The sequence below is a fragment of the Desulfuromonas carbonis genome, assembly GCF_054658035.1.
Genome location: NZ_BAAHXR010000003.1, coordinates 1350300 through 1580985, shown reverse-complemented (window position 1 = coordinate 1580985; position 230686 = coordinate 1350300). Strand labels below are relative to the sequence as shown.

At 62.6% G+C, this 230686-nt stretch carries 194 protein-coding genes, 6 tRNA genes, 1 other RNA gene and 5 pseudogenes (2 of these 206 only partly in view); 51 read left to right on the top strand and 155 right to left on the bottom strand.

What is annotated here, in order from left to right:
• The 3 genes from pstS to ACYQ8E_RS14205 all read right to left on the bottom strand — a co-directional run.
• A protein-coding gene (gene pstS, locus ACYQ8E_RS14215) for a phosphate ABC transporter substrate-binding protein PstS (protein ID WP_066723968.1) crosses the window boundary here: on the bottom strand, positions 1-10 show its 5' portion. The gene continues 1055 nt to the left of window position 1, outside the view; the window shows 10 of its 1065 coding nt (coding positions 1-10); its start codon is at positions 8-10; its stop codon lies beyond the left edge, outside the window.
• A 161-nt stretch (positions 11-171) separates the two neighbouring features.
• Positions 172-1977: a sensor histidine kinase gene (locus ACYQ8E_RS14210; protein WP_066723965.1), complete on the bottom strand. Its 1806-nt coding sequence runs from the start codon at positions 1975-1977 to the stop codon at positions 172-174.
• Between the two features lies 1 nt (position 1978).
• Complete coding sequence (locus ACYQ8E_RS14205) at positions 1979-2674, bottom strand: response regulator (protein WP_066723962.1); 696 nt, start codon at positions 2672-2674, stop codon at positions 1979-1981.
• A 336-nt stretch (positions 2675-3010) separates the two neighbouring features.
• Here ACYQ8E_RS14205 and ACYQ8E_RS14200 point away from each other — a divergent pair, with 336 nt between their 5' ends.
• From ACYQ8E_RS14200 to ACYQ8E_RS14145, 12 genes are all read left to right on the top strand, one after another.
• A complete protein-coding gene (locus ACYQ8E_RS14200; RefSeq protein WP_066723959.1) occupies positions 3011-3439 on the top strand; it encodes a DUF3617 domain-containing protein in 429 nt (142 codons plus the stop codon).
• Between the two features lie 49 nt (positions 3440-3488).
• Positions 3489-3659, top strand: coding sequence for a hypothetical protein (locus ACYQ8E_RS14195; protein WP_459861135.1), 171 nt, complete (start codon positions 3489-3491; stop codon positions 3657-3659).
• Between the two features lie 6 nt (positions 3660-3665).
• Positions 3666-6257 carry a phosphoenolpyruvate carboxylase gene (locus tag ACYQ8E_RS14190; RefSeq protein WP_459861133.1) on the top strand — a complete coding sequence of 864 codons (2592 nt, stop codon included), beginning with the start codon at positions 3666-3668 and terminating at the stop codon, positions 6255-6257.
• Positions 6258-6315: 58 nt separating this feature from the next.
• Positions 6316-8526, top strand: a complete 2211-nt coding sequence (locus tag ACYQ8E_RS14185) for a PAS domain S-box protein (RefSeq protein ID WP_066723952.1) — start codon at positions 6316-6318, stop codon at positions 8524-8526.
• Between the two features lie 597 nt (positions 8527-9123).
• Positions 9124-9618 (top strand): SixA phosphatase family protein, encoded by a 495-nt coding sequence (locus ACYQ8E_RS14180; RefSeq protein WP_459861130.1) that lies wholly within the window; start codon positions 9124-9126, stop codon positions 9616-9618.
• Between the two features lie 125 nt (positions 9619-9743).
• Positions 9744-10181: a Fur family transcriptional regulator gene (locus ACYQ8E_RS14175; RefSeq protein ID WP_066723946.1), complete on the top strand. Its 438-nt coding sequence runs from the start codon at positions 9744-9746 to the stop codon at positions 10179-10181.
• A 98-nt stretch (positions 10182-10279) separates the two neighbouring features.
• The gene (locus ACYQ8E_RS14170; protein ID WP_066723323.1) at positions 10280-11236 is read left to right on the top strand and encodes an IS1595 family transposase; all 957 of its coding nucleotides are present in this window, start codon (positions 10280-10282) and stop codon (positions 11234-11236) included.
• A gap of 151 nt (positions 11237-11387) precedes the next feature.
• Positions 11388-13598: a catalase/peroxidase HPI gene (gene katG / locus ACYQ8E_RS14165; protein WP_066723943.1), complete on the top strand. Its 2211-nt coding sequence runs from the start codon at positions 11388-11390 to the stop codon at positions 13596-13598.
• Between the two features lie 216 nt (positions 13599-13814).
• A complete protein-coding gene (gene trhA, locus ACYQ8E_RS14160) occupies positions 13815-14480 on the top strand; it encodes a PAQR family membrane homeostasis protein TrhA (protein WP_066723940.1) in 666 nt (221 codons plus the stop codon).
• A gap of 539 nt (positions 14481-15019) precedes the next feature.
• Positions 15020-17716: a DEAD/DEAH box helicase gene (locus tag ACYQ8E_RS14155; RefSeq protein ID WP_066723938.1), complete on the top strand. Its 2697-nt coding sequence runs from the start codon at positions 15020-15022 to the stop codon at positions 17714-17716.
• 56 nt (positions 17717-17772) lie between these two features.
• The gene (locus ACYQ8E_RS14150) at positions 17773-18831 is read left to right on the top strand and encodes an SWIM zinc finger family protein (RefSeq protein ID WP_066723936.1); all 1059 of its coding nucleotides are present in this window, start codon (positions 17773-17775) and stop codon (positions 18829-18831) included.
• Positions 18832-19064: 233 nt separating this feature from the next.
• A complete protein-coding gene (locus tag ACYQ8E_RS14145; protein WP_197463718.1) occupies positions 19065-20087 on the top strand; it encodes a M28 family peptidase in 1023 nt (340 codons plus the stop codon).
• Positions 20088-20339: 252 nt separating this feature from the next.
• Here ACYQ8E_RS14145 and ACYQ8E_RS14140 read toward each other — a convergent pair whose 3' ends face one another.
• The 3 genes from ACYQ8E_RS14140 to lepB form a co-directional block, all read right to left on the bottom strand.
• Positions 20340-21554, bottom strand: coding sequence for an IS256 family transposase (locus ACYQ8E_RS14140; protein ID WP_066722594.1), 1215 nt, complete (start codon positions 21552-21554; stop codon positions 20340-20342).
• Between the two features lie 137 nt (positions 21555-21691).
• Positions 21692-22483 (bottom strand): HTH domain-containing protein, encoded by a 792-nt coding sequence (locus tag ACYQ8E_RS14135; protein ID WP_066723933.1) that lies wholly within the window; start codon positions 22481-22483, stop codon positions 21692-21694.
• Between the two features lie 303 nt (positions 22484-22786).
• Positions 22787-23710, bottom strand: coding sequence for a signal peptidase I (gene lepB / locus ACYQ8E_RS14130; protein WP_231875382.1), 924 nt, complete (start codon positions 23708-23710; stop codon positions 22787-22789).
• 357 nt (positions 23711-24067) lie between these two features.
• On the opposite strand from lepB, the gene ACYQ8E_RS14125 reads away from it, so the two are divergent.
• The gene (locus ACYQ8E_RS14125) at positions 24068-24859 is read left to right on the top strand and encodes an SDR family NAD(P)-dependent oxidoreductase (RefSeq protein WP_066723930.1); all 792 of its coding nucleotides are present in this window, start codon (positions 24068-24070) and stop codon (positions 24857-24859) included.
• Between the two features lie 22 nt (positions 24860-24881).
• On the top strand, positions 24882-25502 hold the full coding sequence (pdxH, locus tag ACYQ8E_RS14120; protein WP_459861124.1) for a pyridoxamine 5'-phosphate oxidase: 621 nt from the start codon (positions 24882-24884) through the stop codon (positions 25500-25502).
• Between the two features lie 2 nt (positions 25503-25504).
• Here pdxH and ACYQ8E_RS14115 read toward each other — a convergent pair whose 3' ends face one another.
• The 6 genes from ACYQ8E_RS14115 to ACYQ8E_RS14090 form a co-directional block, all read right to left on the bottom strand.
• Positions 25505-26269: a TIGR01458 family HAD-type hydrolase gene (locus ACYQ8E_RS14115; RefSeq protein ID WP_066723927.1), complete on the bottom strand. Its 765-nt coding sequence runs from the start codon at positions 26267-26269 to the stop codon at positions 25505-25507.
• A gap of 96 nt (positions 26270-26365) precedes the next feature.
• Positions 26366-27469 carry an ABC transporter permease gene (locus tag ACYQ8E_RS14110; RefSeq protein WP_066723924.1) on the bottom strand — a complete coding sequence of 368 codons (1104 nt, stop codon included), beginning with the start codon at positions 27467-27469 and terminating at the stop codon, positions 26366-26368.
• Between the two features lies 1 nt (position 27470).
• A complete protein-coding gene (locus ACYQ8E_RS14105; RefSeq protein WP_066723922.1) occupies positions 27471-28592 on the bottom strand; it encodes an ABC transporter permease in 1122 nt (373 codons plus the stop codon).
• Entirely contained in the window at positions 28589-30322 is a 1734-nt protein-coding gene (locus tag ACYQ8E_RS14100) for an ATP-binding cassette domain-containing protein (protein WP_066723919.1), read from the bottom strand. Before ACYQ8E_RS14100 ends, ACYQ8E_RS14105 begins: the two co-directional genes overlap by 4 nt.
• Positions 30323-30325: 3 nt before the next feature.
• A complete protein-coding gene (hlyD, locus tag ACYQ8E_RS14095) occupies positions 30326-31333 on the bottom strand; it encodes a secretion protein HlyD (protein WP_066723916.1) in 1008 nt (335 codons plus the stop codon).
• A complete protein-coding gene (locus tag ACYQ8E_RS14090; RefSeq protein ID WP_066723914.1) occupies positions 31330-32043 on the bottom strand; it encodes a CerR family C-terminal domain-containing protein in 714 nt (237 codons plus the stop codon). Before ACYQ8E_RS14090 ends, hlyD begins: the two co-directional genes overlap by 4 nt.
• A 174-nt stretch (positions 32044-32217) precedes the next feature.
• Here ACYQ8E_RS14090 and ACYQ8E_RS14085 point away from each other — a divergent pair, with 174 nt between their 5' ends.
• Complete coding sequence (locus ACYQ8E_RS14085) at positions 32218-32646, top strand: FKBP-type peptidyl-prolyl cis-trans isomerase (protein WP_066723912.1); 429 nt, start codon at positions 32218-32220, stop codon at positions 32644-32646.
• 114 nt (positions 32647-32760) lie between these two features.
• Here ACYQ8E_RS14085 and ACYQ8E_RS14080 read toward each other — a convergent pair whose 3' ends face one another.
• The 6 genes from ACYQ8E_RS14080 to ACYQ8E_RS14055 all read right to left on the bottom strand — a co-directional run bounded on the left by ACYQ8E_RS14080 (position 32761) and on the right by ACYQ8E_RS14055 (position 38858).
• Positions 32761-34428 (bottom strand): sensor domain-containing protein, encoded by a 1668-nt coding sequence (locus tag ACYQ8E_RS14080; RefSeq protein ID WP_459861117.1) that lies wholly within the window; start codon positions 34426-34428, stop codon positions 32761-32763.
• Positions 34429-34484: 56 nt separating this feature from the next.
• Complete coding sequence (locus ACYQ8E_RS14075; RefSeq protein ID WP_459861115.1) at positions 34485-34997, bottom strand: response regulator; 513 nt, start codon at positions 34995-34997, stop codon at positions 34485-34487.
• Between the two features lie 459 nt (positions 34998-35456).
• The gene (cydB, locus tag ACYQ8E_RS14070; RefSeq protein WP_066723903.1) at positions 35457-36593 is read right to left on the bottom strand and encodes a cytochrome d ubiquinol oxidase subunit II; all 1137 of its coding nucleotides are present in this window, start codon (positions 36591-36593) and stop codon (positions 35457-35459) included.
• Between the two features lies 1 nt (position 36594).
• The gene (locus tag ACYQ8E_RS14065; protein ID WP_197463715.1) at positions 36595-38130 is read right to left on the bottom strand and encodes a cytochrome ubiquinol oxidase subunit I; all 1536 of its coding nucleotides are present in this window, start codon (positions 38128-38130) and stop codon (positions 36595-36597) included.
• 78 nt (positions 38131-38208) lie between these two features.
• Positions 38209-38442, bottom strand: coding sequence for a DUF4492 domain-containing protein (locus ACYQ8E_RS14060; protein ID WP_066723901.1), 234 nt, complete (start codon positions 38440-38442; stop codon positions 38209-38211).
• Positions 38443-38456: 14 nt separating this feature from the next.
• A complete protein-coding gene (locus ACYQ8E_RS14055; RefSeq protein ID WP_066723898.1) occupies positions 38457-38858 on the bottom strand; it encodes an RrF2 family transcriptional regulator in 402 nt (133 codons plus the stop codon).
• Positions 38859-39136: 278 nt separating this feature from the next.
• Between ACYQ8E_RS14055 and ACYQ8E_RS14050 the strand changes: the two genes are divergently transcribed.
• Positions 39137-40186 carry a GGDEF domain-containing protein gene (locus ACYQ8E_RS14050; protein WP_066729644.1) on the top strand — a complete coding sequence of 350 codons (1050 nt, stop codon included), beginning with the start codon at positions 39137-39139 and terminating at the stop codon, positions 40184-40186.
• Between the two features lie 47 nt (positions 40187-40233).
• On the opposite strand, the gene ACYQ8E_RS14045 is transcribed toward ACYQ8E_RS14050, so the two are convergent.
• From ACYQ8E_RS14045 to ACYQ8E_RS14035, 3 genes are read right to left on the bottom strand one after another with little or no spacing between them, the layout of a single operon-like run.
• On the bottom strand, positions 40234-41022 hold the full coding sequence (locus ACYQ8E_RS14045) for a metal ABC transporter permease (protein WP_066723895.1): 789 nt from the start codon (positions 41020-41022) through the stop codon (positions 40234-40236).
• The gene (locus tag ACYQ8E_RS14040; protein ID WP_066723892.1) at positions 41015-41785 is read right to left on the bottom strand and encodes an ATP-binding cassette domain-containing protein; all 771 of its coding nucleotides are present in this window, start codon (positions 41783-41785) and stop codon (positions 41015-41017) included. Before ACYQ8E_RS14040 ends, ACYQ8E_RS14045 begins: the two co-directional genes overlap by 8 nt.
• Complete coding sequence (locus tag ACYQ8E_RS14035) at positions 41782-42273, bottom strand: Fur family transcriptional regulator (RefSeq protein WP_066723889.1); 492 nt, start codon at positions 42271-42273, stop codon at positions 41782-41784. Before ACYQ8E_RS14035 ends, ACYQ8E_RS14040 begins: the two co-directional genes overlap by 4 nt.
• A gap of 87 nt (positions 42274-42360) precedes the next feature.
• On the opposite strand from ACYQ8E_RS14035, the gene ACYQ8E_RS14030 reads away from it, so the two are divergent.
• Positions 42361-43314 (top strand): zinc ABC transporter substrate-binding protein, encoded by a 954-nt coding sequence (locus ACYQ8E_RS14030; RefSeq protein ID WP_066723887.1) that lies wholly within the window; start codon positions 42361-42363, stop codon positions 43312-43314.
• A 33-nt stretch (positions 43315-43347) separates the two neighbouring features.
• Here ACYQ8E_RS14030 and ACYQ8E_RS14025 read toward each other — a convergent pair whose 3' ends face one another.
• Genes ACYQ8E_RS14025 through ACYQ8E_RS13980 form a run of 10 tightly spaced genes read right to left on the bottom strand, consistent with a single transcriptional unit; the run spans position 43348 to position 53224 of the window.
• Positions 43348-44010, bottom strand: a complete 663-nt coding sequence (locus tag ACYQ8E_RS14025) for a potassium channel family protein (protein ID WP_066723885.1) — start codon at positions 44008-44010, stop codon at positions 43348-43350.
• A gap of 14 nt (positions 44011-44024) precedes the next feature.
• Positions 44025-45407 (bottom strand): TrkH family potassium uptake protein, encoded by a 1383-nt coding sequence (locus ACYQ8E_RS14020; RefSeq protein WP_066723882.1) that lies wholly within the window; start codon positions 45405-45407, stop codon positions 44025-44027.
• Positions 45408-45409: 2 nt separating this feature from the next.
• Positions 45410-45784, bottom strand: a complete 375-nt coding sequence (locus tag ACYQ8E_RS14015) for a hypothetical protein (RefSeq protein WP_157471721.1) — start codon at positions 45782-45784, stop codon at positions 45410-45412.
• Between the two features lie 38 nt (positions 45785-45822).
• Complete coding sequence (locus ACYQ8E_RS14010) at positions 45823-46116, bottom strand: hypothetical protein (RefSeq protein WP_066723872.1); 294 nt, start codon at positions 46114-46116, stop codon at positions 45823-45825.
• 2 nt (positions 46117-46118) lie between these two features.
• Entirely contained in the window at positions 46119-47618 is a 1500-nt protein-coding gene (locus ACYQ8E_RS14005; RefSeq protein WP_066723869.1) for a TrkH family potassium uptake protein, read from the bottom strand.
• Positions 47618-48283: a potassium channel family protein gene (locus ACYQ8E_RS14000; RefSeq protein WP_066723866.1), complete on the bottom strand. Its 666-nt coding sequence runs from the start codon at positions 48281-48283 to the stop codon at positions 47618-47620. The genes ACYQ8E_RS14005 and ACYQ8E_RS14000 overlap by 1 nt, the downstream gene beginning before the upstream one ends.
• Positions 48280-48729, bottom strand: a complete 450-nt coding sequence (locus ACYQ8E_RS13995; RefSeq protein WP_066723863.1) for a potassium channel family protein — start codon at positions 48727-48729, stop codon at positions 48280-48282. Before ACYQ8E_RS13995 ends, ACYQ8E_RS14000 begins: the two co-directional genes overlap by 4 nt.
• Positions 48730-48732: 3 nt before the next feature.
• Complete coding sequence (locus ACYQ8E_RS13990) at positions 48733-49398, bottom strand: response regulator (RefSeq protein WP_066723860.1); 666 nt, start codon at positions 49396-49398, stop codon at positions 48733-48735.
• Positions 49391-51259, bottom strand: coding sequence for a sensor histidine kinase (locus tag ACYQ8E_RS13985; RefSeq protein ID WP_066723857.1), 1869 nt, complete (start codon positions 51257-51259; stop codon positions 49391-49393). Before ACYQ8E_RS13985 ends, ACYQ8E_RS13990 begins: the two co-directional genes overlap by 8 nt.
• A 60-nt stretch (positions 51260-51319) precedes the next feature.
• Complete coding sequence (locus ACYQ8E_RS13980) at positions 51320-53224, bottom strand: potassium transporter Kup (protein WP_066723854.1); 1905 nt, start codon at positions 53222-53224, stop codon at positions 51320-51322.
• Between the two features lie 317 nt (positions 53225-53541).
• Here ACYQ8E_RS13980 and ACYQ8E_RS13975 point away from each other — a divergent pair, with 317 nt between their 5' ends.
• Positions 53542-53802 (top strand): hypothetical protein, encoded by a 261-nt coding sequence (locus tag ACYQ8E_RS13975; RefSeq protein ID WP_066723851.1) that lies wholly within the window; start codon positions 53542-53544, stop codon positions 53800-53802.
• 46 nt (positions 53803-53848) lie between these two features.
• On the opposite strand, the gene ACYQ8E_RS13970 is transcribed toward ACYQ8E_RS13975, so the two are convergent.
• From ACYQ8E_RS13970 to tadA, 16 genes are all read right to left on the bottom strand, one after another.
• Positions 53849-53924: transfer RNA gene (locus ACYQ8E_RS13970), tRNA-Asn, on the bottom strand.
• A 54-nt stretch (positions 53925-53978) separates the two neighbouring features.
• Positions 53979-54569, bottom strand: coding sequence for a GTP-binding protein (locus tag ACYQ8E_RS13965; protein ID WP_066723848.1), 591 nt, complete (start codon positions 54567-54569; stop codon positions 53979-53981).
• Between the two features lie 14 nt (positions 54570-54583).
• A complete protein-coding gene (locus tag ACYQ8E_RS13960) occupies positions 54584-55084 on the bottom strand; it encodes a roadblock/LC7 domain-containing protein (RefSeq protein WP_066723845.1) in 501 nt (166 codons plus the stop codon).
• A gap of 159 nt (positions 55085-55243) precedes the next feature.
• A complete protein-coding gene (nifJ, locus tag ACYQ8E_RS13955; protein ID WP_066723843.1) occupies positions 55244-58828 on the bottom strand; it encodes a pyruvate:ferredoxin (flavodoxin) oxidoreductase in 3585 nt (1194 codons plus the stop codon).
• Positions 58829-58908: 80 nt separating this feature from the next.
• Positions 58909-59508, bottom strand: coding sequence for a recombination mediator RecR (gene recR / locus ACYQ8E_RS13950; RefSeq protein WP_066723841.1), 600 nt, complete (start codon positions 59506-59508; stop codon positions 58909-58911).
• Between the two features lie 191 nt (positions 59509-59699).
• Positions 59700-60014, bottom strand: coding sequence for a YbaB/EbfC family nucleoid-associated protein (locus ACYQ8E_RS13945; protein WP_066723839.1), 315 nt, complete (start codon positions 60012-60014; stop codon positions 59700-59702).
• 123 nt (positions 60015-60137) lie between these two features.
• The gene (dnaX, locus tag ACYQ8E_RS13940; protein WP_066723836.1) at positions 60138-61832 is read right to left on the bottom strand and encodes a DNA polymerase III subunit gamma/tau; all 1695 of its coding nucleotides are present in this window, start codon (positions 61830-61832) and stop codon (positions 60138-60140) included.
• A 65-nt stretch (positions 61833-61897) separates the two neighbouring features.
• Positions 61898-61996: signal recognition particle sRNA small type (gene ffs, locus ACYQ8E_RS13935), an RNA gene on the bottom strand.
• A 44-nt stretch (positions 61997-62040) separates the two neighbouring features.
• Positions 62041-62128 (bottom strand) — tRNA-Ser (locus tag ACYQ8E_RS13930).
• 260 nt (positions 62129-62388) lie between these two features.
• Entirely contained in the window at positions 62389-63315 is a 927-nt protein-coding gene (locus ACYQ8E_RS13925; RefSeq protein ID WP_459861104.1) for a tetratricopeptide repeat protein, read from the bottom strand.
• An 18-nt stretch (positions 63316-63333) separates the two neighbouring features.
• Positions 63334-64704, bottom strand: coding sequence for an SEC-C metal-binding domain-containing protein (locus ACYQ8E_RS13920; RefSeq protein WP_066723830.1), 1371 nt, complete (start codon positions 64702-64704; stop codon positions 63334-63336).
• Between the two features lie 131 nt (positions 64705-64835).
• Entirely contained in the window at positions 64836-66155 is a 1320-nt protein-coding gene (locus tag ACYQ8E_RS13915) for an SEC-C metal-binding domain-containing protein (protein WP_066723827.1), read from the bottom strand.
• 38 nt (positions 66156-66193) lie between these two features.
• Positions 66194-66406, bottom strand: a complete 213-nt coding sequence (locus ACYQ8E_RS13910) for a hypothetical protein (protein WP_197463714.1) — start codon at positions 66404-66406, stop codon at positions 66194-66196.
• Positions 66407-67346: 940 nt separating this feature from the next.
• On the bottom strand, positions 67347-67829 hold the full coding sequence (locus ACYQ8E_RS13905) for a DUF6036 family nucleotidyltransferase (RefSeq protein ID WP_459861102.1): 483 nt from the start codon (positions 67827-67829) through the stop codon (positions 67347-67349).
• Between the two features lie 152 nt (positions 67830-67981).
• Positions 67982-68069: transfer RNA gene (locus tag ACYQ8E_RS13900), tRNA-Ser, on the bottom strand.
• A gap of 34 nt (positions 68070-68103) precedes the next feature.
• The gene (gene tadA, locus ACYQ8E_RS13895; RefSeq protein ID WP_066723818.1) at positions 68104-68601 is read right to left on the bottom strand and encodes a tRNA adenosine(34) deaminase TadA; all 498 of its coding nucleotides are present in this window, start codon (positions 68599-68601) and stop codon (positions 68104-68106) included.
• A 1148-nt stretch (positions 68602-69749) separates the two neighbouring features.
• Here tadA and ACYQ8E_RS13890 point away from each other — a divergent pair.
• The 8 genes from ACYQ8E_RS13890 (at position 69750) to ACYQ8E_RS13850 (ending at position 76966) form a co-directional block, all read left to right on the top strand.
• Positions 69750-70025, top strand: a complete 276-nt coding sequence (locus ACYQ8E_RS13890; RefSeq protein WP_459861100.1) for a helix-turn-helix domain-containing protein — start codon at positions 69750-69752, stop codon at positions 70023-70025.
• Between the two features lie 10 nt (positions 70026-70035).
• Positions 70036-70938 carry a CHC2 zinc finger domain-containing protein gene (locus ACYQ8E_RS13885; protein ID WP_459861098.1) on the top strand — a complete coding sequence of 301 codons (903 nt, stop codon included), beginning with the start codon at positions 70036-70038 and terminating at the stop codon, positions 70936-70938.
• Positions 70931-72586: a hypothetical protein gene (locus ACYQ8E_RS13880; RefSeq protein ID WP_459861096.1), complete on the top strand. Its 1656-nt coding sequence runs from the start codon at positions 70931-70933 to the stop codon at positions 72584-72586. Before ACYQ8E_RS13885 ends, ACYQ8E_RS13880 begins: the two co-directional genes overlap by 8 nt.
• Positions 72583-72966 carry a hypothetical protein gene (locus ACYQ8E_RS13875; protein ID WP_459861094.1) on the top strand — a complete coding sequence of 128 codons (384 nt, stop codon included), beginning with the start codon at positions 72583-72585 and terminating at the stop codon, positions 72964-72966. Before ACYQ8E_RS13880 ends, ACYQ8E_RS13875 begins: the two co-directional genes overlap by 4 nt.
• The gene (locus ACYQ8E_RS13870; protein WP_459861093.1) at positions 72950-73123 is read left to right on the top strand and encodes a hypothetical protein; all 174 of its coding nucleotides are present in this window, start codon (positions 72950-72952) and stop codon (positions 73121-73123) included. The genes ACYQ8E_RS13875 and ACYQ8E_RS13870 overlap by 17 nt, the downstream gene beginning before the upstream one ends.
• 40 nt (positions 73124-73163) lie before the next feature.
• The gene (locus tag ACYQ8E_RS13865) at positions 73164-73496 is read left to right on the top strand and encodes a hypothetical protein (RefSeq protein WP_459861091.1); all 333 of its coding nucleotides are present in this window, start codon (positions 73164-73166) and stop codon (positions 73494-73496) included.
• Between the two features lie 131 nt (positions 73497-73627).
• Complete coding sequence (locus tag ACYQ8E_RS13860; RefSeq protein ID WP_459861089.1) at positions 73628-74206, top strand: hypothetical protein; 579 nt, start codon at positions 73628-73630, stop codon at positions 74204-74206.
• Between the two features lie 1644 nt (positions 74207-75850).
• On the top strand, positions 75851-76966 hold the full coding sequence (locus tag ACYQ8E_RS13850) for a tyrosine-type recombinase/integrase (protein ID WP_459861086.1): 1116 nt from the start codon (positions 75851-75853) through the stop codon (positions 76964-76966).
• A 308-nt stretch (positions 76967-77274) separates the two neighbouring features.
• Here ACYQ8E_RS13850 and ACYQ8E_RS13845 read toward each other — a convergent pair.
• The 7 genes from ACYQ8E_RS13845 to ACYQ8E_RS13815 form a co-directional block, all read right to left on the bottom strand.
• Positions 77275-77351: transfer RNA gene (locus tag ACYQ8E_RS13845), tRNA-Arg, on the bottom strand.
• A 40-nt stretch (positions 77352-77391) separates the two neighbouring features.
• A complete protein-coding gene (locus tag ACYQ8E_RS13840) occupies positions 77392-77877 on the bottom strand; it encodes a DUF2155 domain-containing protein (protein WP_066723816.1) in 486 nt (161 codons plus the stop codon).
• A gap of 48 nt (positions 77878-77925) precedes the next feature.
• Positions 77926-78019 (bottom strand) — tRNA-Ser (locus ACYQ8E_RS13835).
• Between the two features lie 69 nt (positions 78020-78088).
• Positions 78089-78174, bottom strand: a tRNA-Ser gene (locus ACYQ8E_RS13830).
• 12 nt (positions 78175-78186) lie between these two features.
• Complete coding sequence (gene serS, locus ACYQ8E_RS13825; RefSeq protein WP_066723813.1) at positions 78187-79458, bottom strand: serine--tRNA ligase; 1272 nt, start codon at positions 79456-79458, stop codon at positions 78187-78189.
• 117 nt (positions 79459-79575) lie between these two features.
• Positions 79576-80166 (bottom strand): HD domain-containing protein, encoded by a 591-nt coding sequence (locus ACYQ8E_RS13820; RefSeq protein WP_066723811.1) that lies wholly within the window; start codon positions 80164-80166, stop codon positions 79576-79578.
• 119 nt (positions 80167-80285) lie between these two features.
• Entirely contained in the window at positions 80286-81158 is an 873-nt protein-coding gene (locus ACYQ8E_RS13815; protein ID WP_066723809.1) for an EamA family transporter, read from the bottom strand.
• Between the two features lie 181 nt (positions 81159-81339).
• Between ACYQ8E_RS13815 and ACYQ8E_RS13810 the strand changes: the two genes are divergently transcribed.
• On the top strand, positions 81340-82746 hold the full coding sequence (locus tag ACYQ8E_RS13810; protein WP_066723806.1) for a class II fumarate hydratase: 1407 nt from the start codon (positions 81340-81342) through the stop codon (positions 82744-82746).
• Positions 82747-82839: 93 nt separating this feature from the next.
• Here the strand turns inward: ACYQ8E_RS13810 and ACYQ8E_RS13805 are convergent, their stop codons facing one another.
• From ACYQ8E_RS13805 to ACYQ8E_RS13650, 32 genes and pseudogenes are all read right to left on the bottom strand, one after another.
• Positions 82840-83889 carry a threonine aldolase family protein gene (locus tag ACYQ8E_RS13805; protein WP_066723803.1) on the bottom strand — a complete coding sequence of 350 codons (1050 nt, stop codon included), beginning with the start codon at positions 83887-83889 and terminating at the stop codon, positions 82840-82842.
• Positions 83890-83902: 13 nt separating this feature from the next.
• Complete coding sequence (locus ACYQ8E_RS13800; RefSeq protein ID WP_066723801.1) at positions 83903-84235, bottom strand: putative signal transducing protein; 333 nt, start codon at positions 84233-84235, stop codon at positions 83903-83905.
• A gap of 110 nt (positions 84236-84345) precedes the next feature.
• Positions 84346-84723: a hypothetical protein gene (locus tag ACYQ8E_RS13795; RefSeq protein WP_066723799.1), complete on the bottom strand. Its 378-nt coding sequence runs from the start codon at positions 84721-84723 to the stop codon at positions 84346-84348.
• A gap of 146 nt (positions 84724-84869) precedes the next feature.
• Positions 84870-85991, bottom strand: coding sequence for a ribonuclease D (locus tag ACYQ8E_RS13790; protein ID WP_066723796.1), 1122 nt, complete (start codon positions 85989-85991; stop codon positions 84870-84872).
• 212 nt (positions 85992-86203) lie between these two features.
• A complete protein-coding gene (mutY, locus tag ACYQ8E_RS13785; protein WP_066723794.1) occupies positions 86204-87259 on the bottom strand; it encodes an A/G-specific adenine glycosylase in 1056 nt (351 codons plus the stop codon).
• Between the two features lie 118 nt (positions 87260-87377).
• Entirely contained in the window at positions 87378-88430 is a 1053-nt protein-coding gene (gene hisC / locus ACYQ8E_RS13780; RefSeq protein ID WP_066723793.1) for a histidinol-phosphate transaminase, read from the bottom strand.
• Positions 88431-88518: 88 nt separating this feature from the next.
• The gene (gene mqnC, locus ACYQ8E_RS13775; protein WP_066723791.1) at positions 88519-89580 is read right to left on the bottom strand and encodes a cyclic dehypoxanthinyl futalosine synthase; all 1062 of its coding nucleotides are present in this window, start codon (positions 89578-89580) and stop codon (positions 88519-88521) included.
• Between the two features lie 59 nt (positions 89581-89639).
• The gene (locus ACYQ8E_RS13770; RefSeq protein WP_066723788.1) at positions 89640-90467 is read right to left on the bottom strand and encodes a KilA-N domain-containing protein; all 828 of its coding nucleotides are present in this window, start codon (positions 90465-90467) and stop codon (positions 89640-89642) included.
• Positions 90460-90690 (bottom strand): annotated as a pseudogene (locus ACYQ8E_RS13765) (hypothetical protein); the annotation flags it as partial. The gene ACYQ8E_RS13770 and the pseudogene ACYQ8E_RS13765, both read right to left, overlap by 8 nt.
• Positions 90691-90716: 26 nt before the next feature.
• Positions 90717-92936 (bottom strand): hypothetical protein, encoded by a 2220-nt coding sequence (locus ACYQ8E_RS13760; RefSeq protein ID WP_066723782.1) that lies wholly within the window; start codon positions 92934-92936, stop codon positions 90717-90719.
• A 1-nt stretch (position 92937) separates the two neighbouring features.
• Positions 92938-94017, bottom strand: coding sequence for an aminofutalosine synthase MqnE (gene mqnE, locus ACYQ8E_RS13755; RefSeq protein ID WP_066723779.1), 1080 nt, complete (start codon positions 94015-94017; stop codon positions 92938-92940).
• Between the two features lie 146 nt (positions 94018-94163).
• Positions 94164-94763, bottom strand: a complete 600-nt coding sequence (locus ACYQ8E_RS13750) for a UbiX family flavin prenyltransferase (RefSeq protein ID WP_066723777.1) — start codon at positions 94761-94763, stop codon at positions 94164-94166.
• 25 nt (positions 94764-94788) lie between these two features.
• Positions 94789-95664: a UbiA-like polyprenyltransferase gene (locus ACYQ8E_RS13745; protein WP_066723774.1), complete on the bottom strand. Its 876-nt coding sequence runs from the start codon at positions 95662-95664 to the stop codon at positions 94789-94791.
• Positions 95665-95832: 168 nt separating this feature from the next.
• Positions 95833-96348 carry a hypothetical protein gene (locus ACYQ8E_RS13740; protein ID WP_459861083.1) on the bottom strand — a complete coding sequence of 172 codons (516 nt, stop codon included), beginning with the start codon at positions 96346-96348 and terminating at the stop codon, positions 95833-95835.
• Positions 96349-96836: 488 nt separating this feature from the next.
• On the bottom strand, positions 96837-101099 hold the full coding sequence (locus tag ACYQ8E_RS13735; protein ID WP_459861082.1) for a PKD domain-containing protein: 4263 nt from the start codon (positions 101097-101099) through the stop codon (positions 96837-96839).
• A gap of 104 nt (positions 101100-101203) precedes the next feature.
• A complete protein-coding gene (locus ACYQ8E_RS13730) occupies positions 101204-102484 on the bottom strand; it encodes an OmpP1/FadL family transporter (protein WP_082820142.1) in 1281 nt (426 codons plus the stop codon).
• A complete protein-coding gene (locus ACYQ8E_RS13725; RefSeq protein ID WP_066723760.1) occupies positions 102471-103331 on the bottom strand; it encodes a M48 family metalloprotease in 861 nt (286 codons plus the stop codon). Before ACYQ8E_RS13725 ends, ACYQ8E_RS13730 begins: the two co-directional genes overlap by 14 nt.
• Entirely contained in the window at positions 103328-103864 is a 537-nt protein-coding gene (locus ACYQ8E_RS13720) for an SH3 domain-containing protein (RefSeq protein ID WP_066723758.1), read from the bottom strand. The genes ACYQ8E_RS13725 and ACYQ8E_RS13720 overlap by 4 nt, the downstream gene beginning before the upstream one ends.
• A 69-nt stretch (positions 103865-103933) precedes the next feature.
• Complete coding sequence (locus ACYQ8E_RS13715; protein WP_066723756.1) at positions 103934-106141, bottom strand: CHASE2 domain-containing protein; 2208 nt, start codon at positions 106139-106141, stop codon at positions 103934-103936.
• Between the two features lie 15 nt (positions 106142-106156).
• Complete coding sequence (locus ACYQ8E_RS13710) at positions 106157-108697, bottom strand: S8 family serine peptidase (RefSeq protein ID WP_066723754.1); 2541 nt, start codon at positions 108695-108697, stop codon at positions 106157-106159.
• Positions 108698-108853: 156 nt separating this feature from the next.
• Positions 108854-111067, bottom strand: coding sequence for a hypothetical protein (locus tag ACYQ8E_RS13705; RefSeq protein ID WP_066723751.1), 2214 nt, complete (start codon positions 111065-111067; stop codon positions 108854-108856).
• 114 nt (positions 111068-111181) lie between these two features.
• Positions 111182-115114, bottom strand: coding sequence for a BACON domain-containing protein (locus ACYQ8E_RS13700; protein ID WP_157471715.1), 3933 nt, complete (start codon positions 115112-115114; stop codon positions 111182-111184).
• Positions 115115-115715: 601 nt separating this feature from the next.
• Positions 115716-118352: an aminopeptidase N gene (gene pepN, locus ACYQ8E_RS13695; protein ID WP_066723747.1), complete on the bottom strand. Its 2637-nt coding sequence runs from the start codon at positions 118350-118352 to the stop codon at positions 115716-115718.
• A gap of 179 nt (positions 118353-118531) precedes the next feature.
• Positions 118532-118756 (bottom strand): GSU3473 family protein, encoded by a 225-nt coding sequence (locus tag ACYQ8E_RS13690; RefSeq protein ID WP_157471712.1) that lies wholly within the window; start codon positions 118754-118756, stop codon positions 118532-118534.
• 94 nt (positions 118757-118850) lie between these two features.
• Positions 118851-119636, bottom strand: a complete 786-nt coding sequence (locus tag ACYQ8E_RS13685) for an ABC transporter permease (protein WP_066723744.1) — start codon at positions 119634-119636, stop codon at positions 118851-118853.
• Positions 119633-120583: an ABC transporter ATP-binding protein gene (locus ACYQ8E_RS13680; protein ID WP_231875380.1), complete on the bottom strand. Its 951-nt coding sequence runs from the start codon at positions 120581-120583 to the stop codon at positions 119633-119635. The genes ACYQ8E_RS13685 and ACYQ8E_RS13680 overlap by 4 nt, the downstream gene beginning before the upstream one ends.
• Complete coding sequence (locus ACYQ8E_RS13675) at positions 120580-121857, bottom strand: solute carrier family 23 protein (RefSeq protein WP_066723742.1); 1278 nt, start codon at positions 121855-121857, stop codon at positions 120580-120582. Before ACYQ8E_RS13675 ends, ACYQ8E_RS13680 begins: the two co-directional genes overlap by 4 nt.
• A 9-nt stretch (positions 121858-121866) precedes the next feature.
• Complete coding sequence (locus tag ACYQ8E_RS13670; RefSeq protein WP_066723740.1) at positions 121867-123243, bottom strand: UbiD family decarboxylase; 1377 nt, start codon at positions 123241-123243, stop codon at positions 121867-121869.
• Positions 123244-123405: 162 nt separating this feature from the next.
• A complete protein-coding gene (locus ACYQ8E_RS13665) occupies positions 123406-124017 on the bottom strand; it encodes a PqiC family protein (RefSeq protein ID WP_066723738.1) in 612 nt (203 codons plus the stop codon).
• Complete coding sequence (locus ACYQ8E_RS13660) at positions 124014-125009, bottom strand: MlaD family protein (protein WP_066723733.1); 996 nt, start codon at positions 125007-125009, stop codon at positions 124014-124016. Before ACYQ8E_RS13660 ends, ACYQ8E_RS13665 begins: the two co-directional genes overlap by 4 nt.
• Complete coding sequence (locus tag ACYQ8E_RS13655; protein ID WP_066723730.1) at positions 125006-125767, bottom strand: ABC transporter ATP-binding protein; 762 nt, start codon at positions 125765-125767, stop codon at positions 125006-125008. The genes ACYQ8E_RS13660 and ACYQ8E_RS13655 overlap by 4 nt, the downstream gene beginning before the upstream one ends.
• 2 nt (positions 125768-125769) lie before the next feature.
• Complete coding sequence (locus ACYQ8E_RS13650; protein WP_066723726.1) at positions 125770-126906, bottom strand: MlaE family ABC transporter permease; 1137 nt, start codon at positions 126904-126906, stop codon at positions 125770-125772.
• Positions 126907-127092: 186 nt separating this feature from the next.
• Here ACYQ8E_RS13650 and ACYQ8E_RS13645 point away from each other — a divergent pair, with 186 nt between their 5' ends.
• Positions 127093-127734 carry a hypothetical protein gene (locus tag ACYQ8E_RS13645; protein WP_066723722.1) on the top strand — a complete coding sequence of 214 codons (642 nt, stop codon included), beginning with the start codon at positions 127093-127095 and terminating at the stop codon, positions 127732-127734.
• An 11-nt stretch (positions 127735-127745) separates the two neighbouring features.
• Here ACYQ8E_RS13645 and ACYQ8E_RS13640 read toward each other — a convergent pair whose 3' ends face one another.
• From ACYQ8E_RS13640 to ACYQ8E_RS13490, 31 genes and pseudogenes are all read right to left on the bottom strand, one after another.
• Positions 127746-128534, bottom strand: a complete 789-nt coding sequence (locus ACYQ8E_RS13640; RefSeq protein ID WP_197463709.1) for a phospholipase A — start codon at positions 128532-128534, stop codon at positions 127746-127748.
• Positions 128535-128805: 271 nt separating this feature from the next.
• Positions 128806-130266, bottom strand: a complete 1461-nt coding sequence (locus ACYQ8E_RS13635) for an NADH-quinone oxidoreductase subunit N (protein WP_459861081.1) — start codon at positions 130264-130266, stop codon at positions 128806-128808.
• A gap of 40 nt (positions 130267-130306) precedes the next feature.
• On the bottom strand, positions 130307-131872 hold the full coding sequence (locus ACYQ8E_RS13630; RefSeq protein WP_066723715.1) for an NADH-quinone oxidoreductase subunit M: 1566 nt from the start codon (positions 131870-131872) through the stop codon (positions 130307-130309).
• A gap of 44 nt (positions 131873-131916) precedes the next feature.
• A complete protein-coding gene (nuoL, locus tag ACYQ8E_RS13625) occupies positions 131917-133896 on the bottom strand; it encodes an NADH-quinone oxidoreductase subunit L (RefSeq protein ID WP_066723713.1) in 1980 nt (659 codons plus the stop codon).
• 47 nt (positions 133897-133943) lie between these two features.
• The gene (nuoK, locus tag ACYQ8E_RS13620; protein ID WP_066723711.1) at positions 133944-134249 is read right to left on the bottom strand and encodes an NADH-quinone oxidoreductase subunit NuoK; all 306 of its coding nucleotides are present in this window, start codon (positions 134247-134249) and stop codon (positions 133944-133946) included.
• Between the two features lie 25 nt (positions 134250-134274).
• Entirely contained in the window at positions 134275-134778 is a 504-nt protein-coding gene (locus ACYQ8E_RS13615; protein ID WP_066723708.1) for an NADH-quinone oxidoreductase subunit J family protein, read from the bottom strand.
• Between the two features lie 21 nt (positions 134779-134799).
• A complete protein-coding gene (locus ACYQ8E_RS13610; RefSeq protein WP_066723705.1) occupies positions 134800-135195 on the bottom strand; it encodes a NuoI/complex I 23 kDa subunit family protein in 396 nt (131 codons plus the stop codon).
• 31 nt (positions 135196-135226) lie between these two features.
• On the bottom strand, positions 135227-136279 hold the full coding sequence (nuoH, locus tag ACYQ8E_RS13605; RefSeq protein WP_066723702.1) for an NADH-quinone oxidoreductase subunit NuoH: 1053 nt from the start codon (positions 136277-136279) through the stop codon (positions 135227-135229).
• Between the two features lie 49 nt (positions 136280-136328).
• Entirely contained in the window at positions 136329-137291 is a 963-nt protein-coding gene (locus tag ACYQ8E_RS13600; RefSeq protein WP_066723700.1) for a tetratricopeptide repeat protein, read from the bottom strand.
• 12 nt (positions 137292-137303) lie between these two features.
• Positions 137304-139784, bottom strand: coding sequence for an NADH-quinone oxidoreductase subunit NuoG (nuoG, locus tag ACYQ8E_RS13595; protein WP_066723691.1), 2481 nt, complete (start codon positions 139782-139784; stop codon positions 137304-137306).
• A 37-nt stretch (positions 139785-139821) separates the two neighbouring features.
• Positions 139822-141603 (bottom strand): NADH-quinone oxidoreductase subunit NuoF, encoded by a 1782-nt coding sequence (nuoF, locus tag ACYQ8E_RS13590; protein ID WP_066723688.1) that lies wholly within the window; start codon positions 141601-141603, stop codon positions 139822-139824.
• 41 nt (positions 141604-141644) lie between these two features.
• Complete coding sequence (nuoE, locus tag ACYQ8E_RS13585) at positions 141645-142142, bottom strand: NADH-quinone oxidoreductase subunit NuoE (protein WP_066723686.1); 498 nt, start codon at positions 142140-142142, stop codon at positions 141645-141647.
• Between the two features lie 27 nt (positions 142143-142169).
• Positions 142170-143348 (bottom strand): NADH dehydrogenase (quinone) subunit D, encoded by a 1179-nt coding sequence (gene nuoD, locus ACYQ8E_RS13580; RefSeq protein WP_066723685.1) that lies wholly within the window; start codon positions 143346-143348, stop codon positions 142170-142172.
• A 39-nt stretch (positions 143349-143387) separates the two neighbouring features.
• Complete coding sequence (locus ACYQ8E_RS13575) at positions 143388-143870, bottom strand: NADH-quinone oxidoreductase subunit C (protein WP_066723683.1); 483 nt, start codon at positions 143868-143870, stop codon at positions 143388-143390.
• Positions 143871-143912: 42 nt separating this feature from the next.
• Positions 143913-144422, bottom strand: a complete 510-nt coding sequence (locus ACYQ8E_RS13570; RefSeq protein ID WP_066723680.1) for an NADH-quinone oxidoreductase subunit B — start codon at positions 144420-144422, stop codon at positions 143913-143915.
• Positions 144413-144769, bottom strand: coding sequence for an NADH-quinone oxidoreductase subunit A (locus ACYQ8E_RS13565; protein ID WP_066723677.1), 357 nt, complete (start codon positions 144767-144769; stop codon positions 144413-144415). Before ACYQ8E_RS13565 ends, ACYQ8E_RS13570 begins: the two co-directional genes overlap by 10 nt.
• Positions 144770-145173: 404 nt before the next feature.
• Complete coding sequence (gene rsxE / locus ACYQ8E_RS13560) at positions 145174-145767, bottom strand: electron transport complex subunit RsxE (RefSeq protein WP_066723674.1); 594 nt, start codon at positions 145765-145767, stop codon at positions 145174-145176.
• The gene (locus ACYQ8E_RS13555) at positions 145764-146366 is read right to left on the bottom strand and encodes an RnfABCDGE type electron transport complex subunit G (RefSeq protein WP_066723672.1); all 603 of its coding nucleotides are present in this window, start codon (positions 146364-146366) and stop codon (positions 145764-145766) included. Before ACYQ8E_RS13555 ends, rsxE begins: the two co-directional genes overlap by 4 nt.
• Complete coding sequence (locus ACYQ8E_RS13550) at positions 146363-147364, bottom strand: RnfABCDGE type electron transport complex subunit D (RefSeq protein WP_197463708.1); 1002 nt, start codon at positions 147362-147364, stop codon at positions 146363-146365. Before ACYQ8E_RS13550 ends, ACYQ8E_RS13555 begins: the two co-directional genes overlap by 4 nt.
• Position 147365: 1 nt before the next feature.
• Positions 147366-148682 (bottom strand): electron transport complex subunit RsxC, encoded by a 1317-nt coding sequence (gene rsxC, locus ACYQ8E_RS13545; protein WP_066723670.1) that lies wholly within the window; start codon positions 148680-148682, stop codon positions 147366-147368.
• Between the two features lie 23 nt (positions 148683-148705).
• The gene (locus ACYQ8E_RS13540) at positions 148706-149554 is read right to left on the bottom strand and encodes an RnfABCDGE type electron transport complex subunit B (RefSeq protein ID WP_066723668.1); all 849 of its coding nucleotides are present in this window, start codon (positions 149552-149554) and stop codon (positions 148706-148708) included.
• A 147-nt stretch (positions 149555-149701) separates the two neighbouring features.
• Entirely contained in the window at positions 149702-150283 is a 582-nt protein-coding gene (gene rsxA / locus ACYQ8E_RS13535; protein WP_066723666.1) for an electron transport complex subunit RsxA, read from the bottom strand.
• Between the two features lie 138 nt (positions 150284-150421).
• On the bottom strand, positions 150422-150670 hold the full coding sequence (locus tag ACYQ8E_RS13530; protein WP_066723663.1) for a hypothetical protein: 249 nt from the start codon (positions 150668-150670) through the stop codon (positions 150422-150424).
• A 15-nt stretch (positions 150671-150685) separates the two neighbouring features.
• Positions 150686-151558 (bottom strand): nucleotidyl transferase AbiEii/AbiGii toxin family protein, encoded by an 873-nt coding sequence (locus ACYQ8E_RS13525; protein ID WP_066723660.1) that lies wholly within the window; start codon positions 151556-151558, stop codon positions 150686-150688.
• Complete coding sequence (locus ACYQ8E_RS13520; protein ID WP_231875379.1) at positions 151551-152201, bottom strand: type IV toxin-antitoxin system AbiEi family antitoxin domain-containing protein; 651 nt, start codon at positions 152199-152201, stop codon at positions 151551-151553. The genes ACYQ8E_RS13525 and ACYQ8E_RS13520 overlap by 8 nt, the downstream gene beginning before the upstream one ends.
• Before the next feature lie 91 nt (positions 152202-152292).
• A pseudogene (locus ACYQ8E_RS13515) lies at positions 152293-152814 on the bottom strand (N-6 DNA methylase); the annotation flags it as partial.
• A gap of 517 nt (positions 152815-153331) precedes the next feature.
• Positions 153332-154381, bottom strand: a complete 1050-nt coding sequence (locus ACYQ8E_RS13510; RefSeq protein WP_066723639.1) for an IS110 family RNA-guided transposase — start codon at positions 154379-154381, stop codon at positions 153332-153334.
• An 88-nt stretch (positions 154382-154469) separates the two neighbouring features.
• Positions 154470-155441 (bottom strand): annotated as a pseudogene (locus tag ACYQ8E_RS13505) (type I restriction-modification system subunit M); the annotation flags it as partial.
• Positions 155442-155446: 5 nt separating this feature from the next.
• Positions 155447-156445, bottom strand: coding sequence for a virulence RhuM family protein/type II toxin-antitoxin system death-on-curing family toxin (locus ACYQ8E_RS13500; protein ID WP_066723651.1), 999 nt, complete (start codon positions 156443-156445; stop codon positions 155447-155449).
• A gap of 86 nt (positions 156446-156531) precedes the next feature.
• Entirely contained in the window at positions 156532-157089 is a 558-nt protein-coding gene (locus ACYQ8E_RS13495) for a hypothetical protein (protein ID WP_157471710.1), read from the bottom strand.
• Between the two features lie 517 nt (positions 157090-157606).
• The gene (locus tag ACYQ8E_RS13490) at positions 157607-158656 is read right to left on the bottom strand and encodes an IS110 family RNA-guided transposase (RefSeq protein WP_066723639.1); all 1050 of its coding nucleotides are present in this window, start codon (positions 158654-158656) and stop codon (positions 157607-157609) included.
• Positions 158657-158999: 343 nt separating this feature from the next.
• Between ACYQ8E_RS13490 and ACYQ8E_RS13485 the strand changes: the two genes are divergently transcribed.
• Entirely contained in the window at positions 159000-160214 is a 1215-nt protein-coding gene (locus tag ACYQ8E_RS13485) for an IS256 family transposase (protein ID WP_066722594.1), read from the top strand.
• A 57-nt stretch (positions 160215-160271) separates the two neighbouring features.
• Here the strand turns inward: ACYQ8E_RS13485 and ACYQ8E_RS13480 are convergent.
• The 5 genes and pseudogenes from ACYQ8E_RS13480 to ACYQ8E_RS13460 all read right to left on the bottom strand — a co-directional run.
• Positions 160272-160619 (bottom strand): annotated as a pseudogene (locus tag ACYQ8E_RS13480) (four helix bundle protein); the annotation flags it as partial.
• Positions 160620-160870: 251 nt separating this feature from the next.
• Positions 160871-161182, bottom strand: coding sequence for a hypothetical protein (locus ACYQ8E_RS13475; protein WP_066723635.1), 312 nt, complete (start codon positions 161180-161182; stop codon positions 160871-160873).
• 28 nt (positions 161183-161210) lie between these two features.
• A complete protein-coding gene (locus ACYQ8E_RS13470) occupies positions 161211-162128 on the bottom strand; it encodes an electron transfer flavoprotein subunit alpha/FixB family protein (RefSeq protein ID WP_066723633.1) in 918 nt (305 codons plus the stop codon).
• Positions 162129-162165: 37 nt separating this feature from the next.
• Positions 162166-162927, bottom strand: coding sequence for an electron transfer flavoprotein subunit beta/FixA family protein (locus ACYQ8E_RS13465; RefSeq protein ID WP_066723631.1), 762 nt, complete (start codon positions 162925-162927; stop codon positions 162166-162168).
• A 27-nt stretch (positions 162928-162954) separates the two neighbouring features.
• On the bottom strand, positions 162955-164940 hold the full coding sequence (locus ACYQ8E_RS13460; RefSeq protein WP_066723629.1) for a (Fe-S)-binding protein: 1986 nt from the start codon (positions 164938-164940) through the stop codon (positions 162955-162957).
• A 236-nt stretch (positions 164941-165176) separates the two neighbouring features.
• On the opposite strand from ACYQ8E_RS13460, the gene ACYQ8E_RS13455 reads away from it, so the two are divergent.
• Complete coding sequence (locus ACYQ8E_RS13455; protein WP_066723628.1) at positions 165177-165587, top strand: helix-turn-helix domain-containing protein; 411 nt, start codon at positions 165177-165179, stop codon at positions 165585-165587.
• Between the two features lie 82 nt (positions 165588-165669).
• On the opposite strand, the gene ACYQ8E_RS13450 is transcribed toward ACYQ8E_RS13455, so the two are convergent.
• From ACYQ8E_RS13450 to ACYQ8E_RS13415, 8 genes are read right to left on the bottom strand one after another with little or no spacing between them, the layout of a single operon-like run.
• Positions 165670-166233 (bottom strand): chalcone isomerase family protein, encoded by a 564-nt coding sequence (locus ACYQ8E_RS13450; RefSeq protein WP_231875378.1) that lies wholly within the window; start codon positions 166231-166233, stop codon positions 165670-165672.
• Between the two features lie 35 nt (positions 166234-166268).
• Entirely contained in the window at positions 166269-166790 is a 522-nt protein-coding gene (locus tag ACYQ8E_RS13445) for a DUF4442 domain-containing protein (RefSeq protein WP_066723625.1), read from the bottom strand.
• Positions 166787-168784, bottom strand: a complete 1998-nt coding sequence (locus ACYQ8E_RS13440; protein WP_066723622.1) for an FAD-dependent oxidoreductase — start codon at positions 168782-168784, stop codon at positions 166787-166789. Before ACYQ8E_RS13440 ends, ACYQ8E_RS13445 begins: the two co-directional genes overlap by 4 nt.
• Positions 168785-168809: 25 nt before the next feature.
• Complete coding sequence (locus tag ACYQ8E_RS13435; protein WP_066723619.1) at positions 168810-169751, bottom strand: MBL fold metallo-hydrolase; 942 nt, start codon at positions 169749-169751, stop codon at positions 168810-168812.
• 41 nt (positions 169752-169792) lie between these two features.
• Entirely contained in the window at positions 169793-171571 is a 1779-nt protein-coding gene (locus ACYQ8E_RS13430; RefSeq protein ID WP_066729633.1) for an acyl-CoA dehydrogenase family protein, read from the bottom strand.
• A gap of 41 nt (positions 171572-171612) precedes the next feature.
• Positions 171613-172788, bottom strand: a complete 1176-nt coding sequence (locus ACYQ8E_RS13425; protein WP_066723616.1) for an acetyl-CoA C-acyltransferase — start codon at positions 172786-172788, stop codon at positions 171613-171615.
• Between the two features lie 51 nt (positions 172789-172839).
• Positions 172840-175230, bottom strand: coding sequence for a 3-hydroxyacyl-CoA dehydrogenase/enoyl-CoA hydratase family protein (locus tag ACYQ8E_RS13420; RefSeq protein WP_066723613.1), 2391 nt, complete (start codon positions 175228-175230; stop codon positions 172840-172842).
• 2 nt (positions 175231-175232) lie between these two features.
• A complete protein-coding gene (locus ACYQ8E_RS13415) occupies positions 175233-177068 on the bottom strand; it encodes an AMP-dependent synthetase/ligase (protein ID WP_459861080.1) in 1836 nt (611 codons plus the stop codon).
• A 427-nt stretch (positions 177069-177495) separates the two neighbouring features.
• Here ACYQ8E_RS13415 and hemL point away from each other — a divergent pair, with 427 nt between their 5' ends.
• A complete protein-coding gene (gene hemL / locus ACYQ8E_RS13410) occupies positions 177496-178779 on the top strand; it encodes a glutamate-1-semialdehyde 2,1-aminomutase (RefSeq protein WP_066723606.1) in 1284 nt (427 codons plus the stop codon).
• Positions 178780-178859: 80 nt separating this feature from the next.
• Here hemL and msrB read toward each other — a convergent pair whose 3' ends face one another.
• From msrB to ACYQ8E_RS13395, 3 genes are read right to left on the bottom strand one after another with little or no spacing between them, the layout of a single operon-like run.
• Positions 178860-179261 carry a peptide-methionine (R)-S-oxide reductase MsrB gene (gene msrB, locus ACYQ8E_RS13405; RefSeq protein WP_066723604.1) on the bottom strand — a complete coding sequence of 134 codons (402 nt, stop codon included), beginning with the start codon at positions 179259-179261 and terminating at the stop codon, positions 178860-178862.
• A gap of 40 nt (positions 179262-179301) precedes the next feature.
• The gene (locus ACYQ8E_RS13400) at positions 179302-180378 is read right to left on the bottom strand and encodes a sensor histidine kinase (RefSeq protein ID WP_066723601.1); all 1077 of its coding nucleotides are present in this window, start codon (positions 180376-180378) and stop codon (positions 179302-179304) included.
• 7 nt (positions 180379-180385) lie between these two features.
• Positions 180386-181129, bottom strand: coding sequence for a response regulator transcription factor (locus tag ACYQ8E_RS13395; RefSeq protein ID WP_066723598.1), 744 nt, complete (start codon positions 181127-181129; stop codon positions 180386-180388).
• Between the two features lie 167 nt (positions 181130-181296).
• Between ACYQ8E_RS13395 and ACYQ8E_RS13390 the strand changes: the two genes are divergently transcribed.
• Complete coding sequence (locus tag ACYQ8E_RS13390) at positions 181297-182079, top strand: enoyl-CoA hydratase-related protein (RefSeq protein ID WP_066723595.1); 783 nt, start codon at positions 181297-181299, stop codon at positions 182077-182079.
• Here the strand turns inward: ACYQ8E_RS13390 and ACYQ8E_RS13385 are convergent.
• From ACYQ8E_RS13385 to ACYQ8E_RS13365, 5 genes are all read right to left on the bottom strand, one after another.
• The gene (locus ACYQ8E_RS13385; RefSeq protein WP_066723592.1) at positions 182076-182561 is read right to left on the bottom strand and encodes a ferritin family protein; all 486 of its coding nucleotides are present in this window, start codon (positions 182559-182561) and stop codon (positions 182076-182078) included. The genes ACYQ8E_RS13390 and ACYQ8E_RS13385 overlap by 4 nt on opposite strands.
• A 174-nt stretch (positions 182562-182735) precedes the next feature.
• The gene (locus ACYQ8E_RS13380) at positions 182736-182936 is read right to left on the bottom strand and encodes a cold-shock protein (RefSeq protein WP_066723589.1); all 201 of its coding nucleotides are present in this window, start codon (positions 182934-182936) and stop codon (positions 182736-182738) included.
• Positions 182937-183186: 250 nt separating this feature from the next.
• Positions 183187-183894, bottom strand: a complete 708-nt coding sequence (locus ACYQ8E_RS13375) for a response regulator (RefSeq protein ID WP_066723586.1) — start codon at positions 183892-183894, stop codon at positions 183187-183189.
• Positions 183891-187004 carry an efflux RND transporter permease subunit gene (locus ACYQ8E_RS13370; protein ID WP_066723583.1) on the bottom strand — a complete coding sequence of 1038 codons (3114 nt, stop codon included), beginning with the start codon at positions 187002-187004 and terminating at the stop codon, positions 183891-183893. Before ACYQ8E_RS13370 ends, ACYQ8E_RS13375 begins: the two co-directional genes overlap by 4 nt.
• A gap of 84 nt (positions 187005-187088) precedes the next feature.
• Positions 187089-188219 carry an efflux RND transporter periplasmic adaptor subunit gene (locus tag ACYQ8E_RS13365; RefSeq protein ID WP_066723579.1) on the bottom strand — a complete coding sequence of 377 codons (1131 nt, stop codon included), beginning with the start codon at positions 188217-188219 and terminating at the stop codon, positions 187089-187091.
• 282 nt (positions 188220-188501) lie between these two features.
• Between ACYQ8E_RS13365 and ACYQ8E_RS13360 the strand changes: the two genes are divergently transcribed.
• A complete protein-coding gene (locus tag ACYQ8E_RS13360) occupies positions 188502-189695 on the top strand; it encodes a S1 RNA-binding domain-containing protein (RefSeq protein WP_066723577.1) in 1194 nt (397 codons plus the stop codon).
• 65 nt (positions 189696-189760) lie between these two features.
• Positions 189761-190312, top strand: a complete 552-nt coding sequence (locus tag ACYQ8E_RS13355; protein ID WP_066723574.1) for a YaeQ family protein — start codon at positions 189761-189763, stop codon at positions 190310-190312.
• Between the two features lie 17 nt (positions 190313-190329).
• Here ACYQ8E_RS13355 and ACYQ8E_RS13350 read toward each other — a convergent pair whose 3' ends face one another.
• The gene (locus ACYQ8E_RS13350) at positions 190330-190983 is read right to left on the bottom strand and encodes a cyclase family protein (RefSeq protein ID WP_459861079.1); all 654 of its coding nucleotides are present in this window, start codon (positions 190981-190983) and stop codon (positions 190330-190332) included.
• 112 nt (positions 190984-191095) lie between these two features.
• On the opposite strand from ACYQ8E_RS13350, the gene ACYQ8E_RS13345 reads away from it, so the two are divergent.
• From ACYQ8E_RS13345 to ACYQ8E_RS13310, 8 genes are all read left to right on the top strand, one after another.
• Entirely contained in the window at positions 191096-191854 is a 759-nt protein-coding gene (locus ACYQ8E_RS13345) for an RNA methyltransferase (protein ID WP_066723569.1), read from the top strand.
• A gap of 72 nt (positions 191855-191926) precedes the next feature.
• Positions 191927-192184, top strand: a complete 258-nt coding sequence (locus tag ACYQ8E_RS13340; RefSeq protein ID WP_066723567.1) for an AtpZ/AtpI family protein — start codon at positions 191927-191929, stop codon at positions 192182-192184.
• Positions 192168-192533, top strand: a complete 366-nt coding sequence (locus ACYQ8E_RS13335) for an ATP synthase subunit I (protein WP_066723565.1) — start codon at positions 192168-192170, stop codon at positions 192531-192533. Before ACYQ8E_RS13340 ends, ACYQ8E_RS13335 begins: the two co-directional genes overlap by 17 nt.
• A gap of 17 nt (positions 192534-192550) precedes the next feature.
• Positions 192551-193225, top strand: a complete 675-nt coding sequence (atpB, locus tag ACYQ8E_RS13330; RefSeq protein WP_066723562.1) for a F0F1 ATP synthase subunit A — start codon at positions 192551-192553, stop codon at positions 193223-193225.
• Between the two features lie 92 nt (positions 193226-193317).
• Positions 193318-193584, top strand: coding sequence for an ATP synthase F0 subunit C (gene atpE / locus ACYQ8E_RS13325; protein ID WP_066723560.1), 267 nt, complete (start codon positions 193318-193320; stop codon positions 193582-193584).
• 276 nt (positions 193585-193860) lie between these two features.
• Positions 193861-195630, top strand: coding sequence for a cytochrome c3 family protein (locus ACYQ8E_RS13320; RefSeq protein ID WP_231875377.1), 1770 nt, complete (start codon positions 193861-193863; stop codon positions 195628-195630).
• Positions 195631-195701: 71 nt separating this feature from the next.
• Entirely contained in the window at positions 195702-195932 is a 231-nt protein-coding gene (locus ACYQ8E_RS13315; RefSeq protein WP_066723554.1) for a hypothetical protein, read from the top strand.
• Positions 195933-196166: 234 nt separating this feature from the next.
• Positions 196167-197321 (top strand): NapC/NirT family cytochrome c, encoded by a 1155-nt coding sequence (locus ACYQ8E_RS13310; RefSeq protein WP_066723552.1) that lies wholly within the window; start codon positions 196167-196169, stop codon positions 197319-197321.
• A gap of 81 nt (positions 197322-197402) precedes the next feature.
• Here the strand turns inward: ACYQ8E_RS13310 and ACYQ8E_RS13305 are convergent, their stop codons facing one another.
• Positions 197403-197558 (bottom strand): hypothetical protein, encoded by a 156-nt coding sequence (locus ACYQ8E_RS13305; protein WP_157471708.1) that lies wholly within the window; start codon positions 197556-197558, stop codon positions 197403-197405.
• 466 nt (positions 197559-198024) lie between these two features.
• Positions 198025-199833 carry a DUF2339 domain-containing protein gene (locus ACYQ8E_RS13300; RefSeq protein ID WP_066723550.1) on the bottom strand — a complete coding sequence of 603 codons (1809 nt, stop codon included), beginning with the start codon at positions 199831-199833 and terminating at the stop codon, positions 198025-198027.
• 578 nt (positions 199834-200411) lie between these two features.
• Here ACYQ8E_RS13300 and ACYQ8E_RS13295 point away from each other — a divergent pair.
• From ACYQ8E_RS13295 to ACYQ8E_RS13275, 5 genes are all read left to right on the top strand, one after another.
• Positions 200412-200882 carry a cytochrome c3 family protein gene (locus tag ACYQ8E_RS13295; RefSeq protein ID WP_066723548.1) on the top strand — a complete coding sequence of 157 codons (471 nt, stop codon included), beginning with the start codon at positions 200412-200414 and terminating at the stop codon, positions 200880-200882.
• Between the two features lie 3 nt (positions 200883-200885).
• A complete protein-coding gene (locus ACYQ8E_RS13290) occupies positions 200886-201659 on the top strand; it encodes a 4Fe-4S dicluster domain-containing protein (RefSeq protein WP_066723546.1) in 774 nt (257 codons plus the stop codon).
• 26 nt (positions 201660-201685) lie between these two features.
• On the top strand, positions 201686-202969 hold the full coding sequence (nrfD, locus tag ACYQ8E_RS13285; protein WP_066729631.1) for an NrfD/PsrC family molybdoenzyme membrane anchor subunit: 1284 nt from the start codon (positions 201686-201688) through the stop codon (positions 202967-202969).
• A 263-nt stretch (positions 202970-203232) separates the two neighbouring features.
• Positions 203233-204687, top strand: coding sequence for a NapC/NirT family cytochrome c (locus ACYQ8E_RS13280; protein ID WP_066723539.1), 1455 nt, complete (start codon positions 203233-203235; stop codon positions 204685-204687).
• A gap of 338 nt (positions 204688-205025) precedes the next feature.
• Positions 205026-205373 (top strand): YtxH domain-containing protein, encoded by a 348-nt coding sequence (locus ACYQ8E_RS13275; RefSeq protein ID WP_459861077.1) that lies wholly within the window; start codon positions 205026-205028, stop codon positions 205371-205373.
• A gap of 176 nt (positions 205374-205549) precedes the next feature.
• Here ACYQ8E_RS13275 and ACYQ8E_RS13270 read toward each other — a convergent pair whose 3' ends face one another.
• The 7 genes from ACYQ8E_RS13270 to ACYQ8E_RS13240 form a co-directional block, all read right to left on the bottom strand.
• Positions 205550-208021, bottom strand: a complete 2472-nt coding sequence (locus tag ACYQ8E_RS13270) for a mechanosensitive ion channel family protein (protein ID WP_066723532.1) — start codon at positions 208019-208021, stop codon at positions 205550-205552.
• An 82-nt stretch (positions 208022-208103) separates the two neighbouring features.
• On the bottom strand, positions 208104-208850 hold the full coding sequence (locus ACYQ8E_RS13265; protein ID WP_066723524.1) for an N-formylglutamate amidohydrolase: 747 nt from the start codon (positions 208848-208850) through the stop codon (positions 208104-208106).
• Positions 208843-210072: a carboxylate-amine ligase gene (locus tag ACYQ8E_RS13260; RefSeq protein WP_066723521.1), complete on the bottom strand. Its 1230-nt coding sequence runs from the start codon at positions 210070-210072 to the stop codon at positions 208843-208845. The genes ACYQ8E_RS13265 and ACYQ8E_RS13260 overlap by 8 nt, the downstream gene beginning before the upstream one ends.
• The gene (locus ACYQ8E_RS13255; RefSeq protein WP_066723509.1) at positions 210069-211547 is read right to left on the bottom strand and encodes a RimK family ATP-grasp domain-containing protein; all 1479 of its coding nucleotides are present in this window, start codon (positions 211545-211547) and stop codon (positions 210069-210071) included. The genes ACYQ8E_RS13260 and ACYQ8E_RS13255 overlap by 4 nt, the downstream gene beginning before the upstream one ends.
• Positions 211525-212283 carry a C39 family peptidase gene (locus tag ACYQ8E_RS13250; RefSeq protein WP_066723506.1) on the bottom strand — a complete coding sequence of 253 codons (759 nt, stop codon included), beginning with the start codon at positions 212281-212283 and terminating at the stop codon, positions 211525-211527. The genes ACYQ8E_RS13255 and ACYQ8E_RS13250 overlap by 23 nt, the downstream gene beginning before the upstream one ends.
• 150 nt (positions 212284-212433) lie before the next feature.
• Positions 212434-212760 (bottom strand): DUF3024 domain-containing protein, encoded by a 327-nt coding sequence (locus ACYQ8E_RS13245; protein ID WP_066723497.1) that lies wholly within the window; start codon positions 212758-212760, stop codon positions 212434-212436.
• 19 nt (positions 212761-212779) lie between these two features.
• Positions 212780-213703: a PLP-dependent cysteine synthase family protein gene (locus tag ACYQ8E_RS13240; RefSeq protein WP_066723494.1), complete on the bottom strand. Its 924-nt coding sequence runs from the start codon at positions 213701-213703 to the stop codon at positions 212780-212782.
• Positions 213704-213945: 242 nt separating this feature from the next.
• Between ACYQ8E_RS13240 and ACYQ8E_RS13235 the strand changes: the two genes are divergently transcribed.
• Positions 213946-214143, top strand: a complete 198-nt coding sequence (locus ACYQ8E_RS13235) for a hypothetical protein (protein WP_066723491.1) — start codon at positions 213946-213948, stop codon at positions 214141-214143.
• Positions 214144-214290: 147 nt separating this feature from the next.
• Here the strand turns inward: ACYQ8E_RS13235 and ACYQ8E_RS13230 are convergent, their stop codons facing one another.
• Together ACYQ8E_RS13230 and ACYQ8E_RS13225 are read right to left on the bottom strand one after the other, a co-directional pair.
• Complete coding sequence (locus ACYQ8E_RS13230) at positions 214291-216123, bottom strand: UbiD family decarboxylase (RefSeq protein WP_066723488.1); 1833 nt, start codon at positions 216121-216123, stop codon at positions 214291-214293.
• A gap of 27 nt (positions 216124-216150) precedes the next feature.
• Positions 216151-217107: an IS1595 family transposase gene (locus tag ACYQ8E_RS13225; protein WP_066723323.1), complete on the bottom strand. Its 957-nt coding sequence runs from the start codon at positions 217105-217107 to the stop codon at positions 216151-216153.
• A gap of 556 nt (positions 217108-217663) precedes the next feature.
• Between ACYQ8E_RS13225 and ACYQ8E_RS13220 the strand changes: the two are divergent.
• Together ACYQ8E_RS13220 and ACYQ8E_RS13215 are read left to right on the top strand one after the other, a co-directional pair.
• A pseudogene (locus ACYQ8E_RS13220) lies at positions 217664-218056 on the top strand (Ig-like domain-containing protein); the annotation flags it as partial.
• A 126-nt stretch (positions 218057-218182) separates the two neighbouring features.
• The gene (locus tag ACYQ8E_RS13215) at positions 218183-222040 is read left to right on the top strand and encodes a beta strand repeat-containing protein (RefSeq protein WP_459861592.1); all 3858 of its coding nucleotides are present in this window, start codon (positions 218183-218185) and stop codon (positions 222038-222040) included.
• An 81-nt stretch (positions 222041-222121) separates the two neighbouring features.
• Here ACYQ8E_RS13215 and uvrB read toward each other — a convergent pair whose 3' ends face one another.
• Positions 222122-224116, bottom strand: a complete 1995-nt coding sequence (gene uvrB / locus ACYQ8E_RS13210; RefSeq protein ID WP_066723481.1) for an excinuclease ABC subunit UvrB — start codon at positions 224114-224116, stop codon at positions 222122-222124.
• Positions 224117-224323: 207 nt separating this feature from the next.
• Between uvrB and ACYQ8E_RS13205 the strand changes: the two genes are divergently transcribed.
• Positions 224324-224842 carry a cytochrome c3 family protein gene (locus tag ACYQ8E_RS13205; protein ID WP_066723477.1) on the top strand — a complete coding sequence of 173 codons (519 nt, stop codon included), beginning with the start codon at positions 224324-224326 and terminating at the stop codon, positions 224840-224842.
• A gap of 75 nt (positions 224843-224917) precedes the next feature.
• Here ACYQ8E_RS13205 and cysS read toward each other — a convergent pair whose 3' ends face one another.
• From cysS to ACYQ8E_RS13185, 4 genes are all read right to left on the bottom strand, one after another.
• Entirely contained in the window at positions 224918-226399 is a 1482-nt protein-coding gene (gene cysS / locus ACYQ8E_RS13200) for a cysteine--tRNA ligase (RefSeq protein WP_066723474.1), read from the bottom strand.
• Between the two features lie 82 nt (positions 226400-226481).
• Positions 226482-227522 (bottom strand): chemotaxis-specific protein-glutamate methyltransferase CheB, encoded by a 1041-nt coding sequence (gene cheB, locus ACYQ8E_RS13195; protein ID WP_066723471.1) that lies wholly within the window; start codon positions 227520-227522, stop codon positions 226482-226484.
• A 7-nt stretch (positions 227523-227529) separates the two neighbouring features.
• Entirely contained in the window at positions 227530-229641 is a 2112-nt protein-coding gene (locus ACYQ8E_RS13190; protein ID WP_066723468.1) for a hybrid sensor histidine kinase/response regulator, read from the bottom strand.
• A gap of 3 nt (positions 229642-229644) precedes the next feature.
• Positions 229645-230686, bottom strand: the 3' portion of a protein-coding gene (locus ACYQ8E_RS13185; RefSeq protein ID WP_231875375.1) for a methyl-accepting chemotaxis protein. Its footprint extends 737 nt past the window's final position; 1042 of the gene's 1779 nt are visible here — the last part of the coding sequence; its start codon lies beyond the right edge, outside the window — the gene reads right to left on this strand; it ends in the stop codon at positions 229645-229647.

The window sequence follows — 230686 nt, the reverse complement described above, 5'->3', positions numbered from 1 at the left end:
TCGTCTTCATTTTGCCTGGTCTCCTTGTTGGGGATTGAATGATTTGACCGTTTGGTTTCGCTGCCTATTATCCCCGGAGATGTTAGCGTTCGGTTAGTGCCTCGTGAGAAGCGTGCAAAATCTCCTGAACTGCCGATTTGCACCTTGTAACAGGCCATTGTTAGTTTTTGGTTAGCAGGGTTCCGGTAGGGGGGCAGACACCGACCGGGCCGGGAGAATGATGGTAAAGACGCTCCCTTCCCCGGGCGTACTTGTCACCACCACCCGGCCCCGATGGGCCTGAACGATGTGCTTGACGATCGCCAGTCCGAGCCCGGTCCCTCCCACCTTGCGGCTGCGCGCCTTGTCGACCCGGTAGAAGCGCTCGAAGAGCCGCGACAGGTGTTCGCGCGGGATGCCGCAACCCCGGTCGCGCACCGCGATCGCCAGATCGCCCCCGGCGCAGCGGACACTGACCCCGACCGCCGCCCCCTCGTCGCTGTACTTGATGGCATTGTCGATCAGGTTGACCAGGGCCTGTTCCAGCAGCGGCGGGCTGATCGCGGCCGGAAAGGCTTCCGGGCAATCGATCTCGAGGGTGACCGAGCGCGCGGCCGCGGTCACCGAACAGGACTGGATCGCGGCCTGCACCACCTCCCGCACCGGCCCCGTCTGCAGCGGGATATCGTGTTTCTCGGCGTCCTGCTCGATGCGGGAGAGGGTCAGCAGGTCGTCGATGATCGCATTCAGCCGCTCCCCCTGGCGGGCGATGATGTCGAGAAAACGCCGCCCGGCCGCGGGATCATTGGCGGCGCCGTCGAGGAGGGTCTCGACACACCCCTTGATGGCGGTGATCGGGGTCTTCAGTTCGTGGGAGACGTTGGCAACGAAGTCGCGGCGCAGGGTCTCCAGGCGCCGCAGCCGGGTGATGTCGTTGACGACGATCAGGGCGCCGAGAATTTCGCCGGCGGCACCGCGCAACAGGGTGCCGTGGGCCTGCAGAAAGCGCTCCTGCTGGTCATGCAGGGTCAGATCGGCTTCCACCGGTTCCCGGCTCGCCAGGGTCCGCGCCACGAAGCGCTGCAGGTCAGCCTTGCGCACCACCTCCTGCAGGCGGCGGCCGAGGACCTGGCCGGAGCGAATACCGAGCAGGGTTTCGGCGGCGCGGTTGATACGCAGGATGCGCTCCTCGGTGTCGACGGCGAGCATCCCCTCGACCATGCTGGCGAGCATCGCCTCCTGCTCGTTGCGCTGGTTGACGACGGTGCTGATGCGATCGCCAAGCTGCACCGCCATCTGGTTCATGGCCGTGGCGAGAGCATCGATCTCTGCCGAGCCGCTTAGAGCGAGGCGCTCGCCGAGTTCGCCATTGGCAAAACGCGCCGCACCGCGGGTCATCTCCTCCAGCGGCCGGCTGATCCGCCGCGATAGCCAGAGGCTGATCAGGGCCGTCATCAGAGCCACCGCAAGCCCGGCCAGGGCGACGCGCAGGTAGAGGCCGCGCAGGGGAGCACTGATGGCATCGACCGCCATCGCCGCCCGCACCGCACCGGTCACCTGGCCCTGCTCCAGCACCGGCACCGCCACGTACATCATGTCGCGGGAGAGGGTGCGGCTGTAGCGAATGGAGGTGCCGACGCGGCCGGCGCTGAGAGCGACCTGCACCTCGGGACGCCCGGCATGGTTCTCCATTTTTTGCGGCTCTTCCTGCGAATCTCCAAGGACGGTACCGTCCGGCAGAATGATGGTAAAGCGGGTCGCGGTGCGCACGCCGAGTTCTCGGCAAAGCCGTTCGAGTCGGGGCCCCTCCGCCGCGGTGAGCCCACCCCGCACCTGCTCCTGCAGCAGGATGGCGCGGGCCTGCAGGCTGTTCTCGGCCTGGCGATAGTAGAAGTCATGCAGGGCGCGGGAATAGAACCAGCTGAGCGCCCCGAGGGCGACGACGATCAGTACCAGGTAGGCAGGATAGAGCTGCCAGAGCAGTTTGCGCGAGCGCATGCTATTCATCCCGGAAACGGTAGCCGACACCGCGCACGGTCTCGATATATTTGCCGCAGGGGCCGAGTTTCTTGCGCAGGCCGACGACCTGCACGTCGACCGCACGGTCGGTCACCGCATAGTCTTCGCCACGCACCGCGTTGACGATCTGGTAGCGGGTGAAGACCCACCCCGGTCGGCTGGCGAGGGTGTGCAGAACCCGGAATTCGGTAAAAGTCAACTCGACTGGCGTCCCCTGGACCAGGACCTCGTTGCGTCCGGGGTGGATGGTCAGGTCGGGAAAAACGATCGCCTCGCCGGCCTCCCGGGCGACCGCCTCGGCCGCGCGCCGGCGCAGCACCGCCCGCACCCGGGCAAGCAGAATCCGTGGCGAAAACGGTTTGGTGATGTAATCGTCAGCGCCCAGTTCGAGGCCGGCGACGACATCCGCCTCTTCCCCCTTGGCGCTCATCATCACCACCGGCACCGCCGCGGTCGCCGCCGTCCCCTTCAGCGCGCGACAGACTTCGAGACCGTCGATCCCGGGGAGCATCAGGTCGAGCAGGATCAGTTCCGGCAGTTGTTCCCGGGCGGCCTTGAGCCCCTCCTCGCCGCTGGTGGCGGTGGCAACCCGAAATCCCTCGCGGGCGAGGTTGTAGTGGACCAGGGCGAGGATATCCTCCTCGTCTTCGATCACCAGAATCTGTTCCTTGGCCATGGCGTCCTGTCCCTTCGGTTTTCCCAGTGGTTACAACAGGATTGTTAGGATCATGTGAGTTTGCCGGCGCGGGGGCGAATTGGCGGCCTCGTCCTGCAAGGTCCCGCCCCTGGCCGCGGTACCGAAGGTCCCTCGATACTGCGCAGCGGCTCGGCCAACAGTTTAACGCAAATGCCGGCGCTTGCAGGAACCACTTTTATTGCCGGGGTCCGGCTTTCTGCTATATTTGCGAGGCCCGGATGGCAATAGCGTTCATCCGGCTGACAGGGACGCCCGGGAGTCGGTATGGGAACCGGTCCAGGCGCCCTTTATCGGACAGGAACGGGGAGGTCGACCATGAAAATCGGAATCTGGGGTGGAATGATCCTGGTGCTGTTGTGCCTCGCGACGACGCCGGCCTTCGCGGCCACGGAGATGCAACCGGGAGAATGGGAGATGACGATGAAGACGGAGATGCCGGGGATGCCCTTCCCGATCCCGCCGATGAAGTACAAGATGTGCCTGACGCCCGAGAAGATGGTCCCGCAGCAGCAGGACCCGAAGCAGGAGTGCAAGATGCTTGAGAACAAGGTGGTCGGCAGCACCGTCTCCTGGGTCATGGAGTGCCGCGACAAGCAGGGGGTGACCCGCAGCGAGGGGAGCATCACCTATCAACGGGAGAGCATGGAGGGGACCATCCATACCACGATCGACAGCAAACAGGACGGCGCCATGGAGATGAACCAGAAGCTTTCCGGCAAGCGCCTCGGCGCCTGCGGCAAGTAGAACGGAGCCGGCCCCGGCGGCCGGGAGTGCGGCGGGAGGGAGAGAAGCGATGGATGCATGCCTGTGGCAGGCCGCGGACCAGGCCAGCCGGCTCGCGGAACTGATCGGTGCAGACCCGGAAGGGACCGGCCTGCCGCTGCGGCGCGATGTCCGCAACCTCGGGCTGCTCCTCGGCGTGGTCCTGCGCGAGCAGGCCGGCCAACGCCTGTTCCAGGTCTAGGAGGAATTGCGGCAGCTCGCCATTCGTCACCGCGACCGGATCGAAGAGCAGGGGATCACGACCCTCGACCCGGAAGGGGAGGCCGAGCTGCAGGAGCGCGCCATCGAACTGCTGCGCGGCCTCAGCCTTGGCGACTGCCACCAGATCGTCAAGGCCTTCAGCAATTTTTTTGAGCTGACCAACCTTGCCGAAACCAATCACCGCAAGCGCCGCCTGCGCGCGGCCAGGATTGCCGGCAGCGACAAGCCGGGCTCCCTGCGCGGCACGCTGCGACGGCTCAAGGAGGGGGGGATCGACGCCGCCACCGCCCGCGGCCTGTTACGGCAGGTGGAGCTCGTCCCGGTCTTCACCGCTCACCCGACCGAAGTCGCCCGCCGCGTCGTCCTGAAAAAGCGGCGCCGTATCGCCGCCCTGCTCGCGGGCTTCGATCACCTCCCCCTCGAAACCGGCGCCGGCCTGATCGATCAGGAAGCGATCCTCGCCGCCATCACCAGCCTCTGGCAGAGTGACGAGGTCCGCCGCCAGCGCCCGACCATCCATGATGAAATTCGCATGGGCCTCGATCACTTTCCCCAGGCCCTGCTCCCGCCCCTGCCGGGGCTCTACCGGGAGGTCGCCGCGGCCTTCACCGCCAGCTACGGCGGCGAGACCGACCCGGCCGAACTGCCGCTCCTGCTCCGCTTCGGCTCCTGGATCGGCGGCGACCGCGACGGCAATCCCTACGTCACCCCGGCGGCGACCCGCGAGGCATTGCAGGCGAGCCGGGAGCTGATCCTCGATCACTACCTGGCGACCCTCGACGAGCTGATCGGCCTGCTCACTTCCTCGGCCGGCCGGGTCGCCCCCGGCGCCGCCCTCGAACAGGCCCTGGCGCAGGGGCTGCGCGCCGTTCCCGGCGCGACCGCCGAGGTCGACCGCTACCCGGAGTGCGAAACCGGGCGCCGTTACCTGGTCCTGCTCCGGCACCGCCTGCGCCTCGCCCGCCAGGGCGCCGAGACCCCCGGCGCCTGCCGGGCCGAGGAATTCGCAGCCGGCCTGAAGCAGTTGCGCGCCAGTCTCGCCGGCCATGGTGGGCTGCGCCTGGCGCAGGCCTATCTCGATCCGCTGCTGCGCCTGGTGCAGACCTGCGGCTTTCACCTGCAGACCCTCGACATCCGCCAGCACGCCGAGGTCCACGCCCGGGCCGCCCGCGAGCTGGCGGCGGGGCAAACGGCCGACGACCTGCCGGCCATCCCTGGCGCCGAAACTCGTGAACTCCTCGAAACCCTGCGCACCCTCGCCGCCCTGAAACTGGAATACCCGCCCGCGGCCCTGCGCAGCTATGTCATCAGCGGCGCCCGCAGCAGCGGCGATGTCCTCACCCTGATCTGGCTGCTGGAGCTGTGCGGCGTGCAGGTGGCGGCGAGCGCCGACGGCAGCGATCCCGGCCTGATGCCGGTACCGCTCTTCGAGTTCATCGACGATCTGCGCCGGGCGCCGCAGACCTGCCGGGAGCTCTGGTCCCTCCCCGCCTACCGTCCCTACCTCGACTCCTGGGGGGGGCGCCAGGAGGTGATGCTCGGTTATTCGGATTCGAACAAGGACGGCGGCATGCTGACCAGCACCTGGGAGATCTACAAGGCGCACCGCGCCCTGCACCAGGTCGCCGCCGAATGCGGAGTGACCCTGCAGCTCTTCCACGGCCGCGGCGGCACCGTCGGCCGCGGCGGCGGACCGACCAACCGGGCGATCGTCGCCCAGCCCCCGGGCGCCTTTACCGGCGCGCTGAAGATCACCGAGCAGGGGGAGGTGATCAACTTCAAATACGCCGACCCGGTCCTGGCCGGCCGCAACCTCGAACTGATGGTGGCCGCCGCCCTCGAAGCCCTGGCCCGGCCGTTGCTCGGCCACGGGCCCCTCGCCCCGGACCGGGAACGGGCGATGGAGGAGCTCTCCCACCTCGCCTTTTCCGTCTACCGGGAGAAGATCGCCGAAAATCCCGACATCCTCATCTATTTTGAACAGGCCACCCCGGTACGCGATTTCGAGCTGGCGCGGCTCGGTTCCCGCCCCGCCAAGCGCCGCAAGAGCGAGGGGCTCGGCGACCTGCGCGCCATCCCCTGGGGCTTCGGCTGGATCCAGAGCCGCCACGGCATCCCCGGCTGGTTCGGCGTCGGCTACGCCCTCGAGTGCTATGCCGAGCGCGGCGATGATGAGTTCGGCCGGCTCCGGGCGATGGCCGCCGACCTCCCCTTTTTCGCCGACCTGCTGCGCAACGTCGAGCTCGCCCTGGCGCGGGTCGACATCCCCCTCGCCCGGCGCTATGCCGAGCTGGTCGAGGATCGTTTGCTGCGCGAGCGGGTGTTCGACCTGATCCACGAAGAATTCCGCCGTACCGTTCGGATGCTGCTCAAGGTCACCGGCCAGACCCACCTGCTGCAGCGCCAGCCCGATCTCGCCCGCTCCCTGTGGCTGCGCAAACCCTATGTCGATCCCTTAAGCCTGCTGCAGATCGAACTGCTGCGCCGCCGGCAGGAGGGGGGCGGCGGGCCGGAGCTCGACGAGGTGCTCGCCGCCACCATCAGCGGGATCGCCGCCGGCCTGCGCAATACCGGCTGACAATTGGAACGGTTTCTGCGAAAATGGCAGGACTTCACCCTGCTGCCCGGTGGCCGCCATGAACGACCCGATCAACCCTTCCTCCGCCGACGTCCCTGAAATAGCCGGCGACCTCGCGCTGACCATCCTCGAGAGCATCGGCGACGGTGTCGTCGTCGTCGATGCCGACTGGCGCTTCACCTACCTCAATCCCCAGGCCGAGCGCTTCCTCGGCCGGCTGCGCGACCAGCTCCTCGGCCACTCCCTATGGGACGCCTTTCCCGAAACCCTGGAAACTGCCTTCGCCCGGCAATTCCAGCGCGCCGCCCGGGAGGAGGCCGAAATCGCCTTCGAGGAGTTCTATCCGCCCCTCGAAAAGTGGTTCCAGGTCCGGGCCTTTCCCTTTCGCGGCGGGGTATCGATTCTGTTCCAGGATGTCAGCCAGCGCCGCAAGCAGGAGGACGCACTGCGCGAGAGCGAAGAGCTCTACCGCTCCCTGGTGGAAAACATCGACCTCGGCATTACCCTGATCGGCCAGGATTACCGTGTCCTGATGAGCAATGCCGCCCAGGGGCGGTTCTTTGCCAAACCGGTCGGCGACTTCGTCGGCCGCCACTGTTTCGTCGAGTTCGAAAAACGGCCGGAGGTCTGCCCCCATTGTCCGGGAACCCGGGCGATGGCGAGCGGCAAACCGGTCACCACCGAAACCCAGGGGCTGCGGGATGATGGCACCCAGCTGACGGTGAGCATCAAGGCGTTTCCGGTCTTCGACGGCGATGGCGTGGCGCGCCGGTTTATCGAGGTGGTCGAGGATATCAGCGATCGCCGCCAGGCCGAGCTCGCCCTGCGGCGCAGCGAGGAGCGCTTCCAGTCCCTCTTCGCCCATGCCAACGCCGGCATCAACATCCTCGCCCCCGACGGCCGCTTTCTGCAGTCGAACCAAGCCTTCGAGAAGTTCATCGGTTACAGCGAGGAAGAGCTTAAGGGGATGACACCGACCGACATCACCCACCCCGACGACCTGGAAGAGACCTGCCGCTATTTCAGTGAAGTGGCCAGGGGCGAGCGCTCCACCTTCAGCTACGAAAAACGCTTTCTGCGCAAGGACGGCCGCGTGATCTGGGGCGAGGTCTCGACCGCCTGGCTCTTCGACGAGACCGGTCAGCCGACCTGCGGCCTCGGCCTGGTCCAGGACGTCACCGAGCGCAAACAGGCGGAGATCCAGCTGCGCCGGGCGCTGCGCGACACCGCCGCCTCCCGCGACCGGATCGACGCCATCCTGCGTTCGGTCAGCGACGGCCTGCTGGTGACCGATGCCTGCCAGCGGCTGACCCATCTCAACCCGGCGGCGGAAGAACTCCTCGGACTCAAGCTGACACGGGTTCACCTGGCGCCGGTCGCCGAGCTCCCTCTCGACCCGGCGCTCTGCCGGCAGTTGCAGATGCCGCTGAGCTGCTGCCAAATCCTGCAGTGCGACTTTACCCTGGCCGGCAGGACCGGCCCCCGGGTGATTCAGGCCCGCTCGGCGCCGATCCTGAACACCAGCGGCGACACCGGCGGCGCCATCACCATCCTGCGCGACATCAGCCGCGAGTGGGAGGTTGATCAGATCAAGAGTGAATTCATCTCCACCGCGGCCCACGAGCTGCGCACCCCCCTCGCCTCGGTGATGGGCTACGCCGAGCTGCTGCTGCTGCTCGGCCAGCTGCCGTTGCCCGAGCAGCAGGAATACCTGGGGAAAATCTGCGAGAAGGCGGAAGTTCTCGCCCATATCATTGATGATCTGCTCGACCTCTCGCGCATCGAATCGGGCCGCCTGATCGCCCTTGACCGCGTCCCCGCCGACCTCAACGAACTGTTGCGCGAGGTCGTCGCGCAGTACCGGCAAGGCTCGCCCGGCCATTCCTTCCGCCTTCAGCTGCTGCTGGAACCGGTCATTCTCAGCATCGACCGGGAAAAGATCCACCAGGTCATGGAAAACCTGCTCAGCAATGCGGTCAAGTACTCTCCCGCCGGGGGGACGATCACGGTGCGGACCACCCTGACCGGCGACCGCTTGCAGATTGCGGTCACCGACCAGGGGATCGGCATGACCAGTGACCAGGTGGAGCGGATCTTTGACAAGTTCTACCGCGCCGATACCTCGAATACCGCCATCGGCGGCCTCGGGTTGGGGATGACCATCGTCCGCAAGATCGTCGACGGCCACGGCGGCGAGATTGCCGTCACCAGCGAAAAGGAGCGCGGGACCACCGTGGTTGTCGCCCTCCCCCTGCACAACGAGGCCTGACCGGCAGGAAATACCTGCTTCAGCCGAAAAGAGCGGGGGAGGTCACGACCTCCCCCGCTCTTTTGATGTTAATTCGCTTCGACCAGCTCGGTTCGCCGGTTGCGCCTCCAGCTGCCCGCAACCTGGCCGGAGACAGGGTTAGGAGCAAGGAGCAGGCAGAAAAGGGGAGCCGCCATGGAAGACCAGGCGGAAATCAGGACGGAAGTGCAGGTGAATGCCGGGCCCTTGTCAAGAGCCAGGTGAGGCGGCCAGGGTCTGCTGCAGACAAAAAAAAGGCGCGCCGCCCAGGAGGGTATCGTGCGACGCGCCAAATCGAGAGGTGTGGTGAGAAGGGTTTGAAGAAGGTCCGCAGTACCCGCCTGCCAAACGGGTCGCTGCTTGGTTATGACTATAGCCCTGCGCTCCCTCCGCGGCTACGTGGCGATGCGTATTTTTTCGGGACCGGATAGGCAGACCCAGACTGTGGATTTGCACAGCCGGGAAACGCCGACGGCGGTCCCTTCCGCGATGTTTCATCCTGGCGCCTGTTGCCGGCGCTGCACGGCAGCCGGTTATCGGCTACACTCTTGGCAAACAACACGGCGAAAGGATCGGCGCATGGAACTCTACCTGATGCAGCATGGCCTGGCGCTTGCCAGTGAAGACGATCCGGAGCAACCGCTCTCCCGGGAAGGGGTGGTGCAGATGCAGATGGCCGGGCGCGCCCTCAAGCGCCTTGGCGTCGTTCCCGACCTCCTCGCCTGCAGTTCAAAGAAACGCTCCCGGCAGAGCGCGGCCCTGATCGCCGAGGCGGTCAACTTCCCCTACAGCGACATTCTCGAGAGCGACCTGCTGCTGCCGCTGACCCCGCCCCGGGAGAGCCTGCGCCTGCTGCGCGGCAATGGTGAAAACGGCACCGGGGCGATTATCGTCGTCGGTCACCTGCCGTCGCTGGCCGAAATCGCCTCCCTCCTCCTCGGCCAGGGGAGCCGGGTGCGCATCCATTTCGAAAACGGCGGCCTCTGCCGTCTCGACCTCCCTGCAGATGCCTCCCAACTGGCGGAACTGCGCTACAGCCTGACCGCCCCCCAGCTCAAGCTGATCGCCGCCTGACACGTCATCCTCATCAGGGAGCAGCGCCCCCCGCCGGGAAGAAGGCTTGACAAGGAACGTCGCCTCTGGGATTGTCTGTTAATAATCATTCTCCATGCTTTGCTCCCAATGAAACCGGTGCCCCCGTGAAGAGTCCGCAGACCCGCCTCGATGAGATCCTCACCAAACTCCGCCAGCGGGAATGCCGGATCACCCCGCAGCGGATCGCGATTTTGCGGGCGCTGCTGCACAGCGACCAGCATCCGAGCGTCGAGATGGTCTACCGCCAGGTAAGCGCCCTCTTCCCGACCACCAGCCTCGCCACGGTCTACAAGACCGTCAATCTCCTCAAGGAGATCGGCGAAGTCCTCGAAATCCCCATTAGCGCCGGCCGCAACCGCTACGACGGCAACAACCCCTCCCCCCACCCTCACCTGATCTGCACCCGCTGCACCAGCGTCAGCGATCCCGCGGTCAGCCTGCTCGGACCCCTGCAGGACGAAGTGGCGCAGGCCACCGGCTACAAGATCACCTCCCACCAGGTTCAACTCTTCGGTCTCTGCCCCGCCTGCCAGCAAAAATAATCCTGATTAGGTCTGATTCTCAGCTATGACACATTCTGTCGCACAGGGAGCATAGAGTTTGGCCATGGAACTCATGAATAACAAGGAGGTTAGCATCCATGGCCATCAATCGTATCCAGTTCCAACCGGGGCTGAGCTTGGCTGATTTTCTCAAAGACTATGGTACGGAGGCCCAATGCGAGGCGATCCTTGAGCACTCGCGCTGGCCCCAAGGATTTGTCTGTCCAGCATGCGGTGCAAGCCGCGCGGTCCAGTTTCGGCGAGGACGGTCGAACATCTTCCAGTGCTGTCGCTGCCGCAAACAGATCTCGCTGATCTCCGGAACGATTTTCCATGGGAGCAATCTGCCGCTGACCCAGTGGTTTCTGGCCCTCTACTTCATGACACAAGGCAAGTCCGGCCTGTCGATGCTGGAGTTGAGACGAATGCTGGGTTTGAGCTACAAAGCGGCTTGGCGGCTCAAGCACAAGCTCATGCAGGCGATGTTCGAGCGCGAAGAGACAACGGTTCTGGCCCAGCGGGTCGAGATCGACGACGCCTACTTGGGCGGGGAACGCTCCGGCGGTAAGGTTGGTCGCGGTTCGGAGAACAAAGTTCCCTTCATTGCGGCAGTGGAGACCAGTCACGAGGGCCATCCGCTGCGAGCTGTTTTTAGCCGGGTGACGACCTTCAGCAGCCATGACGTTGATCAATGGGCCAAGAATCACTTGGCACCGACGGCGCTGGTCGTTTCTGATGGCCTGAATTGCTTCCGCGCCGTCACCAAGACTGGGTGCTACCATCAGCGAAAGGTGGTTGGTGATCAACGCAGAAGTACCGACATGGGCTGCTTCCACTGGATCAACACCATCCTGGGCAATCTTAAGACGGCCATGGCCGGAACGTATCATGCGTTTGACTTCGACAAATATGCGCATCGCTATCTGGCCGAGTTTCAGTACCGGTTCAACCGGCGGTTCGATCTGCGCAGCATGCTGCCAAGACTGCTGTTCGCCTGTGTCTCAATCGGCAAGCGGCCCGAGGCCTGGCTTCGCCGAGCTGAGAATTGGACCTAATCAGGAAAATAATTGCCGCCCTTTTTTTGTCTTCTTATGGATAATGATTTTCCACAAAGATTGACAAATGAATAGCGCCTGTTAAAGGTAAAGAACTTCCAATACGACACAGGCCGAAACGCTTTCCCTGTCCCCAACGAGGAGGAGATTCATGAGTACCGATTCCAAGTGCCCGGTAACGGGACATTCGGTCCAGCAGGTCGCCGGCGGCGGTAACGCGAACCGGGACTGGTGGCCGAACCAGCTCAACCTGCGCATCCTGCACCAGCATTCCAGCCTCTCCAACCCACTGGGGGCGGACTTCAACTACGCCGAAGCCTTTAAAAGCCTCGACCTCAAAGCGGTGAAAGCGGACCTCTATGCGTTGATGACCGACTCGCAGGACTGGTGGCCGGCCGACTACGGCCACTACGGCGGCCTCTTCATCCGCATGGCCTGGCACAGCGCCGGCACCTACCGCATGGGCGACGGCCGTGGCGGCGGCGGGAGCGGCAACCAGCGCTTCGCTCCCCTCAACAGCTGGCCCGACAACGTCAATCTCGACAAGGCGCGGCGGCTGCTCTGGCCGATCAAACAGAAATATGGCCGGAAGATTTCCTGGGCCGACCTGATGATCCTCGCTGGCAACTGCGCGCTGGAGTCGATGGGCTTTACGACCTTCGGCTTCGGTGGCGGCCGTGTCGACATCTGGGAGCCGGAAGAAGATATTTACTGGGGCGGGGAGAAGGAATGGCTGGCGACCAGCGACAAGCCCCAGAGCCGCTACTCCGGCGATCGCGAGCTGGAGAATCCCCTCGCCGCGGTGCAGATGGGTCTGATCTACGTCAACCCGGAGGGGCCGGACGGCGAACCCGACCCGGTGGCGTCCGGGCGCGACGTGCGCGAGACCTTTGCCCGCATGGCGATGAACGACGAGGAGACCGTCGCCCTCATCGCCGGTGGCCACACTTTTGGCAAATGCCACGGCGCCGGGCCGGCTTCCCATGTCGGGCCAGAGCCGGAGGCGGCCGGTCTCGAGGAGCAGGGACTCGGCTGGAAGAGCAGTTTCCGCAGCGGCAAGGGGGCCGATGCGATCAGCAGCGGCATCGAAGGGGCCTGGAAACCGAACCCGGTCCAGTGGGACATGGGCTATCTCAAGGTCCTGTTCAAATACGAGTGGGAGAAGGTCAAGAGCCCGGCCGGGGCCTGGCAGTGGCTGGCCAGGGATGTCGACGAGGAGGACCTGGTGGTCGACGCCTTCGACCCGAAAAAGAAGCACCGGCCGATGATGACCACCGCCGACCTCTCGCTGCGCTTCGACACGATCTACGAACCGATCGCGCGGGACTACCTGGCCCACCCCGAGAAGTTCGCCGACGCCTTCGCCCGCGCCTGGTTCAAGCTCACCCACCGCGACATGGGCCCCAAAGCGCGCTACCTCGGCCCGGAGGTGCCGGCGGAAGAGCTACTCTGGCAGGACCCGGTACCTCCCCTCAACCACCCCCTGGTCGACGCAGCGGACATCGCCGCGCTCAAGCGACGGCTCCTCGCGTCCGGGTTGCCGATCCCGCAGCTGGTCGCCACCGCCTGGGCCTCGGCCTCGACCTTCCGCGGCTCCGACCTGCGCGGCGGCGCCAACGGCGCCCGCATCCGCCTCGCACCGCAGAAGGACTGGCCCGTGAACGAACCGGCCCAGCTGGAGACCGTGCTGCAGACCCTGACGACGATCCAGCAAGAGTTCAACCATTCGGGACTGGGCGGCAAGCATGTTTCCCTCGCCGATCTGATCGTGCTCGGCGGCTGTGCCGCCGTCGAACAGGCCGCCCACAAGGCCGGCATTGGCGTGACCGTTCCCTTCACGCCGGGTCGCACCGACGCAACCCAGGAGCAGACCGATATCGCCGCCTTCGCCGTCCTCGAACCGGTCGCCGACGGTTTTCGCAACTACCAGAAGGCGAAGTACAGTGTCGCGCCGGAAGAGTTGCTGCTCGACCGGGCGCAGCTACTCACCCTGACCGCCCCCGAGATGACGGTCCTGGCCGGCGGCCTGCGCGTCCTGGGAGCCAACGTCGGCCGGTCCCGGCATGGCGTCTTTACCCATCGACCCGGAGTCTTGAGCAACGATTTCTTCGTCAACCTGCTCGATATGGGAACAGCGTGGAAGGCGTCCGCGGGGGACGCGGACCTCTTCGAGGGGTATGACCGCGCCAGCGGCGTACCGAAATGGACCGGCACCCGCATCGACCTCGTCTTCGGCGCCAACTCCCAGCTGCGGGCGCTGGCGGAGGTCTACGGCAGTGCCGACGCCCAGGAGAAGTTCGTGTACGATTTTGTCGCCGCCTGGGACAAGGTGATGAACCTCGACCGCTTCGATCTCGCCTGAGCGGTATCGGCGAAACAAGACAAGGGCCCGGCAACATTTCGAAAATGTTGCCGGGCCTTTTTTCTCATCCCGAGCCGGGGGTTTTCACCAGCCAGCGGCACCCCGGACCCTTACCTGAACGTAAAAGTTATGTAAAACTCTTCTTTGGCGCAGCATCTGTCACTGCAAAGTGGTACAACAGGAATGTCCCGGACCCACTCCCCGAAAGTGAAGGCCATGAGCCGACATCCCCAGCAACCCAAGTACAGTCTCGGCGAAGAGATCGCCAACGGCGTCAGCCATGGCATCGGCATCCTGCTCGCCCTTGCCGGCCTGCTCGTGATGCTCTACTTTGCCTCCCGCTACGGCAGCGCCCGCCACCTCGTCTCCGCCTCCGTCTTCGGCCTCACGCTGATCTTCGCCTACACCACCTCGACCCTCTACCACAGCATCCCGCTGCCCGGTCCGAAGCGCATCCTGCGCATCTTCGACCATGCCGCCATCTACCTGCTGATCGCCGGCACCTACACCCCCTTCACCCTGGTCAACCTCTCCGGTCCCTGGGGGTGGTCGCTCTTCGGTGCCATCTGGGGGATGGCGGTTCTCGGCATTGCCTGCAAGGTCCTGCTGCCGGCCCGCTTCTCCCGCATCTCCGTCCTCTTCTACATCGGCATGGGCTGGGCGATTGTCGTTGCCACCCGGCCGATGCTGACGCACGTCGAGGTCGGCGGGCTCTGGCTCCTTCTGGCCGGCGGCCTCGCCTATACCGGCGGTATCCTTTTCTATCTCCTCGACCGCCTCCCCTACAACCACATGATCTGGCACCTCTTCGTCATGGCCGGCAGTTCCCTGCACTTCTTCGCCATCCTCTTCTACGTGATGCCCGGCGCGCCGTTAACCTGATACGGAACGGCCTCACCCCGGGAATACTAAGCCGCAACCTGATTACTCGACATCAGCTGACAGTAAAGCGACAATCTTTGTGTCGGAAAAGCTCCGGATCAACGCCGGAGAACACTCTATCGATCGCATAGCGGAGTGAACCTTGGCTCGCATATCATCAGAACCATCTTGCCGATACGGTAGTCCCTGAGTTGATACCAGACCCCTTTATCCGGGTGCAGTCCCGGAGAGCAGGGCGGCAGATAAAAGAGCTCCTGATTAGCCCTAATTCTCAGCTGAGGGGCGAGAGCACCTTGGGCATCCAATATGTAGGGGCCCCATTGTTCAATTCATCGCTACGGCTTGGGCTCTTGTAGGGGCGATCCGCATCAAGCTGAGAATCGGACCTAATCAGGAAAGAGCTTGCCCTCGGATGGCGGTGAGTACCCTCTGGGACACGGAGCCCACAAGCTTTCAAATTGACGATCATCTTTTCCGGGTGATATCCTCCAGACCTTAAAGAGTAGCCTTCTTCCCGTGCAGCCGCAGGTGTACGCAACGTGAATCTCACCCTCACCCCATCCGGTCATCTGCTGATGATCGGCGCGACTCCCGACGTCGACTCCGCTCCTCCCGAATCCTCTCCCTTTAACGGCGAAAAAATAGCGCAGGCCTTCGCCGCTTCGCCATCGGCGGGAATCGTGACGCTGGCCGGCAGTAAATCGGCGCCGGACTGGCCGCTGCCCTGGGTCTTCTGGCGCGACTTCGGTTCCCGTTATCTTCTTCTGCTCTGCCAAAGCCAGCCGACTGCCGACCGCCTGGAGCCCCTGCCGCCCCTCGACTCCGCAACGCTTGCCCAGTTGACACTGAGCCTGCCGCCGATGCCGGGCGGCGAATACTGCACCCCCGCGCTTCTCGCCACCATCTGGAGCGAGCTCGACCGCTGGACGCGCGAGGCGATCGCCGGCGATCCCGAAGGATTCGCCGGTTTCCTGCACCGGCATGCGCCGCTCTGGCGGCAGGTGGGGCGGGTCTGCTTTCACCTGGCCGAGAACAAGAACGATCCCGACTATCCTTTTGCTTTCATGGCGACCTACATCCCGCGGCTCGGTAAAAACGCCCGCGCCCAGCATCTGCCCCTCAGCCAGGCTCTGCGCGAATATGCCGGCGCCAACAATCGCGAAGCCCTGCTGCGCCTGCTCGAACCGGTGCAGGCGGCTGGTGCCCGCTGCCCGTGGGTGAACGAGCTGCTCGAGAGCGGCGACCTCTATCACCCGCTGGCCTGGACGCCGGAGGAGGCTTATCCGTTTCTGAAGGATGTGCCGGTCCTGGAGGAGAGCGGGCTGGTGGTGCGACTGCCCGACTGGTGGAAAAAACGTCCGCGTCCCAAGGTGCAGGTGGCGATCGGCGGCAATGTCGGCGAAACCCTGTCGGCACAGGCGCTCCTCGATTTTCGCGTGCAGCTGACCCTGGACGGCGCCGACCTGACGCCGGAGGAAATCGCGGCGCTGACAGCCTCCGGCGAGGGGCTGACGCTGCTGCGCGGGCAGTGGGTCGAGGTCGATGGCAAGAAACTGCGCCAGGCGCTGGAACAGTGGCAGCGGATCGAAACCGAAGCCGGAGACGGCCTCTCCTTCATGGAAGGGATGCGCCTGCTAGCCGGCGCCCGCCGCGACCTGTCCGCCAACGATCTCACCCTTGAGGAGACCGGGTGGGCCTTCGTCGAAGCCGGGGAGCGGTTGCGGGAGTTGCTGGCCGGACTGCGGGAGCCGGCGCGGCTGGCGGTAGTGCAGGCCGGTGACCGGTTGCAGGCGACCTTGCGCCCTTACCAGCAGACCGGCCTCAACTGGCTCTGGTTTCTCTCCGAACTGGGGCTGGGCGCCTGCCTCGCCGACGACATGGGATTGGGCAAGACGATCCAGGTAATCTCTCTGCTGCTGGCGCAAAAAGGGCGAAGCGGGAAATCCTCCCCCAGCCTGCTGGTGCTGCCGGCGTCGCTGCTGGGCAACTGGAAGAGCGAGCTGGAACGCTTCGCGCCATCCCTCACCGTCGTCTGCCTGCACCCGTCGGAGGGGGAGCCCGGGCAGCGGGAGCGCATTGCCGCCGACCCTGCCGGCAAACTGGCCGCTGTCGATGCGGTACTGACCACCTACGGCATGCTGCAGCGGCAAGAGTGGCTCAGGCAACAGGAGTGGAACCTGATCGTCCTCGACGAGGCGCAGGCCATCAAAAACCCCGCTACCCAGCAGGCCAAGGCGGTAAAAACCCTCAAGGGCCGGGCGCGCATCGCCCTGACCGGCACGCCGGTAGAAAACCGCCTGGCCGATCTCTGGTCACTCTTCGATTTCCTCTGTCCCGGCCTCCTCGGCTCCGCCACCCGCTTCAGGCAGTTCGTCGCCGCCCTCGAAAGTTGCGAGCCGCCCTCCTATGCGCCGTTGCGTACGCTGGTCCAGCCCTACATCCTGCGCCGGCTGAAGACCGATCGCAGCGTGATCGACGATCTCCCCGACAAGGTCGAGATGGTCGCCTGGTGCGGCCTCGGCAAGGTGCAGGCGCGTCTCTACGGGCAGGCGGTCAAGGAATTGGCCGCGGCGCTCAAGGAACAGCGGGAAGGGATAAAGCGGCGCGGGCTGATCCTGTCGTCGCTGATGCGCTTCAAGCAGATCTGCAACCATCCCGGTCAGGCGCTGGGCGACGGCGACTACGCCGAGGAGCGCAGCGGCAAGTTCGCGCGTCTGCGGGAACTTGCCGAAGAGATCGCCTCGCGCCAGGAGAAGGTGCTGGTTTTTACCCAGTTCCGGGAAATGACAGGACCAATCGCCGCCTTTCTGACGACGCTCTTCGGCCGGCCGGGGTTGGTGCTGCATGGCGGCACGGCGGTGGCCGAGCGGAAGAAACTGGTGGACCGCTTCCAGCAGGAGGACGGCCCGCCCTTTTTCGTCCTTTCGCTGAAGGCCGGCGGCTCCGGCCTCAATCTGACCGCCGCAAGCCACGTCATCCATTTCGACCGCTGGTGGAACCCGGCGGTGGAAAACCAGGCCACCGACCGCGCCTTCCGCATCGGCCAGAAGAAGAATGTCACCGTGCATAAATTCATCTGCAAGGGAACGGTCGAAGAGAAGATCGATGCCCTGATCGCCGCCAAAACCGGATTGGCGAGCGAATTACTGGAGGGCGCGGAAACCCTGCTGACGGAGTTGAACGACGAGGCACTGCTGCGGATGGTAACCCTCGACCTGGAGAGGGCGGCGATATAGAATCTGCAACGGAAAACGCCTCGATGCACCGGTGAGATTGCCGGAAGGAAGCTGACATGAGTTATTACGAATGGGCGCCCTACGTGCCGGTGGCGGCGCGACGGGCCAAGGCGGCAAAGCGTATGGAAAAGCTGCGCAAGAAAGGGGTCGACGTGCAACCGGTCGAGCTGACCGGGCGCAAGATCGCCGGCTCCTTCTGGGGCAAGGGGTGGTGCGACCACATGGAATCGTTCAGCGATTACGCCAACCGTCTTCCCCGTGGCCGCACCTATGTCCGCAACGGTTCGGTTTGCCATCTGGCCATCAAGCGGGGGCGGGTCGAGGCGATGGTCAGCGGAACGCAGCTGTACAATGTGGTCATAACCATTTCGCCGCTGCTGAAAAACAAATGGGATCTCGTCAAAAAAGCCTGCACCGGCCGCATCGGCTCATTGATCGATTTGTTGCGCGGCAAACTGGATCATGGCGTCATGGAAGTGGTCGCGGATCGCCAGAGCGGCCTCTTTCCGCTGCCGGGAGAAATGAAATTCGACTGCGACTGTCCGGACTGGGCCGGAATGTGCAAGCATGTGGCGGCGGTCCTCTACGGTGTCGGCGCCCGCCTCGATCACTCCCCTGAAATGCTCTTTGTTCTGCGCGGGGTGAATCACGAAGAGCTGGTCGATGTCTCCACGGCGATAACCGACGCCACCAAGGAGGGTACCTCCCGGCGACGGATCGCCGCCACCGGCATTGCCGATGTCTTCGGCATCGACTTGGCCGATTCTGCCGAAGATATGACGGCGAAATCCCCCCCGCCGGCGAAGATATCGACGTCTGCTGCCGATTCATCGCGGCTGAAAAAGGCGAGACAGCAGCGGGCGAAACAGGAATCAGAAAAAAACCCCGCACCCAAAAGAACGCCCAAGGTGGACACCTTTCCCGCCCCCCTCACCGGCGACGCCATCCATGCCTGGCGGACGGCGCGCGGGGAGACACAGGCGATATTCGCCGCCCGCATCGGCGTCACCGCCGCCAGCATTTCACAATGGGAGAAAAAGGGCAAAAAGGTCATCGGCATGCAGGTGCGCACGCTGGCGGCCCTGCGCAAGGCCTGGCGGCTGACCCACTCATGATGTGCTCTGCCCTTCATCGACGTGGGGGCATTGTCTGATTGTCAATGCGGTGCATTCCGGGCCGGGGAAAAAACCGGAGGAAAACCGGGACACATTTGAACAGTAGTCTATCGGGTCAGGCGAAAATTTTCGCTGAACACAGGGGCTGGTCTGGGTTCGATCGAAGCCGCCGAACTTGCCAGCTCTTGGTAGACTCCCGAAACCGTCCCCACGCCACCAAAGGACCCCCCTAAGTGAAACCGTTGCGCTTTCGTCTGCTGTCGATCCTACTCGCCACCCTCCTCGCCGGATGCGGCAACGACGCCCCGAAACAGGACCCGGCACCAGCCGCCGCTGCGATGGAACACATCGAATATCTCTCCACAACCATCGGCCAGCGGCTTGCGGGCAGCGATCATGCGGCGGCCGCACGGGACTATATCCAGGCGCACTTCCTGCGTTTGGGACTGCTGACGACCCTGCAGACCTTTACCTTCGGTGGGACGGGAGCAGATCACTCGGCCAATGTCATTGCCGTCAAGCCCGGCGTCTCGCCACAGGAGATCCTTGTCGGGGCCCATTACGACTCGGTCGACGTCGGCAGCGGGGCCTCCGACAATGCCTCGGGCGTCGGCCTGCTGCTGGCCTGCGCCGCAGTTCTGGCCAAGGTCGAGGTGCCCTACACCATCCGCTTCGTCGCCTTCGGCGCCGAGGAGCCCGGAATGCTGGGATCGAGTTATTACGTCTCGCAGATGACCGAAGCGGAGATCGCCCATACCGTCGGCATGGTCAACCTCGACACCGTAGTCGGCGGGGACAGGATCTATGTCTACGGCGGACTCGAGGCGGCAGGGTGGTTGCGGGAAGCGGCCTTGGCCATTGCCCGGCAGGCCGGTATTTCTCTGGACACCAGCCCCGGCCTGAACCCGGAAATCCCCGCCGGCACTACGGGCGACTGGAGCGACCATGCCCCCTTCAAATACGCCGGCGTCCCCTATCTCTACCTCGAAGCCACCAACTGGGAGATCGGCAACTTCGATGGCTTCCTCCAGACCGTCGACCACGGCGAGATCTGGCACACGGACAAGGACACCCTGGAGTTTTTCGCTACCACCTATCCCGGCCGGATCGAAGCCCAGCTCGGCGATTTCACGCAAATCCTGACCGGCCTGCTGCTGACTCTCGAGGTCCCGCAAGCAGCCCGCAGTACAATATCGACAAAGGCGCAAACCAGTGTTCCTCGCTTCAGACAGCGCAACGGGATGCCGTTCGAATAGAGGGGAGGCGGGCGGGGCGGAGAGGCGTGCAGGGGGGTCAACAAGGTCGGATTTTGTCTATCGGGTTTGTAAAGTTGGATGGTCTTGTTAATCAAAAGTTGGGTTCAATTCCCCGCAGCTTGCTGCGCGATTTTTACTAAGGGTGTAGGCTGTTGATACCCCGTAGCTTGCTGCGGGGTAGTTCATTTTTCCATTGTTAATTTTCCAACGGCGGTGTAAATCAGTTTGTGTAAATGGCTTGGGTTTTTGTCGTCAGTAAACCGGCAACCTGCCTTCGAACAAGATAGAGAACTGGTTGAGGGCGGCCTTCCAGTCCCGAATCGGCAGGGTCCATTTCTTGGCGATATTGTTTAGCGCCAGGTAGAGCAGTTTGAACATGGCTGCGTCGTTGGGGAATGAGCCCCGGTTCTTGGTGACCTTGCGCAGCGACATGTTTAGCGATTCGATCGCATTGGTGGTGTAGATCACCTTGCGAATCTCCGCCGGGTAGGCGAAAAACGGGGTGATTCTCTCCCAGTTGCGCCGCCAGGACTGGCCGATGGAGGGGTGGGTTTTATCCCACTTCGCTTCGAACTCCGTCAGGTTCATTTCGGCCTGCTCGGCCGTCGCGGCCTGGTAAATGGACTTCAGATCGGCCGCCACTTCCTTGCGCTGTTTCCAGGAGACGTAGCGGAGAGAATGGCGCACCATGTGAACGAGGCAGAGCTGGACCTGGGTGCGAGGAAAGACTGCTTCGATGGCCTCGGGGAAACCTTTGAGCCCGTCCACGCAGGCGATGAAGATGTCTTCGACACCCCGGTTTTTCAACTCGGTCACCACCTGTAGCCAGAACTTGGCGCCCTCGTTCTCGGCCACCCACATGCCCAGGACCTCCTTGATGCCGTCCAGGGTGACGCCCAGGGCCAGGTAGACCGCTTTATTGCTGACGTGGCCGTTGTCTCGCACCTTGACCCGGACCGCGTCCATATAGACGATGGGATAGAGGGCGTCGAGCGGTCGGTTCTGCCAGATCTTGACCTCGTCCGCGACGGCATCGGTCACGCTGGAAATGAGGGCGGGAGAGACCTCGACGCCATAAATCTCTTCCAGATGCCCCTGGATCTCCCGGGTCGTCATCCCCCGGGCGTAGAGGGAGATGATCTTGCCGTCGAAGCCGGCGAAGCGGGTCTGGCCCTTGGGAATGATGAGCGGCTCGAAGCTGCTGTCCCGGTCACGCGGAACCTCGATCGGCAGTTTGCCGAATTCGCCCTTGATGGTTTTGGCCGACTTGCCATTGCGGGCATTGCCGCCTTTCGTGGCCACGGGAGCATGCTTCTCGTGCCCCAGGTGTTGGGTCAATTCCGCTTCCAAAGCTCGTTCCAGAAGGGCCTTGGTGAGCTGTTTAAGCAAGCCGGTTTCGCCGATCAGGTCTTCGGGCTTCTTGTAGTCGGCAAGCAGACGGTCCAGCAGATCTTTTTCGATGGCCATGGGGGCTCCTTAGAGGGTGGGGTCCCGGTGTACCCCTGAATGGCCATTTACACAATCTTTTTTACACCCTCTTTCCAACTTTCCAAGCCTGACCCGCACACAGACCCCACACACATAGATGCTCTTCTCAGAAAATTTTATAGCTTATTCAATGCGAGGTCGAGCGTAGCTTTGACCTTCCTTTTTTCAATTTCCGGGTCCACCTTCTGAAGGTATTCGACTGCTGCTAAATCGTCTCCCCTTTTCCGATTTTGTCGCGGTTCCAGTGCCTCAATCAAAATTGCTTCCAAAGCCGGGATGAGTTTTGCTGCATCGTAGGTTGCTGGCAATGAGCCAATTTGGCCTGATTCGGCCACAGGGAGCAATCCAAACCAAGAAAACCGGTCCCAACGGGCCGGCATACGGTCAATCGTGTGTTCATATAGCCGTCTGCCGAGTGGCCGGTCAGTGGTCCGGCCAACGTAAATCACCTCGCGACCATCGTAGAGAAGATAAATTCCCAATTGCTTGAAGAAGTCAACGGGGGTGGCGCCAATTTGCTGCATGCCTAGTAATTTCGGCGTCGAAGCCCACTCTATAGCTTCCTTTCGCCAAAACATCCCGAAGGAGGTAATTATTTCGTATTGCTCTTCGGACTCCTCTGATTCAAATACCTCTGGGGTGAGTTTCGGCAACTCTACGGGCGTGGTAGATTTTTCGGATCTAATTGAAAATGTACCTTTTCCAACTCTTATGTACGGTGACGAGGCACCATCATGCTTGATGGATGCTGTAATTTGGGCGTTCACCGTTGACGCCGGCGTGGCACCGAGATTCTTGCGCAAACCTTCTGAAATGATCCGTTCTGTAATTTGATTATAGTGAAGTGGCGTTGAAGATGATCCGAGAACCTTGTCGATTGCTTTTCGCCATGTCATTTCAGGGGGCATTAGATTTTCTCCCATTTTTTCGAGCCATTTGATTATGTGACATGTCCAGAAATTCCATGCCGACTGCTATCCCATCAATCCAGACTGCCTGGATTGGGGCAAATATCCCCAGCACCTCGGTCCGTTCCCCTGATTTTGTCCGGATAATCCGCTTGCGGTGGTATTATGCGGCATGACATATAAAAACGAGTTCGAGTTATCTGGTGCCGCCAGTAACACGGGAGCTTGAAAACCCACTCCACTCCCAGGAACTCCAACAACCTGAATATACTACGCACCAACCGGCCAGCCTGCAAGCATTGCTCAGGACTTTGAAAACCACCCCACCAGGTTCACCACGCCACCCTTGCCGATCTCGACCCCGATCCTCTCCCACCGCACCTCATGCTGGCGGCGATCCCAGGACCAGTAGAAATTCACCGCCCGGCCCAGGACCTTCTCTTTTTCCACGAAGCCCCAGAACCGGCTGTCGTAGGAACGGTCCCGATTATCCCCGAGCATGAAATAACTCTGCGCCGGCACCGTCACCGGTCCGAAGAAATCGCGGGGCGAGACCTCCGCAGACAGGGTGTCCGCTTCGAGGTGAACGGCATAGGGCTCCAGGAGTTGACGGCCATTGATGAACAGCTCCTTGTCCCGAACCTCGACCACATCCCCCGGCATTCCGACGATCCGCTTGATGAACTCTCGCTGCCCCGCCTTCCCCTGGTCGGGGGGGGAGTCGAAGACGACCAGGTCCCCGCGGGTAAAATCCTGTGTTCCCTTGGCGACCAGGATCCGGTCGCCGAGGAGCAGGGTCGGTTCCATGCTGGAAGAGGCAATGGTGAAAGCCTCGACCACCTGCGTCCGCAGGTACCAGGAGATGGCTCCGCTCAGCAGCAGGCCGAAGAGGAGGTAGGTCCCGAGATAGACGGGGACGCGGTTGTACCAGGTGGGGTGAAAGCTGCTGCCGATGCGCCGGGCGGCGCGGCTGGCGTCGACGAGCGCGGCGAGCTGGATCAGCGCCTGCAGCATGAGGAGGGTGACGACAGCCGCCAGGGTGGGGGTTTGGCCGGAGCGGAGGACGAAAAGGAGCGGGACCAGGGTGGAAACCAGGAGAAAGAGAACCGCCTTGCGCAACTGGCCGGTGTAGAGCTGTCCCAGGCCGGACAGCGCCAGGCTCAGCAGGACGGCGACCCAAACCTTGCGCCGCGGCCCCTGCCCGGAATCGATTGCCACCTCGGTCATGCCACCCTCCTCGGTATCCCAAAAAAAGCCGTCCCCCGGCATGTGCCCGGCCGGAACGGCTTTCCGGTAATCTCCGCGCCAACAGCATCGGCTCCCCCGATCCGGTGCCCAAGACTAGCCGGTTTCGCGCGCGACTGTCAAAGGTTTATCCCGGCTCTTTGCCGAGTCAGGTTCATGACTTGTGCCGTCCCGGAGGAGGTGCCGCCGGCAGGACCGCTCTGCCGGCAGGACCGCTCCTGCCGCATTCCGGAAGGGATGCTACAATGGTGACGTTGATTCTTATCGCCGACGGATGTACCTCCTCGCCCCGGCATCGCGTCAGCGGGCGCGGGGGTTTTCCAGGAAAGGCACACCTTTATGGACCTGCAACTCAAAAACCGGCTCGCCCTCGTCTCCGGCAGCACCGCCGGCATCGGCAACGCCATCGCCGTCGCCCTGGCGCGGGAAGGGGCGCGGGTGATCGTCAACGGTCGCACCCGGGACGCGGTCGACCAGGCGACGGCAGCGATCGCGAAGGAGACCGGCACCGCCCCCCTCGGCTTTGCCGGCGACCTTGCCAGCGCCGCGGCCGCCGAGGCGCTGGTGCGCCAGCACCCCGGCATCGAAATCCTCGTCAACAATCTCGGCATCTTCGAACCCAAGGCGTTCGCGGCGATCAGCGACAGCGAATGGCAGCGCTTTTTCGACATCAACGTGCTGAGCGGGGTGCGCCTCGCCCGCCTCTGCCTGCCGGCGATGCAAAAGGCCGACTGGGGGCGGATCATCTTCATCTCCAGCGAGAGCGCGGTGCAGATTCCGGCGGAGATGATCCACTACGGCACCACCAAGACCGCCCAGCTCGCCGTCTCCCGCGGCCTCGCCGAGTCGCTGTCCGGGACCGGCATCACCGTCAACTGCGTCCTCCCCGGGCCGACCAAATCGCGCGGCGTGCTCGACTTTGTCGGCGCCCTTGCTAAAGAGCAGGGGAAGTCGTTCCGCGAGTTCGAGACCGACTTCTTCAAGAACGTGCGGCCGACCTCCCTGCTCAAGCGCTTCGCGACACCGGAGGAGGTCGCCGCGCTGGTCGCCTTTGTGGCCAGCCCCCTCGCCTCGGCGACGACCGGCGCCGCCCTGCGCGTCGATGGCGGCGTCATCAAGAGTGCATTCTGAGTCGAGATCGGGAGGGAGAGCGGTGGAAAACGCAGAACGAAAAGCGCTGCGGCGCCGGGACCTCGACCCCGACCCGATCCGGCAGTTCCGGTGCTGGCTCGCGGAAGCGGAAGGCGCCGGGGTGGCGCCGCCGCACGGCATGACCCTCGCCACCGCCAACCGCCAGGGCGAGCCGGCGGCGCGGGTGGTGCTGCTGCGCGGCGTCGATGAACGAGGGTTCGTCTTTTACAGCAACTACCGGAGCCGCAAGGGGGAGGAGCTGGCGCAGAACCCGCAGGCGGCGCTCCTCTTCTACTGGCCGGAACTGGTGCGCCAGGTCCGGGTCGAGGGGCGGGTCGAGCTGCTGACGGCGGCGGAATCGGATACCTACTTCGCCCACCGGCCGCTCGGGCATCAGCTCGGCGCCCATGCCTCGGCGCAGAGCCGGGTGATCGGCGACCGGGAGGAGCTGGAGGAGGCCTTTGCCGCCGCGGCCCGCCGCTTTGCCGGCGGCGAGGTACCACGCCCGCCGTACTGGGGTGGGTACCGGCTCGTTGCGCAGATGCTGGAATTCTGGCAGGAGGGAGTCGACCGGTTGCACGACCGGCTGCGCTATCGAAGAGACGATGAGCAGAATTGGGTGATCGAGCGCCTGGCGCCCTGAGCCTAGCGCTCCGTCGCCAGCAGATCCGCCAGCGCCTCACTCAGATCGGCGCAGACGCAGGCACCCGGCGCACAGATCTGCGCCTCGTCCCCCGGCCGGTACTTGCCGGTGCGCACCAGCGCCGCTTTCAGCCCCGCCTTGAGCGCACCGTTGACATCGGAAGCGACATCATCCCCGACCATCAGCACTTCTCCCGGCCGGCAGCCGAGCTCGCTCGCCGCCGCATGGAAAAAGGCCGGTGACGGCTTGCCGAGAATGATCGCCTGGCAGCCGGCAGCGTACTCCAGGGCGGCGACGAAGGGGCCGGCGTCGAGGCTCATCCCCTCCGACTCGCGGAAATAGCGGTTGTCCCCGACCGCCAGCAGCCGCGCGCCGTCGAGGAGCAGGCGAAAGGCCTGGTTGAGGCTGGCGTAACTGAAGGCGTCAGCGGCATCGCCGAGGACCACGGCATCCGGCTGCGGGCCGACCAGGTCAGCGAACTCCTCCTCCACCGCGGGATGAACCAGCAGCCAGGGGGTGAAGCGATGCTCCAGCAGGTAGTCGCGCACCGCCTGCGGCGCGGTAAAGACCTCCGCCTCGGCGATTTCGAGTCCCATCCGGCGCAGCTTCTCGACAATGACCCGGCGCGGGCGGCGCGAGGTGTTGGTGAGATAGCGCAGCGGGATCTGCCGCCGCTGCAGCTCCTCGATCGCCGCCGCCGCGCCCGGCACCAGCTCATCGCCTACATAGACGGTTCCGCTCAGGTCGAGCAGCACACCCTTGATCATGGCCACTCCTTTCGGCGAGAGAGGCGGTCAACCAGGCTGCCCGCCACGGGTGCGGGACCTGGGCCTCACGCCTCAAGCATACCGCAACGCCCCGCCTCACTCCATGCGCCGCCGGAAGAGCCAGGTTGCGCTCCCCAGGGTGACCGCCGCGATCAGCGCCAGCGGCCAGGTCATGCTCCAGACCAGCGCCGCGCCGATATCCTTGAGAAAAATCCCCTTGACCACCACCATGAAGTAGCGCAGCGGGTTGGCGTAGGTGAGCAGTTGCAGCCACTCGGGCATGTTCTCGATCGGGGTGGCGAAACCGGAGAGAATGATCGCCGGCACCAGGAAGACGAAGGTGCCGAGGATCGCCTGCTGCTGGGTCATGGAGAGGGCGGAGATGAAGAGGCCGACGCCGATCACTGCCGCCAGAAAGACCACCATGCTGGCGTAAAGGAGGAGCAGCGACCCCTCGAAGGGGACCCGCAGCAGCACCACCGCGGCGAGGATCATGAAGCTCCCCTCGGCGACCGCCACCAGCAGCGCCGGCAGTGCCTTGCCGGCAAGGATTTCGAGGGGATGCAGCGGCGAGACCAGCAGCTGGTCGAAGGTCCCCATTTCCCGCTCCCGGGCGACGGAGAGGGCCGTGACCAGCACCCCGATCAGGGTGGTGAGAATGCAAACCAGGCTCGGCACCGTGTACCAGCGGAAGGTGAGGTTGGGGTTGAACCAGTTGCGCACCACCAGCTCGACGGCGGGCGGGCCGACGCCGGAGGTCACCTCGGCGCGGTACTGGTTGACGATGCGCTGGGCGTAGCCCTGGACAATCTGCGCCGCGTTGGTCTTGCGCCCATCGACGATGAAGCTGACCGGCGCCGGCCGCCCGGCGGCGAGGTTGGCGGAAAAGTCGGCCGGAATCGACAGCACCGCGATCGCCTGCTGGCGGTCGATGAGGGGCACCACCTGTTCCGGGCGCTGCAGCGGCAGGATGGTGCGGAAGTTGCTGGCGGCGGCAAAGCGGGCGGCGAGCACCTGCGCCGGGCGCCCCCGGTCCAGGTTGAGGATCGCCAGGGTCTGGTTGTCGACCTCCATGGTGGCGGCGAAGGAGAAGACGAAGAGCTGCACCAGCGGCGGCACGATGAGGACGAAGCGGCTCTTCTTGTCGCGCAGCAGCGCCAGCAGCTCCTTGACGATGAGGGTGTAAATCCGTCCGAACATGTCACCTCAGCCGCTTCACGGTCTTCTTCGCCGTGAGCAGAAAGAGGAGTGCCGCCAGCAGCAGCAGGATCAGGATGTTCGGCAGCAGGAGCGGCCAGACATCGCCGGCAAGGAAGAGGGTCTGCAGGTTGGTCACCAGGTAGCGGGCGGCGATGATGTGGGTCAGACCGCGGATCGGCAGCGGCATCGAGGAGATCTCAAAGAGGAAACCGGAGAGGAGAAACGCCGGCAAAAAGCCGGTGATCACCGCCACCTGCGAGGCGACGAACTGGTTTTTTGCCAGCGTCGAGATCAGCAGCCCCTGGCCGAGAGCAGCGAGGAGAAAGGCGACGGCCGTCGCCAGCAGCGCCAGCAGCGAGCCGCGGAACGGCAGCCCGAAGAGGAAGACCGCGACCACCACGCTGCCAAGCATCGCCGCCATGCCGAGCAGGAAGTAGGGGACGAGCTTGCCGATGATCAGCTCGGCCACCCCCACCGGGGTGGCAAGGAGCGCCTCCATGGTGCCGCGCTCCCACTCCCGGGCAACGACCAGGGCGGTGAGCAGGGTGCCGATGATCGCCATGATGATCGCCACTGCGCCGGGGACGAGCGAGTTGCGGCTCGCCAGCTCCGGGTTGAACCAGACCCGCGGCAGCAGCTGCGGCCCCCCCGCAGCGCTCTGGCCCTGTTCCAGCCCCTGGCGCGCCTGCCAGGTGGCAACCACCCCCTGGGCATAATTCTGGACAAAATTGGCAGTGTTGGTCTCGCTGCCGTCGGCGATGATCTGGAGCTGGGGCGCCGCGCCGCTTGCGAGCCGGCGGTCGAAGTCCGCCGGGATCACCACCAACCCGCGCAACCGGCCGGCGAGGAGTTCTTCCTGCAACGGAGGGCTGCTGCGGGACTCGACCACGGCAAAATAGGGGCTGGCGGCAAAGGCGCGGGCGAGGCTGTGGGCGCCCGGGCCGCTCCCCTCCAGCGCCACGCCGAGGGGGACCTGGCGGGCGTCGAGAGAGACTCCGTAGCCGAACAGGAAGAGGAGGATCAGCGGCAGGACAAAGGCGATCAGCAGGCTGCTCGGATCGCGCAGGATCTGCACGAACTCCTTGAGCATCAGCGCCCCCAGCCGTCGCAGCCGCAGGTTCATACCGCCTCCCACTGCTGCGCGTCCCACTCCTCGAGGAGGGCGATGAAGGTGTCCTCCAGGGTCGGGTCGGGGCGCTCGCTGCTGCGCATCCGGGTCTTGAGCTCGTCGGGGGAGCCGCTGGCGATGATCCGCCCCTGGTAAACCAGGCCGATGCGGTCGCAGTACTCGGCCTCGTCCATGAAGTGGGTGGTGACCAGCACCGTCACCCCCTTCTCGACCAGGCCGTTGATGTGGGTCCAGAACTCGCGCCGGGTCAGCGGATCGACCCCCGAGGTCGGCTCGTCGAGGAAGAGGACCGGCGGCTGGTGCATCACCGCGCAGGCGAGGGCCAGGCGCTGCTTGAAGCCGAGGGGGAGCTCTCCGGCGGCGTCATTAAGATGCGGCTGCAGGCCGAAGACGTCGACCATCTGCGTCACCATCGCCTGCTGCTTCCGGCCGCGCAGGCCGTAGACCCCGGAGAAGAAGAGGAGGTTCTGGCGCGACGTGAGGTCGCCGTAGAGGGAGAACTTCTGCGCCATGTAGCCGAGACGGGCGCGGGCCTTGCCCGGCGCCCGCTGCAGATCGAAGCCGACCACCCGGCCACTGCCGGCGCTCGGCTTGAGCAGGCCGCAGAGCATTTTGAAGGTGGTCGACTTGCCGGCGCCGTTGGGCCCGAGCAGGCCGAAAATCTCGCCGCGGCCGATGCTGAAGTTGACATCAGCGACCGCGGTGAAGTCGCCAAAGCGCTTGGTCAGCCCCTCCCCCTCCACCGTCGGCCCGGCGCTCGCCGGCGCCGGCGCGAGGCTGGCCGCCAGCACCGACTCGCCCCCCGGCCCGCCGCCGAGGATATCGACAAAGGCATCCTCGAAGCGCGCCTCCACCGCCACCAGCCGGGCTCCTTCCCCGGCGCCCAGCTCCGCCAGGGTTGGCGGGTCGACCGCGGGGCGCAGCACCAGCCGCACGTTCTGCCCCTGGACGATGCCGTCCTGGACCTCGGGGCGTTGCAACGCCCGGCTCAGGAGCTGGCGGCGACTCCCTTTGATCCCCTGGACCTGGAAGGAACGTCCCGCCACCCGCGCGGTCAGCTCACCGGGGGGACCGGCAAAGAGGAGTTCTCCCTGGTTGAGCAGCAGAACGGCGTCGCACTTCTCCGCCTCGTCGAGGTAGGCGGTCGACCAGAGGACTGCCATCTCCGGGTCGACCAGCTCGCGCACCATCCGCCACAGCTCGCGGCGGCTCACCGGATCGACGCCGACGCTCGGCTCATCGAGGAGGAGCAGCCGCGGCTTGCGGATCAGCGCACAGGCGAGGCCGAGCTTCTGCTTCATCCCCCCCGAGAGCTGGCCGGCGCGGCGCCCCTGGAAGGGGGTGAGGGCGGTGAATTCGAGGAGCCGGGCAAAGGCCGCTTCGCGCTCGGCGCCGGTCACCCCCTGCAGGTCGGCATAGAGACGCAGGTTCTGCAGCACCGACAGCTCTTCGTAGAGGCCGAACTTCTGCGGCATGTAGCCGATCAGCCCGGCGGGGAGGGCCGTCTCGCGGCGGGTTCCGGTGCCGAACAGCTCGACCGTCCCGGCATCGGGCAACAGCAGACCGGCGAGGAGGCGGAGCAGGGTCGTCTTGCCGGCGCCGTCCGGGCCAACCAGGCCGGTAACCCGCCCCGGCTCGATCGCCGCACTGAGTTCGGCGAGGGCCGGCTGTCCCGGCAGATAGGCAAAGGAGAGCTGACGGATGGCGACCGCGGGGACGGTCATGGCTCAGCCCCCGCCAGCGGCCGCGGCCGCCGTCGGCAGGCGCACGGTGACTGGCATCCCCTGGCGCAGCCCCTGGTCGGGATTCTCCGCAATGATGCGAACCTGGTAGACGAGGCGGGTGCGCAGCGCCTCGGTCTGCACCGACTTGGGGGTGAACTCGGCCTCGGGGGAGATGAAGCCGACCTGCCCCTGGTAGGGGTGATCGGGGGCGCTGTCGGTGTAGATCTGCGCCGCCATCCCCGGCGCCAGTCGTCCCAGGTCCGGCTCATCGACATAGACCCTTACCCAGACCGGATTATCGAGGGAGAGGGTCGCCACGGTCTGGCCGGGGGCGACAATCGCGCCCGGTTCGACCACCCGGGTCAGCAGCACGCCGGCGGCGGGGGCGAACAGTTCGGTATCATGGAGGCGGGTACGAGCGGTGGCGAGGCGCGCCTGCGCTGCCGCCAGGTCGGCCCGGGCCGCCGCAATATCCTCCTGACGAAACCCGGCCGCGGCCAGCTTGAGGCCCTGGCGGGCGGTCTCGAGCCGGGCCCGGGCTTCGGCGAGGCTGGCGCTGACGTTGTCGAAATCCTGGCGCGCGATGAAGCCGTCGGCAAGCAGCTTTTGCTTGCGCTCGGACTCGCGTTCGAGGTTGGCGACCGTCGCCGCCCGCTCCTGGACCAGGGCCCGCGCCTGCGCTATCTCCTGCTGCCGGTTCCCCGCCTCCAACTTGGTCAGCTGTGCGGCAGCCTGGGCCTGCTGCGCCTCGGCCAGCTGCAGCTCGTCCCGGTAGGGCTCCTGTTCAAGACGGGCAACCGGCTCCCCGGCGGCAAGGCGATCCCCCTCTTCCGCCGCCAGGGTCGCCAGCCGCCCGCCGACGCGGAAGGCGAGGTCGACCTTGCGGATATCGACATTGCCGTAAAGGGTCAACTGCGCCGGTGGCGCCTCCTGCCGGCGCAGCCACCAGCCGCCGGCGGCCGCCGCGGCCACCAGCAGCAGCACGATCCCGACCACGATTCGCTTTTTCATGCTTGCTCTCCTTCCGCCTGCCCCGGCGGCACCACGGCACTCGTCACGATCGCCCGGGTGTGGGCGAGGACCACGTCCCGGATCGCCGCCGTCTCTTCAGCGCTGTAACCGCTCATGCCGAGCCCGCGCACCGCCGTCTCCCGGCCGAAACGGAAGACCAGGACCTGGCCGAGCAAAGTCATCGCCTGCAGCCGCTGCCACGGCCCGACCACCGTGCCGCCGCCGGCGGCCGCGACCAGGGCTGCCAGCGCCTCCATTAGCGGCTGCATGATCCGCTCGAAGACGATGGCGTAGGCCGCCGACGGCGAGAGCTGTTCACGCAGCACGATGTGGCTGAAACGCGCCGCCTCCGGGGTGCCGACGATAAATTCGACCAGCGCCGCCAGCAGCCGTTCGAGCAGGACCAGCGCGGCTGCGGCATCGGTGGCCCCGCTTCGCCGGGCACTGCCGATCTCGGCAAGGAGCGGATCGAGCCTTTGCCGCACCCGCCCGGCGATCTGTGTCACCACCGCCTGGTAGAGCCCCTCCTTGCCACCGAAGTGGTAGGGGATCGCCGCCAGGTTGACCCGGGCCCGTTCGGCGAGCAGGCGGGTGGTCGCCCCGCCATAGCCGTACTCACCGAAAACCTCGAGCCCGGCCTCAAGCAGGCGGTCCCGGGTATGGGCCGGGTCTTCTTTCGGGGGACCACCGGAATTTATCTTTTTCTGCATGATCGCTTCCTTTGTTTTTCCTTAACCATACCCCCCTGACTGGGTTCAGTCAATCGAATGAATTAATACTGTTTGGGCCCAGTTTCGGGGAAAAGTGGCCGCCGGGGGTTTACTAATTTACCACCGATCTGCTAGGGTGAAGTTCTTTCGCCCCCAAATCAAAGGAGACGTTCAATGGCACAGGCAAAGAACGGCGACACCGTCAAGGTCCATTACACCGGGAAACTGGACGATGGCACCGTCTTCGATTCCTCCGCGGATCGCGAACCCCTCGAATTCACCCTCGGTGCCGGTCAACTGATCCCCGGCTTCGACAACGCCGTGGTCGGCATGGCGGTCGGCGACAACAAGACCGTGACGATCCCCTTCGACCAGGCTTACGGCCCCTACCACGAGCAGATGGTGGTGGAAGCCGACCGCAGCCAGTTCCCTCCGGAATCCGACCCGCAGGTCGGCATGCAGTTCGAGAGCCGTGGCGAAGACGGCCAGAACTTTGTTGTCGCGGTGACTTCGGTCAATGGGGACAAGATCACCCTCGATGCCAACCACCCCCTCTCCGGCAAAGACCTGACCTTCGAAATCGAGGTCGTCGGACTCGGCTGATCGCGCCTCTTGAATTCCGGCAAAAGCAAGCCCCCGCAGCCATCTTGGCAGCGGGGGCTTGCTTTGTGGGGAAAGGGAGCAGACCCCGGGTCAACATCCCCCGGCGGGAGCGGGTCAGGTTCGGGGCACACTCCATTGCAGATCAAGCCCCTCGGAAAATCCCGCATTCTCCCGCCAGGACATTTCGATCTCTGCCCACCCCATCTCCTTTCCGAACAAAAACCCCTGGGCCTCGTGGCAACCGAGGTTTCGCAAAAAGTCCAATTGCTCGCGGGTTTCCACCCCTTCACCCAAAACGCGGATATTCAGGTTGTGGGCGAGGGTGATGATCGCTTTCACGATCGCTTCGTCGCCGCAATCATGGCCGATGCCGGCGATAAAACTGCGGTCGATCCTGATGCGGTCGACGGGAAGGTGTTTCAGGTAGCTCAGGGAAGAAAAACCGGTTCCAAAGCCATCGATGGAAAGCTTCACTCCCATATCTTTCAGCGCCTGCAAAATTTCGATCGTTTTGCCGGCATCCGCCATGAGAACCTTTTCGGTAAATTCCAGTTCGAGATGTGCCGGGGCGAGGCCGGCTTCGGCCAGGATTCCGGCGAGACACCGGGGAAAATCGGGGCGGTTCAGTTGGTGTCCGGAAATATTGACGGCAATCCGCCCGAGGGGAAGCCCGGCCAGGATCCAGGAGCTTGCCTGCCCGCAAACATGGCGCAGGGTCCATTCGCCCAGGGAATGAATCTGGCCACCTCTTTCGGCCAGGGGAATGAATCGCTGCGGCGCGATTTCTCCCAACCGGGGATGGCTCCAGCGGAGCAAGGCCTCCACGCCACAGCAGCTCTCCCTCTGCAGGTCCCATTGCGACTGATAAGCAACCGAAAATTCGCCATTGTCCAGCGCCATTCGAAGAGAAGATTCCAGGGCCACCTTCTCCAAGACCTCCTCGTTCATTTCTGCGGCAAAGGTTTGATAGTTGTGTCGACCCAGGGCCTTGGCCCGATACATGGCGGTATCGGCGCTGCGCAACAGGCCTCCAAGGTCCTGAACATCCTGCGGGTAGCAGGCGATACCGATGCTGAATCCGACGTCGATCCGTTCCCCGTCAATATCGAGGGGGCGGCGAAAAGCATCGAGGATTCGCTGCGCGGTTCTGCTCGCCGTATTTTCACCCTCTTCCACCAATTGGACGATGATGAACTCGTCCCCGCCGAATCGCGCCAGGGTATCTGCCTCACGCACGCAGGCACTGAGCCTTTCGGCGACCCTTATGAGGACCCTGTCGCCGAAGGCATGTCCCTTGGTATCGTTGATGTCCTTGAAATTGTCGAGGTCGAGGAAGAGGAGGGAGACACTCCTCTGCTCCCGGGAGGCGATGGCCAGCGCGTTCTTCAGCCGGTCCATGAGGAGGGTGCGGTTGGGCAGCCCGGTCAGGGCATCGGAATAGGCGAACTGGTGGATCAGGGTCTCACTTCTTTTGCGTTCGGAAATATCCTCGCAGGAGGAAATGACGCCGAGAAAGGTCCCTTCGGCGTCACGGACCGCCACCGAAGAGATCTGCACCGGGAACTCCTCGCCATCCTTGCGGATATTGACACTTTCGCGGCACCACGCGACAAAGGTCTCGGATCGTTTTCCTGCAGCAGGATTGTGCAACCGTGGCGGCGCGAGAATCCGGACATCCCGGTTCAGCAACTCCTCGGTGCAGTAGCCGTGCATCTTCGCTTCGGCCGGGGTGACGAAGGTGATCTTCCCCTGCCGATCGGTAATGGTGAGGCCGATCGGCAAGGAATGAATCTCCCCGCAGCAAGCTACGGGGTATCAAAAGTTTAGATTGATCGCTTTCATCGAAGCAAGCTTCGGGGAATTCGACCCACCTGAGATTCAATTGCCGTTCGCAACAGGCGGAGATTGGCCTCGTTGCGCACCAGGGCGTTGAAGGTTTTCCCCGCCTTCAACAGGTAAAGGGCGCGGTAGGCGAGCAGGTCGGCCTGGACCGGCTTGGCAATGAAATCGGTGGCGCCGGCCTCATAGGCGCGATGGATGGCAGCGCTCTCCTGGAGGCCGGTGACCACCAGGATGGGAACCGTTCTCCCCTCCTCCAACTGGCGCAGAGTGCGACAGGTTTCAAAGCCGTCGATGCCCGGCATGATCAGATCGAGGAGCACCAGATCCGGAGGTGTCGCGCGAAAAAGCTCGATGGCGCCCCGTCCGTCGCTCGCCTCTTCGACCAGGCAGTCGATCCCCTCCAGAATCTCACGATAGACGCTGCGGATAAGGGAGTCGTCATCGACCACCAGGACCTTCAGCCGGGTGGTCTCTTGAGGCGACTCAAAGAGGCATGCACCGTCGGTCATCTGATCTCCCCCCCCTGCCGATTGAAAAACTGCGACAGAATATGCGGCCGCCGCCGCGTCACCTTCTCCCGGGCCGAGACCCTCCCAACCTTGCCGTCCCGGAACAACGAATCGCAAGTTCGCCGCCAGGACGGAGAAGGTCAGGTTTGATGTTAACGAATATTTTCTACTTCGCCATCCCCCATCTGGGTGAAATTGAAGGGGACTCGGCGAAAAAGTTGCGCGGTGTCTGGCGTCGCCCACGGAAAGCAGTGTTCTTCCGTTACGAAGAAAGGCCCATCTTCCACCCGCAGGGGGAAGATGGGCCTTGGCCTTTCACCAGGCGGTGACGCGGTACCACGCCTGGTTTCAGAGGTTACCGCTGCGCTCCAGCACGCGGAGCGCGAGCTTGTAGGAGGCGATGATCATCACCAGCCAAACGGTTAACAGAAGAAGGGTCATCATGGGCGAGCTCCTTGGTCAGTAGAGGTCATGGGAATGTTCGCCTTCGAGCTGTTCCAGCGTCAGCGACCGGGCGTCCATCAGCCGCCAGAAATAGGCGATGTAGGCGAGGACGAAGGGGACCGCCAACGCCACGTAACTCATTACCGTCAGGGTGTAGTGGCTACTCGAGGCGTTGTGGATGGTCAGGCTGCTCTGCAAATCGGAGCTGGAGGGATAGAAGGCGGTATCGTGGTAGCCGGCCAGGGCGAAGAGGGCGAGGCCGACCAGCACCGTCCCGGGGCCAGCGAACCAGATGCCGCGCCGGCTGCCGAGAAAGCGGCCGGCAACCACTGCCCAGACCACCAGCAGCAGGCCAACCAGCAGCAGCCCCAGGACCGCCGGCATCGCCAGCAGGTTGTGCAGGTACTTGCCGGCTTCGAGGCTGACGCTGCCGGTGACCGGGTCGACCGCGTAACCGGGCATGGTCACCAGGCGGAAGAGGACGAAGAGGAGGAACGGCAGCGCCAGCAGCAGGTTGACGAAAACGGCCTGACGGCAGCGTTGGTTGAGCCCGTCGTGCTCGATATTGTTGAGCAGGTAGAGGGAGCCGAGGACCCGGGCATGGAAAACCAGAAAGAGGCCGAGGGCGACGTTGAAGGGATTGAAGGCCGCCTCGAGACCACGCAGCGGATGCTGCCAGGTCACCAGATTGTAGCCATTGAGGCTGAAACTGGAGCCGGTGAAGAAGGTGCCGACGGCGGCACCGATCAGCAGCAGGCCGACGCTGCCGTTGAGGAAGAGGAAAATGTCGAAGCTGCGGGTGCCGAGCAGGTTGGCCGGTTTGCGCCGGTATTCGTAGCTCACCGCCTGGCCGACAAAGGTGAAGAGGATCAGGATCCAGACCCAGTAGGCGCCGCCGAAGCTGGTGGCGTAGAAGAGCGGGAAGGCGGCAAAGAGGGCCCCGCCGAAGAGGACCAGGGTGGTAAAGGTCAGCTCCCACTTGCGGCCGATGGAATTGACCAGCAGCAGCCGCTCCTGGTCCGAACGCGGCAGGGTGAAGAGGAGGGTCTGCCCCCCCTGGACAAAGGTCAGCATCAAAAAGAGGGAGCCGACCAGCGAGGCGATCAGCCACCAGAGCTGCTGCAGCTGGCTAAGAGCGAGTTGTCCGATCATATCAGTGGCCCTCCGGTCCGGTTTGGATCTGCTTGAGCAGGATGCGAATTTCGGCGATCAGCAGGGTGGTGAAGATAGCTAAAAAGAGGAAGAATGTGGTCTGTACCGTCCCGGCGGTCAGGTTGGAATTGGCAACCGTCACCGGCAACAGGTTCTGGATCGCCCAGGGCTGGCGGCCGACCTCGGCGACGATCCAGCCGGCCTCGGAGGCGAGGTAGGCAAGAAAGATGCTGAGGACACCGAGGCGCAGCAGCCAGCGCTGCTGGGAGATGCGGTCGGTCCAGGTGAAGTAGAGGAAGAGAACGAAGACCAGCATCAGAATCGTGCCCAGGGCGATCATGGCGCGGAAGCTGTAGAAGGTGAGCGCCACCGGAGGTACCGCATCCTCCGGCCGATCGAGGTAGCCGTAGCCGAGAAACTCCTGGTTGGCGCGCAGGGTGGCGAGGGCGCTCTGCGCCGCAGGCTCGTCGCCGGCCTGTCGCGCCTCCTTGTAGTCGGCGAGGGCAGCTATGGCGATCCGGCCCCGTTCGATCTTCACCCCGGTGGCGAGGATGTTTTGTTCGGGGTTGCCGTAAACCAGATCGTTGATCCCCGGGACGAAGCTGGTCAGAATCCGGTTGGCAAGCAGGGAGAGGACCCCCGGCACCTCGACCTTGACCAGGAAGGGATCCTTGCTGTCGCCGGGGCGTTTGGCGGGGTCGAGGATGCCGAAAGGAATCAGGCCGGTTGGCACTCCGCCATTGTAGAGCGATTCCATGGCCGCCAGCTTCATCGGCTGGTGGTGGGCGTTGGTGAAGGCGGCCTCGTCGCCGGAGAAGGCGACGAAGAGCCCGGAGAGGAGGCCGAAGGTCGCCGCCACCAGGATACTGCGCTTGGCCAGCTGCAGGTGGCGCCCCTTGAGCAGGAACCAGGAACTGACGCCGATGACGAAGACCGAGGCGAGCATGAAGCCGGAAGCAGTAGTGTGGGTAAACTTGCTGATGGCCACCGGCGAGAAGAGGACCGCCCAGAAGTTGGTCATCTCGAAGCGGGCGAGGTCGGGGTTGAAAGTCATGCCGACGGGGAGCTGCATCCAGCCATTGGCGACCAGGATCCAGAGCGCCGAGAGATTGGAGCCGACCGCCACCATCCAGGTCGCAAAGAGGTGGGTCTTCTGCGACACCCGGTCCCAGCCGAAGAACATCACCGCGAAAAAGGTCGCCTCGATGAAGAAGGCAAAGATTCCTTCCACCGCCAGCGGCGCCCCGAAGATGTCACCGACCATCCAGGAGTAGTTCGACCAGTTGGTGCCGAACTCGAACTCCATGATGATGCCGGTCGCCACCCCGATGGCGAAGTTGATGGCGAACAGGCTCATCCAGAAGCGGGTGAGGCGCTTCCATTCGGGATTGCCGGTCTTGACGTAGATGCTCTCGAAAAAGGCGACGAGAAAGGAGAGGCCGAGGGTGAGCGGTACGAAAATCCAGTGAAACATGGCAGTGAGGGCAAATTGGGCGCGCGCCCAGTTGACCTGGGTAAAATCGATCTGTTCCAGCACGGGTGCCTCCATGGCTGAGGGTTCAGGGACCGGATTGCTTTCCTTCCCGGCCTGTTTCATAAGGCCGGGAAGAGCTCATTACCTGGCGTCGGCTGCAGGTGGGGGGCGCACCAGTTGCCCGAGGACGTGGTCGGCGCGCTCCCGGTCATTGGCGAAGTTCTCCTGCAACGGATCGGGGAAGAGTAAGCGGGCAAGGGTGTAGAGGAGGATCAGCTTCACCAGGATGATCGTCCACAGGGTCCGGCCGAGCCGCATGGCGCGAAACCCCTCGACGTACATGGCAAGCAGGTTGTTGACAATGCCGACACTCATTTTCGCCTCCCGTATCAATGGGCGATCTCCGCCAGGGTCACCTGTCGCAGCGTCGCCACCGTCTGCTGCTGGATCCGGCGCCAGACTTCGTGCACTCGGCAGCCGTTGCGGCGATCGCAGCGCTCCCGATCCTCCAGGCAGCGATTGGGCAGGATCGGCCCTTCGACAATTTCCACCACCTGCAACAGGCTGATCTCGGCGGCGGACCGGGCGAGGGTGAAGCCGCCCCCCGAGCCGCGGACCGAATGGACCAGGCCGCTCTTGGCGAACTCCTGGAAAATCTTGGCGAGAAAACTGACCGGCGCCTCGGTGGCAGCGGCGATCTCCTGGACCAGGACCAGGCTTCCCGGCGGCTGGGCCGCCAGGTAGATCATGCCGCGAATCGCGTATTCGCCTTTGCGGGTCAGACCCATCATAATTGATGACCTTTAAGGTTATTTTTGTCCCTTTTTAAACGAGCCGCTCCGCCCTGTCAAGAGTTTTTTTGATTTTTTTAACAAAAGTGTCGATGGCGCAAATTATACCACTGTCAAAAACCATTTGTGGCGTGGGGCGGGGAGAGGGTGCGGCGGAGTGAATGGCCGCCATGGCAGGCACGACAGGAGAGACCTGGCGGTTTCGGGGCGAGATGGAGAAGCGTGTGGTATATTTCTGGGGCCTGCTTTTATCCTGCAACCCCCACGGGAATCTGCACATGACGGTCAACACCGACAATCAGCTTCTATCTGTCCTGGAACGGCGCAACCGTGAACTGGCGATCCTGGTGGAGATCGCCAAGGCGTTGACCTCGACCCTGAGCCTCTCCGAGGTGCTCAACCTGATTCTGGAAAAGGTCAGCCTGCTGCTGAAGTCACAGAGCTGGTCGCTGCTGCTGGTCGACGAGCAGACCGGGGAGCTCACCTTCGAGATCGCGGTCTCACCGGCCGCCGCCGCGCTCAAGGGGCTGCGCCTCGCCAAGGGGCAGGGGATCGCCGGCTGGGTCGTCGAGCATGGCGAACCGTTGCTGATCCCCGATGTCAACCGCGATCCGCGTTTCGCCCCCCAGGTCGACGAGGCGGTCTCCTTCACCACCCACTCCATCGTCTGCGTGCCGGTCCGGATTCGCGCCAGGGTGCTTGGCGTCGTCGAACTGATCAACAGTCACACCGAGGGGCGTTTCGACGAGGAGGACCTGGCGATCCTGACCGCCGTTGCCGACTTCGTTGCCATCGCCATCGACAACGCCCGCCACGTCGAAAAGATCAGCCAGCTGACGATCACCGACGACTTGACCGGCCTCTTCAACGACCGCCACTTCCACTCCCTGCTCGAATACGAAATCGAGCGCGCCAGCCGCTACCGGACCCCCCTCTCCGTCGTCTTCATCGACCTCGACCACTTCAAGCAGGTCAACGACAGCTGGGGGCACCTGGTCGGCAGCCGGGTTTTGAGCGAGACCGGCCGGCTGATCCGCGAATCGACCCGGCGCGTCAACCTCCCGGCCCGCTACGGCGGCGACGAGTTTGTCATCATCCTGCCGGCCACCGACAAGCAGGGCGCCCTGGTTATGGCCGACCACCTGCGCCGAACCATCCGCGAGCACCGCTTCTTTAACGATGCCGGTCAGGTGATTCACCTGACGGCGAGCTTCGGCGTCGCCACTTTTCCCGACGATGCCGCCGACAAGGAGCAGCTGATCAGTGCCGCCGATCTCGCCATGTACCGGGTCAAGGAGTCGACTCGTGACGGCGTTCTCGGCGCCTGAGTTCAACCTTCCCCCTCCCCTTCCCAGTTCTATCTGCCGAAAATTCTTCAGGTCCCGCGCCGCGGAAGGAGCTGCGCGGCAACAAAAAGGAGCGCGGCCGCCACCACGATCGAGGGACCGGCCGGCGTATCCCAGCGGTAGGAAGCGGCGAGCCCGGCGACCACCGCCAGGCCACCGCAGAGCGCGGCCAATAGCGCCATCCCTTCCGGGGTGGTGGCGAAGCGTCGTACCGCGGCCGCCGGAATGATCAGCAGCGAAGTGACCAGCAGCAGGCCGACCACCTTCATCAGCAGGGCGATGACCAGCGCCATCATCGCCAGGAACGCCCAGTTGACGAAAGCGACCGGCACCCCCTCGACCCGGGCCAGGTCCTCGTGCACGGTGATTGCCAGCAGCGGGCGCCAGAGCCGGGCGAGAGCGGCAAGGGCCAGAGTGCCGCCGCCGAAGATCCAGGCGAGATCAGCGTTGCCGATGGCGAGAATGTCGCCAAACAGGTAGGAGAGGAGATCGATGCGCAGGGTCTCGACCAGGGCGAGAAGCACCAGTCCCAGCGACAGGGCACTGTGGGAGAGGATACCGAGCAGGGTGTCGCCGGCGATCTGTTTTTGCCGCTGCAGCAGAAAGAGGAGGAGCGCCAGCAACTGGCAGACGACGACCACCCCCAGGGTCAGATTGAAGTGGAAGAGAAAGCCGAGGACGACGCCGAGCAGCGCCGAATGGGATAGGGTGTCGCCGAAGTAGGCGAGGCGGCGCCAGACGACGAAGGAGCCGAAGGGGCCGGCGACCACGGCGACGCCGACGCCGCCGAGCAGGGCGCGCAGCAGGAAGTCATCCATGGTTGTTCTCCTTGCCGCTGACCGGGTCGTGGGAATGGTCGTGCTGATGGGCATAGATCGCCAGGTTGGCCACCACCTGGGGACTGAAGAGCTCGATAAAGGCGGCGCTCCCCTGGACCGCGTCCGGGGTTCCGGTACAGCAGACGTGGCGGTTGAGGCAGACGACCCGGTCGGTGGCGGCCATCACCAGGTGCAGGTCGTGAGAGACCATCAGCACCGCACAGCCGCGCTCCTGGCGGATTCGGCTGATCAGGCCGAAGAGTTCGAGCTGCCCCTGCACATCGACCCCCTGCACCGGCTCGTCGAGGACGAGAAGGTCGGGGTCGCGCAGCAGCGCCTTGGCGAGGAGCACGCGCTGCATCTCACCGCCGGAAAGAGCCTGAACCGGGCGATCCAGCAGCATCGGTGCGCCGACTTCGGCGAGGACGCGGCGCAGCTCGGAGAGGGAGCGCTGCCCGGTCAGGGTCAGAAAGCGCCGCACGCTCAAGGGGAGTACCGCATCGACCTGGATCCGCTGCGGCATGTAGCCGATGCGCACCCCCGGGCTCAGCACCACCCGCCCCGCGGTCGGCGCCAGCAGGCCGAGCAGCACCCGCAACAGGGTGGTCTTGCCGGCGCCGTTGGGGCCGACGATGGTGACGATCTCGCCGCGGCGCACCTCCAGATCGACCCCGGAAAGGACCTCCCCCCGCCCCAGGTGCACGTGGACGGCTTCGGCGGCGGCCAATATTTCCCCGGCGCTGCCTTGCCGGTCGTGGCTCATATTTCCCCCTCCTTCCGGCAGGCGGCGCAGAGGCCGAGGAGTTCGACGGTCGGATGCTGGACGGTAAAACCGGCCGCCCCGGCGCTGTCGGCGATAGCGCCATGCAGCTGCGGGTCGTCGATCTCGGTCAGGTTCTGGCAGGAGGCACAGATCAGGAACTGGCCGGCATGGGGCTGCCCGGGGCGGGCACAGCCGGCAAAGGCGTTGAGGGAGGCGAGGCGGTGGACCAGTCCCTGCCCCTGGAGAAACTCGAGGGCCCGGTAGACCGTCGGCGGTGCCGTCCGGCCCCAACGCTCCCGCAGTTTTTCGAGCAGCGCATAGGCGCCGATCGGCCGGTGGCTTCCCCAGATCAGCTCCAGTACCTGGCGCCGCAGCGGCGTCAGTCGCAGGCCGCGTTCGCGGCAGAGCCGTTCGGCCGCTGTCATGGCGCGGTCGATACACGTGTCATGGCGCTCGCCGGCGCAGGCCAATCCCTTGCTGGTCGTCATCTTTCCGGGTTCCCTCCCCTTGCCTTTTGCAACAATATAACATAATAATTTGCCGACATCCTGCCATCCTTTTTCAAGGAGATTCCCATGCCCGCCCCCCACCTTCGCCTCCTGCTGTTGCTGGCCCTCTTCACCCCGGCGGCCAGCGCCGTTGCCGCGCCGCAGGTGGTGGTCACCATCAAGCCCCTCCACGCCCTGGTCGCCGGCGTCATGGCCGGGGTCGGCACACCGACCCTCCTGATCCCCGGCGCCGGGTCCCCCCACAGCTACAGCCTGCGCCCCTCCGACGCCCGCGAACTGAGCCGGGCCGATCTGGTGGTCCGCATCTCGGAAGATTTCGAGACCTTTCTCAACCGCCCCCTCGCCACCCTGGCGGCAAAGGCACGGGTCCTTTCTGTCGCTACCCTGCCGGGGCTCAAGCTGCTGCCGGCCCGGGAAGGCGGGGTCTGGGAGAGCGCCGCACACCACGGCGAAGGGACCGGGGCGGATCGCCACGGTCACGGCGAGCTGAACCTGCACCTCTGGCTCGATCCGACCAATGCCGAGATGATCGTCGCCGGGGTATCAGCTCTGCTTGCCGAAATCGACCCCGGTAACGCCGAGAGCTACCGCGCCAATGCCGGCCACCTCCGGCAACGGCTGACCGCTCTCGACCAGGAGCTGCGGAAGCAGCTGCAAGCGGTCGCCGGCCTCCCCTATATCGTCTTTCACGACGCCTTCCCCTACTTCGAGGCACGTTACGGCCTCAGCCCCGCCGGCGCCATCAGCGTCAGTCCCGAACGGACCCCCGGCGCCCGCCGCCTCAGCGAAATCCGCAACCGCATCAAACAGGTCGGGGCTCGTTGCGTCTTCAGCGAGCCCCAGTTCGAGCCGCGACTGGCGACCCTCCTCACCGCAGGGACCGGTGCCCGCACCGGCATCCTCGACCCCCTCGGCGCCGACCTTGCGGCCGGGCCCGAGGCCTACTTCACGCTGCTGCGCACTCTCGCCGCCAACCTGGTCACCGGCCTCTCTCCACCAGGAACCGGGCCCGGCAAATAACCCGGTGCGCGCTGTCGACCGGAGGGAAACCCGCTACTTCCGGACTTCCAGCGCCTTGTCGATATCGTCGGTTTTCCCGAGAATGACCAGGATGTCGCTGTCCTTGATCTGATAGGTCGGGGGCGGGGCCGGGATGAACTGGTCAGTCAGGACATCCTTGATGGCGATGATGGTGAGATGGAATTTTTTCCGCAGATCGAGGTCGATCAGGGTCTTGCCGAGGAAATGTTTCGGGGGAGCGGTCTCCGAGAGCGAGTAGTCTTCCGCGAGGGGAATGAATTCCAGGACATTGGGGCTCGACAGGTTGCGGGCAGCGCGGATCGCCATGTCCTTTTCCGGATAGATGACATCGGTGGCGCCGACCCGGTCGAGAATGCGACCATGGTCTTCGCTGATCGCCTTGACCACAATGCGCGGCACCTTCAACTCTTTGAGATACAGGGTCATCAGGGTCGAGAGGTGGGAATGCTCGCCCGTTGACACCACGACCGCGTCCATCTCCTGCACACCCTGCGACGCCAGGAAATCCTTGTTGGCGGCATCCCCCAGAATGGCGTAGTCGCAGACATCCTTGACCGCCTGGACCTTCTCCTTGTCGGTGTCGATCGCCGTCACCTCGTGCCCTTCCGCGTACAGGGTGGATACGATGTGATATCCGAAATTGCCCAGGCCAATGACGCAAAACTTCTTTTTCATAACGGTTTTTCCCCTTATCCGATCATGATGTTTTCTTCGGCGTAGCGCGGGGCATGCCGCCGGACACGCCCGGCGATGGCGAAGGCCATGGTCAGAAGACCCACCCGGCCGACGAACATCAGCAGGATGATGATGAGCTTGCCCATGGGGTTCAGCTTGGCGGTCGCCCCGATCGACAAACCGACGGTACCGAAAGCGGAGAAGGCCTCGAAGGTGTAGCCCAGAAATTCCCGCATGTTTTCATGGGCAAGGTCAGAGCTTTGGACGATCATCAGGCCGAAGAGCGCCAGGGCAATCAGGATGATGGCAAGCAGCACCAGGGCCAAGCCTTTGGTAATCACCTCCTCGGGAATGGTGCGCCGAAACAGGCTGGTATGCTGGTTCCCCTTGAGCCGGCTATAGAAAATCGCGAAGAAGAGCGCCATGCTGGTAGTCTTGACGCCCCCCCCCGCCGATCCCGGCGACGCCCCGACAAACATCAGGAAGATGACCAGGAAGACGGTCGGCGCGCGAAACGCATTCAGATCGATGGTGTTGAACCCAGCGGTGCGGGCAGTGACCGACTGAAACAGGGCGGTCCAGAATCCCTCCATGAACGGCATGCCGGCGAGGGCATTCCCCCCCTCCAGCCAGGCGATCATCAGCGCGCCGTAGACGATCAGAAACGAACTGGCGACCAGCACGATCTTGGTGTGCAGGGAAAGTTTCGGTCGTTGCGAGCGTTTCAGGGATCGCGTTCTGCCAACCTCGATCAACTCCCGGATGACCAGAAAGCCGATCCCGCCGAGAATGATCAGCGCCATGACGGTCAGGTTGACCAGCGGGTTGTCGCGGAACCCGACCAGGCTGTCGGAAAAGAGCGAAAACCCGGCGTTGCAGAAGGCGGAGATGGAATGGAACAGGGCGCTGTAGATCCCGTCCCAGAAGCCGAGAACCGGCACAAAGGCGAAAGCGAGCAGCAGTGCCCCAACCGCCTCGATTCCCAGGGTGAGCAGAAAAATGCCCCGGATCAGCTCCCGCCAGGAGCTGACCGGGGAGTGCATCAGGGTCTCGTGGATAATCCAGCGCCCCCGGCTGCTCACCCCGACCTTCAGGTAAATGAAGAGGTAGACCGAGAAGGTCATGATCCCCAGCCCCCCGATCTGGATCAGTACCAGCACGACGCATTGCCCGAAAAGGGTGAGTTTGGTCCCGGTATCGACCACGATCAGCCCGGTCACGCATTGGGCCGAGGTCGCGGTGAACAGGGCATCGAGCAGCGAGAGGGGCGTGCCATGGGCCGCCCAGGGGGTGGCCAGCAGCAAGCTGCCGATCAGTATGGCCAGGGCATAGTAAAAAACCAGCGCCTGGGCCGGCGAGAGGTTTTTTATTGTTTTGATCACAAGGGAAGAGTTCATGCCTACTTGGAGTCCTGTTTCGGGCGGTTAAATTCGACCCCGGAGAGGATCAGATCCCCTTTAATCACCATCATGTTAATCTTGTGGCCAAGTTCTCTGAATTGATGGTTGGCCAGAGGAGAAAATTCCACCTGATACTTGGTTGAGGTGGTCTGACGCCCCTGTTCCAGTGTTTCACGTATCTTTTCGATCATGACCCGTGGTTCTTGCAGAGCCTGATGAAAAGGGGCGTTTCCATGGGATTCAATCACTCCTAAAAGATGGTCCGCCTGGGCTAACTGACCCAAAGCATCATGCAGACGGCCGAGTCCGTGCAACCGTCCTGCGTCATAGACGAGCTGACGGATTTCCACCATAGGAAGGAAGTAGTATTTCAAATGAACTACCCCGCAGCAAGCTACGGGGTATCAACAGCCTACACCCTTAGTAAAAATCGCGCAGCAAGCTGCGGGGAATTGAACCCAACTTTTGATTCAAATAATGCACTTTGAGCCTCCAGAAGCTTTTTCGATGCATCTTCTTGCTTACTATTCTCAAGATCTTCTTCGACCTGATGGATCACCTTGAGCGCTTTGGAGACAGAACTTTCAAGGGAGCTGTAGCTGGTCGGCTCCAGCACTGGTAGCCAGGGTCCGCTGTTCTGATCTGATTGGCAACCGTTCAGAAGCAGTCCAAAAAGACAATATAGGACAAACCGATATACAGCCATCTTTATTCTCCCTTGTGTGCCGATCCCATCATGGCCGCAACGTTGGCAACAAGCCGGCTCAGCCCGATAAATATCACAAAAAACTCCAGACGACCGAGAATCATGCCCAGGGTTTCGGTCCAAAGCAGGCCTGCGGGGGCGGTGGCAGAGGTCACCCCGACCGACAGTCCCACCGTCCCCAGGGCGCTGGCGAACTCGAAGAGGCTTTCCTTCAATGAATAGCCATAGGCGGTAAGGACCCCGGTTCCGCCCGCCAGGGTCGCCAGGTAGAGAAAGGCGAAAGTCGCCAGTTGCCGCAACTCCCCATCGCCGAGAAAGCGGGGGGTGTCCCCCACCCAGACATCCGGCATGGTCACCGCTCCCCGCGGCAGCAGCATCCGTTTTCCTTCCCAGAGCAGGGCCCGGTACAGGGCGTAGACCCGGTACTGCTTGAGGCCGCCGGCAGTGGAGCCGGTGCCGCCGCCGATGAGCATCAGCACAATGAGCACCAGCCAGCCGAGACCGTTCCAGTCGCCGTAGCCGACGGTGGAGAAACCGGTGGTGGAGAGGGCGGTAACGACCTCAAAGATGGCGACCCGCAGTTGTTTGCCGAGGGTCGGGTAAAGCCCGGAGGTCACCCCGAAAAGAACCACCAGCGCCAGCGTCGGGAGGAGCAGGGCCTGTAGCCGGATCTCACCGTTTCGCCCCACCGCGCGGAACTTGCCGTGCAGCAGGGCATAACTGGTGACGAAGTTCATGGTGCCGAGCAGCATCAGCACCACGGTGGTCCCCTCGACCAGGGGACTGTCCCAGTAGCCGATCGATTCGGGGCGGGTGGAGAAGCCTCCGGTGGAGATGGCGGCAAAGGCATGGTTGATCGCATCGAACCAGCCCATTCCGGAGAGCATCAGGGCCAGCCATCCACAGAGGACATAGCCGCTGTAGATGGTCACCACCAGCTTGGCCGAGCGGCGCACATTTGGCACCAACTGATCGGCGCGCCCCTCGGCCGCGCTCAATCCGGTCCCGGCAGGACCGGCCAGGGCACTCAGCATGATCACCGCAAGTCCCGCCCCGCCGGCGAGCTGCATGACGCTGCGGTAGAGGAGCAGCAGGCGCGGCGCGGCGGTCACATCGACCACGGAAAGCCCGGTGGTGGTCCAGCCGCTGGTCGACTCGAAAACCGCCTGGGTGAAATTCAGGCCGCCGACCGCCATAAAGGGGAGCGCGCCGATAACAACCGCAGAAATCCAGGCGAGGAGTACGACCACAGCCCCTTCCTGCAGCGTGAGGCTTTCACCACCCCGTGGCAGGCAGACCCGCCACAGCGCCCCGCCGATGGCAATCAGCATCAGCCCGGGCGCAGCCAACCCCCAGGCCACGGCCAGTTCCCCGGGGAAAGCCCCCAGCAGCAGGCAGGGTGAGAGGATCAACCCCCCCACCAGGACATCGATCAGCCCGACATAGCCGAGCAGAATCCGATAGCGCCCACGCAGAAAGCGGGCATAACGAGGATCGCTCATCAGCTCTCTTCCCCGGTCAGCAGGCGCAGGACCTGATCGTAGCAGTCGGGCTGACTGATGACAATCAGGCGATCCCCCCCCTGCAGGCGGGTGCTTCCGCGCGGTACGATCACTTCACCCGCGCGGATGATGCCACCGATCAGTGCACCCTCGGGAAACGCGATGCGCTGCAGTTCCCGCTCCACCACCGGGGACTCGGCCCGCAACGCTACCTCCGACACAGTGACCTTCCCCTCGGCGACCGGAATCAGGCTGGCAATCTCCTCGAAGCCGGCGCGTTCCTCGATAATCCGCGCGATGATCTGGGTAGCGGAAAAGGCCACCGAAACGCCGAGCTGGCGAAAGACCTCCTCGTTTTCCGGATCGTTGACCAGGCCGACGGTCCGCGGCACCCGAAACATGCGGCAGGCGATCTGGCAGACGGCAAGATTGTCCTGATCCCTCGGCGTCAAGGCCAGCACCACATCGGCGCGGCGGGCCCCGGCCTCTTCCAGGACGCCGGGGTCGCTGCCGTCCCCATGGAGCACGGTCGCCCGGACCCGTCGGGACAGCGTGCCGGCCTGGCCGTGATCCGCGGTGACGATGGTGGTCGTATGCCCCTTGCTGGCAAACTGCCGGGCAAGAAAGTAGAGAATCTTCCCTTCACCGACCAGAATGACCCTCATGATTCCCCCTCCCGGCACTCCCCAAGGGCGGCCAGCAGGGCTTCCGCCGAAAGCTTGGTCGGGCTGACCGTCTCGATGCCGAACTCCCGGTAGATGGTCTCCCGGCGCGGATCGAAGACCCGTGCCATCACCCGGGGCACCTTGAAGACCTCATGGGCGACCTGGGCAACCATCAGATTGACGTTGTCGTCCTCGGTCACCGCCAGCAGGCAACCGGCCTTGTGCACCTTGGCGGCCTGCAGGACCTCCATCTCTACCGCATCGCCGGTGATGCGGAAGCCGCTGAACTCCGGAGCCAGCAGGGCGAAGGCGGCCTCCTCCCGATCGATGACGACCACGCTGCTCCCCACCTGGCTCAGCTGGCCCGCCAGGAGCGAGCCGAGCCGGCCGCAACCGACCACCACCACGTACTGAAGCCAGGTTTTCCCTGGGTGTTTCGCGGTCATGGCTTACTCCTGTCCCAGTTCCACCCGGCCCGGCTTCCCTTCGACCAGGCGGGTCAGGTTATGGCGGGCCGGCGCAAAGGCAGGATCGAGTTCCAGTGCCGCCCGGTAATATTTCTGCGCCTCCAGGGGGACGCGCTGTACCTCGCTGAAGGCGCCGAGCAGGTTGAAGGCCTCGGGTCGGGACGGATCTGCGCCGATAGCGCGGCGGGCGTGTTCGATGGCGGCGTCGAACCGGCGCTCGCTGACGCATTTCTTGGCCAGGGCGATGCAGCTGTCATAATCCGCCGCCGCTTCGGGCAGCTCCCGGCGGGCGAGGATGCGCCGCACTGTTTCCCGCAACTCTTCGGGAGAGAAGGGTTTTTCCAGAAAATCGATAGCGCCGAGCTTCATCGCTTCCACCGCGTTACCCACCGTGCCATAGGCGGAGACGATCACCACCGGCACCTGGGGGTGTTGTTCACTGACCGTTTGCAGCACGCTCATGCCGCCGATGCCGGGGAGCCTGAGATCGAGGAGCAGCAGATCGAAGGACTGCTGCTCCAACTGCCGCAGCGCTTCTTCGCCGGTAGTCGCCGCGACCACTTCATACCCCTTCGGCTCCAGGGCATGACGTACCGTCATCAGTATGTTCTTTTCATCATCGACGATCAGAATCTTCAATTCAGGCATCTAGAGCCTCCCTGTTCGGTTTTAATCCGGCGCCGGGCGCCGCTTTGAGAGTGAAGGTAAAGGTACTCCCTTTACCGGGGAAGGATTCGACCCAGATATTGCCGCCGTGGGCGCGGACGATCTCCCGGCAGATCGCCAGGCCGAGGCCGCTGCCCCCCTGGTGGTCGCCTTTGACCTGGATAAATTTCTCGAAAACCCGCGACTGGTACTCAACCGGGATGCCGGCGCCGTCGTCGCAGACGCTGAGATAGAGCCACCCCCCTCCCTGCTCGGCGCGCATCCGGATATGGCCGCCCCGCGGAGTATAGCGCAGGGCGTTGGAAAGCAGGTTGCTCAACACCCAGGTGATCTTGTTCGGGTCGGCCAGGGCAGGTGGCAGATCGTCCGGGACGGACTGTGTTAGCTCGATGCCGGCCGCCTGGGTCTGGGACTGGAAGGCCACAAAGGCCTTTTCGATCAGAACCGTGGCCGCCACCGGCACGATTTCCATCTCGATGCGTCCCGATTCGATCCGGGAGAGATCGAGCAGATCGGCGACCAACGCCCGCAGGCGTTCGGTCTCCTCGCGGGCAGCAAGCAACAACTCCCGCTCGCGCGGGGTTTTTCCCGTCGACTCTTCTTCCAGCAGAGCGATGCTCATGGCGAGGCCGGTCAGCGGGGTTTTCAGCTCGTGGGAGGCAGCGAGCACGAATTCGCTTTTGAGCCGTTCCAGTTCCTTGAGGCGGGTGACGTCCTGCAGCAGGACCACCACCCCCTGCACGGTCTCTCCCCCTTCCGACTTGACCGGGGTTACAGTGGTGCGGAAAAAAAGCTCCGCCCCCTCCTTCTCCATCCGCAGCAGGCCTTGATCCTCTCCGGACTCGGGGGTGGTGCCGCTGGCGGCGGTCTGCTCGACTCTTTCGAACAGTGCCTGGTCGCGGATCAGGTCGAAAAAGTGCCGGCCGGTCGCCTCGGCGTGCGATCGACCGGCGATTTTGCACGCCTCCGGGTTGATGGCCGTGACCCGCAACTCCTCGTCGACCACGATCAGGCCATCGCCGATACTGCGCAGGATCGCCTCCCCCTTGCGCTTTTCCTGGACCAGGCGGCCGACATTGAGTTCGTGAAAGGCCTTGAGCTTGTGGCTCATGGTCATGATACGGCGGGCCAGCTGGCCGAGTTCGTCCCGCGACGCAACCTCCAGTTTGACCTCGTAGTCCCCCTCGGCAATCCGTTCGGTGGCTTGTGACATGGCCGAAAGCGGGCGCATCAGGATGCCGGAGAGAAGAATGCTGAAAAAGAGGCCGAGCCCGCCCGTCACCACGCCGATCCCGGTCATGTAGACGATGGTCCGCCGCGAGGTTTGGTGCGCGCGGGCGGAAGCCTCGACCATCGCCTGCTGGTTCATCTCGCGCAGGGCCAGGCAGGCATCCCGCACCTGCTGAAACTGCAGGAGCATCGTTTCATGGTAATACCCTCCCGCCTGCTGCCGGCCGGCGGGAAGGAACTGCGAAATCCGCGCATAGCTGGCGAGATAATCGCGATAACCGGCAGCGATCGCCGCGATGACCTTCTCCTCTCCGGCGATGGTGATGTTCCCCCGGGCCCGGCCCAGCCAGCCCGCGAATTCGACCTCGTTACCCCGGAACTGGGCGCGCCCCTCTTCCTCGTAACCGAGCAGCAGCAACAGGACGGCGCTGTCCTGCCGTTCGATGAAGTCGATCATGTTCTCGGCGGCGAGGATGCTGGCGAAGTTCTCCTGCAGAATTGCCTCACCCGCCCGGCCGAGCAGGAAGAGGCTCGCCACCGCCCAGCTCCAGACCACGATCATGAGGATCAGCAGGATCGCATAACCGCCAAGGATTTTGGTTCGCAGCTTCATTTGCTCTCCCTTCGCCTTCCCCCAGCTGTCCCCGCTGCGATTGAGCAGCGGGACGAGCCCTTAGATTTCGAGCTGGGCCCCCAGTTCCACCACCTGGTTCGGCGGCAACCCGAAAAAGAAGGTGGAGTTGCGCGCATTACGCGACATGAAAATGAAGAGATGCTCCCGCCAGCGCGCCATGCCGGGCCGGCTGGTGGAGATGAGGGTCTCACGGCCGAGGAAATAGGTGGCCTGTGCTGGATCGAACTCCCAGCCGTCGAGGGCAATACGCGAGAGTGCCCGGGGAACATCCGGGTTTTCCATGAATCCGTAATGGAGAATGATCCGGTAAATCCCCGCGCCGAGCCGTTCCGTCGAAGTCCGCTCCCGGCGCGGAACGTGGGGAATTTCTTCGGTGATGGCACTGAGGATGAGCACCCGTTCGTGCAGCACTCGGTTGTGCTTGAGATTGTGGAGCAGCGCCGAAGGCGTTCTTTCCGGGTCACCGTTCATGAAAACCGCCGTACCCGGAACCCTGGTCGGCGCGGCGGCATCCAGGTTTGCCAGGAAAGATTCCAGCGTCGTGGTGGTGCCACGAAGCCGCTGCATCAGCAGCCGCCGCCCTCTTTTCCAGGTGGTCATGGCGGTAAAGACGAGTGCCGCCACCAGGATCGGGAACCAGCCACCATGGGCGATCTTGAGCATGTTGGCGCCGAAGAAGGCGAGGTCGAAGACCAGAAACCCGGCGCTGAGAACGGCGGCCAGGAGCACCGGCCAGTGCCAGCGATGCACGGCGACGAAGTAGAACAGCAGCGTGGTGATCACCATGGTGGTGGTAACGGCGACCCCGTAGGCTGCGGCGAGGTGACTGGAAGAGCGGAAGCCGAGGACCAGGCAGATACAGGCGGCCATCAGGGCCCAGTTTACCGTCGGCAGGTAGATCTGGCCCATCTCCCGGGCCGAGGTGTGCTCGATATCGAGGCGCGGGCTGTAGCCCAGCTGAATCGCCTGCCGCGTGAGGGAGAAAGCGCCCGAGATCACCGCCTGCGAGGCGATCACGGTCGCCAGGGTTGCCATGACGACCAGGGGATAGAGCGCCCAGTCGGGAGCCATGTGGTAGAAAGGGTTGATCACCAGTTCCGGCTGCCGGATCAGCAGGGCGCCCTGGCCGAAATAGTTGAGGAGCAGCGCCGGCAGGGCCACCGCGAACCAGGCCAGCCGAATGGGGCGGGTGCCGAAGTGGCCCATGTCGGCATAGAGCGCCTCGCCGCCGGTCACCACCAGGAAGACCGACCCCAGGACCAGGAAGCCGAGCCCGCCGTTCTGCAGGAAAAATTCGAGCCCGTACCAGGGGTTGACGGCTTTGATCACCCCCGGCTGCCGCAAAATCTGGTGGATGCCGAGAGCGGAGAGGACGACGAACCAGACCAGGGTGATCGGCCCGAAAATGGCCCCGACGCCGGCCGTCCCCTTGTGCTGGAACCAGAAGAGCCCGACCAGGATGGCGACCGTCAGCGGGATGATGTAGGGATCGAAGAGCGGGGTGGCGACTCCCAGCCCCTCGACTGCGCTCAGCACCGAGATGGCCGGGGTAATCATCCCGTCCCCGTAGAGGAGAGCCGCCCCGAACAGCCCGAGCAGGATCAGGAGCAAACGCCCCCCTTTGGCCTGCGCCTGCAGCGGCGCCACCAGGGCAGTCAGGGCCAGGATGCCGCCTTCCCCGTGGTTGTCGGCCCGGAGGATGAAGACCAGGTATTTGAGGGAGATCACCAGGACCAGCGACCAGAAAATCAGGGAGAGGACGCCCAGGATATTGGCGGGGGTCACCTGCAGCAGGTTGTGCTCCCCGAAGCACTCCCGGATCGCGTAAAGGGGGCTCGTGCCGATGTCACCGTAGACGACACCGGTGGCCGTCAGGGCGAGGGTCAGCAAGTAGCGGCCTTTTGGTTGATCGGGGCGCTGCGGATCCGATTCCTCGGTTCTCATTTTGTCTCCGGATGGTCCCGGCTGCAGGGCAATTCCGGCTGAAACCCGCCGAGCGACCAGACAGGAGCCGATGTGGGTCCACCCCACCAGGGCCAAGCTTATCCGTCAAACAGCTAGTGGCGCTCCCGAATCAGCCAGGAACGGCCGGCAGCCAGCCCGGTGTTCCCACGGCTTTGCCTTGTCGCAGCCCGTGACTGCCGTGAAAAGTCGGTAATTTTTCCTGTGCAAATTTACCGGGGAACGAATAAACACGAAGTAAAAATGCTCGGGCCGAGGATAACTGAATTTGGCCCGTATGGGAATAGCCGGAAAAACATTTGGCAAAACGCGATGCCAATATCGGACTGATCAAAAGCCGGATGGCCCTGAACGACGGCCAGAGCTGCAACGCAACGGGTATCGACGCGGTGCTGAAGCCGTTAGGTCGAAAGGAGCCGGCGCCCACCGACATCAGGCACAGCGGCAGGACATTCTTGATTCTGCTGGTTGCCGTGAGGCGGCGGATAGAGGGAATCAGGAGAGGGGCAGGAATTGCGGATCAGGGGGAGCTCTGCGGCACTGACAGGGATGGTTCATAAAGCAAAAGTGGGCGTCCGCGAAGGAGTGCCCACTTTTGGGGATAACTGGCTCCCCGGGCCGGATTCGAACCAGCGACAGGGTGGTTAACAGCCACCTGCTCTACCGACTGAGCTACCGGGGAATGATATGACAGGGACGGAATATAAGGGATTGCCCGGGGGCTGTCAAGAACTTTTCAGCTGCCACCCTTCTTCAGATCGACGAGGATCAGCTTGGCCACGGCCTTAAGGGTTTCGAAGACCCCCTCGCCGGTGGTGGCACAGGCTTCGAATTCGGGAACGCCGTCCGGGTTGAGCAGGGCGCGCAGCTCTTCAACCGGGGTGACGTTGGGGAGGTCGCGCTTGTTGTACTGCATGACGAAGGGGAGCTTCTCGAGCTGGTAGCCCTGCTCCTCCAGGTTGACCTTGAGGTTTTCGAGGCTCTCGATGTTGGCGTCAAGCCGCTCCTCCTGGGAATCGGCGACGAAAACGACCCCGTCCACCCCCTTGAGGATCAGCTTGCGCGAGGCGTCGTAGAAGACCTGGCCGGGAACGGTGTAGAGGTGAAAGCGGGTCTTGAAACCGCGAATCTCGCCAAGGGCAAGGGGAAGGAAGTCGAAGAAGAGGGTCCGCTCGGTTTCGGTGGCGAGGGAGATCATCTTCCCCTTGGCTTCCGGAGAGGTCTTCTGGTAGACGAACTGCAGGTTGGTGGTCTTGCCGCAGAGGCCCGGCCCGTAATAGACGATCTTGCAGTTGATCTCGCGCGAGGCGTAGTTGATAAAAGACATGAACGCCTACCCCATCACTTGAAAAGATTATCGATATCGTCGTCGGTGATTTCAGCGAAGGGGCTCTGGGCATGTCCGCCTTTGGCCTCCTCGGCGGTCTTTTTCGCCAGATCCTCAAAGATCGTGGCGAGTTCGTCGCTCGCTTTCTTGACCCGCAGCCGCACCAGCCCGAGGGAGGAACGCTGGTCGAAGATGACGACCAGGATCACCCGGCTGGCAACGATGGAGATATGCAGGTTGTCCTTCTCCCCTTCATGGAAGAGGATGGAAAATTCTTTTTCGCCGAGCAACTTGGCGAGACCACCGGTAGCGGCAATATTCCCCGCGGTCAGCGAAGCGAGGCTGGTCGTGTCGAGATGCTCGGTTTCGCCGGTCGCCGCGATCAGCTGGCCGTTCTTGTCGACCAGGAAGATGACCTTGGCGTTAGCCTCGCGCAGCAACTTCTCGATGACAACGTTGATGCGCTTGAACTCTTCGTCATACATGACGAAGGATGAGGACTGGGGACCGAACATACCGTCGCTCCTTGGAAGGAATTGCACACCCGTGCCGTTATAGCATCGTTCCTGCCAATTATCAAGGCATTTGGCCCGGTTGCCGGGCATGCCGAGCGCACCAAAAAGTAGAGCTCCCGACGTCACCGCCGGGAGCTCTCCAGCTGTCACCGCAAGAGCTTACTTCTTGCCGCAGTCGGCCTGCAGCTCGGCCAGCTTCTTGTAGAGGTCGTAGCGGGTTGCCACGTCCTTGGCCGAAGCCGCCATCAGCGCATCCGCCTGCTCCGGGTTGGCTTTTTTCAGGACCCGGAAGCGGTTCTGGTTCTTGGCGAAATCTGCAAAGCTGATGCTCGGATCCTTGCTGTCCATCTGCAGGGGATTCTTCCCTTCCGCCGCCAGGCGGGGGTCGTAGCGGAAGAGCGGCCAGTGACCGCAGGCGACCGCTTCCTTGCAGTTGTCCACCGCCTTGGTCATGTCGATGCCGTGGGCGATGCAGTGGCTGTAGGCGATAATCAGCGAAGGACCGGGATAGGCGTCGGCTTCGGTCATCGCCTTGACCACCTGGGCCGGATTGGCCAGGGAGACCCGGGCCACGTAGATGTTGCCGTAGGTCATGGCAATCATCGACAGGTCCTTCTTCGGCATCGCCTTGCCGCCGGCGGCAAACTGGGCGACGGCGCCGAGCGGCGTCGACTTGGAGGCCTGACCGCCGGTGTTGGAGTAGACCTCGGTGTCGAGCACCAGCACGTTGACATTGGCGCCGGAGGCAAGAACATGGTCAAGGCCGCCGTAGCCGATGTCGTAGGCCCAGCCGTCACCACCATGGATCCAGACCGACTTGACCACCAGGTAGTCGATGTTGACCAGGAGCGGCTTGGCGGTCTCGTGGGTGCAGGCAGCAAGAATCTTTTTCAGCTGCGCGACGCGGCCACGCTGGACTTCGATCCCTTCCTGGGTCGACTGGTCGGCATCGAGGAGCGCCTGCTTGAGCTCCAGGGTCCCCTCACAGGCCTTGCAGCCACACTCCTTGTTGCGCTCGAGGAGTTCCCGGGCATAGGCGCTGGTCTTGTCGATAGCGAGACGCATGCCGAAACCGAACTCGGCGTTGTCCTCGAAGAGGGAGTTGCTCCAGGCCGGTCCGAGGCCGTCCTTGCGCTTGGCCCAGGGGGTGGTCGGCAGGTTGCCGCCGTAGATCGAGGAACAGCCGGTGGCGTTGGCGACGACCATGCGATCGCCGAAGAGCTGCGAGCAGAGCTTGACGAAGGGGGTCTCGCCGCAGCCGGCGCAGGCGCCGGAAAACTCGAACATCGGCGGCAGCAGCTGGCTCCCCTTGACGGTGGCACGGTTGAAGAGGGCCGGGTCTGTGTCGGGCAGGCCGAGGAAGAAGTCGAAGTTGGCCCGTTCCTTTTCGCGCAGCGGCGCCTGGGGCGTCATGTTGATCGCCTTGACGTTCTCGTCGGTCTTGCTCTTCGCCGGGCAGTTGTAAACGCAGGCGCCGCAGCCGGTGCAGTCCTCCACCGCGACCTGCAGGGTGAAGAGCTTGCCGTCCATATCCTTGCCCTTGGCTGCACAGGACTTGAAGGTCTCCGGGGCGCCCTTGACCGCCGCCTCGTCATAGATCTTCATGCGGATGGTGGCATGGGGACAGACGAAGGAGCAGATGCCGCACTGGATGCAGAGGTCTTCTTTCCAGACCGGGACGTTGACGGCGATATTGCGCTTTTCGACGCTGGCGGTGCCGGTCGGGAAGGTGCCGTCGGCCGGCATCGCCGACAGGGGGAGCTTGTGGCCGAGACCGTCGATGATCGGGCCGAGGGTGCGCTGGACCGCCTCGCTGCAGCTGGACCACTTGCCGACCTGCATTTCGATGGCGCTGTCGGCGCTGGCGGGGACGGTCACGGCCTCGATATTCTCGAGGGCGGTATCGACCGCCTGCTTGTTCATGTTGAGAACCTTCTCGCCAGCCTTGCCGTAGGACTTGACGATGGCGTCCTTGATTTCGATGATCGCCTGCTCCAACGGAATGATGCCGGAGATCTTGAAGAAGGCGGTCTGCATGATGACGTTGATGCGGGCGCCGAGGCCGAGCTTCTCGCCGAGGGCAATGCCGTCGATGACGTAGAACTTGAGGCCCTTGTCGATGATCTGCTGCTGCACCATCTTCGGCAGGTGCGCCCAGACCTCATTCTTGTTGTAGGGGGAGTTGAGCAGGAAGGTCGCGCCCTGCTTGGCGTTCTTCAGCATGTCGTACTTCTCGAGGAAGGAGAAGTTGTGGCAGGCAACGAAGTCGGCCTGTCCCTCGTCGAGCAGATAGGTGCAGCGGATCGTCTGCTTGCCAAAGCGCAGGTGCGAGGTGGTCATGCTGCCGGCTTTCTTCGAATCGTAGACGAAGTAGGCCTGGACCTGGTTGTCGGTGCAGTCGCCGATGATCTTGATCGAGTTCTTGTTGGCGCCGACGGTGCCGTCGGAGCCGAGACCGTAGAACATGGCGGCATAGCCGCCGAAGGGGACCTGGTAATTGGCGTCGAACTTGAGGCTCTTGCCGGTGACGTCATCGTTGAAACCGACGATGAAATGGTTCATCGGCTTGTCGAGGAGCATGTTGTCGAGCACCGCCTTGCACATGCCGGCGTTGAACTCGAAGGAGCCGAGGCCGTAGCGGCCGCCGACGATGCTCGGATACCCCTGGAAGCTGGTGAAGCCGTCGACCATCCCTTCGCCGATGGCGGTACGCACCGCCTGGTAGAGCGGCTCACCGATGGAACCCGGCTCCTTGGTGCGGTCGAGGACGGTGATCTTCTTGACGCTCGCCGGCAGGGCCTTGCAGAACTGCTCGGTCGGAAACGGGAGGAAGAGGCGGATCTTGATCATGCCGACCTTTTCCCCCTGGGCGACGAGATGGAGGATCAGCTCTTCCATCGCCTCGCAGCCCGAACCCATCAGCACCACGACCCGCTCGGCCTGGGGATGGCCGACATAGTCGGCCAGCTTGTACTGGCGGCCGGTGAGCTTGGCGAACTTGTCCATCTGTCCCTGCAGAATGCCGGGCACCTTGTCGTAATAGGTATTGACCGTCTCGCGGCCGTGGAAATAGACGTCGGGATTCTGGGCGGTGCCACGCAGCACCGGGTGGTCCGGCGAGAGGGCGCGAGCGCGATGGGCGGAGACCAGATCGTCATCGATCATGCTCTTCATGTCCTGCATGCTCAGCTCTTCAACCTTCTGCACCTCGTGGGAGGTCCGGAAGCCATCGAAGTAATGGAGCACCGGCACCCGCGACGCGAGGGTGTTCGCCTGGGCGATCAGGGCGAAGTCCATGACCTCCTGGACGTTGTTGGAGCAGAACATGGTCCAGCCGGTCTGGCGGCAGGCCATGACGTCGGAATGATCGCCGAAAATCGACAACGCCTGGGCGGCGATGGCGCGGGCCGAAACATGGAAGACGGTCGGGGTCAGCTCCCCGGCGATCTTGTACATGTTCGGAATCATCAGCAGCAGGCCCTGGGAGGCGGTAAAGGTGGTGGTCAGGGCACCAGCCTGGAGTGCGCCGTGAACCGCGCCGGCGGCGCCGCCCTCCGACTGCATCTCGACGACCTTGGGGATCGTGCCCCAGATATTCTTCTGGCCGACAGCACTCTTGGCGTCGGAAATCTCCCCCATGACCGAGGACGGGGTGATCGGATAGATGGCGATCACCTCGTTGGTCGCATGGGCGACATGCGCCGCTGCGGTATTGCCGTCAATACAAACTTTCTTACGCGACATGAACTCCTCCTTTTAACGTGGCATTGCTGCTGGTTCCGTTATCAATACGGTATCCGGGCGACGGCTGCTGCCAACCGCGGCTATAGATCCCGGCGCCCTTCGACGGCCCTGTGCACCGTCGCTTCGTCGACATATTCAAGATCGCTCCCCATGGGGATGCCATAGGCGAGACGCGTCACCCGGACTCCGAGCGGCCGCACCAGCCGGGCGAGATAGAGCGCCGTTGCCTCCCCTTCGACACTGAAGTTGGTGGCAACCAGCAACTCCTCGACCCCACCCCGACCGATCCGTTCCAGCAGACCGGCGATGCGCAGCTCCTCCGGCCCGACACCATCGAGGGGCGACAGCGCCCCATGCAGGACATGATAGCGGCCGCGAAAGGAGCGGCTGCGCTCAATGGCGATCAGATCCTGCGGCTCCTCGACCACGCACAACAGGCGCTCATCCCGGCCCGGGTCAGTGCACAGAGAGCACGGGTCGGTCTCGGTGATATGGTTGCAGACCGAGCAGAAACGAATTTTTGCCTTGAGGTCACAGATAGCTGCCGCCAACGCTTCCGCCTCCGTCTGCGGCTGGCGCAGCAGGAAGAAGGCAAGGCGGCTCGCCGTCTTCTGGCCGACCCCCGGGAATTTGGCAAGCTCCGCCACCAGACGGGCAAAAGACGGGATGGAGTCTAGCATGATGACAAGGAAAAATCCATTTTTTAAAAAGTCGTTCTATTATTTTAAGGGCATCAAATAAGTCGCAGGAATCTTATACTGTTCCTAAAAAAAGCGCCAAAATTGGTCAGACCACAAAAAAGCAATACCACAGTTTCAAAGAGCGAATCAAGGTTTTATTGTATACACCGATCGCCCCGGCCATCCCCCGCCTAGAAGAGCCCGGGGATATTCATGCCACCGGTGATTTTGCCCATCTCCTGCTGCATCATCTCCTGGCTCTGCTTGATCGCCTCGTTGACGGCGGCGACCACCAAGTCCTGGAGCATCTCCACATCGTCCGGATCGACCACGCTCTTCTCGATGTGCAGCGACAGCAGCTGCTGCTTGCCGTTGACGACTGCGGTCACCATGCCGCCGCCGGCACTCGCTTCGACCTCGCGCGCGCCAAGTTCTTCCTGCATCCGGGCCATCTTCTGCTGCATCATCTGGGCCTGCTTCATAATGTTGCCGAGACCTTTGGACATTGGTACAACCTCCCGAGTAGTGTGGAATGGCGCCGGCACGGCGCCCGCTAAGGATCAGACCTGGCACCTTGCCGCAACGGGCAGGCACCGGAACTGGCGGCGACGGCGGGATGCCGCCGCGCTTCAGACAAAACCCTTGTCGATGGGCCGGACCTCCTCCACCTGGGCGCCGAAGATCTCCTCGGCGGCCTTGACCAGCGGATGGGCCAGAGCATCCTCGCGCAAGCGCCGCTTGCGGTCCGATTCCCGGGCCTGACGCTCGGCGGCGAGCGAAGGCGGGGCCTGGCCACTGGCAGCGTCAACCGTCGCCACCTTGAGCCGTACTTCGCTGCCGAAATACTCCGCCGCCAGCTCGGTCAGGGCGTCGAAATAGTCGCGATCTTCGAGCTGGGTCAGGGAAAAAGAGCCCTTGGGCAGGCCAATCTGCACCAGCGGCAGCTCGAGGGTGAGGAGACTGGCCTGTTCCAGGATCGCTGCAATCACCGGCCGGCGCCGCGCCTTGACGAACTCGACCAGCCCCGGCCAGCTCCTATCCCCGCGGGGGGGAGCGGTCGGGGCCGGGGCCTTTTTTCCGGGAAGCCCCTCCCCGGCCCCGTCTTCCCGGGCTGGCGGAGAAACGGAAGGGACGGCGGTGGTTACCGGGGCCGGCTTGGCCGCCGGGAGTCCCCCCGTTGCCAGCCGTCGTTCCAGCTCCTCGAGCTTGCGCACCAGGGTGGCGACATCGCGGGCCGGGGTCAGATTGGCGAGACGGACCAGGGCCATCTCCAGGACCAGGCGCGGGAAGCCGGAGGCGGGAAGCTCCACCTCGGTCCGCAGCAGCAGGGTCAAGGCCCGCTGATGATCTTCGAGGCTGCCGAGCTGGGCCAACTCGCGGAGTTCATGGAGCTCGTCCCCCGTGGCATCAAGTAATTCACCCGGTTCCTCGACCACCTTGACCAGGACCAGCGCGCGGTAGAGTTCGACCAGTTCCTGGCAGAACTGGCGGAAGGAGTACCCCTGGTTGTCGACCCGGCGCACCGCTTCGAGGACCTGGCGGCTGTCGCGGCGCAACGCCCCTTCGGCCGCATCGAAAAGCAGCCGGCGGTCCACCATGCCGAGCAACCCCTGCACATCGTCGTCGGCCACCTGTTCGCCGCAGAAGGCGATCACCTGATCAAGGGTCGAGAGCGCATCGCGCATGCTCCCCTCGCCGCGGCGGGCTACGAGCGCCAGGGCGCGGTCGGAGATTTCGATCTGCTCGGCGGCGACGATTTCCCGCAGCCGGGAGGCGACCTGCGGCAGCGGGATCTTGCGGAAATCGAAGCGCTGGCAGCGGGAGAGAATGGTGACCGGAATCTTGTGCGGCTCGGTGGTGGCGAAAATGAATTTGGCGTGGGCGGGGGGCTCCTCCAGGGTCTTCAGCAGGGCGTTGAAGGCGTTAATGGAGAGCATATGGACTTCATCGATGATAAAAATCTTGAAGCGCGACCGCGATGGGAGATAGCGGATATTGTCACGTAGCTCCCGCACGTCGTCGACCCCGGTATTGGAGGCGCCGTCGATTTCAAAGACGTCGATCCCCTGGCCGGCGATGATCTCCTGGCAGCTCGGGCAGACGTTGCAGGGGGTGGCGGAGAGCCCCTCCTCGCAGTTCAGCGCCTTGGCGAGGATGCGGGCGGCAGAGGTCTTGCCGACGCCGCGGGCACCGGTGAAGAGGAAGGCGTGGTGGACCCGGCCGCTGCGGATGGCGTTGCCAAGGGTCTGGCTGACGTGTTCCTGGCCGATCAGGTCATCGAAGGTCTGCGGGCGCCACTTGCGGGCCAGTACCAGGTACGACATGCAAGGAGTCTCCGTGGTAGGCAATGGGGAAGATCGGAAGGCAAATAAAAATTGCCGGCACAAGTGACAGCCAGGCACCCCCGCGGCACACGGCTGAGGCCATTACCGCTGCTCCCTTCCGGGCCTGACGGGGTTCACGACCGTCCGTTGCGCGGGACCCGGCTGTCACTTCTGTCGGCAATCAATACCGTTGGGGGAAATGTAAAACTGGCGGAGAGGGGGGGATTCGAACCCCCGGTACCTTGCAGTACACATGATTTCCAATCATGCACCTTCGGCCTCTCGGTCACCTCTCCGCAGGTTGGGTAGGATACATCAGGGGTGGGGACGTGTAAAGATTTTTCTGGGTGCCCGAAAGCGGCATTTCTACCCGTTTTGCCGGGGCTTGTCAACTCACTTTTGCCGGTCCGGCGAACAGCCCCTCAACCGCAGAAGACAAGGACTTGATGTGGCCCGACCTGCCTACGCTCCGGCCGATGCTGCCGGATGGCAATCCTTAACAGGGATCGTCCTGAGCAGACCTTCTTTCATGGCCTGGCACATGGAAACAGGATCTTCACGGCACAGCAGATCGACCAGCGCCCCGCATCCTCTCCATGTACCGCTCGAACATGAATCCGTTCAACTGCCGCATTCGCCGCCGCACCCGCACCAGCTCCCGGTCGTCGCGAAAAGTGGTGCGCAGGTACTCGGCATAGCGCAAATCCTCGAACCAGAGCCGCGCCGCCGGCAGGCTCCGGAAGGAGTGCGCCGCTTCCAGGGCATCGACGAAAGCGGCGCGGTCGGCCGCCGGCTCCTTCAGCGGCAGACCGAAGACTCCCTGCAACCAGCCCCAGACCGGCAGCCAGGCCGGCAGATCCGCCGCTCCGATGTCGTGGTCCTCGCTTTCCAGCGACAGGAGCAGGTCGTGCATCTGCGGGTTTTGCAGCATCGACAGATCCACTTCATGCGGACCTTCGAGAAAGGCGGCGAGGAAGACGCTCATGGCCCGGTCCGGATCGCCCAGTTTGGTCATGGCATCACCGCGCCAAGCCAGAAAGCGCCCCCGCTCGCCGATTCCGACTTCCAGGGCGCGGGCGAGCCAGCACTCGGCTTCAGCGAACCTGCCGACGGCCAGCAACAGGGTGCCGATATGGAATCGCGGGGGGATGTAGATCAACTCGGGGGATGGGAGCTTCGACAGGTCAGTGACCAGCAGCTCACGCAGGCCGGCGGCGATCGCTGCAGGCGTTTGCGGCGTCAGCTCCTGCCAAAGCTGGTGGAGCCTTTCGCTCCCGGCAGGTTCAGCATAAAAGCGCAAAAGCCTCTCACGCCACCCCGCAACCAGGCCCTGCAATGTGAGAATTTCGATGTCCTCCGGCGCATCTGCCAGCAGTTCCCCATAGATAGCGAGGGCTTCCTCCAGGCGCAGGGCGTGCAGCAGATCGCCCGCTTCGTTGAGACGGATGGTCCGGCGGTTGTCGCAGAAGAGATCGAGCTGCATGAGGTCATTCCGGCGTTGTCAATCGGCATCCCGTTTGAGGCCGAGCCGCTCCCAGAGGAAGCCGAAATCGAAGGGCTCGCCCCTCTGGTCGCGGACCCGGCGGGCCTCCTGCAGCTCGTAGGACTTGAGGAGCTCGATCACCGCCTGGCGCCCCTTGGCCGAACGGATTGCCTGACGCGGGGTCTTGTCGCCCAGGGCCGGGATCTTCTCCTCGGTCCAATTGGCGTAGAACTTTCGCAAATAGTCGTGCACCATGGCCGTCATGGCTTCCGGCGGAATTTGCGGCTGGGGCCGCTCGGAGGCCGCGGCCATCGCCTTGGGGGAGCGCGGATCAACCACTTCCCGACTCTGGTGACGCAGTGCATTCCCGGCGATCCTCTCCAGCCAGGCGCGGGCTTCGTCGGCCAGTTTCAGGGTGCGGCAGAAGACCGTCAGGGTTTCCGGCTTTGCCAATGTCAACGAGGCTCGCGCCCTGCGCCGCTCATCATCCAGCTCCGTGAAGCGGGTCCACCCTTCGGCAGCGCCTCCCTCGACGTCGGGCTGCGCCGCCAGGGCCGCGGTCAGGGCCGCCCGGTCTTTCACGACATAACGGTCGGTCGTCGCCAGGATCGGCTCGCCGGTAGAAGCGTCTACCACCTGGGGCAGCGGCCGCTCCGTGGTCAGGGAGTCGAGCCAGTGGAGAGTGATCAGCCCGCCGACCACTTCGCGGGCGGTTTCCGAATCCCGATCCTCCCCCGCCATCTCCCGCAGAATTTTATCCCTGCAGGTCAGCCCCTCAGCGCGGACAAAGGGATAGGCCGCCCCGGAGAGGACCCAACCGCTCTCCTGTCGCACCAGCCGCGCGCCAAACACGTCCCAGCGCACCAGGGATCGGGACGCCCCGCGCTCATCGACCCAGACCGCCGGCTCATCCGGGAGCAGCAGATCGACCAGCAGCAGCCCTTCTCCCGCCTTCGCCTCCCGCACCTCGTAGAGACTCAGACGCCGTTCGCCCAGCCGCCGCAGCCAATCCTTGCCGGCCGCGGGGAGGAGCGGACCGCCGGGACCGAGCAGCAGCTCGCGTACCGGCACCCTCTTTCCCTTGACCTCGATCCGAGCATCGGCCAACGTCCACTCGCCGATGTTGACCTGCAGCATCTCCTGAAAATGCGGCGACAGTGCGCTCAAGGCGTGCAAATTCACCTGCTCCGGGTCTCCGAAATAGTCAATCCGTACCGCTTCGGCAATCTCTTCCGGATAGTGTTGCTCCAGCCAGTCCAGCGCCCGGGGCGTCGCACTCATCTGCTCGCGCTGCCGGGCGGCGAACTGCCCGTCCTTGTCCAGGCAGCATTTCTTGTATTTTTTGCCACTGCCGCAGGGACAAGGCTCGTTGCGACCGATAATGCTCATAAAACCTCATCTGAAATTGCTTCATGTTGCTCAAAAGATGGAGCGCTGCCAACAAACAGAAAGGCTTCTTCGAAGGTGTCGTAGGACACGCGAACGAATCTCCCCTTCGGCGAGGGCTTCGAATACCCTGCTCAAACGATCCCTGCCCACGCTTGCCGCACCGCAGGTGCCAGTGCGGGATCGCCTGAACCCTTTTCAAGGACCCGGACCAGCGTCTCGATCAAAGTAGCCAGGGGCCGCAATCCCCCGCGGGACTTGTCCAACTCTTCCACTTCCCGCTCTTCGAGAAAATCGTTCCAGGCCGGCAGATGCTGCGCCAAAACGGCAACAGCATGGTACGCGTTGCAAAACAGGTGCAACTGGTTTGCAATAAAGCGGTCCAGGGTGTCCGGGTCAGGACATAGAGGGTGTGCCGTCCCCTTCGTTGGCGGTTTCGGGCCCCTAAACCTCCCGCCAAAGCGAGAACGTTTGGGGGCCTTCAACTCGCCGGCCTCCCGTCTGGATAGGTAATGGTAGATTTCCCGCCCGGCCAGCAGACCGGTGATCCAGGGAACACCATGCACCCGGTTCAGGTAGCCGGTAAAAGAGGCCGTCAGAAAGGAGAGCCGCTCAAGATCGAGACAATTCTTCTCATCCAGCAGGGCCTCCGCCGAGACCCTCCGCCGCCCGGCCAGGTGCTCGGCATAAGTCCGCAGGTTCTCGACATCGATCTCCGGCAGGATCTCCTCCACGACCAACCGTAGAGCGTTGAAATCCGCCTCGGTCGCACCAGCTTCCACCCAGGCCAGGACCTCGCAATCGATCAGCCGCGAGGCAATATCCCCCGCAACCCAGGACATCAAACCCTCGGCCTTCTCGACCAAAGGCAAGGCCAAGCGCAGCCCCTCGGTCAAAACCTTGTGCTGACCATGATAGGCGAGCAGATCGATGGTGCTGCAGTAGACATCGATGTGCCGGTCGGGCTGCCGGGATGCCTGCAGAAAATATTCACCGATTTCGCTGGTGTCGTTCAGGGCCAAGGCGTTGATCAGAAAATAGTTGACGAAATAACCCATATTCTGTTCCCAACAGTCGGCGCGCTGCCGACGCAACGCGCCGAGACAGCGGTTAACCTCCGGGCGCGACTCCTCGCCGGTGGCCGATTGCTGCAGCAGCGCGACAAGATCGAACACATCATCCTCAATGCCTTGCTGCTCGTGCAGCACCTCGCGGAGCATGGTGAGGCGCTCATCAAAACCGGCCGCTTCAAACCGGGCATAAAGCTTGGCCATATAGGGATCGACGGCCTCCTCTTCGGGCTCGACCTGTAAATCATCATCGGGTGCCATAGGAACAGATCCAAGCGCCTCTCGCTCGTCGCGCCTGACGGCTTCATCCTTGTCCAGGCAGCATTTCTTGTATTTTTTGCCGCTGCCGCAGGGGCAGGATTCATTGCGTCCGGTTTTGGTCATTCTACACTTCCTTTTTTCTTTTTCACTGGCGGACGACATCAGAACGGAATGTCATCCGGATCCACATTCTCGAAGGCTTCGGGCGCCCCAATCTCTTCGGCCATTTCGCGCTCGTGGAGCACCTCCCACATCTCATTCTGATGCAGCCATACGGGGTCGGCATTCCTGCGGATGAACTCATCGACATCCATGCCATCGACGGTGGGCGGCCGCTTGACGCGTTTCTGCTTCCCGCCAATGAAGATGGTCATGTACTCCTCCCGCCGCCGCCTTCTCGCGGCCTTTTCGGCTGCAGTCCTTTTTCTCTTTGGTTTCTTCATGATTGCGTCTCAACCATACTGCTCGACCAGCGCCCATCCGACTGCCGTAATCTAGTATCTCTGCTAGCTGCTTTGGTGCTTGCCGGGAGGGCGCTGGGCAAGGCCGAAAGGAGGGCGTGAAATTCTAGCCCATCGGAGATCCTGTTTCCATAATACAACGGTCCTATAACCCAAATGCTTATTCCGACGAAATAATCCAGCAGTTCCGAGGCAAAACATCCACCCGTCGGAGCGCAGCGACGCTGGGGGTTTCTTTCTACACTAAGGGGATGATCTGGCCAATGGCGATGTCTTCTTTCGCACGGGAGAGACAGTGTCCTGCTCAAAGAGTTCATCGAAGTAGAAAGCGGGAAGAACTCTGACCGGCCTAGGCTCAACGCGGCTCTTGAGTAATGCCAAGCAAGAAAAGCTACGCTGCTGATTGCGAAACTGGATCGCCGCAACCGTAACGCTCATTTCCTAATTGGCCGACAGAGGGCGGAGTTTCATTTCTGCTGTCGATATGCCGAGGCCAGAAATTGGAACAGGATCGGTTCAATTACAACCGGTCGAGCACCCTGGGGATAGGGAATAGATCTTTTCCCGGGAGCTGGTCCGCACTTGCACCACTCCGGAACGAACCATTTCCACCAACACATTCTGGGTCGAGCGGGGATTCTGGCCAATCAGTTTGGCTATCAGTGAGGGGTGGATCTCGTCGACAGAGCCGAGCAGACAGAGAATCTCACAACGCAGATTCACTCCCAGCAGGGCACACAATCTCAATAGCAGCGCAGGGATGCCCTCACTCGGGAAGGGCTGGGAGAGGTTTCGCATTTTAATCTCAGGTGGGTCGAATTCCCCGAAGCTTGCTTCGATGAAAGCGATCAATCTAAACTTTTGATACCCCGTAGCTTGCTGCGGGGAGATTCATCTGGAGGTCGGTCGCATGATAACTGCCAAATTGATTAACGGCGGCATATAGCTTGAAATAGATCTGGTCAATGAAGGCAACCGTCAACTTGTCTCCGAACTTCTTCCAGGTCAAGCGATCTGCAAACCCATGCGGGAGACCGAGACGGAAAAGCCCTCCCTCTCCGCTGCTGGGACCATTGTTCCACCAATCCTTCGGTACCCCCAGGTCCTCCGCCACCTCACTTGCCGCCAGAGCCAAGGCGCCCGGCAGGGGCGCAGGATCAATCAGCTTCCCTTCATCATCTGCCAGCGCGACGACATCGCCATCTCGGGTGGCACGCATGACCATCTCGGTGGCCACCAAGGCTGTCCCACCGCAAACAACCAAGTTGAAAGTCGGGGCGCCCGCTATATCCAGACGGCCATTGAGCAGACGCAAGGCTTGTTTCCAATTGCTCATACTGGTACGTCATTGTATTTCCTGGTTCGCAATACGCGCACTATAAATTACATTTAAGTGGCTTTCAAGAAATCACCTCCAAAATCAAAAAGATGCCCGCCATAACAAAATCAAGGGCCTAGCCAGGAACGGCTAAGCCCTTGATTTTGTTATGGCGGAGGGGGTGGGATTCGAACCCACGGTACCTTGCGGTACAACAGATTTCGAGTCTGTCACCTTCGACCTCTCGGACACCCCTCCGCAAGAGTGAACCCGCACAGTCGTTGTCTTTGCATCAATCCGGCATCGCCGGTTTGCGTTTTTTTTCCCGCAGCTCGCGAAAGAACTCGCTGAGGGTCGCGCTGCACTCCGCGCCGAGCACCCCCTCGGTGACACTGACCCGATGGTTGAAGCGCTCGTCGCTGGAAAGATCGTAGATCGAACCGGCGGCGCCGACCCGCGGGTCGCGGCAACCGTAAACCAGCCGCGGTATCCGCGCCAGGATGATCGCCCCCATGCACATCACACACGGCTCGAGCGTGACATAGAGTGTGCAGTCGAGGAGTCGCCAGGAGTCGAGCCGGGCGGCGGCCTGGCGGATGGCGACCATTTCAGCGTGGGTGGTCGGGTCGTTGCTGGTCTCGCGCAGGTTGTGGCCGCGGGCGATGATCCGCCCATCCTGAACGACGACGGCCCCGATGGGAACCTCGCCCAGCCGGCGAGCGGCTGCGGCCTCCACCAGGGCCTCGTGCATAAAGCCCCTGTCTTGTTGGTCGGCAAGATTCACGGGCATGATGTAAAATGGCGCGCCACGAGAGATTCGAACTCCCGGCCTTCTGATCCGTAGTCCGGCCCCGTGATGCTTCCAACTCTTGATGGAGTTGCAAGCCTTTGCAATTCGCGGATATTACCGGGCAGTGCTTTTGCTTGTCAAGGATTATATTGACCGCTTTTCGTTTCCGAACATGACAAGTTCCATGACACCCCGCCCGGGTGATTGTATGCCTGTTGCTCCTCTTTTTTGCTTCTATTAAAGAGAAGGTCACAAAGGTCAGAAGGTCATAACAGGCCGGATCGACACCGGAAAGACACCGTGACCTTTTTGCAACCAATGGTCACAATGGTCATTCCCGCCGGCTTGCGCCTGGACCACCAACCAGGGCAACCCGCCAACCGCGCCACCGGCCGCCGGACTCCGGGGCCGTGACCGTGGCTCTTTTGGTTCATCCGCCTTGAACGGGGGCGGGGGCTTCTTGGGCTAAGAATCTGGCCGCCCCGTTTGACTACCTTTCTGGAAATACCGCCCGCCAAAATTCCCGCCGCCTAAAAGCCCCCTAGTCCTAACAACTTCCCTCCCGGCCTTCTGATTTGTTATCAGATGCCCTATCGAAATCTTGCTAAATTTCAACAAGATAGGAGTGTATGTAAAGCGTTTTGTAATGTATTGACAGCGTGAATTTGATTTGTGTTTCTGTCCTTCCTAGCAAGGTCTTCCTTTGATCTTTCTGAATAGCCTCCCAGCGGGCACCTGCCCTGGGTTATGTCTTAACAGTCTCCGCCACCAACTTCAAAGATCGGCACCGACTGAAAGAAAGTTGTGCCCCATGTGCCTGGTGTGCCTCATGTGCCTGGTGTGCATGACTTTTTCCTTTGATGCCCTGACAATCAATGCATAGCAGGTATGCCCGCCTAGAAAAAATCGGCAACCAGCGAAAAAGTTGTCCACCATGTCCATGGTGTCCATGGTGTCCATGACTTTCTCCCTTAATGCCCTGACAATCAAGGCACGGCGGTTATGCCAATTATAAAAAAGCGACTGCCAGTGAAAAAGTTGTGCACCATGTGCACCATGTGCATGGTGTGCATGACATTAAGACTTCCATCCCACAAAATCCACAAAAACATAGCGGTTGTGGCTGTCTAGAAAGCAATGGCTGATAGATGGAACACACCAACAAAATACCAACCAAGCAAAGAAAGGGGAACAGCATGAAACAACATCAACACGACAACAAAAACACAAAAACGCCCGCCGCCGTTGAATCCTTCGTTAACGTCAAGACCGCCGCGGAATTCCTGGGAATTCCCGAAAACACCTGTTACAAGCTGGCCCTGGCCCGCAAGGTCCCGAGCTACAAGGCCGGCAAGCTGCGCCGCTTCAAGCTATCCGAGCTTTCCGCCTGGATGGAAGGCAACCGGGTTGCCGCTGGTGAATAAGGGGACGGCAATGACGCGGAAAGATGCCGTCTTGGAGCGACTGGACGTGGCCGCCCTAGTCCGTGACCTGTTCCCCCGCCAGACTCCCGCCGGCCGTGGGCAAGTGCTGGTCTTGTGCCCTGTGCATGGCGAGGACCACCCCTCTTGCAGCGTCAATACAGGGTCCGGCCTCTGGAACTGCAAAGCCTGCGGGGCCGCCGGCAACGTGATTGACCTGTATATGGCCGCCCGGGGCCTGGACTTCGCCGCCGCCCTGGCCGAATTGGAAGACCGTTGCGGGATCGCCCGGAACACTGGCGACAAGCCGCCGGCCAAGAGTCGCACCGGTTGCAAGCGCCCCTCCCCTGCCAAGACCGCCCCCCGGCCACCCAAGGCCAAGAGTAAAGCCAAGCCCGCCCCCGGTCGCGTGGTCGCCGTCTTTCGCTACTTCGATGCCGAGGGGGTTTGCCGGTACGTCAAGCGCCGGATCGAACCAGGGCGGGACGGCCGGCGAAAAGAATTTGCCTTTGCCCACTTCACCCCGGACGGATCGGAGGCCCCCGGCCGTGGTCCCTGGCCGCCGCTGCTGTACGGACTTCACCGCCTGGCCACCGCCCCGCCCGGGGAGCGTGTTTTTATCCCCGAAGGGGAGGCGAAGGTTGACGCCTTGACCGCCTGGGGGCTGGTCGCCGTTTGCACCGATAGCGGGGCCGCCGGCCGCTGGCCCGAGGATTACCGGGACCACTTCACCGGCCGGGAGGTTGTCATATTGCCTGACAATGACCCCCCCGGCGAAAAATACGCCGCCACCGTGGCCGCCGCCCTGGCCCCGGTCGCTGCCGCCGTTAAGGTCCTGCGCCTGCCGGGTCTACCGGAAAAAGGTGACGTGCTGGACTGGATCGCCGGCCGGCGGGAGGGGGCCGCCCATGACTGACGCGAACGCCACCCCGGACCCGCTGCGGGGCGAATTCCTGCGCCTGGCCGCCGCCGCACCCCTCTGGACCCCACCGGCCGAACCGCTGTTGATACCGCCGCCGGAAGCGGAGGAAGACCAAACCCCCGCCGCCAAGGAAGGCCGGGGAGCGGCCCGCCTGCTGCCGATGCTGGCCGCCTGCCCGCTCCTGATCGACCCTCACGGGCAAACCTATATCTTGGTAGAGGGGGACCTTTACCCCCTGGACTCCAAAGCCCCTTTGCTGGTTGAAACCGCGTCTGACCTCTATTACCGGGCTACCGGGGAAGCGCAAACAATGGGAAAGGACGCCCTGGCCGCTGCTGTGGCGGTCCTCTCCCGCCGTGCCCGGATCGCCGGCCAACTTGCCCCAATGGCGAACCGCGCCACTCCTTGGGGAGACGCCCTACTGTATGACCTGGGCAACCGCCGCGCCGCCCGGATCGCCGCCGGGAGTTGGCAAGTTGTCCCGACCCCGCCGGGGGCTTTTCGCCCCTGGCCGCACAAGCTGCCGCACCCCGAGCCGCTGCCGGGCGGGGATGCAAGCCGCCTGTTTGGTTTCGTCAACGTGGCGGAGGATGACCGCTTGTTGGTCCTCTGCACAATGGCCGCCTGCATGGTCCCCGGCACGGCCCGCCCGGCGCTGATCGCCACCGGCTCCCAAGGGTCCGGCAAGTCAACCTTCGCCCGCTTCCTGAAGATGATTCTTGACCCCGGCACCCCGGCCTTGACCATGCTGACCCGTAAGCCCGAGGACTTAGACCTACTCCTTTGCCGCAATGCCTTCTTGGCCCTGGACAATCTTTCCAGCCTGCCTCCGGACGTGGCGGACACCCTGGCCGCGATTATCACCGGGGCCACCCCCCAACGCCGCAAGCTGCACACCGATTCCGAACTTGCCACCCTGCACGCAGACGTGACCCTGTGCCTAACCAGTATCAATGCCTTGTCTTCCCGGCCAGACTTTCTGGAACGGACTTTGAGGATCCAGCTTGACCGGATCGAGGACGGGGACCGCTTGGCGGATGACGAACTAGACACCGCCTTTGCCGATGCCTTGCCGGAAATTCTAGGGGGCTTGCTGGACATGCTGGCCCGGGGCCTGGAACTGCAGCCCCGCTACCGGCCGCCGCGCCTGCCCCGTATGGCCAGTTTTGCCCGGATTGCTGCCGCGATTGCCGAAGCAGCCGAGGAAGGCGGAGGCGGTCGCTATCTGGCCGCCTACTTCCGCAACCAGGGAGCGCAACACCTGGAACTTGCCGAGGGGGATCTTTTTTTCGGGGCGATTCTGGAAGCCTGCCAGGCCGGCAACCACCCGTCCGGCACCTTTAAGCAGGTTTGCGCCACCCTCAAGGAGCTTGCCGACCCGGGACCGAAAGACCCGTTTCCCGGGCCCCGGGGGTTGCGTGGTGCCCTGGAACGCCTGCGGGTGCCCCTTCAAACCGCCGGGATCGGCTTCCGGTTTGACAACCACCGCACCGCCACCGCCAAGGCCACCGTTTCTTTCTTCACCGTCTCCCGCTCAGAGGACCTGGCCACCGCCGAACCGCCCGAGAATACCGCGCCCCTGCCGCCGGAACCGCCGGACCTGGGGGGCTTGGTCTTCGACCCCGGGGAGCTGGACCCATGAAAATAACCCTGCTGCAAGACTTCACCGCCCAAACCACCGCCGGCTCCCGTCTGCTGCCGGCTGGCAAGTCTTTGGACCTGGCGGACGATAAGGCCGCCGCGCTGATTGCTGCCGGGATCGCGGAACCGGCCGACCTGCCCCGCCCCTATCTCGATCCGGCCGGCGGGCTGGTCATTCCCATCAACGCCCCGGCTCGTTATCGCTGGTGGCATGGGGGTCAACCCCCTTCCGAAACCATGCGGGAGCTATACGAGGAACGCGCCGCAACCATGGAACATGACGGGGGCCTGTCCCGGGAGGAAGCCGAGCGCCGGGCCGCCAAAATTACTGGGTACCACCCCAACACCGAAAGGAGCAAACAAGATGAGTCAGACGAATGAAACACCCCCCGCTGCCCGCCAGATTTTCTTCACCGGCGCTTTGCAGATGCTTGACCGCTTGGAACGGCACTTCGCCGCCGAGCGGGAGCGTATCGAGTGGGAGCTTGTCCGCGCCAAAAAAGAGATGACGCAGACCAACACCCCGGCTGCCGGCTGAAACCGGCCGCTTGTAGCAACAACTAAAAGAGGAGAAGCCTGTGAAAAAAATAGTTCTCATTGATGGCGCGGACACCTACCAGCACGCAGGGGCACCGGCAATTCACCTGGGGCAGCCTATCGAGGTTGAAAAGGAAATTGCTGAACATCTTCTCTCCAAGCATTGTCCCACGGGAAGGATGTTCCTGGAATTTTCTGAACTTGACCACCGGATGGTCTCCATCCGGCTCGTTGACCCAACTCGCGACTATTTCAGCCCTGCCGTGTGTATCCAGGGTGCCAGCGTGGCGAGGGTTTGCGGGTCCATAGCTCCGCACCTTCTGCGGTTAAAACGCGATGGTCGGCCGATCTTCGAGGCCGTGGAAAAGACATAGAGTTCCCATTGGTCATGGGAGGGGACAACTCTGGGAGTGTCCCCGCGGAAAAATAACCCCAGAGAGCCGGCGGAGGGCTTCTTCGAATCTCGCGGCCGGCACCAAACTAAAAACACTAAGAGGAGAAAGACATGAACGAACTACCAATCGAGAAATATGAGGAAGCCGAAGTCAGGGAAAAAGAGGCGCGGGAGCGCTTAGCACAGATCATCGAAAAACAAGACAAGGCGGCGAAGGCCGCAGAACAATTTACCAAAGCTGCGGCCGCCGCCCGGGCGGATGCCGAATCCACTATGCAAAACTATCTGGTCGGCAAGGTTGGCGAAGAGGAACTGGCCGCCGCAAGAAAGCGCGCGGAGGTTGCTGAAAGTCAGCGATTGGAAGCTGAGATGCTGGTCAAGGCAATCGGCGATGCCACGACTCTTCAGAGGCAGGCTGTGGAGGATTCAGCCCGAGCCAGGGAACATGCCAGAAAGGTATTCTGGCATGCAGCCTTGGAACTGGAGCGGAGGTCATTCATTGTTGTTGCCGGTGAATCTATTCGCAGGGTTCATGCCCTCGCGCTCCTTTTGGCATCCCCCGGCACCGCCTACACGGTCACCCCCCGGGCTGTCGTCGATAACATCTTGGGTGATTTTATTGTCAATGACTCCGCCATGGAGGCAACCTTGGCGGCGATGTCTGCTGAGTTCGGCGTTCCGATCCGCTAGGAATAGCGGCATAGCCCACACAAAAGAAGAGGCGGAGGGGGCAAGGCACAGCCGGTCGGCTTGACTCGCCCCCCTCCCATCCGCCCCACAAACGACGTGCGGAAGCCGAGGCGGTTTAGGCGCCGGCCGCTACCTAAGAAAGGACACCGTGAAGAATTCCGAAATTTTAGCCCGGGCCGTGGCGGAGGCAGCCGGGTTGCCCCTTGAATCCGTCCGGGCTTCCCTGGCCGCCTTCATCGAGGAGTTACCGCCTGGCCACCGCATGAACCAGGACCGCGCCCAAGCGGAAGCGGAACAGTTGCTTGCCGACCTGCGCCAAGAGATGGCGGGAATTCGGTGTTGGCTGTTAGAGGGCTACCTTGACGCAGTGGCCGCCGGCTATCCCCCCTTCCCCCTTCGCCGGCCGGGCTTGTGGAATACGAATGGTCATGCCGGAACGGCGGGCGACAAGACACGGAAGCCTAAGCGGCACGGAAGCAACCGGAAGCGCCGTCAGTAAACGCGGGTCCTTCCCTTGGGGCTACCGGGTACGGGTCGCTTAGCCCCAACATTTGGTTCCATTTGTAATTTCAATAAGTTATGGAAGAATGGAAAATCAAAAATTATTCGGAATATCGCTAGGAGAAGCCGCACTAAAGGCCCTGCCGACGCTCATTGATGCCGCCCGCTGTAGGGAATGGCTATTTGAATTGTTGCACCCGGGCTGCCTGGGGTCGGTGTGCCCTGGCTGTGGTGTGGAGCTGTCAGAAAAGCGGGCTAATGCTTTCCGCGAGTTTAGAAAGGTGGCCTGCGTAGGGTGCGGTCTACAGTTCCAGGCGACAACCGGCACCGTCTTTTTTCATGCCAGGTTGTCCCCAAGTGAAATTGTCTTGGCTGCCGCCCTGTCCGCTGCCGGGATCACTCCGGACAGCTTGGCCGCGCTTTTAAATCGGGGCCGAGATACTGCCGGGAGTTGGCGGGATCGATCGATGGATTTGCGGATATCTGAGTTGTCCCCCTCCCGGCCTTCCGCAGGACAAAAAAAAGGCCAGGCCGGATAGCGGAGGGGGGAGCCTCCCGGCCTGGCCTGGCCGCCTAGGCGGCCTTCTCTCGGTCCTGGTTATTTGCTGCCGGCCAAGTCAGGGGGCGGTACCGCGACCCCGCGCCGGGCTAGGAACTCTTCAATAGCCTGTTCAATGATCGTGCTGACTGGCTTCCCTTCGTCAACCGCGAAATGCTGCACAGCCCGGTAGGTTTCCGGGCGCAGCCTGACGCCGGTTTGCCGGCGTTGAATGTCGGAACGTGGACGGGCCATGCCGGGCAATATAGCGACAAAATGGTACCAAGTCAAACCAATCAACTTGACAACAATCATTCAATAAATTATAAGAGAATAAATTTGTGACAACATAAACAGGCAGGAGGTAGCTCAAATGTCTAATGGGAAGGTTATAGGGGTCAACTTTGGATCGGCTTCCTTGGCGCGAAGACTCGACCTTTCCAATGATGACCTAGACTTGCTTGGATCATTGGCAGATACAGTTATGGAGGGAAGTCCGACTATTCGTCTCGCAAATGGCAGGATATGCAGCCGCATAGCCTTTATGGAAGAACTGGCCAACATCTTTTTAGAAAAATAAAGCCAAACAGGGAGGCTTGGCATTTATGGCCAAGGCAAAGAATAGCCGAGGGCTTTACCGCAGGGGAAAAATCTGGTGGCTGACTTACCAGGGCCTTGACGGAAAGCAGCATTTTGAAAGCAGCGGATCGGCCTTGAAAGGCGATGCCGAATACTTGCTTGCCTGCCGGCGGAAAGCCATTGCCGAAGGGACCGCCCCGCCAGTGACCGGCCGGCGGATCGCTAACACTACCCTTGCCGAACTGGCCGACCGCTACCTTGAATTTGTCCAGGGGCAGAAAGCCGCCGCCACCAAGCGGGGGTTTATCCGCGAACTGAAGGCCGAATTCGGAGGGGTCAAGCTGAACTCTCTTTCACTGGCCGTCGTCGAAGGCTGGCAAGCGCGGCTCCTTTCCGAGCCGCGCCCGCCGCTGAAGGGAGAGGAAGAACCCCGGCCGCCCTTCGCCGTGGCCAGCGTTAACCGCCGGCTGGCCTGTCTAAAGCATATGTTGACCAAGGCCCGGGATTGGGACCTAATCGGCAAAGACACCCTGGACCGCCTGCGCCGGGTCAAACTGCCGAAGGAGGAAAACCGCCGGTCCCGTTTCCTGTCTATCGAGGAATGTCAACGGCTGGTCGCCGCCGCCGAACCGCACCTAAGGCCGGTCCTCCTTTTCGCGCTGAACACGGGTTGCCGCAAGGGGGAAATCCTGGGGTTGACCTGGGACCGGGTTGACCTGGCCCACGGTTTCATTACCTTGGACAAGACCAAGAGCGGGGAGCGCCGGGAAATCCCTATCAACGCCCCCCTGCGGGCCTGCCTGAAAGGGCTTGTCCGGCGAGTCGATACGAACCTTGTTTTCTACAACCCTGCTACCGGTAGCCGTTGGCATGAATTGAAGCGGTCCTTTGCCACCGCCTGCCGCAAGGCCAAAATCCAAGACTTCCGCTTTCACGACCTGCGGCACACCTTCGCCAGCCACCTTGTTATGGCCGGGGTTGATCTGACCACCGTTTCCCGCCTGTTGGGTCATGCCAGCTTGACCATGACGCTACGCTACAGCCACCTTGCCCCGGATCACCTGAAAGGGGCGGTTGACGTGTTGGCGAACCTGCAAACCGTGGGCAGAGCAGACACAGGAACCAAGGCCGCCGCCGGCTGACCCCTCCCGCCAGTGACCAATGGAAAAACCCTGTGACCATTCCGGCTAAAAATACCGGCCAAGGTCACAGGGTTTTTTATTGTGAAATTGGGCACTTAAAAAAGAAATGACCTTTGTGACCTTTTCGCGCCCCACTATATTTGTGTTTGTGGTTGCGTGTTCCTGGCCGCTGCCACTCCTGGCCACTTCCTTACCGTTGCGAATGACCCTTTCACCGGCCCCGACCCCTTACTTGACACTTTACATGACAAACGGCCCCAAAATACAAAAAGGGTCACGGCCGAAAAGCCGTAACCCTTTGTTTTAAATGGCGCGCCACGAGAGATTCGAACTCCCGGCCTTCTGATCCGTAGTCAGACGCTCTATCCAGCTGAGCTAGTGGCGCGCATGGGAAGGGAACCTTATCGCGCAAATCCCTTCGTTTGTCAACCTTTTTTTGCCTTGGCCGGGACGAAGTCGACCAGGGAAAAACTGTACCGGGGATGCTGGTAAGCGTGGGTGGCGGGATAGAGGCTGAAGAGCCAGCCCCGGTATAACTCTTTGCCGTCCTCGTTGATAACGATCTGGGCGGCAGGATTCCTGGTCAGGTTGGACGCGGAGGTCATGGTCGTCCCGTCCATCACGAAAGCCGGCAGGAAGTTCTCCACCTTGACCTGCAGGTTGCCGCCCCCCACCTTGAAGGCCGCACCGATATCGACCGTATAGGTGACCTCCTTCTGGGTCTCCTTGTCGAGCACGGCAATCTTGACCGCTTTCCATTTCCCCTGGACCGATTCGGGGACCACCACCCGCGACGACGTCTTGGCCGTCTTTGCCTGCTTCGCGGGCTGCTCCTCCTGCGGGCTGCAGCCGAAAAGGAGAAGCGCCAGAATCAGCAGGAGGGGGAGCAGCAGGCGAAACGGTCGGGACATCAAAAATTCTTCCTTGCCAGAGGAACCGGCGGTGACCGAAATAAAATATGGCGGAGAGGGAGGGATTCGAACCCTCGGTACAGGTTTTGCCCGTACACTCGCTTAGCAGGCGAGCGCCTTCGACCGACTCGGCCACCTCTCCGCAGACTTGCTATTAAATTGTCGTGGTGCGTTCCTGCCACCGGCTCACGCCCGATAGAGCGGCTATATTTGGCGGAGGAGGTAGGATTCGAACCCACGGATCTTTCGATCAACGGTTTTCAAGACCGCCGCCTTAAACCGCTCGGCCACTCCTCCGCAGCAACCATCCTAGCCCGAAATCCGCTCCAGCCCGCCCATGTAGGGCTGCAGCACCGTGGGCACCAGCACCGAGCCATCGGCCTGCTGGTAATTCTCAAGGATTGCCACCAGGGTCCGGCCGACGGCCAGGCCCGAACCGTTGAGCGTGTGCACGAACTCGGGACGGCTCCCCTCGTCGCGACGGAAACGAATCGACGCCCGCCGCGCCTGGAATTCCCGGAAGTTGGAACAGGAGCTGATCTCCCGGTAGGTCTTTTGGGGCGGCAACCAGACCTCGATATCGAAGGTCCGGGCGGCGGAGAAGCCAAGATCCCCGGTGCAAAGGTCCACGACCCGGTACGGCAGTTCCAGCGCCTGCAGGATCGACTCGGCATCGGCGAGGAGCTTCTGCAGTTCGGCGTCGGACTCTTCGGGCCGGACAAACTTGACCAGCTCGACCTTGTTGAACTGATGCTGACGGATCAGACCGCGGGTGTCCTTGCCGTAGGAGCCGGCCTCCTTGCGGAAGCAGGGCGTATAGGCGGTATAGCTGATCGGCAGCTGCGATCCGGCGAGAATTTCGCCGCGGTGAATGTTGGTCACCGGAACTTCCGCGGTCGGGATCAGGAAATAGTCCGGACCTTCAACGTGGAAAAGATCGTCTTCAAACTTGGGGAGCTGCCCGGTCCCCGTCATGGATTCCCTGTTTACCATGAAGGGGGGCAAAATTTCAATATATTTATCCCCGGCCGTGTGGCGGTCGAGCATGAAGTTGATCAGGGCCCGCTCCAGCCGCGCACCGGCGCCGCGCGCCAGGGAAAAGCGCGCTCCGGTGAGTTTGCCGGCGCGTTCGAAGTCGAGAATCTGCAACTGCTCGCCCAGGTCCCAATGGGCCTGGGGCGGGAAGTCGAAGTGGCGCGGTTCACCCCAGCGCCGGATCTCGCGGTTCATGGTTTCGTCGCTGCCGGCGGGGCACTCCTCGTGGGGAAGGTTGGGGAGGGTCAGCAACAACTCTTCCAGTTGTGCCTCGACTCCCTTGAGTTCGTCGTCGAGGGTCTTGATCCGGGCCGAAACCTCCTTCATGCGGACGATTTCACCCTGCACCTGGCTCTTGTCCCGGGTCTGGCCGATGAGCTGGGAGACCCGGTTCTTCTCCGCCTTGAGATTCTCGGATTCACTCAGCAGTTCACGGCGGCGGGCGTCGAGGCCGCGAAACCCCGAGAGATCGAGGGTGCCGCCGCGGGTCGTCAGCCGACGTTCGGCGTCATCCAGGTTGTCGCGCAGGTACTTGAGGTCGAGCATGGGGGCTCCGGTAAGGGCCGATCGGCCCGGTAACGTCTCGCAAAGGTGGATTTTCTATCACTTCTTGCAGGCCGCGTCAAGCCCTCCCTTGCCCCCCTTGCCGGTCAGCGGGAGGGATCATTCCCCGCCCTCCTCCCGCGGCTTTCCCGTCACCCACCATTCGCTGTCGTCATCGAACCACCAGCGGCTCGAATCGGTCATCCAGATCGTCTCGGCCAGGCGGCGCGCCAGGTCGGTGCGCAGGCGCCGCACCGAAAAGGGATACCACTCGTCGGCGTACTGATTACCGACATCCTTGTACTCCTTGAGGGCAAGGATCATTTCGAGCTGATCGGCATCGTGGGCGAGCTGCGCCTCGCGGCTCGCGCCGCCGGCGAATTCCTCCCAGGTGTCGCGGTACTCGTCGCCAAAGGGGAGCGTCCGCGCCAGGTCCTCGACGGCGCGGCGCTCGTCGGCCTGCACGTACTTCTTGGCGACATAGTTGAGATCGCCGATCCGCGCCTCCGGCACATCGTGAAAGAGACAGAGCTGGACCACCCGGCCGACATCGACCGCCCCGTCCATGCGCGCCAGGGTGTAGCCGATGATCGCGGTGCGAAAGGAGTGCTCCGCCACCGACTGGGCGCCGGAACCGAGAAACTGGAATCCGGTGCGCGGGGTGCGCTTGAGCATCCCGACTTCGAAGAAAAAATTGGCAAGACTTTTCATAGAATCACCCCGCGCAGCTCATCGCCCATCGCCCATCGCCCATCGCCCATCGCTCGTCGCTCGTCGCCCATCGCCCATCGCTCGTCGCTCGTCGCCCATCGCTCTGGTCTCGCACTATACTACCCCAGACGCACCAGGGAAACCCCGATCAGGATCAGGCCGGCGGCAAAAAAACGGATGCGGCCATAGCGTTCGCCGAGCAGCAGAGTGCCGAGCAGGACACCGAAGAGAAGGCTGACCTGGCGCACCGGCACCGCGTAACTCATCGGCGCCAGTTTGAGGCCGTAACGGAAGCTGAGAAAAGAGCTCATCATCACCGGGCCCGAGGCGAGGATCAGCGGCCGGCTGAGTCGCCACTCCGCCAGCACCCGGCCGCGGTAACGGCGGCGCAGCAAATTGGCGCTCATCAGCAGGAACATCCAGACCACCAGCAGGTAGGTGAAGTAGAGCGGGGAAAACGCCATCACCCCGGTCTTGTCGATGACCGCTCCCACCGAGTAGGTAAAACCGGCGAGGAGGGCCGCCTGAACGGCCGGCTGCCCCAGATTGCGCAGCGGCCGCAAGGCCTCGTCGAAGGAGAGCCGCTGCAATTGCACGCACCAGGCGCCGGCGACGATCAGCAGAATTCCGGCGCTGCCGAGGGGGGTCAGTTTCTCCCCCAGCAGCAGGACTCCCCAGAGCGGAACGTAGAGAATCGCCGTCTGCGCCAGCGGATAGGTGAGGGAAAGATCGCCGCTGCGGTAGGCGCGGCCGGTGAAGAGATGGTAGGCGACGAAACAGGCGCCCCCCCCGCCCGCCAGCAGCAGGATGCGCAGGTCGGGCCGTGGCATCGGTCCGGGGAGAAGGGGGAGAAGGAGGGTAAAGAGGCTCCCCGAGGCGAGGAACATCCACCAGATAAAGACCGTCTTGTCCCCGCTGCGCTTGACCAGCAGGTTCCACAGGGCGTGCATCAGCGCCGAGAAGAGGATGAGGAGCAGGGCCTGGGTACTCATGCCTGGGAGTCTAAACTACGGGGAAAAAATTAGCGATAATAAAAAGGGGCCGGTTCAGTCTTTACCACCGCTAAAGGCCGGCCGTTACAAGGATTGACAGGAAGGGGGCAGTTGCTATCCTTCCTGGCACAGGCATCCTGTCGGCAGCGCCGGCAACCATCCGTAATCAAGGAGTATCCGCATGGCCACTACCCGCACTGAACGCGATTCCATGGGGACGATGGAGGTCCCCGTCGATGCCCTCTACGGCGCCCAGACCGCCCGCGCCGTCGAAAACTTTCCGGTCTCCGGCCTGGTCTTCCCGCGCCCCTTCCTGCGCGCCCTGGGGATGATCAAGGAGCGGGCAGCCCGGGTCAACCTCGAACTGGGCCTGCTCGACCGCGATCGCGCCATGGCGATCATGGAAGCGGCCGAGGAGGTTATCGAAGGGCGCCTCGACGCCCACTTCGTGGTCGACATCTTCCAGACCGGCTCCGGCACCAGCACCAACATGAACGCCAACGAGGTCATCGCCAACCGCGCCGCCCAGCTTCTCGGCGCCAGTTCCGGCGGGCCGGCGATCCACCCCAACGACCATGTCAACCTCGGCCAGTCGAGCAACGACGTCATCCCCACCGCCCTCCACCTCGCCGCGGCGGTGGAGATCCGCCAGCGCCTGATGCCGGCCCTCTTCAGCCTGCAGGAGGCCCTCGGCGAGAAGGCCGAAGCCTTTGACGATATCGTCACCATCGGCCGCACCCACCTGCAGGACGCGGTCCCGGTACGCCTCGGGCAGATCTTTTCCGGCTACGCGCGCCAGGTCGCCCTCGCCATCCGCCGGCTGGAGGAGGCCCAGGAGGGCCTTTTGGAGCTCCCCCTCGGCGGCACCGCCCTCGGCACCGGCATCAACACCCACCCGGAATTTGCCGGCCGCGTCATCGCTGGCCTCGCCGAGGTTACCGGCCTCTCCTTTCGCGAAGCGGTCAACCACTTCGAAGCCCAGGCCGCCCGGGACGCCGCGGTGGCTGCCAGCGGCGCGCTGCGCGGCACCGCCGCCGCCCTCTTCAAGATCGCCAACGATATCCGCTTCCTCGCCAGCGGCCCCCGCTGCGGCCTCGGCGAGCTGGTGCTGCCGGCGGTGCAGCCGGGGAGCTCGATCATGCCCGGCAAGGTCAACCCGGTAATGGCCGAGAGCCTTATCCAGGTCTGCACCCAGGTCATCGGCAACGACGCCGCCATCGGCCTCTCCGGTCTCTCGGGCAACTTCGAGCTCAACGTGATGATGCCGGTCATGACTCACAACCTGCTGCAGTCGATCAGCCTGCTGGAACGGGCGAGCACCCTCTTTGCCGCCCGCTGCGTCAAGGGGCTGCAGGCGGACCGCCAGCGCTGCGAGTCGCTTATCGAGCGCAGCCTGGCGATGGTGACCGCCCTCGCCCCGGTTCTCGGCTATGACCGCGCCGCCGCCCTTGCCAAGCAGGCGAGCGAGGAGCAGAAGACGATCCGGGAAGTGGTCCTGGCGGCGGGGGACCTCGACGCCGACGAGCTCGCCCGCCTTCTCGATCCGCGGCCGCTCACCGAACCGGGGCTGCCGGGCGCGGCCGGCTGACCGACGCCGGATAACCCACCTGCCGCCAACAAAGCCGGGGGAGAGCTTTATAGCTCTCCCCCGGCTTTGTTCCTCCTCCAGCCGCGCCGCCCCTCAGCCGGCGGCCAACGCCTGCAGATCGGCGGCGAGAGCATCCAGGTCTTCGACACAGGTACTCCAGGAGCACATGAAGCGGGCCTGGCCGCTGCCGATAAAGGTGTAGAACTGCCAGCCGCGCTCCCGCAGGCCGTCGATCAGCGCCTGGTCCAGGCTGACGAAGACGGCGTTGGCCTGGCAGGGATGCACCACCGTCACCCCGGAAATCGCCGTCAGTCGTTCGGCCAGTTGCCGCGCCATGGCGTTGGCGTGGCCGGCATGACGCAACAGGGCACCCTCCTCGAGCAGGCCGATCCAGGGCGCCGCCAGAAAACGCATCTTCGAGGCGAGCTGCCCGGCCTGCTTGCAGCGGTAGTCGAACTCGACGGCGAGGTCCCGGTCGAAAAAGACCACCGCCTCCCCCACCGCCATGCCGCACTTGGCGCCGCCGAAGGAGAGAACATCGACCCCCGCCCGCCAGGAGAGGTCGGCCGGGGCCGCGCCGGTGGCAGCCAACGCGTTGGCGAAGCGGGCGCCATCCATATGCAGCCGCAGGCCGAGCCGGCGGCAGGTCTCCCCCACCGCCGTCAGCTCCTCCGTGCTGTAGAGGGTCCCGAGCTCGGTCGCCTGGCTGATACTCAGCACCTGCGGCTTGGGGTAGTGAATATCGCTGCGTCGCAACACGGTATGCTCGACCGCCTCCAGATCGACCTTGCCGTGGGCTCCGGGGACCAGCAGCAGCTTGTTGCCGTTGCTGAAGAACTCCGGCGCGCCGCACTCATCGGTTTCGATGTGGGCGAGCTCATGGCAGATAATGCTGTGGTAGGAGCGGCAGAGGCTGGAGAGGGCGAGGGAGTTGGCCGCGGTGCCGTTGAAGACGAAGAAGACCTGGCAGTCGCTGTCGAAAAACTCCCGCAAGCGGTCACAGGCCCGTTCGGTCCAGGGGTCGGCGCCGTAGGAAGGGGCATAGCCGCTGTTGGCCGCCGCCATCGCCGCCCAGGCTTCCGGGCAGATACCGGCATAATTGTCGCTGGCGAACTGGTTGCGCCCCAGGGTCCGATTATTCATGGAAAGCTCCTTATCAGGTACCGGCATCCGCCTCTTCCCGGGCCCGGCCGCACTTCCAGCACCCCCCGAACTGCCCTTCCAGCACCTCGCCGCAACCGGGACAGCACCAGGGTCGTTCCGTCCTGACCGGATGGAGCCAGGCCTCGATGAGAAGCCGGGCGCGCGGCAGAACTTCGGCGTCGACCACCCAGAGTTCCGGCCGCAGCTCCAAAAAGGGCAACTCCCCCATGGCGGCAAAGAGCTCTTCATTGCGCAGCAGACAGGCAATCCCCTCCTGCTCGAGGCGTTCCTTGAGCAGGCCGGCCAGAACCCGTTCGTGGGGAGAGAAGGCGAGGAGTCGGTGCATGGGTTTAAGTATCGGCCAAAACGCGCCCCGCTGCAATCGCGGTGGGGCGAAAAAGGCGGGGCGGGGCCGGTCGCAACCGGCCCCGCCCCGGGGAAAGGCAGCTGTAGCGGCTAACGCCAGAAGGGAGGGAGCAACAGGAAGGGGGGCGGCAGCAGCACCACGGTGCGCTGCTCGCGATAGGCGTAACGGGGCGGGGCAGCGCGGTGGCGGTCCTGGCGAGCGTCCTGGCGACGATCATTTCGCCAGTCCCGGTGATCCCGCCGCCGGTCATGACGCTCTTCCTGGTGGCGGCAGCCATCCCGGTCGCGGTAATGATCCCGGGCAACCTCGCGGCGGTCCCCTTCCCGGTGGGCGACCGGGTATGCAGAGTCACCATGAACGGCGACGGTAAAGGTGGTACCGGCATGGCCGGCAGCCTGGCCGGGGGTCGGGGTCAGCAGCAGGACGCAGAGGAGCAGGGAAGCACTGGAGATGAGGATGCGGATCATGGTGAACCTCCTTTCAAGGCAAGTGGTGCGTTTGTTGCCATGATAGTCGGAATGATCCGCGCCGCCAGCGGACATCTGGTGGCGTGCCGCCAGATGTCGATTCAGATGTCTGTAATTACAAATACTTGGGAAACTCGATGTCGGGTTCAGGGCGCCAGCTGGGCGAGAATATCGGCGCCCAGTTCGCGCCGCTGCCACTGTTTGAGGCCGGGAATCGTTGCCAGCTCGGCCTCCTTCCGGGGCTGGCGCCGCGCCAGCTCCTCAAGGAGGGTATTGTTGATCAACACCCCGGGGTCGATCTCCAGCGCCGTGGCCTTGGCCTCGCGCCACTTCTTCAGTCCGGCGAGACGCGCATCCACTTCGGGGTCGCGCACCCGGCGCTCGCCACGGGGCATGCTCGGCAGATCCTGCTCCGCAACCGCCAACCCGGACTCGATCGCCCCGAGCAGCGCCTTGCCGTAACGATCGACCTGGCGCGGCGATATTCCCTCGACGGCAACAAGCCCCTGCAGGTTCTGCGGCGGCGCCTGGGCGATGGCCAGCAGCGGCTTGTTGCCGACCACCTTATAGAGGGGCCGGTCGCGCTTGCAGGCCTCGGCGTCGCGCCACTGCAGCAGCGCCTCGAGGACCGCCAGCTGCCGGGGACGCAACGCGGCGGCCCCCTTGAAGCGTAGGTAAAGGGGCCCGGAGTTGTCGGCAAAACGCCCCTGCTCGAGGATGCGGAACTCTTCGGCCACCCACTCCAGGCGCCCCTTCTGGCGCAACTTCTCTTCGAGCAGAGCCGCCAGCTTATGCAGGTGCCGGGTATCCTCGGCGGCGTAACGGATCATCTCGGTCGAAAGGGGGCGCACCGCCCAGTCGGCACGCTGGTACTGTTTGTCGAGTTCCACCCCAAAGTACTTGCCGAGAATATCGGCCAGGCCAACCTTCTCTTCGCCGAGGAACTGGCAGGCGATCATGGTGTCGAAGAGACCACTGACGACGAAGCCGAAATCGCGGTGCAGACAGCGGATATCGTAGTCGGCGGCGTGGAAGAGTTTGCGGATGGCGGGGTCGGCCAGCACCGGCCCCAGCGGCGCGAGGTCGCCCCCGGCGAGGGGATCGACCAGCACGGTCCGCTCCGGGGTGGTGAACTGCAACAGGCAGACCTTCTCCCGGTAGCAGTGCATCGAGTCGGCCTCGAGGTCGACGGCGATAGAATCAAAGTGCGCCAGCTCGGCGGCAAAGGCGGCGACGGCGGAACTTTCGGTCAGGATCGGTGCGGGCATGAATACTCCAGGGGATGTGAATACCAGGGGCGTCTCGCACAGAGAACACGGAGAGCACCGAGGGATTCAAAATAAGGGGCCAGAAAAGTGCGGCGCTGACTGTGTCAACGGAAATGACAGTGGACAGACCCAAGGGGAGTTACCAACAGAAGAGGTTTCCTCCGTGATCTCAAGAGAGCAAAGCGAACGGGTGAGAGACGCCCTGCTCGGTTTTACAACAGCACCAGCGCCTTTTTGTGGGCGCCGTGCAGGGGAAAGCCGGCGAGCTCGGCCCGGGTCAACCAACGGCTCTCGGCCGCTTCCGCCACCTGCAGCGCTGCCGGCGCGTCGGCCCGAAAGAGGTGCAGGTCGAGCCTGAAGTGACTGTAGGCATGCTCGATACCGCCGGCGAAACGCAGTCTCCCCTCCCCGCCCAATTCGCGCAGCAACCGCCCCGCGGCCACCTCCGGGGTTTCCCCCGCCGCCACCGCCGTCCCGGGGAACTCCCAGAGCCCGGCCAGCATGCCGGCAAGGGGGCGACGACGTACCAGGAAGGAACCGTCGCAATCGAGCAGCAGGGCGACCTGGATCCGGGTCGGCACCTTCTGCCTGTTTTGGCGACGCGGCAGTTCGGCAGCGATCCCCAGCGCCCGCCCCTGGCAGAGGTTCTCCAGCGGGCAACGCTCGCAGGCGGGGGCAGTCGGGGTACAGAGGGTGGCACCAAGGTCCATGATCGCCTGGGCGTAGTCGTGGGGACGATCAAGCGGCGTCAGGGCTTCGGCCCAGCGCCAGAGCTGCCTTTCGGCGGCGCTGCTGCGCGGGTCTTCCTGCCAGGCGAAGAGCCGGCAGAGGACCCGGCGCACGTTGCCGTCGAGGATCGGGGCCGGCACATCAAACGCGATGGAGAGGATCGCCCCGGCGGTGGAACGGCCAATACCGGGGAGCGCCGTCAGCGCCTCCAGCGTTTGCGGAAAGCTCCCGGCGTAGCCAGCGACCACCTCGCGCGCTGTCGCGTGCAGGTTGCGGGCGCGGGAGTAGTAGCCCAAACCCGCCCAGAGTTCGATAACCTCTTCCACCGGGGCCGTGGCCAGGGCCTCCAGATCGGGGAAGCGCGCCAGGAATTTTTCGAAATAGGGAATGACCGCCGCCACTCCGGTCTGCTGCAGCATGATCTCCGAAAGCCAGACCCGGTAGGGGTCGCGTGTGTTGCGCCAGGGGAGGTCGCGGCCGGCCTTGCCGTACCAGGCGAGGAGGAGCGGGGCAACCTGCGCAAAAGGCAATTCAGGCATAGATCATTAGCCACAGAGGCACAGAGACACGGAGAAAATCAATATCGAAAAGACGGTTTGAACCTTGGCTCAATTTTCGGTTCCCTCTGGGTCTCCGTGTCTCTGTGGCGATTAGGATTTACCCGATCTCCCGCAGCGCCGCCAGCAGAGCGTCAATCTCGGCATCGGTGCCGACGGTGATCCGCAGACCATGGCGAAGCAGCGGGTCGGAGAAGTAGCGCACCAGGATCTTGCGGGCGTAGAGAGCATCATAAACCCGCTTGCCGTCACGGTCCGGCGGCGAGGCGAAAACGAAGTTGGTCTGCGAGTCGATGCTGGTGTAGCCGATCGCCTGGAGGCCGGTGACGAAACGCGCCCGGGTAGCGCGGATTCTGGCCACCGTCTCCTTCAGGTAGGCCTGGTCGCGCAGCGCCGCGCTCGCCGCCACCAGTGCCAGGCGGTCGAGATGGTAGTGGTCGCGGATCTTGTCGAGACCGGCGATTACCTCGGAGCGGGCGAGGGCGAGGCCAAGGCGCATGCCGGCGAGCTGGTAGCTCTTGGAGAAGGTGCGGGTGACGACGACGTTGTCGTACTTGCGCACCAGCTCCAGCGCCGTCGCGTCGGCGAAGTCGACATAGGCCTCGTCGACCACCAGCATCCCGGCGCAGCGCTGGGCGATCTCCTCGATATAGGCGAGGGGAAAGGCAAACCCGAGCGGCGCGTTGGGGCTGGTGAGGAAAAAGAGCTTGCCGTCGTAGCTGGCCGGGAAGTCGGCCAGCTTGAAGTCGGCCGTCAGCCCGAAGGTGCGGATCTTCGCTCCCTGGATCTCAGCGAGGGTCGCGTAGTAGGAGTAGGAGGGGTGGACGTAAGCGATCTCCTCCCCTTCCCCGGCGAAGGCGCGGATCAGGTTGTTGAGCAGTTCGTCGGAGCCGTTGGCGCTGATCACCCAGGACGGGTCGAAGCCGTAGAGCTCGGCCGCTACCTGGCGCAGCTCTTTGCTCGCCGCATCCGGATACTTGCGCAGGCTGGCGCCGTCGCCGCCGACCTCGGCGAGGATCGCCGCCGCCACTTTGGGCGAAGGTGGATAGGGGTTCTCGTTGGTGTTGAGCTTGATCCAGGCCGCTTCGTCGGCGGGCTGGAAGCCGGGGACGTAGCCGGCCATCTCGGAAATGTTCTTGCGCAGGGGGATCATAAAATCCTCAATCTTGCCACGGAGGCACAGAGACGCGGAGGCTAACCTGCTTTCAAAAGATTTTCTCTGGGCCTCTGTGTCTCTGTGGCTAGTAAGTTTCCAGAATCTCGTACTTGGTATTGCGCTTCGCCGGCACAAACCCGGCCCCGCGCGCCAACTCGATGATCTCATCCTGCGACAGGCGGAAGGAGCAGCCGGCGGCGGCGACGACGTTCTCCTCCAGCATCGTGCCGCCGAGGTCGTTGGCGCCGAAAAAGAGGGAGACCTGGGCCATCATCGCCCCCTGCGTCACCCAGCTCGCCTGGATGTTGTCGATGTTGTCGAGAACGATGCGCGACAGCGCCAGCACTTTCAGGTACTCGACCCCGCTCGCGGTGGCGCCGCCGAGCTCGGTGCCGCCGGGTTGGTAGGTCCAGGGGATGAAGGCGGTAAAGCCGCCCGACTTTGCCTGGATCTCCCGTACCCGGAAGAGGTGCTCGACGATGTCCGCGGGGCGCTCCCTGCTGCCGAACATCATGGTCGCAGTGGTTCTCATCCCCAGCAAATGCGCCTCCTCCATCACCGCCGCCCAGTCGCGCCAGCCGATCTTGTTGGGGGAGATCTCCTGGCGGACTTCATCGACCAGCACCTCGGCGCCGCCACCGGGGACCGAGTCGAGGCCGGCCGCCTGCAGGCGCCGCAGGCACTCGGGCATCGAAATCCCGGAGAGCTGCGCGGTGTGGATCACCTCGGCCGGCGACAGGGAGTGAACCTGCACCTGCGGGAAGCGCTCCTTGATCTGGCGGAAGAGCGCCTCGAACCAGTCGACTTTCAATTCCGGGTGCAGCCCTCCCTGCATCAGCAGCTGGGTTCCGCCGTGCGCCACCAGCTCGGCGATCTTGTCGAAGATCGCCTCGAAGTCGAGGAGGTAGGCGTCGCTGGCATCGGCATCGCGATAGAAAGCGCAGAACCTGCACTGCGACTGGCAGACGTTGGTGTAGTTGACGTTGCGATCAACCACGAAGGTCACCCGTCCCTGCGGGTGCTTCCGTCGCCGAATCACATCGGCCAGCTTGCCGACAGCGAGGAGGTCGGCCGCAGTCAGCAGCCAGAGCGCCTGATCGCGGTCGATGCCTGCGCCGGTTTCAATGTTTTTTTGGATCGCTTCCATGGGTATCACAGATATGCCTTGAAGCCTTCAAGTAGCTGGCCGAAGTTCCTGGGCCGTACTTATTGCTTCTCCTCCAGTTTTTTCACTCCCAGGTCTTCCGTCAACAGCCTCATCTGGTTTATGGCGATTCTGTTGAGCTTCTGCAGCCGTTTCGCTTGCGGCAAGCCGTCGCTGATGAAAAGAGCATTCAGGTTTTCGAGGTTGGAAAGACAGATAAGCTGGGCGACATTCGCTTCGTCGCGGATATTCCCCTTTTCCCCCGGATTCGTTTCACGCCATTGTTTGGCGGTCATACCGAACAGCGCCATGTTCAGCACGTCGGCCTCATGGGCGTAAATCAGGCTGGTTTCTTTTGCCGTCAGGGTCGGTGGGATCAGATTTTCCTTCACGGCATCGGTATGGATGCGATAGTTGATCTTCGTCAGATTGCGCTTGATATCCCAACCCAGCTGCGCCTGCTCGGATTCCTTGAGCCGCTGGAACTCCTTGATCAGGTAGAGTTTGAACTCGACCGAAATCCAGGAGGCGAACTCGAAGGCAATATCCTTGTGCGCGTAGGTCCCGCCATAGCGTCCCGCTCTGGAAACGAGGCCGATGGCTCCGGTCTTCTCGATCCATTGCTTTGGCGTCAGGGTAAAACTGTTCAGCCCGGCCTGTTTTCTAAACCCGTCGAATTCGACGGAATTAAACGCCGGGTTATTCAGCTGTTCCCAGATGCCGAGAAATTCGATGGTGTTGCGGTTGCGAACCCAGTTTCGAATCAGGTCGTCCGTTCGTTCGCTGTCTTTGTAGCGACCGATGTCCGTCAGACAGATGTAGTCCTCCTGATTGATCGTCCGTATGCCGACCTCTTTTTCCAGCACCTCAATCTTTCTGTTTTTACTCATCGGAGCCCCCTCCTTTATTTGAAGATGAACCAAGGTCATACCGCACCTCGACAATCGTCATGGTGTCGTTGCCGAAGATATCGACCACCTTCACCGCGATCTTCCGCCTCCCCGGCGGGCATTCGTGGGCGACGCTGACCAGCTCCAGCGAGCGGTCCTTCTTGGTGCGGAAGCTCTGCCACTCGTTCTCGAAGAGGTAATCGCCGGTCCACCGCTCTTCAAAGGTGGCCAACGCCAACTGGGCATCGCCTATCCCCCTTCTTCCTGCCGTCCCATCCAGGCGCCGAAACTGTGTCCGGCGATCATCACCATCAACGGAATCTCTTCCAGCGGCAGAGTCTCGTCGGCCACCGCCGCGGCCACATGCGCCATCTGTTCCCAGGGGACCGGCGGCTTTTTCGCCGCCTTGAGCCAGAGGGCGGCCAGCACCAGGCGTTCGACCCACTGGCTCCGGCGCGGCTGGAGGATCTTCTTCAGAATCGCATCGATGCATTTGTCCACGTCGAGGCGGCGGCGCTTGCCGAGAGCCTTTTCCACCACCCGGTCGACCTCGACATCGTCCTCGAACCAGGAGTAGGCAAAGGGTTGCTCTTCGGCCCAGGCCGCGGCATCCTCAAGAGCCTTTTCCCGGTAGCGCGTGGTCACAAAACGCTCACCCCGGCGTTCGAGCTCGGCACGCAGGGCGGCGAGCTCGGCACGGGCCTTGAAAGGTGCGGCTTTCCACTGATCGCAGCCGAGGCGTTCGGCGATGGCCACCAGCCAGTGGCAGGGGACCTTGTCCTGCGCCGCGCCGTCGGCCAGGGCCTGGCTGATGCGCCGGTTCAGGTAGTCGGCCGAGACTTCGACCGCGCCGGTCTCGTGACGCAGCATGGCGAGCAGCTCGTTGCGCTCGCGTTTGCCCGCCAGGGGAACCAGAAAAGCGTCGGCGATGCCGGCCCCCTTTTTGGGCATGACCGAGTAGCAGAGGAATCCCGTCCCCACAGGCACCAGCACCTGAAAGGTCTGGGCCATCGCGCCGTCGACGGCGCTGCCGTAGACCGTCGCCGCTACCCGTTTGGGCAGGGGCGCACATTCGATCCGCGCCTTACGGGCGTTGGTCACCGCCTGATCGATCAGGCTGCGCTGCGCCTCGGGGAACCAGTTGCGGGCGACGATCAGCCGCCGCAGGCTCGCCGGGGTCAACCGATTCCCTTCGACCTCGGCCAGCACCTGCGCCACTCCGGAGCGCACCTCGGCCTGCGGATGAAAGAGCATCAGCACCGCCGCCTCGCGAATCGTCGAATGCTCAGCCCCCAACATCAACCGGCAGAGATTGACCTGGACCTCGAAATCTCCCACCGACATCATTTGCAGGACTGCTTCAAAGAATTCGTGGGGGGTGCCGGCGCCGTCCTGTTCCAGCGCCTCCAGCAGTTCGCGCAGCACCTGTTCGGGGTCGGCGACGAAATCGGCATCGGCATCGAGCCCGGCCAGCATGCGCCGGCGGTTGGCCTCGTGCAGGAGTGGAAGAATCTCGACGCGGGCATCGAGCAGAATCTGGGTCACCATGGCGCCGAGTTGGGGCGCAACCCCTTCGGCAAAGACATGCCGGGCCAGGGCCTCCTGCCACTTTTCCATGTGCCGCGCCGCCTCGGGACGGCGCCGTTCCAGATCGACCCGCAGGATCTCCAGGGCGTCGCGCAGCAGCCCCAGACCCGCATCGAGATGCGTTTCGTCACCGGCGCGGTCATACCCGACCAGCAGGCCGGCCAGTTCGTCCGCGGCCCGGGGGTTCGCATACAAATAACCGCGCAGCTCGGTCTGCCTCAGGTTGGTGGTTTCAAAGGGCGCACCCGCCTCCCGCCGGCAGCGCTCGACCCAACCGGTGGTGCCCCCGGCAACCGGCCCCGTGTCGGGGAACAGGCTCCCTTGGGCCGTGACTGCAGCTTTTTTCTTGCGCCCGCCCGCTGGCGGCGTGCGCACCGCCGCCTTGAGCAGACTCTCGAAGGCCTCTAACGGATCCTCTTCCGGCGGCGGCTTGATGGTTCGCACCACCGAGCCCGGTTTGGGGAAGGGTTTCCCCCGGTAAGCATGTCCGTCCACTTTTTTGCGCACTTCCTTGTAGTGGCGGTACATCCCCTTGAGCCAGTCAGGAGATTCGTTGATCAGATCGACAAAAACCCGGAGCAGGTCTGCGGCTGCCGCCGGCTGCCGGGCATATTCGTTCAGGTAGGGACCGGCGAGCGGTTCGTCGGCATCGAAGCCGAACTCGATCACTGCCGCCTGCTTCCCCTTGCCGTCGACGACGTAGAGTACGGTGCGCCGGCAGTCGCACCCCGGATCGGTGCAATAGGCCTCGACAAAACTGTACTCACCGGCCTTGGCCTTGCCGACCTTGCGAGGCAGGATGACGCCGACCACCGCCTCTTCGGCATCGGGAAAAATCAGCGGATAAAGGGTCATCCCCGGGAATTTATCGATTGAAGCCATGTCAGTACACCTTCAACTCATGATACAGCGTATCGCGCTCCACCGGCACCTTCCCGGCCTTGCGGATCAGGTCGCAAAGCTGCTCCTTGGCCAGCGCCTGCGGCGCCTCGGCGCCGGCGTCATGGCCGATCTTCTCTTCGACCACGGTGCCGTCGAGGTCGTTGACGCCAAAAGCAAGCGCCACCTGGGCGATCTTCAGCCCCAGCATCACCCAGTAGGCCTTGATGTGGCGGAAGTTGTCGAGGTAGATGCGGCTGATCGCCAGCGTCTTCAGGGCATCGACCCCGCCGACCCCCTTCGCCCCCGGCACCCGGGTGTTGTCGGGCTGGAAGGCGAGCGGGATAAAGGCCTGGAAGCCGCCAGTGCGGTCCTGCAGCTCGCGCAGCTTGCTCAGATGATCGACCCGATCCTGGTGCCCCTCGACATGGCCGAAGAGCATGGTGGCGTTGGTCTTCAGCCCCTGCCGATGAACCGCCTCGACCACCTCGAGCCAGCGCGCGCCGCTGATCTTCTCCGGACAGATCTGCTGGCGCACCGCCGGGGCGAAGATCTCGGCGCCGCCGCCGGGCATGGAACCGAGTCCGGCCTGCATCAACTCGGCGATCACGGCCTCGACCCGCTGCCCGGTGAGGGCGGCGAAGTAGTCGATCTCCACTGCGGTGAAGGCCTTGACGTGGAGCTGCGGCTGGTCGGCGCGGATCGCCGCCAGCATCTCGAGGTAGAAGTCGAAGGGGAGATCGGGATGGAGCCCGCCGACCATGTGAATCTCGGTCGCCCCGGCCGCCGCTGCCTCGGCGCATTTTTCCAGGATGTCGTTGAGGGCCAGGGTGTAGCACCCCTCGTCCTCCACCCCCTTGGAGAAGGCGCAGAAGGTACAGCGGTTGACGCAGAGGTTGGTGTAGTTGATGTGGCGGTTGACGTTAAAGTAGACCTTCTCGCCGTTCTGCAGCTGATTGGCGTAGGCGGCCAGGTCACCGATGGCGAGCAGGTCGGTCGACTCGAAGAGCGCCAGCGCCTCGGCATCGGTGATGCGCAGGCCGGCGGCGAGCTTCTGGTGGAGAGTTTCGAAAATATTTGCCATCGGTGCTTTACCTCAAAAAACGTAAATCGTCTCGCACAGAGATCACAGAGGACACGAAGAATTAAAAAGGAATGGGCACCTCTGTGCTCTTTGCGTTCTCTAGTGAGCGTCAGCGAACGGGGGAGAGCCGCATTTCTCCGTCAGCTTTATTCCTCCCCCCAGCGGGTGAAAAGCGCATGCGCGACGCCGAGGCTGTCGAGAATCTTGCCGACCACGAAGTCGACCGCCTCGGCCAGGCTCTGCGGCTTGTGGTAGAAGGCCGGCATCGCCGGCAGGATCTGCGCCCCGGCCCGGGAGAGCTTGAGCAGGTTCTCGAGATGGATGGCATTGAGCGGCGTCTCGCGGGGGACCAGGACCAGGTCGCGACGCTCCTTGAGGGCGACATCGGCAACCCGCTCGATCAGGTTGCCCGAGAGCCCGGCGGCGAGGCGCCCCGCCGTCCCCATCGAACAGGGGGCGATGACCACCGCGTCGGGGGCGGAGGAACCGCTGGCGATGGCGGCGAAGAGGTCATCGCAGCCGAAGTGCTCGAGGTGGCGGTCGCCGCCGAAGTAGTCCCGCATCAGCTGCAGCCGCTGGCCGGTCGTCCCTTCCCAGCCGAGGCCGGTCTCGTAGCGCATGACCTCGAGCCCCGCCTTGGAGAAGAGCAGGGTCACCCGGCACTCCTGCTTCAGCAGCTCCTCGACCAGGCGCAGGCCGTAGATCGAACCGGACGCGCCGGTGATCGCCACTACGATCCGTTTCATCGTCGCCTCCCTTCGCAATCCCGCGTTAGGTTAAAGCATCGACCAGGGTAAAGAGGAAGATCGCCACGCTCACATAACCGTTCATGTTGAAAAAGGCCGCGTCGAGCTTGGAAAGGTCGTCGGGCCTGACCAGCCGGTGTTCATAGATCAGCAGCCCCGCCACCACCGCCACGCCGAGCAGGTAGATCCAGCCGAGGCCGGTCCCGATCAGCAGCAGCAACAGCAGGAAGACCATCATTGCATGAAAGGCGCGCACCAGCCACAGAGAGCGCGTCACGCCGAGCTTGACCGGAATCGAGTGGAGCCCCTTGTCGCGGTCGAAATCGAGATCCTGCAGAGCGTAGAAGACATCGAAGCCGGCCACCCAGAAGAGGACCGCCAGCCCCAGCGCCACCACCTGCCAGGAGACGTCACCGCGCAGGGCGATCCAGGCGCCGACCGGAGCGGCGCCGAGGCAGATGCCGAGGACGACGTGGGCCAGCGCCGTGAAGCGCTTGCAAAAGGAGTAGAGGGCAAGGAAGAAGAGCGCCACCGGGCTGAGGTAGAAGCACAGGGGGTTGAGCATCCAGGCGGCGACCAGCAGCAGCGCAAAGGAGGCGAGGACAAAGAGCCAGGCCTCGCGGGTCGAGACCATGCCGGCCGGGATATGGCGGCCGGCGGTGCGGGGATTCTCGGCGTCGATCTTGGCGTCGATAATGCGGTTGAGCCCCATCGCCCCGGAACGGGCGCCGACCATCGCCAGGCAGATCCAGAGGATTTGCCCGGCCGTCGGCGGCGCACCCGTCTTCAGCGCCGCCAGGGTCGCCCCCATCAACGCAAAGGGGAAGGCGAAGACGGTGTGGGAAAACTTGATCATCTCCAGCAGGGTACGCACCCGGCCGAAGGGAGTGCTGTCGGACATGAACAGACCTCGCTGCGGGGAATTTTCCGAGCTGCTACTTTACACCGGGCGGTTCCGGGGAACAAGGCTTTCGTCGCCCCGCCAGTCGCCGCAGAGGGGCACTGAACGGCAAAGGGAGAGGCGCTGCCTCTCCCTTTGCTCATTATACGATTGCCCTTTTTGCCAGGGTCAGTCGGCCTTCTTCAGCGGCATGCCGCACTTGCACTGCCCCGGTTGATCGGCGACGGTGTTGCAGAAACAGGACCCGCCACAGTTGCAGAAGAAGATACCGCTCCCCTTCAGGCTGACCCGTTTGACTTCCTTGCCACAACCGCACTTGCTGTTGTCGGCCGGGTCGATGGCGCACTTGCAGTTGCCGCCGCAGGTGCAGAGAAGCGCTTCGTCCCCTTCGACCTTGACCACGTGGTAGGCGACCAACGGCTTGCCGCAGGTACAGTTGCCGGGCTGGGTGCTGACGGAATTGCACTTGCACTCGGGACCACAGTTGCAGACGTAAAGGAGGTCATGGCGCTCTGCCGCCTGGTCGGCTGCCATCGGCGCCGCCATCAACCCCGCTCCCTTCAACTGGCAGTTGGCGCACCGCACCTGCTGCTTCTGTTTGCAGTGCATGCCGCAACAGCCGCTCATCACCAACGCGACAGCCAACAGCAGCACCCAGTTCCAACTCATTCTCCCGCTTGGCATCAACATTCTCCTTCATTCACAAGGGGTTAGTCCGTATTTCCCGGAATTTTCGGGGACAATATCACGTCCATTTCCTCAGGGCAAGGGGAATGACCTTCCTCCGGCCGCCCCTGAACTAGAAGCTGCGGGAGGCAGAGAAGCAAACTTTCACATTATCGATTAAAAAAACTTACTTTTTCTTGCGGTACACCCACGCATACAAATCAAAAAGCAGCTTTCCTGGCCTCCCTAGCGCTGAGTCCGGCCAGATTCCTGCAATCATAAGGAGGAGCCCTGGCATGCCAATCCCGGCCCAAGCCAACGGCGACCAGAATTGGATGCCAGGACCTCGGCCTGAAGTCCCCATATTTTCGCGGGCCAAAAAACCGATCAACACAAATACCGCATAACCGAGTCCCCAGTAAAAGATCCGGCGTTCCTTGATTATCGGCAAAATGACCTCCATAACAACGCGACTGTCTCAATACTACCTTGTCGGGATAAGTTCGTTATTCCTTCCAGCGAATCGTCGGAGTCACGGCCCTGTTGGCAGCAGCCTGCGCTTGTCCAGCACTGGTTTCGATCGTCCAGGTCTTTGTAACTCCGGCAGTCATATCAGTCCCGGTCTGGGCATCACCACTCAAAACTGTGACGGTGCTCGGGAAAGAAATGTAATAGGTGCCGATGGAATCCGGGGCGGTAATCCCGCGCATGGTAACCGAGTGGATCCCATTGGTCAGAGGAACATCGGCAGAGACGCTTATCGCCGGAGTACCCATGGAAATTATCAATTCACCATCAATATACAGAGCGAAGGTGTCATCAGTGGCCGCCCCATTATCCCCGATGGTAAAATTGTGAAGACTTTGTTCGACGGTGAACCCAATCGAATTACTTTGTTCACCCTTTACCTCAACCCAAACCGGCCCCGTTTCGGCTCCTTTCGGAACTATCGCAGAAAGCGAGGTAGAAGAGGCCGCTGTAATTCCTGCTGAAATCTGGCTGCCTGAAGGGCCGGTAAAATAGACGGTGTTTCCCGCGAGATTGTCTGAAAATCCGGCACCCGTCAGCTCGACCTTGTCGCCCCAGCCACCTTTGTCGGGAGCGATTGCGGAGAGAGTCAGGTTATCGACCAGTTCAATGGGATTTGGTGCGTCGAGTGTCACCGGATATATCTCATTAATCAGGGTATAGTCGATATGGTGATGGTGAAGGGTCACGGTAATTGGGCCTACCGCATCTTTCAGCCAAGTCGCCGGCAGTGTGCAGGTCAGCTCATCATTGGGCGCTGCAGCGCCGACCGGGATCAGGAAGGTGGAAGGAATCGGGTTGGTCTCCTCATACTCATTTCCCTTGGAATCTTTGAACACAACGGTGGGGGTATAGCGGGTCCCCTTGAATGTAGCCGGGCCAATGCCCGGGCCCTGCAATTTGACCTGTTTATTGGTATCGTCTCTCTGGATCGCAGTCGGTGATATGGTTTCGATGGCCACCGGGAAGAGCACCTTGAATTCGATTTTGCTGTGAGTGGTCGTCATGTCGATGGCCAGAGCCCCCAGGTCGATGGCCGTTCCACCCACCGATACCACCGTTTCGGCGGAACCCCAGGGAGTCAGTTTGAGCCCGAGTTTGGCAGCCAGTTTGACCACGTCCTGCGGGTCGATCGTTCCCAGGTAGGCTTCGGCCACAGCCTTAACCAGATTTTCGAGGACCTGGGTGTTCAGGGTCTTTTTAACAATCTGCCCGACCCCGCCCACAAAGTCACCGTTGGTCCAGACTTGCTCGATTCCATCGAAAACTCCAAAATCGAAAAGGACCTTCAAAATAATCTCGGTTTTTGTATCGCTGGCCTTGATCCCGACAACCGTGTTGACGACCGGTACAACCGCCTGACTCAAAAAGGTGCGTAGGGCCAATTTGAAGGAGGGCGAATTGTAGTAGTCGTCCCAGGATTCCATTCGGAGCCCGGGCGTCCGGACGGTCAAAACGGCACTGCGATACTTCAGGTCCATCTCCTTGTCGCTACCCCAATACCCCCCCCAGAGACCATTTTGCGGACCGAGCAGATCAGAGGAGAAGAAACGATCGACAAACGTATTACCTGGAAGCACCTTGGAGTTAAAGGCGTCCCGGGCTTCGACATCCGCAAAAAGCATAGTGTCATTTTCGACATTGATCTTACCGTTGATGGCGCCAGTGCCCAAAGTCCCTGCATTAACAAAACTAACGACAAAATCTTCTTGTGAATAGGCCGGCTGGATGTCTGGATTTCCGGTACTTACGGCAGCTGCACGAGCCAGCGCCGCAGTTACTTTGGGGGCCAGGTGAATGGTTCCGTTGGCTATCGCCTGATCGATCGCCGCTCCGGCTGCACCAACAGCGCTTATAATCTGAGCCTGCAATCCTGGCGCAAGATAATCTTCCAGAAAATAACTGTTACTTCCCAAGTTCTGATCAAGGTAAGTGGTGAAGTCAGTTACGGAACTTGCGACGATTGCAAGCGCTGCGGCATGGTCGGCCCGTTCAATGGACGATTCCAGGCCCATGGCACCAAAAACAATATCAGTGGCAGTCGATTGCGGGTTCATCGTAACACTGGACTGCCCGGCGAGAACCGTTGCTGAGAGGAAGACGGCCGGTTTATGGGTAGCATCGGCTGGAGCGAATACTGTGACAGAAGAGGTCCCCTGGTTGAGAACCGGCAGCAGGAAGGCGCCAGTGGCATCGATTGCCACCTTGTCTGTCCCGAACTCAGCCAAAAGTGCACTCGGAACGAGGGTCGATCCGGCAGGAAGTTCAATGACCCCACTGATCGATCGCGTTACTTTCAGACTTACCGGGTTTGAAGTACCAAGCGCCACAACCCGCAAATCTCCGCTTTCCGCGCTGGTTGGAACCGTCACTGTCAGCGCAGTATTGCTGATCTCCCAGCTATTCACCCCTGCAGCAACCGTCCCGAATACCACATTGACCGTGTTGGCCGAAAGGTTTTGACCACTTAAAACCAAAGAATCTCCGGGCATTACGCTTCCACCGGTTACGGGGTACAAAACCGGATGGGTGGCACTTACCACGATCAGGTCAAGGGCATTCGAAACCTTGGAACCCGATCCTACAGCAATACTGACCCGTCCCTGCTGGATCGAAGCGGGCAGGGCAAAGGTTAGCTGACTGTCAGAAACTGTGATCGGAGTGATATTCTCCGTAGCCGACAGGGTCTGCAATAAAACCGCTGCGGAAGGCGAAAACCCTTCTCCGTTCAAGGTGATCAAATCCCCTGCCCGGGCAATTTCCCTAATCTGGTAACTCTGGTTACTGCTCGGATCAACGACGGTCGCAACAACGTCCGACAGCAACACCCTTTGCTGCGGGTCAAGCAGTCCAGAGAGGGTCGCTACGGCATTCCGGTCAGGATCGAGAGAATCGATGAGGCCATCGTTATCGTCGTCACTGTCGAGAAAGTCGGGGATTCCATCGCCATCTGAGTCGAGGGGGAAATTGGGATTAATCCCTACTTCGCTGGCATCGGGAATACCGTTTGCGTCCGAATCATTGTCAAGAAAGCTAGGAATGCCATCGCCGTCGGCATCGCCCTGCCCTTCGAGTTTGTCTGTAATTCCATCCATGTCCGAATCGTTATCCCACCAAGCGGGGATACCATCGCCGTCAATGTCAAAGCTGCCTTTCTCTGCAAAAAACTCTTCGCCGTCACCGATCGCATCGCCATCCGCATCGGGCTCGTCGGGAAGCATGCCCATGGCCAATTCCAGGTCATCCGGCAAGCCGTCCATATCGGAATCTTTAATCAATCGCAACTCGTAACCAAAAGCAGGATTGGCCTTGCTCTGTTTATCACTAACCACTACCGTGTAGTTGCCATCCACAGGAATGCGCAAACCCACAACAACATCACCAACCAAAGATCCGACCTGGCCTTCAATCGATGGCAGAGGCAATCCATTGGTATCCAGAACAGCCAGAACCGGCTCGAAAACGTTCCCGGTCATGCTGAGGGCAACGGTTACAATGTCTCCGCCCGTCGCAGCAAACCGGAAGTAGTCATCATCGACAGTATAGGTAGAACCGGGCTCTAGAGTCCCATGAATCAAAGCAGGATAGGTTCCACTCAGAACATCGGCGTCGTTAATGTTGCCGTTGAATTCGGTCTCCGAAAATACCGCCAGAACCGATTGTAGCGCATCAAAGGGATAGGCATCGAGCGCATCGTCAACACCGTCATTATCTTCGTCAGAGTCAGCATAGTTACCAATGCCGTCCCCATCTGAATCGATCCACTCGACCTTGTTGTCCGGAAAAGCGTCGGCCGTATTGAGAACTCCATCACCGTCGCTGTCGCTGTCAGCTGAACCGAGCAAGCCATCTCCATCAAGGTCGGCCACCATGGTTTTCTCGGCCATATCGGTGGTCACCCCGTCGGACACGGTCAAGCGGACCTTATAGGAGCCCTCCGATACAGCCTTCAAACGAGCAGTCTTGCCCTGCGGCGAAGTCAGAACTGCCGAATCGGAGGTGGGCCCCTGAACCACCGACCATTGATAGGTCAGCGCCGTCGCATTGGGAGAAACCGACCCTTCGCCGCTAATGACAACATCCTGATTTAGTGCAATAGTTGCGGGGGCCGTAATCGAAGCTTTGACTGGGTTTTCCGTTGGCGGCGGAGCAGTCACACCCGAATCCCCACCACCACCGCATCCCGCGACTAGCAATGTTACGAACAGGGCCAAAGAAAGAAATCTTCCCAATCGTTTCATCATATCCTCCCATTCCAAATTAAAAACCATTCCAGCCACCCTATGTGGCCGGTTCCAAAATTCGACCAAGCTGATACGACCCATCGGTCAGCGCAATTCTCACGCTAAAAGCTGTAAGAGGCCGAGAGATAAACGCTAAGATTGTCAACTTCGACTGTTTGGCTCCTGGTGCTATTGGCCCCCATCTGAGCATCGCCGGACCCGGTCGCGTAACCAACTCCGAGGGTCGTTGCGCTCGCCTTGGTAAAGCGCGTCATGCTTAAAGTCCCGCCATAAAGATCGACGTGCTCGGCTTGGTTGACCAGCCCGGGCTGAAAATCAGGGGTATTGCTCCGATCGGTAAAGAGTCCACCACGCAGGGCCAGCCTGTCGGTGAAATAATATTCCGCTCCCGCAGCAAGATTGAATGTTGCCTCCTTGGCTGAGGCGCCGCTGACTTCAGAGTAATAGCTGGCGTCACAGGATAACAGCAACCGCGGCGAGGGGAACCAGGCCAGGCCGACTGTCGTCACCCAGGGATAGGTCGGCTTGTTCTCAGAATTCACGATAGTGAAATCGACCAGGTTCGGATCGCTGTAACCACTGCTCGAAATCCCGCGATAGGTGGTTTGCTCACGGTAATCGGTCGAAGTGATCCAGAGCCGCGACACGGTCAGCCCGAGGGTCAGTTTATCCGTCAATTCGCCCATCAATCCGAGCTTTGGCTGCACACCCCAATCGGTACGATCCTGGTACTGATTGGTCCATTCGAATTCCTGATTCGCCAGTTCAACCAGCTGGTTGCGAATGACGGTTGCATTACGGTAATGCGCGTAAACCGTGGTACCGATTGCCCATTTGTCGCCCAGGGCAAACGCCAGACTGGGGCCGAACTGGTAGGTGTTGTCGACATCGTTGATATTGATGGTATAGCGGTCAATCTGGGTGCCGATTGTGGATACCAGATTGGAAAAGACCTGCTTCTGGTTACTTTGGCTGGCATCGGGAACCGCATAGGAAAGTCCCATTTTCACGCGGCCGAGATTGCTGACAAAGCCGAAATAGTTGGGCAGAAGGACCGAAGACTTCTGTTCATAATCGACACCGGTACCATCAGCCCGGGTCAGGGTGTTTTTGTAGACCTTGCTGGAATAGTTGTAGGCATTGACACTGGCGGAGAGGCTGTTTCCGGGGATATAGACCATGCCCGCCGGATTGTAGAAACATCCGGCCGGAGAGTCCGATACCGCCGTGTAGGCACCGGCCAAGCCGCTGGCCCGTTCGCCAATAAGGTTGTTTTTATAATGAAACTGGTCGGCAGAGACCGGGACAGCGCCGGCACAAAGGGCGAATAGCAGAACCATCCCTCCCAACCACACCTTGACGTTGGAATCAGAATCGGACATGGGCGGCAAACCTTTCTTGGAGAGTGTTGGACGATTTCTCAACCAGGTCGTTGTCGTGCAGAAATTCCTTCAATTCACTGATCCGCACGGCATTGGCCCGGTGGGTCCCGAGGACGGGAGCCGTCGTTGAATCAGCGCGCGCGGAGAGGGTGTTCAAAAATCGAATCATCGCGGTCGGATCATAGCCGGTCATCGCCGGAATCGTTACTCCCAGACGATCGGCCGTCTCCTCATCCTCCTGTTTGTAACCACGCTTGAGCAGGATATCGGTGGCGATATCGACCATCTGGGAAAACGCGACGCGCATCGGATCGGTCGTACCGCCAATCAGACTGGAAAGAAGGGCGCCGCCCTGTTCTTCACGCCCGCGAATCTTGAGTTCATGGACGATATGCTTCTCGTTGATGTGCCCTATTTCATGCCCCAGTACCGCGGCCAATTCGCTCTCGTCCGTCATCACCGCCAGCGCGCCCCGGGTGACGAAGACATAGCCTCCAGGGGCGGCAAAGGCATTGGGTTCATCCCGATCCAATATGGCAAAATGGTATTCCAGGTCTGGGCGCCCGCAGTAGAGAATCAGCCCCTGCCCGACCAGGGTGACGTAGCGGGTCATTTCCTCGTCGTCGTAAAGACCGTACTGCCCCAGCAGATGGGCTGCCACCTCGCGACCAAAGGCAATTTCCGCCCGCACGTCGTCCAGGTCCTGGAACGCCTCCTGCTGCTGGGAGACACGCAATCGGTACTCCTGATTTGCCGCTTCCGCCGGCAGGAACCACAGCAGAGGGAGCGCCAGCCCGCAAAAGATCAGGGCCCACAGGGTTCGACAATAGTTCGACCCGCCGTTCATTGCTCGACTCCTTTGAGAAACTCCAGAACCTCGGATTGGGTCACCTTAAGTTTCTCGACCTTCTCCACTTGGGACATATCCGCGGTCCAAAAACCACCGTCCAATCGTTTGCGATCCTCCGACAATCCCCGGGCGGCCGCCGCAGTGGTAAAGGAAGAGGCCCGGCGCCGGGCGCCGCTGGCCAGATCCGCCTCATCCGAAACCAGCAGCGATACTTTTCCGCCCGGAGGCTGATCGGCAACCAGCAAGCGGGAGATCCACGCTTGTTGGTCCTGGTAGCGGACCTGGTACCAGGCACCCTGTTGCTTCACCACGGGGAGTGCAGCCCCCTGCTCGACTTCGGCCACCCTGACCGCACCCAGTTGTGGTTGCCCCAGGAGTGCGGCCTTGACACTCTGAACAAAGACCTGATCTGCGGAGCTGGCCTCAACGGGAAGCAAAAGAGCCATGAACAGCACAACCAGTACAGGGATTGTCCCTGGCCAGCCCAGTGACGGGCCCCAGCACCCCCTGTCCCACCTCACCTTTTCCATTGCTCGCCTCCTTTCCACTTGCGTTGCCTGGGAATCTCCCCCACCGGCCAGAAAAATCACGGCCGCTGTTCATTTGGACTGCATGGTCCAGGCGCCGTCCCAGTCTGCTTCCGGTGCCGTCTGTTGATAACGGGCGATCCGTTCCAGAAAGATCCGGGCATGCCGATCTTCGGGGAACTCTTCTGTGATGTTCCGGAACTGGGCGGCTGCCTCCGGCCACTGCCGGGCCAGGTAGTGATTAAATCCGGCTTCGCTGCGCCGGGCAAGTTCGGCAAAACGTCCCCTTTGTGGTTCGGGATCGCTGACCAGACCGAAAACCTGATGAATCATTATCGGCCGTTTCTTCCCCTTGACCCGAACCACATCAAGAATGCGACCGGTCACCAAACCGGAAATCGCCTGCCAGGTCGTTTCTGAGACGATAATTGCCGCCCCATATTCCTTGGTCAGCCCTTCGAGGCGCGAACAGAGATTGACATTGTCACCGATGATTGTGTAGTCGAGCTTCTGTTCGGATCCGATATTACCCAGAATCACCTCACCGGTGTGCATGCCGATCCCGATAGCGAGAGGTTGCAGGCCGTTATTTTTCAGCTCGGCGTTGTAATCTTCCAACCAGCGCATCATCCCGACCGCCGCGACAACCGCCTTGAGCGGGTGATCGGGCGACTTCAGCGGCGCGCCCCAGAAGGCCATGATCGCATCGCCAATGAACTTATCCAGGGTCCCCTGCTGGCGAAAGATGATTTCAACCATCCCTTTGAAATAACCGTTAAGTATTTCGACCACCTTTTCGGCGGGCAGATTCTCCGAGAGGCTGGTAAACCCTCTGATGTCCGAAAAAAGAATAGTCAGGTTTTCACGACTGCCGACCTCGGCCTGAAGCAGGTCGGAGCGGGAGTTCTCAATCACCGTGCTCAGGACCACGGGGGAGACATACTGCCCGAGCATGCGGCGAATTTTTCGTTTTTCGCGCCCTTCCGTGGAACTCAGCCAGGCAAAAGAGCCGAGCCAGGCGCTGCCCATCGCCACGAGCGGCGCTGTCAATTCCAGGACCTGGTTGTCATGGAACAAAACCGCCGCCAGTCCCAGTAGCGACAGAATCAGGAGTGGCGGGCTGGCCATCCGCAACCAGACCCATCCGGGGATCAGGATCAACCCGGCAACCGCCAGTGCTCCGACGACCACCAGCAGCAACTGGAGTCGCGGCGCCACCGGGACCAGAAAGTCCTGCTGCAAAATATTGCCGACGATCGATCCATGCAGAAAGACTCCCGGGGCCAGGCTACCGAAAGGGAGGGGCTTCAGATCCTCGACACCAACAGCGCTGGCGCCGATAAAAACGATCTTGTCGTGAAACACCTCGGGATCGACCGGCAGGTCAGTCACTATTCCCTGCATCAGTTTCTGGATTGTGGCCAGGATTCCCCCCATGGAATAGGTCTGGAACTCCCGGTAAGGCTTGACCAGATAACGGCCATCAGCCAGCAGGGGAACTGCGACCGGCGGCGTGGTGCCGACCTGTTGGGGGTGCAACAGCATCTCCCCCTCCGGCGCAGACTCGGGTCGATAGCGATCCAGCAGAACGCTGAGGGAAAGGGCCGGAAAGAAGGCGCCACCGTATTCCCCTACCAGCCGTGCATGACGATAGACCCCATCCCGATCCGGGGCGAATTCAACCAGCCCGATAGATCTGGTCCGCTCCTGCAACTCGGGAAAAGGCAGATAGGCATTGGTATAGGGCTCCCCAGCCAGCCGGCCGCCACGCAGACCTGGCAGCGCAAAACGTCGAACGAAATCGGCCGGAAGTGGCTTGCCGATCAGGTCGTGATTGTATTCGTCCGGGGAATCATGAACAAATTGAACCGCCGAGGTGACCATTCCAGCCGCCGCAACCGATTCGACCAGGCGATGGTCCCCTGCCGATAAACGGCCGTCGCTGCTGGCGGCTTGCTCATTCTCGGTAAAGAGAATATCGAAGGCGACAACCCGCGCCCCGGCGAGGGCCAGAAAATCGAGCACATCGGCATGGACCGAACGGGGCCAGGGCCAGCGTCCCAGCAATGGATTCATCAGACGCAGGGAGGCCTCGTCGATCAGGACCATGACGATCTCGTCCGGGGGGCTGGTATCGTGTTGCATCAGGCGCAGGCGCAAGTCGAAGGTTTTCCACTCGAACTCCTCCAGCAGGCCACTGCGGCCGAGCCCCCAACCCAGCAGGGCGGCGAGAAACCCGATCAGGAGTGCCCCTGACCACCGTCGCAGACGTGCGTTCAATGATCCTCCAGCCAATCAGCGACTACCGACCTGGCGATTTGGCTCGACATATTCCACCTCAGGATAGCGGGCGAGGCGCTGCTGAATTTCTTCAAGACTCTTCCCGGGAGGAATCTCCACGAGAATCAGTGGTTTGCCGGCGACTTCCTGCCGGCTTTTTACTGCCAGACCTTCGCCTTGCAGGATGACATCGATCCGATCGCCCTCGGTGGCGCCGCTAAATCCGACCAACGCCTGTGGCAGCGCTGCCGGCGGCTCCGGCGTGAATAATTGCATTGCTGTGGCCGAGGTCGTCTGATCTGCCAGCCAGACCAGCGGCTGGAGCGCGAACCGGACCACCGCCCGCAACCAGTCATGGCGGGATATCACCGCGGCGACGGGGGGGCTCCAGCGGTAATAGGCGCTGACAAACTTTTGCCCCAGAAGGTACTGCAGCAGAACCTGGTCGCGAAAACGGCGCAGGCTGTCGATTTCAGTCGCCAGCGGCGTCCCCCAGGCGGCGGTGGCAATAAAACAACCTCCGCCGCCGGAGGAAGATTGCTCCGTCGGCAGGGTCACAGCAAGTTCGGGACTGTATACCGAGTCCCCCAGGGTCGCATGGAGCGCCTTGACCCGGTAAAGATAGGTTTCCCCCCGGCTGATGGTGGCATCGACATACCATGTCCCGTTGACCGGCAGGGTGGCAATCCGCGTGAATCCGACCTCATTATTCCGGCGGCGCTCCAGCGCATAACCTTCTTCGTGCAACGACTCGTCGTGCCAGTAGACCCGAACGCTCAACGTGGTTTCGATGGCCGCCCCCAGCCCGGTCGGTGGGTTGAGGGGCAGAAAGGTGCTGGCGACATTGCTGTATGGGGATGACGCCACCCCTGCGACCGCCTTGACCCGGTAGGCCACCTGGACCGCATCGGGGGGAGATGAATCGACAAAGGTCGTGACATTTGCCGCCACCCGCCCCACCTGGGTAAAAGCCCCACCCTCGCTGCGTTCAACGACAAAGGCGGTTTCGTTCCCCGCCAGATCGCGCCAGGAGAGATCGACGGCGCCGGGAGCGATCTGGTCGATAGTCAGATCGGCGGGAGCCGCGGGAGCAAACTGGGTGAAATCAAAAGCCAGGGCCGCGGCAACATTGAGTCGGCCGTTGCTCGCCACCTTCCCCTGCAGGTCCGGGACCTGGTCGACACTCAGCAACAGCGCGTCGCGCACCTCGGCGTAGGTCAGTTCTGGATGTAAGCTCCAAAGGAGGGCGGCCGCTCCACTGACCTGGGGCGCCGCCATGGAGGTGCCGCTCATGTAGTTGTAGCCGGCTCGACCGTCCATCCCGGTCAGGGCCTGGCGAATGGTACTGTAGATATTCAGGCCCGGCGCCCCGAGGTCGACGGTGGTTCGGCCATAATTACTGAATGCGGCAGCCAGGCGATCGAGGGGATCAGTCGCCGCCACCGAGAGGATATTGTCGAGGGGATGCCCGCCCGGATAGAAGGGATAGATGTCGTTGTTGCAATTGAAATTTCCTGCTGCGGCTACCACCAGAACACCGGCGCTGCGAGCCGCCGAAATTGCCGCTTGTTCCGCCAGCGAAGCCTCAACGAAACTGCAGTTCTGGGGGTAGGTATAGCTGGCGTTGATCACCCGTGCGCCGTTGTTGGCTGCATAATTATAAGCCGCGACCGCATTGAAGAGATCTCCGTTGCCAAAACGGTCGAGAAACTTAAGCGGCAGCAGGGAAACCCGCCAATTGATCCCTGTCACACCCGTTTGGTTATCGCCGGAGGCGCCAATGATGCCGGCAACGTGGCTGCCGTGACCGTCGACATCGTCGTCGAAAGGGAGGTTGTTTTTGCTAACGAAGTTCCAGCCATGGAGATCATCGATATAACCGTTGCCGTCGTCGTCGACGTGGTTGGTCGCCTTCTCCCGCCCCAGGTTGTCGAGACCCGACTCGCCCGGATTGACCCAGATATTACCCGCCAGGTCTGGATGATCATAATCAAGCCCCGAGTCGATAATTGCCACGATGATACTGCTATCCCCGGTGCCTGTCGCCCACGCCGCGACCGCTCCGATATCCGCGCCCGGGGTCCCGGTTACCGTCCCCTTGTTGCCGGTCAGGGTCTGACCGCTATTCTGCAGGGCCCACTGCTGGCCGAAATAGGGGTCGTTCGGCACCGCCGCCCGATGGACCAGGAAATTCGGCTCGGCAAAGAGGATACCGGCTCGCCCCTCCAGTTCAGCCAGCGCCTCCTCCACGCTCATCCCCTCGGGCAACTGGTAGCGGAGGATCGTGTTGGCAGAATTCGTCTCACTTGCCGTGGCTGCTTTGACGGATTTTTTGCTGCGCAACTCAACTCTTCCGGTTTCCTTCGCACCGGGCAACAGGGTCGGCACTGCCGCCGCCTGGACCGGTGATGCGGTAACCCCAACCAGAATTTCTCCGGGACGGTAGTTCATGGCGGACGGCAAGCTATCGCCGGAGGAGGGTTGCTGATCCGGGCCACAACCCGCCAGGAAGAGGAGCAGTATTAAAGAGAGGAGATTTCGGCTCAGGACCCGCATGGAGGACCTCTTTGTGGCAGGTTGCAGAGAAATGCCCGGGTGCTTCGCCCAGTGGGCGCACGGTCACGGCAGTTAGGGTGGTGTGGAACGAAACAGGGGAGGAGTATCCAACTCCTCCCCTGTTATGTGTTTCAACTACATGGGTACCGCTTCCGCTTATTGAACCCGGCTGAAGGCGACCGGAGTCCCGTTGTTGTCGAATTCGATGGTATTCCCATGGTTGGTCATCGTGATTGGCATGGTCACCGACGTCCCCGGTGCGGCAATGACCGTGTCGTTAAGGTCAGGAATGGTACTGTTCATGCCATTGAAGGTGATATTGGCGGTAACCGTCCCGTCGATCGACTCGGAGATCGTCTGGAAGCTATAGGTACCGCTCTCCATGCCGTCGAGATTGCTGGTTCCGGGGGGCCCGGAGCTGGCCACCAGGTAATTCCCGCCTTCGAACAGGGTCACCACCTGCATGCCGAGGGCTTCGCTGCCAAACTTCCAACTGCCGACCGCCGAATTCCAGTTGCTGGTTACCCGACCAAGGGTTTGGGTAGTGCTATCAACCGGATCGGTAATCTGAAAATGGTTGTTATCCAGGAACTGGAAATTGATCACCTGGGTTCCGGTTCCAGCCGGCCCCCAGTCCCCCGTCGTATCCTTGCTGGCCGTGAAGGTTACATCGCCCGTCGTGGCATTGACACTGTAGGTTCCGTACTCCATGCCCGGGCCACCGATGATGTTGCCGGTAATGGGGTCGGTATCCGGAATCCCATCCTCGACATGAATGTAATGGGTGGCGTCGAGGAAACTGACGGCAAACCCTTGCCCAGTCATTTGGTAACCGGCCGGCCCCCAGGTACCGAGAACCGACGGGGTGAACTGGCTGATAATCTGGCTCCCCCGGGCGCGGAACTCGCGGGCCACGACATTGGAAAAGGTCTCGGTAATGGCGTATAGATCGCCCGGGGTGTAGACGAAGTCAAATTTGCCGTCACTGTCGGTATCCTGGTAGGTATCACCGTCGGCGGCATCGTAGCGCCCGTTGTGGTTGACATCGACAATCATGTAGTCCCATAGCATGTCACCATCGCCGTCGCCATCGACCTGATTGTAAATCATGAAGTCGAAGTTGCCGTCGTTGTTGGTATCCTGATAGGTATCACCGTCGGCGGGATCGTAGCGGTTGTTACTGTTGAAATCGAAGGTCAGATAATCCCCGTACCAGAAATCCTGGTCGCCGTCGCCGTCGATCTGATAGGGTTGCTGGTTGCACTCCTCGTAAGCCGCGACAAGGGTGGCGGTCACGGTAGAGGAGTCGCCAGGCGCCGCCTTGGCAGGACCCTGGGAACTGCTGGCAAAGGCCGCTTTGATAGCGGCTGAACGGGCAGCGCCAGCGTAGGTCCAGTAAGGAGCACAATCGATATTCGTCCGAGTCGGGGTCTGGATGCCAGTGACGCTGTCGAAGGTCATTTCGAGCAGATGCCCGCTGATATGGGTGCCATCGAGGATCTGGGCATCGGCCACTGCATCAATGGCGCCGGTCAGGTCGTTTCCGGCCCCGTCCTTGATGGTGCCGCTGTCCGGCCCGCTGTTCACAACAAACAGGACCCGGTCGCCAGCCGTCGCAAAGGACCAGAAGGAAAAATTATCCGAATTGGCGGGGGTGGTCAGGTTAAGCATGTCACTGCCGAAGGCCGTATTGTTGGTAACCCCGCCAATGAGCTGATTATCGGCCCAGGCTGCCATCTGCGACCCCACTGCGCCGGCCGTGTCGAACCATTGCAGGCGGTAGTCTCCGTAACCCATCGGCTTGGTGTAATCGACCTTAGCCTTGGCGTACATACCATGACTGTAAGCCGACCCGAGGGAAAAACCGGTCAGGGTACGGCTGCTGGCCCCGGTTCCCACCGAGAGCGGCATGGGGGCGTCATTGGCATCGACGAACTGCCAGTCGCCACCGAGGAAGGTGAGGTAGACCGTATTGTTGCCTTCGACGATATCGCCGGCGGTGGAGATCATCTCCAGTTCCATGCCGTTGGCATCGTTCGCCCAGGCCGTGAACTGAAGCATACCTACCGGCACCGTGACGGTTGCCGTCGCCATACCACTGCTGTCCGGGGTGAGGGTGATGGAATCAATAAAGCTGTAGTTGTAATAGTCTCCCCACTGCACCTGGACACTGACGGTGCGGTCGTCGATCATAGCCTTCTGCACGGCCGACTCGGGAAACTGAACCTTGAAGGTGACTGTCGCCTTCTGGGCCACCGCGTCCTTGCCCGCAGGCGTCCCCTGCGAGGAATTATCACCACTACAACCCGCCAGCAGAAATGCTGCCAGCATCGCCACCGGCAACCATTTTAAAAGTCTGCGCTGGATCATTGCCTAGCCTCCTTTTTCCGAAGATCAACTGTCCCGTTGCGGTGTTGATCGGATCCATTTTGATTCCGCCGACCTGCCCCCTTACCGGATGGAAAGGGGGCAGGTTTCGACAGTCTAGCGAACAATCACATCCACTGAAGCGGGGGGCGGATTGATCAGCACCCTGTTGGAATAACCACGGGCATAGTTTACGTTGGTCGCATCGTTGGAACGAGTCTGAATTTCCCAACTCAGGCTCTCAAGGCCGGAAAGCCCGGCGTTCCCATAGACTGACTGGATCAGGGAGGCCGACAGAGTGACGCTGCTTGTCCCCGGGGGAACGGCACCGTAGAAAAGTTCTCCGTTGTGCCCCGAGTAGGCATTGGTATCGTAAAGGACCACGTTGTAGCGGTCAAAGGTACCGACAGGCTCGGTCCAATTGAGCGTGAGGCTACCGTCAGTGTTCCAGGCGTAGGTCATACTGCTGGCAGCGACCACCGGCAGAACGAGTTGTCCTGGGTACGTGTAGCTGGTATTGAGCAGTGCTCCACCATTAAGCTGCGTCTCAAAGGTGTAATCTCCGGCAGCGAGGGTGTACCCGGAAAGGTTGAAGGACCAGCCGGAGAAACCGCCCGGGCTGGCCGGTCCGAAGCTGCCGTTGGTTGCGTTCCAAGTGGCATTCAGGAAACTGGCTTTCCAGAAGGTTGGGGTGACGGGGAAGGCGGTGCCAAGGGTGTCGTACATGCTGCTACCCCAGAAATCCCACTCATCCATTAATTGGCCGTTATCCTTGAGGTCGACCCACCCCTGGAAGCGATTGAGGGTGGGATCTTCGAAGGAACGGAACTGGACGTAACGGTTGGTGATGGCGACGGTCAGCGGGTTGATCGTGACGTTGAGGGTGCGGGTTATGGTATCGCCGCAGGCCCCACCGGTGACCGTGAGAGTTATCAGGTAATCGCCGGGCTGCTGAGCCGTGAAATATCCGTAGGAACCGTCCTGCTGATAAGGAACGAAGGTTGGAGTTTCCGGTCCCGCGATGGTCCAGGAGTAGGTGGCCGACCCGGAGTTGTCGTACGCATAGGCATACAGATCGACAGGGGCGCCCACGGTCTGGATGGTCGGCCAGGCTTCGGCGCTATAGAGAATCAGCCCGGTGGCCTGGGGAACCTGGATGGTGGTCGTGGAACTCCTGGGAGGATTGCCGTCGTCAGTTACGGTGACCGTGACGGTCGATCCGGTCAGGGCGACAGTCGGGACCCAAGCGCCGAGGGAGGGGTCGTAAGTCGGTGCACCAGCACTGAAGCTGTAGCTCAGGTTGTCCCCGTCGGGATCGTAGGCATTGACGAAGAGAGCCGGTTGCCCGCCACAGGTCTGGGGCGCCTGCCCATAGGCATTCCAGATGACCGGCGGCGAATTGACGTCAGGATTCACCGTCAGGGTATCGGTGACGGTCGTTTCGTTCCCCAGGATGTCGGCGACCACCACCTGGACGCTGTAGGTGCCGTCGGTCGTGGGGGTCCAATTGAAGACGTCCAGGTTAGAGGTCGTGACCGTCGTCCCGGCACCGTCCTTCACGGTCCAGGCGTAGGTCAGCGGATAGTCACCCTCGTAGTCCCAGGCAGAAACCCAGAGCTGGATGTTCTGATTCGCCTTGCCCGGGTTGGGGGTAAGCCAGGTCCATGCCTCCGGGGCGTTGTTGACCATCACCAGGTCGGCGAGCACCAGGTTGGTGCCGTCGTCGGTCTTCTCGGGTCCGGAGACGATACCGTCAACCACGGCATCCACCGAGTTCTTCCAGGTATCCACGTTTACCAGTTTGTTGCAGGGAGACTTGGAGGTGAAATAACCGCTGGCGTCGGTGTAGACCCAGTTGTAGAAGGTGTAGTCGTTGGTATAGAGGTCGACCCAGGTCCAGCCCGGCGCCGTCGAGGTCGAACCGTCGCCGTTCTCCTGCAGGATCGTCCCGCTGATCGAGCAGGTGTTGCTGTCGACGATGACGACGTTGCCGACGTCGTTGCAGGCGGTGGTCGAGACGGTCGCCGGAATCTGGCTGGTAAAGTCGGTGGTCGTCGCCGGCCAGCTCGAATAGTCGTAGGCGGTGAAAACGAAGTCCGCCACCGTCCGGCCGTTCCCCAGGGTCAGGTCGATAGAGAAGTTGCCGTCGGTCCCGGCGTAGGTGCTGGAGTAGGTGTTAGCGCCGCTGGCGTAGCCATCGGCTTGGATGTAGGCGCCCTGGACGGGATTCCCCTGGCCGTCGACCACTGTGCCGCTGATACAGACGACCTCCGGCTGGGCGAAGAGGAGGGGGTAATCGAGATTCCACCAAGTGTACCACTCGTTGGTGACGATCTCGAAATAGTATTCGACGGTGCCGCAGGAGAGGTTCCCCAGGTCGGATCCGGTCGAGACGGTAGCCGCAGCGACGGTCTCATAGAGGCCGGAACTGAAATTGTAGGTCTTGAGGGTCCCCTCGCCAATGTAGACCCACTTGCCACTGCTGCTGTTGTAGGAATAGATCGGCATCTGTACCCCGTTGACCGGGTCGCCGTCACGGTCGGCGTATTTCTTCACCGCGTTGCAGCCGTCGAGCGGGATGTACTTGTAGATCACCGTCGAGTCGCCGGCGGCCTTTGAAGCGCCGGTCGCCACCGTCGGGCTGAGCGGCTCACCGTTGTTGGGGGTGACGTCCGACTGGAAGAAGGAGACCGACTCCAGCTGGTACTCAGTGCTGTCGGCCTTGCCGGCACCAGCAGTGCCGCCGCCGACGCCAACGAATTCACCGGGGAACATCTGCCGCTCGGAGGGAATACTGGGGTCGAAAGCCGCCAGTTGCGCGGTTACCGCCGTGGCACCGGGCGCCCAACTCGATGGGATGCTGATGTCAAGTTCGGGAGCCGCGCCGGCCGCAGCGGCGGCGTGGAGCCCGGCGCTGCCGGCGAAGGGAAGAAGTGCCCCGGAAGCACGCCGGGTCAGGCCAAAACGGAAACCCGGGCCGGTGCCGCCACCGGCTTTGAAGACACCGTTTTCCGCCTTGGCCACCTGCACCGTAGCCTCGGCCACGTTGCCGGAGACCACATACTTGGTCTGACCGTCCGCCTTGACCTTGACGGTCTTGTTCAGGCTGGTAAAGCCGTCCTTTTTGATGGTCACAGTGATGGTGTCACCGGCCTGGGCAACCACCTCGGCTGAGTAACCACCTTGTGCACTGGTTTTGGTAATGGTGGTTCGATTGCTACCGTCGGCTTGAATCACGGTAATGGTAACCTTGGCATCGGCCAGAATCGCTGGAGCCGCCGCCGCAACCGCTTTGCCGGCCGAAGCCGAGGCGACCAGGCTGGAGAGCTGCCCGACACCGGCGGTGCCGCCGATAAAGATGTTCTTGGCCGCGGATGCCGCCGCACTGACCGTCAGGTTGACCGGGATGCTCACACCGGTCACAGCAACGCCAGGCGTAATAGTAATGGTACCGGTGTAGCTACCCGCTGCAAGGCTCATGGAGGTGACCTTGATAACCGGCAGGTTGGCCTGGCCGTTGGCAGCCAGTGTGCCACTGGTCTGATTCATGGTCAGCCAGGGCTGGTCACTGGCCGCGGTCCAGGGGACCGACAGGTTGCTGGCGTTGGCCAGGGTCACGGTCTGGTCGGCGGGATTGCTGCCGGCGGTCACGGTGAGATTGAGGGCCGCAGGATTGAGGGTCAACGCCTGGCCAATGGTCAACTGGGCGTTGATGGTCTTGGAGGCCAGCCCGGTGGCGGCCACTGTGATCTTGGCCGTCTGGGTGCCGGCGAGCAGCCCGGTGATAGCCGTGGAGACGGTAATTGACTGTGACGTTCCGCCATCCAGAGAACCGCTCGCCGGAGTCACGGTCAACCAGGGCGCGTCATCGGTCACCGACCAATTGAGAGTGGTTCCGGCTGGTCCGGAATTGGTCACGATGAAGGTCTGGTCCGCCGGGTTGGCTCCCCCTTCGGCGGGAGCCGTGAAGGTCAGGCTTGTCGTCCCGACTCCCAATGCCGCAACCGGTCCGGGGTTACTGCCACCACCGCCGCCGCATGCCGGCAACAAAAATGCCAATCCGAGTAAAACTACGCCCAGGAGCCACAACGCCCCTCGCTTCTCCGCCTTCCTCATCGCTTTCCTCCCTGGTTAGATAGAGTCCCTCTACCCAAACTGCCAAAACTAGCCCGTACTGCTACCGGATTTCCCAAAAATCAAGGGGGAATGAATCGAGCCAGTAAAATCAATGGACCAACAACACCATTAGAGACTTTACATAATTGCCATTCCATGATAGCACCACGGCCCCCATTGTCACTCACCCAGATGGGTGATTTTTCAATGGGGGTCGAAAATAGTTGGGATGCGTTTCGCTAAAGCCCAGCCAGGAGACCGGATATTTCAGGGGTATAGACCACTTGTCGGTATTCGAAGTGTCACAGCGCTGGCCCGAATCAGGAGATTGAGCACTGCCGAGAGAGAGGACTGGCAAACCAGCATCTTGAAGCTAACACAACGTCTGGCTAAGTCAAGAGCGAAATTCCACGGAAACTTAAATGACGTTACAAAACATTTTTTCAACTAAATTGGTAATTTATAGCTTGGATAAATTTCGCTCGATCAAGTGAGCCGAGCATGGAGAAACGTTGTTTTGCCCCCCTTACGTGGACTATCCCAGGGTCTTGCTCACCACCTCCCGGACGTCCCGGGACAGTTGCGGCGCGGCGAGAATCTGTTGCAGCGCTTCCTGCATCAGCTGCTGCCGGTTGGGGTCGAAGCGGCGCCAGCGGCCGAAAGCGCCGGCCAGGCGGGCGGCGACCTGGGGGTTGCGCGGATCGAGTTCAAGGATGCGCTCGGCGACAAAGCGGTAGCCGCTGCCGTCGGCGACATGGAAGCGCACCGGGTTGCCGTGGGCGAAAGCGCCGATCAGGGCGCGCACCTTGTTGGGGTTCTTCATGGTAAAGGCAGAATGACCGAGGAGGCGCTCGACCTCGGACAGGGTGCCGGGGAGGCTGGAGGTCGCCTGCAGCGTCAGCCACTTGTCGACCACCAGCGGGTCGTCCTGCCAGCGCTGGTAGAAGTCATCGAGAGCCGCTACCCGCTCGGGAATATCGACGTTGGCGAGGACCGCCAGCCCGGCCATGGCGTCGGTCATATTGTCGGCCTGGCGATAGTGGCGCTCGGCCAGCGCCAGGCTGCGCGGATGGCCGCTGGCGGCGAGGTAGGCGAGGCTGAGGTTGCGCAGGCTGCGCCGCCCGACTGCCGCCGGTTCCGGCCGGTAGGGTCCCGGTACCTGGTGGGTCATGTAGACGGTCTGCAACTCCTTCTGCAGACCGCTGCCGAGGGTGTGCCGCACGAATTCGCGGGCGGCGTGGATGGCAATCGGGTCGGCCACTTCCATCTGTTCGGCGAGGTAGCTTTCCGCCGGCAGCAGCAGCGCCTGGGCCAGCAGCGCCGGATCGGCCGCACTGTCGGTGAGGGCGGCACGGAAAGCGGCGCGGAAATGCTCCGGCAGCGCCAGCTCGCGGCCGGCCTGGACCGCAGCGACCAGGTCCAGCAAGAGTTTGACGGCGAGCTGCTGCCCCGCCTCCCAGCGGTTGAAAGAGTCGCTGTCGTGGGCAAAGAGAAAGGCGAGCTCGGTATCGTCGAGATTGATGTCGAGCCGCACCGGCGCCGAGAAGCTACGCAGCAAGGAGGGGACCGGCGCGGCCGGAAGATCGAGGAAACGAAAGCTCTGCTCCGCCGCGCGCAGCTCCAACACCCGGGTCGTGCCGGCGGCCCGAGCCTCCCCCTCCAGCCGCAGCGGCAGGTCGGCGCCGTCGGGACCGAGCAGGCCGACTGCCAGCGGGATATGGAAAGGCTCCTTGACCGGCTGCCCTGGGGTCGGCGGGCAGCTCTGGCGCAGGGTCAGGGTGTAGGAGCGCGCCGCGGCATCGTAGGACCCCGTCGCCGCCACCACCGGGGTGCCGGCCTGGCTGTACCAGCGGCGGAACTGGTCGAGATCGATGCCGCCGCCGTCGGCCATGGCGGCGACGAAGTCGTCGACAGTCACCGCCGCGCCGTCGTGGCGCTCGAAGTAGAGATCGAGCCCGCGCCGGAAGCCGGCGGCGCCGAGCAGGGTGTGCTGCATGCGGATCACCTCGGCCCCCTTGTTGTAGACGGTCATGGTGTAGAAGTTGTTGATCTCTTCGTAGCTGTCGGGGCGCACCGGGTGGGCCATGGGACCGGCATCCTCGGGAAACTGGGCATTGCGCAGCAGGCGCACGTCCTGGATGCGCTTCACCGCGGCGCTGGTCATGGCGGCGGAGAACTCCTGGTCGCGAAAGACGGTCAGCCCTTCCTTGAGGGAGAGCTGGAACCAGTCGCGGCAGGTGACGCGGTTGCCGGTCCAGTTGTGGAAATACTCGTGGCCGATCACCCCCTCGATCCCCTGGTAGTCGAGGTCGGTGGCACTCTCCGGCAGGGCGAGGACATACTTGGAGTTGAAGACGTTGAGCCCCTTGTTCTCCATCGCCCCCATGTTGAAGTCGTCGACGGCCACCACCATGTAGATGTCGAGGTCGTACTCGAGACCGAAGGTTTCCTCGTCCCAGGCCATCGCCCGCTGCAGGCTCGCCACGGCATGGGCGCACTTGGCGCGGTTGCGCTCCTCGACGTAGAAGCGCAGCGCCACCTTACGTCCGGAAGCCGTGACGAACTGATCCTCGATGCAGACCAACTGGCCGGCGACCAGGGCGAAGAGGTAGGAGGGCTTGGGAAAGGGGTCCTCCCAGGTGACGAAGTGGCGCCCCTCTGGCAGCTCCCCCTGCGCCACCGGGTTGCCGTTGCTGAGCAGCACCGGGTAGCGTTTGCGGTCGCCGGCGACGGTGGTGGTGAATTTCGCCATCACGTCGGGGCGGTCGGGGTAGTAGGTGATACGCCGGAACCCCTCCGGCTCGCACTGGGTGCAGAAGTTGCCGCTGGAGACGTAGAGCCCCTCCAGCGCCGTGTTGGCGGCCGGCGCGATGGCGGTGGTGACCGTCAGTTCGAAGGCCGCGGGGACCTCGGCGATGGCCAGCTGCTCGGCATCGACGCGGATCTGCCTCTCCGCCAGCGGCGCGCCGTCAAGGGCCAGCTCGACCAGCTCCAGCTCCTGGCCGTAAAGAACCAGTGCCGGCGTACCGGTCACGGCCGGGTTGCGGCGCAGCTGCAGGCGGGAACGAACGATGGTGCGCTCGGGGTCGAGGTCGAAGCGGAGGTCGACCGCGTCGACCAGGAAGGGGGGCGGGGTATAGTCATGGCGAAAGATGGTGGTGGGGGTGGTCATGGCAAAGCTCCAGTCAAAAAAGGGCGATGGATGAGGGAAGAAAGATAGCGGATGGATCGGTTGCTGTAAAGGGAGGATAGGTCAAGGAGCAGCATGTCAAACCAGACCCTAGGGGCTCTACAGACACCTTTTCACCTTCGAAAGTGAATATGGGGGAATGGTGCAGGCGGGAATACGAACTACAGAATCGGTCCCGGGTCGTCGCCCTTCTTGTCCTCGGCCTGTTTGCGGCGGTCGGTGCCGGGAGCAGAGCCTTTCTGGCGGCGCACCGGGTCGGTGCGGACATCGACCCAGCCGCTGAAGCGCTTGAACTTGATGATGCGCCGCTCGGCGATGAGGATCGCGAGCTCCTCGGGGTTGACCGTATCCTGGTGGTGCCTGTCGTACATGACGCGGATCTTCACGGTGCTGGGGCTCCTTCGCAGACGGTTGCGGTGCTGGTTAAAGGCTTATCATGCTGCCGCGAAGATGCAAGTTACTCTCTTTACAGGAAAAGGGCTAACGGATCAGGCGCCGCCGCATCAGGCGCAGGGCGAGCGGCACCCCGACCCCGGCGAAGAGGAGGAGATAGGCGAGGCCCCCCCAGAGGTGCGGGTCATAAAAACCGAAGGTCGCCGCCCGCGCCAGGGTGACGAGATGGGTCAGCGGCAGCGCCAGCGCCAGCAGCCGCGCCCATTCCGGGAGGTTGCCGACCGGGAAGAAGGTACCGGAGAAGAGAAACATCGGCGTGATGAAGAGAAAGACCGGCAGGTTGAAGGTCTCGATGTTCGGTACCAGGGCGGTGAAGAGCATGCCGGCGGCGGCGAAGACCACGCCGCCGAGGAGGGCCAGCGGCAGGACCAGCAACGCCGCGGGGAAGGCGACCAGGCCGAAGGGGGCGATTACCGCCAGCATCAGCGTCGTCGCCAGCAGCGACTTGGTCGCCGCCCAGGCGAGTTCGCCGAGAATCACCTCTTCGAGAACCAGGGGCGTGGCGAGCATACCGTCGAAGGTCTTCTGGTAATACATGCGGACAAAGGAAGCGTAGGTCGTCTCGAAGAAGGCGTTCTGCATCACTGTCACCGCCAGCAGGCCGGGGGCGATGAAGGTGAGGTAATCGACGCTGCCGCCCCGAAACGGGACCGCGCCGACCATGACGCCGAGGCCGACGCCGAAGGCGGCGAGATAGAGGAGCGGTTCGAGCAGCGGCGGCACGAAGCTGATCTTCCAGGTCTTGCGGTAGACGCTGAAGTTGCGCTGCCAGACGCGCAGGAAGCGGCGGGTGATGACGGGTGGCCGGCTCATTCGCGCAACTCCCTGCCGGTCAGGCGCAAAAAGACATCTTCCAGGGTCGCCGGGCGCAAGGTGCAGGCGCCGTCGCGGCAGTGCTCGCGCACCAGCTGCAGAAAGAGATCGTCGTCCTGCTGGTTATAGACAATCAGGCGCTGGCCGAGGTCGTCGAAGTCGGCAGCCTTCTCCTGCAGCAGCTGCCGCAGTTCCGCCCCCGGTGCCACCATCTCGATCACCTCGCGACCGACATGGCGCCGGATCAACCCGAGCGGCGTCCCCTCCTCGATGATACGGCCGTGATCGACGATCATCAGCCGGTCGCAGAGCCGCGTGGCCTCTTCCAGGTAATGGCTGGTCAGCAGGATCGTCAAACCCTGGCGCTTGAGCTCTTCGAGCCGCTCCCAGACCTGGTGGCGGGCCTGGGGGTCGAGGCCGGTGGTCGGCTCGTCGAGGATCAGCAGCTCCGGCTCGTTGAGGAGCGCCCGCGCCAGGGTCAGACGCCGGCGCATGCCGCCGGAGAGTTCACCGATCGCGGCCTTCGCCCGGCCGTCGAGGGCGAAAAATTTGAGCAGCTCCGCGCTGCGCTGCAGCGCCCGGCTGGCGGGGATATCGAAGTAGCGGGCGAAGACGAGGAGGTTCTGACGGACATCGAGGTCGGGGTCGAGGGTATCTTCCTGGGAACAGATGCCGATGCGCGCCTTGATCTCACGCAGGTGCTCGGCCAGCGGCAGTCCGAAGATTTTCAGCTCGCCGCCGCTGACCGGGCTGTAGCCGTAGAGCATGCGGATGGTGCTGGTCTTGCCGGCGCCGTTGGGGCCGAGTAGGCCGAAACACTCGCCGCGCTGAATCGCGAAGGAGATACCATCGACGGCGGTGAAGGCGCCAAACTCCTTGCGCAGCCCCGCCGCCACCACCACCGGCTCCCCGCCGCCGGGAATCATCGCCGCACCCGGGCCGCTCATCGCCCCCGCCCCAGCCTGAAATCGAGCAGCATCGCCAGCAGGGTCCCGACCACGAAGCCGTTCCCCAGCACCGGCCGCAAGAGCGGCGGGAAACCGGCCACCACCGGCGACGGCAAAAAGGCGACCAGGGTGCCGAGCAGCAGCGGCAGCGCCACCACCAGGCCATCTTCGAAGCGCAGCGGACCGTCTCCCGCCGTCAGCGCCAGCAGCCCGGCGCTGACCTGGGAAGAGAGGATGAAGAGGAGGATGGCGCCGACCACCACCGGCGGCACCGCACCGAGAAGGGCGAGGGCCTGGGGCGAAAGGGAGAGGAGGAGCAGGCCGGCAGCGGCAGGGAGAAGGACGTAGCGGGAGGCGCAGCCAGTGGCGGCGATGACGCCGGGGCTGAGGGAAAAGTTGACCGGACCGAGGACGCCGAGGGCGCCGGCGAGGAGATTGCCGAAGCCGGTAACGAGGACGCCGCGACGGATCCGCCCCGGCATCCCCGCCGGCTGCAACAGCCCGGCCATCGCCTGGATCGAGCCGAGATCGTTGACCGCCAGCGCCAGAAAACAACAGAGAAAGGCGAGTAGCACGCCAAAGTCGAAGGCAAAGCCGGGGAGCGCCCAGGCCTGCAACGGCTGCCCGAGCAGGGGCAGTTCGCCGAGCGCCAGGGACTGGGGATAGAGCAGGAGCCAGACCAGGCTGCCGGCGAGCACCCCCCAGACGATCAGGGTCACCTTCCAAATCCCCCGCAGGCGGAACTGGCCGACAAAGAGGAGCAGGACGAGGAGGGCGGCGAAGCTGAGTCCGGCGAGGGGGCCGGCGGAGCCGCCGGGATGAACGAGGAGGTTGCCGATGGTCGGCAGCAGGGTGAAGGCGATCAGCAGCAGGACCACCGCCACCACCCGCGGCGTGAAGAGGCGGATCAGGTGGCGCAACAGGCCGCTCAGCGCCAGCAGAGTCAGGACCAGGCCGCCGGCAAAGAGGGAACCGTAGATCACCCCGAGCGAGGATGCGCGGCTGGCGACCACGCCGATGAGGAGGACCGCGGCCGGGCCGGCGACCAGCGGCAGGCGATGCCCCCAGAGAACCTGCACCGCCATGGTCAGTCCGGCGACCAGCGCCAGCTTCTGCAGGTAAAGGATCTGGGCGCCGGCGGCGGCGAAATGGAGCGGGGCGACCACGCCGCCGATGATGACAATCGACGGCACCGCGATCGCCAGCCATTGCAGGCCGAAGAGCAGAAGGTCGCGCCCGGAGGGAATCTCATCGAGTTGATAACGAAACTGCACCGGCTCTCCTCAATCGGGGGTGGAAAAACCGAACTCGCGCCAGCGTTCGGCGATGCGCGCCGCGGTGCCGGGCTCGGCGCCGACCACCGGCGCCGTCCTGCTGTCACTGGCATCGATATTGAGCAGGCCGTCCCGGGACCAGATCCCTTCCTCGGGATCAACCCGGTTCAGCGCCTGCCAGTAACAGGTCGCCGGCTGCTGGACGTCGACCCCCTGGTCGAACAGGACCAGCAGCCGGGCACGGGCCAGCAGCGGATGCCGGCGCAGCCGTTCGAGCAGGGCACGCCCCCCCTTCGCCGGCACCCGGGCCGCCACCAGCGCGGCGCCGTGGAAGATCGTCTCAATGGGGAGGTTCCAGTCGACCACTTCCGGGCAATCGAGCTGCAACAGCGGCAGCAGCAGGCGCTCGCCGACCTTGGCGAGCCAGCAGTCCTCCATCGGCGGCGGCCCGACGACGGTGCAGGGATAGAGGGGCTGGCGGCGCCGGCTGACCTGCGCGACCCGCAGCAATGGCGCCGGCGCGGCCGGAACATACTGGCCGGTATGGTTGCCAAAGGGACCTTCGAGGCGGAGTTCGCCGGGATGCACCACCCCTTCGATGACATATTCCGCGAGGGAAGGAACTGCCAGGCCGGGATCGAACGCGGGCACCAGATCCAGCGGCCGTCCCTGCAACCAGCCGGCGAAGCTGGTCTCCGCCACCGTCGCCGGCAGCGGCAGGCCGGCGGCAAGGAGGAGCGCCGGCGGTCCGCCGAGGGCGACCGCTACCGGCATCGCCTCCCCCCGCTCCTGCCAGGCCGCCAGGTGGCGGCGGGCGTCGGCGTGCGGCCCGAGGTGCAGGCCGAGGGTGTCGTCATCAAAGAGCTGCAGCCGGTAGATGCCGCAGTTGGCGGCACCACCTTCAGGATGGCGGGTAAAGACCAGCGGCAGCGTCAGATAGCGACCGCCGTCACCGGGCCAGGAGTGCAGGGCGGGAAGAGCCTTGAGCAGGTCCGCCCCTCCCTGCACCTCGCGGCAGGGTCCGGTCGCGGCCAGTCGCGGTTGCCAGGCCGGCGCGGCAAAGCAGCGTTCCATTCGCTGCGCGCCGCTGCCGGGGCCGGCGCCGGCGAGGGCCGCGCCGAGTTTGGCCCCCAGTTCATCGAGAGCGGGGACGCCCAGGGCGAGGGTAAGGCGCCCCGCTGACCCGAAGAGGTTGGCGAGCACCGGCACCGCGAAGCCGGTCGGGTTCTCGAAACAGAGCGCCGGGCCGCCGCCCGGCTCTTTGCAAATGCGGTCGATGATCGCCGCGATCTCGAGGCGGGGGTCGACGGCGGCATCGATCCGGTGCAGTTCGCCGCGGACCGTCAACCGTTCCAGCAGCTGGCGCAGGTCGCCGGGCGCGCTCATTGGTCAGCCTCGCGGCTCCGGCCGCTGCCAGGTATGGGGAGTTGCATCAGGTTCTGGATCATACGGGGAAATTGTATTCCATTTCGCCGGCGGTCACCACCGGCGGCAAGCGGTCAGCTGCGCGAGCGGACGAGCGCGGCCAACCCGGCCGGTCGGGCTTCTCTAGCCGGCCCGAGCCGGGATCAGGACGAGGGCGACCTGGCGCGCCAGTTCGCCGCCGAAGCGGGCCAGCAGCTGGTCATAGCCCTCCACCAGGGATGACGCCGAGCGCTCGGGCCAGGGTGCAACCAGTTCCACCTGGCCCCGTGCCAGGATCGCGCCGGCAGGGGTGGCCAGTTGCCAGCGCGCCGCCAGCTCGACCTGCCCGCTCGCCTGATTCCCCTCAAAACGATCGAAACTGACTTGCAGTCGGCCCGTCGCCGCCCGGGTGGCGCTCTCGGCCCCGGCGACCACCACCAGCTCCGGCAGCCGCTGGCGCAGGGTGGCGGCGAGAACCCGGGTGATCCCCGTCGCCAACGGCTCGCCCCAGCGTTCAAAGGGGGCGATTTCGAGTTCCTGTTCGTTGCGCCGGGTCACCAGTTGCGGCCGGTCGAGGTAGGCGGGAAGGGCTACCAGGGTCAGTTGCAACTCACCCTGGACCGGCCCGGCCGGCACCGGCGCCGGCGCCGCGCCCAGCAGGTAGAAGTGGCTCGGTGGCGTCGGCGCGCCGAGGGAGATGCAGCCGGCAAGAGCGGGAATCGCGAACCAGGTCAGAAACCGTGCAATCCTTTTCATGGCGTCCCCTGTCGTCCCTTGAGCAGCATTTCCGGCTGCAGTTCCAGCGCCTCGGCGAGAATGCGCACTGCCCGCGCGGCGTCGGTCAACTCCTGCAGCGCCTGGCGCAGGGCCGCCCGTTCCGGCGCCTGGGGCGCCAGGGTCGAATCGAGGCCGGCCAGGGCACTCTCGGCCTGGCCAAAGGCACCTCGCGCCACTGCCAGAGTGCCGCGCAGCTCCCTGCTGACCGGGACCAGCTCGGCATCGAGATGTTCAGCCAGGGTGGCCACCGATGCCATCGTCGTTGAGACGTCGCCGACCATCCTGGCAAAATTCGCATCGACCTGGCCGCTCAGTTTCTGCACCGCCTGCAGGGTTTCGTTGAGGGTCCTTACACTCTCGCCCAGTTCGGGGCTGTTGACCAGGTTTTCCAGGCCGTCGAGGGTCGTCACCACCTTCTGCACCAGCTGATCGAGGGGGATCTGTTCCAGGGTTTTGGAGACCTCCTCGAAGCTCGACAGCACGGTCGGAATTTCCTGGTAATCCCCCCCCTTGCCGACAAAGTGGGCCTCACTCTCCGGGAAGATATCGAGCTGGACGAAAAGCTGACCGGTCACCAGGCTCAGCATCTGCAGCTGGGCGCGCAGGCCGCGTTTGACCAGCAGATCGATGAAGGCATCCGTCGCGCCCTGGCCGGGGCCGGTCCCCGGCTGATCGGCGCCGACCGCCTGGATCCTTTCCATGTCGGTCTCAATCAGGACCGGGATGCGGAAGGTCAGTTCCCGGGTGTCGAAGATGACCCGGATATCCTTGACCTGGCCGATGGTGACGCCGCGGAACATCACCGGCGCTCCGATCGTCAGCCCCTTGACCGAACCGCTGAAGTAGACCACGTTGACCCGGACATCCTTGCGCAGCCAGCCGGAACCGAACAGGGCCAGGGCGCCCAGCGCCAGGATCACCGCCCCGGTGACAAAGGCGCCGAGGAGGGTCGGACTGAATTTTCGGCTCATGCTTCACCTCGCTGCAAAAACTCCCGAACCTTCGGCTCACCGGCGGCCAGCATCTCGGCGGGGCTGCCGCTGGCGATCATGGTCCGCTGTTCCGGGTCGAGAAAAACGCCATTGCTGCCAATGGCAAAGATGCTGGCGAGTTCGTGGGTGACCACCACCAGGGTCGCGGCGAGGCTCTCCCGCAACTCCAGGATCAGGTCGTCGAGCCGCCGGGCGCTGACCGGATCGAGGCCGGCCGAAGGTTCGTCGAAAAAGAGGATCTCCGGATCGAGGGCCAGGGCGCGGGCGAGGCCGACGCGCTTGCGCATGCCGCCGCTGAGCTGGGCGGGCGCGAAGTCCTGATAGCCGTCGAGGCCGACCAGGGCCAGTTTGAAGGCGACCTGCCCCCTGATCTCCGCCGCGGAGAGGCGGGTGTAGTGGTGCAGCGGCAAGGCGATATTTTCCGCCACGGTCAGGGAACTCCAGAGCGCGCCGCCCTGGAACAGGACCCCGATCCGGCGCAGCTGGCGGATTCGCTCCTCCTCGTCAAGGGCCCACAGATCTTCGCCACCATAACGGATGGTGCCCGCCGCCGGGGTCTGCAGGCCGATCAGGTGCCGCAGCAGCGTACTCTTGCCGCAACCACTCGGGCCAATGATGAGGAAGACATCGCCGCGGCGGACATCGAAGGTCAAATCCTGCTGGACCAGGGTGTCCCCGAAGGACATCTGCAGACCCTCGACGGCGAGGACCGGCCCCGGCTCCCGGTCACGGATCATCGTCAGACTCCGATCAGGTTGTAGAGCACGGTCAGGATGGCGCACCAGACCACGATCCAGACAATCGATGTTACCACCGCTGCGGTCGTCGCCTCGCCGACGGCGGCGGCACTGCGGCCGCAGGCGAGGCCGCGGTGGCACCCCGCCAGGGCGACCACGATGCCGTAGACGGTCGCCTTGACCAGACCGCCGGTGAAATGATAAAGCGGGACCGCCTCCCGGGTCTGCTGCAGATATTGCAGGGGCGTGATATCGAAAAGGCTGACGCAGACCAGGCCGCCGCCGATGATGCCCATCAGGTCGGCATAACAGCAGAGCAGCGGTATCATCAGGACCAGGGCCAGCAAGCGCGGCAGGACGAGAAATTCGAGCGGGTCGATGCCGAGGGTGCGCAGCGCGTCGGTCTCCTCGTTGACCTGCATCGTCCCGAGTTGGGCGGCATAGGCGGCGCCGGTACGGCCGGCGAGGATGATTCCCGTCATCATCGCCCCCATGTCCCGGGCCATGCCGATGCCGACCAGGTTGGCGACATAGATCTGCACACCGAAGGTCTGCAGCTGCATGGCGCCGATAAAGGCGAGGATCAGGCCGACCAGCAGGGCGATCAGGCTGACGATCGGGAGGGCCCGTGGCCCGCAGTCCTGGAGGAAACCGGCGAGATCCTCGGGGCGCCAGCGCGCCTTCCCCCTGAGCATGCGCCAGGCCGCCCGCGTCGTTCCGCCGAGAAAAGCAAGGGCCAAGGCGGACCATTCCATCCGTTGCAGCATGGCCGCCCCGACCCGGGCCAGGAAGCCAGGAGGGGCCTGCCGATCCGCATCCCGTTTAGCTTCGCTGCCGCTATCTGTCAGGGTAAGGAGACGCCGTACCCCGTCCGGCAACCCGCTACGATCAATGGCCAGCTGACGTTGGTCGACCTGTCCTTCAATTTGGCGCAGGAACAGAGGAAGACTGCTATCCCAGCCGGTCAGCTGTTCGCTGTCGAAACCAAGCCGGCCGCTGGCGGCTGCGAGCCGGGCCATAAGGCGATCGTCAACCGGACGATCTCCCCGCAGGCTCCAGGTTCCGGCCAGGGTCAGGATCCATTCCTCCGCCGCGGCCTCCTGCAATTGGGCGGCAGCGACTTCCTCGCCTCGATTCATGCCACGTCCCGTCCTTTGTCCCCGAGGTTTAACACCAGTGCCCCCCCCGGAAAAGATTAACAGGGATTGCGGGCAGTAAAAGCGCAACCTGCGCCGGGGATTGCAGTTGGCAGCGAAAAGCATATAGTATCAGAGGCAGGCGGCAGTGATTGCCGCTCCGCTTTTCTGCAAAGGAGCTTATCCACCGTGAAAACGACCCTTCCTGCCATCCTCGTCGCCCTGCTGTTGACCCTGACCGGTTGCGCCTCCACCAGGATCAGCGGCACCTGGCGGGACCCGGGTTACAGCGCCCGCATCAACAGGGTCCTGGTACTCGGCGTCGCCAAGCAAGAGAGCACGCGCAAGATTTTCGAATCGGCCTTTGCCAACGGCCTTGACGCCGAGGGCGTAACGGCGGTCCCCAGTTTTTCCGTGCTCCCCGATGGCGGCGCCTCCCAGGAGGAGATCAACGCCGCCGCCAAAAAAATCGGTGTCGATACGATCCTCGTCACCAAACTGGTCGACCTTAAAAAGGAAAAGCAGCGCGTCACCGATATCAACACCGATCGCAGCTTCAACGGCCGCAATTACCCTTACGATTATTACGACGGGCGCTACCCGCCCCCCAGCCACTGGTACAACGACTACAGCCGCAGCTATACCACGGTTCGCAGTTATGACGTCACCTACAAAGTCCTCGATCTCGAGACCAATCTCTACGATTTCAACAGCGGCAAACTGATCTGGACCATCCTTACGCGCACTACCACCTCCGAAGCGATCCAGAGCCAGACCCAGGAAATTGTCAAGGTCCTGATCCGGCAACTGCGCCAGGACGGCCTGCTCTGAAGCTTAAGGACCTACAGCAGATCACTGAAGAGGAGCCCGACGCCGATGCGGTTGCTTGAGGCATTGTAATCGACCAGGCTTTCCCCGTAACCATTGAAATATTTCACATACCCCTTGAAGCGACCGGCCAGGGGGAAACTCCAGTCGATCTCGATCGCTCCCTTGTTCCCTTCGGCCCGCAGGTTGTTGCGCCACACCATGCCGAGGGTCTGCTCTCCCAGTTTGTAAACCGCCGTCAGCTCTCCGTATCCCAGGTATCGTTCCAGATCGGGATTGTCATCCCCCGAGCTATCGTCCGGTCCGGTTTTGGCTTCTTCGGGAATCCGGTACCAGGGGCAGAGTGCCAGCACCAGCCGCCCGCGTTCGAAGATAAAATAACCCTGCACCCGGTTCCAGCTGCGAGAAAGGGTGCCGGAACGGCCATTCGACTGGTGCACCAGCCCGAAGGTAAAACTTTTGGCGTCAAAACCGAAAATCCTCTGATCGGTTCGAATCGCCAACATCAACTCGGGCTCGTGGTTGGTTTCCCGGAACGGGCTGGAGGCATCACTGTTATAGGCCTGCCACCAGGAATGGTTGGTATAGGCGAGGAAGAGGCGACCGTTCTCTTTCCAGAGGCTGTTGACCAGGGGGAACTGCAGGCTGACCTGGAACTCGACCTCAGCGTGATCGACGGTGTCACCGACATCCGAGGTGGTCCTGCGATTGGGTGACGCATTGTAGCTCAGGGGAAGCAGGTAATTCCGCTTGTAGGTAGTAATGGAAAAGGGATTGCTCTCCAGCTTCCCTTCCAGCTTCATCCGTTCGGAAAAGGCTCCCGGGGTGCCAGCGGCTTCCGGAACCGCCTCCTCTGCACATACCCAGGATCCCGCGCATATCAGGTAGGCCAGCACGGCGATATAGAACACTGCCCGGCCCCGTGTCCTTCCGCTTCCCGTTTCTGTTGGCATCTTTCCCTCATTGATTCCGATGGCGTACTGACCAGCCCCTTGCGTTCGGCCACTGACGCAAACGAGCCCCGAATCGAAAATCGATTCGGGGCTCGCAGTATAACACGTTACCGAGACCAGGCTAGAAAAGCGCCTGCTTGGCCAGTTCCATCACCGGACCGGGGAGAATGCCGAGGTAGAAGATCCCGATCAGGGCGAGCACCAGGGAAATGGTGGCGCCGAGGTTGGCCTTCACCCAGGAGAAGTCTTCGGCCGGATCGCGGAAGTACATGGCGACCATGACCCGCAGGTAGTAGTAGAGGGAGACCGCAGAGTTGAGAACACCGATAACCGCCAGCCAGATGTAGCCGGCCTTGACCGCGCCGGAAAAGATATAGAACTTGCCGACAAAGCCAGCCGTCGGCGGCAGCCCCATCAGGGAAAGGAGGCAGATCGTCATGGCAATGCCGAGGAAGGGTTTTTTGTAACCGAAGCCGGCAAACCCTTCAAGCGTCAGGTTGTTCTCCCCTTCCTTGCCGGCGAGGACCAGCACGGCAAAGGCGCCGAGATTCATGAAGGTGTAGACGAGCATGTAGAAGAAGACGCCCGACAGACCAATCTCGTTGGCGGCGACGATACCGACCAGAGCGTAACCGGCATGGGAGATGGAGGAGTAGGCGAGCATGCGCTTGATATCGGTCTGGGCGATGGCGACGATGTTACCGACGGTCATCGTCAGTACCGCCAGCAGCCAGAGGAGGGGACCCCATTCGGCGTGCAGGCCACCCAGGCCAAGAATCAGGATGCGAATGAAGGCCGCCAGGGCCGCCGCTTTCGGGCCGGCGCTCATAAAGGCGGTGATCGGGGTCGGGGCACCCTGGTAAACGTCCGGAGCCCACATGTGGAAAGGCGCGGCGCCGATCTTGAAGAGGAAACCGGTCGAGAGGAGCAGCATGCCGGCAATCGTCATCGGATTACCGAGAACCGCCGGGTGCGACGACAGGAAGAGTCCGATGTCGGCGACGTTGGTCGTCCCGGTGACGCCGTAAAGCAGAGCGATGCCGTAGAGGAGGAAGCCGGTGGAGAAGGCGCCGAGGAGGAAATACTTGAGTCCGGCCTCGTTGGAGCGCAACTGGTTGCGGAAGAGGCCGGAGAGGACGTAGAGGGCGACCGAGAGGACCTCCAACCCCAGGAAGATGGTCATCAGGTCGGTGCCCGAAGCCATCCACATCGCCCCGGCGGTGGCGAAGAGAATCAGCGGGTAGTATTCCGCAATCGGGTACCCTTCCCGCTTCAGATAATCGTCGGACATCAAAATCGCCAGCGCCGCCGAGAAGAGGAAGGTGAAGTTGAAGAAGGTCGCGAAATTATCGAGCGCCACGTGCCCGGCGAAACCGAACTGGGGGTTGTTCCAGCCGAGGTAGGCGAAATAGCCGGTCACCACCAGGGCGACGATGCTAAGCCAGGCGACGTGGGTGGTTCGGCCGCGCTTGGAAAAGACGGCCACCAGCAGCAGCACCATGCCGAAGCAGGTCAGCACCAGCGAGGGCATGATGGCCCAGAAGTTCACGTTCTGCATGGCGATTTGCACCAGATTTTCCATGGAAATGCTCCTTCGGAAGCCGAGATATATCTAAGTATCGTTACTCGTGGCCATGGCCCATGTGGCTGGGCATCTCTACCTTCTCGACCACCGCGACCTGCTGTTTCCCTTTGACCTGCTCGATGAGGCGCTCCAGCGAGGGATTCATCTTCTCGAAAAAGGGATTGGGTGCGACCCCGATCCAGAAGACGAAGACCAGCAGCGGCAGCATGATGACGATTTCGCGCAGGGAAAGATCCTTGAGATTTTCGTTCTTCGGGTTCTTCAACTCGCCGAACATCACCCGCTGGAACATCCAGAGCATGTAGACCGCGGCCAGAATGACACCGCTGGTCGCCACCACCGCAAACCAGCGCAGCTCGCTCTCGAAGGCGCCGATCAGGACCAGGAATTCACCGACGAAACCGTTGGTCCCCGGCAGGCCGATGGAGCTGAAGGTGATGATCATGAAGATCGTCGCGAAGATCGGCATCACCTTGGCGAGACCGCCAAACTCCTTGATCTCGCGGGTGTGGCGCCGCTCGTAGATAAAGCCGACGATAAGGAAGAGCGCGCCGGTCGAGATGCCGTGGTTGATCATCTGCAGCATGCCGCCCTGCAGCCCCTGGATGTTCATGGCGAAAACGCCGAGCATGACGAAACCGAGGTGGGAGACCGAGGAGTAGGCGACCAGTTTCTTGACGTCGTCCTGCATCATCGCCACCAGGGCGCCGTAGATGATACCGATCACCGCCAGCGTCGAGAGGAAGGGGATGAACATCTGGGTGGCGTCGGGGAAGAGCGGCATGGCGAAGCGAACGTAACCGTAGGTTCCCATCTTCAGCAGGATGGCCGCCAGGATCACGGAGCCGGCGGTCGGCGCTTCGGTATGGGCATCGGGCAACCAGGTGTGCACCGGGAACATCGGCACCTTGATCGCAAAGGAGAAAGCGAAGGCGGCGAAGAGCCAGACCTGGAGATCCGGAGCGATGGAAAGCTTGTAGAAGTCGGCAATGCTGAAGCCGTTGTCAAAGGGCATGCCGGCCTGGAGCGCCTGGTAGTAGACGAAGATAATCGCCACCAGCATCAGCAGGGAACCGACGGCGGTGAAGATAAAGAACTTGACCGCGGCGTAGATGCGGTTCTTGCCGCCCCAGATGCCGATCAGGAAGTACATCGGGATCAGCATCAGTTCCCAGAAGATGTAGAAGAGGAAGAGGTCGAGGGAGATGAAGGCACCGAGCATCGCCGTCTCCAGCAGCAGCAGCAGCGCCATGAACCCCTTGGTGTACTTCTCCACCGCGTTCCAGGTCGAGAGGACCGCAATCGGCATGATGAAGGTCGTCAGCAGGACCAGCCAGAGGCTGATGCCGTCGATGCCGACGTTGTAGTTCATCTGGAAATAATCGCCGATGGTGATCCAGCGCGCGAATTCGACGTACTGCATGTCGGCCGTGGTTTTGAAGACATCGTTGAAAGCGAGCGGCAGGCTGATGACAAAGGTCACCAGGCTCACCACCAGCGTGAAGCCCTTGAGCAGCCCTTCGTTATCCCTGGGGAAGAAGAGCAGGAACACAACCCCCAAAAGCGGGAGGAAGGTTATCAGGCTGAGAAGATGTTCGGTCATTGGAAATCGCTCCTTATGTTGCTATTGCAAAGCAGCCGACGCTTTTACTTCAGGACGAAGAAACCGACGATCAGCACCACGCCAACCACCATACCCATCGCATAGTTGTGCACCATGCCGGTCTGGGTGCCGCGCAGCCCGGCGGCCATCGCACCGAACAGTCTGGCCAGCCCGTTGACGACACCATCGACCACCTTGACGTCAAACCCTTTCCAGAGGAAGGTGCCGAAACGCTTGGTCGGGTTGACGAAGAGGAAATCGTAGAGTTCGTCAATGTACCACTTGTTGAAGACCGCCTTGTGCAGTTTGGGGAAGGCGGCAGTGAACTTGCCGGGGAGGTCGGGATTGGACTTGTACATGTAAAGAGCGATGCCAATGCCGATGAAGGCGATCGCCACCGAAACCCCCATCAGTCCCCACTCGGCGCCATGGGAATGGGCCAGAGCTTCCTTGACGGCAATGTGGTAGGTCTCCTGGGAATGGCCGAAGACCGGCTCAAGGAAGTGCTCAATGCGGTTCCAGCCCTTGGCGAAGAGGGCCGGGACCCCGATCAGGCCGCCAACGGCGGCGAGGGCAGCCAGCACCACCAGCGGCAGGGTGATGACCCAGGGGGACTCGGGGATGTGATCCTTCGCCTTGGGATTGGTGCGCTGTTCGCCCCAGAAGGTCATGGCGACACAGCGGAACATGTAGAACGCGGTCATGCCGGCGGCCAGGGCACCGACGATCCAGAGGCCGATGGCACCGCGGGTCGAAGCGAAGGACCACCAGAGGATTTCGTCCTTGGAGAAGAAGCCCGACAGGCCGGGAACGCCGGCGATGGCGAGGGTGGAGATCAGGAAGGTCCAGTAGGTAATCGGCATCTTCTTGCGCAGCCCACCCATGTTGCGCATATCCTGGGGATCGTCATGGAGATGGGCGTGGTGGAGACCGTGATGCATACCGTGAATGACCGAGCCCGAACCAAGGAAGAGGCAGGCCTTGAAGAAGGCGTGGGTCATCAGGTGGAAGATACCGGCGGTAAAGGCGCCGACCCCCATCGCCAGGAACATGTAACCGAGCTGGGAGACGGTGGAGTAGGCGAGAACGCGTTTGATGTCGTTCTGGGCAAAACCGATGGAGGCAGCAAAGATCGCGGTGGCGGCGCCGACAATGGCGACGACCATCATCGTCGTCGGGGCCATGGCGAAGAGGCCGTTCATGCGGCCGATCATGTAGACGCCGGCGGTGACCATGGTCGCCGCATGGATCAGGGCCGAGACCGGGGTCGGGCCTTCCATCGCATCCGGGAGCCAGGTGTAGAGCGGAATCTGCGCCGACTTGCCGGTGGCGCCGAGGAAGAAGCAGAGGGTGATCACTGTCACCACCACGCTGCCGGTCCCGAGGAGATGGGCATTATGGCCGATTTCGACGAAGTTGATGGTCCACACCCCCTTGCTGCCGAGGGCATAGAAGAGGGTGAAGAGGCCAAGCAGGAAGCCGAAGTCACCAATGCGGTTGACAACGAAGGCCTTCTTGGCGGCGTCGCCCGCGCTCTTCTTGTGGAAATAGTAACCGATCAGGAGATAGGAACAGAGGCCGACACCCTCCCAGCCGATGAACATGACCAGGGCGTTGTTGCCGAGCACCAGCATCAGCATCGCGAAGACGAAGAGGTTCAGGTAGCAGAAGAAGCGGTAGAACCCCTCTTCTCCATGCATGTAGCCGATGGAGTAGAGGTGAATCAGCGAACCGACCCCGGTGACGACCATGATCATCAGCGCCGAGAGGGGATCGAGGAGGAATCCCCAATCGACCTGCAGCTGGCCGACCGACATCCAGGAGGCGATCACCACCTCGTGAACCTTTTCGCTGTCCCCGAGCAGCTGGAAAAACATTTTGCAGGAGACCGCGAAGGAGAGGACCATCATCCCGGTGGCGATGCTACCGATGATCTTCTCATTCTTGATCTTCTTGCCGAGCAGCCCGTTGATGATCGAGCCCAGCAGGGGGAAGAATGGGATGAGCCAGAGTTTGTCGTACATCTATATCTCCTCTAATCGGATTGGGCCACGTGCGAATCCGCAGTGAATCACCATTTCAGCAGGTTAAATTCTTCGACGTCGATCGACTCGCGGTTGCGGAAGAAAGCAATCATCAGCGCCAGGCCGACCGCCGCTTCCGCCGCGGCCACCGTCATGACGAAGAAGACGAAGACCTGCCCGTCCATGCTGCCGAGGAAATGCGACAGGGCGATGAACGAGAGATTGACGGCGTTGAGCATCAGCTCGATACACATGAAGACGACAATGGCATTCTTCTTGGTGAGCACGCCGACGGTCCCCAGGGAAAAGAGGATTGCGCTGAGTACGAGATAATGGTGGACGGTTGGTTCCATGGTTCTCTCTCCTGTTCCGCGGGATCTAGACGTTCCTCTTGGCCAGCACCACGGCGCCGACGATGGCAACCAGGAGCAGGATCGAGGTGATTTCAAAGGGGAGGAGGAAATCGGTGAAGAGCGCCTTGCCGATCAACTCCGTGTGCCCGACCCGTGCCACGACCTCCTTGGTGATCTCCCCGGGCATTCCGGTGGCGTCGCTGTGGTTGAGCATGTAGAGGAACTGGATCACCATCAGAACGCCGGCCCCGGCGGCAAACCCCTTGCTGTGACTGGTCTGTCGCTGCGACGTCGTGCCGATGTTGAGCAGCATGATGACGAAGATGATCAGGACGATAATCGCGCCGGCATAGACCATGATCTGGATCGCAGCCATGAAGGGCGCATGCAGCATCACATAGAAGGTCGCCAGGCAGACAAAGGTCATGACCAGCGAGATCGCGCTGTTGACCGGGTTCTTGCAGGTGACGACCAGCAGGCCCGAGATGACCGCAACCAGGGCGACCAGGTAAAAGAACAGAATTTCCATGGGATAACGCTCCTGTATGGATTACTTGAGAAGGCGCTCTTTGGTAAAGGTAAAGTCGTCCCGCTGGTAGTTGGCCAGCTCGTAGTTGCCGGTCATCTCGATCGCCTCGACCGGGCAGGCCTCGACGCAGTAGCCGCAGAAGATGCAGCGCAGCAGGTCGATCTGGTAGATGCGCGGGTACTTCTCGCCCTTTTCGTTTTCGGCCGATTCGACGGTGATGCACTTGGCCGGGCAGACCGTCGGGCAGAGGTAGCAGGCGACGCATTTCTCCCGATCATGGGTCGGCACCAGGCGGTGCAGCCCGCGGAAGCGGTCGGAGACCTGCAGTTTCTGCTTCGGATACTGCACCGTGGTCGAATGCCCCGGGAGCATGTGCTGGAAGGTAATGCTCAGACCTTTGATGAATTCCTTGATCATGGGCCGAATCCTCTTGTCTCGGGTGTTTGAATTACTGCTGTGCCACGATCACCAGGCCGGTGACCACGATGTTGGCGAGCGAAAGGGGAATGAAGACCTTCCACCCCAGGAACATCAGCTGGTCATACCGTACCCGCGGCCAGGTCGCCCGCAGCCAGATGAAGAAGAACATGAATGCGAAGATCTTCAGCAGGATGTTGATGGCGCCGGGGAAGGGGCCGTCCCAGCCGCCGAGGAAGAGGGTCGCCGCGATCGCCGAGATGACGATCATGTTGGCATACTCGGCCATGAAGAAGAGGGCGTACTTCATCGAAGAGTATTCGGTACAGAAACCGGAGACCAGCTCGGTCTCGGCTTCCGGAAGGTCGAAGGGGGTGCGGTTGATCTCGGCCAGGCCGCAGATGACGAAGAGGCCGAAAGCGAGGGGCTGGGAGAAGATATACCAGTTGTGCATCCAGGCCGGCACCGAAGTGAGTCCCCAGAGCGGCTGCATCTGCGCTTCGACGATGCCGCGCATGCTGAGGGTCTCGGAGAGCATGAAGACGGCGATGATCGACATCCCGGCCGCCAGCTCGTAGGAGACCATCTGTGCCGAAGAGCGGATGCCGCCAAGGAGCGAGTACTTGCTGTTGGAGGCCCAGCCTGCGAGAACGATGCCGTAGACGCCAAGACCGGCCATGGCGAGGATGTAGAGCATGCCGACATTGAGGTCGGTGATCTGCATCGGAATGACGTAATTGCCGATCGTCAGGTCCGGGCCGAAGGGAATCACCGCGGAGGTGATCAGCGCCGGCACCAGAATCATCATCGGTGCGAGAATGAAGGGGACCTTGCTCGCTTCCGAGGGAATGATATCTTCCTTGAAGAAGAGCTTGAGGCCGTCGGCAATCGGCTGCAGCAGGCCATGCCAGCCGGTAGCCATGGGGCCGAGACGGGTCTGCATGTGGCCGATTACCTTGCGCTCCACCCAGGTCGCGTAGGCGACCATCAGCATGGTCACGGAAAAGACCACGAGGATCTTGACCAACATGGCAAGGACGAACAGGGCGGGGCTGTTAGAGAGGCTCAGGATTTCCGGGTTCATGTCTATCCTCTTCCTTAAACGATGTGGACACGGTCGTTATCGGTGACGGTCAAAATCCGGGTTTATGCGGTGTTTTCATCTGCCCCATGTGGGACTTGAGGTACTGGGCGTCCCGATGCTGCGGGTTGATCGCCAGGGCGGCGTCGACCGCCTCCAGGGCGGCACCGAGCAGGTCGAGCTGCAGGTTGCATTCGGCAATATGGACGTAGGCCTCCGGGTCCCTGGGGTTGAGCCGGAGCGAATCCCGGTAGGCGTCGATCGCCCCGCCGAAATCACCCGCCCGGCGCAAGGTCTCGCCGAGCATGAAGCAGGCCGGGGCAAAGCGCGGACTGCTCGTTGCGGCGGCGCGGAACTGGTCGGCCGCCTCCCCCATCTCGCCCTTGCGGTAAAGGGCCATGCCGAGCTCGAAAATGGCCGAAGTATAGCCGGGGCTGATCGTTACCACCTTGCGAAACTGCTCGACGGCCTGGTCGTATTCGCCCTGCTGCTCCAGTACCAGCCCGAGGGTGTAGAGCGCCCGTGTGTACCTGCCGTTGATGGCGACTGCCTGCTCGAGGGCGCTGCGGGCCTCATCGAGACTGGAGTTGCGCAGGCAGGTGAGGCCGAGCCGGTAATGGGTTTCGGCGCTGCCGGGGTTGATCTCCAGGGCCCGGCGGTAGCTTGCGATGCTGCCGGCCAGATCCCCCAGGCCGTATTGGGCCATCCCCAGCTTGAAGTAGACCCGGAAGGGTTCCGGCTCGCCCTGCAACGCCCGGGTGAGAGCCGCTACGGCCTGCGACAGATCGCCGCGATCGTAGAGGGCCAGCCCCTTGTAGTAATATCCCTTGCTGAACTCCGGGGCCCGTTGCAGGGCCTGGTCCCAGAGCTGCACTGCTTCGTCAATCAGACCGCGGTGGTAACAGTCGATCGCCTTCTGGTGAAGGAACCCGACATCCTCGACGAGATTGGCACCGCACTGATCACAGTACCTGGCCCGGGCGGATACCGGGGATTGACACTTGGGGCAATCCATGATCGCTCCTGGTTACTTGCTCACTTCCACCGAAACGGCAGCTTCCCCGCGGTAAAGCCGGTTGATGCCGGCGCTGGCGAAGTGATAGGGGGCAAAGACCACTCCCTTGGGGAGACGGTTGCCGATCTTGGCCTTGAGCTGCAGCTCGACGCCGTTCCCCTTGAGCTTGAGCAGATCCCCCTCGGCGACCTTGAGTGCAGCGGCGTCTTCGCGACCGAGCTCGAGGTAGGGTTCGGGGATGACGGCCAGCGGGCCCTTGGCCCGGGTCGACATGGTGCCACTGTGGTAAAGGGCACTGCCGGTCACCAGCTGAAAGGCGCTGGTCACGGGCTTGCCGCCAGCCACCGGCACCACCTTCTTGCGGGTCGGCGCCAGCTGCTCGCCGCCCCAGACAACACCCTGGGCGCCGATGGCGGTGAAGTCGATCCCGGCGTACCCGGGAACGGCCTGCGCCAGGTCGGCAAAGATCGCCGCCGGGCCGGTGTAACTCAGGGTACTGCCGAACAGTGCGCCCAGAGCGGTGAAGATCTCGGCATCGCTCCTGGCTTCGCCGGGCCGGGTCACCCCGGGGCGGACCCGCTGGATGCGCCGCTCGGCGTTGGTAAAGGTCCCGTCCTTCTCGGCGAAGGAGACCGCGGGAAGCACGACATCGGCCTGCTCTGCCGTCGGCGAAAGAAAGAGGTCCTGAACGACGACGAACTTCGCCTTCGCCAGCGCCGCCTCGACCTTGGCCCGGTCCGGGTAGGAGGTCAGCGGGTCTTCGCCGATCACGTAAAGGGCACCGAGCTTCCCTTCCCCGGCGGCGGCGAGCATCGCCTGCGCACCAAGTCCACCCTGGCCCGGCAGCACCTGAAGATCGATGGCGCCCTGGCTGTTGGCTTTCTCGCCACAGAGATAGAGACCGCTCCCTTCCCGCCCGGCATTGCCGGAGAGGATGGAAAGGTTGGCCGCGGCGATCCCGAGTTCCTTGCTGTTGGCGCTGTAGGGGAGGCCATAGGCGAGGAGAATCGCACTCTTTTTCGCAGCCGCGAGCTGGCGGGCCGCCTTGCGCAGCGCTTCGGCGGCCACCCCGCTCTCGGCGGCGACCTTGTCGACCGCATATTCGGCAAGGCTGGCCTTGAGGGCGTCGAGGTTTTCGACCCCCTCGGTCACCGCCAGGCCTTCCTCGATGAGGACGGCAGCCATGGCATTGAGGATGTTGACCTCAAGGCCGGGCTTGGCGAGCAGAGTCGCGGCGTGGGGCAGAGTACCGAACTTCCCTTTTTTGTCGGCGACCACAATCAACTGGGCCTCGTTGCGCTTGACCGCCTGGTTGATGACCATGCCGAAGACCGGGTGGGTCTCGTAAAAATCGGAACGGATCGAAAGAATGACATCACACTCTTCGACCTGCGGAAAGGTCCCGGTAGAGGCAGTCAGCCCCAGGGTCTCCTGCAACCCCTCGGTCAGCCCCTTGTAGCATTCGCCGCCGGAGTGGTCGAGGTTGGTGCTGCCAAGGGTCCCGGCCAGTTTTTTCAGGAGATGGAACTCCTCGTTGGTCAGGCGTGCGCCGGAGAGAATGCCGACCCCACCGGCATTTTTGGCGCCGTTGAAACCGGCCACCACCGCTTCGAGGGCCTCGTTCCAGCTGACCTCGACCAGGGCACCATCCTTGCGCAGCAACGGTTTCTGCAGGCGCTCTTCACTGTTGACGTAGGAATAACCAAAACGGCCGCGAATGCAGAGGTTGCCATCGTTGACCCCGGTCTTGTCATTGAAGCGGATGGTCTCGACCTTGTTGTCCTTCACTCCGAGGGTGACGGTGCAGCCGTTGCCGCAATAGCCACAGACCGAGTCGACCTCCTTGAGCTGCCACGGGCGCGCCTTGAACTTGAAGGGGCGTGGCAGGATCGCTCCGACCGGGCACATCGAAACGCACTGGCCGCAGAATTCGCAATTGAGGCCGCGATCGAAGGCGGTGGCAATCTTGGTCTCGAAGCCGCGGTTGATGAAGGAGTAGGAGCCGTAGGCGACGATCTCGTCACAGACCCGGACACACTTGCCGCAGAGAACGCAGCGGTTCATGTTGCGCTCGATGAGCGGATTGACTTCGTCCTTGGGGAGGTCGAACTTGACCCCTTCGAAGCGGTTCTTGACCACCTCGAACTCGTAGGTCAGGTCCTGCAGGTCGCACTCCCCCCCCTTGTCGCAGACCGGGCAGTCAACGACATGGTTGACCAGCAGGAATTCGAGGACGGTCTTGCGCACCTTCTGGATCTCGTCCGAGGTCGTCGTCACCACCATCCCCTCGGTCACCGGGGTGGTGCAGGAGGGGATCAGGCGCCCCTTCATCTGCTCGACTTCCACCAGGCAAACCCGGCAGGCTCCGTAGGGGAGCAGCTTCTTGGCATAACAAAGGACCGGGATATGGATACCGGCTTCCTGGGCAGCCTCGTAGATGGTCGCGTTCTTCTTGACCGTGATTTTTTTGCCGTCAATCGTCAGATTTACCATCTCGTCCTCGTATCGGAATCAGCTGGAAAACCGGCTACTATTCAATGGCCATGAAACGACAGGCGTCGTAGCAGGAGGTGCACTGGGTGCATTTCTCTTTGTCGATGGTGGCGATGCCGCCCTTTTCCCAGCGGATCGCATCGACCGGGCAGATCTTGTAGCAGAGACCGCACTTCTTGCAGGCGCTCTCGATAACCTCGAAATGGAGCAATGGCTTGCAGGAGTGGGAGGGGCACTCTTTCTCCTTGATGTGCGCCTCGTACTCGTTGCGGAAGTAGCGGATCGTCGACAGAACCGGGTTCGGCGCCGTCTGACCGAGACCGCAGAGGGAGCTCTTCTTGATGTCGTAGGCCATATCCTGCAGCAGCTCGATGTCCCCCTCCTGGCCTTTTCCCTCGGTGATCCGCTCGAGGATCTCGAGCATGATCTTGAGGCCGATGCGGCAGGGGATACACTTGCCGCAGGACTCGACGCGGGTGAAGTTGAGGAAGAAGCGGGCGATGTCGACCATGCAGGTCGTCTCGTCCATGACGACCAGGCCACCGGAGCCCATCATCGCGCCGGCCTTGATCAGCGAGTCGTAGTCGACCTGGGCGTCGATCGCCTCGCCCGGCAGACAACCACCGGAGGGGCCACCGGCCTGCACCGCCTTGAACTTGCGGTTGTTGAGGATGCCGCCGCAGACGTCGTAAATGACTTCGCGCATGGTGGTGCCGGCGGGAACCTCGACCAGGCCGGTATGCTTGACCTTGCCGGTGAGGGCGAAAATCTTGGTCCCCTTGGTCCCCTCGGTACCAATCGAAGCGTACCAGTCGGCGCCGTTGTAGAAGATATAGGCGACGTTGGCGAAGGTTTCGACGTTATTGATGTTGGTCGGCTTGCCCCAGAGGCCGCGCACCGCCGGGAAGGGGGGACGGGGGCGGGACATGCCGCGCTGCCCCTCGATGGAAGCCATCAGGGCGGTCTCCTCGCCGCAGACGAAGGCGCCGGCGCCGGCCTTGATGCGCATGTCGAAGTCGAAACCGAGCCCCATGCAATTCTTGCCGAGGATCCCCTTTTCGTAACAGGTATCGATCGCCTTCTGCAGGCGCTTGATGGCGAGCGGATACTCGGCACGGCAGTAGACGTAACCGAAGGTACAGCCGATGGCGTAGGCGCCGATCATCATCCCCTCGATCAGGCCGTAGGGGTCGCCTTCGAGGACCGAACGGTCCATGAAGGCACCCGGGTCCCCTTCGTCGGCGTTGCAGATCAGGTACTTCTCGGTCCCCGGGGTCGCCTTGCAGAAGGACCACTTGACGCCGGTCGGGAAGCCCCCGCCCCCACGTCCGCGCAGGCCCGACTTCTTCACTTCCTCGATGACCTGATCCTGGGTCATGGTCACCGCTTTCTTGATCCCGGTGAACCCCTTGTGGGCGATGAACTCGTCGATGCTCTCCGCGTCGATGGTGCCGCAGCGGGAGAAGATGATGCGCTGCTGTTTTTCCAGAAACTTCTCATAATAGGCGCCGGCGACCTTCTTGGCGACCGCCTCGTTGCCGAGAATATGTTCCTCGACGATCTGCGGCACCAGTTCGGCGGTGACGAAGTCGTAGGTAACAGCCGCCTGTCCCGGCATCACGATATCGACCAGCACGTCGTTGGCGCAGAGGCCGCGGCAGCCGGTCTTCTTGATTGAACAGCGCTTGCCGATTTTCGCTTCGACGCCGTGTTTATCGAACTCGGCCTGGAAGGCGTCCGCCACGACCAGCGAGCCCGAGGCGATGCCGCCGGTACCGGTGCAGATGAGAACCTCGATCATTTCCGCTGTTTCCGCCATCTGTATATCCTCGATCAGGGTATCGGGTTGAAAGCGTTGCTTCAGTCCATCTTCACGTATTTGTCGATGACCTCGTTCATCTTGTTCACGGTCATGCTGCCGTAGGTGGCATCATTGACCATGATGACCGGAGCCATGCCGCAGGCGCCGATACAGGCGACGTATTCCGCGGTGAACTTGAGATCCTCGGTGGTTTCGGCATGGCCGACGCCGAGCCGGTCCTTGAGGGTGTCGCCGATACGGCCGGCCCCCTTGACGTGGCAGGCGGTCCCCATGCAGACGCGGACGATGTACTTGCCGCGCGGCTCGAGGTGGAACTGGGCGTAGAAGGTTAGGACGCCGTAGATCTGGCTGGAATAGACGTTGAGCCGCTCGGCCACCAGGTGGACGCAGGGCTCGGGCACATAGCCGTAAACCTCCTGGATCTCCTGGAGCACCGGCATCAGCGCCCCGTGCATGTCGAGATATTTATCGATGACCTGGTTGGCACCGGTCAGGTCGATTTCCTCTTGCTCTACTTGTTCCGCTGCGTTGCTCATGGTCTCCCTCGCGCGCCGAAGAGCGGGTTAGCGGTCGATTTCACCGAGAACGATATCCAGGGTCCCGATGGTGGCGATGACGTCGGCCAGCAGAGAACCTTCGACCATCTGCGGCAGGGCCTGCAGGTTGACGAAGGAGGGCGGCCGGATCTTCATCCGGTACGGATGGTTGCCGCCGTCGGAGATCAGGTAGTAGCCGAGCTCCCCCTTGGGCGCCTCGATCCCCTGGTAGACTTCCCCTACTTCGGCCTTGAACCCTTCGGTAATGATCTTGAAGTGGTGGATCAGCCCCTCGATGGTGTTGACGACGTCCTTCTTCGGCGGCAGGCAGACCTTCGGGGCGTCGGCCAGGACCGGCCCGGGCTGCAGCTTGTCGAGGGCCTGGTTGACGATCTTGCAGGATTCGCGCATCTCGTCGAGGCGCGCCTTGTAGCGGGCGAAGGTATCCCCCTCGGTGCGCACCGGGACATTGAAGTCATACTCTTCGTAGCCGCAGTAGGGATTGTCGCGGCGCAGGTCCCAGTCAACCCCGGAACCACGCAGGGCCGGCCCGGAGAGGCCGATGTCGATGGCATCCTCAGCGCTGATCTTGCCGACTCCGATGGTACGCTTCTGCCAGATCCTGTTGCCGGTGAGCAGCCCTTCGTAGGTGTCGACCAGGCCGGGCATGGCGGCGACGAAGCTGCGGATCTCCTGCTCGATCCCCGCCGGCAGGTCGGCCGAAAGGCCGCCGACGCGGAAGTAGTTGGAGGTCATGCGGGCACCGGAAATCTTTTCGTAGATGTCGATGATCGCCTCACGCTCGCGGAAACAGTAGAGGAAGACGGTCATCGCGCCGATGTCGAGGGCGTGGGTCGCCAGCCAGACCAGGTGGCTCTTGATACGGGTCAGCTCGGCGAGGATGACGCGCACGCGGTTGGCGCGGTCGGGGATCAGGTCGGTGATACCGAGGAGCTTCTCCACCGCCAGCACGTAACCGAGGTTGTTGCTCATCGGCGCCAGGTAGTCGAGACGGTCGGTCAGCGGGATGACCTGGTGATAGGTGCGATGCTCGGAGAGCTTCTCGACGCCCCGGTGCAGAAAGCCGATATGCGGGGTCGCCTTCTTGACGATCTCGCCGTCGAGCTCGAGAATCAGCTGCAGAACCCCGTGGGTCGAGGGGTGCTGCGGCCCCATGTTTATGGTCATGATTTCGGTCGTTGCCATCATTAACCTCGTCTAGCGAAGGGTGAACATGCCGGATGATTAGGAAAGGCGGCCCTGGTAGGGAGCGCGGTCGGGTCCCTGCAACGGGTAGTCCTTGCGCAACGGGTGCCCGACCCAGTCGGCCGGCATCAGGATGCGGCGCAGGTCGGGGTGGTTGGCAAAGGAAATCCCCATCAGGTCCCAGCACTCGCGCTCATGCCAGTTGGCGGTCGCCCAGACGCCGCTGACCGTCTCGACCTCGGCATCGTTCTCAGCGACCGGAACCTTGACCCGGAGGCGGTCCTTGCTGCTGATGTTGTAAAGGTTGTAGACCACCATGAACCGGGGCGTCTGGCCGAGGTAGTCGACGCCGCACAGGTCGCAGAGGAAATTGTATCCGAGGTCCTGCTTGAGGAAGGAGGCAATGGCGACGATCTCTTCCTTCTTCACCGTCACCGTCGTCTCGCCGCGAAATTCGGCAACCTCGAGGACCGCCCCGGCGAATCGCTCCTTCAGCTTCGCTACCGCTGCATGTTCGCTCATATTCTTCAATCCCTATCTCTGTTCGTGGAATCGTTACCTGGATCAGACCCCGTTGATGCGCTCGCCGATACCGATCACCGCGCCGAAGGAGTTACGCTCCTTCATGATCTTCTCCTGCAGCTTGCCGATACCGTAGATGAGGCCTTCGGGACGGGGCGGGCAGCCGGGAATGTAGACATCGACCGGCAACGCCTCGTCGATCCCCTGAACGGTGCTGTAGGTATCGAAAATACCGCCGGAGCAGGCACAGGCGCCCATGGCGATGACATATTTCGGTTCCGGCATCTGCTCGTAAACGACCTTGATGACCGGCAGCATCTTCTTGGTGACGGTGCCGGCAATGATGATGCAGTCCGACTGCCGGGGCGAGGCACGGAAGAGGATGCCGAGACGGTCGAGGTCGAAACGGGCGGCGCCGGCGGCCATCATCTCGATGGCGCAGCAGGCGAGACCGAACGTCATCGGCCACAGCGACTTGGCGCGGGACCAGTTGACCAGCTTGTCCAGCGAAGTGGTGATGACATTATTGCCGAGGGTTTCTTCTACTCCCATTCCAGCGCTCCTTTTTTCCAGACATAGACGTAACCGACAAGAAGGATCAGAATAAAGACGCCCATCTCAACGAAACCAAACATCCCCAGGCGCTTGAACATGACCGCCCAGGGATAGAGGAAGACCGCCTCGATGTCGAAGACGATGAAGAGCATGGCGATGATGTAGAACTTGACCGAGAAGCGCTCCCGGGCCGTACCGAAGAGCGGCATGCCGCACTCGTAGGGGGCGAGCTTGATGGCCGAAGGCTTCTTCTGGCCGATCAGCCGGGACAGGACCACCGAGCCGACAGCAAAGGCAAAGGCAATGGCGACGAGGACGAGTATCGGCAGATAACTCTCTAGCATGGAAACAACTCCTCCCGAAAAGGATGATTTTGGACAGAGAAAAAGGACGCACCACCGGATTCCGTTTACGGGGCACGGCCGTGTGCAAGTTAGGATAAATTAAACCCTTTGTCAAGGGAAAAAATACAGTATACTGTATGCAGTTTTTCGAGTAAGAACGCCCGTTTAAATGGGGCTTTGCGGCAGTTTTTAACCCGGTCAAACCGGGTCGGTGACCGCCTCTCGGGTGCGCTTGCACCGCGACCTCGGCCGCGGCGGAAACGCGTGATTGTTAATGGACTTTTAATGAATCTCCCCGCAGCAAGCTACGGGGTATCAAAAGTTTAGATTGATCGCTTTCATCGAAGCAAGCTTCGGGGAATTCGACCCACCTGAGATTAACAATCACGCGTTGCAGAATCGCTTCAACCCCGGCGGGAATCGAACCGGTTCATCAGGGCAAGCAGGATGCCGAGGGCGATAAAGGCGCCGGGGGGGAGGATGAGGAGGAGGAAGGGGGGATAGGCGGCGCCGAACAGGCTGACACCGAGCAAACTGCCGGAGCCGAAGAGCTCCCGTACCGCGCCGAGGACGAAGAGGGCGAGGGTAAAGCCGAGCCCCATGCCGAGACCGTCGGCCAGCGACGGCAGCAGCGGCTTCTTGCCGGCGAAAGCTTCGGCGCGGCCGAGGATCAGGCAGTTGACGACGATCAGCGGGATGAAGATGCCAAGCGCCTTGTAGAGGTCGTAGACGAAGGCCTCCATGCCAAGCTGGACCACGGTGACAAAGGAAGCGATGACGACAATGTAGGCTGGAATCCGGACCTGGGCGGGGATCAGCTTGCGCAGGGCGGAGATCGCCAGGTTCGAGCAGACCAGCACGAAGGTGGTCGCCAGGCCCATACCGAGCCCGTTCTCGGCGCTGGTGGTCACCGCCAGCGTCGGGCACATCCCCAGCACCAGCCGGAAGACGGCGTTTTCACGCCACAACCCCTTGGTAAATTCCTGCAGCAGGTTCATGGCCTGGCCTCCCCGGCGAGAATCTCGGCGCGATGGCCGGCAAAGAACTCCAGCCCCCCCTTAAGGGCGTTGACCACCGCCCGCGGCGAGATAGTGGCGCCGGTGATCTGGTCAAAACCGCCGCCGTCCTTCTTCACGCGCCAGTCGGCGTTCTGCAAAGTCTTGCCGCGGAACTGATCCTTGAACCAGGGCTCGGCGATCTTGCTCCCCAGCCCCGGGGTCTCGGCATGGGAAAGAATCTCCACCCCGGTCACGGCGCCAGCCGCATCGACCCCGACCATGATCTCGATGTTGCCGCTGTAGCCGTCGGGGGCGACGACCTTGAAGGCGACCCCGGCCAGCTCCCCCTCCTTGCGGCCGCGGTAGAAGGTCCGCTGCAGCGGCCGCCCCTTGCGGTCGCTGCCGGCAACCAGGCTGACGCTGTCGCTATCGGGCTGGTTGTCGATCGGCGGCAGCACCGCGGTGAGGGCCTTGAGCATCTCCAGCCGCCGCTGCTCGGCGATCGGCTCCCGGGTCACCCTTTCGACCAGCGAGAGGATCAGGGCGGCGCCGACCGCGATCAGGGTCAGGGCAAAGACGAGGCGGGCGATCTCTTTCATGCCGGCCCTCCCTTGGCCGCGGGGGCGAGGCCGAACTTTTTCGGCCGCACGAAGCGGTCGATCAGCGGCGTCACCGCGTTCATCAGCAGGATGGCGAAGGAGACCCCTTCGGGATAGCCGCCAAAGAGGCGGATCAGCACCGTCACCAGGCCACAGCCGACGCCGAAGATCAGCATCCCCTGCGGCGTCACCGGCGAGGTGACCATGTCGGTCGCCATATAGAAGGCGCCGAGGATCAGGCCGCCGGTCAGCAGGTGGAAGAGGGGGCTCGGGTAACGGGTCGGGTCGATCAGCCAGAAGGCGCCGCCGAGCAGCACCACGCTGCCGAGATAGGCGACCGGGATGTGCCAGGTCAAAACCTTGCGCCAGAAGAGGTAGGCCGCGCCCCAGAGGAGCGCCAGGGCCGAGACCTCGCCGAGGGAACCGGCCATCTGGCCGGTGAAATAGTGCCCGAGTCCGCCGGAGAGGGCCTCGGGGAGCTTGCCGGTAAGCATCACCGCGGTCTTCATCTCGCCGAGCGGCGTCGCGCTGGTGACGGCGTCGAGGCCCGAGCCGAGGGGGGCCGGACTGGTCCAGCTCGTCATCTGCACCGGGAAGGAGATCAGCAGCACCACCCGCGCCACCAGCGCCGGGTTGAAGGGGTTGTGGCCGAGTCCGCCATAGACCTGCTTGCCGATGGCGATCGCCACCACGCTGCCGAGCAGCGAAAGCCACCAGGGGGCGGAGGGGGGGAGGTTCATCGCGAGCAGGATACCGGTCACCGCGGCGCTGCCGTCGCCCAGGGTCAGGGCCTGCCCCATCCCCTTGCGGCAGAGGGCCTCGGTCGCCAGGCAGCCCAGGGTGCAGAGGAGCAGGGTGACAAGCGCCGGCCAGCCAAAGAGATAAAAGGCGACGGCGCAGGCCGGCAGCAGGCTGATGATGACGTCGCGCATCACCCGGTCGGTAGTCACCCCCGAGTGGGCGTGGGGGGAACTGGAGAGATAGAGCGGCGATTCCACGTCAGCCCTTCCTTCGCTTGGCAAGGATTGCCGCCTTGGCCTGGCGGATGGCCTGGACCAGCGGGATCGCCGCCGGGCAGGTGTAGGTACAGCAGCCGCACTCGATGCAATCCATGGCATCGAACCCCTCCGCCTCGTCGAAGCGGTCGAGGCGGGCGCAGGCGGCGATGGCGGTCGGCAGGATATGGGCCGGGCAGGCGCGCACGCAGCGCCCGCAGCGGATGCAGGGACCTTCCGGCGCCCGCGGGAACTGGCCCGGGCCGAAGAGGAGCAGCCCCGAGGTGCCGCGCGTCACCGGCGCTTCGAGTCCGAGCTGGGCGCTGCCCATCATCGGGCCGCCCATGATGATTTTGGCGAGTTCCCCCTTGGCGCCGCCGCAGACCGCCACCAGGTGCGAGAGCGGGGTGCCGATGCGCACCCGCAAATTCTGCGGATTGGCGATCGCCGGCCCGGAGACGGTGGCGATCCGTTCCACCAGCGGCCGGCCGTGGCGCACCGCGTCGGCAACCGCCGCCGCGGTGCCGACGTTCTGCACCACCACCCCGACGTCCATCGGCAGGCCGCCGGAGGGGACCTCCTTGCCGATGAGGGCGAGGATCAGCTGCTTCTCGGCCCCTTGCGGATACTTCACCGCCAGCGCCACCACCTCGATGCTGGTGCCGGCACAGGCCTTGGTCATGACGGCGATGGCGTCGGGCTTGTTCGCCTCGATGCCGAGCAGGGTCCGGCGCACGCCGAGGAGCCGCTGCAGAATGGTGATGCCGTCGACGATCCGCTCCGGATTCTCCAGCATCAGGCGGTGATCGGCGGTCAGGTAGGGCTCGCACTCGACGCCGTTCAATATCAGGGTGTCGATCGGCTTGTCACCCGGGGGGGTCAGCTTGACGTGGGTCGGAAAGGTCGCGCCGCCGAGGCCGACGATGCCGGCGGCGCGGATGCGGTCGCGCAGACTCTCGTCGTCCTGCTCTTCGGCCGGAATCCCTGCCAGGCCGTCGATCCAGCGATCCTCCCCGTCCGGTTTGATTACCACCGCCGGCAACGGCTTGCCGGCAGGGTGCGGGCGCGGCTCGACCGCCACCACCGCACCCGAGGTCGAGGCGTGCACCGGCACCGAGACGAAGCCCCGGGCCTGGCCGACCACCTCCCCCTTGGCCACCAGGTCGCCAACCTTGACGCAGGCGTCCGCCGGCGCCCCGATGTGCTGCGAGAGGGGGATCACCAGCTCCGCCGGCAGCGGGCAATCGACGATCGCCTTGTGCGCCGTGAACTGCTTGTTGTCGGGCGGGTGCAGCCCGCCGGGAAAACTCTTGAGTCTCATCGCATCACTTCCGGGCCACCGGCTCACGCGGCCCGGCCGGCCGTGGTCGGGCAGGTCGGCGCGCTAAAACGGCTCCCCTCGGGATAGCCCTCGGCAAAATCACGAATGCACCTGGTCGGGCACTTGGCCACCGCCGCGGCGGCCTCCTCCTGATGCTCGTAAACGACCCGGGCCAGGGAATTCTCGATCACGTAGGCCGCGGGGACGGTCTTGTGGCAGATCTGGCAGGCAATGCAGCCGACCTGACAGTACTTGCGCACCAGCGCCCCCTTGTCCTGGCTGTTGCAGAGGACATGCACGGTCGCCCGCAGCGGCGCCATGGCGATCACCTGGCGCGGGCAGGCGGCAATGCACTTGCGGCAGCCGGTGCACTTCTCGCGACTGATCACCGCCAGTCCGGCGGCGGTCATCTCAATGGCGCCGAAGGGGCAGACCCGGGCGCAGGTTCCGAGGCCGAGGCAGCCGCCGGGGCAGCTCTTCGGCCCGTCGGCGATGCGCTGGGCGGCGGTGCAGTCGTAGATGCCGAGGTAGTGGTACTTGAGCTTGGCGCGGTCATTGTCCCCCTGGCAGCGCACCACCGCCACCTGCGGTTCCGCCGCCGTCGCCTCGACCCCGAGGATGTGGGCTATCTGCGCTACCGTGCCGGCGCCCCCCGGGGTGCAGAGGGTCGGATCGGCCGTGCCGCCGGCTACCGCCTTGGCGTAGGCGCCGCAGCCGGGGTAGCCGCAGGCGCCACAGTTGGCCCCCGAGAGGACCTCGAGGATGGCGAGCTCGCGCGGGTCGACCTCGACGGCAAACTTGCGCGCCGCCAGCCCGAGGGCGAGCGCCGCGAGCAGACCGATACCACCGAGGCTGAGGATGGAAGCAAGCATTGGACTATCCGTGATTCGTAACAGGCAACAAGTGAATGAATCTCCCCGCAGCAAGCTACGGGGTATCAAAAGTTTAGATTGATCGCTTTCATCGAAGCAAGCTTCGGGGAATTCGACCCACCTGAGATTAAATGGCGCTGGAACGCCTCACCCCTTGACGAGGCCGGCGAAACCCATGAAGGCCAGCGACAGCAGGCCGGCCGTGATCAGGGCGATGGCGGTGCCGCGAAACGCCGGCGGCACCGGCGAGTAGTCGAGGCGCTCGCGCAGGCCGGCGAAGAGGACCATCGCCAGGGTGAAACCGAGGGCCGCGCCGATGGCGAAGACGACGCTCTCGATAAAGTTGTAGCCCTTCTGGATGTTGAGGACCGCCAGACCGAGAACCGCGCAGTTGGTGGTGATCAGCGGCAGGAAGATGCCGAGGGACTGGTAGAGGACCGGGCTCGCCTTCTGGATCACCATCTCCACCAGCTGCACCAGCGAGGCGATGACGAGGATGAAGGCGATGGTCTGCAGGTACTCGATACCGAAGGGGATAAGAATGAAGTACTGGATCAGCCAGGTCACCACCGCGGCGATGGTCATGACAAAGGTCACCGCCATCCCCATGCCGAGGGCGGTCTCCACCTTCTTCGACACGCCGAGGAAGGGGCAGATGCCAAGGAAGCGGGAGAGGACGAAGTTGTTGACGAAGATGGTGCTGACCAGGATCAGCAGCAGTGCGGTCATGGCATCGTTCCCGGGGGCTAAATTGGTCTGACCACCGCTTTATAGGATAACCGCAAGGCCCGTGTCAACTGATTTTCTTCTCATTTGCGGGGAGGAGCAGGCGACTGGAATGACCGGAAGGCTGTTGATAAAACGCTATCAGGGGAGGGGCATTCCCCGTTCTGAAGATAGGGCCATGGACCGCAGAGGGATCCGCCAGGTCTGTCCCATTGAGAGATCAACTCTTTGGGAGTCGGCCATCCCCCTAAGAACGTCTCCACTGCCGTTCTCTCTTGCTTGGGCCCGCCTTTGCTCTTGATTCTTTTGCGCTCGCGCAAAACCGAACTCTTCACGCAGCCGTTTCAGAATGGCCTGCTCAATCGCCTCTTCGGAGATGAAGTTCTCCATGGCGGGTCCCCCCTCCTACTCTTCGACAATTACAATCCTTGCGGCCACGTCCCGGAAGAAATCGGCCGACCAGAGCGCCAGTGTCTGGCGATCCCGGACAAAGGGCGCCACGTCTTGCCGCGCCTGCTCGACGTCGAGGCGGGCGATGGCGGCCTCCAACAGATAACCGAAGTCTTCCCGGCCCAGGGATGGCGGTCCCGACCAGTGCCCGGTCTGCCGCATGCGCTTTTCCAGGTGATGCAGGTTGAGCTGTGGGTGATGGGCCGCGTACCAGACCAGGTCGTACCAGTCGCGCCCCTTGACCCGGTTCTTCCATTTGCGGCAGAGGAGCGCGTGCATCTTGCCGGCAAACAGGCTGGGGAGCGTGTAGCAGCGCACGGCAAAAGGGATTGGTAGCAGCAGGTAGCGGGTGATAGTCAGGAAACCGGGCGGCGGGTCGGTGTCGACCTCGACCTTGATCTTCAAAACCTGCCCCGGCGGCACGTTTTGGGTGAGCCGCTGGTCGGCTTCGATCACCATCAGCTCGCTGCGCGTGTTCGCCTTGAGAAAGGCCGACTGCACGGCGGTCTCCACCGTCTTCTCCACCGTCTCTACCCACAGGTTGAAACCGAACGCGCGCACCTCTTCTTCCAACGCGGCGCTGAAACGTTGCAGCGAGAAATCGGGCTCCGGCGCCAGCAGGGAGAAATCGAGGTCTTCGGAAAACCTGTCGAGACCGTGGAGAATCCGCAGGGCAGTGCCGCCGTAAAAGGCCGCGTGCTCAAAAAAACGGGCCCGCCACAAGCCGAGCAGGGCCACCTCCTGAATGATCTCCCGCAACGCCCCCACCTGATCGTCGAGACTTTTGCTCTCGTACCTGGCCAGCATCCGCGCCACGGCATCATGCATGGGTCACCTCCGCCTTCTGCAGTCGGGCGAGCAGTTGGCCCAGCACCTTCAGCCGCCGCGAACGATAGCCCTCTGCGATGACCAGGATGGCCGCGGGGTCGAGACCCGCGAGGGCGGACTCTTCAATACGCAGGCTGTCTACAAGGAAAACAAGCAGCTCCTTTTGCGTCCGCAGGGCGCTTCCCCGTTCTGCCACTACGCGGTCGGCCAGCGCCTTTTCCGGTACCGCCATGAGAAACGCCCGCCCGTCGGCCAGTTCGATCCGGTCGATGCCGATCCGGTAGGCCGCCATGGGGATGGCGCGGTAGCTGAAATGTCCGACGGGAGTGTCGAAGCTGCGGGACCGGCCGCAGGTAACCGAGGTGATGGTCTCGACCCCTTCCGGGATCAGTCCATGGTAATGGAGGGCATATTCGAGAGAGACGCTGGAGGGGCCGTAGATGAGGTTGGCCAGCAGTTCGCGGCAGTACGGGGCGCGGCGGTGCTGCTCGCTGAAGAGGTAGAGCCCCTTCTTGACGCGGACGATTTCCCCCTTGGCCAGAAGAGAGGTGATCTTCTTGCGCGGATGCGCATACCCCCGCAGCGAATCCAGGAGGATCTGATAGTCGAACTCTTCATAGGGAATTTTCTGGCGCAGGTCCATGAGCATGACCAAACAATAGAACTTTTATGCAGAGTAAGTCCACAATTATTTCACTTACCATGCTGAAAACAACAATTCTCTCCGGTTCTGGTCATGACTCTACCGCCACCGCTTCCCCCAAATCCTCCGCAATCAACCGAAACTGCTCCAGCGCCGCCTGCAAGTCCTCAACAATCTCCGCCGCCAGTACACCCGGTGCCGGCAGGTTGTCCGAATCCTCCAACGAGTCGTCCTTGAGCCAGAAGATATCGAGGCTCGCCTTGTCGCGGGCGATGAGGTCGGCGTAGTCGTAGCAACGCCAACGGCCGGTCGGGCTCTCGGCGCTCCAGGTGGCGGCGCGGGGCTTGGCGGCGTAGAGCTGGACGAACTCGTCGAGATCGGATCGTTTCAGGGGATTGGTCTTGAGGGTGAAGTGGACGTTGGTGCGCAGGTCGTAGATCCAGAGCTTCTTGGTCCAGGGTGTTTCGCTGGCCGGCTTGCGGGTGAAGAAGAGGACGTTCGCCTTCACCCCCTGGGCGTAGAAGAGGCCGGTCGGCAGGCGCAGCAGGGTGTGGACGTCGCACTCGTGCAGCAGCTTGCGGCGGATGGTTTCCCCGGCCCCGCCCTCGAACACTTATCAGGCCCCCGGCCGTCAAGGGTAAAAAAGTCCGATAACGAAAAAGGTTTTCCCTCCCGTTCTTTGACATGCGACTGATCACTTAAGAGCCAACCGGGTTCCGGCTTGGGATTCTCTTCTGGCTGCAGACGAATTCTGCTCCAAACACTTATCGAGGCTCTTGATGCAGGGGCCGGTCTTTGTCGACCTGGTTCTCCCTGCCGCCTGGAATCACGCTCGTGCCCTCATGCCGTCCCAATCAAAATAGCGAGGTCCATCTTGGTGCCGATGGCCGCAGTTAGGTGCGGGATCGGGGAAGGGGCAGAATCCGGCGCGGGCCCTTTGGACCATCGCGCAAGCTGTTGGAGCGGGGCGGACCTCCAATCAAAACAAACCGGCTGGCGGAAGTTGGCGGATGATGCGGCCCAAGTCGGGCTGTTGGCCCAGAAGTCTGCGCTTGCTTATGGCCGCCGAGCTTATCTCGCCGCTGTGGTTGCCTCCAGTTAGACGGTCTGGCTGATCCGCCCCCTCCGCGTCAGGCGGCCTTGCGCAGGAACCTGTCCTGGTCGAAGGGCACCTGATTTTTGAGCATGTAATAGACGGCACGACCGAGACGATGGGCCAGGATGGCCAGGGCTTTCCCCTTGCCGTGCTTGCTGGCCAGGCGTTGCAGCATGGTTTGAGCCGGCTTGTTCCCTTTGAGCATCAGCACCACGGCCTCGCCAAAAGCCCAGCGCAGATGGGCGTTGCCGATCTTCTTGCCCGAATGGCCATAATGCTTGCCGTTCGATTCCTTGCCCGGCTTGACCAGCCGGCAATAGGAGGCAAAGTCCTGCTCGCGGGGGAAGCGGGCGATGTCCTCGATCTCGTAGAGCATCACCATGCCGAGGATCTTGCCGACCCCGGGAATCGATTTGAGCAGCGCCAGGTTGATCGGATCATGACCGGTGGCGATGCGCTCCAGTTCCCGCTCCAGTCGATCCAGCAGCTGTTCGTAATGTTCGATGGTGAGCAGGTCGACCTCGACCATGCGACGTACCACCGAATCGGGAAACTTTTTGAGCAGATCACCGCGCTCGCTCGGTTTGGCGATACGTCCCAGCGGCTCGGGGAGGTTGTACTGGGTGGCGGTGTTCTGGATGTGGGCGAAGAGTTCGCCCCGTTTGCGGGCGAGATGATTGCGGCGGCGCAGCAAGTCCCTCGTCGCCCGCATCGGCTTGGGGTAGGTATAGGCCAGCGGAAAAGAACCGCCGCGCAGCAGTACGGCGATCTTGTGGGAATCGATGCGATCGTTCTTGGCCTTGCCGCCGTGAATTGCCTTCATGTAGAGGGCATGACCGAGGACGAAGTCAATCTCCTGCTCGGTGCACAGATCGGCCAGCCAGTACCAGGTAAACATGCACTCGCAGCCGACCACGATGCCGGAGCGGTAGGGTTTGATCAGTCGCAGGAAGTTTTTCGGTTTGGTCGGGATGTTCTGATGAACCACCACCTCGCCGGTCGCATCAAGGATGCAGACGTACATGGCGTCTGCATGCAGATCGACGCCGCAATAGAATTGGTGCTGTTTCGTGTAGAATTTCATGGTGCAGGCTCCTTTCTTTGAGAGGGTTTCTTGTTTCTCAAAGGATACCGGATGGTCCGGTATCTATGGAGGGGGCCTGCACTAGTATCAACACGTTGTCCGGCACCACCACGGCGGCGCGGCCGTGCTGCTTGAGCAGGGTCTTGACGTGCTGCATGAAGTTGAGCTGCTTGTTGCTGGTGGTGGCCCAGAAGTCGTCGCGTTCGATGGTTTCGGTCTCGCGGTTGACTTTGCCGTCTTCGGCGACGATGGTGGTGCTGCTCTTCTTGCCGAAGGGGGGATTGGTGAGGATGATGTCAAAACGCTCCCCCGGATCGGCGGCGAGGGAGTCGCTCACCGCGAGCGGCAGGGCGCCATCGCCACCGCCGATGCCGTGCAGCATCAGGTTCATGGCGCAGAGCCGCGCCGTCGACTGCACCAGCTCCCACCCCTTGAAGGTTCCTTCCCTGAGCGCCTTGCGCTCCTCCCTGGACATGTGCGGATGCTTGCTGACGATGGCATCGTGGGCGGCCAGCAGAAAGCCGCCGGTGCCGCAGGCCGGGTCGCAGACCGTCTCCCCCGGTTTGGGGGCGATGACATCGACGATGGCCTGGATCAGCGGCCGCGGGGTGAAGTACTGGCCGGCACCGCTCTTGGTGTCCTGGGCGTTCTTCTCCAGCAGCCCCTCGTAGGCGTCCCCCTTGACATCGGCGCTCATCACCGACCAGTTTTCCTTGTCGATCAGATCGACGATCAGGCGGCGCAGTTTGGCCGGGTCCTGAAACTTGTTCTGCGACTTATTGAAGATCAACCCGAGCAGGCCCTTCTCGTTGCCGAGATTTTCCAGGGTGTGGCGATAGTGGTCAAAGAGTTCATCGCCGTCCTTCTTCACCAGCGTCGGCCAGGCCCATTGCAGCGGGACGGTGCTGGGATGGTTGTAGGGCGGCTTGGTGCGCTCGTCGGCCATCTTAAGGAAGAGGAGATAAGTGAGCTGTTCGACGTAGTCGCCGTAGCTCATGCCGTCGTCGCGCAGGACGTTACAGAAGTTCCAGAGTTTGGATACGATGGCTGCTGGTGTCATGATGTTTAGTCGTTGCTCCGGTTGATCAGGTTGACGATGACTTTGACAATGGTCTCTTTCTCGTCGGGACGGCTCTCGGCGATCAGCAGAGTCAGCGCCACCAGGGCGTTGTCGGCGAGGCGCTTGGAGCCGTCGGGACGATAGAGGATGGCATTGGCGGCGAGAAAGTAGATGAAGAGCGCGGCAGCGATGCGCTTGTTGCCGTCGCTGAAGGCGTGGTTCTTGACCACGAAGTAGAGCAGGTTGGCCGCCTTCTCCTCGACACTCTGGTAGAGTTCCTTGCCGTCGAAAGTCTGGTAGATCGTGCCGAGGGCGCTCTTGAATCCCTGGTCCTTCTCAATGCCGAAGAGGCCGTCGAACTCCCCCTTCATCGCCCGCACGAGTGAAATCCCCTCGTCGTAATCGATGACGTGCAGCGCCGCGCCGGTCGTCCCCGCAATGGTCAGGGTGCCGTGGTCGTAGCGGTCGAGGGTGGCGAGGGCGTAGGCGTAATCGTTGATCACCCGCAGCACGTCTGTGCCGGTCTCGGTGACCAGTTCCTGCGTTGTCAGGGTGCGGGCGAGGAGATCGACGGTCTGCTGCATCTCGCGCAGTTTGGCTCTTTCTTCGCGCAGGCGCTGTTCATGGATGGTGTAGCCCTTGACCAGATGATCTTTGAGAACCTGGGTTGCCCAGATGCGAAACCGGGTCGCTTTGTCAGAATTCACCCGATAACCGATCGAAATGATCATGTCCAGATTGTACGAAACCTCGGCCCTGCTCACCGAGCGCTCGCCTTCGCGACGAACTCTTTCCATTTTGGAAACAGTTGCCTCGGCAGCAAGTTCGCCGGAAGCGATAATATTTCGCACATGTTTGGAAATCGCGGGAACCTTGACGTCAAAAAGATCAGCCAGCTGCTTTTGAGTCAGCCAAACGGTTTCGTGATCGAGCTGGACATCGAGACGGGTTCTCCCGTCGTTGGCCTGATAGATCAGAATCGTATTTTGTTCATCTGGTTGCATGACTCAACTCCGTCCTTCGAAGCAGTGCTCCGGAAATTCCGGAACACTGCGGAAGCAATATGCATATTTTGCACATTGCTTTTGTGTTAAGTGCGTTGATACCGCGCCCCGCGCTTTTCCCCCGTCTGCCGCACCTTCCCTATCCGCTTCAATTCCTGAATCGCCGCATTCCACTGGCCGGTGGAGAGACCGAGCGGATCGGCAAGTTCGGCGCGGGCGTAGTCGTGGCCGGGTTGCATGTGGGCGAGGATGGCGGCGGTGACGTCGTCGATGCAGGTGAAGGCGGTGCCGGCGGCGGAAGCCGGTTCCCCCTCACCCGGCCTGCGGCCACCCTCTCCCCTGGGGAGAGGGGCTGCCTTTATACCCCTCGCCCTCTGGGAGAGGGGCTGGGGTGAGGGCGCTTTGGTCCGTATCCGCTCCAGCAGCACGCTGGTCGGTTCGTCGCCCTCGTCCTGGGGGACGAGCCCCCCGGAGAAGGCTTGTTTGAGGATCGATTGGCGCAGGCGCTCGGCGCGGCGCAGGTTGGCGTCGACCTGGGCTTCGGCTCCGGCGACGATGGAAGAGGCGGCGTTCGACTTCGGCGACGATTTGGTTTTGTTCGGCGAGAGGGGGGAGAGGGAACCCAATTGTGCTGAATCGCGCAAGACTAACCCTTATCAGGCCCCCGGCCGTCAAGGGTAAAAAAGTCCGATAACGAAAAAGGTTTTTCCTCCCGTTCTTTGACAAGCGACTGATCTCTTAAGAGCCAACCGGGTTCCGGCTTGGGATTCACTTCTGGCTGCAGACGAATTCTGCTCCAAACACTTATCGAGGCTCTGTACGCAGGGGCTCTTTCGAGTCCTCCCTGCCGCCTGGAATCACGCTCGTGCCCTCATGCCGTCCCAATCAAAATAGCGAGGTCCATCTTGGTGCCGATGGCCGCAGTTAGGTGCGGGATCGGGGAAGGGGCAGAATCCGGCGCGGGCCCTTTGGACCATCGCGCAAGCTGTTGGAGCGGGGCGGACCTCCAATCAAAACAAACCGGCTGGCGGAAGTTGGCGGATGATGCGGCCCAAGTCGGGCTGTTGGCCCAGAAGTCTGCGCTTGCTTATGGCCGCCGAGCTTATCTCGCCGCTGTGGTTGCCTCCAGTTAGACGGTCTGGCTGATCCGCCCCCTCCGCGTCAGGCGGCCTTGCGCAGGAACCTGTCCTGGTCGAAGGGCACCTGATTTTTGAGCATGTAATAGACGGCACGACCGAGACGATGGGCCAGGATGGCCAGGGCTTTCCCCTTGCCGTGCTTGCTGGCCAGGCGTTGCAGCATGGTTTGAGCCGGCTTGTTCCCTTTGAGCATCAGCACCACGGCCTCGCCAAAAGCCCAGCGCAGATGGGCGTTGCCGATCTTCTTGCCCGAATGGCCATAATGCTTGCCGTTCGATTCCTTGCCCGGCTTGACCAGCCGGCAATAGGAGGCAAAGTCCTGCTCGCGGGGGAAGCGGGCGATGTCCTCGATCTCGTAGAGCATCACCATGCCGAGGATCTTGCCGACCCCGGGAATCGATTTGAGCAGCGCCAGGTTGATCGGATCATGACCGGTGGCGATGCGCTCCAGTTCCCGCTCCAGTCGATCCAGCAGCTGTTCGTAATGTTCGATGGTGAGCAGGTCGACCTCGACCATGCGACGTACCACCGAATCGGGAAACTTTTTGAGCAGATCACCGCGCTCGCTCGGTTTGGCGATACGTCCCAGCGGCTCGGGGAGGTTGTACTGGGTGGCGGTGTTCTGGATGTGGGCGAAGAGTTCGCCCCGTTTGCGGGCGAGATGATTGCGGCGGCGCAGCAAGTCCCTCGTCGCCCGCATCGGCTTGGGGTAGGTATAGGCCAGCGGAAAAGAACCGCCGCGCAGCAGTACGGCGATCTTGTGGGAATCGATGCGATCGTTCTTGGCCTTGCCGCCGTGAATTGCCTTCATGTAGAGGGCATGACCGAGGACGAAGTCAATCTCCTGCTCGGTGCACAGATCGGCCAGCCAGTACCAGGTAAACATGCACTCGCAGCCGACCACGATGCCGGAGCGGTAGGGTTTGATCAGTCGCAGGAAGTTTTTCGGTTTGGTCGGGATGTTCTGATGAACCACCACCTCGCCGGTCGCATCAAGGATGCAGACGTACATGGCGTCTGCATGCAGATCGACGCCGCAATAGAATTGGTGCTGTTTCGTGTAGAATTTCATGGTGCAGGCTCCTTTCTTTGAGAGGGTTTCTTGTTTCTCAAAGGATACCGGATGGTCCGGTATCTATGGAGGGGGCCTGCACTAGTATCATTTAACTGCGCGACACCTTTAGTCACTCCAAGGATTTGGTTTTTTATAACTTTCGACTCAATTGCTCGCAGGAAAAACAACTTGTTCAACATACTTGAAACTAGTCGAAGCTTGATGCAATCAGCGGTGATTACTGCTTCGTGACAACTTTCTGGATATAGACATACGTCACCGGGAGGAGCGAGGGTGTAAAAAAGATTGTGTAAATGGCCATTCAGGGGTACACCGGGACCCCACCCTCTAAGGAGCCCCCATGGCCATCGAAAAAGATCTGCTGGACCGTCTGCTTGCCGACTACAAGAAGCCCGAAGACCTGATCGGCGAAACCGGCTTGCTTAAACAGCTCACCAAGGCCCTTCTGGAACGAGCTTTGGAAGCGGAATTGACCCAACACCTGGGGCACGAGAAGCATGCTCCCGTGGCCACGAAAGGCGGCAATGCCCGCAATGGCAAGTCGGCCAAAACCATCAAGGGCGAATTCGGCAAACTGCCGATCGAGGTTCCGCGTGACCGGGACAGCAGCTTCGAGCCGCTCATCATTCCCAAGGGCCAGACCCGCTTCGCCGGCTTCGACGGCAAGATCATCTCCCTCTACGCCCGGGGGATGACGACCCGGGAGATCCAGGGGCATCTGGAAGAGATTTATGGCGTCGAGGTCTCTCCCGCCCTCATTTCCAGCGTGACCGATGCCGTCGCGGACGAGGTCAAGATCTGGCAGAACCGACCGCTCGACGCCCTCTATCCCATCGTCTATATGGACGCGGTCCGGGTCAAGGTGCGAGACAACGGCCACGTCAGCAATAAAGCGGTCTACCTGGCCCTGGGCGTCACCCTGGACGGCATCAAGGAGGTCCTGGGCATGTGGGTGGCCGAGAACGAGGGCGCCAAGTTCTGGCTACAGGTGGTGACCGAGTTGAAAAACCGGGGTGTCGAAGACATCTTCATCGCCTGCGTGGACGGGCTCAAAGGTTTCCCCGAGGCCATCGAAGCAGTCTTTCCTCGCACCCAGGTCCAGCTCTGCCTCGTTCACATGGTGCGCCATTCTCTCCGCTACGTCTCCTGGAAACAGCGCAAGGAAGTGGCGGCCGATCTGAAGTCCATTTACCAGGCCGCGACGGCCGAGCAGGCCGAAATGAACCTGACGGAGTTCGAAGCGAAGTGGGATAAAACCCACCCCTCCATCGGCCAGTCCTGGCGGCGCAACTGGGAGAGAATCACCCCTTTTTTCGCCTACCCGGCGGAGATTCGCAAGGTGATCTACACCACCAATGCGATCGAATCGCTAAACATGTCGCTGCGCAAGGTCACCAAGAACCGGGGCTCATTCCCCAACGACGCAGCCATGTTCAAACTGCTCTACCTGGCGCTGAACAATATCGCCAAGAAATGGACCCTGCCGATTCGGGACTGGAAGGCCGCCCTCAACCAGTTCTCTATCTTGTTCGAAGGCAGGTTGCCGGTTTACTGACGACAAAAACCCAAGCCATTTACACAAACTGATTTACACCGCCGTCTCATGTCTTGATCGACCCAGCCTCCTCACAAACAGCGCCTCCCGGCTCTCCTTCGCCCACAGCCGCAACCCCTTGGTTCGCAGAAAGTCGCGATAATCTTCCAGCAACTCTTCGAGACTGGCGCGGGCGACATTGGTCAGCTTGATTTCGGTCTCTTTCGAACTCCCCGAGGCCATGCTCCCTTCGAGGATATTCTGCTTGCCGGACCGGGCGGCCTGCACCATCTGGTCGCGGGTGCGGCTGCGCCGGTCGATGTAGCGCTCACAGAAGTAGACCGTGGCATCGAAGACGATCCCGGCCTTGCGAAAGGAGAGCAGTTGTTGATAACCGCCATGGGGCGGGATGAATCGGTCGCTCACGCTCCCCTCTCCCACGCTTACCGCAACCGGCGTTGCCGGGCACTGCAGACGCAAAAAGCCGCCGGCCTCGGCATACATGCTGCCGAAACCCGCGGCTTGCGGAATGTAACGAATGTGGACGCCCCCCGGCCATCCCCATACCCCCCCATGATTTGCTCCCTGGCCATTTCCTGCACCAGGAGAGCCTGTATTTCGTAACACAGGGGATGGGCACCGTCAAGAGACGCCACCCAAAAAAGATGAAGCCCTCCCTACTCCCCCTTGCCGAAGGCCGCGAGAAAGAGCTTCAGCCGTTGCGGGTCGTTCGACTTGATCGCCCCGCTCAGAAAGTCCTTCAGGCCGGGGCGATACCCGTCATTCCAGATCTTCAGAAAGAAGTTTTCCTCCATCTTGCAGACGCAGTCGGCTTCGGCCACGGTCCGGCCGAGCTCGACCCGGCAGGCGTCCTTCTGCAGAAAGACCGTGCGTTTCACCGCACCGATGGAAAAGTAGAAGGTGACCGGCTCATTGACGCAGCCTGGCTGATAGTGCTGTTCCAGCGTGGCGAAGATCTTTTCTACCATGTCACGTTTGCTCCTTGGCGCGCTGCGATCAGCCGGCCAGCTTGGCGGTGAGGGCGGGGACGAACTGCTTGAGGTCGGCGACCACCAGCACGTCGGCGATTTCGCCGATCGGCGCCTCCTTGTCGGTGTTGATGGCGACGATGTAGTCCGATTTCTTCATCCCGGCCAGGTGCTGGATCGCCCCGCTGATGCCGCAGGCGACGTAGAGCTTGGGCGCCACCGTCTGCCCGGTGGAGCCGACCTGCCGGCTGTGGTCGGCCCAGCCGGCGTCGACCACCGGCCGGCTCGCCCCGTATTCGCCGTGCAACGTTTTCGCCAGCGCTTCGATCAGCGCCAGGTTCTCCGGCTTGCCGATGCCGCGCCCGGCGCTGACGATCACCTCGGCCTTGCCGAGATCGACGCCCCCCTTCTCGGCGGCTTCGTAGCCGGTCAGGCGGATGCCGCTGCCGGCGCCGGCGACGCTCAGCTCTTCGAGCTGCGGAGTGCCGGCGGGGGGGGCGGAGAGGCTGAAGGCGCCGGCCTGCAGGGTGACGATGGTGACGGGCCCCTTGGCGGCGACGGTGCGGCGCAGCTTGGCGTTGCAGGCCGGCACCAGGTAGCCCCCCTCGACGACGTCGATCACTTCGGAGATCTGCGGCGCCGAAAGGGCGGCGGCGAGGCGCGGCGCGAGGTCCCAGCCGTAGGAGGAGTGGCAGAAGACGACCAGCTCGGGCTGCTCTTTTTCGATCGCCTGCTGCAAGAGCGCCTTGTGCAGGTCGGGCTGGTAGTCGCCGGCGGCGCCGGCGTCGGCGAAGTAGAGGGGGCCATCAAACTGGGGCAGGCTCTGGCGGCTGCCGACCAGGAACATGGCGCTCTGGGCCCCGAGTTTCTGGGCAAAGGCGAGCGGTTCGTAGCTGGCGGCGAGGAGCTCTCCCTGGCGGGATTCGGCAACGAGCAAGGCTTTCATCGGGTCTCTCCCTGGTTGACGGGTCGTGGTTTCGGCACTAGCGCAGCACGGCGGTCTTTTCTTTCAGCAGCGCCAGCAGTTGGTCGGCGAGGGCGCCGACCTCCCCTTCGAGCACCAGCCCGCCCCCCTTCTTCTCCGGATAAGCGGTCTTGAGGGTGGTGGTGCGCCCTTCCGGAACGCTCACCGGCAGGGCGGCGATCTCTTTCTTCTTCGCCTTCATGATGTTGGGCAGAGTCGGGTAGCGCGGGGTGTTGAGGCCGAGCTGGCAGGTGAAGAGGGCCGGCAGGGTTACTTCAACGACGGCCTTCACCCCCCCTTCGAGCTCGCGCTTGACGGTGGCGACGCTCCCCGCCAGGCTAAAGTCGACGATGGTGGTGACGGCGTTGAGGCCAAGGGCTGCGGCGAGCAGCACGCCAACCTGGGCGCTGCCGCGGTCCTGGGACTGCAGGCCGGTGAAGACGACGTCGAACTGCTCGTCCTTGGCGTAGGCGGCGATTGCCGCGGCAATCTGGGACGGGTCCTTCGCGAAGCTGGCATCGTCCTGCAGGTGGACGCCGCGGTCGGCCCCCATCGCCAGCGCCTTTTTAAGCGCTTCGCGCACCCGCTCGGGGCCGAGGCTCAACACCACCAGTTCGCCGCCGCTCTGCTCCTTGAGCTGCACCGCCTGTTCGACGGCGTACTCGTCGTACTCGTTCATGCGCCAGGCGAGGTCCTGCTCGCTGTACCAGGTCCCGGCGGCGTTGAGCTTGAAGCGCGATTCCAAATCCGGAACCTGCTTGATGCAGACGAGGATCTTCATGGGTGGGGCCTCCTGTGGTCTCAATCTTCAGATTCGCTCCGCCAGCAGTTCGGCGAGGTCTTTCGGGGCGAGGCTCTCTTCGAAGCCGGCCCCCTTGACGCCGTCCTCGAACATGGTCAGGCAGAAAGGGCAGCTCGAAACCAGCAGCGGCGCACCGGTGGCGGCGGCCATGGCGGCGCGCTTCTCGCTGATGCGGCTGCCGAGTTTCTCTTCGGCGAGGATGCGGCCGCCGCCGGCGCCGCAGCAGAAGCTCTCCCGGCCGCTCTTTTCCATCTCGTTGAGGCGCCCGCCGGCGGCTGCGATGAGCTGGCGCGGCGCGGCGAAGAGGTCATTGTAGCGGCCGAGGTAGCAGCTGTCGTGGTAGGTGCAGGCAAACTCGGCGGCCTTGAGCGGCAGCTTCCCCTGCGCCAGCAGTTCGGCGAGAAAGGCGGTGTAGTGCGCCACCGGCAGGTCGAGGCCGAGATCACGGTAGTCCTTGGCAAGGGTATTGAAGCAGTGGGGGCAGCTGGTGACGATCCTCTTGACGCCATACCCCTTGATCAGCTCGATATTCTCGGCGGCCATCATCTGGTAGAGGTACTCGTTGCCGAGCTTGCGCATCGGCTCACCGCAGCACTTCTCCTCTTTGCCGAGGATGCCGACCCTGAGCCCGGCGGCCTGGCAGAGCCGGATGAAGCTCTTCGCGACCTTGATGTTGCGCTTGTCAAAGGAGGCGTAGCAGCCAACGAAGTAGAGGAGGTCGACCTCGGGGTCTTCGGCGAGGGGCTTGATGCCGAGCTCTTCGGCCCAGTCACCACGACCGGCGTAGCCCATGTTGAGGGGATTGCCGTTGACCTCGGTCGCCTCCAGTGCTTTCTGCACCTCTTCGCCCGGGAACTCCCCTTCCATCAGCACCAGGTTGCGGCGCATGGCGACGATCTTGGGGACGTGCTCGATGGTGGCGGGGCAGATCTCCTGGCAGGCGCGGCAGGTGGTGCAGGCCCAGAGCTCGTCGCGACCGATGGTCTCGACCAGCCCGGGGGCGGCAGTCGCGGCGGCCGGGGCAAAGGCGAGCTCCTGCAGCTGGTTGACGATCTTCATCGGCGACAGCGGCTTGTCGGTGGCGAAGGCGGGGCAGCGGTCCTGGCAGCGCTTGCAGTAGGTGCAGGCGTCGGCGTCGAGCAGATCCTTCCAGGAGAGGTCGGAAAGCTGCGCGGCACCGAAGTGCTCGGAACTTTCGTCTTCGAGATCGAGGGTGGCCAGCTGGCCGACCGGGCCGCGGTCGCGAAAGAGGCTGTTGGCCGGGGTGAGGAGCAGGTGGCGCAGCTTGCTGAAGGGGATCAGGGCGATAAAGCCGAGGGCGAGGAGGAGGTGCAGCCACCAGAGTCCGCGATGGAGGCTTTGCAGGCTGGTCGTCTCGACGCCGGCAAAGAAGTTGGCAAAGACCAGCCCCACCGGCGACCAGGCGGCGAGCGGCGTACCGAGTTCGGTGGCGGCCATGCGCAGCCCCTCGACGACGAAACCGCTAACCAGGATCACCAGCAGCAGAACCAGCATCAGGGCGTTGTCGCCGCTGCTCGGCAGGCCGGCAGGACGCACCAGATAGCGGCGCACCCCGAGGCCGAGCAGCATGACGATGGCGACCAGCCCGGCAATATCGAGGGTCAGGGAGAAGAGGAGGTAAAATCCGCCCTGGAGAAAACGCACGTCAAAGAGCGGGTCGAGGATGTCGGCCTGGATGAAGATCAGGGTGGTGCCGATGGTCAGCAGGACGAAGCCCCAGAAGAAGAGGGCATGGGCGGTGCCGGCGCCGGCGACCCGCAGCACCCGCAGCTGGCCAAAGGCGCTGGTCAGCATCTCGGTGACGCGCGCCCCGAGCTGGTCTCGCCGGTCAAGGGGCTCTCCCTGGCGATAGACCCGGATCCGTTGCCACAGCCCCCAGCCCAATACCGCCAGCGCCAGCAGCGCCAGCAGATACATGGGGATCAGCACCCCATGGCCGACATTCCAGTAGATTTCCCGTGTCTGGTTCATCGCCTCGCTCCGCTCTCGTTGAGAATCATCACGGCTGCGGCCCTGCGCCGTACCAGGTACGCCAGCTATAAAATAACTTTACGTTAAGGTCAATAAAAAATAGAACGTTTTTACATTTTTTCAATTAGCTTCACAACTAACTGACTTTTATAATGAATATCCAGGCGAAAAGGATTGACAGCACCGCATTAAGATGATATCTGAAAGGAAATTTAAGTTACGTAAAGGTCACACTTATGAGCGCCAGCACGGAACAGGCCACCCAGATTGGCACCGTCGCCAAAAAACTCGGCGTCACCACCCGCACCATCCGCTACTACGAGGAGATCGGCCTGATGGGGCCGCCGGAGCGCCTCGGCGGTGGCGCCCGCATGTACAACCGCGCCGACGTGCTGCGCCTGAAGTTCATTCTCAAGCTCAAGGAGCTCGGCATCACCCTCAAGGAGATGCAGGAACTGGCCGCCAACTTCGACACCCAGAGCCAGGATTTCGAGTCGATCACCCCGAAGCTGGTGGAGATCCTCGACGGTCATATCAGCAAGGTCGACCAGAAGATCGCCAACCTCTCCTCGCTGCGCCGGGAGATCGTCGACTACCGCAGCCGCATCGTCGACATCCTGCAGGGGAACGCCCCGCCGGTTCGTTGACGCCCCCAGCGGCAATCAGCGCCACATCCGCCGCAATCTCTTCTTTACCTCCGCCACCACCGGGGCCAGGCGGACCGCCGGTCTAGTCCTGGCCGAGCATCCCCGCCTTCAGGTCGGCGTCCGCCGGCTGCTCGCCAAGGTAGATCAGCAGCACCCCGCGCGCCAGGGCCGGGTCGGTGACGCTGCCGAGGACGCGCCCGTTGTGGCTGGCGCTGACCGTGCCGTCCGCCCCCACTTGCAGGTCAACCCGGTCGCCGCGGACAAAGTCGGCGTCGAACCAGCCGAGGAAGGCCCTGGCGCTGGCACTCCCGACCAGGCCGGGGCTGTTCTTCTCGAACCCCTCGGCAAAGGCGTCGACGATCTTCTTCTTGTCGACCTTGTCGTAGACGAAATCCATGCGCACCAGCTTGGCGCCGGGCAGCGCCAGCACCTGGGCGGTGCTGGTGGCCGGCTGGGCGGTGTAGAGGGAGCCGACGTAGATCTTGAAGAAGAATTTTTTGCGGATGCCGTAGCCGTTAAGCTGCAGCCGCTCACCGCCAAGGCCCACCTCGGGCGCCAGTTGCACTCCCGCCACCTCCAGCGCCGCGGCATTTCCGGCCACCAGCATCAGTCCGACCAGCAGTAGCGGCAACAATCGTTTCAGCATCGTCGTTCCTCCTCGGTTTGCCCCGCAACCACTCTTCAGGCCGGGCGGGTGCGCACCTTGTCCCAGGGTTTGATGTGCCAGGTGATCCGCGCCCGCGCCACCAGGTTCCCTTGGCGGTCGCTCACCAGGGTCTCGAATTCCTTCACCAGCTTGTCATGCTCCTGCAGCGGCTGCAGTACCTCGGCGGCCAGCTCCGCGTCACTCAGCACGCTCTCGGCGATGATAGCGCTCCTGGCCTGATAAAGGTAGTCGATCTCGAGGTGCGCCATGATCAGCCGGTAGCGCACCGGGTCGAGCCGCGAGAGGAGGAGCATGCCGGAAGAGAATTCGGCGACGGTGGCGATGCAGCAGGCGTGGACGCCGCCGATATGATTGTGATTGCGACGCCGGTAGTCGGCGGTGGTGCGCACCCGGTCAGGGCCGAGGTCGAGGATGCGGACCCCGTGGGGGCGGTTGAAGGGGATCATCCGCCCGAGGAGGAGGTTCAGCACCCGCAGCCAGAAGCTTGAGGTGCGGGCCCTGGCCAGCAGACCGGGGAGGCGGGCGAAACTCTTCATGCGACCTCCTGTGCGGCGAGAAAACCCTGGTGGACGGCGTCGAGGACCAGCCCCGGCCGGCGGGCATCGCCGACCAAAGTGCAGGGGATGGCGAGCTCGGCGCAGAGCGGTTCGAGGCTCGCTTCGGCGCGGGTACCGACCGCCAGCACCACGCTGTCGGCGGGGAGGAGCAGGGACTCGCCGTGACGGGAGATCGTGACCCCGGCGGGACTGATCGCTTCGACCCGGCTCTCGGGAAAGCTGGCGACACCGTAGCGCTCCAGGTCCTGCAGCATGGTCCAGCGCGTGGTTCTGCCAAAATTGCCGCCCAGCTTGCCGAGCATTTCGACCAGGCTCACCTGGCGTTTCCCCCGCGTCGCCAGCCGGCGCAGCTCGCTCAGCTCTTCCGCCTCATGGATCAGCAGAAACTTGAGGACCTCGGCCGACAACGTCCCCTCCTCGGCGAGGGCCAGGGCCACCTCGATACCGACGGCACCGCCGCCGATCACCACCACCCGGCGACCGACCTCGGCCCGCCCCGCCAGCACCTCCCAGGCCTGCACCACCAGCGGCAGCTCGATCCCCGGAATCGCCGGTGTCAGCGGTTGGCCGCCGCTCGCCAGGATCACCCGGTCGGGCCGCAACTCCTCCAGCAGGCGACGATCGACGGTGCAACTCAACCGAACCGCGACCCCGGCGGCCGCCACCTGGCGAGCCAGGTCGGCAGCGAGGCCGGCAAACTCCGCCCGCCCCGGTGGGGCGCCGGCCAGCAGCAACTGCCCACCGAGCTCGTGGCTGCGCTCGCAGAGGGTGACGCGGTGACCGCGGCGGGCCGCCGCCAGCGCGGCGCTCATGCCAGCGGCGCCGCCGCCGACCACCAGCACCCGCTGCGGCATGGCACTGGCGACGAAGGCGCGATCGAGTTCGTGGCCGGCGCGGGGATTACAGAGGCATTCGATATGACGCATCTTGAAGAGGTTGTCGAAACAGCCCTGGCCGCAGGCGACGCAATGGACCAGCTGCGCCTCGCGCCCCAGGCGGGCCTTGTTCGGCAGCTCGGGATCGGCAATCAGCGCCCGTCCCATCGCCACGGCGTCGCACCACTGGTCAGCGAGGAGCTCGCGGGCGGTGGCCGGATCGTTGATGCGGTGACCGAGAATGACCGGGATCGTGACCCGTTCCCGGATGCCGCGGGCGAGGTAGGCGAAGGCGCCGCGCGGCACCTTGGTGACGATCTGGGGGAGCTGCGCCTCGTGCCAGCCGACATTGACACTGAGGGCGTCGGCACCGGCCGCCTCCAGCGCCATGGCAAAGGCGATCAGTTCTTCGCGGCCGTTGCCGCCGGGCATGAAGTCGTTGCCGTTGAGGCGCACGATCACCGGCAGGCCGCTCTCCTCTTTGACCGCAGCCACCACCGCGCAGCCGAAGCGCATGCGGTTTTCCAGGCTGCCGCCCCAGGCGTCGTCGCGTCGGTTGGTGAGGGGGGAAAGGAATTCGCTGATCAGGTAGCCGGTACCGGCCAGGATCTCGACGGCGTCGAAGCCGGCGGCGGCGACCCGCCCGGCGGCGGCGGCAAAGGCTTTGATCAGGCCATCGATTTCGGCACCGCTGAGGGCCCGCGGGGTCTCCCCGGTGAGGCGGGACGGCAGCGCCGAGGGGGCGACCGGCTGGAGGCCGCCGGTCAGCAGCGAATGATTGTAACGGCCGGCGTGGTTGAGTTGCACCGCGGCGCGTGCGCCGCCGGCATGGAGGGTGGCGGCAAGCCGGGTCAGGCCGGGGAGGAAGCGGTCGTCATGGGCGCCGATATGGCCGGGATGCGCCGCCAGCTCATCGACGCTGGCGTAACCGACGCTGATCAGGCCGGCGCCGCCGCGGGCGCGCTCGGCGTAGAAGGCGCAGAGGCGGTCGCTGACCTGGTAATCGTCGCAGAGGTTAAGGTGCATCGCCGGCATGACGATGCGGTTGGCCAGGGAGAGCGGGCCGATCGCCAGGGGGGTGAAGAGGATATCGCTCATGGTGGACTCGTCTCGCGCTAAGGGGTTAAGCCGCCAGGGCAGCGAACTGCCCGGCCAGCGGGGCGAGCAGGCCGATGCCGGCCAGCGCCTCCCGCAGCAGCTGCGGCCGGCGCAGGAAATCGCGCATGAAGAGAATTTCGGACGCTTTCAGGTAGATATGAAAGTCGTGCCGCAAACTGTCGCCAAAGAGTTCACGCACCAGTTGCGGCAGGCTGGCGCTTGCGGGGCAGGACTGCAGCCGGCCGGCCCGCTCCAGCAGCTTGCCGACATAAAAGAGGATGCTGGCATCGATGCTTTCGATGTACTCGCGGTGGCCCGGCAGCACCTTCCGGCCGCGCAGGGTGGCGAGCTGCTCCAGGGTGCGGCAGTAGGCGCCGTAGTTGTCGAAGCGCTCCCCGGTTTCGAGATCGACATCGAGCAGCGGCGACTGGAAGATGCCGCGCAGCATCACGTCGCCGGTCACTGCCCAGTCTTCCCCGGTCAGCACCAGATCGCTCTGGGAGTGCCCGGGGCAGGCCACCACCGCCAGCCCGAGATGATCGGGCAGCCCCTCCTCGATCGTCCGGAAGCGGGTCGGGAAGGCGGGGAAGACGCTGCCGTCGAGCATCGTGGCACGCAGGCCGGCGGCGAACTGCCGGGAAAAACCGAGTTCGAGCAGCAACGCGCCGAGGTGTTCGAGGCGCTCCTGGTGGCGTTCGATCTTCAGCGCGTCGCGATAGGGGAGCCAGATCTGGGCGCCGGTTTCCGCCTCGAGCCAGGCGGCCAGGCCGTAATGGTCGATATGACAGTGGGTGACGATGACATGGCGCAGCTGCGCCAGGTCGACCCGGTTGGCGAGCTCATCCCGGGCCTGGCGGGTCGGCGGCCCGGTGTCGAAGAGGACCAGCTCGCCACCCAGTTCGCCGCTGTAGCAGTGGACCGGCCCGACCGGATAGGGAGTGTCGAGGGTATGCTGGATCAGGCTCATGGTGGTCGTGACGGGGGCGGGCAGCCCCGCCCCCGCTTCCGTCAGAAGAGGTACTTTTCGCTCTCGTTGGCCGCGGCCGCGAGGAGGCGCTTGGCCGGCAGCAGCCCGGCGGCATCGTAGCGGGTGAAGCGCCGCACTCCGGAGAGGATCATGGTCAGGGTATCCCCCTCCTCGATGTAGAAGGCCCCCCGTTTTGCCGCGGTGGCGGCGCGCTCGGCGCCGTGGAAGGCGATGCTCTTCAGCACCGCCTGCAGCAGGCCGCGTTTTTCCGCGCTCGCCTGGCCGGCGATCTTCTCGACCCGCAGCAGGCTGCTCTCGATGGCGAAGATCTCGATCGCCAGGTCGGCCGCGGCGAGGAGCATCTCCTGCTCGTGCTGCAGCTGTTCACCGTGCTTCTGCACCGCGGCGCCGGCGAGGATCAGAAAGAGGGTCTTGAGGTTTTGCACCAGCAGTTTCTCGGCGGCATAGGGATCGCTGGCGTCGAGTTCCTCGAAGGAGGGGGTCATCAGCGACTCGAAGGCCTTCATCGCCTCCTTCTGCAGCGGCAGCTCCCCCTTGAGCGACTTGCGCAGGATCATGGCGGGGATCAGCAGGCGGTTGATTTCGTTGGTCCCCTCGAAGATGCGGTTGATCCGCTCGTCACGGTAGAAACGCTCCGCCGGATATTCGGCGGTGAAACCGTAGCCGCCGTGGATCTGCACCACCTCGTCGACCACCGTCGCCAGCACCTCGCTGCAAAAGACCTTGATGATGGCGCATTCGACCGAGTAGTCCTCGATCGCCTTCTGGTAGTGCTCGTAGTAATCCGCCCCCCCCTTGGGGATGGTCAGCAGCTGGTTGTCGATCATCCCGGAGAGGCGGTAGATCATCGACTCGGAGGCGAAGAGACCGGCCTGCATGTCGGCGACCTTCTCGCCGATCGCCCCGAACTGGGCGATCGGCGTATTGAACTGCTTGCGCTCGTTGGCGTACTTGATGCCGACCGCCATCGCCCCCTTGCCGGCGCCGAGGACCGCGGCGCCGAGCTTGAGGCGACCGACGTTGAGAACGTTGAAGGCAATCTTGTGCCCCTTGCCGATCTCGCCGAGGAGGTTCGCCACCGGCACCTTGCAGTTGTCGAGGATGATCTGGGTGGTCGAGGAGCCCTTGATGCCGAGCTTCTTCTCTTCGTTGCCGACCACCAGTCCCTCGAAGCTGCGCTCGACCAGAAAAGCGGTGAATTTGGTCTTGTCGACCTGGGCGAAGACGGTGTAGAGGTCGGCGAAGGAGCCGTTGGTGATGAACTGCTTGGTGCCGTTGAGGATGTAGTATTTTCCATCCTCGCTGAGCGTCGCGCTGGCCCGGGCGCCGAGGGCGTCGGAACCGCTGCCGGGTTCGGTCAGGCAGTAGGCGCCGAGCCACTCGCCGGTGAGGATCTTCTCGAGGTACTGCGCCTTCTGCGCCGGGGTGCCGTAATAGACCAGCGGCAGGGTGGCGATGCCGGTATGGCAGGCGTAGGCAACCGAGAAGGAGCCGGAAGGGGCGATCTTCTCGGCGGCGAGCATGCTCGTCACCTTGTCGAGTTCGAGTCCGCCGTACTCCTCGGGGCCGTCGATCATCAGCAGGCCGAGCTCGCCGGCCTTCTTCATCCCCTGTACCACCAGGTCGAAGCGGCCGCTGTCGATCTCCTCGAGGTGGGGGACGACTTCGTTTTCGATGAACTCGGTCGTCGTCTCGGCGATCTGCCGCTGTTCGTCGCTGAAATCCTCCGGAGTGAAGACCTCTTCGGCCAGTGACTGCTTGACCAGATACTCACTCCCCTGCAATGCCTGTCGGTCCATTTTCATCTCCGTCTCTCCTTGGCAACCCGGTTTCGGGAAGATCAGATCCGTTCAAAGATACCAGCCGCGCCCATGCCGCCGCCGATGCACATCGAGACCATCCCGTAGCGCCCCTGGCGCCGCCGCAGCTCGTGCAGCAGGGTCGCGGTCAGCTTGGCGCCGGTACAGCCCAGGGGATGGCCGAGGGCGATGGCGCCGCCGTTGACATTGATGATCTCCGGGTCGAGGCTGAGGTCGCGGATCACCGCCAGCGACTGGGCGGCGAAGGCCTCGTTCAGTTCGAGGAGCTCGATGTCGCCCTGCTTGAGGCCAGCCAGCTTGAGCGCCTTGGGGATCGCCTCGACCGGACCGATCCCCATGATCTCCGGCGGCACGCCGGCGGCGGCGAAGGCGACAAAACGGGCCAGCGGCTCCAGGCCGGACTTTTTCAGAAAAGCTTCGGAAACGACCAGGGTCGCCGCGGCGCCGTCGGTCATCTGCGAAGCGTTGCCGGCGGTGACGCTGCCGTCGACCTTGAAGACCGGCTTGAGCCGGGCCAGGCCGGCGGCGCTGGTATCGGCGCGCACGCCGTCGTCACTGGCGACGGTCTCCTGCTGCCGCTGCAGCTTGCCGCCGCTCAGGGCCACCTGCTCGACCTCGACCGGGATGGTCTCCGCGGCAAAGCGTCCGGCGGCGAGGGCGGCTGCCGCTTTCTGATGGCTGGCGGCGGCGAAAATATCCTGGTCTTCCCGGCTGATGCCATACTTCTCCGCCACCAGCTCGGCGGTCACCCCCATCGAGGCGAAGGACTCGGGCCATTCGGCCTGCAGCCCGGGGTTGGCGCTGTACTTGTTCCCCCCCATCGGCACGCAGGTCATCGACTCGGTGCCGCCGGCGACGATACAGTCGGCGAAGCCGGCGCTGATCCGCTCGGCGGCGAGGGCGATGCTCTGCAGGCCGGAGGAGCAGAAGCGGTTGATGGTCATCGCCGGCACCTGGTAAGGGAGCCCGGCGCGCAGCGCCGCGATGCGCGCTACGTTCATCCCCTGCTCCCCTTCCGGGAAAGCGCAGCCGAGAATGACATCCTCGATGGCATGGGGATCGACGCCGGTACGCTCCAGCAGGCCCCGGATCGCCAGCGCCGCGAGGTCGTCGGGACGCATATCCTTGAACTTCCCCTTGTGGGCGCGGCAGCCGGGGGTGCGATAGGCGGCAACGATATAAGCTGTTTTCTTCATCGAAATCCTCCGTGAACAGGCGTAATCACCTGGTGGCTCATCCCTGGGCGGCTAGTTGCGCAGCGGCTTGCCGGTCTTCAGCATGTGCTGGATGCGCGCTGCAGTCTCTTTCTGACCACAGAGCTTGAGGAAGGCCTCCCGTTCCAGGCGCAGCAGGTACTCCTCCGAGATCAGGGTGCCGGGGGGCACGTCGCCGCCGCAGATCACCGTGGCGATGGTGCCGCCGAGCTGCTCCTCGTATTCGGTCACGAAGCCCCCCTGGCGCAGGTTCCAGAGCTGGCTCTTGATGCTCGCGGCGATGCTGCGCCCGGGCGCCGGCAGGCTCTCGAGCGGCTGCCCCGGCCGGAAGTTGACGGCCAGCGCCAGCACCTTCTGCTTGGCGTCGGCGATCAGCCGCTCCCGGTCCATGGTGATCGAATCGCCGTGCCGCAGATAGCCAAGCCCGTAGAGCTCGGCGGCGCCCATCGAGACCTTGGCCATGCCGATGTTGCGGAAGTTCTTGAAGAGGAAGGGGGAGACGTCGGTATCGAACTGCTGCGCCAGGGCCACCGCCCGCAGGCACATCTCCTTGGTGCCGCCGCCGGCGGGGAGGAGCCCGACGCCGATCTCCACCAGCCCCATGTAGGTCTCGGCGTGGGCGACCACCGCCGAGGCGTGGAGGGTGAATTCGGCGCCACCGCCGAGGGTCATGCCGAAGGGAGCGACGACCGTCGGCACCCGGGCGTACTTCAGCGCCATCGTCGTCTTCTGGAAGGTGCGCACCATCAGGTCGATATCCTCGAACGCCCCCTCGGCCTGGGCCACCGCCAGCAGCATCAGGTTGGCGCCAACCGAGAAGTTGGCCCCCTGGTTGGCGACGACCAGCCCGACGCCGTCACGCTCGGCCCGGGCCACCGCCTTCTGGGTGAGGGCGAGGATATCGGCGCCGAGGCTGTTCATCTTGGAGTGGAACTCGAGGCAGAAGACGCCGTCGCCGAGATCGTGCAGGGAGGCGCCGGCATTCTTCTCGACCACGCCGCCGCTGCGGCGGATCACCTCGAGATTGATGGTGCCAGCCGGCTGCGGCAGCGGCAGGAAGCCGCGCGTCACCAGGTCGAAGTACTCGGGCTGCCCCTGCTCGCTGTAGCGGTAGAAGCGCTCGACCCCCTTCAAGGCCGCGGGCACCGCGACGCCGTCCTGCTCGGCACGGGCGACAAAGGCCGGCACGCCGATGGCATCGAGCATCTCGAAGGGACCGAGTTCCCAGTTGAACCCCCACTTCATGGCGTTGTCGATGTTGACGACGTCATCGGCGATCTCGGGGATGCGGTTGACGGTGTAGATCAGGGTGTCGCGCAGGGTGCGCCAGGCATAGTCGGCGGCCTGGTCGCTGGCGCCGACCATCTCCCGCACCCGCCGCGCCGGGTCGTCGACCTGCTTGACCGCCGCCAGCGAAGCGAACTGGGGCTTCTCGGCCGGCCGATATTCCCCCTTTTGCCAGTCGTAGGCGAGGATCGTCTTTTTGCCGGCGGCATCGGTACTCTTCTGGTAAAACCCCTTGCGTGTCTTGTTGCCGAGCAGGCCATCCTTGATCATCTGCTGCAGAAAGGCCGGAACCTTGAAGACTTCGCGCTCCTCGTCGCCCTGGAGGAGCTCAAAGGAGTTGTTGGCGACATGCACCAGGGTATCGTTGCCGACCAGGTCGGCGGTGCGGAAGGCGGCCGACTTGGGACGCGCCGTCGCCGGGCCGGCGACGGCATCGACCGTTTCGATCGACAGCCCCATCGCCTGCATGTGCGCGATCCCCTTGAAGATCGCGTAGACCCCGATGCGGTTGGCGATGAAGTTGGGGGTATCCTTGGCGTAGACCACCCCCTTGCCGAGGCGCCGTGAGACGAAATCGGCCAGCTGCGCCACCACCTGCGGATCGGTCTCGGCGCAGGGGACAATTTCGAGCAGCCGCATGTAACGCGGCGGGTTGAAAAAGTGGGTGACGAGGAAGTTGCGCCGGATTTGTGCCGGCAAGGCCTGGGCCATGGCGTTCACCGACAGGCCGCTGGTATTGGTCGAAAGGATTGCCCCGGGCTGCAGGTGGGGGGCGATCCGTTCCAGCAGCTGCAGCTTGATCGGCAGGTGTTCGATCACCACCTCAACCACCCAGTCACAGGCACCGAGCCGGTCGAGATGATCCTCGAAGTTCCCGGGGCGGATCTGCGCCGCGTACTCGGCGAGGTAGAAAGGTGCCGGCTTCTGCTTCTGCAGCGCCGCCAGCCCCTCGGTGGCAATGCGGTTGCGCACCGGCGGGCTGTCGAGGGTCAGACCCTTGGCCTGCTCGGCGTCGTTCAACGCTTTCGGGACGATATCGAGCAGTTCGACCTGCAGGCCGGCATTGGCGAGGTGAGCGGCGATGGTTGCCCCCATCACCCCGGCGCCGAGCACGGCGACCCGATTGATCTGTTTCATCTTCAACCTCCCCTGACTGGTGATTCGGTTCTCTTTTCGAAATAGAGACGATCGATCTTGTCCTGGTACTTTTCACAGATGACCTTGCGCTTGAGTTTCAGCGTCGCCGTCAGCTCCCCCCCTTCGATGGAAAAGTCGACGGGGAGAATGGCGAAGGCCTTGATGCTCTCGTAGGGCGGCAGCTCGGCATTGACCACCGCCACCCGCTCGGCGAAGAGCTGAAGAACCCGCTGATGGGCGACCAGGTCCTCGATGCCGATATAGTTGATCTGCTCCTCCCGGGCCAGCTCCAGCAGCCGCTCGAGATTGGGAGTGAGGAGCGCGACCAGGAAGGGGCGCCGGTCGCCATAGACCAGCGCCTGGGAGATAAATTTATCGAGCTTGAGCTTGTTTTCCAGAGGCTGGGGGGCAATATTCTTGCCACCGGCGGTGACGATCAGCTCCTTCTTGCGATCGACAATATAGACGAAGCCGTCAGCATCGATGCTGCCGATATCGCCGGTCAAAAACCAGCCGTCCTGGAAGGTCGCTGCCGTCGCCGCCTCATCGCGGTAGTAGCCGCGCATCACCTGCGGTCCGCGGGCGAGGAGCTCGCCATCGGCGGCGAGGCGAATCTCGGTCTGCTCCAGCGGCTGGCCGACGGAGCCGAAGCGCATCGCCTGCGGGCTGTTCAGGGTCAGGGCCGGGCTGGTTTCGGTCAGCCCGTACCCCTCGTAGGTCGGGATGCCGAGAATCCACATGAATTCGTTGATCTTGCGGTCGAGGGGGGCGCCGCCGGAAATGCAACTGCGCAGGCGTCCGCCGAAACGCTGCCGGATCTTGCTGAAGACCAGGCGATCGGCCAGGCGGTAGCGCACCTCGAGCAGGGGCGCCGGCCGCTCGCCGGCATGGCGTGCGGTGACATGCTGGCGCCCGACTTCCAGCGCCCAGTGAAAGAGACGGCGCTTGGCGGGAGACATCTGGTGGGCGGCTTCGTGGATGCGCGAATAGATCTTTTCGAAGAGGCGGGGGACGCTGACCATGATCGTCGGCTGCACTTCCCCCATGTTCTCCACCACCTTTTCGACACTTTCGGCAAAGGCGATGTGGCAACCGCAGATCAGGGCGGCATGGTAACCGGCCGATCGTTCGAGGACATGGCTCAAGGGGAGGAAACTGAGAAAGACCTGGTCCGGCTGCAGCCCGCCGAGACAGCGCAGGCCGGCCCAGGCGTCAAAGAGCATGCTCCCCTGGCTCAGCATCACCCCCTTGGGGACGCCGGTCGTCCCCGAAGTGTAAATGATGGTGATCAGGTCGGCGGCGCCGAGACCGTCGATCGTCGCTTCGATCCCGGAACGCTCCTCCGCGGTGAGCGGATGGGAGACCTCCGACAGCTGGTAGAGGGTGTAGACCGGCATCTCCCGTTCGCCCAGGAAGCGCTCGAAAGAGAAGACCTGGCTCACTCCGGGGAGACTTTCACGTACCTTGTACAGTTTCTGGTACTGGGTCCGGGTCGAAACGAAGACCGTCTCCACTCCGGCGTGGTTGAGCACATAGGCAGCCTGTTCCGGGGTGTTGGTGGCATAGATCGGCACCGTGATGGCGCCGACGGCCTGAATGGCGAGATCGGAGATCGCCCAGCCGGCCCGGTTTTCGGAAAAGATGGCGACCCGGTCGCCCGGCTTGATCCCGATCTTGCGCAGCCCCCGCGCCGCCATCAGCACCCGGTCGTAGAGGTGGGCGTAGGTCAGTCTGACCCAGGCCCCCTCCTTCTTGTAGCTGATCGCCGTGTTGCCAGCAAACCTGGTGGCGTTCTCCCTGAGCATGGCCGGAATCGACCGGAAGGGGACCTCTTTCATGGCGAACTCCTTTGTGCTCCCCGCGACCTCGCTTCAATATTACCTTAACGTACACGTAAAGGATATAACCAGACATACACCCTGCTGGGCGGGCATTAAAAAACTGCGCCCCTGAGCCGATCTCTTTCCACCCTTATAGATGCTCTTTACGTTCAAGTCAACTCATTTTCAAACGTTTTTTTATAATTTCCCGCCACACACTGAAAACGGCCGGCAAAAGTGCCGGCTGGCTCGTCTTTCATGTTATATTTTCACAAAAAGCGAGGCCATTTTAAGACCTGCTTCCGGTCGCCGCGCCCGGCCCCGGGCAGGCGCCAGCTTGACAGCCCCATGGGGGGTATGATACTCAGTCCCCTGTCCCTGCATCCCCTGTTTTTCAGCCTTTTGACAAAAACCGAGGCGTCCTTCCAACTGCCGTGAGGAGACCATGAACCATCAGAAATCGACTGCCCTGTTCACCGAAGCCAAACGGATCATCCCCGGCGGGGTGAACAGCCCGGTGCGCGCCTTCAAATCGGTCGGTTGCGACCCGATTTTCATCGAGCGGGCCGAAGGCTCCAAAATCTACGACGCCGACGGCAACGCCTATATCGACTATGTCGGTTCCTGGGGTCCGATGATCCTCGGCCACTGCCACCCCAAGGTCGTCGAGGCGATCCAGACCGCCGCCAGGAACGGGGCGTCCTACGGTGCTCCCACCAAGCTCGAGATCGACCTCGCCGAAATGGTCTGCGCGGCCTATCCCAATATCGAGATGGTGCGCATGGTCTCGTCGGGGACCGAGGCGACGATGAGCGCCATTCGCCTCGCCCGGGGCTTCACCGGTCGCGACAAGATCCTCAAGTTCGACGGCTGCTATCATGGCCACGCCGACTCGCTGCTGGTCCGGGCCGGCTCCGGTGCGGCGACCTTCGGCGTACCGACCTCCCCCGGCGTCCCGGCCGACTTCGCCAAGCACACCCTGACCGCGACCTACAACGACCTCGCCGACGTCAAGACGCTGGTCGCCGCCAACAAGGGGGAGATCGCCTGCATCATCCTCGAGCCGATCGCCGGCAACATGGGGTGCGTCGCGCCGAGGCCCGGCTTTCTCGAAGGGCTGCGGGCTCTCTGTGACCAGGAGGGGATGCTGCTGATCGTCGACGAGGTGATGACCGGCTTCCGCGTTGCCTACGGCGGCGCCCAGGAGCGCTTCAAGGTCTACGGCGATTTGGTCTGCCTCGGCAAGATCATTGGCGGCGGCCTGCCGGTCGGGGCTTTTGGCGGCAAACGCGAAATCATGAGCAAGCTCTCCCCCGACGGCGGCGTCTACCAGGCCGGAACCCTCTCCGGCAACCCACTGGCAATGAGCGCCGGCATCGCCACCCTCAACCTGTTGCGCGCTGAAGGCTTCTACGACCGCATCGAGGAGAAGAGCGCCTACCTGGAAAAGGGGCTGCGCCAGGCGGCGACGGCGGCCGGGGTCGCGACCTCGCTGCAACGGGTCGGCGGCATGTTCTGCACCTATTTCCAGGCGGAAGAGGTCTTTGCCTTCGCCGATGTCAAGCCGGAGGCGCCGCAGATATTTGCCCGCTTCTTCCGCGCCATGCTCGAAGAGGGGATCAATCTCGCGCCGAGCCAGTACGAAGCCGGCTTCATGAGCATCGCCCACAGCACCGAGGACCTCGACCGCACCATCGAGGCGGCGCACCGGGCCCTCGCCAGTCTCTAGACACGCTCACTTATCAATAGACAACAAGGCCCGGCCAATTTGGCCGGGCCTTGTTGCATTGATGCGAATAGGGCGCTGATTCACGCCTCTGCTGCAACGAACTCCAGGGCCGCCGAATTGATGCAGTAGCGCTGACCGGTCGGTGCCGGCCCGTCGGGAAAGACGTGCCCGAGGTGACCGCCGCAGCGGGGACAGCAGACCTCGGTGCGGCGCATGAAGAGGCTTTTGTCCTCGCGGGTGGCGACGTTTTCCGGCTTCACCGGCCGGGTGAAGCTCGGCCAGCCACTCCCGGATTCGAACTTGTCGGCGGAACTAAACAGCTCAAGTCCGCAGCCGGCGCAGTGATAGCGCCCGGCCTCATGGTTGTCCCAGTACTTGCCGCTGAAGGCCCGCTCCGTCCCCGATTTGCGCAGGACATGGTACTGCTCCGGAGAGAGCTGCGCTTTCCATTCTGCCTCGCTTTTACTGATTTTAGCGGTCATAACGACTCCTTTTCAGGATGCGGGAGAATCGGCACTTCCATTAACGCCCGGTCGCAGCCGGCAGGACAAACCAGACGCAGGTTTGGCCTGCCGAGCTCTCGGCGCCCACGGTGCCACCGTGGGCCTCGATCAATTCCTTGACGATGGCGAGGCCGATACCGGCGCCACCGGCAGCGCGGGATCGGGACGGGTCGGCCCGATAAAACCGTTCGAAGATGAACGGGAGGTCAGCCGCCGGGATGCCGGAGCCGCTGTTGGCAACCGTCACCCGCACCCCGGCGGCGACCCGCTCGGCGCTGACTGCGACTTGGCCGTTGACCGGGGTGTATTTCCAGGCGTTCTCCAGCAGGTTGCGCAACGCCTGCAGCAGCTTGTCCCGGTCAGCCGCCACCCATTCGGTGCCGGGAGCGAAACGACTGGTCACGGTCAGACCACGCCCCTCGAAACGGGGGCGATCGAGGCGCAACAACTGGGTCACTGCGGCCGGCAGGTCGACCGGTTCACGCCGCAAATAAGCGCGGGCGGCATCGGCACGGGCGAGCTGGCCCAGATCGTCCACCAGGTGGACCAGGCGCAGGGTTTCCTGCTGCAGCATCACCAGGGTTTCCCGCTCCGGCGGCAGAATCCCGTCGGCCAGTCCTTCCAGATAGCCGCGCAGGTTGGTCAGTGGCGTCCGCAGTTCATGGGCGACATCGGCGACCATGGTCTTGCGCAGCGCCTCAAGGCGTTCCAGCGCGTCGGCCATCCGGTTGAAAGCGGCGGCGACCTCGGCGACCTCATCGCTACCAACGGCTGTCACCCGCGCGGCAAAATTGCCGGCGGCGACCTCGCGGGTGGCCGCGGTCATGGCCGCCAACGGTTGCAACACGCGCCGGGTCAGCAGAAAACTGAGGACGAAAGCGAGCAGCAAAGCAGCCAGGCTGGCCCAGATCAGGGTTTCATGAATGGCGGTGAGAAAGGCATGGTGGGTTTCGGTCGGAGAGACCATGTACTTGTCCATCAGGACCATGAAATAGCCGGCGGCCAAATGGTCGATCGCCAGCCAGACCACGGCGAGGATCACCAGGACGACCGGCAGGTTGATCAGCAGCAATTTCCAGAGCAGGCGCTGTTTCATCCCTGCCTCACGCCTGAGGCCCCGACTGGCCGTCAGACTTTTCACCCGCTACCTCTTCGCAGAGACGATAACCGAAACCGCGCACCGTCTCGATAAAACGTGGTGCGGCCGGATCATCACCGAGCTTCTGCCGCAGCTTGCCGATGTGGACGTCGATCACCCGGTCGATCACCGCTTCCCCGTGCTGGTGGATCCGCTCCAGCAGCTCCTCCCGGGAGAGGACGCGCCCCGCCGCCGCCAGCAGGGCGTGCAGCAGCCGGAACTCGACCGCGGTCAGCTCCACCGGCTGCCCCTGGAGACTGACCCGATGCTGCCCGGGATCGAGGACCAGGCCGCCCCGGGCGAGGACTTCCTCCTTCTGCACCGGTCGGGTTCCGGTGCGGCGCAGGATCGCCTTGACCCGCTCCACCAGTTCCCGCGGGCTGAAAGGCTTGACCACGTAGTCGTCGGCCCCGAGGGAGAGGCCGAGGACCCGGTCGATCTCCTCCTCCCGGGCGGTCAGGATCAGGATCGGCACCGAGGAGACCTTGCGCAGTTCGCGGCAGACCTCCCAGCCGTCGGCACCGGGGAGCATGATATCAAGAATCACGAAACCGACCGGCTGATCCCGGGCCAGCTTCAGGGCGGCGGCCCCGTCTCCCACCTGGCGGGTGGGAAACCCCTCCCGCTCCAGGTAGCGGACGACCAGGGCGGCGGTATTGGCATCGTCCTCGACGACCAGAATCGGTCCGGTGAGCTGGTCTGCGTACATCCAAAACACCTCCAGTGCTGGCAGGGTGTAAACCATTTGTTTCAAGTATACCGGTTCTGGCGCCGCCGGTGGCGCTGCGGGGCAGGGGGAGACTGTTGCAGGGTAAGCCTTGCCAGCGTTTCGGTAGCAGGCTAGGATGGGCCTCGGTCTGCCAACGGGAGAGAGCTATGGCATTGGTCAATTTGCTGGTGGAGTGTCGGGACGGCGTGGCGGAGGTGACTCTCAATCGCCCCGAGGTACGAAACGCCTTGAACGAAGCAACCCTGCGCGAACTGGGCGAGGTCTTCACCGCGCTGGCCGAGGACTCGGAGGTGCGCGCGGTAATTCTCACCGGGGCCGGTGATCGGGCCTTCGCTGCGGGTGGCGATATTGCGGCGGTGGTCGACTTTTCCCCGCTGCAGGCCCGTGACTTTGCGCGCCTGGCACAAGAGGTCCTCGACCGGGTGGAGCAATGCAGTAAACCGGTGATCGCCGCCATCAACGGCTTCGCGGTCGGGGGGGGCTGCGAGCTGGCTATGGCCTGCGACCTGCGGCTCGCGGCGGAGAACGCGCGTTTCGGCCAGCCGGAGATCAATCTCGGCATTCTCGCCGGCTGGGCCGGGACCCAGCGCCTGCCCAGGCTGGTCGGGAAAGGCCGGGCGCTGGAACTGCTGCTGACCGGGGAACTTATTGACGCCGAGGAAGCCTGGCGCATCGGTCTCGTCAACCGGGTAGTCCCGGCAGCAGAGTTGCTGGCGACCGCCCGGGAGCTGGCCCGGAACCTGGCGGCTAAAGCACCGGTAGCGGCACAGCTCACCAAGGCTGCCGTCCACAACGGCCTGGAGATGGACAGTTGCCGCGCCGCCGGCTACGAGGCGGACCTGTTTGCCCTCTGCTTCGCCACGCCAGAGCAGAAGGAAGGGATGCGAGCCTTTCTGGAGAAACGCCCACCGCGTTTTTCGGGGCGTTAAACCGCCGGGGTGCCGCCTGCTGATTTATTTCGGCGGTGCCACCAGGTCAAACACTCCCGCAGGGTGTTCAGGTGCTGCTGGTCCGAGCGGCCAAGGCCGTTAAAGAGGTCGGCCAGCTGCTGGTTGCTGAAGTGAACGGCATTGTCGAGATGAATCTTGATAAAATATTTTTCCAGATCCACGGCCAGTCGCAGGGCCTTTTCCTCCGAAACCTGCTGTTGCTCGACTTCGGTCAGGAAGCGCTGCGCCAGTTGCAGGGCTTCATCGACCTTCACCCAGGCGATCCGGTTAACCCCGAGCTTTTCCAGTTCCGGCACCTGCAGGGCCAGGTCAAGCTGCCGGGAATGTTCCCGCTCATCCGCCGCCAGTTGCTGGAAAGTGGCGCGCACCTCGGCGGCAAATCCCGGAACGCTGGCAAGGTGTTGATAGATACGGCCCGCCACCTCCTCGATCTGGCGACAGTCAGTCAACAACAGGTGCATTAAAAAACCTCCCTGAAAATCCGACGTTCCGCTTCTCCTCCCCTACCCCTTTACACCCCGGGCGCCTCGCTGTCAAAGGGGCGGTCGGCGCAACCACTCCTCCCCAGTGACGAAAATGGCCCCCGGCAGCTTGTTGCCGGGGGCCATTTTTACATCCGCGGTTATGCAGCCAGGCTAGACCTTCTGCACATTGCTCGCCTGGGGGCCCTTTTGCCCCTGCGAGACATCAAAGGTCACCCGATCGCCTTCGGCCAGGGACTTGAACCCATCCCCCTGAATGGCGGAGAAGTGTACAAAAACATCCGGGCCGTTGTCCTGCTCGATAAAACCAAACCCCTTCGCATCATTGAACCATTTCACTTTGCCTTCTGCCATTGCCTTACTCCTTTTGTCCTTCCCTTGCCGGGAGCCTGATTTGGTTGTGCGATCTCCCTGTTCCCGCAAAAATCCACATCTCCCGTCCAGGACCGATGCGGATTGGTTGCAGACCTGCAGAGTGGTGGCGACTGCAAGGATACACAACCATGCCTAAAGTTCCGCAAAGTATTTCAAATAAATTGTGAAAATCAAGGGGCTTGAAAAAATTTTCCTGCTGCCACCAGCCGGCCACGGTCGGGCCGGCTATTCAGGTGGTAAGCGAACGGATAAAACCATTGAGAACGCCGGCAACCGAGGCGGGGATGTCAATAAACTTGATGCCCAATCCGACCGGGTGGTTCGGCTTGAAGGGCTTTTCTTTGGTGTTGAGCCAGCCGACCTTGCCGCGGCACTTGATCCAGGGACCCTGCTCCCCGGGGCGGCAGAGCTGCAGTTCGAGCTGGACCACCGTCCCCGGGGGGAGGGTTTCGCCGCTCTCGACGAAGAGGCCACCGCTGCTGATGTCGAGCCCCTTGGCGGCAATGACCCGATCCGCGAGCGGGATGCGAACCCGGATCAGGCAGTGCCGGCGCGGCTCGCGTACCCCAGCCAGGAAACTGCGGCCGATCTCGAGAAAACGGGTACGGTCAAGGGGCTTGGTAAGGATCGCGTCGGAGCCGGCCGCCCGGCTACGGTCCTGATGCTCGGTGGCAAGTTCGTTACAGACCAGGACGATGGGGATGGTCTTCAACTCCGGGTCGGTCTTGAGGCGCCGACAGCACTCGTCCCCAGCCAGGTCCGGCAGGTCATAGGAGAGGTAAACCAGGTGCGGCCGCTCCTGGCGGCAGAGCGCCAGGGCCTGTTCGCCGCTGCGTGCCTCCACCAGCTCGACCGGTGCGTTGCGCAGAAACTGGCTCTCGATGGTCAGAAAAAACCGGGAATCATCGACCAGCAGAATCTTGGACTTTTCCGTCATACGCCATCCTGACCAGAGGATTGGTTGGGAACCGTCAACTCCGTGGCACCGGTGGCGGAATGATCCCGGGCCACCAGCATGTAAATGGAGGGGATAACGAAGAGCGTGAACAAGGTGCCGATGGCCATGCCGCCGACCAGCACCAGACCGATGGAGTTTCGCGCGGCGGCCCCCGCGCCGGTCACCAGGGTGAGGGGGAAATGGCCGGCGATCGTCGCCGCGGTGGTCATCAGGATCGGCCGCAGCCGGGTCATGGCGGCGCTCTGGATCGCCGCGAGCTTCTTCTCCCCCTGCACCTGCAGCGTATTGGCAAACTCGACGATGAGGATGCCGTTCTTGCTGACCAGGCCGACCAGGGTCACCAGGCCGACCTGGCTGTAGATATTGAGGGTGGTGGTCCAGCCCTGGGTCCAGAAGGGGACATTCGGGTCGGGCATCTTCAGGAAGGTGAAGATCAGGGCACCGAACATCGCCAGCGGTACCGACCCGGCGAGGATGACGAAAGGATCCCGGAAACTGTTGAACTGGGCCGCGAGGACCAGAAAGATGAGAATGATCGCCAGCCCGAAGGTCGGCAAAAATTGGTTGCCCTCGGTTCGCAGCTGGCGCGATTCGCCAGTGTAGTCGAGAACATAACCCTTGGGAAGGATTTTTGTCGCCTCATTCTCGAGGAAGCCGAGGGCCTCGTCGAGGGGGCGGACCGCGACGCCGCTGATTGTCACCGCGTTGAGCTGCTGGAACCGGTTCAGGGAACGGGGGACGACACTCTCGCGCAGGGTTGCCACCGTCGCAAGGGGGACCAGCTCCCCGCCGGGTCCGGTGATGTGAATGTCGCGCAGCTGCTCGGCCGTCAGGCGGTCGATGCGCTGTACCTGCGGGATCACCTTGTAACTGCGACCGGCGATATCAAAACGGTTGACGAAATTGCCGCCGACCATCGCCGAGACATCCGCCCCGACTTGGCCGAGATCGAGGCCGAGATCGGCCACCTTGTCGCGGTCAATGACAAACTCGGCCTGGGGCTGGTCGATCTTGACGTCGATCAGGGGCGGGAAGGCAAACAGCCCGCTCTGCGTCGCCTTCTGCTGCAACTGCCGGGCAAAGTCGAGAATCTGGTCCGCCTCGGCGGTCGAGGCGAGGATGAATTCGACCGGGAACTGGCCGCCGCCCGGGAGGGCCGGCGGCAGCACCGGGAACATCTGGATACCGGGGATGGCCGCAAGCTTCTGCTGCACCTCGGGGAGGATCTGGAAGATGGTGCGCTCCCGCGCGTCCCAGGGTTTCACCACCATGCCGCCGAAACCGCTGGTCGGAAAAGTGACCTGAAAGGTGAACTCGGTCTCCGGAGTGCTGACAAAGGCCTGGTTGGCGGCCGCAGCATAGAGGCTGGTCTGGTCCAGGGTCGAGTTGGCCGCCGCGTCGAGGATGCCGAAGATGACCCCCTGGTCCTCGGTCGGCGCCAGTTCCTTGGCCGACATGGTGAACATCGGTACCGTCAGGACGCAAATTGCCAGCCAGACCAGATAGACCAGCGGGCGGCGGCGCAGGGTCGCGGCGAGCCAGCGCCCATAACGGCTGCGGAAACGGCTGAAGTCGCGGTTGATCCTGCCGGCGAAGCCGCGCTCTGCGCTCCCCGGCTTGAGCAGCTTGGCCGACATCATCGGCGACAGGGTCAAAGCGATGATCCCGGAGATCGCCACCGCCCCGGCGAGAGTAAAGGCAAACTCGCGGAAGAGGGAACCGGTCAACCCGCCCTGCAGGCCGATGGGAGCGTAGACCGCCGCCAGGGTGATGGTCATGGCGATGATCGGGCCGACCAGTTCGCGGGCGCCGAGCAGGGCGGCATTGAAGGGCGCCTCGCCCAGGCCGATGTGACGCTCGACGTTCTCGACGACGACGATCGCATCATCGACGACAAGGCCGACGGAGAGGACGACGGCGAGCAGGGTCAGCAGGTTGATGGTGAATCCGAAAACCTGCATCAGGAAGACCGCGCCGATCAGCGATAGGGGAATCGCCACTACCGGGATGAAGACCGAGCGCAATGACCCGAGGAAGAGAAAGATGATAACGATGACAATCAGCAGGGTGTCGCCGAGAGTCTTGAGCACCTCGTGAATGGCGTTGTTGATATATTCGGTGGCGTCGTAGGCGACCCGTGCCTGCATCCCGGTCGGCAGATCCTTCTGCACCCCCTCCATCTCGGCCCGCACCCGGCTGATGACATCGATGGAGTTGGCGTTGGGGAGAGGCCAGATCCCGATGAAGACCGCGGTCTGGCCGGTAAAGCGGACCTCGGCGTTGTAATCTTCGGCGCCGAGGGCGATGTCGGCGATATCCCCGAGGCGGACGATGGCCCCGTCGACTTCCCGAACCACCAAGCGCTTGAACTCGGGGACCGAGGTCAGGTTGGTGTCGGCACTGAGGTTGACCTGGATCAGCGCCCCCTTGGTCTGGCCGAGCGCCGCCAGGTAGTTGTTGGCGGCCAGGGCCTGACGCACCTGTACCGGGGTGATGTTGTGCGCCGCCATCGCGGCCGGCTTGAGCCAGATGCGCATGGCGAAGGTTCTGGCGCCGAGAATGTCGGCGCGCTGAACCCCCTGCAGGGCCGACAGCCGCGGCTGAACATTGCGCACCAGGTAGTCGGTGATCTCGTTCTGCTGCAGCAGGTCGGAGTGGAAGCTGAGGTAGGCCGAGGCGAACTGGCTGTCGGCCGATTCGATATTGATGACCGGAACCTCGGCCTCGGGCGGGAGATCGGCGCGCACCTGGTCGACCTTGGAACTGATCTCGGCGAGGGCCTTGGTGGCGTCGTAGTTGAGCTTGAGCCGGGCGGTGATGGTGGACAGTCCGAGCTGGCTCTGCGACTGCAGGTAATCGATGCCGTCAGCGGCGGCGATCGCCCGTTCCAGCGGCGTGGTGATAAAACCGCGCACCAGCTCGGCACTGGCACCGACGTAGACCGTGGTCACCGTCACCGAGGCATTTTCACTGCGCGGATACTGGCGCACGTTGAGGGTCCGCATCGCCTGGAGACCGGCGATGACGATGACCAGGCTGATCACCAGGGCGAGGACCGGACGGCGAATGAAGAGATCGGTGAATTTCATAGGCTTTTAAGTGCCGGGCAACGGAAACAACCAGGCGGGTACGGACGCCACACGGGATTCCTCCCTCGCAGTCGGGGCCTGATTTTAATCATTCTGGGGTCGCGGGGCCAGTTTGAACTCGGGCTGGAGACTGTTGTCCACCACCACGCTCTGGCCGTTGCGCAGCTTGAAGACACCGGTACTGACAACCACTTCGCCCTCCTTCAGGCCTTCGGTGACAGCGACAAAATCGCCGCGTTTCTCCCCGAGATGGACGAATTGCTGGCGCAGGCTCTGGCTCCCCGGTTTCGCCTCCTCCTGCTGCGACGCTTCCACGACGAAGACCGAATCACCATAAGGGGCATAGAGGACTGCCGTCGCCGGGATAACCTGCACCGGAGTCTGTTCGGGCAAAACCACCTCGACATTGACATACATGCCCGGGCGCAGCTTCTCCTCGGCATTTTTCAAGGTCGCCTGGAGCCGGACATTGCGGGTGGCCGGATCGACTTCCGGGCTGATCGCGGTAATTTCCCCGGTCAGGGTCTTCCCGGGCATGGCATCGCTGGTCACTTGTACCGGGAACCGGAGCCCGACTTCAGCGAGCTGTTGCTGGGGGAGGGAAAAGTCGACGAAAATCGGATCGAGGACCTGCAGGGAAACGATACCATCCCCTTCGCGCAGGATCTGCCCGAGATTGACCAGGCGAATCCCGAGCCGCCCGGAGAAGGGCGCCCGGACACTCTTCTTGGCCATCACGGCGCGCAGGTTGTCAACCGCGGCCTGGGCCTTGCGTTCAGCCGCCGCGGCGGCGTCGAGCTCGGCCTGGGAGATAAAGCGCTCCTGCAGCAGCATCCGGGAGCGCTCCAGATTGGCCCGGGCCAGGGTCAGTTCCGCCTCCGCTCCCGGCAACTGGGCCTGTTCGGTGGAGATGTCCTGCTGTAGCAGCAGCGTCCCCTTTTCTACCCTGGAACCGGGGGTAAAGGGGATCGCGGTCACCTTCCCGGGCTGTTCCGCGGCAACCAGCACCCCCTGAACCGCGCTCAGCGAGCCGACGGCGCTCAGTCCCTGCGGCCAGGAGTCCCTGGTCACCGCGGCGGTGGTCACGATCGCCGGGGGCGGCACAAAGGCGGCCCCCTGGGCCATCAGCTTGCGAATCTGTAGAAACTTGACCCCGGCCAGGATCCCAGCCAGCAGCAACAGCCCGAAGATCGTCAGAAGAATCCCTTTTTTCATAAGCGGTAGATCCACCATCCTGGGGTTTGAGCGTGGCCACTCTCCCGGTGGGGAGAATTTTCGAATTGCTGACAGTTTACCTCTTAATTTCGGTCTGCGTCACCAGTTGGTAACGATACCATGCATTTTTCTGCTGTAAAAGCCCTTGCCGCCCTCCCCCCAAACCCGCTATGCTGGACGCGCAGCGGCAAACGGTCGCAATATCAGCCCCGGCCGGCGCCACCTATCCTTTCCTGCTGCCGCAGCTGGCAGCAGGCCAACCCCTCAGCCTCCGGTGACCCCATGAACGACGAACACGATCCCGACGCTCAGCACGACCCTGAAGAGGATTTTGCCGCCCTCCTCGAAACCAGCCTCGGCCGGACCACTCCCTTGCAACCGGGTCAGAAGATCGCGGCGACATTGCTGCAGATTGGTGCCGAGTGGGCCTTTCTCGATGTTGGGCAAAAGGGGGAAGGGGTGCTTGATGTCCGGGAGCTGCTCGGCCCTGACGGGGAATTGAGCCGGGAGCCGGGAGATAAGCTGGAGGTCTACTTCATCTCGCGCCAGGGGGGCGAGCTGCGCTTCACCACCCGCATCGGCGGCGGCAATTCGGGAACCGCCGAGCTGGAGGAGGCCTGGCGCAGCGGCATCCCGGTCGAGGGGAGAATCGAAAAAGAGGTCAAGGGGGGATATGAGATCCGGCTCCCCGGGAACGTCCGCGCCTTCTGCCCATTTTCCCAGCTCGGCTTGCACCGGGAGGGGGGAGCCGAGGATATCATCGGCGCGACCCGCGCCTTCAAGATCAGCCGTTTTTCCGAGCAGGGGCGCAATATTGTCGTCTCCCGCCGGGAACTGCTCGAAGAGGAACGGCAGCGGCAGCGGGAAGCGTTGCAGCAGACTCTCAAGGAAGGCGATGTTGTCACCGGCAAAATCACCTCGCTGCGCGACTTCGGCGCCTTTGTCGATATCGGCGGCATCGAAGGGCTGCTTCCTGTTTCCGAGGTCGCCTATGGCCGCGTCGATGACCTGCAGAGTCTGCTGCAGGTCGGCCAGCAACTGCAACTGGCGGTAAAGTCCCTCGACTGGGAGCGCAACCGCTTTTCCTTCAGCCTGCGCGACCTGCTGGCCGATCCCTGGAGCCAGCTCGGTAGCCGCTATCGCGAGGGGCAGACCCTGACCGGGACGGTCGCGCGCCTTGTCCCTTTCGGCGCCTTTGTCACCCTGGAGGAAGGTGTTGACGGCCTCATCCACATCTCGCGCCTCGGCCAGGGGCGGCAGCTCAAGCATGCCGGGGAGGTGTTGCAGCCCGGGCAGCAGCTGGCGGTCACCATCGAAAAGATCGACCTGGACCAGCGCCGCATTTCCCTGCTGCCGGCCGCGGAGGAGACGGCGGCTGATACCCCGAACTCCTACAGTGACCGCCCGGCCGGCGGCGGCATGGGTACCTTTGCCGACCTGTTAAAGGGGAATGGCAGCGCCAGGAAAAAACCTTGATTCCCGGATAACTCCTTGCGGGTCTGACCTCCTTGTTACTCCGGTCCTGATCGAAAAGAGACCCCATGGCCCTCCCCCCGACCATTTACCGTGCCACCCTGCAGCTCGCCGATATCGACCGCGGCTGTTACGAACAGCTCAGCGTGACCCTCGCGCGGCATCCGTCGGAGACCGCCGAACGGCTGGTGGCGCGCCTGTTGGCCTATGCGCTCTGTTACGAAGAGGGGCTCGCATTCAGCCGCGGGATTTCCGCCGGAGATGAACCCGACCTCTGGCGCAAGGGACCGGATGGCCGGGTCGCGACCTGGATCGAGGTCGGGCTCCCCGACGCCGAGCGACTGACCAAGGCGAGCCGCCACGCCGGCCGGGTTATCCTGCTCGCCTGCGGCAAGGGGCTGCCACGCTGGACCGAACAGCACCTCCCCCGCCTCTCCGCCCTGGGCAACCTCCAGGTTTTCACCCTCGAACCGTCCTTCCTGCAGGCGCTCGGGACGCACCTGGAACGGGGCATCGTCTGGGAAATCACCATCACGGCGGGCACCATCTACCTCGACTGCGGCGGGGTAAGCCTGGAGAGCCCCATTACCGCGCTCATCGGCGCCATGGCCGCGGACTGACTTCCCGCCCGGCCGCTTCATGGCGCCCGCCGGCGCAACAGCACCCGGGCCGGGGCGGCCTCGGCACCCAGCACCGGCAGCGGCAGACAGAGCAGGTCATAGGCGCCCGGAGTCACGGCTGCCAAATTCAAGCCTTCGATGATCCAGACCCCCGCCTCCAGCAGGCGTTTGTGGACCGCCGCCTGATCGCACGACAAGCCGGCGACGGAGAGATAATCGATGCCCAGGGTCTGCAGGCCCTGCCCGGCGAGCCAGGCCGCCGCGGCTTCGGTCAGGCCGAGGTAGTCGCGGCAGAACCGCCCCCGGCGATAGAGCTCGGAATTGCCGGTGCGCAACAGCACCCGCTCCCCGGCGGCGAACTTCAGACCGGAAAGATCGTCCCGGTCAACTACCCCGGTCGTCGCCACGGCGATGACCCGCGCCGGCCCGATCATCGCCGCTACCGGCATCTGGTCGATGGTAGCCCCACCGGCAAGGTAATGGCTCGGCGCATCGACATGGGTACCACTGTGGAGACCGGCCGCCAGCCGGGAGAGATTCGCCGGGTCACCACTGGCCAACTCTCCAAGCCGGGTCAGCTCGACCGGCGGGTCGCCGGGCCAGAGAACCATCCCCGGGGTGATCGGCACGGTAACGTCGAGCCATCCTGCGGCGTCTGCTGTTTCCATCATCTAGTCCTCCCTGCCCGCAGGCTGGTCCCGGGCTGATATTAAAGGGTCTTCTTCTCTGGCTGCCACGGCGCCTTGCGGTGCGCGGCATTTTCCCTGGGAATTTCCTGTCACAATGAATGCAGAGACTGCTCCTGTTGTCATCATCCTCGTCGAACCGCGCACTCCCGGCAATGTCGGCATGGTCGCCCGGGCGATGGCGAATTTTGGTTATGACGAATTACGCCTGGTAAATCCCTGCAATCATCTGGCCGATGAGGCGCGGCGCCTGGCCGTCGACGCGGCCGGCCTGCTCGAAAAGGCCCGCCTCTTCCCCGACCTGCAGTCCGCCCTGGCTGACTGCCAGCGTGCGGTCGCCGCGACCCGCCGGATCGGGAAACGGCGCGGCAGGAGCCTCGACGTGGCCGAGGTCGCCGACGAAACTCTCCAGCGTGACCCGGTGGAGCGCCTGGCCCTGGTCTTCGGGCGCGAGGATTCAGGACTGAGCAGTCCCGAGGTTGCGCTCTGCAGCCATACCGCCGCCATTGCGACGCCCGGCTCCCTCGGCTCCCTCAATCTGGCCCAGGCGGTCCTGATCTTCCTCTACGAACTCTCCCGCTCTGGCGCCCGTAGCGGAACCGCCGGGGAGGTCCCGGCCCAGGCCGAGCTCGAGCCGCTGTTCCAACAGCTGGCCGGGGTGCTCGACCGCATCGCCTTTCTTAACCGGCACCGCCCCGAGCATGTCCTGATGCCGCTGCGGCGGATTCTCACCCGCGGCATCGAAACCCGCCATGACCTCGCCTTGCTGCGGGCGCTCTGGGGACGTCTCGAGGAGAGCATCCATGACTGGCGGGGACGACGCCGCGGGGACGAAACCGGGGGAAAAACAAATTGACAACCCCCCCTGCCTATGCTATCTAAAACGGGTTTTGCGCCCCCTCTCCCGGTATGCTGTATACAATTACACATGGCTGAAGACAAGCACCAACTCTTCAAGGCGCTGGGTTTCCTCTCCAGCGTCGGCATTTCGATGGTGGCTTCGACCTTCATCGGCCTGGCGATGGGGTATTACCTTGACAAGTGGCTCGACACTGCACCCTGGATGACGCTGATCTTTCTCGGCTTCGGGATCATCTCCGGGTTTCGCAATATCTACATTCTGACTGACCGCGAGCTCAAACGGCAGCAGAGGGATAACCAGGAGAACGGTGACAAACCAGGATGACCAGCTGCTGCAGACCCTGGCCCGGCGCAACTGGGCGATTCTCGGCATCCTTGTCCTGCTCAGCCTGGCCTGGCGCTCGCGCGCGGTAAGTTTCGGAGTATTATCGGGCGGCCTGGTCGCCATCGTCGCCTACCACTGGCTGCAGTTCGCGCTGGTGCGGATTCTGGCGGAACCCGGGATGCAGCCGGCCAAACGATTTCGGGCCGGCTATGTCGTTCGACTGGCGGCTCTGGCCACGGTTCTGTTTCTGCTGGTTGGTATCATCAAGGTTCACCCCGTCGCCCTGATGGTAGGCTTATCGGTAGTCGTCTTCAATCTGCTTTGGACCACGCTTCGGCGATCGCTTTGAACGAGGAGTAAACCGTCATGACCCACCCATTTCTGTTCCTGAAGTGGCTCGAAGAGCAGCTTCACCTTCACCTCGGCGAGCACGTGACCTACACGTGGTTCGTTATGCTGGTACTGATCCTCGTCGCCTTTCTGGCTACCCGCGTCGTCAAGTTGGCGCCCTCCGGGCTGCAGAACTTCATGGAGTCGATCCTCACCGGCCTGATCAACCTAATCGAGGAGACGATGGGACCCAAGGGAATGGCATACTTTCCCCTCTTGGCCACCTTCGCCCTCTTTATCCTGGTGTCCAATCTGATCGCCCTGATCCCCGGCTTCTACCCGCCGACGGCCAACCTCAACACCAATGCCGCCCTCGCTCTCACCGTCTTCGTCATGACTCATGTCGTCGGCTTCAAGGAGCACGGCCTCTCCTATCTCAAGCACTTCATGGGGCCAATCCTGGCCCTCGCCCCACTGATCTTCATCATCGAGATCATCGGTCACCTGGCGCGCCCCCTCTCCCTGTCGTTGCGTCTTTTCGGCAACATGTACGGCCACGAGATCGTCCTGATGATCTTCATTGCGCTGGTCCCCTTCCTGCTGCCGGTGCCGATGATGCTGATGGGCGTGCTGGTCGCCTTCATTCAGACCTTTGTCTTCACCCTGCTGGCGATGATCTACATCGCCGGCGCGCTGGAAGAGGCGCATTGACATATCGATTCTTTTTCGGTTCGCAAGGGCGAATCGTCAGGTCCTATACTGTATAGGAACAACCATCACGGTCACAGAAAAGGAGTAGAACAATGGAATTTTTCGCATGGGCTATGGTAGCTGCCGGTATCGGCATGGGTCTCGGTTCTCTCGGTACCGGTATCGGTCAGGGTCTGGCCATTCAGAAAGCCGTTGAAGGCGTTGCCCGCAATCCCGGCGCCAGCGGCAAGATCCTCACCACCATGATGATCGGTCTGGCCATGATCGAGTCCCTCGCCATCTACGTTTTCGTCGTGGCGATGATCATCCTCTTCGCCAACCCCTTCACCGAAAAAGTGGTCGAGCTGCTCGCCAAGTAAGCTGCTCACCAACCAGTTTCAGGGCACGCAAGGCGCATCCGTTTCGGATGCGCCTTTTTTTATCTTCCCGTTCCATGGCGGACCCCTGAAATCTGCGGGCCCGGCAAAATTGAAACCTGGATTAATTTATTATTGCTAATTCGGCAAAGTTAATGCTATAAGTTCCAAGATTTTTAATTCAGGGAGGAGTTCATCATGTTACAGAATTCTGTTCGTGCCTTTCTAGTCCTTGTCATGTTGGCCTTTTTCAGCAGCCCTGTGCTGGCGGAAAAGGGAATGGCCATTGACCCGGCGACCTGCCTCGGCTGCCACGAGGACGTCGTGACGCCGGAAAATTTTGCCAATTCGGTCCACGGGAAAAACGCCTGTACCAGTTGTCACGTCGAAGTCACCGACCTGGCCAAACACGAGGATGGCGAGTTGATGCCGGGACCGGTCAACTGCGTCCGCTGTCACAAGAAAGAGACCGCTGAGCATTATGCCAGCGTTCACATGATGAATGATGTCGGCTGCGCCGATTGTCACACCGATATTCACATGCACACCTACTGGAAGGGGGACAAGCGCAAGGTCGTCGCCAAGTGTCTCCAGTGCCACGACGGCGAAATGGTTTACCAGAAATCGGTGCACGGTGAAGCCTTGGCGGCCGGCAACCAGGATTCAGCGGCCTGCAATGACTGCCATGGTCTCCACGAGATCAAACCCCTGGGGGACCCGACCTCCCACGATAACCGCCTCTTCCACACCGAGGTCTGCCTCAAGTGCCACGCCGACCAGGAGATGATGGAGCGCAACGGCGTCTTCCAGGTCGCCGTCAAAACCTACATGGAGAGCTACCACGGCAAGAACTACCGCCTCGGCTTCCCCGAGAAGGTGGCCGGCTGCGCCGATTGCCACACCTCCCATAATGTCCTTCCGGCCGCGAACCCCGATTCGAGTGTCAACCCGGGCAACCTGGTCAAAACCTGTTCCAAGTGCCATCCCAATTCGACCCCGCTCTTTGCCAAGTACTATTCCCACGGCGACTACAGTGACGCCGAGAAATTCCCGATCCTTTACTGGACCTTCAAGGGGATGGTCGGCCTCCTGGTCGGCACCTTTGCCGTCTTCTGGGTCCACACCCTGCTCTGGATGTTCCGCGGCTTCGTTGAGAACCGTGAAAAGCAACGGCTCCTGCACCAGGGGCATGCCCATCACATCGAGGATGGCGGCAAGCAGTACCTCCGTTTCCAGAAACGCCATATCATCCTCCACCTGACCGTCATCATCAGCTTCCTCGGGCTTTCCCTGACCGGACTCCCCCTGAAGTTCAGTGATCAGCACTGGGCCAAGGTTCTGATGTCCTTCTACGGCGGCACCTACTATGCCGGCTTGTTGCATCGCGGTTGCGCCATCTTGACCTTCTACTACTTCTTTGGCGCCATGATGCTCAGCGTCGACTTCCTCTTCTTCCGCAAGGACATCAAGGGGAACTTCCTGCAGCGCCTGTTCGGCCCCGATTCCCTTTGTCCCAACTTCCGCGACATCCGGGACGTCTCCGCAATGATCAAATGGTTCCTCTTCCGGGGTGAAAAACCGACCTTCGAGCGCTGGACCTACTGGGAAAAATTCGACTTCCTTGCCGTCTTCTGGGGTATGTTCGCCATCGGCGGCTCCGGCCTGCTGCTCTGGTTCCCTGAGCTATTCGGCGCATTTCTGCCGGGCTGGATGTTCAACGTGGCAACCATCGTTCACAGTGATGAAGCCCTGCTCGCTACCGGCTTTATCTTCACCGTCCACTTTTTCAATACCCACGGGCGGCCGGAGAAATTCCCCATGGATTTTGTCATCTTCAATGGGCAGATCTCCAAGGAGGAATTTATCGAGGAACGCGGTGCCCAGTGGCAACGCTACCAGGACGAGGGCGTTATTGAAAACCACGTCGCCCCCAAGACCAGTGGCGTAATCTACGACTTCTTCTTCAAGGGATTTGGGTTTATTGCCCTCTTTACCGGCATCGCCTGCCTGCTGATGATGGTGGTCGCCTTCATGAGCGGTAGTCACTAGCCCTTTTCCAACGGTGAATAATCCGGGGGAAGGGTCCGCCGCCCTTCCCCCGGAGAACTCAGGAGCCAACGATGAATCCCCATTCAGGTCTCGGTCTTGCCTATCTCTCCTTCGCCACCTACATTATTGGGGGTATTGCTACCTTCGGCGGCATTGCCCTCGCCCTCTTCGGCAAGGGGAGCGACCTCTTCGGCTGGGGTGATGGTCGCAGCATTGGCTACCTGTTGCTCTGCGTCGGCCTCTGTTTCAGCATCCTTGGCGTTTTGCTGATGCGCATCTTCAGAAATCGCCGGCTCATTTAGACGACGAAGATTCCCAAAAAGTGAAAAAGCCCCGCTGCCGGGAACTCGGCAGCGGGGCTTTTTCATTGGCAATTTTTGGTTAATATTTTATAACCTCCTGTTTTTAGGGCATTTTTTCGGCATTTTCCCTTGCCTTAATCCAGTTGCTGGTGTAATTTGGCGGCGTTTTGCAAACTTGGTGGAATCTTAACCATCCCACCGTGCCAAGAAAATTCTCCAAAAGAGGTAGCAATCATGTCGCGTTTCTTTGCCTGGTGTAAGCGCCATCTGCTTATCGTCACCCTGCTGGCGGTCGGTTTCTTCCTGGTCTTTGGATTTATTAATATCCAGATCCTGCACATGACCTCGGAGCCGGAATTCTGCGCCCTTTGCCATCCGGCCCAGGGTGTCGGTCCTCTCGCCGAAGTCGATTCCTGGGAGCACTCGGGGCATTCCGAAGCCGGGGTCTCCTGCCTGGACTGCCATGGTCGCCCCGGCGTTCTCGGCTACATGAAAGCCAAGCTTGGTGGTCTCAAGGACACCTATATGCAGCTGACCATTTCCAAGGAAGAGAAACTCTCCATTCTTTCCAACCCGAAAGCGGAGCTGGTACCACCGGAACACTGCCTCTTTTGCCACTCGGACGAGGGGAACAAGAGCTACCGCGAGAAATCGAAACTCCCCCTGCAGGTGGTTCACATGCGCCTGCTCGATACGGTTAAAAATCCCGAATTCCGCCTGCGCAAGGGGCTGCCCGACATCATGAACGACACCTTTGTCGGCGGGACCCACTTCGACCACTCATTCCATATTGAGTCCTTCGAGTTCGTTTGCCGGGATTGCCACTTCGGCGTCGTTCATAATCCGATGACCAAAACCGATCGCATGAACTTCTGCCTGATGTGCCATGCTGAGAACAAAGATTCTTCTGCGCCCCAATTGCAAGACTGCACTGTCTGCCATGAAGCCCAGTTCGACATGAACCGCGGCACCGGGGCGCTTGAAGTGGCCGGCGACGAAAGCATCATGCGCCAGGCCGGTGTCGGTTGTCTCGATTGTCATACCGGCGTGACACGCGGCACCTATCGTCCCTCCGGCGCTACCTGCCTCGGTTGTCATGACGATTCCTACGTCGAGGTCTTTAATATGTGGGAATCGGAAACCGGTGCCCTGCTGGAGGAGATCAAGGCCCAGCGGGTCGAGGTCGAGGAAGCGCTGAAGAAAGCCGACGAGGTTCATCGCAACACCACGGAGGCCTGGAAACGCTACGAAAAGGGGCTTTACAACCTGAAACTGGTGAAAAACGACGGGACCAGGGGCGTGCATAATGTCGACTATGCCCAGGCGGTCCTGAAATCTGTCGGCAAGGATTTCTCCGCGGTTTTGCAGGAACTCAACAAATCCTGGTAAGCCAACAGTTAAGACCCCGCGACAGAAAGAGGGAGCGCCCAGGTGGCGCTCCCTCTTTTGTTGTCTGCAGAGCGGACTGGCTTACATCATTTTGGCGCCCAGGTAGGCAAGGGCGGGCCAGGCGAGCAAAACGGCGCTGATCGCCGCGAAGACGCCAAGTACCGACAATACCGTGAGGACGTAGGCAGTGCTGGCAAGATTTTTTCCCTCTTTGCTGGTGAGTGCTTGGGCTTCCATTGAGTGCTTCCCTTTCGTTGCTTGGTATTTATCCATATCTATGGATTCAAGGATTTTGACGGACCATAACAGGGGGCCCAACGGCCCCCTGTTAGCAAAGGATATTAGAAAAGTTTGGACCCCAGGTAGGCAAGCGCCGGCCAGGCAATCAAAACCGCACTGATCGTTGCGAAAATACCGACGACACCAAGAAGGCCAAGGACATAACCGGTTTTCGCGACATCCATGAAACGAGATTCGGTAGTCATAAGTCACCTCTCTGCTGGGGTTGTGAGCTGTTCCGGCGGAGGCGCCCCCGAAACAACACTTGGCTGATTTTAATTATGTTTCTGTTATTTGCCTCTTTTAATACAGACAATAGCAGCACCCCGGCAGGCCTGTCAATATGAAAAAGGATTAAATATTAATTTTTTATTTAATCCCTCAAATTTTATATTTTTAATCCCCGTTGGCGCACCATGTTGTTTCAAGCTTCGGCCACCGTCTGACTCTCTGCGGTCGGCTCCTGCTCGCCACTTGCGGACTTTTGCCAGCGCCCAAGCACGATTGAATCCACCGCCGCCGCCAGGCCAAAGGAGAAGACACTGAGCACCAGGGGGACACCCTTGGCCCCCAGCAGGTCCCCAAAAAAGACTTTTGCCCCACCGACCAGGGTCACAAGAATCGCGACATTGCGTAATTCCCTGTTATCCCGCCATAGCGCCATTGCCATCAGGATAATCGCCGAGAGATTGATCAGCACACTCTGGTAGCAGCCAAAGGCCCCGGGGCCTTCGAGGTGAAAAACCCGCATGGCCTGATAGATGCCGACCCGCAAAGTGAAAAAGCCGCTGACAAGCGCCGCCAGCAATAACAGGATCGCGCTCCGGTCTTCCTTGTCAAAACGGGAAAAGACGAGGGACTCGGCCGCGGGAAGATGGGTCCGTACCCAGCGGAAATGCCAGAGTCCGATACAGGCCAGAGCGCCTGCCGCCAGGGCACTGAGTGCCGAAGGGGTGGCAACTTCGGTCCCCTGCAACTCCATGACCAGGGCACCACAGGCATAGAACTGGAGCAAATACGAGGTAACCCGCACCCCCCCGCTCTCCCAGCGCTGGGCGACCCAGGTCAGCCCCAGGGCAATAGCCGACAGGAGGGAAAGCGCCAGCAGCGGATGATCCAAAGCGAGGGGTAGCGCCATGGCGAGCAACACAACAGCCGCCAGGGAAAAGGCGTTCGTCCCCCGCGCCTTGTCGTCCCGGCGGGATCCCATCCAGTGAGCGATTCCCAGCAAGGCAAGGGCGAGGAGGGTGGCGACAATCCCCAGGACCTGAGGACTTCCATTACCGGCATTGACGACATAACGGCCGAGGACAAACAGCCAGCCGCAACTCAGTGTCGGCAGTGCCAGATCAAAGCGGGCCACCCGGTCCTGAGCTCGCCAGATGATTCCGACAATCGCAGTTCCGAGATAGAAGATGACAAAGATCGCCAACATCGGGAAAAAGCCGCTGAGGGCGAAGGGGAGATCGGAGTACTCCTGGCGGCCAAGAAAAATCCCCAGTTTGAAGCTCCATATCTGCAGGACCAGCAGGGTGAGAAGCAGGAGAATCCAGCGCAGCCAGGAGCATCGCTGCAGGCGGGTGGCGTAAACTCCGAAAAGATTCGCGGCCAGCAACAGGATCGCAAGATAGGGGAAGACCGGGTTCGGGTAATCGATGGCGAGACCGGCGATACTCATGCCTAAAGTACCGGCGAAGACCGGCGCGGCGACCCGGTTCAGGTAGCTGATCAGGGCCGCGGCGGCACCAACGATGGCGAGTATAATATAGGCCGGAACTGTGGGTAGGGCGTCGAAATGGGCGTGGGTTTCGGCAACGACACTGAACATCAGCAGGGTACCCGCTACCGCGAAAACCGGGGCGAGGGGGCTAGCCTGGCGATACTTGAAGGCGCCCCAGGCGATCAAGCCGCCGGCATAGACCATACCGAGCAGCGATCCGATCTGGGGATCGAGCAGCTGGTTGTCCGTCACGGTGCGCAGTGCCAGGGCGACCACCAGCAGGAAGCAGAGCGACGAAATCCGCGGTAACAGTGCGGTCCGCCCCACCCAGGAAAGGATCTCTTCCGAAGCATCCCCGGAATCGGCGGCAGCCACCTGGCGAGCAGCCTTGATCTTTCCAACCCCGCCACTTTCATATCTGGCGTCCAGCTCGGCAAGCCTGGAATTCAGCTCCCCTACCTGCGTTTCCAGCCAGACGACCCTCTCTTCCAGCGATTGTCGTTTCTCCGCCATTGCTGCAGCCTCCCTGCTTCGGACCCGGTTCCTAGATCACTCCTGCCTCCCGAATGGCACATTCGCTCCGACCCTGCCTGCACGAAGAAAAAGATTTGCTAGACTAAGCGGGCGAGAGAACGTGTACTAAATTTTTCATCATTATTCAGAGTTAATTTCTTTTTGTTTGCATAATATAACACTTTTTTATTATTTTTCATAGCAAGATTATTTTTGTCACCTGCATCGATCCGGTTCTGGTTTGGACAAAGAACATATGGACCCCTTCACTGGTCTACAACTAGACTGTTCATGGCGGCAGTTCAACAAGAAAGCAAATCTTAATCAAAAGTTGGGTTCAATTCCCCGCAGCTTGCTGCGCGATTTTTACTAAGGGTGTAGGCTGTTGATACCCCGTAGCTTGCTGCGGGGTAGTTCATTTTACGATAATATATTGCATAAATTGACTTTTTCTCATTGCTCCCGACTGATGCCAGGGCCGCAGGTCGCCCCTGTCCATAATTGACATTTCGGCAACAGCAATAATAATTGGCCAAAGAAACGTTGTTTTTATTTCATCTGATCGAAAGGGGTCCGCGGTGAAAAATCACGTCTGGAGGCCACTCTATGTGGTCATCGCCCTGGTCGTTGCCATCCTGTTGTTCCGGGCAATCTATGTACCCAAGGATTTTGGTGTTCAGGAAAGGGGCTATACCTTCGGCTTCCACCGCCTGGGGAACGAGCAGGAGTGGAAAGCCTTTCCGGCCAAGTACAAGGAGAGCAATTACTGCAATGAGTGCCACGAAGACAAGGTCGGCAGCCTGAGCGCCTCCCAACACGCCATGATCCCCTGTGAGAACTGCCACGGCCCGGCCCTGAACCACCCGGAGGACCCGGAGAAGCTGGCAATCGACCGCAGCCGTGACCTCTGTATTCGCTGCCACTCCGCGCTCGTCATGCCCTCGAGCGGACGCAACAACATCCCGGGCATCGATCCTGCCACCCACAACGCCGAGATGGGGTGCAGTGAATGCCACAATCCGCACAACCCGAGCCTGGAGGAGATGTAAGCCATGAAACGACGGGACTTTTTAAAGAGCACGGCCGTTTTTGTTTCCGGCGCCGCCCTCTCCCTCTCGGCCCTGGATATCCTGGAACCCGGCGAGGTCCTCGCCGCCAACCCCGAACTTCGCTGGGGTTTCCTGGTCGATACCTACAAATGCGTCGGCTGCGGATTTTGCGTCAAGGCCTGCAAGCTTGAAAACGAGATTCCGCTGGAAGCCAACGTCACCCGCACCTGGGTCGAGCGCTACATCATGACCAAGGACGGCCAGGTCTTGATGGATACCCCCAAGGGCGCTCTCAATGGCTTCACCACCAAACTGATCGATCAGAACGCCGACGGCATGAAAAAGGTTGCCGATGAGGAGATCGCCCAGGCGTTTTTCGTCCCCAAGCTCTGCAACCACTGCACCGTCCCGGCCTGCGTTCAGGTCTGCCCGGTCGGCGCCACCTACCAGACCGCCGACGGCGCCGTTCTGGTCGACCGCACCTGGTGCATCGGCTGTGGCTACTGCATCATGGGCTGCCCCTACGGCGTCCGCTTTTTCCACCCGGTGGAACATGTCGCCGACAAGTGCACCTTCTGCTACCACCGCATCTCCAACGGCGGGAATACGGCCTGCGCCCAGGCCTGCCCCTTTGGCGCCCGCCGCATCGGCAACCTGAGAGATCCCCGCGACCCCGTCGCCAGGGCGGTGCTGCATCAGCGCGTCGGCATCCTGCGCGATGAATACGGGACCAAACCGAATGTCTACTACATTGGCCTGAACGAGGAGGTGCGCTGATCATGGTCGAACATGTTGCCCAAATGGTGGTTCACGGCGAAGCCTGGACAATCAAGGACCTCTTCGTCCTCCCCAACGAATATGTCTACTGGTCGATCCAGATTGTCATGTATCCCTACATGACCGGCCTGGTCGCCGGCGCCTTCGTCCTCTCTTCCCTCTATCATGTCTTCGGAGTCGAAAAGCTGAAGAATATCGCTCGCTTTGCCCTGGTCTTCTCCTTCGCTCTGCTGCCGGTGGCGATGATGCCGCTGCTGCTCCACCTGCAACAACCCTTCCGCGGCATTCACGTCCTGATGACACCCCACTTCACCTCGGCGATCTCCGCCTTCGGCATCGTCTTCATGACCTATGCCTGTATCGTCGCCGCCGAAATCTGGTTCGTCTATCGCAGGTTCATCGTCGAGACCCTGCTGCGCCTGGAGCAGAAGAGTTCCCGCAGCGCTGGCGAAAGCATCCTTTTGTTGATCTACAAACTCCTCAGCCTCGGCGTCCGCGACATCGGCGCAGAAGCCCTGGAAGCCGACCACAAGGCGGTCAAGCTCCTGGCCGGGGTCGGTATCCCCGTCGCCTGTTTTCTGCACGGCTACGCCGGCTTCATCTTCGGCTCGGTCAAGGCCAACGCCCTCTGGATGACACCGCTGATGCCGGTGATCTTTATCTGCTCGGCCGTCGTTTCCGGTATTGCCCTCTGCATCGTCAGCTACTATGTCTTCATGGAAATCCGCAAGTGGGCCGCCCGCCGCGGCAAGAACTATCTGCTGCCCGACGCCATCGCCCACGGCAGCGCCGCGGTCGATTACCACCACCTGCGCAGCGTCCAGGACCACGAGGTGAAGATGACCTCCAAGTACCTGTTGATCTTCATGACCCTGGCCCTCACCCTGGAAATGCTCGACATGATCTTTCGCGGCTATACCGCCGTCAAGTCCTGGGACGCCCTGCGCATGGTCATCTACGAGCATGATTTCGTGAAAATCTTCATCCTGCAGTATGGTATCGGCAACCTGCTCCCCTTTATCATGCTGCTGATTCCCGGGATCACGGTGCGCCGTGCAGCGGCGGCTTCTCTGCTGGTCCTGTTCGGGGTCTTGATGATGCGCTGGAACGTCGTCATCGGCGGCCAGGCCTTCTCCCTGACCTTTGCCGGCTACATGCATTACCACCTGCCGATCATTCCCCACGACATGGAGACCTTCAAGGAGGGACTCGCCGGAGCCCTGACGGTCATAGCCACCCCCTTTGTTATCTTCTACTTCCTCAACATGATTCTGCCGGCGTTCATGGAGGAGAACTCCCCCAGTCACTGATTCCCCGCAGAATGCTCTAGCTCAAAAGCAGCGGCCGCCCCCCGGGCGGCCGCTGCTTTTCATGGGGCCGGATTAATTTGTCGGCAAAAAGCCCGATTTCTGCTGGTGTCACAGCCGGATATGCGATATGGATATTGACAAGCCGGGGTAATTAATGCTACCTAATTACCCTTCCCGGCCCAGAGCGCCCGGTTCCCCGCATCTCCCGACTGCGGCAAATATATCTGTCGCAACCATGCCATTTTTCCCGACAAGGACCCGACATGAAACGGATCACCGACATTCTCACCGCTTTCGCCCGCGGGATCGCACGCAGCCGCGTTTCCCTCATCGGTGCGATGATCGTCACCGTTATCTTCCCCTTTCTGCTCGGCGCCCTGCTCTACGACGTCATCTGGCACATTCGCAATACCTACTTTGCCGCCCTGGTCTACATGGTCCTCGGCCCGACATTTATTGTCGGCCTGGTCATGGTCTTTCTCGGCCTCTTCTTCTTCAAGGGGAAGGAAGAAGTCCGGCTTTTCACCATGGATTACCTGCGGGACTACTTCACCGATCCGACCAAGTTCAGCCGGATGCGGAAGCTGGTCTTCTTTGCCGTCTTTCTGACCTGCGTCAATCTCTTCATCTTCGGCTTGCTCGGTTACCGGGGCTACCACTACCTGGAATCGGTCGGTTTCTGCGGCCAGTTCTGCCATGAGGTAATGAATCCGGAGTTCACGGCCTACACCAACTCCGCCCACTCCCGGGTCCCCTGCGTTGAATGCCACATCGGTTCCGGCGCCACCTGGTTCGTAAAATCGAAGATCTCCGGTGCCCGCCAGCTCTTTGCGGTCGCCCTCGACACCTTTCCCCGCCCCATCGAGGTCCCAGTCCACGGCCTGCGCCCGGCCCGCGACACCTGTGAAGAATGCCATCGTCCGGAAAAATTCCATGGCGACAAGCTGGCCGTCAAGGACGACTTCAAACCGGACGAACAGAATTCCCACGTCCAGTCGGTGCTGTTGATGAAGATCGGGACGGCCGGGGACCGGGCGGTCAGCTCCCACGGCATCCACTGGCATGTCGCCCCGGAAAACCGCATCACCTACCGGGCCAGCAGCTGGGACCGGATGGAAATCCCGGAAGTGACCCTCCACAAGGCAGACGGCACCACCACCATTTTCCGCACGGCTGACGCCGAAGAAAAACTCAAGTCGGTCGGCGAGGAGGTCGGCGTCCGGGAAATGGACTGCATCGACTGCCATAACCGGCCGACCCATGTCTACCTGCCGGCCAAGGTCGCCATCAACAACAAGATCCTCTCGGGCGACATTCCCGTCGATCTCCCCTTCATAAAACGCCAGGCCATGGAGGTTGTCCAGCAGCAATACGCCACCCAGGCCGAGGCCCGCACCGCTATCGCCAGTGCCCTCAACACCTGGTATCAGAAGAACTATCCGGCCCTGGTCAAGGAGGCACCGGCCAAGCTGGAGAAGGCGATTGCCGGGGTGCAGGCGGCCTACGCGCAGAATGTTTTTCCGGAAATGAATGTCCAATGGGGCACCTACACCAGCCACATCGGACATAACGAGGACCTCGGCTGTTTCCGCTGCCACGATGAGGAGCATGTCGCCGAATCGGGAGAGACCATCTCCATGGATTGCGATACCTGCCACTCCATCCTCGCCGAAGAGGAAGCTAATCCCGCCATCCTCAAGGAGTTGCGCGGCCAGTAATGCTCCCCCGAAACTTGCGACAAGAAAAGCCCGGTTCCTGGAACCGGGCTTTTCTTATGGGCGCAAACGGCAACCTCCCGCATGGTTAGCGGGAGGGCCATTGCTTCAACCGGGCTTTTGCGGCCGGCTGGCTCGCTCTGCGGGGCAGAGCGATCATACCCCCGGAGGGGGTCAGGTTTGCCTAAGTTTCGATGTGGTCTGCTATGATCCCGATCCTCCTTTCTCTTTGCTTTCAGTCTAGCGCCTCTCCTGATAAATGCAAGGGCACTCCGGCATCTTGCAGCGCCGCCGTTTTGTGTTAAAGGAAGAGGAAGACTTGACCTTATCGGAGGCACACCATGAATGGAAACCAGAAAGCGAGTACCGTCGGGGCAATCATGCTGATCGCCGGTGGACTGATCGGCGCCGGGATCGGCATCCTCTTTGCGCCGCAATCCGGCAAGAGAACCCGCCGCCAGATTGGCCGTTACAGCAAGAAGGTAAAAAACGAAACCGAAGCCCTGATCCGGGATTCGGCCGAGGCCGTCCGCGAGACGGTTGATACTCTCGCTGACCGCACCAGCGACCTGGTTGAAAAGGGGGGCGAGGTCGCCGAAGAATGGCGCGAGCACCTCATGGACGCCCTTGAAGAGGGGCAGAAGAGTATTGATCGCCAGCGCCGGAGACTCACCAACATCTGGAAATAGGCGGCAACTTGGCCCAGTACCCTGTAACTCATAGGATTTCGGAAGATTGCGCAGGGATTTTTCGTGTCAGCAAGGCATGGTGTTCGCTGCCTAGCCATAGCTAAACAGCGAACACCAAAACGCAGCTGACGCGAAAAATAACCAGCAAGATACGAAAGATTATGGGTTACTGGGGACTAGCCCGGCTCCTTGCTCTGGTCTTCTGCCGGCATTGCCTGATTTCGCGCCCCCCTTCCCGGGGCCACGCGATCGAGCAGGGAGTTGTCCAGGGACCGCAGGTGCAGGTCCCGCTGTGGGAAGGGGATTTCCACGCCCTCTTCCCGGAAGAGGCGGTCGACCTCCTGGCCCAGTTCGCTGCGCACCACCTGGCGGCGCGATATATCGGCGATCCAGACCCGCAATTCAAAATCGATGGAACTGTTGCCGAAGGCGGTGAAAATCGCCGAAGGGGCAGGCTCTTTCACCACCGCTTCATGCCCCTCCGCGGCCGCCAGCAGCAGCCCCAGCACCTTGGCCAGGTCGCTCCCATAAGCAACCCCCACCGGCAGGACCACCCGGGCCATCTTGGTAGAAAGGGTCCAGTTGGTCACCTTCTGGGAAACCAGGTCTGAATTGGGAACGATGATCTCCGACTGGTCAATGGTTTCCACAATTGTCGAGCGCAGGCCGATTTTGCGCACGGTCCCCCACTCGTTTTCGATCACCACCATGTCCCCGACCTTGATCGGGCGCTCAAAGAGGAGAATGATGCCGCTGACGAAATTGTTGACGATATTCTGCAGGCCGAATCCGATGCCGATACCGAAGGCCCCGGCCAGGACGGCAAAGTTTTTCAGTTCAATACCGGCCAGGCTGAGGGCGAGCAGAAAGCCGACAAAGACCAGGCTGTAATGGAGCAGTTTTTTGATCGAATCCCGAACGCCGCGATCCATCCCCTTGCGGGGAAAGACCTCCCACTCGAGCAGGGCACGCAGGACCCAGGAGAGCACGATCGAAAGGTAGATAACCAGGGCGGCGAGCAGGACCATCTGTACAGAGATAAAGGTCTCGCCCCAGGGGAACCCTAACTCCAGCAACCGTGCCCAGGCCTGGGCAACGGAATCGACAAGACCCCAGACCACGCACAGGTAAAAACCGGCATAGCCGACCACGAACACGTCAAAAAGGCTCTTCAATCGCCTGGCGAGCTCGTCTCCGGAGCGGCGAACGAAACGGCTCCGCTGCAAAAGCGGCCGGCTGAACAGGTATTCAACCCCGCCCCGGACCAGACGAATGGCCATCGCCGCCACCAACCAGAGAAAGACCGTCTCCAGGGAGGACTCAAAGAGTCGTGACGCCAACACCGAGTAGCCCCCTGCCTGGGCGGCAAAGGCCGTTAAAAAGAGGAGGCTCAGGACCTGCAGGAAAAGAACAAAGAGATCGCTTCGCCCTCCCTTTGCCTGCCGGTTGCGCCGCGCCACCTGCAATAACAGCGGGACGCTCAGCAGCGTAACGACGGCAAGATAGAGCCGGTAGAGGGGCTGCGGGAGCGACAGGGTTTGCAGCAACAGGGAGACCAGGAAGAGTGCCGCCAGGAAGAAAACGGTGAAAATCTTGCGGCGGTTTTCCAGCAGGCCGGTAATCAGGATCGATGCTGAGCCAACGACCAGGAACCAGAGGGAAACCCGCCACCAGGCCGAAGGGGTGGGGTAGAGGAAACTCAGTGCGGAGATCGCGGCGAAGAGTCCGGTGGCCCAGGGATGCTTGAGAATGAAATGCCACTCCGCCGCAACCTCCGGGGTATGGCGCTGCCGGCGGATGAAAAGCCCGAGGACAAGAGCGACTCCGGCCTGCAGCAGCAGCAACCACCCCTGGTCGCGGAAATAGCCCGCTGAAATCCCCTGGCTCTCCTGAACACCTTCTACGACCCGGGCCCGGAGGGTGTCCTTAAATTGCCGGTAAAAGGCGGGATTGAAAAAGGAGGGGGCGGTGCGGGTGAAGGTCTTGCGCCGCATGGCGTCAAGGCTCGCCTCGATCCGGTTCAAATCGTTGAGGTTTTTTTCCTGCAGGGTGGTGACGCTGGTTTGCAGCTCGATCAGACGGGAAAAGGCCTGGTTGGTCTTTTCCAGAACCGTGGTGATCGTCTCCCCTGCCTTGGCAAAGGCATCCCGGGGCAGTGGCAATTTCTGCTCCCGGACCTGTTTCTCCCAATCCTGCCAGAATGTCTTATTCTCTTCCCAGGCCGTTCGCAACCGGTCGAGTTCGGCCAGCGGTTGCGAAATCATATCGACCAGCCCCTTGAGGGCATTTCGCTGTTCAACCAGGCGACCACGGATATCGAGGAGCCGCTCGATACTCCAGCCGGCGGGATCACCGAGGGTGGCCAGGCGTTTTTGCAGCGCCTCCTGGCGTCCCCGTTCCTGCTCCAATAAGGCAGTAACAGCGCGATGATCCTGGAGGGTGTCGACCCGGGACAGTGCGGTCCCCGCCTCTTCAGTGAGACTGGAAAGACGTGGCACCACCTCGGCGACACCCAATGGCGGTGTTTTTTCCTGGGGCGGGGAGACGGCGACCGCTTCCTGCTCCGACTCCTGGGCATGGGCGGCAAGATCCACGGCCGGCGCCAGCAGTAAAAGGATGAACGCAATGATCAAACGTTCTGCCCACATGACCCGTTTTCTCCCATCGGTTCTTCTCTAAGTCTGCCCCGATCCCCGGGCCTGTCAATGAATACCGGGGGCGGGAAGGGGCTCAGGGATGCCGTTCCTCATCGTACCAGTTCTGGAGGACCGGCCGATCGAGCAGCATATCCAGGCTGCGGAGGAGGTCGTCCTGCAACTGCTGCCAGCCTTCGCCGCCGGTCAGCGGCCAGCGCTGGTTGATTTCGAGCTCAATTCCAAGGTAGGGGTCCTGATGCCGCTTGCGCCGTCGCAACCAGGTCACCAGACTGTCGGCGGCCCCCCGGTAAGGGTAATTGCGGCGCACCCGCCAGGACCGGCCGCTTTCCCGAAGCAGTTGCTGCCAGCGCCGACAGAGCCGGTTCTCCGCCGGCACCCCCGGATCGTAGAGCAGGCCGACATCGGCATTGCGTTCGACGCCGCGAAAATGCGGGGTAAAGGAATGCAGGGAAAGATGAAGGACCGCACTCCCCCCGGACAGGGCCTGGTCGACCTGGCGAACCACCGCCTGCCGATACGGATGGTAGTAGCGTTCCAGCAGCGAACGCCGCGCGGCCGCCGGCAGGGCGCGGGAGAACTCGGAGAAGAGGGTTTGGCTGTGCGGACTGCGATTGGCATCGACCAGCAGTCGGGTGACCCGGCAGGCATTCAGGAAAACCCCGCGCTGGGCCGCCAGCCGTTCGGCAAAGGGGAAAATCCCGATGTCGTAGCCGCGGTGGGTCTCCAGCAGCGCCTCGTGCCCGAGAAAAGCCCCCTCCCAGGGCCCCGGGACCTGGTTGCCGGCATGCTCACAGCTCAGGACCAGGCGCATGTCAGCCATCAAAGAGCCTTCCTTCCGCGAGGCAGGCACCCAGCTCCCGGTAGCAGTCGACCACAAGCGGCGCCGTCGGGGCAGGACCGAGCCGCTGCACCAGGCGCCGGGCCAGGGTTCCGGACCGGAGAATCAGTTCCAGGGCTTCCTGCTGGGGCGCTGCCAGCAGTCCGCCGCAGCGTTCGGCCAGGCGGCGCCAGAGCTGGCCGGCACGGCATGGCGCCTCCGGCACCCCGAGGGCCTCCAGATAGCGCCGGTCCTCGATGAGGGCCGCCTCGCCATCCCGGATCGTGGCGAGCAGGATCGGCTCCAGTTCGGCGACGGACCAGAGCTGCTGCTCGGCGTAACTCAGCCACTCCTCGCCGACCAGGGCGCGCAGCAGGGCGACCAGCAAGGAGACGATCGCCAGGTCGGCAGCCGGACACTCCTGAACATCGAGCAAACGGATTTCAATAGTGTTCCGTTCAAAGCGGGCGATGGCGCCGCGGGAGTTGAGCCACTCGTGCTGCAGGACCGCTTCGGGGTCCCGGGCCGCGATCTCCCGGTACATCGTCTCCAGCACCTCCTCCCGGTAGGCACGGGGGGAGAAGACCGGCTCGGGGATAACCCGGCCGGTAACGGACGGCACCAGCCGCTGGTTGAGGCGATAGACCTCGAGCCGGTTGTCGAGCAGCCCGGTCGATCGGCCATCGAGCAGGGGTGAACTCGCTGCCAGCGCCGGCAGGATCGGCAGCACCAGGCGAATGGCGGCATGGAGGCGGCCGAACTCCTCGTCGCTGGCAAAGGGGAGGTTGAGGTGGACACTCTGCAGGTTGGCCCAACCATGGCCGCGGCAACCGAAAATCCGGTCGTAGGCCTGATAAATCGGGCTGTTGTCGTGAGGCCAGAGCAGGGTTTCCCGCAGCGGGTCCATCGACGGGTGCATCCCCCCGGGAAGGAGCATGCCGCCGAGAGGACCAAGGTGGCGGTTGATCTTGCCGACATGCTCCTGGAAGGTGCTGGCGAGCCCCTCCAGCCGCGCGGCCGGCCCGTTGGTCTTCAGCTCGATGACATGCAGCACCAGCTCGTTAGACCAGGCCAGCGCCCCGACCTCCACCTCGTCGGTCAGCTCCCCCGCCTGCGCGGTCAGCACCTGGTCAGCCACCGGCAGCACCGTCAGCCGCTCCCGGTCGACAATCATGTACTCGATCTCGACGCCGAATCCTTCAAAGAGATGCAGGGGGCGTTTCATGCCGGCACCCGTTCCTTGCGCTGCTCGACCCGCCGCAACATCACCCGCATGATCCGCAGATAGAGATCCTCCTTCAGGACCTGGTCCTCGACGCCGGCGTCGAGGTTCGGATTGTCGTTGACCTCGATGACGTAGACCTGGTCGCCGACCTGCTTGAGATCGACCCCGTAGAGACCGTCCCCGATCAGGTTGGCCGCCTTCAGCGCCGTGCGCAGCACCGGGGTCGGCAGATGCTCGACCGGGATGGTATCGAAGCGCCCCTCGTCGACCAGCTTGCCGCCAACGTCATGCTTGAGGATCTGCCAGTGGCTCTTCGCCATGTAGTAGCGGCAGGCGTAAAGGGGCTGGCGGTCGAAGATGCCGACGCGCCAGTCGTAGGCGGTGGGGAGAAACTCCTGGGCGATGATCAGCTCCGACTTTTCCAGCAGGCGGCCGATCGCCTCTTTGCAGGCCGCCTCGCTCTCGACCTTGATCACCCCGCGGGAAAAAGAGGAGTCGGGCTGCTTAAGGATGCAGGGGAGGCCGAGAGTCTCGCTGACCTGGGCGCGGTTGCCGCGATGAACGATCATGGTGCGCGGCGTCGGCACCTTGTTGCGCTCCAGCAGTTCGGCGAGAAAGACCTTGTTGGTGCACTTGAGAATCGACTCGGGATCGTCGATGACCACCAGCCCCTCGGCCGCCGCCCGCCGGGCAAAGCGGTAGGTGTGGTGGTTGACGCTGGTCGTCTCGCGGATGAAGAGGGCGTCGAATTCGCCGAGGCGACCGACGTCATCCTTGCCGATCAGCTCGGGAGTGAATCCGATCCGGGTCGCGGCGCGTAGAAACCTTTGCAGCGCCCGGCGGTCGGAGGGAGGGTCGGCCTCTCCCGGAGCCACCAGGATCGCGAGGTCGTAGCGGCTGCGCCCCTGGCTTCCTCCTCGCGGCCGGCGCCCGCGGAAATAGTCGCCGGCGACCGCGACCACGAATTCGCGATGCTCGTCGGGTATCTCGGCCGCCGCCACCGGCGTCAGTCCCTGCAGCAACCAGCGTTCGCTCTTGCTGCTGTAGGCAAAGGAACAACGAAGGAAGGGGGCCGGAAACTGCTTGAAGAGCCGCTGGCTGAGAGGATCATAGTGCTTGGCGAGGTTGCGACCGAAGTAGACCGAGAGGAGATATTCCCTGGACTGCAGGTGGCCGAGGCTCTTCTGGATCAGGGCGTCAAGGTCCTCGGCGGCGACCTTGACGATTGCCTGGGATTTCAGATCCTGGATGGTGGTGATGCCGGGGAGCGGCTTGTGGCCGCGGGCGGTGGCGAGGAGCGAAACGTAGTAGCCGATGCTCTGGTAGCGGTAGGAGCGGCAGAGGTTGAAGACCTTGACATGGCGTAGCGCGTTGAAGCGCGTCTCAGTCAGGTAGGCGCGGGCCGGTACCAGCTCGGCGCCGGGGATGGTCAGCGGCCAGTCGGCCGGGTCGTCAACGACGATGAGAGTCGGCATCACTTCTTCCCTTCGGGCCTGGCGGCCGGATGATCAACAGGTTGGCGTCATAGGTCAGCACCCCGAGCAGGATAGCGCAGATGACCCGGTCGATGCTCACTTCGTAACGCTGACCGGCCCCCACCGGGTTGCTCGCCAGGGGGTCGGCGATCAGCACTGTGCGCTGCTGACGGTCATAACCGCGCAGTACGACAAAGTGTCCCGATGGCTCACCACGAATGTCGTCGTAATCGGCGTTGGGGCCGAACTCCCGCGGGCTGTGGTAGAGGTAGGTCGCCGACAGGCCGGAAATGACCGGGGCGCCCCGGTTGAGAAACTTGCGGATCAGGCCGGTGGTCAGGTCTTCGAAGCGAAGTTCACCGCCGAGGGCAAGGAAGTCGAGGTAGGCCCGACTCGCAGCGTGCAGCCGGGGGTCGTCCTTGACCGCCATCTGCGCCCGCAGCTTGGCTGGCAGCTCGGCGGGCGGGCCGGTGAGCCAGGTCGGATCGAAGAGCTGCAGCTTGTAGGTATAGATGGTCGCCCGGTAACCGCGGCGCAGGGCGTGGCAGGCGAGCAGTACCGCCAGGGTCCCACCCCCTTCGAGCATCGGCACCTCGGCAATGACCTGCTGCAGCGGGAGAGAATCGCCGTAGTAGTTGTAGAGAGCGTGCAGGCAGGTCGGCCCGCAGGTGATCTCATCGGGCTGGGGGAGGATTTCGAAGGGGAGCTGGGCGCGCTCCGGCAGGTTCGCTTCCATTGGCATCGTCGCGGCAAGGGGATTGGCGGGCCACAGCAAAACTCTAGCAGTTCCCGGGGACGATGCAATGAGCGGACGCGGGGATCAGGGAGCGCGGCGGCAGTATTTGGCAGGAGCGGTGAGGATTGGAGCGGGGGGCAGGAAAGCAGGTCAGTCGGGCCAGAAGAAGTTGAAGGGATCACTGTCGACCACGGCCAGCAGCTTGCCGAACTCCAGGGTCGGCCCCGCGTTGAGATAAAAACACCAGCGCCCGGCGTCATCACGGTAGTGCAGGGTCCACTGGCCGAGCTCGGCGACGAAGCGGAAGCGCACCAGGGGGAGGGTCGCCGCCGGGCGCGTCAGGAACAACAGCAGACTCTCCTCCTCCGCTGACCAGGCGAGCCGCCCGTCGGCGATCCGGCCGGCAGCGTTCTGGCGCTCGACGAAGGCGGCCAGCGCTTTTTCGGCGGTGCGACGCACCAATTGCGGGACGGCCATCGGCTTCACCACGATAAGGTCAGGGGGGACAGCAGGCGCAGACCGAGCGGAACAGGGTGGTACTCAGGTAGCGGTCGCCGCGGTCCGGCAGGAGGGTGACGATCGTCCCCTGCTCCAGCTCGCTCGCCAGCCGCAGCGCCCCGGCCACCGCGGCGCCGCTCGACATGCCGGCGAAAATCCCCTCGCGGAACGCCAGCTGCCGGGCGGTCTCAAAGGCTTCCTCGTCCTCGACGGTCAGCTTGGCGTCGAGGGCCTGTTCCTGATAAATCTCCGGCACGATCGCCTCGCGCATATTCTTCAACCCCTGGACCTTGTGGCCGAGGCGCGGCTCGACGCCGACGATGCGCACGCCCGGCCTGGCTTCGCGCAGGTAACGGCCGACCCCCATCAGGGTCCCCGAGGTTCCCATCCCGGCGACGAAGATATCGACCGCGCCATCGCTCTGGCGGAAAATTTCCGGCCCGGTCGTCTCATAGTGGGCCTGGACGTTGGCGCTGTTGGCATACTGGTTGGGCATGTAGTAGCGGTCGGGATCTTCGGCCAGGATCTGGTGCGCCAGGCGGATCGCGCCGTCGGTTGCCTCCTCGGCCGGCGAGAGGACCAGCTCGGCGCCGTAGGCTTCGAGGACGCTGCGCCGCTCGACGCTGACACAGGCCGGCATCACCAGCTTGACCCGGTAACCGCGGGCGGCGCCGATCATCGCCAGCGCGATACCGGTATTGCCCGAGGTCGGTTCGAGAATGGTCTGGCCGCGATCGAGCAGCCCGGACGCCTCCGCGGTTTTGATCATGAACCAGGCCGGACGGTCCTTGACCGAGCCGCCGGGGTTGTTCCCTTCGAGTTTGGCAAGAATCCTCACCCCGGGCCGGGACTGCAGCCGGGTCAATTCCACCAGGGGAGTGTTGCCAATCGCTGCCCCCAGATTCAATCCTGCGCTATTCATCGCTGCTACCTTAGCCAACCGGAGAGATGCCATCCGTGCCGATGCACGCTGCGGCCGCCCGGGCATCAGCTGCCGGACGGCCGCAGCCATCTTAAACCCTCGGCGTGGCGCAAGGCAACGCCAATTTCCCCACGCCAATTTCCCCAGTCCCCGACGCATCCTGTTGACAAGCCGGCCGTTTATGGGTAATTATTGATTTTCAATTAACTATGGCTAATCGTCTGTCCAGCAAAGGAGTCCCCATGAAGATCGATGAAGTACGCCAACGCGCCTATGCCCTGGGGATGAACGGCATCAGCCGGATCAAGAAGGGCGACCTGATCCGGGCCGTTCAGCAGGCGGAAGGGAACCAGCCCTGCTTCGGCACCGCCGGACGTCTCGACTGCAGTCAGCTCGACTGCTGCTGGCGAGAGGACTGCCTGGTCCCACGGCCGGGCTGAAGGCTAGCCCCGGCCGAGGCAGTAGCCCTGGCCCGTTCGGCGCCAGGGCGTAAAAGCTATTTCCAGCGCCGGCGCAGCAGCACGCCCGCGTCCCGGCAGCGTCCGAAAATTTCCGCCCCATCGATTCCCCATCCTCAACACACCAATTCAATAACAGCCATGCAGCGGCCCGCCAGGCGCCGCCAGTGCTTCGACCCGGGCCGCCACCGCCGGATCCTCGAGGAGCGGCGGCGCATGGTGCGGCTTGCGGCGGGCATCGACCACCAAGGCACCCTGGCAGCCCCAGTGTTTGTTCTTAATCGCAGCGCCAATCCCGTAAATATCCTGCGCCGGGTCGGAGCGGGTAAAGGTCACCCAGAGCAAATTATCGAGGCTGCGGGCGGTGAAGTCACTGTCATCGACCACCACCACCAGCGGGAAGTCGTTGATGCCGTCGTTTGCGGTGAAGTGATCGCAAAAGCCCTGGATCGTCCCGGCCTCCTTCTCCCACGCTGCTGGCCCCTGCACCAGCAGCACCCCGGGCAGGGCGACCCGCGGAGCACTGAAGCCGGCGGGGAGACGCAGCCCGGCCGGCAGCTCGACCGGCAGTTTTCGGCGCGGCGGGCCGGCGGCGACGATCACCACCTTCGACCCCTGGTTGAGGCCGCTGCCCGAATAGTCGAGGGTGTCGATGGTGGTGCAGGTCTGGAAATGGAGGTCGCGGCGCCAGTCGACCCGCTCCAGCAGATGCCGGAAAAAGGCTGGTATATCGTGGATATCGAGCTGCGGGCTGTCCTCGCGAGCGGTCAGCAGCAGGTACTTGGCGAGGGAGAGCTGCCCTTGGCCGAGCAGGGCGTTGCCGAGGGTCAAAAGCTCCTGCGGGCGGCGCTCGGCGGCGTAGGGGACATAGCGCTCGCTGCCGATCGCCAGCAGCAGCGGGTGGACGCCGGCGGCGTCGACGGCATGCACCGCGTGGATGCCGGGGAGAACGCTCGGGATCAGGTCGCCGGTCAGCTCGTGGATAAAAGCCCCGAAGCTGGTGTCCTCCTGCGGCGGCCGGCCGACGCTGGTGAAGGGCCAGATCGCCCCCGGCCGGTGGAAAACCTGCTCCACCTGCAGCACCGGAAAATCGTGGACCAGGCTGTAGTAGCCGAGATGGTCGCCAAATGGGCCCTCGGGAAGCGTCCGTTGCGGATCGATACGCCCGCAGATAACGAAGTCGGCTTCGGCCGGCATAGGCAGGCCATTGCATCCCTGGACGAGCTTGATGCGTCGTCCACCGAGGAGCCCGGCAAAGGCAAGCTCCGGCATCCCCTCCGGCAGCGGCATCACCGCCGCCACCGTCAGGCTCGGCGGACCACCGAGGAAGACGCTCACCGGCAGCGATTCGCCGCGCTCGCGGGCGGCGGCGTGATGGACGCCGAGGCCGCGGTGAATCTGGTAGTGGAGGCCGACCTCGGCCCCGGGACGATAGGCGCCGCCGGAGAGCTGGACCCGGTACATGCCGAGGTTGGAATGGCGCCAGCCGGGCTGGCCGGGATGTTCGGAGTAGACCTGGGGCAGGGTGATGAAGGCGCCGCCGTCGTCGGGCCAGGACTTGATCTGCGGCAATTCGCCCACGGTGGTGGTTTGGGCAAGAATTGGCCCCGTCCCTACGCGCTTTGGCAGCAACCGCAGGGCCGCCGCCGGAGCGCCGGCAAAGCGCAACGGGTGACGCAGCAGTTCGGCGGGGTCGAGCTTGAGGCGAACCAGGGCTTCGACGCCGGGGAGGGCGTCGCGAAAGAGAAAGCGGGTGCGCTCTAAGGTGCCGAAGAGATTGGCGAGCGCCGGGAAGCGGCACCCTTTGAGGTTGGTGAAGAGGAGCGCCGGCCCGCCCCCGGCATAGACCCGGCGCTGAATCGCCGCTACCTCCTGATCCGGATCGACTTCGGCGGTGACGCGCAGCAGCTGGCCGGTGCGCTCGAGATCAGCCGCGGCGGCGGCAAGATTGCGGTAACCCATGGACCTGCCTTTCAAATTTCTACCTGATTAGGTCCAATTCTCAGCTCGGCGAAGCCAGGCCTCGGGCCGCTTGCCGATTGAGACACAGGCGAACAGCAGTCTTGGCAGCATGCTGCGCAGATCGAACCGCCGGTTGAACCGGTACTGAAACTCGGCCAGATAGCGATGCGCATATTTGTCGAAGTCAAACGCATGATACGTTCCGGCCATGGCCGTCTTAAGATTGCCCAGGATGGTGTTGATCCAGTGGAAGCAGCCCATGTCGGTACTTCTGCGTTGATCACCAACCACCTTTCGCTGATGGTAGCACCCAGTCTTGGTGACGGCGCGGAAGCAATTCAGGCCATCAGAAACGACCAGCGCCGTCGGTGCCAAGTGATTCTTGGCCCATTGATCAACGTCATGGCTGCTGAAGGTCGTCACCCGGCTAAAAACAGCTCGCAGCGGATGGCCCTCGTGACTGGTCTCCACTGCCGCAATGAAGGGAACTTTGTTCTCCGAACCGCGACCAACCTTACCGCCGGAGCGTTCCCCGCCCAAGTAGGCGTCGTCGATCTCGACCCGCTGGGCCAGAACCGTTGTCTCTTCGCGCTCGAACATCGCCTGCATGAGCTTGTGCTTGAGCCGCCAAGCCGCTTTGTAGCTCAAACCCAGCATTCGTCTCAACTCCAGCATCGACAGGCCGGACTTGCCTTGTGTCATGAAGTAGAGGGCCAGAAACCACTGGGTCAGCGGCAGATTGCTCCCATGGAAAATCGTTCCGGAGATCAGCGAGATCTGTTTGCGGCAGCGACAGCACTGGAAGATGTTCGACCGTCCTCGCCGAAACTGGACCGCGCGGCTTGCACCGCATGCTGGACAGACAAATCCTTGGGGCCAGCGCGAGTGCTCAAGGATCGCCTCGCATTGGGCCTCCGTACCATAGTCTTTGAGAAAATCAGCCAAGCTCAGCCCCGGTTGGAACTGGATACGATTGATGGCCATGGATGCTAACCTCCTTGTTATTCATGAGTTCCATGGCCAAACTCTATGCTCCCTGTGCGACAGAATGTGTCATAGCTGAGAATCAGACCTAATCAGGAATTTCTATGGATAATGTGAATCATCTTACCCGAGCGCAAACGGGAAAACAATCCACGGCTTTCTTGGCTGCCCCGCAACCCCACCGGTGCGATCGACCTGGCTGCCATTACCGTAGGGCTTAATTCGCCAGGAAGTTGGCTGGACTCTATTTTGATTCCCGCAAAGAGGCTAGGGCACTTGGCATCCCGCCCTAATCAGCAACATTCCCAGGCACAAACATTTCTTTCTTCCATATATCAACAGCTAGTTAACCTGAATTTGGGCGATTATCGGATTTCCAATTCCCGGAGTCGAAGAAAAGTCAATCCTGAAAATCGATGAGATCTCCTGGCATTTTATGTGCATTGACAAACCATTCCCACGTTGATGAATGCGGGCGGCAAGCCAGAACTCATTATAAATAAGTTGTTTTTCCCCTAGCTCCGTGGTAGTAAGTTGGCTCATATTGTCGATTACTATGGGAAAATACCCAGAGACCATAAAAACTCACTATTGCACCAAAAGGGAGGGTTTGATGAAAAAAATTCTAATCTCTTATGTCTTGCTTGCAGTAATCCTGTTGATGGCAGGAGGCTGCGGAAAAGAAAGTGACTCAACAACTACCTCCCCAACCAATATCAATAACTCGGAGGTCACGGCTGTTTCGCTTACTACAGGAAGTAACAGCATCACGGCAGATGGAACTGCCTCAACCCTGCTGCGCGCCGTTGTCTCGGGCGGCAGCGGCCCCATCGAGGGTGCGACTGTCACCTTTTCCACCACACTGGGCAACGTAAACCCTTCAAGCGCCATAACTAATGCCAACGGCATTGCCCAGGTGAGCCTGGTAAGCGGCACCTCCATTGGTACCGCACAGGTCAATGCGATTGCAGGCGGCGTCTCGGCAGATTCCCAAAGCGTGGCTTTTGTCGCCGGGGCTCCGGTGATTCCCACGATTTCCTTTTTCCCCTCAACCACCCAGCCCAATGGAACCAGCATGATCAACGTCGCAGTTGTCGATGCTAACGGCAACCCGGCCAGCGGCGAGGCCCTTGCCTTTGCCATTACCACCAACACCAGCGGCGGCAGCCTCGGTTCTCTGACCGCCACCACAGACATCAACGGCCAGGCCAGCATCAACTACACCGCCGGCAGCACCACCGGCGATGACATCGTCTCCGTTCGCACCATGTCCAATGCCCTGACTGCCTCCAGCACCCTGACCGTAAGTGCTTCAGCGGTCGTCATCAAATCGGTCTCCCTGAGTTCGGGGGTCAGTTCGATTACGGCGGACGGCACTTCCAACACTCTGATGCGGGCGTTGGTCCTCGATATCGACAACAAGCCGGTCCCCGGGGCATCCGTCTCCTTTACCACCACCCTGGGCACCCTCTCCGCCGCCAGCGCCACCACGGACGCAGCCGGTTACGCATCGGTATCCTTGACCAGCACCACCTCGACCGGGTCGGCAACCGTCCAGGCTTCTTTTGGCGGTTTTACCGCCAGCACAGCTGTCAGTTTCGTGCCGGGTCCGGTAGCGACCATCACCCTGCAAGCCACACCAACCAGCGTCGCCCTCGGCGAAACCTCCGGGTTAATCGCTACGGCGACCGATGCACAGGGCAACGCGGTAAGCAATGCAACCCTGATCTTCACCGTCTCCCCCAACACCACCAGCGGCAATCTCAGTGCACTGACGGCAACCACCAATCTCAGTGGTCTTGCCACCCTCAACTATACCGCCGGCAACGCCGCCGGGACGGACACCATCAGCGTCCGCTCCTCCAACATCAAGACCGCCACAGTGGACATCAATGTCTTCTACAAACTGGCAAGTATTACCATTGACCAGATTTCTCCGAGTTCCGTCTTGGCGGCAGGCGGCTCGGCAACCCTTCGCGCCACCGCCGTGGATGTCAATGGCAATGCCGCGGCGGGCATCACGCTTTCCACGGTGGTCAGTGCCGGTAGCGCGGTCGTCACCGCGACAAACGGCGGAATGACAGACGCTTTCGGTCAAGAGACATTCAGCATTACCGATCCGACGGCCGAGAACATCACTTTACGGGTCTATTCCGGCATTGTCAGCCGGGAGCAGACCTTTACTTTCGGCCCGACCCTCTCCATCACCCCCAGCGCCGTCAATGCAACCGGGGCAGCGACCCTGACTGCCTATCTGCGCGATGGCAACAGTGGTGGCATCCCCGGCGTTTCGCTCACCTTCATTCCGAACTACGGTGACAGTGACAATCTGCTCACCCCGTCTGTCGGCGTCACTGACCAGAACGGTGCCGTGACCCTAACCGCCACGGACACCGGCAACAACGGCAGCACCATCGGCATCCTGGCCCAGGTCTCCGGGGTCCCCAGCATCTCCGGCACAGCGAACGTCACCTTCAAGGCGCCGACCGCCACCTATGGCACCACGGCCTCCGCCACCCTGAGTGCCTTGAAGGTCAATGACACTTCGACGGTTGTGGCCACGGTTACCGACCTCGGGACCAAACTCCCCGCCGCGGGTCAAACCCTTGATATTTCCGTGAACGGCGCTGCAACCATTACCCCGGCCGGTCCCTACACCACCGACATAAACGGTGAGGTTTCGGTGACCGTCACTGACGCCACCGCCGAAAATGTCGTGGTAACCGTGACTGGTAGCGAGACCATCGAAATTCCGCTCTATTTTGGCAGCAGCCTGCAGTTCGCACCGGCAACTTCTGAGAGCATCGCCGATGGCAGCAGCAGCAAAACCCTGGTTGCCACGGTCGTCGATTACGGCAATTCCCGTGTCGCCGGCGTTCCCGTTAACTTTCAGGTGACGGTCGGGGATGCCCTGCTCAGCACCGGCTCAGCCATTACCAACAGCCTCGGGCAGGCCAGTGTGGAGGTAACCGACTCGACCATTGAGACGGCTACGATCAGGGCCGCGGCGGGGAGCCTCGCCACCAAGGACGTGACGGTTGACTTCCTGGCCGGGGATCCGGCAACTATCACCCTTACTTCTTTGCCAGTGAATACGACCGCGTTGTCGCTGTTCGGGCAGGCTACCCTGACCGCCACGGTCAAGGATCTGCTGGGCAACAACGTCGCCGACAACACCCCGGTGACCTTCAGCCTCTCGGGCACCGCCACGGCGGCGACCGTCACCACCTCGGCCACCACAACTAACGGCGAAGCCACAGCGTCCCTGAATGCTGGGAACGTCTCCGGGTCCCTCACTGTAACGGCCACCGCCGGCCTAGTCAGCAAAACCATCACCTTTACCGTGGCCCCGAGTGCAGCCGGCTCAGTACAGGTGGTCAGCGTCATTCCTGAATTCGTGCAGCAACTTGGCCAGCCGGGGACGCAAACTTCCGTCATCACCTTCGCGGTCAAGGACCCCGGTAGCAACCCAGTAGCGGATGGAACACCCGTGACGCTTTCCCTCGACCCGCTGCAGCTCGGTGGCGGGGAGCTTCTCTCCGACGGTTCGAGCCCCTATGCCACTTCGGTGACAACCAATACAGTGGCCGGCCAGGCATTTGCGACCTTCCGCGCCGGGACCGTCTCCGGAACGGTCGACATCACCGCTACTGTGGCGAGCTCTCTGGGGTCCGATATCAGCACCGTCGCCCAGGTGACGGTGGTCAGCGGAACGCCCGACTCCCTGCATCTTCCCGTCTCCGGAAGCCCCTTGAATGTCCCCTCCCTCCTGTATGATGGCTGCACCTCCGCATACAACATTACTGTGGGAGACCGCTACGGGAATCCGGTCCCGGATGGAACCAACGTCAGTTTCATGGTGGAACCGGGCTGTGCCACCATCGGCGACAGCGCTACCGGCTTCGTCACCTCGACCACCAAGGGAAAAATCGCAGAGACCGTCACCCACGGACTCGATTTCAACTTCCCGTCGCCGCCCCTCAGTGACGTATCTCACTGCCAGGTGGTCGCCTATGTGACAGGCAACGAGGGATTCCAGGACGTGAACGGCAACGGCGTCTACGACGCTGGCGACATCTGTACCGGCGATCAAGGTGAACCTTACATCGACGGCAACGAGAGTGGTTTTTACGAAGCAGGGGAGCTGTATGTCGACGTCGACGAGAACAATGCCTACACCCCGGCCAACGGCACCTGCGACACCAGCACGACCATCTGGCGGAAGTTTGATTATCTGATGAGCGGTGCCATGGGCATGTCCGTTGTCCCGGATCCCGCGCTTGGTTTCGCGCTTGAGATTGGTGAAAGCCAGAACTTCACTATTACTATCGAGGACGCCAATGGCGCCCCGCCCATCGCCGGAACGGAATTGAACATCACGACCTCAGCCGGCACCCTGGTCAATGGCGGGAAGTCCGTGATCGGGGACACCGCAACAGCTTCACCGTGGGTCCGGACCTTTACCCTGCTCAGCGATATCGACCCAACCGCTACCCCCACGCAAACGATCATCACCATTACTCTGACCTTCCCCGGTGGGGTCTGCGGCGACAACGGCCCCAACCTTACCGGGGAGATCGCGGGCGTCATCAACCTTCCTGCGGCAGTCCCGGCGCCGAGCGTCCTCTGGACCATCCCGCAGGATGGCGACACCAATATCCCGGTCAACGGCACGGTCATTGTCGCTTTCGACCAGAGCATGAACAAGAACACCGTCTCTGCCACAACCGTCACGGCCGATTGCGGCGGCACACTTTACAACTTCGCCACCGTGGCTAGTGCGAGCGGAGATACCGAGTTCACCTTCAGCCTCGGCTCTGGGATAACCTTCCCGGCAGCTAGCAACTGTACTGTCACCATCTCGGATGCCGTCCGCAACACCAATGGCGTCAACATGGCGGCCCCTTACAGCCTCACCTTCACCACTCAGTAAGCTCATTTGATCAATAGCGCAGCGAAAGAAGCCCCCGGAAATTCTGGGGGCTTCTTTCGCTGCGCGAGGTGCAGGCAGGAATTACAGCCCCAACTCCCGCTTCTCCAAAGCCAGCAGCCGGTCACGCAGCTGGGCCGCCGTTTCGAACTCGAGGGCGGCGGCGGCCGCCAGCATCTCCTGGCGCAGTCGCTCAATCTCTGACTGCAGCTCGTCCCGGCTGCGAAATTCCTCCAGTTCCTCGGCCACCTGCGGCAGCTCGCCGTAATCGCCGCGCTCGGCAATATCCTCAAGGATGGTGCGCAGGCTCTTCTTGACCGACTCCGGGGTGATGCCGTGCTCGGCGTTGTAGGCAAGCTGGACGGCGCGCCGGCGTTCGGTCTCGTCGAGGCAGGCCTGCATCGAGCGCGTCACCCGGTCGCCGTACATGATCACCCGGCCGTCGACGTTGCGTGCCGCCCGGCCGCAGGTCTGGATCAGGGAGCGCTCGCTGCGCAGGAATCCCTCCTTGTCGGCGTCGAGGATCGCCACCAGCGCCACCTCCGGCAGGTCGAGCCCCTCGCGCAGCAGGTTGATCCCGACCAGCACGTCGAAGCCCCCCTGGCGCAGATCGCGCAGAATCTCCATGCGCTCGATGGTGTCGATATCCGAGTGGAGATAGCGCACCCGGATCTGCAGCTCGTCGAGGTAGCCGGTAAGGTCCTCGGCCATCCGCTTGGTGAGGGTGGTGACGAGCACCCGGTAGCCCTCGGCGACGGTGGCGCGGATTTCGTGGATCAGGTCGTCGACCTGTTCCCGGGCCGGGCGTACCTCGATCGGCGGGTCGACCAGGCCGGTGGGGCGGATGATCTGCTCGACCACCACCCCGGAGGCCGCCTTCAGCTCGTAGTCGGCCGGAGTCGCCGAAACGTAGACGGTCTGCAGCCGCTTCGCCTCGAACTCGGCAAAGGTCAGCGGCCGGTTGTCGAGGGCCGAGGGGAGGCGGAAGCCGAAGTTGACCAAGGTCTCCTTGCGCGAGCGGTCGCCGCGGTACATGGCGCCGACCTGGGAGACGCTGACGTGGCTCTCGTCGATGATCAGCAGCGCATCCTCGGGGAAGTAGTCAAAAAGGGTCGCCGGCGGTTCGCCCGGTTGGCGGCCGTCGAGGAAGCGCGAGTAGTTCTCGATCCCCTGGCAGTACCCCATCTCCTCCATCATCTCGATATCGAAGAGGGTCCGCTGCTCGATGCGCTGCGCCTCGAGGAGCATGTTGTTGGCGCGGAACTCCTGGATGCGCAGCTGCAGCTCGTCCTGGATCGCCTTGACCGCCCGCTCCAACGTCGGCCGGGTCGCCACGTAATGGCTGGCGGGAAAGATCGTGGTGCGGCCGATGCGGTCGATTACCCGGCCGCGCAGCGGATCGATTTCGCTTACCGCCTCGATCTCGTCGCCGAAGAACTCGACCCGGATCGCCCGGTCCTCCTCGTAGGCCGGAAAGATCTCGACGGTGTCGCCGCGCACGCGGAAGGTGCCGCGGTGGAAGTCGATGTCGTTGCGCTGATACTGAATCTCGACCAGCCGCTTGAGCAGCTGGTTGCGATCCGTCTCCTCCCCCTCCTCGAGCTTGACCAGCATGCCGAAGTAGGCCTCCGGCGAACCGAGACCGTAGATGCAGGAGACCGAGGCGACGATCAGCACGTCGCGCCGCGACAGCAGCGAGCGGGTGGCGCTGTGGCGCAGCTTGTCGATCTCCTCGTTGATCGAGGAATCCTTTTCGATGAAGGTGTCGGTCGACGGGACGTAGGCTTCGGGCTGGTAGTAGTCGTAGTAGGAGACGAAGTACTCGATGGCGTTGTGCGGAAAGAGTTCCTTGAACTCGCCATAGAGCTGGGCGGCGAGGGTCTTGTTCGGCGCGAGGACCAGGGTCGGGCGCTGTACCGCGGCGACGACGTTGGCGATGGTGAAGGTCTTGCCCGAGCCGGTGACGCCGAGCAGCACCTGGTGCTGGTCGCCGCGGCTGATGCCGGCGACCAGTTCGGCGATCGCCTGCGGCTGGTCGCCACGGGGCTGGTAGGTGGTTGTCAGTTCAAAGCGGGCCATGCTCAGATCGTCTGCCGTCGGCGGCACCGAAAACCCACCCAAAGGGAGTGCTGGAAAGTTTACCACAGCCCACAATAGGTGACCGGTCCTTGACAACCCCGGGAACGGCGCTAAAGGTTAATTATCTCTTAAAATGAAATCAGAAATTTTTGGGGTTGAGTTCAAAGCTGTTTGGCGCGGGGTTCCCCCGAGGAAGGAGGCGCGTTCGTGAACGGAAAATTAGTGGCTGGCCTTATCATCGGCACCGCGTTGCTGTTCTGGCAGATCGCCACCGGGCCGGCAAGGGCCATCCCCCACCTGGAAGCCGCAGCCTGTCTAAAAAAATTCGCGGTGGCCGAGATGAGCGAGCCCTGCTGGGAAGTCTGCGTCAACTGCCATGCCCGGACTCGGCCGATCGTTCCTCTCGACATCTATACCCAAGGGGATGCGCGGGTCTGCATCAACTGCCATGACAACGAGGCCATGGCGGGCGGTGGCGGCAATCGGTTTTTGCTCTACAAGGTCGGCGGTGGGGGCGGCAACCATCCGGTCAACGTCCCCTATACCCCCGAGATTTCCAGCTCCCTGCGCCCCGACCCCCAGGGGCCGAGGCTCTTCTTCAACGCTGCCGGGGCGGAGCCGAAGGTCCAGTGCTCCACCTGCCACAACCCGATGGGGCGCTCCCCGCGACTGCTCTGGATCAGCAACTCCCGCTCGGCGCTCTGCATCGCCTGTCACGACAAATAACAGCTCTCAACTCATCAACCGGGGAAGTCGCCCGCCTCCCCCGGTTGCCGCGACCTTGCATACCCGCACCTGGAGCTACTTCACCTTCCAGCTCGTCCCCTCCTTGGAATCGAGGAGTTCGATCCCCTTCGCCGCCAGCTCGTCGCGGATCTGGTCGGCGCGGGCGAAATTGCGCGCCAGGCGCGCCTGCCGACGCTCCTCGATCAGGGCCTCGATCTCTGCGGCGACCAGACCGCTGCCGGCCAGCTCGGCGCTCTTGCGTCCCTCGAGCCAGGCATTCGGCTCGGAGTTGAGGATGCCGAGAACGGCGCCGAGGGCCTTGATGCGGTCGACCCCTTCCCGCAGCACCTTGAGGGAGAGTGGGCAGTTCGCGAAGTCCCCCTGGGCCACCAGCCGGTTGAGACCGCGGATTCCCTCGAAGAGGTGACCGATCGCCTGGGCGGTGTTGAAATCGTCATCCATCGCCTCGGTGAAGCGCTCGTCGAGGGCTTCGAAGAGGTCGAAGACCTCCCGTTCACTGTCGCTGATCGCCGGGCAGTTGGCCGAATCGGGGACCGGATGGAGGGCGAGAGTCTTCTCGGCACTCTGCAGGGCTTCGTAGAAGCGGGTCAGGCCGGCCCGGGCCTCCTCGAGGTTCTGGTCGGAGAAGTCGATGGGGGAACGGTAGTGGGCGGTGAGGATGAAGAAGCGCACCACCTCCGGATCGTACTGCTGCAGGATGTCGCGGATGGTGAAGAAGTTGCCGAGGGACTTGCTCATCTTCTCCTGATTGACGTTGACGAAGCCGTTGTGCAGCCAGTATTTGACGAAGGGCTGGCCGCTCGCCCCCTCGCTCTGGGCGATCTCGTTCTCATGGTGGGGAAAGATCAGGTCGCGCCCGCCGCCATGGATATCGAAGGTGGCGCCGAGCAGGGAAGAACTCATCGCCGAGCACTCGATGTGCCAGCCGGGCCGTCCTTCCCCCCAGGGGGAGGGCCAACTCGGCTCACCGGGCTTGGCGGCCTTCCAGAGCGCGAAGTCCATCGGGTTGCGCTTCTGCTCGCCGGGGGCGATGCGGGCGCCGGCCTGCATCTCGTCCATGGTGCGCTTGGAAAGCTTGAGGTAGGCGGGGAACTTGTCGACGCTGTAGTAGACGTCGCCGCCCGCTTGGTAGGCGATCCCCTTGGCGATCAGGGTCTGAACCAGGGCGATGATCTCGGCGATATAATCGGTCGCTTTCGGCTGGTGGGTTGGCAGGGCGAGGTTGAGCGCCGCCATGTCCTCGTCGAAGGCACGGATGAACTCCTCGGCGAGCTCCTTGCTCGAAATCCCCCGCTCGTTGGCGCGCTTGATGATCTTGTCATCGACATCGGTATAGTTGCGGACGTAGGTGACCGCATAGCCGGCGTGCTGCAGGTAGCGGAAGATGACGTCGAAGACGATATTGGCACGGGCGTGGCCGATATGGCAGTAGTCGTAGACGGTGACGCCGCAGACATACATCCCGACCTTCCCCGGCTCGAGCGGCTGAAACGGCTCCTTGCCGCCGGTAAGAGTATTGTAGACACGCAGGCTCATGAAAATTCTTCTCCTTGCAGGCAGCGCAACCCTTTCCGGCATCGGCGCCGGAAAGGGTTAGATACCATATTCAGCGGGGATTTTAAAGGTTTTTGCCGTTTTTGAGGAGACGGTTGAGGGCGGCGGGAATCTCGCCGAGAGGGAGGACCTGGTGGACGGCGCCGAGCTGGATGGCGACCCGGGGCATGCCGAAGACGGCACAGCTCCCTTCATCCTGGGCGATATTGTAGGCGCCGGCGTTCTTCAGTTCGGCCATCCCCTCGGCGCCGTCCTGCCCCATGCCGGTGAGCAGGACCGCGACCAGGCGTGTGGCCAAATCCTCCCGTGCCAGCGAGCGGAAGAGGACATCGACGGAGGGACGGCAGCAGTTGACCGACGGGGTGTCGCGCAACCGCACCTTGCCATCCTGAATCTCCATCTGGAACTCGTTGGGCGCCACCAGCGCGACGCCGGGCGTGAGGGGCTCACCATCACTGGCAAGACGCACGCTGATGGTGCTCTCCCGGTCGAGCCATTCGGCAAATCCAGCGGCAAAGCCGCGGGCGATATGCTGGACGATCAGCACCGGGGCCGGACAGTCGGCGGGCAGGGCCTTGACCAGGCTCATCACCGCCTTGGGTCCACCGGTCGAGGCGCCGATCGCCAGCAGACTCCGGCCCTCGCCGACAGGTGGTCGCACTGCCGGAGAGGCGGCGGCACGGGGGCGGCGGAAGTGGTGAATCACCCGGATCTTGGCGAGGGACTTGATCTTTTCGAGCAGCCGCGCGGCGATCTCGGCTCCCCCTCCGGTCGCCAGCCCCGCCGGCTTCTCCATCACATCGAGGGCGCCGAGGCGGATGGCGTTGAAGGCGCTGCGGCTGTCGGTGGGGTCGACGTTGCTGGAGAGGACCAGGATCGGCGTCGGACAGCGCGCCATGATCTCGGCCACTGCGGCCAGGCCGTCCATCACCGGCATCATGACATCGAGCAGGACGAGGTCGGGCTTCAGCTCGCAGGTCAAATCGACCGCCTCGCGCCCGTCGCAGGCCTCGCCGAGCACGGTAATCTCGGAATCGCGGGCGATCAGGTCCCGGAGGACCATGCGCGTCAGCCGGGAATCGTCGGCAATCAGGATGCGGATCATCGTCCCCTCACCCAATCAGGCTTTCGACGGTTTCGAGCAGGGTCCCCTGGTCGAAGGCTCCCTTGACGATATAGGCCTGGGCCCCGACCTCGATCCCCTTGCGGCGGTCGGCATCGCTCGCCAGGGAGGTGACAATAATTACCGGCAGCTCCCGGAGCGCCTCGATCTGCCTTACCTTGGCGGTCAGCTCGAAACCGGTCATCCCCGGCATCTCGACATCGCTGACCATCAGATCGAAGGGCTGCTCGGCGAGGCGCGCCAGAGCCTCCTCGCCGCAGACCGCCACCGTCACCTGGTAACCGTGGGTCTCGAGAATGTTCTTCTCCATGGTGCGGGTGGTAATCGAATCGTCGACCACCAGCACCCGCCCCTTGGTACGGGCGGCACGCTGGGCAGCGAAGTCCTGCCGCAGCTGGCTGCTGGTGCCGGCGAGGCCGGCGCTGAAAAGGTCGGGGACGGAAAGGATCAGGGCCGGCAGGCCGTTGCCGAGAATGGTCGCCCCGGTGCAGAAGCGGACGCTCTTGAGCTGGGCGCCCATCCCCTTCACCACCAGCTCCTGAACGTTGACGGTGCGCGTCACCAGGCAGGCAAGCTGCTGTTCGCGAAAGTTGAGAACCAGGGCCGTCGCCCGCCCCGGGATGTCGATCTGGCTGCGGCGCGCGGCCCCGAGCAGGTCGGGGAGAGGCAGCAGCGGCAGGGTGGCGCCGCGCACCCGGATCACCTCCTGCCCCCCCTCGGTGAGGATATCCCGCTCCGCAAGGCGCACAATCTCGCTGACGTAGTGCAGCGGCACTGCGTAGATCTCCCCTTCGCACTCGACCACCAGGCCGGTCACCACCGCCATCGTCAGGGGGAGCTTGAGGAACATCTCGGTCCCCTTGCCGGGGTGGGAGTGGATCACCAGGTTCCCCTTGACCCGATCGATCTGCGACTTGACCACATCCATGCCGACACCGCGACCGGAAAGGTCGGTGACGATCTCCCGCGTCGAGAATCCGGGGCGGAGGATCAGATAGACCGCCTCCTCGTCGCTCAGTCCGGCCGCCTCCTCCGGGCTCAGCAGACCGCGGTTGATGGCCACCTGGCGTACCCGCTGCGGATCGATGCCGCAGCCGTCGTCGCTCAGCCGCAGGTGAACGAATCCCCCCTCGGTACTGGCAGCGAGCTGAATGCGCCCGGCTTCAGGCTTGCCTGCTGCAACCCGCTCGGACATCTCTTCGATGCCATGATCGACCGCGTTGCGCAGCATGTGCAGCAGCATCGGCCGGGACGCTTCGAGCATCATCCGGTCGAGTTCCACCTCCTCGCCGCTGACCACCAGCTGCGCCTCTTTCCCCTGCTCCCGGGCGAGGGTGCGCACCATGCGCGACAAATCCTCGGTGATCGTCCCGAGGGGGAGCATGCGCAGCTCCATCGCTTCGCCGTGCAGCTCCTCGGCAAGGCAGGAGAGGCCCAGGGTATCGGCCTCAAGGGCCATGGAGACCTGGCCGAGGTCATCGAGGATGCTGCGCAGCAGGGTGTAATTTTCGGCCTTGCGCAGACGGCGCAGAAAGGTCTCGAGGCGCAGCAGCCCGCCGGCTAGCTGGCGGTTGTGTTCTTCGAGCACACGGCGCGAGATGAGCAGCTCGCCGAGGAGATTGACCATCTGGTCGAGGCGGGCGACGCTGGCGCGGACGGTATCCTTTTCGACCGTCTCGCGGCGGGGGCTGGGCGTCGGCTCCTCCCGGGGCGCCGGCACCTCGGGCAGCACCCCGGTCGCCAGTCCTTCGAGCACCAGGTCGACATTGACCTCGATCTCCCCGCCGGCGTGGGCCTGGGCGACCAGCGCTTCAAGGGCGTCGGCCGCCACCAGCAGCAGGTCGATCAGTCCCGAGGTGACCTCCCGCTCCCCCTGCTCGACCTCCTTGAGCAGTTCTTCGAGGGCGTGGGCCACCTTGCCGAGGGTCTGCAAATCGAGCATCCGCGCCGACCCCTTCAGGGTATGGGCGCTGCGCAGCAGCTCGTGGACCCGCTCGGGCGTAAAGCCGTCCTGCTCCAGGGCGAGGCTCCCCTGGCGCAGCGCCTGGAGGTGCTCCTCGGCCTCACGGGCGAAGATGTCGAGGTACTTCTTGATCGTCACGGATCAGGCTTCTTCCTCGACCAGGCTCTTGAGCCGTTCGGCCAGGGCGGTCAGTTCGGTGATCGACTGGGTCGTCTCCTGGGCGCTCGCCGCGACCTGGGCGGCGACGTCGCGCACTTCGGCGATGGTTTCCGCCATCTGCTCGCTGGCCGTGGTCTGCTGCTGGGTCGAGAGCTTGATCTCGCGGGCGGCGCTGGTCGTCTCCTGGACCATGGCGATGATGTTGGCGAGTTCCTCGGAGATGCGGGCAACCAGGTGGCTGGCGCTATCAACCCCCTTGGTCCCCTCCTCGGTGAGCATGATCGTCGAGTTGGTCGCCTTCTGGATTTCTTCGATCAGGGTCTTGATCTGACCGGTGGCATCGACGGTACGCTCGGCGAGGCGCTTGACTTCATTGGCGACGATGGAGAAGCGCTTCCCCGCCTCGCCGGCCCCGGCCGCTTCGATCGCCGCGTTGAGGGCGAGGAGGTTGGTCTGGTCGGAGATTTCATCGATGATGTCGACGATGCCGCCGATCTTCTGCGAGTTCTCGCCGAGATCGAGCATCGCCTCGGCAATCGACTGCACCTGCTGCTTGAGGCCGCTCATGCCGCCGACGGCGCTGTCGACCGCCTGCACCCCGTGGCTGCTCGCCTGGCTCGCCTGCTCGGCGAGGCTCTCCACCCGCAGCGAATTCTCCGCCACCTGTTTGGCGGTCACCGCGATCTCTTCCGAGGTGGTGGTCGCCTGCTGCACGGCGCTCGCCTGCTGGGTGGCCCCCGAGGCCTGCTGCGCCGAAATCGCCATGATCTCGTTGGCGCTGGAGGAGAGTTGCTGGATCGCCTCCTTGACGGAGACGATCATCCTCGCGCTCTTGTCGATCTCGCTCTTCAGGTTCTTGACGATCACCTGGGTCATCTTGTTGAAGGCGGCGGCGAGCTTGCCGATTTCATCGCTCGAATCGAGACTGATCGTTTCGTCGAGCTTGCCGTCGGCGATGCGGTCCGCCACCTCGGTCAGAACCTTGAGCGGCCGGGTCATGCGCGAGACCACGATATAGATGGTC

Coding starts and splice junctions, on each gene's coding strand:
- ACYQ8E_RS13730 (WP_082820142.1), bottom strand. CDS start 102,484: ATGTCCGATTCTGATTCCAACGTCAAGGTGTGGTTGGGAGGGATGGTT.
- ACYQ8E_RS13925 (WP_459861104.1), bottom strand. CDS start 63,315: ATGCAGCTCGATCTCTTCTGCGACAACCGCCGGACCATCCGTCTCAAC.
- ACYQ8E_RS14055 (WP_066723898.1), bottom strand. CDS start 38,858: ATGATGGGTCTGACCCGCAAAGGCGAATACGCGATTCGCGGCATGATC.
- ACYQ8E_RS14100 (WP_066723919.1), bottom strand. CDS start 30,322: ATGACCGTCCCCGCGGTCGCCATCCGTCAGCTCTCCTTTGCCTATCTG.
- ACYQ8E_RS13705 (WP_066723751.1), bottom strand. CDS start 111,067: ATGATCCAGCGCAGACTTTTAAAATGGTTGCCGGTGGCGATGCTGGCA.
- nuoH (WP_066723702.1), bottom strand. CDS start 136,279: ATGAACCCGGAAATCCTGAGCCTCTCTAACAGCCCCGCCCTGTTCGTC.
- ACYQ8E_RS13400 (WP_066723601.1), bottom strand. CDS start 180,378: ATGAAACAGCGCCTGCTCTGGAAATTGCTGCTGATCAACCTGCCGGTC.
- ACYQ8E_RS13655 (WP_066723730.1), bottom strand. CDS start 125,767: ATGATCCGTGACCGGGAGCCGGGGCCGGTCCTCGCCGTCGAGGGTCTG.
- ACYQ8E_RS14030 (WP_066723887.1), top strand. CDS start 42,361: ATGCCCGCCCCCCACCTTCGCCTCCTGCTGTTGCTGGCCCTCTTCACC.
- cheB (WP_066723471.1), bottom strand. CDS start 227,522: ATGATCCGCATCCTGATTGCCGACGATTCCCGGCTGACGCGCATGGTC.
- ACYQ8E_RS14135 (WP_066723933.1), bottom strand. CDS start 22,483: ATGCCCCCTGAAATGACATGGCGAAAAGCAATCGACAAGGTTCTCGGA.
- ACYQ8E_RS13610 (WP_066723705.1), bottom strand. CDS start 135,195: ATGATCAAGGAATTCATCAAAGGTCTGAGCATTACCTTCCAGCACATG.
- ACYQ8E_RS13665 (WP_066723738.1), bottom strand. CDS start 124,017: ATGAAAAGGATTGCACGGTTTCTGACCTGGTTCGCGATTCCCGCTCTT.
- nuoL (WP_066723713.1), bottom strand. CDS start 133,896: ATGTACGACAAACTCTGGCTCATCCCATTCTTCCCCCTGCTGGGCTCG.
- ACYQ8E_RS13375 (WP_066723586.1), bottom strand. CDS start 183,894: ATGACGGAAAAGTCCAAGATTCTGCTGGTCGATGATTCCCGGTTTTTT.
- ACYQ8E_RS13300 (WP_066723550.1), bottom strand. CDS start 199,833: ATGGCGGAGAAACGACAATCGCTGGAAGAGAGGGTCGTCTGGCTGGAA.
- rsxC (WP_066723670.1), bottom strand. CDS start 148,682: ATGAGACTCAAGAGTTTTCCCGGCGGGCTGCACCCGCCCGACAACAAG.
- ACYQ8E_RS13445 (WP_066723625.1), bottom strand. CDS start 166,790: ATGAAGAGTTTCGCCCGCCTCCCCGGTCTGCTGGCCAGGGCCCGCACC.
- ACYQ8E_RS13240 (WP_066723494.1), bottom strand. CDS start 213,703: ATGAATAGCGCAGGATTGAATCTGGGGGCAGCGATTGGCAACACTCCC.
- ACYQ8E_RS13265 (WP_066723524.1), bottom strand. CDS start 208,850: ATGGCTGACATGCGCCTGGTCCTGAGCTGTGAGCATGCCGGCAACCAG.
- ACYQ8E_RS13530 (WP_066723663.1), bottom strand. CDS start 150,670: ATGGAGAACTTCATCTCCGAAGAGGCGATTGAGCAGGCCATTCTGAAA.
- serS (WP_066723813.1), bottom strand. CDS start 79,458: ATGCTCGACCTCAAGTACCTGCGCGACAACCTGGATGACGCCGAACGT.
- ACYQ8E_RS13260 (WP_066723521.1), bottom strand. CDS start 210,072: ATGAAACGCCCCCTGCATCTCTTTGAAGGATTCGGCGTCGAGATCGAG.
- ACYQ8E_RS13470 (WP_066723633.1), bottom strand. CDS start 162,128: ATGAAAGCCTTGCTCGTTGCCGAATCCCGCCAGGGAGAGCTCCTCGCC.
- ACYQ8E_RS13650 (WP_066723726.1), bottom strand. CDS start 126,906: ATGAATCGAGGCGAGGAAGTCGCTGCCGCCCAATTGCAGGAGGCCGCG.
- nuoG (WP_066723691.1), bottom strand. CDS start 139,784: ATGGTAAATCTGACGATTGACGGCAAAAAAATCACGGTCAAGAAGAAC.
- ACYQ8E_RS13255 (WP_066723509.1), bottom strand. CDS start 211,547: ATGCCGACTCTCATCGTCGTTGACGACCCGGCCGACTGGCCGCTGACC.
- msrB (WP_066723604.1), bottom strand. CDS start 179,261: ATGACCGCTAAAATCAGTAAAAGCGAGGCAGAATGGAAAGCGCAGCTC.
- ACYQ8E_RS13520 (WP_231875379.1), bottom strand. CDS start 152,201: ATGGACCTGCGCCAGAAAATTCCCTATGAAGAGTTCGACTATCAGATC.
- ACYQ8E_RS13885 (WP_459861098.1), top strand. CDS start 70,036: ATGACGCGGAAAGATGCCGTCTTGGAGCGACTGGACGTGGCCGCCCTA.
- ACYQ8E_RS14085 (WP_066723912.1), top strand. CDS start 32,218: ATGGCACAGGCAAAGAACGGCGACACCGTCAAGGTCCATTACACCGGG.
- ACYQ8E_RS13670 (WP_066723740.1), bottom strand. CDS start 123,243: ATGAGCGCGCCCGGCGACCTGCGCCAGCTGCTGGAACGGTTGACGGTC.
- ACYQ8E_RS13425 (WP_066723616.1), bottom strand. CDS start 172,788: ATGAAGAAAACAGCTTATATCGTTGCCGCCTATCGCACCCCCGGCTGC.
- ACYQ8E_RS13790 (WP_066723796.1), bottom strand. CDS start 85,991: ATGCCCGCACCGATCCTGACCGAAAGTTCCGCCGTCGCCGCCTTTGCC.
- ACYQ8E_RS13355 (WP_066723574.1), top strand. CDS start 189,761: ATGGCCCTCCCCCCGACCATTTACCGTGCCACCCTGCAGCTCGCCGAT.
- ACYQ8E_RS13485 (WP_066722594.1), top strand. CDS start 159,000: ATGGCCATCGAAAAAGATCTGCTGGACCGTCTGCTTGCCGACTACAAG.
- nuoE (WP_066723686.1), bottom strand. CDS start 142,142: ATGAGCAACGCAGCGGAACAAGTAGAGCAAGAGGAAATCGACCTGACC.
- ACYQ8E_RS13245 (WP_066723497.1), bottom strand. CDS start 212,760: ATGGCCGTCCCGCAATTGGTGCGTCGCACCGCCGAAAAAGCGCTGGCC.
- ACYQ8E_RS13990 (WP_066723860.1), bottom strand. CDS start 49,398: ATGCCTGAATTGAAGATTCTGATCGTCGATGATGAAAAGAACATACTG.
- ACYQ8E_RS14045 (WP_066723895.1), bottom strand. CDS start 41,022: ATGGATGACTTCCTGCTGCGCGCCCTGCTCGGCGGCGTCGGCGTCGCC.
- ACYQ8E_RS13385 (WP_066723592.1), bottom strand. CDS start 182,561: ATGCACCTGTTGTTGACTGACTGTCGCCAGATCGAGGAGGTGGCGGGC.
- recR (WP_066723841.1), bottom strand. CDS start 59,508: ATGCTAGACTCCATCCCGTCTTTTGCCCGTCTGGTGGCGGAGCTTGCC.
- ACYQ8E_RS13290 (WP_066723546.1), top strand. CDS start 200,886: ATGAAACGACGGGACTTTTTAAAGAGCACGGCCGTTTTTGTTTCCGGC.
- ACYQ8E_RS13795 (WP_066723799.1), bottom strand. CDS start 84,723: ATGATCCGCATCCTCATCTCCAGTGCTTCCCTGCTCCTCTGCGTCCTG.
- nuoF (WP_066723688.1), bottom strand. CDS start 141,603: ATGGCGGAAACAGCGGAAATGATCGAGGTTCTCATCTGCACCGGTACC.
- ACYQ8E_RS13225 (WP_066723323.1), bottom strand. CDS start 217,107: ATGGCCATCAATCGTATCCAGTTCCAACCGGGGCTGAGCTTGGCTGAT.
- ACYQ8E_RS13680 (WP_231875380.1), bottom strand. CDS start 120,583: ATGAGCGGCCCGGGTGCGGCGATGATTCCCGGCGGCGGGGAGCCGGTG.
- ACYQ8E_RS13565 (WP_066723677.1), bottom strand. CDS start 144,769: ATGCTAGAGAGTTATCTGCCGATACTCGTCCTCGTCGCCATTGCCTTT.
- ACYQ8E_RS13250 (WP_066723506.1), bottom strand. CDS start 212,283: ATGGAAGCGAACCTGCCGGAGCGCGCCCAGCTCCCCTTCGAAATCCTC.
- ACYQ8E_RS13415 (WP_459861080.1), bottom strand. CDS start 177,068: ATGAAAGAGGTCCCCTTCCGGTCGATTCCGGCCATGCTCAGGGAGAAC.
- ACYQ8E_RS14200 (WP_066723959.1), top strand. CDS start 3,011: ATGAAAATCGGAATCTGGGGTGGAATGATCCTGGTGCTGTTGTGCCTC.
- ACYQ8E_RS13380 (WP_066723589.1), bottom strand. CDS start 182,936: ATGGCAGAAGGCAAAGTGAAATGGTTCAATGATGCGAAGGGGTTTGGT.
- ACYQ8E_RS13235 (WP_066723491.1), top strand. CDS start 213,946: ATGAAGATCGATGAAGTACGCCAACGCGCCTATGCCCTGGGGATGAAC.
- ACYQ8E_RS13770 (WP_066723788.1), bottom strand. CDS start 90,467: ATGAGTAAAAACAGAAAGATTGAGGTGCTGGAAAAAGAGGTCGGCATA.
- ACYQ8E_RS13420 (WP_066723613.1), bottom strand. CDS start 175,230: ATGAAACAGATCAATCGGGTCGCCGTGCTCGGCGCCGGGGTGATGGGG.
- katG (WP_066723943.1), top strand. CDS start 11,388: ATGAGTACCGATTCCAAGTGCCCGGTAACGGGACATTCGGTCCAGCAG.
- ACYQ8E_RS14090 (WP_066723914.1), bottom strand. CDS start 32,043: ATGCAGAAAAAGATAAATTCCGGTGGTCCCCCGAAAGAAGACCCGGCC.
- ACYQ8E_RS13575 (WP_066723683.1), bottom strand. CDS start 143,870: ATGAGCGAACATGCAGCGGTAGCGAAGCTGAAGGAGCGATTCGCCGGG.
- pepN (WP_066723747.1), bottom strand. CDS start 118,352: ATGACCACCCCCACCACCATCTTTCGCCATGACTATACCCCGCCCCCC.
- ACYQ8E_RS13820 (WP_066723811.1), bottom strand. CDS start 80,166: ATGAAAAGTCTTGCCAATTTTTTCTTCGAAGTCGGGATGCTCAAGCGC.
- ACYQ8E_RS14035 (WP_066723889.1), bottom strand. CDS start 42,273: ATGACGACCAGCAAGGGATTGGCCTGCGCCGGCGAGCGCCATGACACG.
- ACYQ8E_RS13540 (WP_066723668.1), bottom strand. CDS start 149,554: ATGCTTGCTTCCATCCTCAGCCTCGGTGGTATCGGTCTGCTCGCGGCG.
- rsxA (WP_066723666.1), bottom strand. CDS start 150,283: ATGACCGCACTGCTGCTGATCCTGGTCAGCACCATCTTCGTCAACAAC.
- mqnE (WP_066723779.1), bottom strand. CDS start 94,017: ATGGCAAATATTTTCGAAACTCTCCACCAGAAGCTCGCCGCCGGCCTG.
- ACYQ8E_RS13960 (WP_066723845.1), bottom strand. CDS start 55,084: ATGTTCGGTCCCCAGTCCTCATCCTTCGTCATGTATGACGAAGAGTTC.
- ACYQ8E_RS13980 (WP_066723854.1), bottom strand. CDS start 53,224: ATGAGAACCGAGGAATCGGATCCGCAGCGCCCCGATCAACCAAAAGGC.
- ACYQ8E_RS13810 (WP_066723806.1), top strand. CDS start 81,340: ATGGCCACTACCCGCACTGAACGCGATTCCATGGGGACGATGGAGGTC.
- atpE (WP_066723560.1), top strand. CDS start 193,318: ATGGAATTTTTCGCATGGGCTATGGTAGCTGCCGGTATCGGCATGGGT.
- ACYQ8E_RS13280 (WP_066723539.1), top strand. CDS start 203,233: ATGAAACGGATCACCGACATTCTCACCGCTTTCGCCCGCGGGATCGCA.
- mqnC (WP_066723791.1), bottom strand. CDS start 89,580: ATGGAAGCGATCCAAAAAAACATTGAAACCGGCGCAGGCATCGACCGC.
- ACYQ8E_RS13945 (WP_066723839.1), bottom strand. CDS start 60,014: ATGTCCAAAGGTCTCGGCAACATTATGAAGCAGGCCCAGATGATGCAG.
- ACYQ8E_RS13510 (WP_066723639.1), bottom strand. CDS start 154,381: ATGAAATTCTACACGAAACAGCACCAATTCTATTGCGGCGTCGATCTG.
- ACYQ8E_RS13315 (WP_066723554.1), top strand. CDS start 195,702: ATGAATCCCCATTCAGGTCTCGGTCTTGCCTATCTCTCCTTCGCCACC.
- ACYQ8E_RS13815 (WP_066723809.1), bottom strand. CDS start 81,158: ATGAGTACCCAGGCCCTGCTCCTCATCCTCTTCTCGGCGCTGATGCAC.
- lepB (WP_231875382.1), bottom strand. CDS start 23,710: ATGACCGAGGTGGCAATCGATTCCGGGCAGGGGCCGCGGCGCAAGGTT.
- ACYQ8E_RS13800 (WP_066723801.1), bottom strand. CDS start 84,235: ATGCACCGACTCCTCGCCTTCTCTCCCCACGAACGGGTTCTGGCCGGC.
- nuoD (WP_066723685.1), bottom strand. CDS start 143,348: ATGGCAACGACCGAAATCATGACCATAAACATGGGGCCGCAGCACCCC.
- ACYQ8E_RS13600 (WP_066723700.1), bottom strand. CDS start 137,291: ATGGATTGCCCCAAGTGTCAATCCCCGGTATCCGCCCGGGCCAGGTAC.
- ACYQ8E_RS13640 (WP_197463709.1), bottom strand. CDS start 128,534: ATGAAGCTGGAAGGGAAGCTGGAGAGCAATCCCTTTTCCATTACTACC.
- trhA (WP_066723940.1), top strand. CDS start 13,815: ATGAGCCGACATCCCCAGCAACCCAAGTACAGTCTCGGCGAAGAGATC.
- ACYQ8E_RS14060 (WP_066723901.1), bottom strand. CDS start 38,442: ATGAGTGTCGGCATTGTCAACAACCTGCTTGCCATGTACGTCGAGGGG.
- ACYQ8E_RS13570 (WP_066723680.1), bottom strand. CDS start 144,422: ATGGGAGTAGAAGAAACCCTCGGCAATAATGTCATCACCACTTCGCTG.
- cydB (WP_066723903.1), bottom strand. CDS start 36,593: ATGATCGGACAACTCGCTCTTAGCCAGCTGCAGCAGCTCTGGTGGCTG.
- dnaX (WP_066723836.1), bottom strand. CDS start 61,832: ATGTCGTACCTGGTACTGGCCCGCAAGTGGCGCCCGCAGACCTTCGAT.
- ACYQ8E_RS13350 (WP_459861079.1), bottom strand. CDS start 190,983: ATGATGGAAACAGCAGACGCCGCAGGATGGCTCGACGTTACCGTGCCG.
- ACYQ8E_RS13660 (WP_066723733.1), bottom strand. CDS start 125,009: ATGAGCCGAAAATTCAGTCCGACCCTCCTCGGCGCCTTTGTCACCGGG.
- ACYQ8E_RS14180 (WP_459861130.1), top strand. CDS start 9,124: ATGGAACTCTACCTGATGCAGCATGGCCTGGCGCTTGCCAGTGAAGAC.
- ACYQ8E_RS14040 (WP_066723892.1), bottom strand. CDS start 41,785: ATGAGCCACGACCGGCAAGGCAGCGCCGGGGAAATATTGGCCGCCGCC.
- ACYQ8E_RS13910 (WP_197463714.1), bottom strand. CDS start 66,406: ATGACCATCTTCATTGGCGGGAAGCAGAAACGCGTCAAGCGGCCGCCC.
- ACYQ8E_RS13525 (WP_066723660.1), bottom strand. CDS start 151,558: ATGCATGATGCCGTGGCGCGGATGCTGGCCAGGTACGAGAGCAAAAGT.
- ACYQ8E_RS14210 (WP_066723965.1), bottom strand. CDS start 1,977: ATGCGCTCGCGCAAACTGCTCTGGCAGCTCTATCCTGCCTACCTGGTA.
- hisC (WP_066723793.1), bottom strand. CDS start 88,430: ATGATCCCCCTGCGCAAGAACATTTCCGAGATGGCCGGCTACGTCCCC.
- ACYQ8E_RS13915 (WP_066723827.1), bottom strand. CDS start 66,155: ATGACCAAAACCGGACGCAATGAATCCTGCCCCTGCGGCAGCGGCAAA.
- ACYQ8E_RS13475 (WP_066723635.1), bottom strand. CDS start 161,182: ATGGTAGAAAAGATCTTCGCCACGCTGGAACAGCACTATCAGCCAGGC.
- ACYQ8E_RS13435 (WP_066723619.1), bottom strand. CDS start 169,751: ATGAGCCTGATCCAGCATACCCTCGACACTCCCTATCCGGTCGGGCCG.
- ACYQ8E_RS14005 (WP_066723869.1), bottom strand. CDS start 47,618: ATGAGCGATCCTCGTTATGCCCGCTTTCTGCGTGGGCGCTATCGGATT.
- ACYQ8E_RS13305 (WP_157471708.1), bottom strand. CDS start 197,558: ATGGAAGCCCAAGCACTCACCAGCAAAGAGGGAAAAAATCTTGCCAGC.
- rsxE (WP_066723674.1), bottom strand. CDS start 145,767: ATGAACCTGCTGCAGGAATTTACCAAGGGGTTGTGGCGTGAAAACGCC.
- ACYQ8E_RS13340 (WP_066723567.1), top strand. CDS start 191,927: ATGGCTGAAGACAAGCACCAACTCTTCAAGGCGCTGGGTTTCCTCTCC.
- ACYQ8E_RS13215 (WP_459861592.1), top strand. CDS start 218,183: ATGATCAACGTCGCAGTTGTCGATGCTAACGGCAACCCGGCCAGCGGC.
- ACYQ8E_RS14020 (WP_066723882.1), bottom strand. CDS start 45,407: ATGAACTCTTCCCTTGTGATCAAAACAATAAAAAACCTCTCGCCGGCC.
- nuoK (WP_066723711.1), bottom strand. CDS start 134,249: ATGGAACCAACCGTCCACCATTATCTCGTACTCAGCGCAATCCTCTTT.
- tadA (WP_066723818.1), bottom strand. CDS start 68,601: ATGCCCGTGAATCTTGCCGACCAACAAGACAGGGGCTTTATGCACGAG.
- ACYQ8E_RS13920 (WP_066723830.1), bottom strand. CDS start 64,704: ATGAGCATTATCGGTCGCAACGAGCCTTGTCCCTGCGGCAGTGGCAAA.
- ACYQ8E_RS13270 (WP_066723532.1), bottom strand. CDS start 208,021: ATGTGGGCAGAACGTTTGATCATTGCGTTCATCCTTTTACTGCTGGCG.
- ACYQ8E_RS14170 (WP_066723323.1), top strand. CDS start 10,280: ATGGCCATCAATCGTATCCAGTTCCAACCGGGGCTGAGCTTGGCTGAT.
- ACYQ8E_RS13460 (WP_066723629.1), bottom strand. CDS start 164,940: ATGAACCAGACACGGGAAATCTACTGGAATGTCGGCCATGGGGTGCTG.
- ACYQ8E_RS13905 (WP_459861102.1), bottom strand. CDS start 67,829: ATGAGCAATTGGAAACAAGCCTTGCGTCTGCTCAATGGCCGTCTGGAT.
- ACYQ8E_RS13465 (WP_066723631.1), bottom strand. CDS start 162,927: ATGAAGATCCTCGTCTGCATCAAGCAGGTTCCGGATTTGGAATCGCGC.
- ACYQ8E_RS13735 (WP_459861082.1), bottom strand. CDS start 101,099: ATGAAACGATTGGGAAGATTTCTTTCTTTGGCCCTGTTCGTAACATTG.
- ACYQ8E_RS13995 (WP_066723863.1), bottom strand. CDS start 48,729: ATGACCGCGAAACACCCAGGGAAAACCTGGCTTCAGTACGTGGTGGTG.
- ACYQ8E_RS13760 (WP_066723782.1), bottom strand. CDS start 92,936: ATGGCTTCAATCGATAAATTCCCGGGGATGACCCTTTATCCGCTGATT.
- atpB (WP_066723562.1), top strand. CDS start 192,551: ATGACCCACCCATTTCTGTTCCTGAAGTGGCTCGAAGAGCAGCTTCAC.
- nifJ (WP_066723843.1), bottom strand. CDS start 58,828: ATGTCGCGTAAGAAAGTTTGTATTGACGGCAATACCGCAGCGGCGCAT.
- ACYQ8E_RS13750 (WP_066723777.1), bottom strand. CDS start 94,763: ATGAAACGGATCGTAGTGGCGATCACCGGCGCGTCCGGTTCGATCTAC.
- ACYQ8E_RS14150 (WP_066723936.1), top strand. CDS start 17,773: ATGAGTTATTACGAATGGGCGCCCTACGTGCCGGTGGCGGCGCGACGG.
- ACYQ8E_RS14125 (WP_066723930.1), top strand. CDS start 24,068: ATGGACCTGCAACTCAAAAACCGGCTCGCCCTCGTCTCCGGCAGCACC.
- ACYQ8E_RS13890 (WP_459861100.1), top strand. CDS start 69,750: ATGGAACACACCAACAAAATACCAACCAAGCAAAGAAAGGGGAACAGC.
- ACYQ8E_RS13370 (WP_066723583.1), bottom strand. CDS start 187,004: ATGAAATTCACCGATCTCTTCATTCGCCGTCCGGTCCTCGCCCTGGTG.
- ACYQ8E_RS13860 (WP_459861089.1), top strand. CDS start 73,628: ATGAACGAACTACCAATCGAGAAATATGAGGAAGCCGAAGTCAGGGAA.
- ACYQ8E_RS13875 (WP_459861094.1), top strand. CDS start 72,583: ATGAAAATAACCCTGCTGCAAGACTTCACCGCCCAAACCACCGCCGGC.
- ACYQ8E_RS14105 (WP_066723922.1), bottom strand. CDS start 28,592: ATGAACCTGCGGCTGCGACGGCTGGGGGCGCTGATGCTCAAGGAGTTC.
- ACYQ8E_RS13635 (WP_459861081.1), bottom strand. CDS start 130,266: ATGGAAAATCTGGTGCAAATCGCCATGCAGAACGTGAACTTCTGGGCC.
- ACYQ8E_RS14205 (WP_066723962.1), bottom strand. CDS start 2,674: ATGGCCAAGGAACAGATTCTGGTGATCGAAGACGAGGAGGATATCCTC.
- ACYQ8E_RS14050 (WP_066729644.1), top strand. CDS start 39,137: ATGACGGTCAACACCGACAATCAGCTTCTATCTGTCCTGGAACGGCGC.
- ACYQ8E_RS13850 (WP_459861086.1), top strand. CDS start 75,851: ATGGCCAAGGCAAAGAATAGCCGAGGGCTTTACCGCAGGGGAAAAATC.
- ACYQ8E_RS14140 (WP_066722594.1), bottom strand. CDS start 21,554: ATGGCCATCGAAAAAGATCTGCTGGACCGTCTGCTTGCCGACTACAAG.
- ACYQ8E_RS13985 (WP_066723857.1), bottom strand. CDS start 51,259: ATGAAGCTGCGAACCAAAATCCTTGGCGGTTATGCGATCCTGCTGATC.
- ACYQ8E_RS13870 (WP_459861093.1), top strand. CDS start 72,950: ATGAGTCAGACGAATGAAACACCCCCCGCTGCCCGCCAGATTTTCTTC.
- ACYQ8E_RS13685 (WP_066723744.1), bottom strand. CDS start 119,636: ATGAGCCGGCCACCCGTCATCACCCGCCGCTTCCTGCGCGTCTGGCAG.
- ACYQ8E_RS13490 (WP_066723639.1), bottom strand. CDS start 158,656: ATGAAATTCTACACGAAACAGCACCAATTCTATTGCGGCGTCGATCTG.
- ACYQ8E_RS13450 (WP_231875378.1), bottom strand. CDS start 166,233: ATGCTGAAACGATTGTTGCCGCTACTGCTGGTCGGACTGATGCTGGTG.
- ACYQ8E_RS13805 (WP_066723803.1), bottom strand. CDS start 83,889: ATGAATAATCGGACCCTGGGGCGCAACCAGTTCGCCAGCGACAATTAT.
- ACYQ8E_RS13395 (WP_066723598.1), bottom strand. CDS start 181,129: ATGTACGCAGACCAGCTCACCGGACCGATTCTGGTCGTCGAGGACGAT.
- ACYQ8E_RS13455 (WP_066723628.1), top strand. CDS start 165,177: ATGAGCGCCAGCACGGAACAGGCCACCCAGATTGGCACCGTCGCCAAA.
- ACYQ8E_RS13840 (WP_066723816.1), bottom strand. CDS start 77,877: ATGTCCCGACCGTTTCGCCTGCTGCTCCCCCTCCTGCTGATTCTGGCG.
- ACYQ8E_RS14000 (WP_066723866.1), bottom strand. CDS start 48,283: ATGAGGGTCATTCTGGTCGGTGAAGGGAAGATTCTCTACTTTCTTGCC.
- ACYQ8E_RS14195 (WP_459861135.1), top strand. CDS start 3,489: ATGGATGCATGCCTGTGGCAGGCCGCGGACCAGGCCAGCCGGCTCGCG.
- ACYQ8E_RS13615 (WP_066723708.1), bottom strand. CDS start 134,778: ATGGAAATTCTGTTCTTTTACCTGGTCGCCCTGGTTGCGGTCATCTCG.
- ACYQ8E_RS13720 (WP_066723758.1), bottom strand. CDS start 103,864: ATGGAAAAGGTGAGGTGGGACAGGGGGTGCTGGGGCCCGTCACTGGGC.
- ACYQ8E_RS13430 (WP_066729633.1), bottom strand. CDS start 171,571: ATGGACCGACAGGCATTGCAGGGGAGTGAGTATCTGGTCAAGCAGTCA.
- ACYQ8E_RS13880 (WP_459861096.1), top strand. CDS start 70,931: ATGACTGACGCGAACGCCACCCCGGACCCGCTGCGGGGCGAATTCCTG.
- ACYQ8E_RS13345 (WP_066723569.1), top strand. CDS start 191,096: ATGAATGCAGAGACTGCTCCTGTTGTCATCATCCTCGTCGAACCGCGC.
- ACYQ8E_RS13365 (WP_066723579.1), bottom strand. CDS start 188,219: ATGAAAAAAGGGATTCTTCTGACGATCTTCGGGCTGTTGCTGCTGGCT.
- hlyD (WP_066723916.1), bottom strand. CDS start 31,333: ATGAAAAAGCGAATCGTGGTCGGGATCGTGCTGCTGCTGGTGGCCGCG.
- ACYQ8E_RS14115 (WP_066723927.1), bottom strand. CDS start 26,269: ATGATCAAGGGTGTGCTGCTCGACCTGAGCGGAACCGTCTATGTAGGC.
- ACYQ8E_RS13275 (WP_459861077.1), top strand. CDS start 205,026: ATGAATGGAAACCAGAAAGCGAGTACCGTCGGGGCAATCATGCTGATC.
- mutY (WP_066723794.1), bottom strand. CDS start 87,259: ATGCCTGAATTGCCTTTTGCGCAGGTTGCCCCGCTCCTCCTCGCCTGG.
- ACYQ8E_RS13630 (WP_066723715.1), bottom strand. CDS start 131,872: ATGACCGAACATCTTCTCAGCCTGATAACCTTCCTCCCGCTTTTGGGG.
- ACYQ8E_RS13360 (WP_066723577.1), top strand. CDS start 188,502: ATGAACGACGAACACGATCCCGACGCTCAGCACGACCCTGAAGAGGAT.
- ACYQ8E_RS14110 (WP_066723924.1), bottom strand. CDS start 27,469: ATGTTCGGACGGATTTACACCCTCATCGTCAAGGAGCTGCTGGCGCTG.
- ACYQ8E_RS13710 (WP_066723754.1), bottom strand. CDS start 108,697: ATGCGGGTCCTGAGCCGAAATCTCCTCTCTTTAATACTGCTCCTCTTC.
- ACYQ8E_RS13725 (WP_066723760.1), bottom strand. CDS start 103,331: ATGAACGGCGGGTCGAACTATTGTCGAACCCTGTGGGCCCTGATCTTT.
- ACYQ8E_RS13745 (WP_066723774.1), bottom strand. CDS start 95,664: ATGTCCGACAGCACTCCCTTCGGCCGGGTGCGTACCCTGCTGGAGATG.
- ACYQ8E_RS13310 (WP_066723552.1), top strand. CDS start 196,167: ATGTCGCGTTTCTTTGCCTGGTGTAAGCGCCATCTGCTTATCGTCACC.
- ACYQ8E_RS13555 (WP_066723672.1), bottom strand. CDS start 146,366: ATGAAAGAGATCGCCCGCCTCGTCTTTGCCCTGACCCTGATCGCGGTC.
- ACYQ8E_RS14075 (WP_459861115.1), bottom strand. CDS start 34,997: ATGACCGACGGTGCATGCCTCTTTGAGTCGCCTCAAGAGACCACCCGG.
- ACYQ8E_RS14025 (WP_066723885.1), bottom strand. CDS start 44,010: ATGAAAAAGAAGTTTTGCGTCATTGGCCTGGGCAATTTCGGATATCAC.
- uvrB (WP_066723481.1), bottom strand. CDS start 224,116: ATGGCCCGCTTTGAACTGACAACCACCTACCAGCCCCGTGGCGACCAG.
- hemL (WP_066723606.1), top strand. CDS start 177,496: ATGAACCATCAGAAATCGACTGCCCTGTTCACCGAAGCCAAACGGATC.
- ACYQ8E_RS13320 (WP_231875377.1), top strand. CDS start 193,861: ATGGCCATTGACCCGGCGACCTGCCTCGGCTGCCACGAGGACGTCGTG.
- ACYQ8E_RS13440 (WP_066723622.1), bottom strand. CDS start 168,784: ATGAGCGATATCCTCTTCACCCCCCTGGCGATCGGCCCGCTCTCCCTG.
- ACYQ8E_RS13230 (WP_066723488.1), bottom strand. CDS start 216,123: ATGGGTTACCGCAATCTTGCCGCCGCCGCGGCTGATCTCGAGCGCACC.
- ACYQ8E_RS13500 (WP_066723651.1), bottom strand. CDS start 156,445: ATGCAACCAGATGAACAAAATACGATTCTGATCTATCAGGCCAACGAC.
- cysS (WP_066723474.1), bottom strand. CDS start 226,399: ATGAGCCTGCGTGTCTACAATACTCTTACCGGCGGCAAGGAGCCGTTT.
- ACYQ8E_RS13390 (WP_066723595.1), top strand. CDS start 181,297: ATGGCATTGGTCAATTTGCTGGTGGAGTGTCGGGACGGCGTGGCGGAG.
- ACYQ8E_RS14185 (WP_066723952.1), top strand. CDS start 6,316: ATGAACGACCCGATCAACCCTTCCTCCGCCGACGTCCCTGAAATAGCC.
- ACYQ8E_RS13965 (WP_066723848.1), bottom strand. CDS start 54,569: ATGTCTTTTATCAACTACGCCTCGCGCGAGATCAACTGCAAGATCGTC.
- ACYQ8E_RS14010 (WP_066723872.1), bottom strand. CDS start 46,116: ATGGCTGTATATCGGTTTGTCCTATATTGTCTTTTTGGACTGCTTCTG.
- ACYQ8E_RS13740 (WP_459861083.1), bottom strand. CDS start 96,348: ATGCCAAGCGGGAGAATGAGTTGGAACTGGGTGCTGCTGTTGGCTGTC.